Origin of the sequence: Jannaschia sp. R86511, from assembly GCF_042466345.1 — a bacterium.
GTDB lineage: Bacteria > Actinomycetota > Actinomycetes > Actinomycetales > JBBAYJ01 > Aquipuribacter.
In genome coordinates, this window is record NZ_JAXHCD010000001.1 from 4,119,476 (window position 1) to 4,345,171 (window position 225,696).

Here is a 225,696-nt window from a genome sequence, read left to right on the forward strand (position 1 = left end):
ATCGCCGTCCGCGCCCGGCGGACGGGCGCCGACGCCCCGGGGCTGCTCGTCGCCGACGAGCAGGACCTCGGCGCGGTGCTGCACCACGTCGAGCAGCACGACCCCGACCTGGTGGTGGTCGACAGCGTGCAGACGCTGACCAGCGCCGACGTGGACGGCCGCGCCGGCGGCATGGCCCAGGTGCAGGAGGTCACCCAGGTCCTGACGCGGGTGGCCAAGTCCCGGCCCACGCCGCTGCTGCTGGTCGGGCAGTCCACCAAGGACTCCTCGGTGGCCGGACCACGGTCGCTGGAGCACCTGGTCGACACGGTGCTGACGTTCGAGGGCGACCGGCACACCAGTCTGCGGCTGCTGCGGGCCACCAAGAACCGCTACGGCCCCGCCGACGAGATCGCCTGCTTCGAGCAGGCCGACGACGGCCTGCGCCAGGTGCTCGACCCGTCCGAGCTGTTCCGGGGCCACCGGGACGAGCCCGTGCCCGGCACCTGCCTGGCCGTGGCGCTCGAGGGCCGCCGGCCGCTGCTGGCCGAGGTGCAGTCGCTGGTGGCCACGGCGTCCACGCCCAACCCCCGGCGCGGGGTCAGCGGCCTGGACAACGCCCGCACGGCCATGCTGCTGGCGGTGACCGAGCGGGCCGCGGGGCTCCGGCTGGCCGACAAGGACGTGTTCGTGGCCACGGTGGGCGGGGCGCGGCTGGGCGAGCCCGGGGTGGACCTGGCGGTGACCCTGGCCGTGGCCTCCGCGGCGTGGGACACCCCGGTGCCGGCCGACGTGCTGGCCATCGGCGAGGTCGCGCTGTCCGGGGACGTGCGCCGGGTCGCGATGACCCCGCAGCGCGTGGCCGAGGCGGCCCGGCTGGGCTACCGCCGGATCCTGGTGCCGCCGGGCTCGCTCGAGCGGCTGGGCACGCTGCCCGACGGGGTCCGGGCCGTCGAGGTGGGCCACGTGGAGCGGGCGCTCCGGGCGTTGCGCGACCTGGCCGCCCGTACCGGCTGACGGCCGCTGCCCCGCCCGGCGTGCGGCTCACCCGCCAGGGGCGAAACAGGCGACCCCGGGGCCACCGGGGCCCGGGTCAGGGGCCCCCGCAGGTCACCGGCGAGTCACCGGCAGGTCACGGTCCGGTCGCGGGCCGTCCCATCCGGCCCAGCCGCCCTACACTTCGAGACGTTCCAGCAACTGATCGACCTGCGAGCCCGTGTGCCCGGCACGGGGGTCGCACGAGCACGCGGGGGCCGCGACTGTGGACGGTACGGACGAGCGGCTTCGCGAGGTCCTCGCCCTGGTCGCGCCCGGGACCCAGCTGCGGGACGGCCTGGAGCGCATCCTGCGCGGGCGGACCGGGGCCCTGATCGTGCTCGGCTTCGACGACGTCGTGGCCGACATGTGCACCGGCGGCTTCGTGCTGGACGTGAACTTCTCGGCCACCCGGCTGCGTGAGCTGGCCAAGATGGACGGCGCCATCGTCATCGACCACACCGGCAGCGGGAACATCGTCCGCGCGGGGGTCCAGCTGGTGCCCGACCCCCGGATCGAGACGCCGGAGTCCGGCACCCGGCACCGCACGGCCGACAAGGCGTCGCGCCAGTGCGGCTTCCCGGTGATCTCGGTGTCGCAGTCCATGACCCTGATCGCGCTGTACCTGGACGGGCGCCGCCACGTGCTGGAGGACTCCGGCGCCATCCTGGCCCGCGCCAACCAGGCCCTGGCCACCCTGGAGCGCTACGCGTCCCGCCTGGACGAGGTGACCGGCAACCTGTCGGCGCTGGAGATCGAGGACCTCGTCACCGTTCGCGACGTCGCCACGGTGCTGCAGCGGGCGGAGATGGTGCGCCGGATCAGCGAGGAGGTGCGCGGCTACGTGGTCGAGCTCGGCACCGACGGCCGGCTGGTCGAGCTGCAGATGGACGAGCTGATCACGGGCTTCGGCCTGGAGCTGTCCAGCGTGGTGCGCGACTACGTCGGCCCCGAGGGCTCTGTCGCCGAGACCGACCAGGCCCTGGCGGGTCTGGCGTCGCTGGACTCGTCGCAGCTGCTGAGCCTGGACCAGGTGGCCGCCCAGGTGTCGCTGCAGACCGGGGACCCCGGCCTGGACGCCACCGTCAGCCCGCGCGGGTACCGGATGCTGCACCGGCTGCCCCGGTTGCCCGACGTGGTCGTGCAGCGGCTCGTGGGCCGCTTCGGCAGCCTGCAGAAGCTGCTCGCGGCCGGGGTCGAGGACCTGCAGCAGGTCGACGGCCTGACGCTGTCGCGCGCCCGGGCCGTCCGCGAGGGTCTGAGCCGCCTGGCCGAGACCAGCATCCTCGAGCGGTACGTCTGATCCCCTCGCCCGCCGGGTCGCCCACCCCCGCGCCGCCTCACGCCGGGCCGCCCACCCCCGCACCGCCCGACGCCGAGAAGGCCGCTTCGGCCCGGCATATGGGGTCGCCGCGGGTCGATCGGGCCCTCTCGACGCCGGCCGGGGACGCCGGGCGGGCCGGGGACGCCGGGCCGGCCGGGGACGCCGGGCGGGCGGGGGACGCCGGCCTCGTGGACGACGTGGTGGCCTGGTACGCCTCGGCGGCGCGGGACCTGCCGTGGCGGCGGCCGGGCACCGACGCCTGGGCCGTGCTGGTGTGCGAGGTCATGTCGCACCAGACCCCGGTCGCCCGGGTGGAGCCCGCCTGGCGCGCGTGGCTCGAGCGCTGGCCCACCCCCACCTCGCTGGCCGACGACTCCCCCGGCGAGGCGGTGCGGATGTGGGGCCGGCTCGGCTACCCCCGCCGGGCGCTGCGGCTGCACGAGGCGGCGGTGGCGGTGCGGGACCGGCACGGCGGGCAGGTGCCCACGACCTACGCCGATCTGCTGGCCCTGCCCGGGGTCGGGCCGTACACGGCCGGGGCGACGACGGCGTTCGCCCACCGGCAGCGGGCCGTCGTGCTGGACGTCAACGTCCGGCGGGTCCTGGCCCGGGTGCACGAGGGCACCGACGCGCTGCCAGGGGCACCGACCCGCGCCGAGGTCGACCGGGCGGAGCGGCTGCTGCCCGGTGAGGCCGGGCGCTCGGTGGCCTGGAACGCCGCGGTGATGGAGCTCGGCGCCCTGGTGTGCACCGCCCGCTCGCCCCGCTGCGACGCCTGCCCGGTGCGGACCCGCTGCCGCTGGGCCGAGACCGCCGCCCCCGACGCCCGCACACCGGCCTCCGGAGACGCCCGGCCCGCCGGAGCCGCCCGGCCCGCCGGGGCCACCCAGGCCGCCCGGACCACCCAGACCGCCCGGCCCGCCCGCACCACCCGGCCCGCCCGCACCACACGGCCGCAGGCGTGGGTCGGCACCGACCGCTACGTGCGGGGCCTGCTGCTGGCCGTGCTGCGGGACGAGCCCGGCGCCGTGCCGGCCGGGCGGCTGGAGGCGGTGTGGCACGACGACGATCAGACGGCGCGGTGCCTGGCCGGGCTGCTGGCCGACGGCCTGGCCGAGGCCACCCGGGGCGGGTACCGCCTGCCGCTGTGAGGCCGGTACGGGTGAGGGCCTGAACCTGCCGCCGCAGGACAGGTGGCAACCCGCACCTCAGAGCGTCAGCAGCATCCGGTGGTTGCCGAGGGTGTTCGGCTTGACCCGGGCCAGGTCGAGGAACTCCGCGACGCCCTCGTCGTGGCTGCGCAGCAGCTGCTCGTAGACCTCGGGCGCGACGGGTGCGGCCTCGATCTCGCGGAAGCCGAACGAGCCGAAGAACTCCCGCTCGAAGGTCAGGCAGAACACCCGGGCGATCCCGAGCGAACGGGCCCGCCCGATCAGCTCGCGCACCAGCGAGCGGCCGACGCCCGCCCCGCGCAGGCGGCCGCTGACGGCCACGGTCCGCACCTCGGCCAGGTCGGCCCACATCACGTGCAGCGCCCCGCAGCCGACGACCTCGGTGAGCCCGTCGGGGTGCTCGGGCGTGGCCGGCGAGCGGTGCTCGGCGACCACGAACTCCTGGACGTCCTCGTACAGCGTCACCAGGTCCTTGGCCAGCAGCCGCCGGTCGACCACGTACGCCGAGACCAGCTCGGCGATCCGGGGCACGTCGGCCGGGCGCGCAGCACGGAGCCCGACCGTCCCCTGCAGGGTCGGTCGGGCTCCGTCGAGTCGCGGCTGCTGCGTCAGCTGCCGGTCCCGGTGTCGCCGAGCGGCTCGGTGGTGCCGCCGCCCTCCGACGCCGCGGCGCCGACGGGCTCGGGCGCCTCGGGGACGCCCTTCTCGGTGCCCTTGAACGTGAAGTGCGCGAGGTCGTCCTCACCCTCCACGTCCACCAGGATCAGCTGACCGGAGGTCAGCTCGGAGAACAGGATCTTCTCGCTCAGCTGGTCCTCGATGTCGCGCTGGATCGTGCGACGCAGCGGACGCGCCCCGAGGACGGGGTCGTAGCCGCGGGTGGCCAGCAGGCCCTTGGCCGCCGGGGTGAGCTCGATGCCCATGTCCTTGTCGTGCAGGCGCGCGTCGAGCTTGGCGATCATCAGGTCGACGATCGTGACGATCTCCTCCTGCGTGAGCTGGGGGAAGACGATGATGTCGTCGACGCGGTTGAGGAACTCGGGACGGAAGTGCTGCTTGAGCTCGTCCTGGACCTTGGCCTTCATCCGGTCGTAGCCGGTGCGCGTGTCGTTGCCCGCGCTGAAGCCCATGTTGATGCCCTTGGCGATGTCCCGCGTACCCAGGTTCGTGGTCATGATGATCACGGTGTTCTTGAAGTCGACCACCCGGCCCTGGCTGTCGGTCAGGCGACCGTCCTCCAGGATCTGCAGCAGCGAGTTGAAGATGTCCGGGTGCGCCTTCTCGACCTCGTCGAACAGCACGACCGAGAACGGCTTGCGCCGCACCTTCTCGGTCAGCTGGCCGCCCTCCTCGTAGCCGACGTAGCCGGGGGGCGAGCCGAACAGCCGCGAGACGGTGTGCTTCTCGCTGAACTCCGACATGTCGAGCTGGATGAGGGAGTCCTCGTCGCCGAACAGGAACTCCGCCAGCGACTTGGCCAGCTCGGTCTTCCCGACGCCCGTGGGGCCGGCGAAGATGAACGAGCCACCGGGACGCTTGGGGTCCTTCAGGCCGGCCCGGGTGCGCCGGATCGCCTGGCTGAGGCCCTTGATGGCCTCCTCCTGGCCGATGACGCGCTTGTGCAGCTCGTCCTCCATGTGGAGCAGCCGCTGGGACTCCTCCTCGGTCAGCTTGAACACCGGGATGCCCGTGGCGATGGCGAGGACCTCGGCGATCAGCTCCTCGTCCACCTCGGCGACGACGTCCATGTCACCGGACTTCCACTGCTTCTCGCGCTCGGCCTTCTGGCCCAGCAGGCGCTTCTCGTCGTCGCGCAGCGAGGCGGCCTTCTCGAAGTCCTGGGAGTCGATGGCCGACTCCTTCTCGCGACGGACGTTGGCGATGCGCTCGTCGAACTCGCGCAGGTCCGGCGGAGCCGTCATGCGACGGATGCGGAGCCGGGCGCCGGCCTCGTCGATCAGGTCGATGGCCTTGTCCGGCAGGAAGCGGTCGTTGATGTAGCGGTCGGCCAGGTTGGCCGCGGCCACCAGCGCCGCGTCGGTGATCGAGACCCGGTGGTGCGCCTCGTAGCGGTCGCGCAGGCCCTTGAGGATCTCGATGGCGTGGGCCAGCGAGGGCTCGGCGACCTGGATGGGCTGGAAGCGCCGCTCCAGGGCCGGGTCCTTCTCGACGTGCTTGCGGTACTCGTCCAGCGTGGTCGCACCGATGGTCTGCAGCTCGCCGCGGGCCAGCATCGGCTTGAGGATGCTGGCGGCGTCGATGGCGCCCTCGGCGGCACCCGCCCCGACGAGGGTGTGGATCTCGTCGATGAACAGGATGATGTCGCCGCGGGTGCGGATCTCCTTGAGGACCTTCTTGAGGCGCTCCTCGAAGTCACCGCGGTAGCGCGAACCGGCCACCAGGGCGCCCAGGTCCAGCGTGTAGAGCTGCTTGTCCTTGAGCGTCTCGGGGACCTCGCCGCGGATGATCGCCTGGGCCAGGCCCTCGACGACCGCCGTCTTGCCGACACCGGGCTCGCCGATCAGCACCGGGTTGTTCTTGGTGCGGCGGCTCAGCACCTGCATGACCCGCTCGATCTCCTTCTCGCGCCCGATGACCGGGTCGAGCTTGGACTCGCGGGCGGCCTGCGTGAGGTTGCGGCCGAACTGGTCGAGCACCAGGGAGCCGGACGGCGTGTTCTCCGCGGCGGGACCGCCGGAGGTCGCGGGCTCCTTGCCCTGGTAGCCGGACAGCAGCTGGATGACCTGCTGACGGACCCGGTTGAGGTCGGCGCCCAGCTTGACCAGCACCTGGGCCGCCACGCCCTCGCCCTCGCGGATGAGGCCGAGCAGGATGTGCTCGGTGCCGATGTAGTTGTGGCCGAGCTGCAGCGCCTCGCGCAGGCTCAGCTCCAGGACCTTCTTGGCCCGCGGGGTGAAGGGGATGTGACCGCTGGGGGCCTGCTGGCCCTGGCCGATGATCTCCTGGACCTGCTCGCGCACGGCGTCCAGCGAGATGCCGAGGGACTCCAGCGCCTTGGCGGCGACGCCCTCGCCCTCGTGGATCAGCCCGAGCAGGATGTGCTCGGTCCCGATGTAGTTGTGGTTGAGCATCCGGGCCTCTTCCTGGGCCAGGACGACAACGCGGCGAGCGCGGTCTGTGAATCTCTCGAACATTGTTCGCTCCCTCACGAGCGGGCGGCGTCCGACGGAACTCCTCCGGCGGACCTCGTTCCCTCTCGATGCTAGACGTCCGGTGGCTGCGGCACCGGCCGACCACCTGCTCGCAGGGCCTGCGTTCGCGCTGAGCGCAGCAGCTGGCCCTTGGCAGGGTCGCGGTCCGGTCGTCCATCGGCACAACGCGTACCCGGCCTGAGTGTTCCGACGCAGCCGGCGGGTCCGCTCAGGGCGAACCGTGCCGCTCGACGCAGCCGCCACCAGGCCCGCGGACCCCGCCGGGGAGCAGCCGTCGCCTAGCCGAGGAGCACCCCGACGGTCGCCGCGGCCAGCAGCAGCACCCCCGCGGCGGCCGTCCGGGTCGCGGTCGGCGCCGGCAGCGGGGCACCGGTGACGAGCGCCTCGACCCGGGCCCGCAGCTCCGTCCGCGAGCGCCGGACGACGACGAGCCCGCACGCCGCCGCCCCCACCCCGAGGCCCACCAGCAGCAGCCCGACGCCACCCCCGGACACCAGCCCGTCGCGGACGACGACCAGCGCGGTCACCAGCAGGGCCAGCCCGGTGCGCTGCCAGGCCAGGGCGGTGCGCTCGGGCTGCAGCCCCGGGTCGCGGGGCACCGGCGTCCTAGGTCCCGGCGTCGTCACAGCAGGGCGAGGAGCGCCAGGACCGACAGCGCCAGCACCCCCAGCACCACGACGGCCAGCCCGGACGGCGCGGGCAGCGGCTGCTGCAGCCGCATCGCCCGCTCGGCCCGGGCCCAGCGCAGCAGCGCGGTGACCGACAGCCAGGCCGCGACGGTCACGCTGACGACGGCCACGGCGCGCAGCAGGTGGCCGGTGTCGACCACGTCGTCGGCCACGGCGGCGGCCAGCCCGGCCACGACGAAGGCCAGCGCCGTGCGCACCCAGGCCAGCACGGTCCGTTCGTTCGCGAGGGTGAACCGGGGGTCGGGCTCGTCCCCGACGCCGAACACCCGACGAGGCCGGCGCGCGGGGCCGTCCGGGGCCCGCGCCGTCCGTCCCTCCGCCACGGAACCACCGTAACGGCCCGCCCGGCCGTAGCATCGGCGGTGAGGGGAGTACGTCCTCAGAACCGGTCCCGGTCAGCACGGTCGCACCTGCGACCCCGGGTCGAGCCAGTCCGCAGCAGCGGACGGGCGACGGAGACCTCACCGCTGCGGCGTGCCGCACCAGCCCGAAGGACCTCCATGCACCTGCTCAGCCACGCCCTCGTGGCCGTCCCAGCGACGGCGACCGAGCCCGGTTCCGGCGGCCTGACGTCGATCGGCACCCCCGCGCTGTGGGGGGCGACGATCGCGGTCGTCGCCGGCCTGTTCATCTTCGACTTCATCGCCACCCGCAACCCGCACGACGTCTCCATGAAGGAGGCGGCCGGCTGGTCGGCGTTCTACATCGCGCTGCCCCTGCTGTTCGGCGTCTTCGTCCTGACGCAGTTCGGGTCGCAGATCGGCGTGGAGTACTACACGGGCTACATCGTCGAGAAGTCGTTGTCGGTCGACAACCTGTTCGTGTTCATCCTCATCCTGTCCGCCTTCGCGGTGCCCCGGCACCTGCAGCAGCGGGCCCTGCTGTGGGGCATCCTCGGCGCCCTGATCCTGCGCGGGGTGTTCATCGCCATCGGCGCGGTCGCGATCGCCCAGCTCGACTTCGCGTTCCTCATCTTCGGCGCCATCCTCATCTTCACCGCCGTGCACCTGCTGCTGGAGGAGCTGAAGGGCGAGAAGAAGGAGATCCACGTCTCCGAGCTGCGGGTGGTCAAGCTCGTCCGCAAGGTCACCAAGGTGTCCGACGACTACGAGGGCACCAAGTTCCGCGTGACCCGCGACGGCGTCAAGTACCTGACGCCGTTCGCCCTGGTCGTCATCGTCCTGCTGTTCACCGACGTGGTGTTCGCGGTCGACTCCGTGCCGGCCGTCTACGGCATCACCGGCGACCCGTACCTGGTGTTCGCCACCAACGCCTTCGCGCTGCTGGGCCTGCGGGCGCTGTACTTCCTGCTCGAGGGCGCCCTGTCCAAGCTGGTGCACCTGTCCTACGGGCTGTCGTTCATCCTCGCGTTCATCGGCGTCAAGCTGCTGCTGCACTGGGCCCACAACATCTGGCCCGGCGTGCCCGAGATCCCGACCCTGGCCAGCCTGTTCGTCATCATCGGCGCCCTGGCCGTCGTCACGGTCACCTCGCTGCTGTCCCACAAGCGGGCCCGGGTCGCCGAGGAGGACCTGCCCGCCGAGGACGTCCGGCAGGCCACGGACGTGGAGCGCGACCGGACCTGAGCCGCCGCGCACCGACGACGGCGCCCCCCGACCTGCTGGTCGGGGGGCGCCGTCGTCGGTGCGGGTGGGTCTCAGCCGTTGGCGGCGTTGAACGCCTCGATGACCTCGGCCTTGATGCGGCCGCGCTCGGACACCTCGTGGCCGTTGGCGCGGGCCCACTCGCGGATGGTGGCGTTGTCGGAGCCGACGGACGACCGCTTGGTGACCGAGCGGCTGCCCTTGCGGCGGGCGCCGCCGACGCGACGGCCGTGCCCGACCCACTCCGCGAGGGAGTCGCGGAGCTTGGCCGCGTTGTCGACGGTCAGGTCGATCTCGTAGGTGATCCCGTCGAGACCGAACGTCACGGTCTCGTCGGCCGGGGTGCCGTCGAGGTCGTCGACGAGCACCACATTGACCTGCTGGGCCATTTCTTGTCTCCATCTGCAGAATTCGGGCGACCATCTCTGTCCCGGGGTGCGAATACCGGGCTGCGCGACTGGAGTCGCTGTCGCCGCGGATTGATGATTGCACCGCCGATGATCAAGGAGCAAGTCGGTCGGGAAATGACCACCCGAAAGCGCCGGCTGCATTACTCGGTCACAGCACCGAATACGGCCCGGCGAATTCCGCCGCAAGGGACGGTTTCAGACCGCGGGACGGTCCTGGCCGTCGCCCCGGTCGTCGCCGACGCGCGGCGCGCCGTCACCGGCGGCGCCGTCACCGGCGGCGCTGTCCCGGGCGGCGGCGCTGTCCCGGGCGGCGGCGCTGTCCCGGGCGGCGGCGCTGTCCCGGGCGGCGGCGGCCGCGTCCTCCTCCGCCTCGATCCGGGCCCGGTCGGCCCGCTCCCCCGCGTCGGCCCGGACGATGGCCAGGATCGCGATGCCGAACAGCAGGCTCACCCCGATGGTGGGCAGCAGGCCACGCACCACCTCGCCGAGCACACCGAGGTCCACGTCCTCAGCCCTCGGGGCGCAGCAGGGGGAACAGGATGGTCTCGCGGATGCCGACCCCCGTCAGCAGCATGACGAGCCGGTCGACCCCCAGGCCGATGCCCCCGGTGGGCGGCATGCCGTGCTCCAGCGCCCGCAGGAAGTCCTCGTCCAGCTGCATGGCCTCGGGGTCGCCGCCGGCCGCGAGCAGCGACTGCTCCACCAGCCGCTCGCGCTGCAGCACCGGGTCGGCCAGCTCGGAGTAGGCCGGTGACAGCTCGGCCCCGGCCACGACCAGGTCCCAGGCCTCGGCCAGGCGGGGGTCGTCGCGGTGCGGCCGGGCCAGCGGCCGCACCTCCGCCGGGTAGTCGCGCACGAAGGTGGGCTGCAGCAGCGTGTGCTCGACCAGCTTCTCGAACAGCTCCAGGACGACCTCGCCCGCGCCCCAGCCCGGGCGCAGCTCGACCCCGGTGCGCTCGGCGTGGCGACGCAGCACGGCGAGGTCGGTGTCGACGTCGACCGCCTCGCCCAGGGCGCCGGACACCGCGTCGTGCACGGTCACGGTCCGCCAGTCACCCGCCAGGTCGACCTCGCCGCCGTGGCCGTCCGGCACCACGGTCCGCCCCGTGGCGGTGGCGGCGTCCAGGACGAGCTCGCGGACCAGCTCGGCCATCGTGTCGTAGGAGCCGTAGGCCTCGTAGGCCTCCAGCATCGTGAACTCGGGGCTGTGGGTGGAGTCGATGCCCTCGTTGCGGAAGGTGCGCCCGATCTCGTACACCTTCTCCAGCCCGCCGACGACGCAGCGCTTCAGGTACAGCTCGGTCGCGATGCGCAGGCTCATCCGGACGTCGAGGGCGTTCAGGTGGGTGTGGAACGGCCGGGCGGTCGCGCCGCCGTGCACCAGCTGCAGGACGGGGGTCTCGACCTCGAGGTAGCCGAGGCGGTGGAACGTCTCGCGCAGCGAGCGCAGCACGGTGGCCTTGGTCCGGACGACCTCGCGGGCCTCGGGTCGCACCACCAGGTCGACGTAGCGGCGCCGCGCCCGGGTGTCCTCGGCCAGCTGGGCGCCGTCGTAGTGGTTGGGCAGCGGGCGCAGCGCCTTGGCGGCCATCAGCCACGAGGTCGCCATGACCGACAGCTCGCCCCGGCGGCTGCTGACCACGCGGCCGGTCACCGACACCTGGTCCCCCAGGTCGACGTCCTGCTTCCAGGCGTCCAGGCCCTCCTGACCGACCTCGGCCAGGCTGAGCATGACCTGCAGCCGGTGGTCGCCCTCCTGCAGCGTGGCGAAGGCGAGCTTGCCCGTGCCGCGGGCGAACATCACGCGCCCGGTGACCGACACGACGTCCTCGGTCTCCTCGCCGGCCTCGAGGGCCTGCCAGCGGGGCTCGGCCACCACCTCGGCCAGGGCGTGGCTGCGGGGCACGAGCACGGGGTACGCCTCGCCCCCGGCGGCGATGATGCGCTCGCGCTTGGCGGCCCTGACCGCGGTCTGCTCGTCCACCCGCTCGTCGGCCGGCCCGCTCCCGGTGTCCGTCCGGTCGGGCGCGTCGGTCCGGTCGCTGCTGCTGCTCACCCCGTCAGGATAGGGAACCCGCCGCAGGCCCCCGACCGGGCACCATGGCCGGATGAGCCCACCCCCGTCGGCCGCCGGGCGGCACGACGACGCCCACCGCGAGCAGCAGGCCCGCTCGTTCGGCGCCGTCGCGGAGGAGTACGACCGGGTGCGGCCCGGCTACCCCGCCGAGGTGGTGCGCTGGGCGCTGGGCGAGGCGCCGCTGCGCGTCCTGGACCTGGGGGCCGGCACGGGCAAGGCGACCCGGGTGCTGCTGGAGCAGGGCCACGACGTCGTGGCCGTCGAGCCCGACCCGCAGATGCGGGAACGGTTGCGGTCGGTCTCGCCGCAGGTCCGCGCCCTGGCCGGCACGGGCGAGGCGGTCCCCCTGCCCGACGGCTCGGTCGACGCGGTGCTCGTGGCGCAGGCCTGGCACTGGATGGACCACGGCCGGGCCGCCGTGGAGGTCGCGCGGGTGCTGCGCCCCGGCGGGGTGCTGGTGCTGCTGTGGAACGTGCGCGACCGGCAGGACCCGGTGGCGCGGGTCGTGTCGGGGGCGGTGGCCCGGCACGCGCCCGAGCTGGCCGAGCGCGCGCGGGCCGACAGCCACGCCGACCGGCTCGACGTCTCGGTGCCCGACCCGCGCCTGGTCGCGGCGGGTACGCACGCCGTGGACAGCTCGCTGCGCTGCAGCGTCGACGACCTCCTCGCGCTGGTGTCGACCTGGTCCTACGTGGCCCTGTCGCCGCACCGCGAGGCCCTGCTCGCCGAGGTGGCGCGGGGTGCGGCCGGGCTGGTGGGGCCCGACGGGCGGGTCCGGCTGGGGCAGAGCGCCCACGCCCACCGGTTCCGCCGGGGCTGACTGCCGGAGGACTCGGCTCGCCGGGGACGGTGACCCAGGTCACGATGTGAGGCAGACTGCGGGACGACAGCCGCATCCGGGCCCCCGGGTCTGCGGGTAGACCGGACGACGACGACCGGACGACGGAGGTGAGACCGACGTGCAGGGATCCGTACCCTCGCCGCGCGAGGACTCCTGCGACGTGGTCGTGCAGCGCGTGGGGACCCAGGTCGTGGTGCGCCTGTACGGCGTGCTCGACGACCGGGCCGCACCGCGGCTGGCCGGCGCGCTGGCCGACGTCGAGTCCATGGTCCTGAGCCGCGTGGTCGTCGACCTCGACGAGGTGGACGCCATCGAGGGCGCCGGGCTTGACTTCATCGTCGGGCTGCACCGGCGGTGGAAGGTGCGGCTGCTCAACACCCCCAACCAGCTGCGCGGCCGGATCCCGCGGATGGCCTCCGCCCGCCCGATCGACTGACGACCGGACCGGCTCAGCCGACCCAGTCCAGCCCGACGTCCAGCTGTGGCGAGGAGTGGGTGAGCGCGCCCACCGACACGTGGTCGACCCCGGTGGTCGCCACCTCGGGGGCGCGGCCGAGCGTCAGGCCGCCGGTGGCCTCTAGCTCGACCCGGCCCTCGGGCCCGTCGAGCTCGGCGACCAGGGCCCGCACCGCCCGCACGGTGGCCGTCAGCTCCTCGGTGGTCATGTTGTCGCACATCAGGAACCGGCCGCCCGCACGCACCACCGCGAGCGCGACGGCGGTGGACTCGACCTCGACCTCGACCGTGACGTCGGGGCGAGCGCTGCGCACGGCGCGGTAGGCGGCCACCACGGACCCGGCCGCGGCCGCGTGGTTGTCCTTGACCATGGCCACGTCGTGCAGGCCGAACCGCTTGTTGACCCCGCCGCCGCAGCGCACGGCGTACTTCTCCCACGCCCGCAGGCCCGGGGTGGTCTTGCGGGTGTCGAGCACGCTCACCCCGGTGCCGGCCAGCACGTCCACCCACCGGCGCGTGGCCGTGGCCACGCCGCAGGCCCGGCCCACCAGGTTGAGCCCGGTCCGCTCGGCCACCAGCAGGGTGCGGACCGGACCGGACAGCCGGGCCACGACGTCACCCGGCTGCACCGGGTCGCCGTCGGAGGCCAGCAGCTCGACCACCGGGACGGGCTGGCCGAGCCGCCGTGCGGCCTCGGCCAGCAGCGGGGACCAGACCACCTGACCGGCCAGCACCCCCGCCTCGCGGGCCCGGACCTCGACCACGGCGGTCGCGGTGGCGTCGACGGTGGCCGCGGTGGTGACGTCCTCGCCGGGGTCGCCCCCCAGGTCCTCGTCCAGGGCCACCCGGACCAGGCGCCGCAGCTCCTCGGCCGTCGGACCGGCAGGTCCCGTCGTGCCCCCGCTCATGCGCCCGCCCCGCGACGCGCGTCGGACCCCGCACCCGGTCCCGCGGGCCCGGCGCCGGCCCGGTCGACCGCCCCGCGGACCTCGCGCTCGGTGAGCACGAGCCCACCGTCGGCGTCGGCCCGGACCACGACGTGACGGCGCCAGGCCGGGTCCTCGGCCGGGAAGTCCCGGCGCACGTGCCCGCCGCGCGACTCCGTGCGGAGCAGGGCGGCCTCGGTGAGCGCGACCGCGAGGGTGTGCAGGTTGGCGGCCTCCCACTCGGGCCGGTCCACCCGGGCGCTGACGCCCTCGTGGTGGTGGGCGTCGGTCACGACGTCGGCCAGCGCCCGCCCGGCCGCCGCCAGGCCGGCGGCGTCGCGCAGCACGCCGGGCCCGGACGAGGCCGCCCGCTGCACCCGGGACCGCGCCGTGGCCGGCACCAGCCCGGCGGGGCCGCCGCGCTCGACGGCCGCGCCGGGGGCGAGCTCGCCGAGGCGCAGCCGCGCGGCGATGTCGTCGGCGAGGCGGGCCGCGAACACCAGGCCCTCCAGCAGCGAGTTGCTCGCCAGCCGGTTGGCGCCGTGCACCCCGGTGCACGCGGTCTCACCCACCGCGTACAGCCCGGCCACCCCGGAGCGGCCCAGCAGGTCGGTGACGACGCCGCCGGAGTGGTAGTGCTGGGCCGGGGCCACCGGCACGGGGTCGGCGGCCAGGTCGAAGCCGTGCTCGGCCAGACGCCGGACGATGCTGGGGAAGCGCCGGCCCAGGAACTCCGCGCCCAGGTGGCGGGCGTCGAGCAGGACGTGGTCGGAGCCGGTCAGCTGCATCCGGTCGACGATGCCCCGGGCCACGACGTCGCGCGGGGCCAGCTCGCCGCGGGGGTCCAGGTCGGGCATGAACCGGTGGCCGCGCTCGTCGAGCAGCACGGCTCCCTCGCCCCGCAGCGCCTCGGAGATCAGCGGCTGCTGGCCGCGGGCCCCGCCGCCCAGCCACAGCACCGTGGGGTGGAACTGGACGAACTCGAGGTCGGCGAGCTCGGCCCCGGCCCGCAGCGCGAGGGCGACGCCGTCGGCCGTGGCCTCGGGCGGGTTGGTGGTCGAGCGGTACACCTGGCCGATGCCGCCGCTGGCCAGCACCACGGCCCGGGCCGGCAGCCGCCGCGTGCCCTCGGGCCCGGCGACGAGCACGCCGCAGGCCGCACCGTGGGCGTCGGTCAGCACGTCGACGGCGAAGGTGTGCTCGAGCAGGCGGACCCGCTCGTCGGCGGTGACGCCCTCCAGGGCGGCGGTCAGGGCGCGGGAGATCTCCTCGCCGGTGGCGTCGCCGCCGGCGTGGGCGATCCGGTCAGCGCCGTGCCCGCCCTCGCGGGTCAGGGCGATCTGCCCGTCGAGGTCCAGGTCGAAGCGGGCGCCCAGGCTGACCAGGCCCCGCAGCCGGCGCGGGCCGTCGTCGACCAGGACGCGCACCGCGGCCGGGTCGCACAGCCCGCCGCCGGCGGCCATGGTGTCGGCGAAGTGGGCGTCCGGGGAGTCGGTGGGGGCCATGGCCGCCGCGATGCCGCCCTGCGCCCAGCGGGTCGAGCCGCTGGCCACGACCGTCTTGGTGACCAGCGTGACGGCCAGGCCGTGCTCGGACAGGGCCAGCGCGGCGGTGAGCCCGGCGATGCCCGAACCCACGACCACGACGTCGGTCCCCGGCGCCTCGGTGGCGGTGCCGGTGACGAGCCGCCGGGGGACGTGCCTCACGCCGGGCCCCGCACGTCGACCACGGGTCCGCCGTCGCCGGGACCCACGACCAGGTCGACGTTGTCGATCAGCCGGGTGCCGCCCACCCGCGCGGCGAGCAGCAGCACCGCGGGGCCGGTGTGGTCGTCGGCCACCACGGCGAGGTCCTGCGGCCCGACCAGGGCGCAGTAGTCGACCGAGACCCCGGGGACGTCGAGCGCGTCCGCGGCGGTGGCGACGACCTCGGCCGCAGCTGCCCCCGCGCGGGCCGCGGCCACGGCGGCCCGCCCGGCCCGGGGCATCGCCGCGGCCCGGTCCCGGTCGGCGCCGCGCAGGTAGGCGTTGCGGCTGGAGCGGGCCAGGCCGTCGGGCTCCCGGACGGTGTCACCGGGCACGACGCGGACCGGGACGGCCAGGTCGGCGACCATGCGCTGCACCAGGGCCAGCTGCTGCCGGTCCTTGCGCCCGAACACCGCGGCGTCCGGGCGTACCAGGTGCAGCAGCAGCATGACGACGGTCAGGACACCGTCGAAGTGCCCGGGCCGGCTGCGGCCCTCCCAGACCTCGCCCAGGGCGCCGGCCCGGACCCGGACCTGCGGCTCGCCCTCGGGGTACACCTCCCGAGCGGACGGCGCGAAGACCAGGTCGACGCCCGCCTCGGCGCACACGGCCAGGTCGTGCTCCAGGGTGCGCGGGTAGGCGTCGAGGTCCTCGCCCGGGCCGAACTGCAGCGGGTTGACGAACACGGTGACCACGACGTGGTCGGCCTGCTCGGCGGCCAGCCGCAGCAGCGAGCGGTGACCGTCGTGCAGCGCGCCCATGGTCATGACCACCGCGACCCGGCCGGTCAGCGCGGCCCGGGCCGATGCCAGCCCGGCCCGGTCGGTGACCAGGAGCGGGCCGGACGCGCCGGCCCCGACGGCTCTCTCGGCCGTGTCAGGCACGGCAGCACCACCCATCCGGATCACGCTACCCGCGCCCGTCACCGGTCCCTGCGTCGGTCCCTGCGTCGGTCCCTGCGTCGGTGCCCTCGTCGGTCCCGGCCTCGCGGGCCAGGACGGCCTCGAGCCGGTCGGCGACCGCCTCGCCCAGCCGGCCCTGGACCCGGGCCCGGTCGAGCGTCGCCCGCGCCAGCGCCCGGTAGGTCGGGGCGACCGCCTCGTGCGCGCGACGGTCGACGTCCCCGGCCGCCAGGACCTGCAGGTGGGCGGCGAGCGTGCCCTCGTCGCCGCGCTGCACGGGACCGGTCAGGGCCGTGTCGCCGAGCCGGACCGCGTTGTCGACCGCGGCCTGGACCAGCGGGCCGAGCAGCGCGGCCGAGGCCTCGACCCCGGCGTCGGCCAGCACCTGCCGGGCCTGGGCCAGGACCGTGACGACGTGGTTCGAGGCGTGGGCCAGCGCCGCGTGGTACGCCGTGCGGGCGTGCTCCGGGACCACGACGGGCTCGGCCCCCATCTCGATGACCAGCGCCTGCGCCACGGGCAGCACGGCGGCCGGGGCGGTCACGGCCATGGTCGAGCCGGGCAGGCGGGCCAGGTCGAGGCTGGTGCCGGTGAAGGTCATCGCCGGGTGGACCGCCAGGCCGATCGCGCCGGCCCCGGCCGCCGGGGCCAGGACGGCCGTGCCGTAGCGGCCGGAGGTGTGCACGAGCAGCTGGCCCACCTGCCAGGCGCCGGTCGCGGCGAGCCCGGCGACCAGGTCTGGCAGCGCGTCGTCGGGCACGGCCAGCAGCACCAGCTCGGCCCGCCGGACCACCTCGGGCACGGGCAGCCGCGGCACCCCGGGCAGCAGCGTGTCGATCCGCTCCCGGCTGGCCTCGCTCACCCCGGAGGCGCCCACGACCGCGTGCCCCGTGGCCCGCAGCGCCGAGGCCAGCACCGACCCCACGCGGCCCGCGCCGATCACCCCGACACCCAGCCGACCGTCACCGGTCCCGGCCCGCGACCCCTGCTCGTCCACGTCGGCGCACCCTACGCCGTGCCAGCATGTCGGCCATGATCACGACGAGACGGGCGTCCGGGCTCCCCCGCGCGGCCCGCGTGCTGCCGCCCCTGGCCGCGGTGGCCCTGCTGAGCGGCTGCAACGCCTCCGGGGGCACCGTCGTCACCCCGGCCACCGTGACGGTGACGGCCACGCCGTCCGTGCAGGCCGCCGCCCCGGCCACGGGAACCGCCCCGGCGACGGGAGAGGCCACGGCCCCACCGTCGGCGCCGGCCTCGGAGCCGTCGGGCGACGCCGCCTCGGCCACCCCGTCGGGCGACCCGGCCGCCCTGCCCCGGCAGGAGCGGACCTACGACGTCGGCTACCTGGGCGAGCGCACCGACACCCCGGACGGCACCGTGCTCACCCTCGACCGGCTGACGGTGGCGGGGGTGGACGACGCGGAGCTGGCCGAGCAGGGCACCCCGGTGCGGGTGGACGACGGGGAGGTGTTCAGCAACCAGCGCGAGCAGTTCTACGAGGTGGGCGTGTCACCGGAGGCGCGGTTCTTCGTGACCACCTGCGTCGCCGCCGAGGCCGGCCCCAGCATCACCAGCGACCGGGTCGACCTCGACACGTTCCTGGCCGACCCCTCCCTCGACGGGACCGCGGTCTCCTTCGAGTACGCCGACGGGCTGCTGGTCCGCGCCGAGACCAACCCCCGCTGCTGAGCGCTCGCGCCGCATCCACCGCTCCGGTCCGGACGCGGCCCGGGCCGCGCGCGCCCGGGCCCCCTGCTCCCGCAGCAGCCGGGCACCCTCCACCTCGCTCAGGTGCGGCACCACGGGGTCGACCGGTCCGGGCGTGGAGTGCAGCCGGAAGGTGACGACGCCCAGCCGGCGCTGCAGCGGGCCCTGGGCCAGCCCCAGGCTCTGGGTCCGCTCGTGCGGGACCACGACCAGGGAGCGGTTGAGCAGCCCCGTCCGGGCCAGCAGCACCCGGTCGGTCACGGCGTAACCGGTCCGGCGCCAGGCCAGCAGGTCCAGCCAGCGCGCGCGCCGGTCCACGGTGACGAACCCGCCCTCGTCGCCGGAGCCCGACAGCGCCCGGTCGAGCACGTCGTCGGCCACGGCCGGGCGCGGTGACCCGTCCGGGCCCGGGCTGCCGGACACGACCAGGGCCAGCAGGGCGCGAACGTCCTCGCGGGTACCGACGGGCAGCAGGACGGCGCTGGAGGACTGCTGGGCGTCGGCCGCGGCGTAGCCCGCGATGTTGACCTTGACGTGCCACCAGTCGAACCGGCGCCACAGCCACGACTGGCTTACGAGCACGGCCTGGACGCGTCCCGGCGGCACCGTCGCGGAGCGGGTCTCGGTCAGCCCGGCGCGCACCCGCAGGCCGTCGGGGGACTCGGCGAGGCGGAAGTTGAAGGACTTGGCGAACTGGTTGGCCACCGTGAACACGATGACGACCACGGCACCCGGACCGACCCCGGCCATCGGGGCCAGGACCGCCCGCAGCGGCACCCCCGGCAGCAGCGCGGCGACCGTCAGACCACCGAGCAGCACGACGGCGCCGACGACGAGGGCGATGACGGTGCCGGTCAGCGCCGTCCCGGCCACGAGCCGCCCCGGGGGGACGAGGAGGACCTCGCGCTCGGGCGCCTCGGGCGCCTCCTCGGTCTCGTAGTCGACTCCCGCCGCCGCCGCCAGGAGCGCGTTGCGCAGCCGCTGCGCCTCGGCCTCCTTCAGGTAGCGCAGCCGGACCTGCGAGTCGGAGCCGCCCGCGACCTCGATGCGCAGCTCGGCCAGGCCGAACAGCCGGCCGATGAGCGGCTGGACCACGTCCACGGCCTGCAGCCGGTCGAGGCGGGCCTGGCGCTGGGTGCGGCTCAGCACGCCGCTGTTGAGGTGGACGGCGTCGTCGTCGACGGAGTACCGGGTGAAGAACCAGGCGATGACGTTGCCGATGACGACGAGCACCGCGATCGCCAGCACCCCGCCCAGCTGGACGCCCAGACCGCCGAGGAACCCGATGTCGGGGCCGTAGCCCTCGCCGGGCACGATCCCCTCGACGACGATCGCGAGACCGACGAGCAGGGCGGCCCAGCCGCGGACCAGGGGCGAGACCGGGTGCAGGCGCTGCAGCGGGATCCGGGGCGCGCGGACCTCCTCGGGCGCGCTCACAGCCCCGCCAGGCGGGCCTGCCCCGCGGCCGTGAGCCGGTCGCGCAGCAGGGCGGCGGCGTCGGCGGTCAGACCCGGCACCGTGGCGTCGGTGGCCGCGCTGGCGGTGTGCAGCCGGACCGTGGCCAGGCCCAGGGCGCGGTCGACCGGCCCCGCGGTGACGTCGACGTACTGCATCCGGCCGTAGGGGACGACGGTCAGGGAGCGGAACAGCACGCCGCGGCGCACGATCAGGTCCTCCTCGCGCTCGGCGTAGCCGATGGCCCGGACCTGACGGGGCACGACGACGACGGCCACGACCGCACTGAGCACCGGCGGCACCGCCACCCACAGCGGCCAGCGGGTGTCCAGCAGCAGCCACAGCACGACGGCGACGACCACGCCGACCAGGGCCAGGACACCGGCGCCGGCGAGCCGCACCCAGGTCAGCCTGGGGCTGACCCGCTTGAAGCGCACGCCCTGTGGGTCGAAGGGCTCCTCGACGCGGTCCGGTTCGACGTCCATGTCCCGATCCTCCCGCACGCGACGGCCGGCCACGGACCCGACCCGCGGCCCCGGCTGGTCAGGCCACGTCCGTCAGGCCACGTCCGTCAGGCCTGGGTTCGTCAGGCCTGGGTTCGTCAGGCCTGGGTTCGTCAGGCCACGTCGCGGGCGCCGGACCCGCGCAGGCCCGCACCGCCGGCCGCGACGGTCCGCGTCGGGACCGCCCGGGCCGCGGTGGCGGCCTCGTGCTCCGCCCGGCGGGCCGCGCGGGTCGCGTCGGCGACCGGGTCCAGGGCGGGCCCGGCGGCGTGCCGACCGCGACGGGCCGGCGCGTCCAGCACGGCGTCGTCGGCGGCCAGGTCCGCCTCGGCGAAGGCGTCGAAGACCCGCAGGTCGACGCTGGCGAAGCTGCGCTGCCCGACGACCTGGGCCGGCGCGGGCCACGGGTCGCGGACGCCGGCCTCGGCCCGGGCCAGGGCCGCCTCGGCCCGGCGGGCGGTGGCGGCCGCCGCCTCGGCCTCGGCCCGGGCGGCGTTGGCCAGCGAGCGGGCGTCGTCACGCGAGGCGGTGGCGACCTGCGTGGCCGAGCGGGCCCGCGCCACCTGCTCGCGCACCCCGGCCAGCACGGCCCGGGAGGTGGCGAGCTCCACCCGCGCGCGACGCAGCTGGACCCGGGTCCGCTCGAGCTCCGCGGCGTGGTCGCTGGAGCGGTCGGTCAGGGCCTCGACCCGGTCGGCGAGGCGGCGCAGCTGGTCGTCGGACACCGCGACCTCGCCGGCGAGGCGGTGCCGCAGCCAGGACTCGTGGGCCAGGTCGGTGCGGGCGCGCACCAGCCGGGACCCCAGCACGGCCGAGGGCAGCAGGGACGCGCCGACCATGATCGCGGTGCCGGCCCCGGCGTCGACGGTCGAGCCGACCAGCACGCCGGCGACCCCGGTGGAGGCCAGCAGCAGCACCGAACCGATGCCGGCCGCCGGGCGCGTCCCCGGTCCGCGCACGGCGAGGCCGCGCCGACGGGGGGCCAGGAGGACCTGCCACCAGGGTCGACGCGTCAGAGCTCGATGCCTACCGGACACGACGTGGAGGTTACGGGGGGTGACCACACGCAGAGGGCCCGCCACGCCGGGGAGGGACGGGTGCGTCCTCCCCGACGGCGGCGGGCCCTCGCTGCTGGTGCTCGATCAGCCGCCGATCAGGCCGGCCTCGGTCAGGTAGTCCGTGGCGACGTCGGCCGGCAGCTCGCGGTCGGCGTCCACGCGGCGGTTCAGCTCGGCCAGGTCCTCGGTCGTCAGGACCGGGGCGAGCACGTTGAGGGTCTCGACGAGGGTGGCGTCCTCGGCCGAGGCGGCGTTGAGCACCGGCACGAGGTTGTCGGCCAGCTGCAGGGCCTGGTCGTCCTCGAGCAGCACGAGGCCGTCGGCCTCGAGCGTGGCGTCGGTGGTGCCGACCAGGGCCATGTCGGCCTGGCCCTGGACGACGGCCGCCTTGGCCTGCGGGCTGCCGAAGCCCAGCGGCAGGACCTCGCTGATGGCGAAGCCGTAGGTGTCCTGCAGACCCGGCTGGCAGAACGGCCGGGTGCCGCACTCCTCGGTGGCGGCCAGCACGATGTCCGGCTGGAACGCGGCGAAGTCCGACAGCGTGGTGATGTCGTTCTCCGTGGCCACGGTCTCGAGGATCGCGTAGCCGTTCTGGCTGGCGGCCTCGGCGGGCTCGGCCACGACCAGGCCCAGCTCGGTGGCCAGCGGCTCCATGGCGGCGACGGTCTCGGCGGCGTCGCTGGTGGCGACCAGCTCGGCCTCGGCCCCGTTGACCTCGCGGTTGAGGAACTCGGCCATGGTCGCCGCGTACTCGGGCACCACGTCGATGTCGCCGTCGATCAGCGCCTGGCCGTAGATCTCGCGGGAGTCGGAGGAGATGATCTCGACCTCGTAGCCGGCGTCGGTCAGCAGGGCGCCGTACATCTCCTCCATCACCTGCATCTCGGTGAAGTTGGCGCCGCCGACCACGATCGCCCCCGCGGGGGCGGCGGCCGGGTCGGAGGCGCTGTCACCGGCGGCGTCGCCGCCGGGGGCCGCCGAGTCCTCGGCGAGGGGGTCGCCGGAGCCGCAGGCCGACAGGGCCAGCGAGGCGACCAGGGCGGCCGGCAGGAGCGCACGGCGGAGGATGGCTGTCGTCATGGGGGTATCGCCTTCTGTGTCCCGGGGGTGTCCCCGCGTGTCTGGCAGAACAGGTCCGCGGCGCGCGTCGGCGTGCCGGTGCGTGCCGCCGAGGGGCGGTCACGTCGGTGCAGCGACCCCGGCCGTGCCGGGGCTACGAATGTCTAACCCCCGGCACCGACAGCCGCATCCCGGTGAGGGCCGGGATCGGGTCACGATCCGGTGACGGATCGGCGCCGCGGGACCCGTGCGGGGCGGTCAGCGGAGCGCGGCAGGGATCTGGACCTCGTCCTCGGCGACCTCGCGGCTGCTCCGGGCCGGGGTGACGCGACGCTGGAGCAGCTGGAAGGCCACCTCGACCAGGACGGCGAACACGGCCACCAGGACCGCGCCGCCGATCAGCTGGGGGGTGTCCTGGTTGCCCAGGCCCGCGGTGATGAACCGGCCCAGCCCCGGCCCGGCGATGATCGCGGCGATGGTCGCGGTCGCAATCACCTGGGCCGTCGCGATGCGCAACCCGGCCACCACGAGCGGGACCGCGAGCGGGAGCTCGACCCGGAACAGCACCTGCGAGGGAGTCAGCCCCATCCCCCGCGCCGCCTCCACCAGGTCCTGGTCCACGGCCCGCATGCCCGCGTAGGCGTTGGTCAGGATGGGGGGGACCGCGAACAGGACCAACGCGACGACGGTGCAGGTGACGACGTTGGCCAGCCCGAAAGGCTCGGGCGAGAGCACGAGGATCACGAGGACGGCGAGGGTCGGCACGGCCCGCCCGAGGTTGGCCACCGTCGACGCGAGCGCCCCGCCACGGCCCAGGTGCCCCAGGACCAAGGCCACGGGCAGCGCGAGCAGAGCGGCGATGAGCACGCTGAGCCCCGAGACCCACACGTGCTCCCACAACCGGGTCGGGATGCCCGAGTCGCCCTGCCAGTTGGCGGGGTCGGTCAACCAGCCGAGGGCGGCGAGCAGGATCGAGTCGTTCACGCCGTCCTCCCCCGCACCCAGGGCGTGAGGCGTCTCTCGGCCAGCAGCAGCACACCGTCCAGGACCAGGGCCAGCACCACCACCATCACGGTGGCCGTGAGGACCTCGGCGTTGAACCGGCTGTTGAGCCCCAGGATGATGCGGTTGCCGAGCCCGCCGAAGCCGAACAGGCCACCGACCGTCACCAGCGCGACGGTCGACACCGTGGCGATCCGCACCCCCGCGAGGATGGCCGGCAGCGCGAGGGGCAGCTCGACGCTCCACAGCGTCCGGCGCGGGCTGAGGCCCATGCCGGTTGCCGCGTCGAGGGTGTCGTCCGGCACCCCCTGCAGCCCCACCACGATGTTCCGCAGCAGGATGCCCAGGCTGTAGATGGCCAGGCCCACGACGACCACGCCCGGCCCGAAGCTCAGCCCCAGCGCGAGCAGCAGGGGGAACATGGCCAGCGACGGGATCGTGTAGAGCACGGTGGCCACGCCCGAGGCCACGGTCTCCACCGCCGTGGACCGGCTTGCGAGGACACCGACGGGCAGTGCGACCAGCAGGCCCAGGGCGACGGCGGAGAACGTCAGCAGCAGGTGCTGACCCAGCGCGTCGAGCAGGAGGTCCTGCCGGGTCGTCACGTACTCCGGGCAGATCCACGCGTTGCGCTGCAGGCAGGACTCGGCGACGCTCATCGGGTGGACCAGCACCGTGACGACGCTACCGGCACGATCTCGACCTCGCCCGGTCACGACGGCGAGCCGATGATCCGGCTGGCCGGCGTGCGCAAGCAGTACGGCGACGGGACGGTCGCGGTGGACTCCCTCGACCTCGAGGTGCGCCGCGGCGAGCTCGTGGCCCTCGTCGGCCCGTCGGGCTGCGGGAAGTCGACCATCCTGCGCATGGTCAACCGCCTGATCGAGCCCAGCAGCGGGTCGATCGAGGTCGACGGCACCGACGTCATCCACGCCGACGGGCCGAAGATGCGCCGGGGCATCGGCTACGTCATCCAGTCCGGCGGGCTGTTCCCGCACCGGTCGGTCCGGGACAACGTCGCGACGGTCCCCCGCCTGCTGGGCTGGGACAAGAAGCGCACCCGCACCCGCACCGACGAGCTGCTCGGCCTGGTGGGCCTGGACGCCGAGGTGCACGGCCCCCGCTACCCCCACGAGCTGTCGGGCGGGCAGCGCCAGCGCGTCGGCGTGGCCCGTGCGCTGGCCGTCGACCCGCCCGTCCTGCTGATGGACGAGCCGTTCGGCGCCGTCGACCCGCAGGTGCGCGACCGGCTGCAGCTGGAGTTCCGGCGGCTGCAGCAGCGCCTGGGCACCACGGTGCTGCTGGTCACCCACGACATCGACGAGGCCGTGCGGATCGCGGACCGGATCGCCGTGCTCAGCGTGGGGGGTGTGCTGGAGCAGTACGACTCGCCGGCGGTGGTCCTCGGGGCCCCGGCGACCGACTTCGTGGCGTCCTTCGTCGGCAGCGACCGGGGCCTGCGCCGCCTGGCGGTGACCCCGATCCAGACCGAGGACCTGATCCACCCGCCCACGCTGCAGGTCAGCGACACCACCGACCACGCGCTGCAGGTGCTGGCCAGCCACGACCTGGACTTCGCCATCGTGCTGGACGGCGACGACCTGCGCGGCTGGGTGTCGCAGAAGACCTTGCAGCGCGGGCAGACGGTGGGCGAGGTCCGGCGCCGCTTCGACGACACGGTCGACGTCCGGGACAGCCTCAAGACGGGGTTCAGCGAGATCGTCGCCCACGACGCCGGCTGGCTGCCGGTCCTCGACGACGACCGCTACGTCGGGGTGCTGACCCCGGAGTCGGTGCACGCGGCGCTGCGGCGGCTGCTGCCGGACCGGGTCGACGGCGAGCTGCCGTCCGTCAGGGCCGTCGCGGGCTGACCGACCTCGGGCCCGGTCTGCTCGGGCCCGATCGCATCCGACCCGGTCGCGTCCGACCCGGCCACCGCCGCCCGCCCCGCGCCCCGCCGGGCGGCGGCGTGAGCCACCCAGGCCGCCCCGACGACGATCAGCACGTCGCCCACGCTGAAGACGTTGGCCAGCGGCCAGGACGCGGGAACCGCGAGGGCGTCGCCCAGCCAGCCGAGCCGGGCGTCCTGCGTCGAGGCGGAGTTGACGAACCCGGTCTCCCCCTGGATCCCGGCCACGCGCAGCGCCTCCGGCGAGGCGGGCATGGTGCCGCCGTTGGCCACGATCGCCACGCCGTTGCCCAACGCCCCTAGGGCCAGCAGCCACAGACCCGTCACGCGCAGGTTGGCCACGATGAACCCGGCCGCCAGCAGGTAGGACCCCACGTGGACCGCCGGGGCCACGGCCGCGGGCACCCAGGCGGTCTGCAGCAGCACGAGCTGGGTGAGGAGCACCAGCGGCAGCAGCCACGACCAGCGCCAGGTGGTGGCGGCGAGGCCCCGGTAGGTGCCCCCGGTCAGGGGCACGGTCACGACCGCGAGCAGGACCAGGACGGTGATCAGCACGGGACGCCTCCGAGAACGTCGACACCGGTGGTGGGGCGGCGGTCCCGCGGTGCGGGGGCCCCGGCGGGGGCCGGGTCCGCCGCCTCTGCGGGGGCGTCGCCGCCGGCGGTCGCGCGGACCTCGTCCAGGAGGTCCGGGGCCAGGCGCAGCGCCGGGCGCCGGGCCTCCGAGCTGACGGCCCAGCCGGGGACGGGGGCGTCGTCGCGCGCCTGCTTCTCCAGCACGGCCACGGCCTCCGCGGCGGGCACGGGGCGTGACAGGTGGTAGCCCTGCAGCCGGTCGCAGCCCATGGCGGTCAGGGTGGCCGCGGCCCACTCGGTCTCGACGCCCTCGGCGACCACGTCCAGACCGAGGTTGGCGGCCAGGTCGATGATCGTTCGCAGCAGCATGTCGTTGGTCGCGCCGTTGGACAGGTCCGCGATGAACCCCTGGTCGATCTTGAGCTCGTCGACGTCGATCTGCTTGAGCCGGACCAGCGAGGAGTAGCCGGTCCCGAAGTCGTCGATGGACAGCACCACGCCGAGCGCGCGCAGGGACGCCAGGACGACGTCGGCCCGGCGGGCGTCCACCATCAGGCTGCTCTCGGTCACCTCCACGACCAGCGACCCGGCCGGCACCCGGTGGGCCAGCAGCCGGGTCGCGATCCGCTCCGCGAGGGCCTCGTCGGACAGCTGGCGGGCGGACACGTTGACCCCGACCGAGACGTCGTGGCCCGCCGCGCGCCAGGTGGCCAGGTCGGCCAGCGCCCGCTCCAGGACCAGGTCGAACACCTGGTCGATGAACCCGGCGTTCTCGGCCAGCTGCACCAGGGTGTCGGCCCCGACGTGGGCGTGGGCGGGGTCGTCCCAGCGCACCAGCGCCTCGAAGGACACGACCCGGCCGCTCCGGCAGTCGGCCTGCGGCTGGTAGGCCACGGTCAGCCGGCCCGCCTCGACCGCCTCGCTCAGGTTGGCCAGCAGGGTCAGCCGCTCGGTCTCGACGTCGTCGTCGCGGGGCTCGTACACCGCGTGCCGGGCGCGCTCGGTCTTGGCCTCGTACAGGGCGATGTCCGCGTGCTTGAGCAGCTCGGCCACCTGCTCGGCGTCCGTGGCCACGGCCACGCCGACCGAGCCCCGGACGGCCAGGCGGGTGCTGCCGACCTCGACCGGGCGGGCGAAGGCCTCCAGCAGGCGGCCGGCCACGGCCTCGGCCTGGGCGACGGCGGTGTCCCGGTCGGCCATCTGCACGACGACGGCGAACTCGTCGCCCCCCAGTCGCGCCACGTGGGCGTCGTCGGGGGCCACGGCCGTCAGGCGGGCGGCCACCTCGACCAGCAGCCGGTCGCCCACGTCGTGGCCGAGGCTGTCGTTGACGTCCTTGAAGTGGTCCAGGTCGACGATGAGCATGCCGATCGCCGGCCGGCCCGGGGTGGCGCGGACCCGCGCCAGGTGCAGCTGGAGGCTGGTGCGGTTGCCCAGGCCGGTCAGGGGGTCCCGCAGCGCCTGCTGCTCCGACAACGCGGTCATCTGGGCGCTGCGCCGCACGGCGATGATGGGCAGCAGGACCAGCGGCAGCATCGGGGGCGCGTCCACGACGACGAGGGCGGCGACCGGGGCCATGCCCACCAGCACGGCGCTCGTCTCCAGGGTGAAGCGCAGGTCGTCCCCGAGCGCCTGCGTCAGCCGCACGCCGGTGGCCAGGGCCACCACGACGCCGACCAGGGTGTGGTTGACGACGGCGAAGACGAGCCCGGCCAGCACGGCGGGCAGCAGGTCGGCCCCGCCGGCCGGACGGAAGTCGGCCATCAGCGGCACCCCGCTCGTGCTGGCGAAGACGGCGCGGGCCGCCAGGATCGACAGCGCGTACTGGCCCAGGTTGAAGGCCATCTGCACCGGGCGGCGACCGCCCCGCAGGTCGTCGAGGAACACCGCCACCAGGTGGGCCAGCAGCACCAGGGACAGCGGGCCGAGCACGATCAGCGCGACCGCGAACGTCGTGGAGATCGTCACGTTGGACGTGGTCGCGTCGCCCCGGGCCACGGGGATGGGGAACAGCTCGCCCAGGACCAGGCAGCCCATGAGCACCAGCAGCGGGGCCGGCTCGTGGGCGAGCTGGGCGAAAGGCGGGTCGACCCACCACACCACCGCCGTGCCGGCCACCCCGAGCACGCCCACCAGCCAGGCGTAGGCGGACAGGGCGGCCGGTGGGGCGGGGAGCAGCCGGACGAGCGCCCGCAGCGCACCGATGCGCTGCGGGCGCTCGTCCGACCCGCTCCGGGGAGGGTTCACGTCCACTTGTACCCGGGGGCCAGGACCTCGCGGTCGTCCCGGCTCGCACGACCGCCGTGAGGCGGCACGGACTCGGTGGTCACGTCACCACCACTTGACGCCGGCGCCGACGACCGAGGCCAGGGTGACGATGGACGCGGCGGAGACGACGCCGCGGACGATGGTGCTCCTCAGATCCTGACGCTTCATGCTGTGCTCCTGTCTGACGGCCCGTGTTGGCCACGAGTAGTTGAGCGTTTACTCAACGTGGCCGTCCACTGTCCCGAATTTGGCCACCCGAACGGCTTAACCCCCTCTGACCTGCGGTTTTGCCCATCCATGGTTACTGGTCGTGACCCCTCCGACGCCGGGATGTCCGGAGTGCCCGGGCGTGCCCCGAGTGATCGCACCGCCACAGCCAGTGACCGTGACCGTGACATCACGCACGGCAGTCACGCTCCGGACCGGGACTCGCGCCGGACTCGTCCCCGTCCGGTCGCGTCGGGCCGCCGCCGGGGCCATGCTGCGGACGGGCGGCCGGAGGAGTCCGGCCCCGACGACGGAGGAGGAACCATGGCGCTCGACGACGAGATGACGACCACCGGTGGCGACGGCGGGGCCGACGGCGGCGCGGACGGCGGCGCGCACGGTCCGGCCGACGGTGGCGCGGGCAGCGTGCCCGGCGAGCACGACGGCGGCGCTGATGGCGGAGCAGACGGCGGGGCCGACGGCGGGGCGCACGGTCCGGCCGACGGTGGCGCCCACGGTCCGGCCGACGGCGGAGCAGACGGTGGCGCCGACGGCGGAGCTGACGGCGGCGCTGACGGCGGAGCAGACGGCGGAGCCGATGGCGGCGCTGACGGCGGGGCCGACGGTGGCGCGGACGGCGGCGCGCACGGCCCCCTGGACGGCGGGGCCGGGCGCTGACCGTCGGGACCGGGTCACGGAGCCGGGCGGCCGTGAGCGACCGCCCGGCTCTCGCCCGCTGCACGTCGCTGCCGCCGGAGGAGTTCGCCGAACGGGTGTGGTCCCGCGAGCCGTCGCTGAGCCCGGCGGTCGAGCTGCCCCGTGACTTCAGCGACCTGCTGAGCCTGGCCGACGTCGACGCGCTGCTGTCCGAGCAGGGGTTGCGGACCCCGTTCCTACGGCTGGCCAAGGACGGCCAGGTCGTCCCCGAGCGCCGGTGGACCTCCGGCGGCGGCGTGGGTGCCACGGTCGGCGACCAGGTCCGCGACGAGCGCGTCGCCGAGCTGTTCGCCGACGGCGCCACGGTGGTGCTGCAGGCGCTGCACCGCACCCACGCGCCGCTGGCCCGGTTCGCGGCGGCCCTGTCGGGCGACCTCGGGCACCCCGTGCAGGTCAACGCGTACGTCACGCCCGCCCAGAACCAGGGCTTCAGCTCCCACTACGACCTCCACGACGTGTTCGTGCTGCAGGTCGCGGGCGAGAAGCGCTGGCGGCTGCACCCCCCGGTGGTCACCGACCCGCTGCGCGACGACCCGTGGACCGACCACCGGGACGCGGTCGAGCGCGCCGCCGCGGCCGAGCCCTACCTGGAGACGGTGCTGCGGCCCGGGGACGCGCTGTACGTGCCGCGGGGCTGGCTGCACGCGGCCACCGCGCTGGGCGAGGTGTCGGCCCACCTGACGGTCGGGGTGCACGTCCGCACCCGGGCCTGGCTCGTCGAGGCCCTGACCGCGCTGGTGCTCGACGACCCCCGGCTGCGGCAGACGCTGCCCCTGGGCGTGGACGTCACCGCCGCCGACGACCTGGCCCCGCACCTGGCGGCCACCGTGGCGGCCCTGACCGAGCGGCTGCCCGTGGTCCGCGCCGACGACGTGGCGCGACGGCTCACCGGGGCCGTGCTGACCGGCAACCGCCCGGCCCCGCTGGCCCCGCTGGCCCAGGCGGCCGCCGTGGCGTCGGTGGGGGCCGGGACGGTGGTCCGGGCCCGCGTCGGCCTGCGCACGGTGCTCCGTGACGCCGGCGAGGGGCTGCGGCTGGTGCTCCCCGACCGCTCGATCGACTGGCCCGACCGGGTCCGGGCGTCGCTGCAGGTGCTGCTGGGCGGGGACGACGTGGTCGTCGGCGAGCTGCCCGACCTGGCCGGTGACGACGCCGTCCAGCTGGTGCGTCGGCTGCTGCGCGAGGGCGTCGTCGTTCCGGTCCCGCCCGCCGGGCCGCGGTGAGCACCGCGCACCGGGCGCCCCGGTGCGCCGACGCCGCCGAGGAGCGGGGTGACCCCCGCGCCGGCTCGGCCTCCCCGGTGTCGCGCTGGCTGCTGCTGGAGCAGCCCGGGCCGTGGGGCCGCGACGCCCTCACCTCCTCCCGCCTGGACACCCAGGTCGCCGGTGCGCTGTCGCGGCGGGCGGCCGCGGCCGGGGCGCGCGTGCTGCTGGTCCGGCGGCACGGCCGGGCCGGTCACGCCCCGCAGGGCCGGCGCCACTGGGCGCTGGTCGACTCCCGCCCGGGCCACGAGGCGGTCCGCTGGGGCCGGTTCGACCGCGACGACGAGCTGCTCGCCGTGCCGTTGGACGGACCCGTCTCCCCCGCCCCCCACCACGGCCCCGCCGACCCCTCGCGACCGGTGTACCTGGCCTGCGCCCACGCGCGTCACGACACCTGCTGCGCCGTGCGCGGGCGGGAGGTCGCCGCGGCCCTGGACGAGCTGGCCCCCGGCCGGGTGTGGGAGTGCTCCCACGTCGGTGGCTGCCGGTTCGCGGCCAACGTCGTCGTGCTCCCGCACGGGCTCTACTACGGCGGGGTCACGCCGGAGTCGGCGGCCGACCTGGTCGAGGCCACGGACCGCGGCCAGGTCGTGCCGGCCCTGCTGCGGGGGCGCTCGTCGCTGCCCGTCGCGGTGCAGGCCGCCCAGCACCACGCCCGGCAGGTGCTGGGCGGGGCGACCGGCGTGGACGCGCTGCGCCCGCTGGGCAGCCGGACGCTGGACGACGGCTCGGTCGCCGTGGAGCTCGCGCCGCCCCACGGCGAGGAGGTCGTCCGCGTCACGGTGGCCCGCCACGCCACCGCCGCCCCCACCAGGCTGACCTGCGCTGCCACGCGTGAGGCCGCCCCGACCGCCTGGTCCCTGGTCTCGTTGGAGCACGGCTCGCCCCGGTAGGTCGACCGCACAGCCCGCCGCGCACCGGGTCGAGGTTTCGTCCGCGCGCGGCGCGGGGTGCAGGCTGTACCCATGTCCGACGCCGCTGTCGTGCCCGAGCCCACCCGTCCCGCGCGCGGGGTCCACGTCGTGGAGGTCGGCCCCCGCGACGGGCTGCAGAACGAGCGGCTGGTCCTGGACGTCGACACCCGCGTGGAGCTGGTCCGGCGCCTGGTCGAGGCCGGCGTCCGCCGGCTGGAGACGGTGAGCTTCGTCAACCCGGCGCGGGTGCCCCAGATGGCCGGCGCCGAGGAGGTCATGGCCGCGGTGCCCCGCACCGCCCCGGACGGCAGCCACGTCGACCACATCGGCCTGGTCCTCAACGAGCGGGGCCTGGACCGGGCCCTGACCGCCGGGGTCGACGAGGTCAACCTGGTGGCCATCACCACCGAGACGTTCTCGCACCGCAACCAGGGCGCGGGCGTCGAGGACGTCCTGGGCGCGACCGTCCGCATGCTGCAGCGGTCCCGCGCGGCCGGGGTGCCCGCGTCGGTGACCGTGTCGGCGGCGTTCGGCTGCCCGTTCGAGGGCGAGGTCAGCACGGAGCAGGTGATGCGGGTGGTCCGGGCCGTGCTGCCGGGCGAGCCGGTCGAGATGGCGATCGCCGACACCATCGGGGTGGGGGTCCCCGCCGACGTCCGCCGGCTGGTGCGGGCGGTCCGGGCCGAGTCCGACGTGCCGCTGCGGGCCCACTTCCACAACACCCGCAACACCGGGTACGCAAACGCCCTGACCGCCGTCGAGGAGGGCGTGCTGGCCCTGGACGCGTCGATCGGCGGGTACGGCGGCTGCCCGTTCGCGCCGGACGCCACCGGCAACATCGGCACCGAGGACCTGGTCTACGCCCTGGGCCGCTCGGGGGTCGACGTCGGGCTGCGGGTGGCCGACCTGGCCGACCCGTGCGACTTCGTGACGGCGGCGCTCGGCGCCGAGCAGGCCACGGCCCAGCTGGGCCGCGCCGGCGACTGGCCCGGCTGAGGCTGAGCGCGCCGACCCGGGGCAGGCACGGCGACCGACGACCTCGGCCGAGCCCCGGACTACGCCGGGCTGGGCTGCCGCCCGCCCCCGCCGCGGGACCCGCCGCCGTGCTCGTCGTCGTCCTCGGGCGGGATCATGCACCAGCGCTCGGCGACCAGGCCGGCCACCGTCAGCCCGACGGAGGCCAGCACGACGGCGGCCGAGGCGACCACGCGGCCCGGCTGGGAGGTCAGCGTGACGGCCGGCAGGGCCACCCCGACGAACCCGACCCAGCCCCCGGTCAGCAGGGCGCCGGCCAGCGCCGAGGCCTTGGCCAGCGCGACCGTGCGCGCCGCCCGGAGCGGGTCGACCGCCCGGTCCCGCTCCCCCGCGTTCCAGCGGCGGATGGGCCACGCGACGACCAGCAGGGCGAAGGCGAGGGCGGCGACGACCAGCGCCGCGGCCAATGGCGGCGTGGGCGTCGCCGCCCCACCCGCCTGGCGCAGCTGCAGCGCGGCGGTGCTCACCGCGAAGGCGGAGCCGGCGAGCAGCAGGAGCGGGCCGACCCGGGTGGGGGCCAGCCTCATCGTGCGCCCGTCGCCGGCACCGGCAGCCCTCAGCCCGTCGCCGGCAGGCCGAACGGCAGGGCCAGGTCGGGCCGCAGCACCACGTCGGCCTCGTCGTCGAGGGCCTCCTCGACCAGGTCGACCACGAGGCGCTCCTCGTCGAAGTCGAGCAGCCGGGCCTGCGGGTCGACCAGGGCCCAGGGCTGCAGCACGAACCGGCGTCCCGCCGCGCGCGGGTGCGGCAGGTCCAGGTCGAGCGTGCTGAGCGACAGCGGACGGCCGTCGGTGCGGCTGACCGTGACGACGTCGACGTCCAGGGTGCGCGGACCCCAGCGGACCTCGCGGGTGCGCCCGTGCGCCGACTCGACGTCCTGGCAGGCGTGCAGCAGGCCGCGGGGCGACAGCGCGGTCTCGACCAGCAGGACCGCGTTGAGGTAGCGGCCCTGGCTGGGACCGCCCACCGGGGCGCTGTCCACGACGGGCGACGCCTCGAGCACCGTCACCCCGTCGACGGCGGCGAGGTCGAGGACGGCCTGGTGCAGGGTGGCGTGCGCGTCACCGAGGTTGGCCCCCAGGGCGAGCACGGCCCGGACCGGGCGGGAGGGCGCGGCGTCGGCGACCGCGTCGTCGCGGGTGCGCACCACCCGCACCGCGACGTCGTCGAAGGGCACGCCCACCGGGGCCTGCGGCTTGTGCACGACGACCTCGACGGCGTGGACCCGCTCGTCGGTGAGCACGGCCGCCGCGATCCGCTCGGCCACGGTCTCGACCAGGTCGAAGGGCTCACCGGCCAGCACGTCGTGGGCCTGGCGGGCCACCACGGAGTAGTCGACCGCGTCGGCCAGGTCGTCGCTTCGCCCGGCCCGCACCACGGACAGGTGCATCGCCACGTCGCAGCTGAACTCCTGCCCGTCGCGCTTCTCGTGCTCGAGGACGCCGTGGAACCCGCGGGCCCGGATGCCGGTCACGGACACCCGGTCCAGCGGGCCGCCCGCTCCGTCGAAGTGGTCGGTCACGAGGACCGATCCTGCTCCGTGACGGCCCCGCGCGCACGACGCCAGGCCGCGCCCACCCGGACCGCGTCGGCCGTGGGCCGGGCGGTGTGGGCGCGGACCCCCCACACCCCGTGGGCGGCGAGCAGCGCGGCCACCGCGTGCGAGGCGTCCTCGCGGTGCTCGACGTCGCGGGGGGTGCCGTCGGGCGCGGCCAGCAGGGCCCCGAGGAAGCGCTTGCGGCTGACCCCCACCAGCAGCGGCAGCCCCAGGGCGTCCAGCCGCTCGAGCCCGCCCAGCAGCGACCAGTTATCGGACGCGGTCTTGGCGAAGCCGATGCCCGGGTCCAGCACGAGCCGGTCGGGCCGGACCCCGCCCCCGACCAGCACGTCGACCCGGCGGCGCAGCTCGTCGACCACGTCGGTCACGACGTCGCCGTACCCGGCGTGGCGGTCCATGTCCGCCGACTCGCCGCGGGAGTGCATGACCACGAACGGGCAGCCGGCCTCGGCCACCACCCGGGCCATGCCGGGGTCCGCGGTGCCACCGCTCACGTCGTTGACCACCACGGCCCCGGCGGCCAGCGCGGCCGCGGCGACCGCGGCCCTCGTGGTGTCGATGCTGACCGGGACCCCGTCGGCGGCCAGGCGGCGCACCACCGGGACCACGCGGCGCAGCTCCTCGTGCTCCGGGACCCGGGCCGCGCCCGGGCGGGTCGACTCCCCCCCGACGTCCACGGCGTCCGCCCCGGCCGCCACCAGGGCCAGGCCGTGCAGGACCGCGTCGTCCTCACGCGCCCAGAGCCCGCCGTCGCTGAACGAGTCCGGCGTCACGTTGAGCACGGCCAGGACCACGGGCCGGTCGAGGTCGACGAGCCGGGCCGCGGCGGTGCCGCACAGGCCCGCCGGACCGCCCCGGACGACCTGCTCCACGGGGCTCAGGACGGACCGGTCGGGCCCGGCCGGCCGGAGCCGCCGGCGGAGGGGGAGCCGGGGGTGGGCGCCCACGGCCCGGCACCACCGGTGGCGCCCGGTCCGGGTCCCTGCCCGGGACCGTCGCCGTCGGTGGCCGAGCCGCCGTTGCCGGACCCGTGCCCGACGCCGTTGGAGCCGGGCCCGGCGCCGTTGGACCCGGCACCGTTGGACCCGGAGTCCGTGGCGCCGTCCGGACCGGGGTGCGAGCCGTTCGACCCACCGTGCCCGGGGGCGCCGTTGGCCACGGCGAACCCGTTGGTGTTCACCACCGGCCGCGGCGGCACGGGCACAGGCGGCAGGTCGGACACGGCCCGACGCTCGCTGGACAGCCAGACCGCCCGCGAGGGCCGCTTGACGACGTCGGAGAACACCTCGCGGATCTGCTCGGCGTTCAGGGTCTCCTTCTCCAGCAGCTCCTTGACCAGGCGGTCGAGGATCGGCCGGTGCTCGACCAGGATCTCCCAGGCCTCGTCGTGCGCGGCCTCGATCAGCCGGCGCACCTCGCGGTCCACCGTGGCGGCCACGGACTCGGAGTAGTCGCGCTCGTGGCCCATGTCGCGGCCGAGGAACATCTCGCCCGACGCGCTGCCGAGCTTGATCGCGCCGATCTCCTCGCTCATCCCGAACTGGGTGACCATCTTGCGGGCCAGGCCGGTGGCCTTCTCGATGTCGTTGGCCGCACCGGAGGTCGGGTCGTGGAAGACGAGCTCCTCCGCGACGCGCCCGCCCAGGGCGTAGGCGAGCTGGTCGAGCATCTCGTTGCGCGAGGTCGAGTACTTGTCCTCCGTCGGCAGCACCATCGTGTAGCCGAGGGCGCGACCACGCGGCAGGATCGTGATCTTGGCGACGGGGTCGGTGTTGGGCAGCGACGCGGCCACCAGGGCGTGCCCGCCCTCGTGGTAGGCCGTGATCAGCCGCTCCTTGTCGTTCATCAGCCGGGTCCGCTTCTGCGGGCCGGCCATGACGCGGTCGATCGCCTCGTCCAGGGTGGCGTCGTCGATCAGCTGCTTGTCGCCGCGGGCGGTCAGCAGGGCGGCCTCGTTGAGCACGTTGGCCAGGTCGGCGCCCGTGAACCCGGGGGTGCGGCGGGCGATCGACTCCAGGTCGACGTCGGCCAGGGGCTTGCCCTTGCCGTGCACGGTCAAGATCTTGAGCCGGCCCTGCATGTCGGGGGCCTCGACCGTGATCTGCCGGTCGAAGCGGCCCGGGCGCAGCAGGGCCGGGTCGAGGATGTCCGGGCGGTTGGTGGCGGCGATGAGGATGACGTTGGTCTTGACGTCGAAGCCGTCCATCTCGACCAGGAGCTGGTTGAGGGTCTGCTCGCGCTCGTCGTGCCCACCGCCCATGCCGGCGCCGCGGTGACGACCGACGGCGTCGATCTCGTCGACGAAGATGATCGCGGGGGCGTTCTGCTTGGCCTGCTCGAACAGGTCGCGGACGCGGCTGGCGCCGACGCCGACGAACATCTCGACGAAGTCCGAGCCCGAGATCGAGTAGAACGGCACGCCGGCCTCGCCGGCCGTGGCCCGCGCCAGCAGGGTCTTGCCGGTGCCGGGCGGGCCGTACAGCAGGACGCCCTTGGGGATCTTGGCCCCGACGGCCAGGAACTTCTGCGGCTCGGAGAGGAACTCCTTGATCTCCGTGAGCTCCTCGACGGCCTCCTCGGCGCCGGCCACGTCGGCGAAGGTGACCTTGGGCATGTCCTTGGTGATGAGCTTGGCCTTGGACTTGCCGAACTGCATGACGCGGTTGCCGCCGCCGCTCATCCGGGCCAGGACGAACCAGAACAGACCGAGGATGATGATCAGGGGCAGGATGCTGATCAGCAGCGTGGTGAGCAGCGACCCCTGGGGGTTCTCCTCGTTGACGCCCTCGGCCGGCGGGTTGGCGTCGAGCAGGCGGAGGATCTCGTCGCCCCGCTGCTCGACGTAGTAGGCGCGGACCTGCGTCGAGCCGTCGACCTCCTCGCCGTCGACGAGCGTCAGGTCGAGGCGCTGCTCCTGGTCGACCACGAGGGCGGAGGCGACCTGGCCCTCCTCGATCAGCTCCAGCGCCTGGCTGGTGTCGACCTGGGCGAACCGGTCGGTGCTGATGAGTCGCGCCCCGACCAGGACGATCACGATCGCGAGGACGATCCAGATCGCTCCGCTTCGCAGGAACGTGCGCATCTTCATCCGGTTCACCAAACGGGGCGCGAGCCCCGTCCTCCCTGCTGACAGCGTCGGTGGTTCAGTGGATCCGGTCGTGGCAACCCAGGTCCCGAGGGTACAGCGGGCCCACGACGGATGGTCTGGGGAGTCAACGGGGGGCGCGACCCCGGCGTTCCACGCGGGTGCGCTGTTCGCCGCGGGCGAAGCGCACCGCCCGGTCCGACCGGGCGGCCAGGTCGGCGAGCGCCGTCAGCCGCAGCGGTACGTGCGTCCCCCTCAGCGGTACATGTGGGGCGCGAGGATCCCGATGTCGCGCAGGTTGCGGTACCGCTCGGCGTAGTCCAGCCCGTAGCCCACGACGAACTCCTCGCCGATGTCAAAGCCCACCCACTGCACCTCGACCTGGACCTTGGCCGCCGTCGGCTTGCGCAGCAGCGTGGCGATCCGGACCGAGGCCGGCCCGCGCGAGCCGAGGTTGGCGCTCAACCACGACAGGGTCAGGCCCGAGTCGATGATGTCCTCGACGATGAGCACGTGCTTGCCCGTCAGGTCGGTGTCCAGGTCCTTGAGGATCCGCACCACCCCGGAGGACTGAGTGCCGGAGCCGTAGCTCGACACGGCCATCCAGTCCATGGTCACCGGCACGGTCAGGGCCCGCGCCAGGTCGGCCATCACCATCACCGCCCCCTTGAGCACCCCGACCAGGAGCACCTCGGAGCCGGCGTAGAACTCGTCGATCTCCGCCGCGAGCTCGACGAGGCGGGTGTGAACCTGCTCCTCGGTGAGCAGCACGCTGGCGAGGTCTGTCCCGGCGTCACGGGCGTCCATGGAGGTCCTCTCGAGGGGTGCGGTCCGCAGCGATCCGAAGCCTGCCACAGCCGTCGGCCCCCGCGACCCGACCGGCCCGCACGCCCCCGGGCAGCGACACCTCGCCCTGCCCCCGCCAGGCCACCACGAGGTCGTCGAGGGCCACGGTGTGCCGCCGGGTGAGCGGCCCGGCGCCGGCGGCGCCGGCCAGCCGGCGCAGCACACGCGTGCGCACCGCCGCGGGCAGAGCCGCGAGCGGGCCGAGCGGCACCTCCACCGCCCGCGGCCCGGCGCCGTCCGCCGCATCCCCTACCCCCGCGGGGCCACCCCGCAGCAGGTCGTGGGCCTCGCGGGCGGCCCAGCCGGCCAGGGCCTCGTCGTCGTCGCGCAGCAGGTCGGCGCTGCGGGCCAGCGAGGTCGCGGCGGCCTCGCCCAGGACGCCGGTCAGCACCGGGAGCAGCTCGTGGCGCACCCGCGAACGCAGGTAGGCCGGGTCGTCGTTGGCGGGGTCGTGCCACGGCAGGCCCGCTCCGGGCAGCACCGGGCAGGCACGGGCGACCAGGTCGCGGCGCAGCCGCAGCAACGGCCGGACGAACGGCGGGCGCACCGCCGGCATGCCGGCCAGGGCCCGCGCCCCGGAGCCCCGGGCCAGGCCCAGCAGCACCTGCTCGGCCTGGTCGTCCAGGGTGTGACCCAGCAGCACGGCCCGGGCGCCGTCGCGCTCGGCCGCCCCGACCAGGGCGGCGTGCCGGGCGGTGCGCGCGGCGTCCTCCGGCCCGCCGACCCAACCACCGCCGGGGGCGCGGGCCGCCTGCACCCGCACCACCCGCACGTGGTCGGCGCCCAGCTCACGGGCCCCCCGGGCGACCCGGGCCGCCACCGCGGCGCTGCCCGCGCGCCAGCCGTGGTCGACGACCACGGCGTGCACCCGCAGCCGGGTCGGCACGGCGACGTGCACGGTGGCCGCCAGCAGGGCCAGCGAGTCGGAGCCGCCGCTGAGGCCGACGACCACGCACCCCGGGCCACCGGCCCGACCGACCTGGGCGTCGCCACCGACCGTGCCGGGCCCACCGACCCGGCCGACCTCGCCCACCCCACCGATCAGCCCCGGGGCCCGCAGCAGGCCCAGGTCGAGCAGGGCGGCACGGACGGCGAGCTGGACCTCGCGCACCGCAGCCGAGGTCCCTGCGGCCTCGGTCCCGGAGTCCCCGGTCCCGGAGTCCCCGGTCCCGGAGTCCGCCCCTGCGCCGGCCCCGGCGTCCGCCCCTGCGTCCGCCCCGGTCACGGTGCGCGCCGGGTCAGCCGTGGACCCGCGCCACCCAGGCCGCGGGGTCGCGCAGCTCGGCGGCGGCGGGCAGCGTGTCCGGACCGTCCCACACCGCGTTGAACCCGCTGGTGCCCACCCGGTCCGACACCTCGCGGACGAAGCGGGCCCCGTCGCGGTACTGCGCGGCCTTGGCCTCCAGACCGAGCAGACGCCGCACCACGCGGTCCAGCGGACCCGTGCCGCCCCGACGGGCCTGGAACCGCGACCGGATCTGGGCGACGCTCGGCACCACCGACGGCCCGACGGCGTCCATCACCACGTCCGCGTGGCCCTCCAGCAGCGACATCACGGCGGTCAGGGCGTCGAGGCGCTCCTTCTGCTCCGGCGACTGGACGAGGTCGATGAGCCCGGTGCTGGCCGTGCCGGGCGGGGAGTCGTCGGTCGGGGCGGGCGCGCGCAGGATCTCCGGCAGCCGCCCCAGCCCCTCCAGCAGCCGCTCCAGCGACGAGCCCGGGTCGGCCAGCATGTCCTCGAGCAGCTCGACGACCTGGGCCCGGAACCAGGCCCCCAGCCACGGGTTGGCCCCGAACTGGGCCCGGTGGGTCTCCTCGTGCAGGCAGACCCACAGCCGGAAGTCCGAGGGGACGGCCCCGATCTCGGACTCCACCTGGGCCACGTTGGGGGCGACCAGCAGCAGCCGGCCGCCCTCGGGCGCGAGCACGTCGTACTGGCCGAGCACCTTGGTGGCCATGAACGCAAGGAGGCCGCCGGTCTCGGCCGCGTTGACCGCCCGCGCCACTGCGGTGGCCGGCGTCGGCCCCGCCCCCAGCCGCGAGCCGATCCGGCCCGCCCGGGTCTGCCCGCGCCGCTCGCGCTGGGTGGCCAGCGCCGAGGCGATGACCGGGTCCATCAGGTGGCCGAACGAGGCCGCGTTGGCCCGGGCCCAGCCGGCGCGGTCCACCACGAGCACCTCACCGGCGTCGTCACCGGCCTCGAGCTCGGCGGTCTCGGCGACCGGGTCGACCGCGAGCGCGGCGCACTCACGCAGCTCGGCCACCAGCTCGTCGATCTCGACCCTGGTCATCGGCGGGCCGGGAGGCGCCAGGGCGCCCGCGGCGGCGCCGGCCGCGGCCCAGTCGACGACGGTGGCGGTGGCGGCGGGCATGGGACGAGCCTAAGCCTCAGCAGCAGGCGGCGATCGCGGCGGCCACCCGGTCGGCCGCGACCCGCCCCGCCGGTGTGCCGTCGGGCGGCACCTGGTCCGACAGCAGGGCGAAGGCGACCCCCCGTCCGGACGCCGTCGTCGTCACCCCCGCCAGGGCCGTCGTCCCGGTCAGCGTGCCGGTCTTGGCCCGCACCACGCCGCGCCCCGGGGCGCTGCCCTCGGCGCCGGTGAACCGTCGGGACAGGGTCCCGTCCAGCCCGGCCACGGGCAGCAGGCCCGGCAGCAGCGACACGTCGTCCCCGGCGGGGCGGGCCGCGGCCGCGGCCAGCAGGTCGGTGAGCCCGGCGGCCGTGGCCACGCTGCCCTCCCCCAGGCCGCTGCCGTCCACCAGCGCCGTCGGCCCCAGGTCGACCCCGAGGTCCTGCTCGACGACCTCGGCGACGACCTGCGCCGCCGAGGCCAGGCCGGTGGGGCGGTCGCGCGCCGCCGCGACCAGGCCGGCCACGCCGTCGGCCACCGTGTTGTCGCTGCTGGCCAGCAGGTGGGCCACGACGTCCGCCGTCGGCGCGGCCCGCTCCTGGGCCAGGACGGTCGGCACGGGCACGGGCGCCGCGCTCACCCGGACCGCGCCGAGGTCGGGGGCCGCCGCCCCCAGCACCTCGGCCAGCGCGGTGCGGGTCGCGGTCGCGAACGCCGACCCGGCCGTGGCGGCGGGGGCCGCGTCCCGGGCGCGCCCCTGCCCCAGGTCACCGGCGTCCAGGGCCAACGAGGCGGGGGCGGCCGCGAACAGGGCGTCGACCTCACCCCGGGGCAGCTGCTGGGCCCCGCCGAGCAGGGAGTCGTCGACCACGACGTCGATGCGGGCCGCGCCGGGCGGCAGCAGCGGCTCGGTCCCCTCGGTGGCGGCCAGCACCGCGGACCGGGCCAGGTCGAGCAGCCCGACCCGTCCGACCGTGGCGTCCGGGTCCCCCTCGCCCGCCGCCAGCAGCAGGTCCCCGCCACCGACCAGCACCAGGTCGGGGACCCCGTCCGGCGAGGCGTCCGCGGGGACCCAGCCCACGGCCGTCGTCGCCCGGTGCCCGGCCCCCAGCACGTGCAGCGCCGCCGCGGCCGTCACGAGCTTGGCGGTGGAGGCGGGCTCCACGGCCACCCCGGAGTCGCGGGTCAGGACCTCCTGGCCGGTGGCCAGGTCGCGCACGCTCAGCGTGGGCGCGGCCCCCAGTGCCTCGTCGCCGAGCAGCGGGGCGAGCACCGCCACCAGGGCGTCCACGTCCGGCGGGGGCAGGGCGGCGGCGTCGGTCGCCACGTCGAGGACGTCGCCGGCGGGCCCGACGGCCGAGACCGGCGGAGCCGCGACGACCGGCTCCGGCTCCGGCGGGGCCGGTGGCGGCGGCGGGGGCTCGGCCGTGAGCGGCCCCGGGACCAGGTCGGCGGCGTCGGCCCAGACGTATCCCGTGACCCCGGTCAGCAGGACCGCCCCGGCCGTGACGATGGACACACCTGCCCGCCCGAGCCTGCCGGCCATGCTCCGTCCTCCCCCCGGCTGCGCCATGATGGGCGGGCCCGTCCCCGTCGTCCGGGGTCAGGGTCCGTCCCGGCGGCCCGCAGGTCGACGATACGACCACGTCAGGCACCGGTACGTGAGGCGAACAGAGAGGGTCAGTGCGCACATGGAGTTCGACGTCACCGTCGAGGTGCCCAAGGGGCAGCGCAACAAGTACGAGGTGGACCACGCGACGGGCCGGATCCGGTTGGACCGCATGCTGTTCACCGCCACGCGCTACCCGGCCGACTACGGCTACATCGAGGGCACCCTGGGTGAGGACGGCGACCCGCTGGACGCGCTGGTCCTGCTGGACGAGCCGACCTTCCCCGGCTGCCTGATCGCCTGCCGCGCCATCGGCATGTTCCGGATGCGCGACGAGGCCGGCGGCGACGACAAGGTGCTCTGCGTGTCCGCCAACGACGTCCGAATGGCCCACATCCGCGAGCTGACCGACGTCGCGGACTTCCACCGCCTGGAGATCCAGCACTTCTTCGAGACCTACAAGGACCTCGAGCCCGGCAAGAGCGTCGAGGGCGCCCACTGGGCCGGCCGGGAGCAGGCCGAGCGCGAGATCAACCGCTCGGTGGTCCGGGCCCGCGAGGCCGGGTACTCGACCACCCACTGACCCGCCGCCGGGATCCCACCCCGGCTCGACCGTCCCCGAAGGGCGGGGTCCGCCGTCCGCCGCGCACCGAGCGCGGGACCGCGACCCCGCCCTTTGGTGTACCCGGAGTGACATCAGGTCGCGCTGCGTAGCAGATCGGACGATCAAGGCCACGATCAGGTCACGATCACCGGTCCAGCAGGGTCTGACTGGACGCCGACCCCGCAGCCCGGCTTACTCTCGATGCAATCCCGCCAACCACGGTTGCGCAGAACGCATCGCACCCGGCAGGTCCGTGCTGCCTGGGCAGCCCTGGGGCCCGGCCGTGGCCACCGCTGGGCCTGCCGTCCACCCGGACCTGCCCTGCCCGGCGTCGTCCGCCGGGAGCCCCCGAGACCACCAGGAGACCGATGACGCCCGAGGACACCGAGCCGGCCGCCGGCCGCGACCCGGGGCACACGATCGCCCGCGCGGTCGACGTGCTGACCTTCGTGGCCGGCTGCGCCGAGCGCACCGCCCCCGGGGTGGTCGAGGTCGCCCGCGCCCTGGGCCGCGAGAAGTCGGTGGTCTCCCGCCAGCTGCGGGTGCTGGCCGAGGCCGGGCTGCTCCGCCGGGACCCAGTCGGGCTGGGCTACCGGGTCGGGCCGCGGCTGTTCACCATCGCCGCACGCGCCCACGACGGCGTCCTCACCGAGCACGCCCGCTCGGTCGTCGACGAGCTGAGCGCCGGCCTGCGCGAGCGCATCGACGTGCTGGTCCGCGACGGCGGCACCGTGGTGACCATCGCCACCGCCGCCCCGGCGACCCCGCTGCAGGCGATCGGGCGGGTCGGCTTCAGCTACCCGCTGCTGGCCACCGCGGCGGGCCGGTGCTTCCTGGTGGACTCCTCCGACGCCGACGTGCTGGCCCTGCACGGCCGCTACGGCTCGGCCGGCGGTGGTCCGGCGGCCCCCGACGACGCCGCCGAGGTGCTGCGCCGGGTCCGCGAGATCGACACCCTCGGCTACGCCCGCGCCGACGAGGAGATCGACCGCAGCCTGTCCGCCTACGCCGTGCCCGTCCGGGGCGCCGACGGCTCCGTGATCGCCGCGGTCTCATGCGCGGGTCCCACCGAGCGCCTGGCCGACAACGCCGACGTGCTCACCCGCGCCCTGCAGGCCGCCGCGACCACGTTCGCCGAACGGCTCGGCGGGCCGCGGACCTCGTGGAGCGAGCGCACGCGCGGTCGCGACCGGCCGGCCGCGGCCGGGGTCCCGGCGGACGCCTCCGGGCGCCAGGAGGTGGCGTCGTGAGCGACCTGCCCGGCTTCCTCTCCTCCCGCTACGAGGACCTGTTCGAGCTGTTCCTCCAGCACGTGCAGCTCGTCATGGTGCCGATCGTCATCGCCACGGTCATCGCGGTCGGCCTGGCTCTGCTCGTCGAGAGCAACCCCATCGCCCGGGAGGTGGTGACGACGGTGTCCGCCACCAGCCTCACGATCCCGTCGCTGGCGCTGTTCGTCCTGCTGATCCCGCTCGTGGGGCTGGGGGCGACCGCCGCCTACATCGGCCTGACCGTCTACGCCGTGTACCCGATCTTCGTCAACGCGGTGACCGGCCTCGGTCAGGTCGACCGCAACGTCCTGGAGTCGGCCCGCGGCATGGGCTTGAGCGCCCCGCAACGGGTGCTGCGGACCAAGCTGCCGCTGGCCTGGCCGGTCATCCTCGGCGGCATCCGGACCACCACCACGGTGCTGACCTCGATCGCGGTCGCCGCGGCCTACGTCCAGGCCGGCGGGTTCGGCGAGCTGCTGTTCTCCGGCATCAGCCGCTTCGGCGGCACCAACGCGCTGGCCAGCGTCATCGTCGGCATCGCCGGCACGGTCGTGGTCGCCCTGGTCCTCGAGGCCGCCTTCTCCGTCGTCCAACGCCTGACCGTCCCGAGGGGGATCCGTGCCTGAGAGCCTCACCACCACCGCCCGCCCGATGATCGAGCTGCAGCAGGTCACCAAGCGCTTCGCCGGCCAGGCCGAGCCCGCCGTCAATGCGCTGGACCTGCAGGTGCCCGAGGGCGAGATCGTCATGCTCATCGGCCCGTCCGGCTGCGGCAAGACGACGTCGCTGAAGATGATGAACCGCCTGATCGAGCCGTCCAGCGGCCGCATCGTCATCAACGGCGAGGACGTCACCGACGTCGACGTCGACAAGCTGCGCCGGACCATCGGCTACGTCATCCAGCAGGTCGGGCTGTTCCCGCACTGGACCATCGGCGCCAACATCGCGACGGTGCCCAAGATGCTCGGCTGGGACAAGAAGCGCACCGCGGCCCGCGTCGACGAGCTGCTGGCCCTGGTCGGCCTGGAGCCCAAGGACTACCGCGACCGCTACCCCAAGGAGCTGTCCGGCGGGCAGCAGCAGCGCATCGGGGTCGCCCGCGGCCTGGCCGCCGACCCTGCCGTCATGCTCATGGACGAGCCGTTCGGCGCCATCGACCCCGTCACGCGGGACCGGTTGCAGGACGAGTTCCTCGCCCTGCAGGAGCAGGTCAAGAAGACCATCTGCTTCGTCACCCACGACCTGACCGAGGCGGTCAAGCTGGGCGACCGGATCGCCGTGTTCGGCCAGGGCGGCCGGCTGCACCAGCTGGACGTGCCGTCGAAGGTCCTCAGCGAGCCCGCCGACGACTTCGTCGCCGAGTTCGTCGGCGGCGGTGCCGCGGTTCGCCGGCTGGCCCTGGTGACCCTGGACGACATGCCGCTGCGCGACGTGCTCAAGGCCGGGGCGGGGCGCGTCTCGCGCGGCGACCTGGTCGCCGAGGTAGACGGCGGCGGCAAGCCCCGGCGCTGGGCGTCGGTGCCGGGCCACGAGGGCCGCGACATCCCCCTGATCTACGTCGACAAGGACGCCAGCCTGCACACCGCGGTCGACGAGATGCTCACCCACCACGTCCCCGTCGTGGCCGTGGTGGACGGCGCCCGACGCCTGGTCGGGGCGCTGCGCTGGGAGGACCTGGTCAACGAGCGCGACGAGGTCGTCCCGACCGGGTCCGCGGGCACGGCGGCGGCCGACGCCGCGGCGGGCGCATGAGCCTGGACACCCCGCCCCCCGCCGGTCCCACCGCCAAGGGGGCCGAGAGCGAGGCCGCGACGGCCGAGCGCCACGACGCCGCCGCGGCCGAGGACGCGCGGGCCGCCCGCCGGACCGGCATCCGGTCCGCGCTGGAGCTCGTCATCTCCCCCGTCGTCGCCGTCACGGCGGCCGTGGTCGCGGTCCTGGTCATGAACGGCGACCTGGACGAGATCGAGGCCCGGGCGCTGGCCACCGACGAGGTGCTGCGCCGGGTCACGCAGCACCTGGACATGTCGGTACGGGCCGTGGCGCTCATCATCCTCATCGCCGTCCCGCTCGGGGTCCTGTTCTCGCGTCCGGCCTTCGGGCGGGTCCGCGGCGGCCTCGTCTCGTTCCTCACCTTCGCGCAGGCCCTGCCCCCGCTCGGCGTGATGTTCCTGCTGCCCACGTTCATGGGCTTCGGGGTGCGGACCGCGGTGACGGCGATCGTGATCGCCGCCGTCCTGCCCGTGCTGCGCAACGTGCTGGTGGGCCTCGAGCAGGTCGACCGCAGCCTCGTCGAGGCCAGCCGGGGCATGGGCATGTCGAACCTGCAGACCTTGCTCAAGGTCGAGCTGCCGCTGGCGGTGCCCGTGATCCTCACCGGAATCCGGGTGTCGCTCGTGCTCGCCGTCGGGGCGGCCGTGTTCGGCGCGTTCATCAACGCCGGCGGCCTCGGCTACCTCATCGACACCGGCCAGAAGCTGGCCCGCGGGGACGTCACCCTCGTCGGCGCCCTGCTGGTCGCCTCCCTCGCGCTCACCGTCGACTGGCTGTCCGCCGTCGCGCAGCGCGTCCTCCGCCCCCGGGGCGTCTGACCCCGGCCGCACCACCCCTGCACCACACGTGCACCACCCCTGCACTGCCCTGCACCGAACCCGAGACGGAAGTGAGCTCGACGTGAACAGGACAACCATCACCACCGGAGCAGCGGTCGCCACCGCTGCCGCCCTCGGCCTCAGCGGCTGCGGTGGTTCCGACGCCGTCGTGGTGGGCGGCAAGGACTTCACCGAGCAGCTGGTGCTGTGCGAGATGACGGTCATCGCCCTGGAGGAGGCCGACATCCCGGCCGACAACAGCTGCAACCTGCAGGGCACGGTGGCCGCCCGCGAGGCGCTCCTGGCCGGCGAGATCGACCTGTACTGGGAGTACACCGGCACCGGCTGGATCACCCACCTCGGCAACGCCGACCCGGTGCAGGACCCCCAGGAGCAGTTCGACGTCGTCGCCGAGGCGGACCTCGCCGAGAACGACATCCGGTGGCTCGAGCCGTACGCGCCGTTCAACAACACCTACGCCCTCGCCGCCAACCAGGCGACCATCGACGAGACCGGCATCACGACGATCAGCCAGCTGGCCGAGGCCAACGAGGCCGGCGAGGACATCGGCATCTGCGTGGAGTCGGAGTTCGCGGTCCGCAACGACGGCCTGCCCGGCCTGGCCGAGACCTACGGCACCAGCTTCGCGTCCGAGCAGGTCAGCGAGCTCGCCACCGGCGCCATCTACGAGGCGACCGCCGGGCAGGAGTGCCAGTTCGGCGAGGTGTTCACCACCGACGGCCGCATCGCGACGCTCGACCTGGTGACGCTCGAGGACGACCTCGCGTTCTTCCCGAACTACAACCCCGCCCCGAACGTGCGGGTCGACGCCCTCGAGGCCAACCCGGAGATCGCCGACGTGCTCGCCCCGATCTCCGAGGCGCTGACCAACGACGCCATCACCGAGCTCAACGGCCGGGTCGACGACGGCGGCGAGACGCCGGACTCCGTGGCCCGTGACTGGCTGGAGTCCGAGGGCCTGATCGGCTGACCCAGCCGACCGGCACGACCAGCACGACGCCCGAGGGCGGTGGTCAGGTCGTCGCACCCGCCAGGGTGGTGACGACCCGGACGCCGCCCTCGAGCGTGCGGTGCACCGGGCAGCGGTCCGCGATGCGCAGCAGCGCCTTGCGCTGGGCCTCGCTCAGGTCGCCGACGAGGGTGATCTCGCGGGTGAACCGGCGCATGCAGTCCTCGCCGCCGTCGACGACGGCGCTCAGGTCGACGGCGTGGACCTGCTCCTGGTGCAGCCGCACGCTGACCCGCTCCAGCGGGATGTCCTTGCGGCGGGCGTACATCCGCAGCGTCATGGCCGTGCAGGCGCCCAACCCGGCCAGCAGGTGGTCGTACGGCGTCGGGCCGGTGTCCAGGCCGCCCTCGACGTCCGGCGGCTCGTCGGCGACCCAGCGGTGCCGACCGGCGGTGACCTGCTGGGTGAAGGGGCCCTGGCCGGTCTCCGTGACCACGACGACGCCGGCGTCCTCCGCCGCGGCCTCGCCCGCCGCCTGCCCGTCCGCCGCGGCCTCGTCCGCCGCCTGCCCGTCCGCCGCGGCCTCGTCCGCCGGCGGCAGGTAGCGGGACACCCAGGCCAGGACGACCTCGGCCACGTAGGTGGAGTCCTCGCGTCGGCTCAGCAGGTGGTCGGCGCCGTCGAGGGTGACGAAGGACTTGGGGTGGCGGGCCTGGTCGAACATCTCGCGGGCGTTGTCGACCCCGACCACCTCGTCGCCCGGCGCGTGCATCACCAGCAGCGCCGCGTCCAGCGTGGCGAGCCGGTCCCGGTGGTCCTGGGAGTCGAGGTCGTCGAGCAGGGCCTGACGCACCGTGAACGACCGGCCGCCGATCCGGACGCAGGCCTGGCCGGCGGCGGCCAGCTCGTCGGTGACCTCGGCCAGCAGGTGCGCGGCGTGGGACGGGTGGGCGGGCGCGTTGACCGTGACCACGGCAGCCACCTCGGGGATGCTCCCGGCCGCGGCCACGACGGCGGCCCCGCCCAGGGAGTGACCGAGCAGCAGCGTCGGGGCCCGACCCTGCCCGCGCAGGTGGTCTGCGGCCGCGACCAGGTTGGCCACGTCGGAGGTGAACGTCGCGTCGGCGAAGTCGCCACCGGACTCGCCGAGGCCCGTGAAGTCGTAGCGCAGGACGCCGACGCCACGCGCGGCGAGGGCCTTGGAGATCCGGGACGCCGCGTGGGAGTCCTTGCTGCAGGTGAAGCAGTGCGCGAACACCGCCCACGCCCGCACCGGGCCGTCGGGCACGTCGAGCACCCCGACCAGGCGCCCGCCGTGGACGCCGGTGAAGGTGATGTCCTGCTGCGCCACGCTCCCGGTCCCCGCGCCGTCAGTCGTCGCGCGCCGTACGGGGGGCGTCGGTGGGGGTGCTCGCGCCCTCGACCCCGGCCGGGGCGTCCTCGCCGGACGTGCGGTCCTCGGTCGCGCCGGTCGTCGCCGTCACGTCCGTGGCGTCGGTGGCGGTCGTGGCGTCGGTGGCAGTCGTGGCCTTGTCGCCGGGGCGCGCGGGGTCGGCGTCCTCGTCCGAGGCCGACTCGACCGCACGCTGGGCCGCGAGCCGGTCCTGGTAGACCGACGGGCTCTCCCGCCGGCGGGCGGACAGCAGGAACCACAGCCCGACCGGCAGCAGCACGATGCACATGTACTGGGCGCCGGTGAAGCCGTAGACGGTGTCGTCGTAGGTCCGCAGGAAGTCCGAGGCGAACCGGCTGACGGCGTAGCCGACGCAGAAGATGCCGGCCAGGGTGCCGGCGCCGTAGCGACCCTTGCGGTCCGCGAGCAGCAGCACGGCGAGGATCACCCCGACGTAGAGGAACTCGATGACCGGCAGCGCCCAGTAGGTCTCGCCCACCACCAGCGGGCCCTCGACGGTGTCCCCCGGCGTGCCCCGGTAGGTGATGCCCAGCGGGAACGTCGTCGTGCCGCCCAGGTGCTCACCGACGGCGTAGCAGCCGATCCGCCCGAACATCAGGCCGATGGCGAGGCCGATCGCGGCGCCGTCGATCATGTGCCAGCGCTGCTCGCGGGACAGGTTGCGCACCAGGTACGGCGCGATCAGCAGCGCCAGGACGAACCCGCCGGAGAACTGCAGGCCGCCGTCCCACACGGCGACCACGTCGATCGGGCCCTCGATCTGGTCGAGGTTGGTCAGCACCCACAGCAGCCGGGCGCCCACCACGCCGGCCAGCACGAGCGCGATGACGATCTTCTCGGTGTCGTCGGTCGAGATGCCGAGCCGGGCGTTGCGCCGCGCCGTGACCCAGCCGCCCAGCAGCACCCCGGCGGCCACGCACAGGCCGAACACCTGGATCGTCAGGGGCCCGATCTCGATGGTCGGGAAGGGGACGTAGGGGATGCCGGCCGGGACGCCGGAGACCAGGGGGATCACGGCGCCACGGTAGCCGCCGTGGCTGAGGGGTCGTCGCCGTCACCGGTCAGGTCGGTGGCGGCACGACGCTCGAACCGTCGCAGCAGCAGCTGGTGCACGGCCAGGACCAGGCTGAGCCAGGCCAGGGCCATGGTCCAGCCCACCACGACGTCGGTCGGCCAGTGCGCCCCGAGGTAGACCCGGGACGCCCCCATCAGCACGAGGTGCAGCACCGCCAGTGGCACCGCGACGGCGGCCACGCGCCAGGACCGGCTCCGGCTGATGACCAGGTAGGCCAGCACGCCCGCGATGATCGTGGCGTTGAGCGCGTGGCCGCTCGGGAACGACCAGGACGGCTCCATGGGCGTGACGGCCAGGTCGACCGGCGGGCGCACCCGGTCCGCGTAGGCCTTGGTGGACATGGACATGGCCAGGGAGCCCGCCCCGCCCAGCAGCATGAGGACGACGGGGGTCCAGGAGCGCCAGAGCAGGCCCAGGCCGGCCACGGCCAAGCCGGTCGCCACGATGGCGGGGGCCGGGTCGCCCAGGTCGCTGTAGACGGTGATCACGTCGTCGGCCAGCGGGGTGCGGGTGGCGGCGACACGGTCCAGCAGACCCTGGTCGTAGGCGATCAGACCGCTGTTGGTCGACTCCATCCAGAACAGGACGAGGCTGGCGACCAGGCTGGGCAGGAACACCAGCCCCAGGACCACCACCCCGGTCCACCGGGCCCGGCGGCCACGCAGCCGCCCGTAGGGACCCGGGACGGCGCCGTCCCGGGTCGAGGCGGTCGTCGGCTCAGCCGCCATCGAGGACCGCCTCCCTTCGCCGGGACCGGTGCGCGAGCCTTCGGAGCACGAGCTGGTGGACCACGATCACCAGGGCGAGCCACGCGGCGCCGAGGAACCACGCCACGACGACGTCGGTGAGCCAGTGGTGGCCCAGGTACACCCGGGACAGGCCCATCAGGACGGCGTGGGCGACGGCTGCGGTCACGGCCAGCAGCCCCAGGCCGACCGAGCTGGTCCGCAGGACGAGCAGGTAGGCCACGACCCCGGCGATGACGACGGCGTTCAGCGCGTGCCCGCTTGGGAACGCGGCGGACGTCTCGTACGGGGGCACGGCGAGCTCGGTCGGTGGCCGCTCGCGACCGATGACGACCTTGCCGACCGACGTCATCGCCAGCGACCCCGCCGTCGCCACGACCATGAGGACGACGGGGGTCCAGGACCGCCACAGCAGCGCGAGGCCGGCGACCAGCAGCGCGGTGGCGACCGGGGCCCAGACCACGCCGCCCAGGTCGGTGTAGGCCGTGACCAGCTGGTCGAGCCCCGGCGAGCGCGCCTGCACCATGGCGTCCAGCACGGGCTGGTCGAGCCCGGCCAGGTCGTCGGACTCCTGCACGTTCTCGTAGACCTCGGCGCTGGCCGCGACCGCGGCGGCGAACACGCCACCGCCCACGACGAGCAGCAGCAGGAGCGTCCACTGCTGGCGCACGACGGCCAGGACGCGTTCGGCCCCGGTGACCGTCTCGTGCCGGGTGGGCAGGCGGATGTCGGGGGGCATCGGCTCATCGTTGCGCACGGGGCGGGCGACGGCAGGTCGTCCGGGGCGGGACGGGGTCGGACGGGGCGGCCCGGGGCGGGACGGGGGGCGGTGGGACGGCGGGGCCGTCAGAAGGGCCAGAGGTCGAGCAGGGCGGCCCCGAACAGCGCGAACAGGCTGAAGCGGGCCAGCCGGCCCAGGAACGCCGCCCCCAGGAACACGAGGTAGGGGACCTTGGCCGCACCGGCGACGAGACCGGCGACGTCGAAGGCCGGGTTGGGGACGGCGCTGAACAGGACCAGCCCCCAGAACGCCGGCCAGCGGTGCGCGCTCAGCCGCTGCAGCCAGGCCACGAACGCCCCGGCGCGGCCCTCGCTGGGCAGCACCCCGCGGCCCTGGTTGCCGACCCACCAGCCGGTCGACTCGCCGAGCGACGCGCCGGCCGCGGCCAGGACGGCGATGAGCATGGGGTGGTCGACGGCGACCATCAGCTGGATGACGACGGGGTTGTAGGGCACCGGGACGGCCAGCGTGGCGTTGGTGAGCAGGGCGAGCACGAACGAACCGGGGTAGGCCCACTGCTCCACCGACGCGATCCAGCGCTGGGCCGTGTCCGTGGCCAGCAGCGCGTAGGTGGCCACGTTCAGCGCCACGACGGCGGCGACGGCCAGGACCGCGCGCCGACGCGCTCGCCGAGGCGGCCCGGCGGACGACGCCGCGGCGGGCCCGGACGACCTCGACCGGTCCGCACCGGGCGACGTCGCCCCGGCGACCCCGGCCGACGTCGAGCCGTCGGCCGAGGCGGGCGTCGCCTGGGCGTCCGCGGGGTCGCTCATCCGGTCAGGGTAGGTGCGCCGGGGCAGGTCACCGCCCGCGGCGCTCGGCCTCCAGCAGGGACTGCTTGACCGCCAGCCCCCAGCGGTAGCCCGCCAGGCTGCCGTCGGAGCGGACCACCCGGTGGCACGGGACGACCAGGGCCGCGGGGTTGGTGGCGCACGCCCGGGCCACCGCGCGCACGGACCTCGGGCTGCCGATGGCGCGGGCGACCTCGGTGTAGGTGCTCGTGGTCCCGGCCGGGATCTCGCGCAGGGCCTGCCACACCCGGGCCTGGAACGCGGTGCCGGCCATGTCCAGCGGCAGGTCCGCCACGGGCCGCTCCCCCCGGGCCAGGGCCTGGACCGCCGTCGTGACGTGCACCAGGCCGCGGTCGTCGCGGACCAGCTCGGCGTGCGGGAGCTCCGCCCGGACCTCCGCCAGCAGGCCCGCGGGGTCGTCCGCCGTGGCCTCCGCGTCGATGCGCACCGCGCAGATGCCGTCCGGGCTCACCACGACCAGGACCGCCCCCAGCACCGTGTCCACGGCGGCCCACTGCAGCCGTCGACCCCGAGCCCCGGCCACGAACTCCGCCGGGCTCATGCCCAGCCGACGTCCGGCCTCCTCGTAGAAGCCGCGGGCCGAGCCGTAACCGGCCTCCCACACCGCGTCGGTCACCGTGCCGGCACGCAGCAGGACCTCGCGGGCGCGGCCGGTTCGCACGGCCCGGCCGTACTGCAGGGGCGTCACCTGGAGCACGGCGGTGAAGGCCCGGTGCAGCTGACGGGGTGAGCAGTGGGCGGCCGAGGCCAGGTCGACGGCGGGCACCGGACCGCCGGCGTCGTCCATCACCCGGCAGGCCGCGGCCACGCGGGCCCGGTCGGCGGTGGGGGCGGACCCGACGCCCGAGGTGTCGGAGGAGCGGACGGAGAGCTGAGGCTGCGGCACGACGACGACGCTATCCCCGGCCGCCTCCCCGGAGCCTCCCGATCCGTGCCGTCGTGAGCCCGGGTGCACGGGTCCGAGCACCGGTGCCGTCCCGCTGCGTGACCGCCCCCGCCACGTCCGGCACCCGGATGGTCGCTTGACGGCCGCGCGGCGCGCACCATCCAATGGGTGTCGCCCCCCTGCCCTGCGGCGCCTTGACGGCGTCACCTCCTACCCCCACGTCGGGACGCGTCCGCACGATGACCGCACCAGCGCCCCACCCCGCCACCACCCCCCGGTCCAGGGCACGGCGCACGGTCGACCGAGGTGCGACGAGACGCCGGTACCTGCTGGACCAGCTGTACGACGCCGCGACCGCGACGGCCCTGGAGCAGGACCTGGACCGGTTGCTGGCCGCGGTCGGCCCCCGCCAGGTCCCCACCCGGCCCCTGGACGAGAACGACGCCTGGCTGATCGCCTACCCCGACCACGTCCGCGACGACTCCGGGGCCAGGACGCCGCTGGGGTCCCTGGCCGATCTCGTCGACGCGCACCTGTCCCCGGCCGTCTCGGGCGTGCACACCCTGCCGTTGCACCCGTCGAGCTCCGACGGGGGGTTCGCGGTCATGGACTACGACGTGGTGGACCCGGCCTACGGCACCGCGGAGGACCTGCGTCGGCTCGCCTCCGGCGGGACCTGGATGGCGGACGCCGTGGTGAACCACGTCTCGGCCCAGGGGACCTGGTTCCGGCGCTGGCTGGACTGCGACCCCGCCCTGGACGGCTTCTTCGCGACGCTGGACGCGGCGACCGACACCAGCCGCGTCACGCGGCCGCGGACCAGCCCCCTGCGCACCGGGTTCACCCGGGCCGACGGCTCGCAGGTGGGCGTGTGGACGACCTTCTCCGCCGACCAGGTCGACCTGGACTACCGCCGCCCCCAGGTCCTGCTGGCCATGGTGAGGGTGCTGCTGGACTACGTGGCCCTGGGGGCGCGGGCGATCCGGCTGGATGCCATCGGGTTCGCCTGGAAGGACCCGGGCGCCACGTCGCTCAACCTGCCGGGCGCCCACCACCTGGTCCAGCTGATGCGGGCCTGCCTGGACGCGGTCGACCCCGGGCTGTCCCTGGTGACGGAGACCAACGTCCCCCACCAGGAGAACATCGCCTACCTGGGTCTCGGCGGCGAGCGCGAGGCGCAGGCGGTCTACCAGTTCGCGCTGCCGCCGCTCACGCTGCACGCCTTCGTGTCGGGGGACGCGACGGCCCTGAAGGAGTGGGCCGGGTCGCTGTGGTTCGCCGGGCCGGGACGGACGTACCTGAACTTCCTGGCCAGCCACGACGGCATCGGGGTCCGGGCGGTCGAGCGCCTGCTCGCACCGGAGGACCTGGCCGAGCTGGTGGCCGTCACCCGGGCCGCGGGCGGCGTGGTCAACGAGCGCACCGCCGCCGACGGCAGCCGGCACCCCTACGAGCTGGCGGTCAGCTGGGCCGACGTGATGGCCGCCGGTCACGACGAGGAGCAGGCGATGCGGCGGCACCTGTCGAGCCACGCGCTCGCCCTGGCCCTGCGCGGGGTGCCGCTGCTGTACCTGAACTCGCTGGTCGCCGCGGCGAACGACACCGAGACGTTCGCCGCCACCGGCCACGGCCGCGACCTCAACCGACGGCGTTGGGACGCCACGGACCTCGACGCCCGGCTGGCCACGCCCGGTTCGCGGGAGTCGACCGCGCTCGCGGGGATCAGCGCGATGCTCCAGGTCCGTCGCGAGCACGCCGCGTTCTCACCGGATGCCGGGCAGGTCGTGCACGGCGAGCACCCCGCGCTGGTCGTGGTCGAGCGCGTGCCCGCCGGCGGGTGCCGGGCCGCGGTCGCGGTGAACGTGTCGGCGGAGCCGGTGCCGCTCGACCTGCCCGAGGGGACCTGGGCCCGGATCGACGGCGGGGCCGACGCCAGCGGCTCCGCGGCCGGTCACGGTGACCTGCTGGCGCCGTTCGAGAACGCCTGGTTCGTCGAGGTGCGCTGAGCCGACGCACGAGCCGACCCGGGCGGACCGTGTCGCTCAGCCGGCGCGACGCAGCCAGGGCGGTTCGTCGTCCTCGTCCGAGCGGGCTCCCGGCTCCGCAGCCCCAGCGGCCGCAGATGCCCCGGCCGGCTCGACCGACCCGACCGATCCGACCGGCTCGACCCGCCCGACCCGCCCGACCCGCCCGACCGGTGAGGGTGGGACGCCCAGCGCCGGTGGCCTCGTCAGGCGGACCAGGCCCGACGGCGACGTCCACCGCAGCACCCCGTCGCCGAGCTGCTCGAGGTGCCAGCCCGCCCGGTGCTTGACCCGGTGGTGCAGCCGGCACAGGCAGGCCAGGTTGCATCCGGCCGTCGGCCCGTCGGGGTGCGGCACCGTGTGGTCGATGTCGCAGCCCCGCACCGCGCGTCGGCAACCCGGGAACCGGCAGGTGACGTCCCGGGCCTGGATGGCACGGGTCAGCTCGGCACCGGGCCGGTAGAGCGTCGCGCCGTGCTGGTGCCCGACAGACCCGCCGGGCCCTGCCGACGCGTCTGAGCCTGCGTGTGCGCCTGAGCTGGCCGGAGCCGTCCCCTCGGACGGACCCTGCCCCCGCCGACCGCGGTCAGGTGGACCGGTCCCGGTCGGGCTCCCGGGCGGTGGTCCCGCCCACGGCGGGTCGGCTCCGCACGGGACGGCCACGGTCCCGTCCGGGGCGGTCGGCACGCAGCGCCAGGAAGCCGCGCCCACGGCCAGCGCCCTGGCCACGGCCGCCGGCAACGGTCCGTGGCCCGACAGCTCCGCCGGCGCGTCGTCGGCCCCCGCCAGGGACCCCAGCGGCACGAGCACGTCGACCCCCACCGACACGTGGGGACTGGGCTGCTCGGTCAGGTCGTGGCTGCCGGCCAGCAGGCGCAGCACCGTGTCCGCGCGCAGCTGGTCGAGCGTCGGGACGCCCGAGTCCTCGTCACCCTGGGCCGCCACCCCCTCCTGCGCCTCCAGGGCGCGCAACGCCGACCGGGCGCCGTCCTGGGCGTGCCGGGCCAGGGCGTCCACCCGAGCCCAGGCGCCGGCCACGGTCTCGGCCGGGCCGGTGACCCGCAGCGCCGCGACCCCGTCGTCCAGGCCCCAGGTCTCCACCCGTCGACGCTCCCGGGCCTCGACGCAGCGCGCCGCCGCCGCGCGCGGCTGCAGCCCGTCGACCACGCGGCGCGTCCGGGCCGCCAGCTGGCCGGGGGTGCTGGACCCCGCCTCCGGCAGCACCCGTTCCTCGACCGCCCGCACCGCGGGGTCGTCCAGCACCGACACGGCGTCCCGGATGCTGCGGGCCTGCGCGAGGCCCAGCCGCCCGGCCCCCAGCTCGCGCATGGTGGCGGGCAGCCGCCGGCACAGGTCGTCGGCGAGGGCGACGCGGTCACCGGCGGCCCGTTGCGAGAGCCGCAGGACGGTCGCGACCTCGACGGCGCAGAACCGGTCCACCTCGGCGGCGTCCGCGGCCCGGGAGTCGCGCCCGTGCGGGCCGAGCTCGTCGCACAGCTGCTGGTGCTCCTGCTGCCGGCGGTCGCGCAGCTCCGCGACCGCCGCGAGCACCGTTGACTCCGCCCACGCCGCGACCGCGGCCGCATCGGCCATCACCCGCACCAGGGCCCGCGTGGACACCTCGGCGCAGTCGGTCTCGGCCAGGACGGCCACGACCTCTGCGGGAGACACCTCGTCGAACATGTGCACGAACCTACGAGCAGCCCCGGACACAACCCCCGGACCGGCGGCTCACCAGAGCCGTCCCGCCTCCAGCAGGCCGGCAGCCAGCCCCCGCACCAGCGCCACCAGACCGATCCGGGCCTGCACGTGGTCGAGCAGGTGGTGAGGGTGCCCGCCGCACCCCGGCAGCCACCCCAGGTCGGCGGCCACCGGTACGACCCGGCTGCCGTCGAGCAGCCCCGCCCGGACGGTGCTCAACCGCCCCTCGTCCGCCCCGGCCAGGTCGGGCCGGGCCATGAGGTGGTCGGCCGCCGCGGCCTCCATCACGGCCGCGCCGACGTGGGCCGGGGCCGTCAGGGCGTCGCAGAGCAGCGAGTCACCCAGGTCCGCCGTGCCCGGGCGCGCCTCGACGTCGTCGACCGCCACCGCGTCGTGCACCAGCCGCCCGGCGACGACGGCGGCCGCGGCGACGTCGACGTGCCACCCGGCTCCGACGCAGGCCTCGACGCAGTCGGCCAGCCGCGCCGGTCCGGTGTCCCAGTCCAGCAGGGCGGGCAGGCCGGCCGTCGCGGCCGAGACGGCCAGCGCGGCGTCGGACACCAGGTCCGCCGTGACGAGGTCGACGCAGCAGGCGGGGCGGTCCCAGCGGTGGACCGCGACCACGGCGTCCAGCGCGGAGTCGCCCTGCCACTCCAGCCGCTGGAACATCGTCCCCCGCGGATCGAGCACCGCCCGGGCGTCCTCGTCGCCGACCTCGACCCCCAGCACGGCGGCGACCCGGGCGCGGTCGGCGGCGTCCACGCCGCGACGCAGGGGACCGGTCCGGCTGCCTGGCTGCACGGGCCCAGCCTGGCAGCAGGAAGGGCTCAGGCCCCGTTCAGCCGCGCACCTCCACCGCCAGCTCCGACAGCAGCCCCCTGACGCGGCGCTCGATCTCGTCCCGGATCGGCCGGACGGCCTCGACCCCCTGGCCCGCCGGGTCGTCCAGCACCCAGTCGGTGTAGCGCTTGCCCGGGAAGATCGGGCAGGCGTCCCCGCACCCCATCGACACCACCACGTCGGCGGCCCGCACCGTCTCATCGGTCCACGGCTTGGGGAACTCGCCCGAGATGTCGATGCCGCGCTCGCGCATGGCCTCGACCGCCGCGGGGTTGACCCGGCTGGTGGGCTCCGAGCCGCCGGACCAGGCCACGGCGCGGTCACCGGCCAGGTGCTGGAAGAACCCCAGGGCCATCTGCGAGCGACCCGCGTTGTGCACGCACAGGAACAGCACCGTGGGCAGGCCGTCGTCGTGCAGGCCCTCGACCCGGGCCAGGGCGTGCAGCCGCTGCCGGGCGAAGCGCTCGGCCATGAGCGGCAGGAACCGGACGACGGTGGCGTCACCGGCGAACTGGTCGTAGGACGTGACGAGGAACTTCTCGATGGTCTCGGCGCCGAAGACGCCGGCGAAGTCGACGGCCAGCCGGCTCGCGGCCGTCCGCAGCGCGACCTGCTGGTCGAGGGTGAGGGCCAGGTCGGCCAGCCGGGGCCGGTCGACGGGTTCCGTGGTGCTGCCTGCGGTCATGGTCTGTCCTCCTGGGACGAGGTGACGGCCCGCCCGAGCCGGTCGACCCGGGCGGTGATCTGGGTGAGGGCGGTCTCGAAGGCCTGCTCGGCCCCGTCCCGGACCGGGTCCGCGACGGACCAGTGGACCTGGGGACGCTGACCGGCGGCGGCGGGCGAGGACAGCTCCTCGTGGACGGCGTCGCAGACCGACACCACCAGGTCCCCGTCCCGCAGCACGTCGTCCACGTGCGCGGTCACCCGCCGGGACAGGTCCAGGTCGTGCCGGGCGGCCACCTGCACGGCGGTCGGGTTGACCCGGGCCGCCGGCCGGGTGCCCGCCGAGGCGACGGGCACGGTGCTGACGCGCTCGAACGCCGCCGCGGCCAGGTGGGAGCGTGCCGAGTTCTGGGTGCAGACGAACACGACCCGCTCCACCGGCGGCAGCGACGGCCACGCGTCGGGCCCCGGCAGCAGCCGCGCGACGAGCGGGTCGTCGAGAAGCAGCCGGACGTAGCTGCGCCGCGCGTCCCCCTCGGAGCGGACGCGCTGGACCACGCCGGCCGCGACCAGCACCTTGAGGTGGTGGGCCAGCAGGTTGCTGGCCAGGCCCAGCTCCCGGGCCAGCTCGCCGGGGGCGAGGTCGCCCAGCACCAGCCGGTCGACGAGCCGCAGCCGGGTGGGGTCGGCGAGGGCGGCGTGCACGGCTGCGCGCCGGGTCAGGTCGTCGGTCACGGGCTCACGATATGACTCAATAGTCGTTGAGGCAATACTCCCTGAGCGATCTCCGTGGTCTGACTCCTTGCCCCGACCCGCTGTCGTGGTCTTGGCTGGCCGCATGGGACAGCACGTGAAGGTTCAGCAGCTGCCCGGCATCGGCACCCGGTACGACCTCGCGGCGGGCAAGGTCCCCCAGCACGTGTCGGTCGTCGTGCACAAGGACGGCCACCGGGAGATCTACGCGTTCGAGACCAGCGCGCAGGAGCCGACCGCCGTCATCGAGCTGACCGCGGACCAGGCGCGGCTGCTCGGCGCGGTGCTCAACGGCTCCTACGTCGTCGACTGACCGGCCGAGCCCCCGGTGCCCTCCCTCCCCGGCGTCGACGTCGTCGGTTCGCTCCTCGGGTTCCCCGTCAACGAGCTCATGGCCGTGGGCCTGCTGCTGCTCGCCGCGGGCCTGCTGGCCCGGGGCGGCCGCCGGCTCGGGCTGCCCACCATCCCGTTCTTCATGGCGGCGGGGATCCTGCTCGGGCCGGGCACCCCCGGGCTGACCGTGATCGACGACCCGGACCGGATCGAGCTGCTGGCCGCGTTCGGCCTGGTGCTCCTGCTGTTCAACCTGGGGGTGGAGTTCCCGCTGGAGCAGGTGCGGGCCAGCGGCCCCCGGCTGCTGGTCGCGGCCGTCGCCTACATCGGGCTGAACGTGTCCGGCGGCATCGGGCTCGGCCTGCTGCTGGGCTGGGGCACGGCCGAGGCGCTGGTCATCGGCGGCGCGCTCGGCATCTCGTCCTCGGCGATCGTCACCAAGCTGCTCATCGAGCTGCGGCGGCTGGCCAACGCCGAGACCCCGCTGATCCTCGGCATCATCGTCGTGGAGGACCTGTTCCTCGCGCTGTACCTGTCGCTGCTCGCACCCGTGCTCGGCGACGCCGGGTCCCCGCTGGAGCTCGTCACCGACATCGGCGTCAGCTTCGCGTTCCTGCTCCTGCTGATCGTCGTCGCCCGCTTCGGCGGCCGGGCGGTGGCGGCGGTGCTGGGCAGCCGCGAGCAGGAGCTGCTGACGGTGCTCGTGCTGGGCCTCGTGCTGCTGGTCGCCGGCACCTCGGAGGAGCTCGGCGTCTCCGACGCCATCGGGGCCCTGATGATCGGCCTGGTGCTGTCACGCACCACGCTGCGCGAACGGGTCGAGCAGGTGACGGTGCCGCTGCGCGACGCGTTCGCGGCGCTGTTCTTCGTCGCGTTCGGGCTGAGCATCGACGTGGGCGCGCTCGGCGCGGTCCTGGTGCCGGCGCTGCTGGCGGTCGGGCTGACGTTCGTGCTCAACGTGACCGCGGGGGTCGTGGCGGCCCGGATGTACGGGCTCAACCAGCGCGCGGCCGCCAACATCGGCCTGACCCTGCTGGGTCGCGGCGAGTTCTCGCTCATCCTGGCCACGCTCGCGCTCGGCGCCGGCCTGGACGAGCGGGTGGGGCCGTTCGTCGCGCTGTACGTGCTCGTCCTGGCCGTGCTCAGCCCGCTGGCCGCCGCCAACGCCCGCTACCTGGCGCGGTACCTGCCGGACGCCCTGTTCAGCGGCAGCTTCCAGTACGTGCGCGAGGAGACGACCTCGGCCGGCTGCAGCCACCTGGACATGGTCCTCACCGACACCCCGTCGGCCGACGGCGGCTGCGAGGAGTGCCTGGTCGAGGGCACGACCTGGGTGCACCTGCGGCTGTGCGTGACCTGCGGGCACGTGGGCTGCTGCGACGACTCGGAGCGCCAGCACGCCACGGCGCACGCGCTGGGCGAGCAGCACCCGATCGTGGCCTCGCTGGAGCCCGGCGAGCGCTGGCGTTGGTGCTACCTGGACGAGCACCTGCTGCCCGACGACGTCGCGAGGGGCAGCGGCACCACCGAGGGTGTGTGATGTCGCCATGGCCACCTCCGCACGAGACCGGACCTCCGAGCACCGGAAGGGCTCCCCGGACGGCCCCGTCCACCCCCTGCACGCCCGGCTGCAGGCCGTGCACCACGACCTGTCCGGCGACACCGGCGGCGAGCTGCGCTCGAGCATCCCGCTGCTGGCCGAGGCCGACCCGGACCTGTTCGGCCTGGCCCTGACCACGGCCGACGGCCAGGTGCACCAGGTCGGGGACAGCGGTCACCGGTTCACGGTGCAGTCGGTGGTCAAGCCGTTCGTCTACGCCCTGGCGCTGGCCGACGCGGGCCCCGAGGCCGTGATGGCCGCCGTGGGGGTCGAGCCCACGGGCGAGCCGTTCAACGCCCTGGTGCTGGAGGCCGAGACCGGCCGCCCGCCCAACCCGATGGTCAACGCGGGCGCGATCCTCACGGCGTGCCTCGTGGACGGCGAGACGGCGGCGGCCCGCAAGGACCGGATCCGCTCCGGGCTGTCGGCCTTCGCGGGGCGCGACCTGGACGACGACGAGCAGGTGAGCGAGTCCGAGAAGGGGGCCGGTGCCCGCAACCGCGCCCTGTCCTGGCTGATGAAGGACAACGGGACGCTGCCCTACGACGTCGAGGACGCCCTGGACGTGTACGTCTTCGCCTGCTCGCTGCTGGTCGACGCACGCGACCTGTCCGTCATGGGCGCGACCCTGGCCGCCGGCGGGCGCAACCCCGTGACCGGTGAGCAGGTCGTCGACGCCGAGCTCGTCCCCACGGTGCTGAGCGTGATGGGCACGTGCGGGATGTACGACGGCGCCGGCGGCTGGTTCGTCAAGGTGGGCCTGCCCGCCAAGTCCGGTGTCGCCGGGGGCATGGTGGCGGTGCAGCCCGGCCAGCTCGCCCTGGGCACCTACAGCCCGCCGCTGGACGAGCACGGCAACAGCGTGCGGGGCTTCAAGGCCTGCACCCGGCTGTCGGAGGAGCTCGGCATGCACGAGTTCCGTCCCGGCGGGCGCGGCCTGCCCGTGACCGTGCGCCTGGACGGGCCGGACGCGCGGTCCTCGGCGGGGCGGACGTCGGAGGAGGAGGACGTGCTGGCCGCCCACTGCTCCCGGCTGCACCTGGTCCGGCTGCAGGGCCCGCTGACGCTGCTGACCGCCGACAGCGCCTGCACCGCCCTGCTGGAGGCGGCGAAGGGCTGGGAGGCGCCCCACTGGCTCACGGTCGACCTGAGCCCGATCGGCTGGCTGCACCCGCCGGCCGTGGACCTGCTGCAGGAGGCCGTGGACTCCCTGGTGGACTCCGACGTCCACGTCCGCCTGGTGGACCGGGTGCGCGAGAACCGCCGGCCGTGGGAGGGCGCCACCCCGGACGACACGCTCGACGACCTCGACGCCGCCCTGCGCAGCGCGGAGGACGAGCTGCTCGCCCGGCTGGGCTGAGCGCGCCGGGTCCGCTCAGTCGACCGAAAGCTGGAGGGCCACGGCGCGCACCGGGGCGCCGTCGGCGCCGGTGAGCCGCACCGGGAACAGGCACACCAGCGGGTCGCGGAGCCGTTCGAGGCGGACCAGGTCGGTCAGGTTCTCGGCGATCACCCCGCCCGCGGCCGCGACGAGGTGGTGGCACGGCAGCGCCGGCGGACCGGCCGGGTCGGCCCCGGCCGGTCCGTCGAGGTGCGTCTCGTCCAGGCTGATGGCGTCGATGCCGATGGTGCGGACGCCGGCCGCCAGCAGCTCCCGGCAGGCGTCCGGGTCCAGGAACGGGTGGTCGAAGTACCCGGGCCGGCCCCGGTGCGCCGACCAGTCGGTACGCAGCAGCACCACGACCCCGGGTCCGATCCGCTCCCGGACCGGGTCCAGGTGGTCCCGGGTGATCCGGCCTCGCGGCGGCAGGCCGGTGGCGTCGACCACGACCCCCGGGCCGGCGAAGCGGCCGAGGTCGACCTCGTCGACCGACCGGCCCGACGCCAGCACGTGGTACGGCGCGTCGACGTGCGTGCCGGTCTGCGACCCCATGCTCACGCTCAGCAGGTTGAACCCCTCGCGGGCGATGCTCGAGTGCACCTGCAGCCTGGGCTCGGGGTCCCCGGGGTAGACCGCCGTACCCGGGCCCACGGGCACCGACAGGTCCACCAGCGCGACGACCCGCGGCACGCCGACGCCCGGCCCCGCCGCGGGTCCGGTCCCCGCGCCGGGTGGCTCAGCCACCGATGCCCACGGAGCCGTTGCCCGCCTGCCCGCCCGGCCCCTGGCCCGGCGGGGACGGCTGCGGGTGCTCGTGCAGCCACACGTCGAACGCCTCGGCGCCGAGCGGACGGCTCACCAGGTACCCCTGGATCACGTCGCAGCCGCGCTGCGCCAGCAGGCTGCGGGTGGCCTCGTCCTCGACGCCCTCGGCGACCACCACGAGACCGTGGGTGTGCCCGACGTCGACCGCCGCCCCGACGATGGCCGCGTCCCCGACGTCCGCCCGCGCACCCGCGACGAACGACCGGTCGACCTTGACCTCCCCGACCGGGAGCAGCTTGAGGTACGCCAGCGAGGACTGGCCGGTGCCGAAGTCGTCGATGGACAGCGTCACGCCGAGGTCGGCCAGGCCGTGCAGCACCTCCAGGGCGCTGTCGAGGTCGGTCATCACCGCGGTCTCGGTGAGCTCGAGGGTGAGCGCGCTGCTGGGCAGGTGCGCGTCCTCCAGGGCCTGGTGCACCTGCTCGGGCAGCCCCGGGTTGAGCAGGCTGCGCGCGGACAGGTTGACCGCCACCGACAGCCCCGGCGCCGCCAGCCGCCAGCGGGTGCACTGGCCGAGCGCCCGGCGCAGGACCAGCTCGGTCAGCGGGTGGATCAGCCCGGAGTGCTCGGCCAGGCTGACGAACTCCTCCGGGTCGACCCGGCCGTGGGCGGGGTGGGTCCAGCGGGCCAGGGCCTCGGCGCCCACCACGCGTCCGCCGGTGGGCTCGACCTTGGGCTGGTAGACGACCTCGAGCTCGCCCGCCTCGATGGTCTCCCGCAGGTGCCGCAGCAGGGTGAGCCGTCGCGCGCTGTCGCCCTCGGTGAGCGGGTCCCAGGTCCGCAGGCCCACGCCCTCGCGCTTGGCGGCGTACATCGCGGTGTCGGCCCGCTGCAGCAGCTGCTCGGCGTCGACGCCGTGGTCGGGCGCCACCGACAGGCCGGCGTCGACCCGCACGTCGACGGTGGCCGCGCCGAGCGAGAACGAGTCGTGCACGACCGCGAGCAGGCTCCGGGCCGCCCGCGCGGCCGACCGGACGTCGGCGACGTGGTGCAGCAGGACGACGAACTCGTCGTTGCCGAGCCGGGCGACCGTGCCCAGCGGGCTGACCCGGCGCAGCCGTCGGCCGATCTCGGTGAGCAGCGCGTCGCCGGCGGCGTGCCCGAACACCTCGTTGATGTCGGTGAAGCCGTCGACGTCCAGCACCAGCACCCCGGTGCGCTGGGACCGGGAGAGCTCGCCGGTGATGGCGCGCAGCACGTGGCGCCGGTTGGGCAGGCCGGTGAGGGCGTCGTGCAGCGACAGGTGCTCCTGCCGCTCCGCCTCGTCCCGCAGCCGGTCGAGCAGGCGCGCCTTCTGCAGCGAGACGGCCGCGTGGTTGGCCAGCGACTCCAGCAGGCGCAGGTCCTCGTCGGTGAACGGTCCGAGGTGTCGTGGGCGCTCCCGGACGGTGAGCACCGCGTCGACCACCCCGTCGACCACCAGCGGGGCGGCCATGGCGTCGCGGGGGCCGGGGGCCGCGCCGTTGCGCAGCAGGACCGGGTCACCCGTCGCGGCCGGGTGCAGCCAGGGTTCGTGCCGCAGCTCCCGGAGCACCGGCCCGTCGTCGGCCAGGACCAGGCGCGCGCCGGGGCTGCTGCCGTCCCGGCCGGGCAGCACGACGAGCTCGGCGGTCTCGGCGGCCAGCACGTCGCGGACGTGGTGCAGCACGACGTCGCGCACCGCGTCGGCCTCCACCTCGTCCTGCACCTCCCGCGTGAAGCGGTACAGCGACTCCAGCCGGGCGTGGCTGCGGCCCAGCGAGGAGTAGCCGCGGTACGCCAGCGCCACGGTCGCCAGGATGCCCACCAGCAGGACGATCGCGAAGGGACGCGCGTCGAGCAGGACCACGACCAGCAGGCCCAGGCTGGTGTTGGTGAGCGCCGCGACCAGCCCGGTGGTGACCGCCTCGGCCAGCACCCCCTCGTCGAAGGCACCGACCTTGAGCCGGATGACCGTGCTCACGGCGGCGGCGGAGGCCAGGTCCGTGACCACGACCGTGGCCAGGGCCGCCACGACGCCACGCACGCTGGTGGGGTCGGCGTCACCCAGGGCCAGGTGGTAGAGCATCGAGGCCAGCGCGGCCTCGAAGGCGAACAGGCAGAGGTTGAACAGCAGCTTCTCGCCGCCGCTGCGCCGTCGCAGCAGGCCCAGCGCCGACCCGATCACGCTGGCGGCGACCATGGCGACCGGGGCCAGGAACACCAGGCCGAGCACCAGCGGCACCTCGCGGAAGGACACCGACAGCGACTCCCGGCGGGCCTGCACGTGCACCACGACGAGCTCCGCGGCGAGGAAGACGGGGATCAGCAGCCACCAGGGGACGCCCGGGATGGTGGCCTCGACGTCGCGCAGCGGGAAGGCCAGCAGGAGCGCCGCGACCGCGGCCAGGAACGCGCTGAAGAGCACGGTGGCGCGCGAGGACGACCACCGACCCCGCATCCCCATCTGCGACCACCTCCGACCGCCGTACGGTCGTTAGTTGCTGATCGAGACGAGACTAGGTCACGGGGGGCCCGGATCAGGACCAGCTTCGCCCGGACCACCCGTCTGCCGACCAGGAACGACCCGACCAGCTACGACCGGACCAGTCGTCCGCCGACCAGCTGCGACCGGACCAGCTACGACCCGACCAGCTACGACCCGACCAGTCGTCCGCCGACCAGCTACGACCCGACCAGCTACGCCCGGACCAGCTACGACCGGACCAGCTACGACCCGACCAGTCGTCCGCCGACCAGCTGCGACCGGACCAGCTACGACCCGACCAGCCACGACCCGACCAGTCGTCCGCCGACCAGCTACGACCCGACCAGTCGTCGGCCGACCAGCTACGACCCGACCAGCTGCGACCCGACCAGCTACGCCCGGACCAGCTACGACCCGACCAGTCGTCGGCCGACCAGCTACGACCCGACCAGCTGCGACCGGACCAGCTACTACCCGACCAGTCCGCGCAGATCTCCGCGCCCTGGGCCGGTGAGGCGACGACGGCCCCGTCCGTCACGACGGGCGTCGCACGCCCGCCGGTCCGGGCGGCGCCGGTGAGGGCCCGCTCGACGGCGCCGGCGACGTCCAGCCGCCCGGCCCCCTGGGCCGGGTCGTCGTCGCCGGCCAGCGGCACCGCCGAGGCGGTGAGCAGGGCCCGGACGGCGTCGGGCGACAGCGTCGGGTCGGCCTGCAGCAGCAGCGCGGCGGCGCCGGACACGACGGCGGCCGACTGCGAGGTCCCGGTCCCGCGGAAGAAGCGACCGCTGGTGTCGCCGGCGACCAGGCCCTCGGGGTGCTCCCGGTCGGCCTGCGAGCCCGGCAGCCGCAGCCCGGCCACGGAACGGCCGGGGGCGACGAGGTCGGGGCGGCGGGTGGCGGTGCCGGGGTTCGACCAGTCGCCCACCCGGTCGTCGGCCGTGGTCGTGGTCCCGGCGTGGTCGGTGGAGCCCACGGCGAGGGCGGCGGGGTGGGCCGCGGGCATCGTCAGGGCGAGCCGGCCGTCGGGGCCGGCGTCGGCGCCGTCGTTGCCGGCCGCCGCGACGACGACCAGGCCGGCGTCGTGGGCGTCCTGCACCGCGGCGGACAGCGACGCCAGCTCGGCCGGGTCGGCCGTGGTGGCGCTGTAGGACAGGTTGAGGACCCGGATGTCGAGCTCGTCGCGGTGGTCCAGGACCCACCGGACCCCGGCCACGACCTGGGGCACCCCGACGCGGCCGTCGTCGGCGCCGACCTCGACGCTCACGACGCGGGCGTCGGGCGCCATGCCGACGAAGTGACGGGGGTCGGCCTCGTGGCCGCTGACCACGGCCTCGTCACGGCCGGCGACCAGGCCGGCCATGTGCGTGCCGTGACCCATGCCGTCGACCACGCCGGCGCGCCGGGCGGCCGTGCGGCGACCGGACGGCGAGGAGCCGTCCGCGGACAGGTCCGGGGAGTGCACGACCTTGTCCCGCCCCCGCAGGCCCTCGACGTCACCGACGCCGGTGTCGACGACCGCGACGGTCACGCCGTGACCGGTGATGCCCCTCGCGGGGTCGGCGGGGTCGCGCAGCGACCACACGTCGTGGGCGCCGACCTCCGCGGCGATGCTCCACGCCGAACCCGGGTCCTCGGTGGCGCTCCAGTCGGGCGCCGGGACGGGCCGCGGGGCGGCCTGGGCGGCGGGCGGGCCGACGACGAGGGACGCCAGGGTGAGGCAGGCCAGGCCGCTCACGACCGTGCCCACGAGGCGGGCGCGGGCGGGGGCGGGGGTGCGGGGCCGGCAGGCCTGGGACCAGGGGGTGACGGTCGACATCGGGAGCCTCCTATGCTCCCCACCGGTCTCGTCCGCAGGGCCGTACGGATGAAGCGTCAACGACCTTGATCAGCCCTTCGGGCCGGGGTCGTCGGCCGGACGGGGGATGCCCCCGCCCAGGTTTGGCGGCCGCCGGCCGGGGAACCCATGACCGGGCCGGATGCTCCGGTCGCCTCACCGGCACACAGGAGGCCCTCATGGTCGACTCCAGCCCCACGACCGAGCCCACCCAGGACGAGCCCACCCAGGACGAGCCGACGCCGTCGCACGAGCACGGCCACGACACGCCCGACCACTACCCCACCGAGGACGACCCGGCCTGACCGGTCGGAGGCGGGCCGGCCACGGTGCGGCCAAGGCACCGGCCGTGGCGCCGACCGCCGCACCGACCCTGGTCGGGCCGACACGCGGCCCCGGCTCCGGACTTCTGTCCGGGGCCGGGTTCATCCTCGGGACATGGCTCTTCTGCTGTCCGCCGCCGACGTGGTGGCCCGTCGCGACCAGGACGCCCTGGCGCGTCTCGACGAGCGGTCCGGTCTGCGCGAGGCGTTCGAGGCCGAGCGGGACGAGACCCGTCCGGACCGCCGCACGCTGTACTTCGACGCCGTCACGGGCTGGCGGTTCATCGACCTGTGCGACCTGTGCGGCGGCGACATCGGCCTGCTGGACGACCCGCAGCCGCTGGCGGCGCTGTGCGACTCCTGCGACGAGCTGGAGCGGGTCGACGGCCGGGTCGGGCACGAGCAGGCTCGCCGGGCCGGCTGAGGCCCCGAGGCCTCGCCCCCTCCTCGCGCGGCGGCCCCGCTCCTGCTGCCGCGGAGCGCTGGCGGCGCACCCGCAGGCGTAGGACTGCAGCGCCACGGGTACCCCGCCTGCGATGACCAACGACCCGGGTGCAGACGGACGACAGGTGGGCGGGCGGTACCGCCTGCTGCGCTCCTTGGGCCGCGGCGGCATGGGAGTGGTCTGGGCCGCCCACGACGGCCTCCTCGACCGCGAGGTCGCGGTCAAGGAGGTGACGTACCCGACCACGCTGGACGAGGCGCAGCAGGCCCAGCTGCGGGAGCGGACGCTGCGGGAGGCCCGGGCCGCCGCCCGCATCAGCAGCAGCGCCGCCGTCACGGTGTACGACGTCGTGGAGGAGGACGGTCGGCCGTGGATCGTCATGGAGCTGCTGCCCGCCCGGTCGCTGGCCGACGTGCTGCGCGAGGACGGACCGCTGACGACCGACGCGGCGACCTTGCTGGGGCTGCGGCTGCTGGACGCGCTGTCCGCCGCCCACGCCGCCGGGGTGCTGCACCGCGACGTCAAGCCAGCCAACGTGCTGTACGACGCGTCCGACCGGCCGTCCTCACCGACTTCGGCATCGCCTCGCTGGAGGGCGACTCGTCGTTGACGACCACCGGGGCGGTGATCGGCTCGCCCGGCTACGTGGCGCCGGAGCGGGCGCACGGCCTGGCGCCCACCCCCGCCTCGGACCTGTGGTCCCTGGGGGTGACCTTGGCCACCGCCCTGCACGGACGGTCCCCGTTCGAGCGGGACACCGCGCTGGCCACGATGGTCGCCGCCATCCAGGAGCCCCTGCCCGAGCACGTCGCGGACGGCCCGCTCGGGGACGTCGTCTCCCGCCTGCTGCGCAAGGACCCCGCCGAGCGGCCGACGGCGACGACGGCCCGCGGCCTGCTGTCGACCCGGCGGTCCGCGACCCCGGCCGACCACGACCCGACCGCGACGACGCCCCTTCCCCGCCCCGTCCCGTCGGCGTCGGACCCGGGTGCGGCCGAGCGCACCCAGGCGCTGCCGCTGGCCCCCGCGGCGGCGGCCGGCGCAGCCGCACCGGCAGGACCGGCAGAACCGGCAGAACCGGCAGGATCCGCCCCGGCACCGGCACCGGCACCGGCGGAACCCACCCCGGCACCGGCGTCCGGGGCGGCAGCGGGCCGAGCCGAGGCCCGACCCGCGCCCGGCCCCGCCCCCCGGCCACGGCCGGCGGCTCCGGCGACTCCGGCGACTCCGGCGGCCCCACCCGGCGCCCGGCGCTCCCGCTCCCGCGCGCTCCCGGTGCTGCTGGCGGTGGTGTCGCTGGTGGTGGCGGGCATGGTGCTCGCGGTGCTCCTGGACCGCTCCCCCGCCCGCGAGGCCGCGGCACCGGACCCGGCCTCCACGACCGGCTCGGAGCAGGCGAGCGAGCCGGCGGAGCCCGAGCCGACGGCCGCCACCGAGGCGCCGCCGCCCGCGGAGCCCGAGCCCGAGCCCGATGACGAGCCCGTGGACGAGCCGCAGCCCGACGCGGACCCGACCGCGGCCGAAGGCGGGGAGGCCGCGCCGGACGAGGCGACAGCCGTGCCGGACGGCTTCCGGCTGCACGAGGACCCCGCCTACCGCGTGGCCGTCCCGGAGGGCTGGCAGGTCGAGCCCGACGGCGAGACGCGCACCCGGTTCGTCGACCCGGACTCACGGCGCTACCTGCTGGTCGAGGAGGGAGGGGAGCCCGCCGGGGACCCGGTCGAGGACTGGGAGTCCCAGGAGGGCGCGGTCGCCGACCGGTTGGACGGCTACGAGCGGATCAGCATCGAGCCCGGCGAGCTGCGGGACTTCGACGTCGCGGACTGGCAGTTCACCTGGGAGCCGTCCGGCGGGACGCTGCGCGTGCTCAACCGCGCGGTGGTCACGGACGGGCAGGCGTACGCCTTGTACTGGTCGGTGCCCGCCGAGGAGTGGGAGTCCAGCCGGGACGTGCTCGACGACATCGCTGGGTCCTTCCAGCCCGACGGCTGAGCCACTTGTGCCAGGCGGTTGACACAAACCACGCCCGACCCCGACAGTGAGACTTGTACCAGTCGCCTGACACAAGGGGTCCTCCATGAGGTTCCTGCTCCTGCTCCCCGTGCTGCTGGTGCCGGTGGTGGCGGTCGTCGCGGTGCTGGTGGCCCTGGCCCGGTCGACGCGGGACGCCCGGCTGGAGGCGGCCCAGCGCCTCGAGGGCCACCGCGGCTGGTTGCGCGGCCTGGGGACGGTGCTGGGCCTGGTCGCGGCCGGTGCGGTCGTCGCCCGTGACAGCCTGGGGCTCGGACTGCTGCTGGCAGCACCCGTCGCCGGGCTCGGCCTGCTCCTGGGGGTGCTGGCGGCCGAGCTGGTCGTCAGACCACCGGCCGGTCCCCGGCGCAGCGCGGGACTGACCCCGCGCCGCGCGTCGGACTACCTGCCCCGACGACTGACCGGGGCGGTCGTGGCCACCGGCACCACGCTGCTCGTCCTCGCCCTGGTGGGCACCGGACTCGGCTCGGCCGACGACCTGGGCCGTCCGGGCCGGTGGCTCACGCACGCCTGCTCGGCGGTGGAGACGTCGTCCCGCGGGCCGTGGCCGGGCGCCTACTACACCGTCCCCCTCCTGGGCCTCGTCGGGGCGGGGACGCTGCTGGCCCTGCTGGTGCTGCGCACCACGGTGGCCCGGCCCCCGCTGCTGCCGCGCGGCACCGAAAGCGCCCCGGGACGGCCGGGGTCGTGGTCCGGCGACGACGAGCTGGCCGTGTCGGCCGACCTGGAGCTGCGGGCCCGCGCTGCGCGGTCGGTCGTCGCGGGTCTCGGGGTGCTGCTGGCGCTGCCGCTGGCGGGGACCGCGCTGCTCGCCGGCTCGGCCGTGGCCGGCCTGGTCGGTTGCGCCCCGGCCTGGTGGGGCGTGGTGGCGGCTGGGCTGCTGGTCGTCGCGGTCCTGGCCGGCGTGGTGCTCATCGCCTGCCTGGCCGTGCTGCTGGTGGGCGCCCGGCGACCCGCGCTGCCGCAGGCCGCCGGCGCCCGGTGACGGCCTCGCCCGTGCGGTTGTCCGTCGACACCGACGACCCGACCCCGCCGTACGAGCAGCTGCGGCGTCAGCTCGAGCGCGCGGTCCGCCACGGCCTGCTCACCGACGGCCAGCGGCTGCCCCCGATCCGTCAGCTGGCCCGTGACCTGGGCCTGGCCGTGGGCACGGTCGCCCGTACCTACCGCGAGCTCGAGGCCGCCGGGTTGGTCAGCGGGTCCCGCGGCGGCGGCACACGGGTAGGTGGGCCGGGGCTGGGTGACCCGACCGCGGGGGGCGCGGTCCGGCGGCCCGCCCTGACCGACCTCGCGACGCGCTACGTGGCGGACGCCCGGTCGGCCGGCGCGGGCGACGCCGACGTGCTGGCCGCCGTCCGGCTCGCGCTCCGGGCCGGCACCGGCCCATGAGCCGGGCGCGGGACCGTCCCGGCCTCAGAGCCAGCGCGGCAGCAGCGGCAGCCCGGCCCCGTCGTCCGCAGCCCCCTCGTCCGCGGCAGCCCCCTCGTCCGTGGCAGCCCCCTCGTCCGTGGCAGCCCTCTCGGCCGGCAAGGGCTGCACCGCCACCCCCTCCACCGACAGACCGGCGCCGCTCGAGCGACCCGCCAGCCACAGCAGCAGCGCCGCCCCCGGGCCGGCCACCTCGATCGCACCACCCCATCCGACCTGCTCCGCGGGCGCACCAGCCGCGGCGGCGTCGCCCCCGAGCGGGACCACCAGGTCGGACTCGGTGGCCCTCAGCCGCAGCCGGGGGCACGACGGGTCCGCGGACAGCGTCCCGGCGACGTCGGTGAGCAGCTCGGCCAGGAGCCCTTCGGGCAGGTCCACGAGCCCGCCGGTGGCGTCCGTCCCCCGACCCGGACCCGGACCCGGACCCGGACCCGGACCCCGACCCGGACCCGGCTCCGGCTCCGGCTCCGCCAGGTCGGCGCGGTGCAGCCACACCTCGCGGACCCGGAGCCACGGCAGCACCGAGGCCCGCACCTCACGGCCCGCCCGCGCCCGGACGGTGGCCTGCCAGGCACCGTCGTCCAGCGCGTCGAGCGCGAGGTCCAGCTCGGCCGCCGTGGCGGCAAGGTCGTGGCGCAGCTCGGCGGCGGGCCGGCCGGCGCTGCGCTCGATGTCCGCGTCCCGCGTGGCGGCGTCGGCGTACATCGGGGTCTCCACCCCGGTCCGGGCCCAGGCGGCGAGCCGCCCCAGCGCCTCGGCGTTGCGGGCCACGTGCGCCACGACGTGGGCCCGGCTCCAGCCGGGCAGCCGGCTCGCCCCGCCGAACGCGTCGTCGGGCAGCGCCTCGACCGCCTCGAGGAGCCGTCGGGTGCCCTCGGCCAGCCAGTCGCGGGTCAGCGCCACGTCGTGACGGGGGCGGCCCCGGTCCGGGCTCACGGCTCGATCCTCGACAGCCGGGTGACCTCGGCGTCGCCGACCAGCAGCCTCGGCAGCTGCTCGCGCAGCTCCCGCACCCAGGGCGTCAGGTCGTGGGCGGCGTGGGCCTGCGCCGTGGCCCACTCCTCGACGAACGTCAGCCGGAGCGGGTCGTCGTCGTGCCCGTGCAGGTCGTAGCGCAGGCAGCCCGCCTCGGCCCGGGTGAGGCCGACGAGGTCGAGCAGCCGGCGCCGCAGCTCGTCGACGCCGTCGGCGCGAGCGCGGAAGGTGACCACCAGGACCACGGTGCCCGTCATGGCGCCACCGTAGGCGGGCCGGGCGGCCGCGGCCACGGCGACCGCCTACCGTGACGGCCGTGACGGGCTCGAAGGACGTGCGGGCGCTGACCCCCGCCGGGCTCGCCGACCTGGCCGTCACCCGGGTCGCGTCGCTGCTGGGTCCCGCACGCCAGGCCGGGGTGGCCGTGCGCCTGGCCGTGGACGGCGCCGTCGAGGCCGAGACGGCCGCCGTCGCGGACGCCGTCGCCGCGGCGGCGCTGGCCACCGGAACGGGGGTGGTCCGGGTGCGGGCGGCGGACTTCCTGCACCGTCGCTCGGTCCGCCTCGAGTGGGGCCCCCACGACGTCGACGCCGCGTTCGAGCGGTGGGTGGACTGGGCGTCGCTGCAGCGGGAGGTGCTGGACCCGCTGGCCGACCCGACCGCCATGACGTGGCTGCCGCGCCTGCGCGACGCCGCGACCGACCGGTCCGCGCGCGAGCCCCTGCTGCCGGCCGCACCGGGGGCGCTGCTGGTCGTCGACGGCCCCTACCTGCTGCGCTGGGAGCTCAGCGGGTCCGTCGACGCAGTCGTGCACCTGCTCACCTCGCCGGCCGCGCTGTCGCGCCGGTTCCCCGACCCCGGCGACCCCCGACCGGGGGCGTGGGCGCGCTACGTCGACGAGTGCGACCCGGCCGCGCGGGCCGACCTGGTGGTCCGGCACGACCACCCGGCCCGCCCGGCCTTGCTCGGCTGACCGGCCCTGCTCGGCCGAGGGGGCCTCGCTACCGTCGCGCACGTGACCGTGACCCCGCTGCTGCCTGGTGACCCCGGCTCCCCGGTCGTCCTGCACGTGCCGCACGCCTCGCGGGCGGTGCCCGCCGACGTGCGGTCCCGGTTGCTGCTCACCGACGACGACCTGCGCGTCGAGCTGGACCGGATGACCGACACCGCCACCGACCTCGTGGCCGCGGCGGCCGCCGGCGCGGCCCGGCGGCGGCCCTGGCGCTGGGTGGCCCCCTGGTCGCGGCTGGTGGTGGACCCCGAGCGGTTCCCCGACGTCCGGGAGCCGATGCGGGCCGTCGGCATGGGCGCCGTCTACACCCGGACGTCCGAGGGTCGGCCGCTGCGCACGCCCGACCCGAGGCACGAGGCCGACCTGCTCACCCGGTACCTGCGCCCCCACGCCGAGGGGGTCGCCGACCTGGTGCAGGAACGGCTCGACGCCTGCGGCCGGGCGGTCGTCCTGGACGTCCACTCGTTCCCGACGCAGCCGCTGCCCTACGAGACGGCCGCGGACCCGGACCGGTCGCGGCACCGGCCGCAGGTCTGCCTGGGCACCGACGTGAAGCACACCCCGGGCTGGCTGCTCGACCGTGCGCGGGAGGCCTTCGACGGCCTCGAGGTGGGCCGGGACGAGCCGTTCGCGGGCACGTACACGCCGCTGCGGCACTGGGGGCGCGAGCCGCGGGTCGTCTCGGTGATGGTCGAGCTGCGCCGCGACCTCTACCTCGACGACGAGCTGCAGCCCACCACGGGCCTGGGCGAGGTGGCCGCCCGGCTGGCCGCGCTGGTCGACGCCGTCACCGACACAGCCACCGACACAGCCACCGACACAGCCACCGACGCCGACCCCCGCTGAGGCGGAGCCGGCGCAGCGGGGGTCGGGACAAGCCGGCGGTTCTCGACGGCGCCGTCCGCGGGACGGGCCTTGTACGGTGCCGGTCATGACCGGCCTGGCCGACATCCGCACGTTCGCCACCGCCCTCAGCCCCTGGGCGCACCTCGCCACGGTGGGCGCTGACGGGGAACCCGACGTCGTGCCGGTGCACCCGTGCTGGGAGGGCGACACCCTCTGGGCGATGGTCGGCACCGACTCGGTGAAGGCGCGCAACGTCCGGGCGAACGACCGCGTGGCGTTGCACTGGCAGGTGACCGAGGTCGGGGACGGGGTCGAGGTGTGGGGCACCGCGACGATCCACGACGACCTGGAGACCAAGCGCCGGATGTGGGCCGACGTGTTCGACTACGACCTCGACGCCTTCGCACCCGGCGGCCCGGACGGTTCCCCGGGCACGGCCTTCCTCGCCATCACCCCGTCCCGCGCCGTCGTGGTCAGGCGGTACGGCATGGCCGGCATCGACCGCTGGCCCGGCTGACCTGCTCACCACCTCGGGACCAGGGCGCCGCGGGTTGGCGTCCTGCGCTCAGCCGCGGGCGGGGGCGCGGTCGAAGGCCCGCAGCGTGGCGGGGTCCCCGGCGGTCGTGGCGAACCGCCCTCGGCCCCACACGTGCAGCAGCAGGCCACGGGCGGGCGCCTCGACCGTGGCCACCGGCACCGCGTCGGCGGCGGAGGGCAGCCAGTCGGGCCCCAGCAGCCACCGCCGGTCCAGGTCGGTGGCGCGCAGCGCGAGCAGCCCCGGCAGCGGCGCCCGGGCGGCCCCCAACCGGCTCGGCAGCAGCTGCAGCAGCTCGTCGACCCCGTCGGCGCACAGGTCGGGGTCCAGGTCCGCCAGGGCCTCGGGCGTCGCGTCCACCGGCGAGCGCACGTCCCACAGGTGGACCGCGGTCTCGTGGACCTGGCGCCTGACCCAGAAGCCCGCCCGCCGGTCGGTCCGGTCCAGCGTCCAGCACTCCCGTTCCGGGTCGACCTCGGCCAGGACGGCGAGCAGCTCGTCGGCCGCCGCACGGTAGGCCGGCACCAGCTCGTCGTCGCCCGGACCGACCGGGCCGGCCGTCGACCCCGCCGCACCCGCGCGGGGCGGCCGGGTGCCCCGGCGCACCACCTCCGCCGCCCAGCGGTGGACGCCCAGCAGGTGCAGCCCCACGTCCCGCACCCGCCAGCGGCCCGTGGCGGCCGGCACCGCGTCGAGGTCGGCCGCCGCGAGCGCCGCGGCGAAGCGTCCGGTCAGGACCGGGAGCACCGACAGGTGGTCCAGGGCGGGGCGACGGCTGTCCACGGCGGCCTCAACCCAGGCCGTGGTGGTCCAGCAGCCGCCGCGCGGTCTCGCGGTCGGTGTCACGCAGGTAGGGCGGGTCCACGACGAACGCCCCGCCGCCGGCGACGGCCAGCAGCAGCCCCACCCGGTCCCGAACCGGGGGCAGCACCCCGGCCACCACCTGGACGCCGTCGGTGTCGGACTGCTCGACGGCCACCGACTCGGCGAACCGCTCGACCACCCACACCCGGTCGGCGGGCACGACCAGGCGGACCGGGACCTCGCGACGCGCGGCGGCGATCCGGTCGTCCGCGTCGGCGGGGCGCTCGAAGGACTCCTCGAGGACCTCGTGGGCGCGGATGCCGGACACCAGGTAGGTCCGCAGCCCGCCGTCGGCGTCCAGCGGCCCGGCGTCGACCTCGTACCCGCGCCGGGTGCTGACCACGCGCCAGGGCTCCACCACCCGCTCCACCACGCCGGGCCGCCACGCCCGGGCGTAGGTCAACCGAACCCGGAGCTGCCGCGTGGCGGCGCCGCGCAGGTCGGCGGCCACGTCGGCCATGAACCCGCCCCGGCCCTCGACCCCACCCAGCACCGACGTGCCCAGCCGCGCCACGGCGGAGGCCAGGACGTCGTTGTCGGGCTCCAGGGCCGACAGCTCGGACGCGGCCCGGTACAGCACGCCCAGGTCGGAGGCGGACAGGAACGCGACCCCCAGCTCGTCGAACGGGCTGTCGTCGGTGAGCCGGAGCACCTGCGCGTCGACCAGGTCGGACTCGGCCAGCCAGCCGTCCGGTCCCGGCGCCAGGAACTCCAGCGCGCACGAGCGCAGCCCCACCGACCCGGTGTCGACCACGTCGGCCAGGAAGAACACCTCGAGCTCCTCGCGCAGCTGGGCCTCGGGCACCCCCAGCTCGTCGGCCACCCGCGCGATGGGCAGGCCGTCCGGGTGCAGGCGCAGCAGCCGCAGCGCGCCGGGCACGTGGGCGAGCCGGCGCGCGTACAGCGCGACCGAGCCGCTCACCGCCGTCCCTCCGCCACGGCCAGCAGGTGCTCGCGGACCTGCTCGCGCAGCCCGGTCGGCCCGAGCAGGCGGACCCGGCCCCCCAGCTCGAACAGCCGGCCCCGGAACGCCGAGCGGTTGGTGACCGGCACCCGCAGCACGACCTCGTCCGCGCGGCCGCCCTCGGCGACCGGGTCGACGGCCCGCGCGACCGCCTGCGGGTCGGGGCCGGCGAACATGGACGTCACGTGCGGCACGTGCTCCTCCGTGGTGGCCACGACCGCGACCACGGGCGGGTCGACCTGCCACGCGATCGGGTCGATGCGCAGGTGCGCGTCGGCCGGCGGGACCTCGGCCGTGCCGGGCTGGCCCAGGACGACGTCGACCAGCCGGTCCAGCCGGAACGTCTTGACCTCGGTGCCGTCGACCTCGCGGGCCCGCAGGTACCAGCCCCCGGTGCGCAGGTGGACCCGGTGCGGGTGGACCTGGCGCGGCCGGCCGCCGTAGTCGAAGCCCAGCAGGCAGTGGGCCTGCACGGCGCGCTGCACGGCGTCCAGGGCGGCCACGTGGTCGGTGCGGGGCACGAACGAGCGCGCCGGCTCGGGCACCGGCCCGAGGTCCGCGGCGATGCCGGACAGCTGGGCGACCCGGGCCGCGCGCTGCAGCTCGGCCTGCTCGGCGGCCGAGAACTCGACGCGCAGGCGCAGGTCGCCGGCGACCAGCCGGTAGCGGCCGGCCTCGCCCTCGTCCCCCGCCGCGGCGATCTCCCAGCCCAGGTCGGTGAGGTGGCGGATGTCGCGGGTCAGCTGCCGGCGGCGGTCCTCGGGGCGGTCCGAGCCGTACTCGACGTGCTCCAGCAACCGCTCCGTCGTCGCCGTGCGACCCGGCGAACGGGACAGGACGAACAGGATCTGGGTGAGCCGTTCCATCGGTCCGCGCTGGTCCCGTCCTCCTGCTGCCACGGCACCACTGTGGCCCACCGGGGGGACGGAGTGCGCGATGGTGGGGCCGTGAGCGACGAGGTGGCGGGCCCGGCGACCCCCGACCGGGGTGGTGACGACGCCCCCGCGACGGTCCTGTCGGTGCGCCGCGCCGGTGAGCGACCGGCCCGGGGCTTCGCCAAGCCCGCCGTCGACCGGCTGGACCTGCGGCCCGCGCACGGCGCCGCGGGCGACCGGCACGCGGGCACCCGGCGGCTGCGCGAGGTCCACCTGGTCGACGTGGCCCGCTACGGGCTGCTGCGGGCGGGCGGGGCCGACGTGGCCGACGGGTACCTGGGCGAGAACGTCACGACGCACGGCCTGGACCTGCTCGCGCTGGCTGCGGGCGCCCGGCTGCGGCTGGGCGCCACGGCCGTCCTGCGCGTCACCGGGATCCGGTACCCCCGCCACGAGGACCCCGCCACGGACCCGGTCGGGCTGTCCCTGGACGACGACGGGGTCCCGGTCGGCCGGGTCGGGGTGTTCGCGGTGGTCGAGGTGGGCGGGACCGTCGAGGCCGGCGACCCGGTGGTGCTGCTGGCGGCCGGCTCGGGGGCGCTGCCGGTGCTGTGAGACCGGGGCCGGACCGGTCGGCCCCATCGGTGCGCCGGGCCCGTCGCGACCCCTCAGCCCGGTCGGTGCGGGCGCCGTCCCGGCCGGGACCGCTTGGCCTCGTACATGCGCTCGTCGGCCAGCCCGACCACCGCCCCCACCAGGTCCGGACCGGGCCAGGCCCCGCCGTCGACGGCGACGCGGTCCCGCGGCGCGGGCAGGCGCAGCTCGTCGCTGGAGGCGGCACCGACCGACAGCGACCACACGGCCTCGGCCCCCTCGTCACGGATCCGGCGCGCGCGGGCGGCGGCCTGCTCCACGACGTCGGGCCCCGCGGGGGCGAGCAGGACCACGCCGAACTCGTCGCCGCCGAGGCGCGCCACGATGGGCGCGTCGACGAACTCGGCGCGCAACCGGTCGGCCACCGCGACCAGGAGCGCGTCACCCGCCTCGTGACCCCGGGCGTCGTTGACCAGCTTGAGCCCGTCGACGTCGCAGTACAGCACCACGAGCCGCCGGTCCGGGTCGGCCTCGGCCGCGTCGAGCACCCGCTGCAGCGCGGCGAAGAAGCCCCGCCGGTTGGCCAGGCCGGTCAGGTCGTCGCACTCGGTGAGGCGCTCCAGCTCGGCCTGGGCCCGCAGCAGCTTGAGCATCGTCAGCCGGCGACCGACGTGCAGCATGAGCCCGGACAGGGTGGCCACGGCGAGGTCGGACAGGTGCCGCAGCCAGTCCGGGTCACCGACCAGGCCCCGGGTCGCGGCCAGCCAGCCCAGCCACAGCGCGACCACGAGCCCGGCCGCGACGGGGCTGGCCGTGATGCCGGCCGCCACCACCAGCAGGACGATGGCGACGAGCACGGTGTCGGCGAGGTCCTGCCCGATCCACAGGTGCGCGACCGCGTTGGCCCCGGCGGCGGTGGCGAGCACCGCGGTGAGCAGCAGCCGGCCGCCGCGGTCCGGGCGCAGCAGGAGCAGCAGGGCCAGGACGACGGCCGCCGCCACGCCGCTGAGCGCGTCGACCCAGGCCAGCGCCACGTGATGGCGGTCCCCGTCGTCGATCAGGTGCAGCGGGACGTAGGTCCAGTACAGGAACGTCAGCCCGGTGATGGCGATGAGCAGCCCGTCGCCCCAGGTGCTGCGGATCCCGGTGAAGCGTCGCTCGTCGGTCCCCTAGGGCCGACCGGCACGGCTGCGCCCGCCCGCCGCAGGAGCACCGGGAGCCGTCACGCCCACATCGTGCACCCCCGGGGGTCCGCTGTCCCCCGTCACGGGTGAAGCGGGGCCCGTACCCTCGCCGGGTGCACGTCGCCGCCCTCGGGCTCAGCCCGCTCAAGGGCGGCTCCGCCCACCACCCCGACCGGCTGCTCCTGGCCGCGCACGGCGTCGTGGGCGACCGGCGGTTCTGCTGCGTGGACCCCGCCGCCCGGCGGGTGCTGCGGACCGTGGAGAACCCGGCGCTGCTGGCCCTGCGGGTGCAGGTGCACGACCCGGGCACCGGCCCGAGCACCGACCCGGGCACCGCCCTGACGCTGCACGTCCCCGGCCGGGCGCCCGTCACGGCCCCGGTGGTGCCGGCCGGGCGGCTGCGGGCCGACTACTGGGGCCGCGAGCCCGAGCTGACGCTGCTGGACGGCCCCTGGGCGGACCTGCTGTCGGCCCACCTCGGCCGCCGCGTCGTGCTGGCCGAGGCCGCCCCCCGCGACGTGGTGTACGCCGGTGGGGTGACCGTGGTGACGACGTCGTCGCTGCGGGAGGTGGCCCGCCGGGCCGGGCTCGACCCTGCTCCCGACGACCTGCTCGCCGACGCCGAGCGCTGGCGCGCCAACGTCGTGGTCGACACCGGTGACGCACCGGCCTTCGTCGAGGACGCGTGGGTGGGCGGGTCGCTGCGCCTGGGCGGTGCCCGGCTGCAGGTGCGCGCCGGGGTGCCGCGCTGCGCCGTCGTGCGGCTGCGCCCGCGGCACGGGGCGCGGGAGGGCTGGGACCCGTTGGGCCTGCTGGTGCCGGACCGGCTGCGGGACCAGGAGGTGGTCTTCGGCCTGGACGCGGAGGTGCAGCAGCCCGGCGACATGGCGGTCGGCGCGCCGGTCGAGGTGGCGGTCGGCGCGCCCGGCGAGGCGGGCTGAGGTCGGCCGACCTGGCGACCCGGCCCCGCCGGGGGGCCAGGGCGGGGCAGACTGGGCCCATGATCGCCACGCTGTTCACCTCGGTCAACGGACTGCCGCTGCACCCGCTGGTCGTGCACGCGGTGGTCGTCCTGGTCCCGCTGGCGACGCTGGGCGCGGTCCTGGTCGCGGCCCGTCCCCGCTGGGCCCCCGGCTACGGCCCGCTCGTCGCGGTGGCCGCCGTGCTGGGCGCCGTGGCCGCGCTGGTGGCCCAGCAGGCCGGCGAGGCGCTCGAGGTGGCCATGGGCTACGCCGGGGACCCCTCACCCGAGCTGCTGACGCACGGCCGGCACGGGCTGTACGTGGTCAACCTGGGCATCGCCTTCGCGGTCGCCACGGTCGCGTCGGTGGTGCTGACCGGACGGCTCGGGGCGGGCACCCGCTGGCCGCGGGTGACGGCCTGGCTGGCGGCCGCGCTGGGCGTGGCGGCGACCGTGTTCACGGTGCTGGCCGGGGACACCGGCGCGGCCATGGTCTGGGGCTACGTCCTCGGCGAGCGCTGAGCCGCGGGGGCAGGCCCTCGCGTCCGGTCGAGCTCAGTCGCGGGCGACGACCGCCCGCACCTTGAACCAGCCCCAGACGGCCGTGGCCAGGAAGAGCACCACGCCGATCACCAGCAGCCAGAACAGGCCCTCGACGATCGCCCCGATCAGGGTCAACCCGAGCCAGAGGGCGAGCAGGACGATCAGCAGGACCTTCATGCCTGTCGACGGTAGGCCCCGCCGAGCACCCCCGCGACATCTCGGCCGAACGACCACAGCAGCGCGACGAGCGCCACCGCGCACGCCGCCACCGCCACCCCGGGCGGGACCCCGGGCACCACGGCCGCCAGCAGCGCCGGCCCCTGGACCCCGGCCACGACCCGGCGGGCCTGCGAGAACGGCAGCGGCTCGCGCAGGGCGGGCAGCAGCAGCGCCGCGACCGCCCAGGCGTAGCGCAGCAGCCCCGCGAGCAGCACCCAGGCACCGACGGCAGGCGCCGCCGCCAGCGACAGCACGAGGACGGCGGCCGCGTCGACCTCCATGTCGAAGCGCGCCCCGCGGGCGGTGACGAGCGTGCGGCGGGCGACCGCGCCGTCCACGGCGTCCAGCAGGAGCATGGGCACCGCGAGCGCGACGACCAGCCAGCCCCACGCCGTGGCCGCCCCGTCGGCGTCGACCGGGGCGAGGAGGCCGACCGGGCCGACCGGGCCGACCGGGCCGAACGGGGCCGGGCGCAGCAGCACCAGCAGCGCGACGACCCCGAGCAGGACGGCCCTGGCGAGCGTGACCCGGTCGGCCGGTGTCAGGCTCGCCCCGTGGACCGCAGCCCTCAGCACGAGCCCAGCCTGGCCCCCGCCGTCCTCGCCCGCTCGCTCTGGGTCGAGCGGCCAGGCGTGGCGGGGCTGCGCGAGGCACCGCTGCCCGCCCCCGGGCCGGGCGAGGTGCTGGTCCGGACCCGGTTCAGCGGGATCAGCCGGGGCACGGAGGGCTCGGTGCTCATGGGACGGGTTCCGCCCGAGCACGCCGCCCGGATGCGGGCCCCGTTCCAGCGGGGCGACCTGCCCGGCCCGGTCAGCTACGGCTACCTGGCCGTCGGCACGGTCGAGGCGGGACCGGACGACCTGCGGGGCCGCGACGTGTTCGTGCTGCACCCGCACCACGACCGCTTCGTCGTGCCGGTCGACGCCGTGCACCCGCTGCCGGGCTCGGTGCCCGCGCGCCGGGCGGTGCTGGCCGGCACGGTGGAGACCGCGCTCAACGTGGTGTGGGACGCCGGGGTCACCCTGGGCGACCGGGTCGCGGTGGTGGGGGCCGGTGCGGTGGGGGCCGCCGTGGCCCGGCTGGCCGCGCGGGTGCCGGGCACCCGGGTGGACCTCGTCGACCCGCAGCGGCAGCGGGCCGCGACCGCCTCGGTGCTGGGCGTGGGCTACCGGCACCCGGACGACCTGGCCGGGCCCGGGCACGTGGGCGGCCACGACGTGGTCGTGCACACCTCCGCGACGGCCGCGGGCCTGGCGCTGGCGCTGCGCCTGGCCCCGGACGACGGCGAGGTGGTCGAGGTGTCGTGGTTCGGCACCCGCTCCCCCGCCGTGCCGCTCGGCGAGGACGTGCACAGCCGGCGGGTCGGCATCCGCCCCAGCCAGGTCGGCGAGGTGGCCCGGGTCCGCCGGGACCGCCGCAGCCGGTCCGACCGGCTGGACCTGGCCCTGCGGCTGCTGACCGACCCCGCCTTCGACCACCTGCTCGGCGAGGACGTCCGCTTCGAGGACCTGCCCCGGCGGCTGCCGGGCCTGCTGGGCGTCGACGGGGCCGACGACGGGGCCGACGAGCTGGCCGGGCACCGCGGTGGCGACGGGCGCTGCGCCGTGGTGGCCTACGGGGCATGAGCAGCAGCCCCGACGCCCCGACCGGACCGACGAGCGGCACCGGGCACCCCGACCTGGAGCACGCCGTCGTCGAGCACGCCGTCACCGTCGAGGACTCGATGATGGTCGCCCACTCCCTGCCGGGCGAGGTCTTCGGTCCCGCGCAGGCGCTGCACGGGGCGACCTACGTCGTGCGCGCCACGTTCTGCCGGGACGCCCTGGACGGCGACGGCATCGTCGTGGACATCGGCGCCGCGGCCGCGCAGCTCGGTGAGGTGCTGTCCGACCTGACCTACACCAACCTCGACGACCACCCCGAGCTGACCGGGGTGGTGACGACCACCGAGGTGCTGGCCTCGTTCGTGGCCCGGCGGCTGCTGGGCCGCGCGGCCGCGGGCCTGCTGCGCGGCCGGGGCGACGACCTGACCGCGCTCAGGGTCGAGCTGGGCGAGAACCCCCGGGCCGCGGCGGCCGTCACGGTGCGGCTGCGCGAGCCCCGGCCGGGGGCGACCGGGTGGCCGTGGGCCTGACCGACGCGCCGCCCGCGTTCGTCGTCCCCGGTGACGTCACCGCCCCGACCGGGGGCAACGTCTGGGACCGGCAGGTCCGCGACACCTGGGCCGCTGCGGGCGAGGGGCCGGGCTGGCACCCGGTGCCGGGGGCCTGGCCCGTCCCGTCGCCCGCCGACGAGGCCCAGCTGGCCGCGGTGCTGGCCGGGCAGCCCGACGGGGCCTCGGTCCTCGTGGACGGGCTGGTGGCCTGCGGCGCGCCCGACGTCGTCGTGCCCGCCGCCGCCCGGCTCCGGCTGGGGGTGGTGGTCCACCTCCCGCTCGCGCTGGAGGGCGGCCTGGACGTCGCCGCGGCCGCCGCGCGCGACCACGCCGAGCGCCGGGTGCTGGCCGCGGCGGCCGTCGTCGTCGTCACCAGCAGGTGGACCGCGGACCGGCTCGCGCGGCACCCGCTGCGCCGGCCGCCGGTCGTCGCCGCCCCCGGCACCGCGCCCGCGGTCCTGCACCCCGACGCCACCGCCGCCGGGTGGCACCTGCTCTGCCTGGGCTCCGTGACCCCGCGCAAGGGCCAGCGACTGCTGCTGCAGGCCCTCGCGGGCCTCGTCCGGTCCGCCGTCCCCGACGGCGACCCGGGCTGGCGGCTGCAGGTGGTCGGGCCCCACCCCCGCGCCGACGAGGTCGCCGCGCTGCGCCGCGAGGTCGACGCGGCCGGCCTGGGCGGGCAGGTGGAGGTGACCGGCCCGCTGGTCGGGCCGGAGCTGGAGCAGCGGTGGCGCTGGGCAGACCTGCTGGTGGTCCCCTCGCTCGTGGAGACGTTCGGGATGGTGGTGACCGAGGCGCTGGCCCGCGGGCGACCCGTCCTCGCCACCACCGGCAGCGGCCTGAGCGAGGCGCTGGGTCGCACCGCCGACGGCCCGCCGGGGCTGCTCGTGCCGCCCGGTGAGCCCGTCGCGCTCGGCGGGGCGCTGCACCGATGGTTGACCGAGGAGCCGCTGCGCGCCGACCTGCGGGCCCGCGCCCGGGCCCGGGCGGGCACGCTGGGCGGGTGGGACGAGACCGCGGCCGCCGTCCGGGCGGCGTTCACGTGAACGTGCTGCCCGGGGCCGGCCCCACCGGGGACGGCGGCCCGCCCGGCGGCTCCTACGACACCCGCTGGCTGGACCTGCGCGCCGACGCCGACGACCGCGCGCGCTCGGCCGACCTGCTGCGGCGGCTGCTGGGCGACGTCGCCACCCTGGACCGACGCGGCCTGCACCTGCTCGACCTCGGCTGCGGCGCGGGCGCGATGCAGCGCTGGTGCGCCGAACGGCTGCCCGGCCCCGCCCGCTGGACCCTGGTCGACCCCGACCCGGCCCTGCTGACGGTCGCCGCCGACCGCGCCGGCGCCCCCCGGCCGGGGCGGGTGGTGGCCACCGTGGCGGACCTGGCCCCGGACCTGCTGGCCGACGTCGACGCCGTGGTCTGCTCGGCCCTGCTCGACGTGCTGCCGGTGCCGGACCTGCTGCACCTGGTGGCCGTGCTGGCCCGGACGCGCGTGCCCCTGCTCGCCGCTCTCACGGTGACGGGCGAGGTGCGGCTGCAGCCCGGGCACCCCGACGACGCCCGGGCGGGCCGCGCCGTGCACGCGACCGCCGCGGCCGACGGGGCCGCCGGGCCGGCCGCGCTGGAGCTGCTGCGCACCGCCGCGGGCCGGCACGGGGCCACGGTCGTCGAGCGGCGCACCCCGTGGCTGCTGGACCCCGCCACCGACGCCGACCTGCTGCGTGCCTGGGGCGACGGCTACCTGGCTGCGGCCCTGCAGCGGGACCAGGACCTGGTCACGTGGGCGGGCACCCGCCGGGCGGAGCTGGACCGGGGCGACCTGGTCGCGGCCGTGGAGCACGTGGACGTCCTGGTCCTGCCGGCATGAGCGGGCGCGTCCGGCTCGCGCTGCGCCTGGCGGCGAGTGTCGGCGCGCTGGCGGTGGTGGCCGTGGTCGTCGGGGAGCAGGCCGTGCGCGCGGGGACCGCCGTGCTGTCCCCCGTCCCCGTGCTGCTGGCGCTGCTGCTGGGCCTGCTCTGGCGCACGCTGGCCGCGACCCGCTGGCTGCTGCTGGCGCGGGCCCTGGGCGCGCCGCTGACGTTCACCGCCGCCGTGTCGGAGTACTTCCGCAGCGAGCTGGTCAACCAGGTGGTGCCGGGCGGCGTGGTAGGCGACGTCGACCGGGCCCGCCGGCACGGCAGCGACGTCGGCCTGCTGCGCGCGGCCCGCGCGGTGTTCCTCGAGCGGGCCACGGGCCAGCTGGTCCTCGTCGCCGCCACCGCCGTGACGCTGCTGGCCCGCCCCGAGCTGCTGCAGGTCTCCGACGGGGTGGACGGCCGCACCGTCACCGTGCTCGGCGTGGTGCTGGGGGCGCTGGTCGTGCTGGCGGTCGTGCTGTGGTCGCCGTGGCGCGGCCGGCGGCCGCCGCGGGCGCTGCTGCCGGCCCTGGTCGCGGCGACCGTCCTGTCGGTGGGGGTGCTGGCGTGCTTCGTCGTCCTGTTCCTGCTGGCGGCGGCCGCGACCGGGGCGGCACCGGCGCCGGCGGGGGTCCTGGTCCCCGCGGTGCTCGTCGTCCTGCTGGTCTCCGGCATCCCCCTGACCGTGGCCGGCTGGGGCGCCCGGGAGGCCGGCGCCGCGCTGTGCTTCGCCGCGGTGGGGCTGGCCTCGGCCGACGGGGTCGCGGCGGCCGTCGGCTACGGCCTGCTGTCGCTGGTGTCGGCGCTACCCGGTCTGCTCCCCCTGCTGCTGGCCCGCCGCCGGGCCACCGCGACGGGGATCGGGACCGGGGCCGGCGGCACGGAGGTCGAGGTCGAAGCAGACGTCGTCGCCCAGCCGGAACGCCCGTGACGGCGGCCTGACCGCGTCCCGGGCCAGCGCGGGACCGGGCACGCCGATGCCGGTGGTGCCGTCGGTGCCGAGCAGGACCGGAGCCACGCTCAGGTGCAGCCGGTCCAGCACCCCGGCCCGCAGGAACGCCGACACCGTCCGGCCGCCGCCCTCCACGAGCACGCGACCCAGCCCGAGGCCGGCCAGCGCGTCCAGCACCCCGGCCGGCGCGAAGCGGCCGTCGTCTCCGGTCGGCAGGACCAGCAGGCGCACCCCGGCCGGGACGTCGACCAGCCCGCCGGCCGCGGCCCGGCCCACCACCCAGGTGGCACCCGCCCCGTCGGCCAGCACCCGGGCCGTCCGGGGGCAGCGGGCCGACGGGTCCAGCACCACCCGGTGGGGGTCGTCGCCGCGGACGGCCCGCACCGTGAGCCGGGGGTCGTCGGACACCACCGTGCCCACCCCGACCACCACGGCGTCCACGTAGGCGCGCAGCTGGTGCAGGTGGGCCCGGTCGGCCTCCCCGGTGACGAACTCGGCGTCACCGGTGCGGGTCGCGATGCAGCCGTCGAGGCTCTGGCCGAGCTGGGCCACGGCGTAGCGGGGACCCCCCGCGCGCAGCGGCGCGTACAGCGCCGACCCGCCGGGGTCCGCCGGACCGACCGGCGACACCCCGGTCCGGTCCCGCGGGCCCCCCACCGGGCCAGCGACGTCGCCGACCGGATCGCCGCCCACGGCACTCACCGGTACATCCGCGGGACCAGGCCCAGCGCCTCGGCGGCGTCCAGACCGGTCAGGCGCAGCAGGTCGGTGACCAGCGACCGGGTCTGGGCGAGCACCGTCGCCCCGGACAGCCCCAGGGGCACCGACAGCGCGGAGGACCGCTCGGCCAGCGCCACCAGCTCCAGGCGCAACGACGCCTGCTGCGAGGCGTCGTCGTAGCCGGCCGCCAGGTGGTCCACGACCCCGGCCAGGTCCTGCACCAGGCGCAGCACGTCGTCCGGGATCGGGTCCTCCCGCTCCACGGCGACGTCGGCTCGTCGGACCAGGACGCGCGCGTTGCGCACCGCCAGGTCCAGCACGACGGCCGCGTCGGCGTCCAGCCGCGCGCGCCGCGAGCGGGTGCGTCGCAGCACGGACAGCGCCGCCGCGTCGCTGCGCTCCTCGGTCGCCTCGCGCAGCCGCGTCAGCGAGTACTCGGTCTCCCGGGCCCGCTGCAGCGTCCGGCGGGCCAGCGTGGTGTCCAGGGTCAGGTTGGCGGTGACGCTGTCGCGCAGCAGCGAGGCCAGCGTGCGGAGCACCTCGACCGCGTGCTCCCGCGGCCGTCGCAGCGGCCCGACCGGGGACAGGAACGCGATGAGCAGGGCCGTGCCACCGCCCACGACGGCGTCCAGCCAGCGGTCCAGGCCCTGGTCCGGGTCGGCGACCAGGGTGGTGACGATCGCGGCCTGCACCCCGGCCTGCATGACGATGAGCGCGCCCGCGTCCAGCAGCACCGCCAGGCTCATCGCCACCAGCACGGCCAGCACCAGGACCCAGACGCTGGGCCCGACCAGGGCCACCACGAGGTCACCCACCCCCACCCCGATCGCGACGCCGACCACGATCTCGGCGGTGCGGCGCCAGCGCTGCCGGTAGGACGCACCCAGGCCGATGATGGCCGCGGCCGGGGCGAAGAACGGCTGCTGGTGGCCCAGCACGGCCTCGGCGAACCAGTAGGCGATGCCGGCGGCCAGGGCCGACTGGACCAGCAGCGGGGCGGTCCGGCCGAGGCGCCGGACCCGCTCCGGGAGGACCCTGCCGCCGCTGCTCACGGGGTCATGGTCTCAGCCCCACGACCCCCCGGCCCGGGGTGCGTGGACCGTGACGACGGCCCGGTAGGGCACAATGGCTCCAGCGGCACGCCGATCTGGCGTGACCGACCGTCGTGGAGCACTGCACCGGCGCCGACGCAGAACGTGTGTCGCGAGAGCCGAGGTCGTTTGTCTGCGGCGCCCCGACGACGCCTGAGAGGCGACTTCTTCACGCATGCCTGAGACCCACCCGAACACCCCTGCCCTCGGATTCGCCGACCTCGGCGTCTCCGCCCCCCTCGTGCGCACCCTGGCCTCCCAGGGCATCGAGGCCCCCTTCCCGATCCAGGCCGCGACGCTGCCGGACTCCATGGCCGGGCGCGACGTCCTGGGCCGCGGCCGCACCGGCTCCGGCAAGACGCTGGCCTTCGCGCTGCCGATCGTCAGCCGGCTGCTGTCCGAGCGCGGCTCGGCCACCACGCCCAAGCGTCCCCGCGCCCTGGTCCTGGCCCCCACCCGCGAGCTGGCCACCCAGATCGCCGAGGTCCTCAAGCCCCTGGGCGAGACCAACGGCCTGTCCGTGACCACCGTCTTCGGCGGTGTCCCCCAGGGTCGTCAGACCCAGGCCCTGAGCCGCGGCGTCGACATCGTCATCGCCTGCCCCGGTCGCCTCGAGGACCTGATGGGCCAGCGCGAGGTCTTCCTCGACAAGGTCGCCATCACCGTCCTGGACGAGGCCGACCACATGGCCGACCTCGGCTTCCTGCCCGCCGTGACGCGGATCCTCGACGCCACGCCCACCGGCATCCAGCGGATGCTGTTCAGCGCCACGCTGGACAACGGCGTGGACCGCCTGGTCAAGCGCTACCTGCGCAACCCGCGCACCCACTCCGTCGACTCCGCCGAGTCGCCCGTGTCGACCATGACCCACCACGTGCTGTCGGTGACCGACCCGCACGCCAAGCAGGACGTCGTGCGCGAACTCGCCTCGGGCACCGGCCGCCGGGTGCTCTTCATGCGCACCAAGCACGCGGCCAAGAAGCTGGCCAAGCAGCTGACGATCTCCGGCATCCCCGCCGTCGACCTGCACGGCAACCTGACCCAGGGCGCCCGCCAGCGCAACCTGGCCGCGTTCTCCGGCGGCGAGGTCAACGTGCTCGTCGCGACCGACGTGGCCGCCCGCGGCATCCACGTGGACGACGTCGAGCTCGTCGTGCACGTCGACCCGCCGACCGAGCACAAGGCGTACCTGCACCGCTCGGGCCGCACCGCCCGTGCTGGCTCCGACGGCGTCGTGGTCACCCTGGTCCTGCCGGACCAGGAGCGTGAGGTCAAGACCCTGATGCGCCTGGCCAAGGTCAACGCCCGTGCCGACCGCGTCACCGCGGGCAGCCCGGTCGTCAGCGGCCTGGTCGGCGAGGTCGCGCCGCGCCGGGAGTACACCTCCCCGGCGGAGCGCATGGCCGCGCAGCAGGGCCAGACCGGCACGGGCCGCCGGGCCACCGCCCGTGCGCGTCGCGGCGGACCGGCCACGGGCGGCGGCAACGCGGCGACCGGCGGTCGCTCCGGCGCCCGCAGCGGCGGCTCCGGCCGTTCGGGCGGCGGCGCCGGCAGCGCGTCGGGCCACCCGGCGACCGGCTACCACGGCTCCCCCCGTCCCGGTGGCGGCCACCCCGGCGGCGGCACCGGCGGCACCGGCGGCTCGCGCCGTCGTGGTGGCTCCGGCCGCCCGGCCCGCACCCGCTGACCCGGCACACCTCGGCCCGCACCGCGGGCCACCCACGAGGGCCTCTCCCCACCGGGGATGGGCCCTCGCGGCGTCCCGGGCGGGCGCGGTGGCGTCAGCCGCGGCTGGGGAGCATGCGGGCCAGCCAGCCGACGAGCTCGGACGGGTTGCGGGACTGGGTCCAGACCGTGCCGGGGCCGCGGAAGTCGAACACCCAGCCCTCGCCGGACTTGGCCGTGGCCATCAGCCCGCGGCTGACCTTGCGCATCTGCGGCGCGACCCGGTCCTCGTAGGCCACCACGTGCCCGGAGTCGACGGTGAACCCGCCCCCCTCGGGCAGGTCGTGGCGGTCCAGCGCGCCGTAGCAGGACGCGATCACGGGCCCGGTGCCGGTGGCGCGCACCACGAACGCCCCCTCGCCCCCGAACAGGTTGGCCGTTCCGCCGAACTTGGTGTCCAGCTCCACGGTGGGCGCCGAGGCCAGCCAGCTGCCCTTGGTCAGCACCAGCGGCATCTGCGGGGTGCAGTCCAGCACCACGGCGTCGCCCGGCAGCTGCGCGGCCAGGTCGACCCAGCCGGGGTGCTCCGGGTGGGCCGTGAACGACGACACGTACAGCGACTCCCCGCCCAGCATGCTGCGGGACAGCGACTTCATGAAGCCGCCCTGCATCTGGGCGTCGACGGTCACCCCCCAGGAGTGGGCGGCCATGCAGCCGGACTCCCCCCGGAGCTGCTCCCCCGGGGCCAGCTCGACCCGGACGACGGCGAAGGACGGCTGGTGGCGCACGCTGATCTGCACGGTCCGACGCTACTGAGCCGGGCCGCCTCGCGCCACGGTCCGGTCAGGCCTCGAGGTCCAGGTCGAGGTCGACGTCCACGACGTCCACGTCGACCGGGCAGCGTCGGCCGAGCAGCTCGACCAGGGACGCGGCCGTGGCCTCCCGGGCCGCGGCGGCCACGGCCGGCACCGGGGCGCCGTACCGGGCCGCCACCTGCACCCGCAGCGACGACACCGCTTGGTCCTCGACCGCCACGGCCACGTCGAGCGGCCGGCAGGCCGGCACCGCGGTCACGGCGCGCCGCACCAGGTCCACGACCACCCGCTGGTCCACCCGCAGCGTGCCGGCGTCGGAGGTCGCCATCGTCAGCGGCCGGCCCGGACGGCTGACCGTGCGCAGCCGGCGCGTCACCCGGTCGGCGAGGTCCGGCCAGCCCGGCTCGGGCTCCCCCTGCAACGCCCGCGTCGCCCGGGCCAACGCGTCCGCCCCGGCCGCCGGCTCCCGTCCGACGGCGTCCGCCCTCGCAGCCGGCTCCCCTCCGACGGCGTCCGCCCTCGCCGCCGCGTCCCGGGCGGCGGTGGTCGTGCCGTCGTCCGGCCGCGGACCGTCGCCCGTCACGGTGTCCTCATGGTCGCCATCGCGCCATCCTCTCCTCCAGGGCCCGACGGGCGCGGAACAGCTGCCCGCGGACCGCGTCGGGCCCGATGCCCAGCACCTGGGCGATCTCGGCCTGGCTCAGGCCCTCCAGCTCGGCCAGCAGCCAGCACGCGCGCTGCCGGTACGGCAGCTCCGCGAGCGCCCGGTCCAGGGCCCGGGCCAGCTCGGTCGCGCTGGCCTGCTCCCAGGGGTCCGAGCCGGAGCCCGCCGGGCGCTGCCGGGCCACCTCGTCGTCGACGGGCACGGCCCGGCGCCGGCGCGACAGGTCGACCGCCTTGTGCGACGTGAGGCCGAACAACCACGTCCGCAGCGCCGAGTCGCCCCGGTAGCGGTCCAGGGAGCGCCAGGCCGCCACGAACGCGTCCTGCACCGCCTCCTCGGCGTCACCGGGGTCCGACAGCACGCGCCGGGCGTAGCGCAGCATGCCCGGACCGTGCAGGCGGACGATCTGCTCGAACGCGTCGCGGTCCCCCAGCGCGGCGGCGCGGGCCAGCACCACGTCGTCCTGCCGGGACCGGCTGCGGGCAGCCGCCGGGCCTCGGCCCGGTCCGCCGTCCAGCAGGCCCGTCACAGCACACACCCGACCACCGGCCCCCCTCCGGCGCAACGCGAACCGTGGGCCCCGACGCGCGCCGTCAGCACCCCGCTGCCACCCTGGACGCAGGTGTGACCCACGTCACCTCGAGAGCGCGTGCGGTTCTGCTCCCCCGACCCGACTCACCTGTGTCCGAACGTCTACACCCCCGAGAGGAACAGATATCCCATGGCCCAGCCCACGAAGTCCGCTGACACCACCACCGGCACCACCGGCTTCGGCACCGTGGCGACCGCCTCGTCCGCCCTGGACAGCTCGCAGGGCCGCACCACCATCGCCGACACCGTCGTGTCGAAGATCGCCGGCATCGCCGCCCGGGACGTCGTGGGCGTGCACTCCCTCGGTGGCGGGGCCACCCGGGCCGTCGCCGCGCTGCGCGACCGGATCCCCGGCGGGCGCACCAACTTCTCGCAGGGCGTCGCGGTCGAGGTCGGCGAGAAGCAGGCCGCCGTCGACGTCGACATCGTCGCCGAGTACGGCGTGTCCATCGCCGACCTGGCCGCGGGCATCCGCGAGAACGTCATCACGGCCGTCGAGCGCATGACCGGCCTGCAGGTGACCGAGGTCAACGTGGTCGTCCACGACGTGTTCGTCGACAACGGCGAGGACGACCTGGTCGAGGCCCCCGAGGTCGCGCGGGTCCAGTGAGCAGCCCCCGACCGCAGGCACCGGACGGCCTGGCCGCCCAGGCCGACCTCGTCGCGGCGACCGCCCTCGCGGTCCCCGGCGTCGTCGGCCTGCACGGCGGCGCGCTGGGCGAGGTCGCCGTCTACCTGCCGGGCCGTCGGGTCAGCGGGGTCCGGCTGCGGGACGGCCGCACACAGGTGCACGTCGTGCTCGCCCTCGGCGTGCCGGTCCGGGCCACCGCGGAGACCGTCCAGCGGGCGGTCGCCGCGGTCCGGCCCGGCCCGGTCGACGTCACGGTCGAGGACGTCGCCGACCCGACGCAGCCGGCGGTCGGGGCGTGAGGCGGCTGCTGCGGCTGCTGCCGCACCACCACGTCCAGCCCGTCGGGGCACCGGCCGACCCCGCGTCGCAAGCCCGGTACCGGGCCGATAGGCGCGCGGTGGCCCGGCGGCTGCACCCGGACCTCGGCGGCGACGTCGAGTCGTACCTGGCTGCCCTGGCCGAGGTCGACCGTCGTCACGGCCGCACCCCGGACCCGGGCCCGACCGCCACGGGCACGACCGCCGACCGCGGCACGTGGCGGGCCCGCCGCTCCGGGCTCCGGCGGCGCGCCAACCGCGCGGCCCGGGCCGCCCGGCAGCACCTGCCCCGGCGCGCGCCCGGCGCCCGCCGCTACGCCCGGCTGTGACGCCCACCCGACCCCCGACCGCCCGCACACCCCACCGGAGGACCACATGACCACCTCGCACATCGGCCTGCTGGCCGGCCTCCTGCTCGCCCTCGCCGCCACCACGGGCCAGTTCACCGGCTTCCTGCTCGCGCTGGTCCTCGGGGCCGTCGGCTACGTGCTGGGGGCCTGGCGCGACGGCGAGATCGACTCCGCGACGTTCCGCCGGGGCCGGCCGCGTGCGTGACGTCCTCGCCCCGCCGCGCGAGCGCGGCCACCTCGAGATCCGCCCCCGGGTGGTCGACACGGTGGGGCGCCGCGCGGCCCGGGGTGTCCCCGGGGTGGTCCGCGACAGCGTCGGCCGGATCGCCCGGCACGACCTACCCGGGGTGAGCAGCAGGGTCGAGGGCGGCCACGTCCGCCTGGACGTCGACCTGGCCGTGGCCTGGGGTCGCCCGCTGGCCGCGGTCTCCGCCGCCGTCCAGCGCGAGGTGGCGAACCGGGTGCGTGAGCTGACCGGGCTGGTCGTGGACGCCGTCGACGTCACGGTGGAGTCCGTCGTCGTCCCGCCGGAGCAGAGCGAGAGAGGACGGGTGACATGACCACCACCGACACGACCGGCGCACCGTCCGGCGGCGCACCGGCCGGGCCGGACGCCGCTGCGGCCGTGCCGCCGCACGAGGCCGTCCCCGCGGCGCGGGTGGCCGTCGGCACGCCGTCGGTCGCCGCGCTGGCCCTGCTGCTGTGCCTCGGCCTGGTCGGCCTGGGGGCCGTGCTGCTGCGCGAGCTGCTGGTCGGCCGCGAGGTCGCCGGCAGCGTGCTGGTGCCCGGCGAGCCCTGGCTCGCCCCGCTCCTCGCCTCGGCGACCGCCGTGGTCCAGGGCCGCGTGGCCGTCCTGGTCGGCGTCGTCGGGCTGGTGCTCGGCGCCCTGCTCGTGGGCTCCGCGCTGGCCGGCCGGCCTGCGCGGTCGGTCCGGCTCGGCTCGAGCAACCCGCTGGACGTGCCGGTGGACCTGGACGGGCGCGGTGTGGCGGCGATCGCCGCCGAGGCCGCGCTGGCCGACGACGAGGTCGGTACGTCCCGCGCCTCCGCCGGTCGACGCCGGGTCGTGGTCGACGTCAGCGTCGACCCGCGCGACAGCCACGACGAGGCCGCCCTCGCCGCCGACCTCACCCGCCGGGTGGGCGAGCGGCTGGAGGGCCTGCAGCCCCGGCCCCGGGTCCGGGTCCGGGTCCACGGGGCGGTGCCCCGGTGAGCCGCGGCGTCCTCGCCCTCGACCGGGTCGTCGTGCTGCTGCTGGGCGTGCTGGTGGTCCTCGGCTCGGCGTTCCTGGCCGTGTGGGGCCTGGGTCGCTGGCCCGGCAGCCCGGCCGAGGTCTCCCTGACCTGGTTCAACGGCGTGCCGGAGCACCCGTGGTGGCCGTGGGCCCTGGGCGTCGGCGGGGTCCTGGCCGTGCTCGTCGGGCTGCGTGCCGTCCTGGCCCACGCCCGTCGCGGCCGGGTCCGCACCGCGGGGCTGCGCGGCGCCGACGACGTGCCCGGCCGGGCCCGCGCGGACCTGGCGGCGGTGGTCGAGGCCGCTGCGGAGCAGCTGTCCCGCACGCCGTGGGTGGACAGCGCCCGGGGCCACGTCGTGCTCGACCGCGGCACCACCGTGCTCGAGCTCGTGGCCCACGTGGACGCCGCGGCCGACCTCGCCACGGTGCGGGCCGCGGTGGACCGCACCCGGGACCAGCTGGCCGTCGTGCTGCCGGCCGGCACCGTGCACCTGCGCGTGCGGCTCGACGTCCGTCGCAGCCGCGTCGAGAACTCGCGGGTCGCCTGAACGGCGGCCCGACCCCCGCCGCCCCGCCGGGGCGGCACCACGAGCAGAGTCCGGCACGGTGCCGGACCGTTCGGGCCACCGGCCCGAGGAAGGAGACCCTGATGGGACTCGGTGACAAGATCAAGAACACCGCGGAGGACCTGGCCGGCAAGGCCAAGGAGACCACCGGCAAGGTGACCGGCAACGAGCAGCTCGAGGCCGAGGGCAAGGCCGACCAGTCCAAGGCCGACCTGAAGCAGGCCGGCGAGAACGTCAAGGACGCCTTCCGCCAGGACTGAGCCGACGCACCCACGAGGGCGGGGACCGGCCCGGCGCGAACCTGCGCCGGGCCCGGCCCCGCCCTCGTCCGTGCGGTGGGTCCGTGCGGTGGGTCCGTGCGGTGGGCCCGTGCGGTGGGCAGCGACCGGTGGCGCCCCGGGGGGCGTTCCTGCGCTCCGGGTCAGCCGACCTCGGTGCCGGCGTCCGCGGCGGCCAGGCTCAGACCGACGTGCAGCCGGAACGCCCCGGGCTCCAGCTGCCACGAGCCGGTCGACACGTCCCAGTGCTCGAGGGCCCGACGGGCCACCGGCACGGTCGCCGTCACGGTCTGGCCGGGCGTCACGTCGACCGGCACGAACCCGACCAGCCAGCGCGGCACCCGGTCCACGGCGGTGTCGGCCCGCGAGGCGTAGACCTGAACGACGTGCCGTCCGGAACGGCGCCCGGTGCAGGTGACGGGCACGGACACCGCCAGGCCGGAGGCGGCCTCGCCGGTCACCGACACCTCGCCCAGCTCGACGCTCGAGTACCCCAGCCCGTGGCCGAACCCGAACAGCGGCGGCGCCGCGTCCTCGCCCCGCCGGTACCCGATCCGCAGGCCCTCGGCGTAGTCGAGCACGCCGTCCACCGGGCGGGTGGACGGCAGCCCGTCGGCCGAGGCCGGCCAGGAGACGGGCAGCCGGCCGCCCGGCTCCCGCGCCCCGAGCAGGACGTCGCTCAGCGCGTTGCCGAACTCCTGGCCCGGGAACCACGTGAGCAGGACGGCGGGGACCTCGTCGGCCCACGGCAGCAGGACGGGGGCGCCGGAGTTGACGACCACCACGGTGCGCGGGTTGGCCGCCACCACCCGGCGGACCAGGTCGTCCTGCCGGCCGGGCAGCGCGAGGGTCTCGCGGTCGAAGCCCTCGCTCTCGACCTCGGCGGTCGTGCCGACCACGACCACGGCCACGTCGGCCGCGGCCGCAGCCGCCACCGCCTGTTCCAGCAGGTCCTCGTCGGGCACCTGCACCGGGGCCAGGAGCAGCTTGAACGTCATCGTGGCCGTGTCGACGTCGCCGAAGCCGTCGGCGGACACGGGCTCGTGCCGCAGGCCGAGCTCGACGGTGGTCCCGGCCCGCAGCTCCACCTCGGCGACCTGCATGGGCGGGCGCATCATGCCCTCGATCGGGTCGGCGCCCTCCGGCAGCCGGACCACCGAGTCGAGGACGGTCCGCCCGTCCACCGTCAGCACGAACGGCCCGACCCCGGCCACCCCGACGTCGTAGCGGCCGTCGACCGGGACCTCCACCCGGGCGGTCAGGGACACGCTCGCGACGTCGCTCACCGTCACCCCGTCGGCGATGGTCCCCAGGTACATCAGGGAGCCCGCGTGCCGGGTCTCGCGGTGCAGCTCGGTGCCGTCGGCGGCCAGGAACCGCACCTCGGCCCCACCCCGGAGCCACTCCACGGGCAGCGGGGCCGTGCGGTCGGTGCTGTTGACGGCCACGTGGTGGCTGACCTCGACGTCGGCGCCGAGCACCCGCCGCAGCCCCTCGAGCGGCCCGACGGTGTAGGCGGGGAAGACCGTGGCGCTGCCGCCGCCCATCAGCCGCCCGGTGGCGGAGTCCGGCCCGATCAGGGCGACGCGGCTCAGGTCCTCGCGCCGCAGCGGCAGCAGGTCACCCTCGTTGCGGGCCAGCACGAACCCGGCCGCGGCGGCGGAGCGGAGCTCGCCGGCCACCCGGTCGGCGGGCCACGGCTCGGGCACCGGGGCGAACGTGCCCTCCAGGGCCCCGACCCGCTGGGCCAGCAGCAGCAGCCGGTGGACCTTGTCGCGCACGGCGGCCGCGTCGACCCGGCCGGCCTCGACCGCCTCGACCAGGGCGTCGCCCCAGGGCCCGCGCGGCCCGGGCATGGCCAGGTCCAGGCCGCCGGCGCCCGCGGCCTCCGTGGACCGGGTGGCGAACCAGTCCGACACCACGACGCCGTCGAAGCCCCACTCGCCCTTGAGCACGTCGACCAGCAGCGGGCTCTCGGTCATCGTGGTGCCGTCGACGGAGTTGTAGGCGGCCATGACGGCCCACGGCCGGGCGTGGGCCAGCACGTGCTCGAAGGGCGCCAGGTACAGCTCGCGCAGCGTCCGGGGGTCCGCGCGGACGTCGACGCTGAACCGGTCGGTCTCGGAGTCGTTGGCCACGAAGTGCTTGACGGTGGCCGCGACGCCCTGGGACTGCACGCCGCGCACGTAGGCCGTGGCGATGACGGCGGTCAGCAGGGGGTCCTCGCTGAGGCACTCGAAGTGCCGGCCGCCGAACGGGGTGCGGTGCAGGTTGATGGTGGGGGCCAGGAGGACGTCCACGCCCTTGGCGCGCGCCTCCGCGGCCAGCAGCCGCCCGAGGCGCTCGATCCGGGCCGGGTCCCAGGTGGCGGCCAGGGCCGTGGGCGACGGCGTGCTGGCCGAGGGGTCGCGCTCGTCCCAGGCCTCGCCGCGAACCCCGGCCGGCCCGTCGGAGGTCACCATGCGCCGCAGCCCGACCGCGGGCTCGGGGTGCAGGGCCCAGAAGTCGGCCCCGGTGAGCAGCCTGACCTGCTGGCGCAGATCGAGCCGGTCGACCAGCTCGTCCAGGTCCGGGTCCTCCGCCAGGTCGCCCGGCTGGGGGTCGGGGACCGTGATCCCGGGGGCGTCCTCGGGTCCGAGCCGGGTGCTGGTGCCGTGGGCCTGAGGTGCCTCGGGGGCGCTGCCGTCGCTCATGCCTGATGTCTACCGCGCCCGGCCGGGTGGGGCGAACGTCCGCCCGACCGGACCCGGTGGACCGGACCTCAGTGAGAGGTGGGGGGCGGGGTGGTGCCGGGTCGGGCGGCACCGCCCTGGCCGCCGCCCCGGTTGCGGAAGGACTGCACGGCGTCCTTGATCTTCTGCTGGTTGTGCGGCTTGCGGGCCTCGTTCACGACCTTGACGGCGATCCCGCTCTTCAGCGCCTTGCTCAGGAAACCCATGGCTGGGGGATACCCCGTCCGGGGCCTCACCACACCCCGGGCTAGACGAACTCGACCCGCAGGGTGGCGGTGGTGGGTCGGGACTGGCACATGAGCCGCAGGCCGCGCGCCAGCTCGTCCGGCTCCAGGGCGTAGTTGACGTCCATCTCGACCTCGCCGTCGACCACCCGCGCCCGGCAGGTACCGCAGACCCCGCCGCGGCAGGCGTACGGGGCGTCGGCGCGGACCCGGAGCACGGCGTCCAGCACCGTCTCCTGCTCGCCGTCGACCTCGACGCTACTGCGCCGGCCGTTGAGCGTCACCTCGGCGGTCGTGGTGGCCGCGGCGGTGGCGGGGCGGGGCCGGCGGGCCACGGGCTCGGCGTGGAACAGCTCGACGTGCACCCGCGACCGGTCCACGCCTAGGTCGTCGACCAGGGTGTCGCGGGCGGTGGTGACCATCTCCAGCGGGCCGCACAGGAACCAGTCGTCCACGTCGGGGACGTCCACCAGCGCCCCGGCGATCCCCAGCAGCCGGTCCCGGTCCAGGCGCCCGCTGAGCAGCTCGGACTCCTGCTCCTCGCGTGACAGCACGTTGAGCAGCCGGAACCGGGCGCCGTAGCGGTCGCGCAGGTCGAACAGGTCCTCCGCGAACATGACGTCGCGGGCCGACCGGTTGCCGAACAGCAGCGTCACGCGGCTGCCCGGCTCGGCCGAGAGCACCGCCCGCGCGATCCCGAGGACGGGGGTGATGCCGCTGCCGGCCACGACGCCGGCCACGTGGCGGGTGCGCGAGGGGTCGACGTCCAGGCCGAAGCTCCCTCCGGGCGGCGCCACCTGGAGCACGTCGCCGGGGGCCAGGCCGGCGGTGGCGTAGCGGCTGAACACGCCCTCGGGGACCGCCTTGACGCCCACGGTGATCTGGTCGGCCCCGGGCTCGCCGCACAGCGAGTACGTCCGGCGGACGTCGACGCCGTCGAGCTCGGCCCGCACCGTGACGTGCTGGCCGGGCCGGGCGGCGAACGTCGCGCGCAGCACGGCGGGGACCGCGAACGACACCGCGACGGCCTCGTCGGTGAGGGGCTCCACCCGGGTCACCCGCAGGGCGTGGAACCCCGAGGCGGCGGCGTCCGGGTCGGCGTCGACGGCCGGAGCGGACGTGGCCGGGGTGGGCGTGGTCGTGACGGGGCTGGTGGTGCTCACGCTCAGAACTCCTTGAAGTGGTCGAAGGGCTCGCGGCAGGCGGTGCAGCGCCACAGCGACTTGCAGGCCGTGGAGGCGAACCGGGCCAGTTCCTCGGTGCGGTCCGACCCGCAGCGCGGGCACGCCGGGGCCGGGGTGCCGTCGGTGCCCCCCAGCCCGGGCCGGTAGCCCAGCTCCAGCGCGACGGGCCCGCCGGCGGGCCGGGGTCCGGGCGGGGCGATGCCGTACTCGGTCAGCTTGCGCCGGCCCTCGGCGCTCATCCAGTCGGTGGTCCAGACCGGGTGGTGGACCAGGTGCACGGCCACCCGGGGGACCCCCTCGCGGGCGAGCGCCGCCCCCACGTCGGCCCGGATCTCGTCCATGGCGGGGCAGCCGGAGTAGGTGGGGGTGATGTCGACGTGGACCGTGCCGTCGGCCTCGACCCGCACGTCGCGCAGGATGCCGAGGTCGGCGATGGTCAGCACCGGGATCTCCGGGTCGGTCACCTGCTCGAGCACGCGCAGCGCCTGCTCGCGGTCCAGCGTCGCCACGGGGGTCGGTCCTACCAGCTCGCGCCGGGGTGCGAGCGGGCCACGTGCTGCAGCTCCGCCAGCAGGTAGCCCAGGTGCTCGGTGTGCAGGCCGCGTCGTCCGCCCGTCGGCGCCCACGACGTGCTCGGCCGCTCCAGGCCGGCGTCGGCCAGCACGGCGTCCAGGGTGCTGTCCCACCGCTGCCGCAGCGGCTCCTGGGCCGGGGCGACGCCCGCGGCCACGCAGCGGTCCAGGACGGCGTCGGACTCGAACAGCTCGGCGGCGTAGGGCCAGACCTGGGCCAGGCCGGCCTCGACCCGGGCCCGCGACTCGGCGGTGCCGTCGCCGAGGCGCACGACCCAGCTGGCCGCGTGGTCCAGGTGGTAGCGCGACTCCTTGGCGGCCTTGCCGGCCACGGCGGCCAGCGTGGGCTCCGTCGACGACGCCAGGGCCGCGTACATCGGCACCTGGTAGGCGCTGACCAGCAGCTGGCGGGCCATCGTGCGACCGAAGTCGCCGTTGGGCAGCTCCATCAGCTGGGCGTTGACGAACTCCCGCTCGTCGCGCCGGTAGGCCAGGTCGTCCTCGTCCCGGCCGGTGCCGTCCAGGGTGCCGACGTGGCCCAGCAGGGTCCGCGCCTGACCGAGCAGGTCCAGGCCGATGTTGAGCAGGGCCACGTCCTCCTCGATGGTGGGCCCGCGCGCCGCCCACTCGCCGAGGCGCTGGGCCAGGACCAGGGCGTCGTCGCCCAGGCGCAGCGCGTAGGCGGCCACGTCGGCGGCCGGGGCGTCCCCGCTCACAGGTTCTGCACCTCGTCGGGCACCGTGTAGAAGGTCGGGTGCCGGTAGGGCTTGTCACCGGCGGGGTCGAAGAACGCGTCCTTCTCGTCCGGGCTGCTGGCGGTCACGTCGTCGGAGCGGACGACCCAGATGCTGACGCCCTCCTGCCGGCGGGTGTAGACGTCGCGGGCGTGGCGCAGCGCCATGTGCGCGTCGGGCGCGTGCAGGCTCCCGGCGTGGGTGTGCGACAGCCCGCGACGGCTGCGGACGAACACCTCCCACAGCGGCTCGCGGTCGGTGGGGGCGACCCCGCTCACGCGACCCGCTCCGTCCCCGCGTCCGCCCCGACGTGCACCGCCGCGGCACCCGGCGTCGAGTGGTCCGCCGCAGCGGCACCCTGCGTCGGGACGGCCCGCTTGGCGGCGTGCGCGGCGGAAGCCTCGCGGACCCAGGCGCCCTCCTCGTGGGCGGTGCGGCGGAACTCGACGCGCTGGCGGTTGCAGGGCCCGTCGCCCTTGACCACGCGCATGAACTCGTCCCAGTCCGGCGTGCCGAAGTCGTAGTGCCCGGTCTCCTCGTTCCAGCGCAGCTCCGGGTCCGGGATCGTCAGACCGAGGAAATGGGCCTGCGGCGCCGTGGCGTCGACGAACCGCTGCCGCAGCTCGTCGTTGCTGAACCGCTTGATGCCCCAGGCCATCGACTGCGCGCTGTTGGGCGAGGCGTCGTCGGGCGGGCCGAACATCATGAGCGAGGGCCACCAGTACCGGTCGAGCGCGTCCTGGGCCATGGCCTTCTGCGCCTCGGTGCCGCGGGCCAGGGTGAGCATGCCCTCGAAGCCCTGCCGCTGGTGGAAGGACTCCTCCTTGCAGACCCGGATCATCGCGCGGGCGTACGGGCCGTACGAGCAGCGCGACAGCGGCACCTGGTTCATGATCGCCGCACCGTCGACCAGCCACCCGATGGCCACGGTGTCGGCCCAGGTCAGCGTGGGGTAGTTGAAGATCGTGGAGTACTTCTGCCGGCCCTCGTGCAGGGCGTCCAGCAGGTCGGCCCGGTCGGCGCCCAGGGTCTCGGCGGCGGAGTACAGGTAGAGCCCGTGGCCAGCCTCGTCCTGCACCTTGGCGTACAGGATCGCCTTGCGCCGCAGGCTGGGGGCCCGCGTGATCCAGTTGCCCTCCGGCTGCATGCCGATGATCTCGGAGTGGGCGTGCTGAGCGATCTGGCGCACCAGCGTCCGGCGGTAGGCCTCAGGCATGGCGTCGCGGGGCTCGACGCGCCCGTCGTCGGCGATCACGGCGTCGAAGCGCGCCTGGTCCTGAACGCTCAGCTGCCCGTCGGTGGTGGTGGTCATCGTCGTCCTCCTCATTAACCGACCGCTCGTTCGGTAATCATGGTCCGCCTCGTCGCCGCCGGTGTCAAGAGCAGCCTGACCGGACAGGGGCGACGCTAGACCCCCGACGCCGCGGCGCCGCTGACCTCAGCGCCCCCGGTGCAACGGCGGGGAGCCGGCAAGGCCGGCCGTGCCCCGCATGCCGGCCACCAGGTCGGCGAACGCCCCGACGGCGTCGCGGTCAGGACGCCAGCCGAGCTCCGAGCGCACCCGGGTGGTGTCCATCAGCGGGGTCCACAGCCCCATGTCGAACCAGCCGGGGTCCGTGGGCTGCAGCCGCAGGGCCCACGAGGCGTGCACGAGCGCGCGCAGCGCACCGGCCGGGGCGGGGACGGCGCGGCGCGCCCCCAGGGCCCGCGCCAGCTCGTCGGGGCCGAGATCCGGCTCCCCGGCCACGTTCAGCCCGCCGCCGGGACGGGCGTGCACGGCCAGCCGGAACGCCTCGGCCAGGTCGGCGGCGTGCACGACCTGCGTGCGCAGCCGCGGCGGGACCGGCAGCACCGGCGGGGTCAGCGGCCCGACCGCCCACCGGGGCAGCAGCGGGCCGCCGAAGTAGCGGGCGATCTCGACCCCGGCGTCGTGCTGCATCACCAGCGCCGGTCGGACCCGGGTGACGCCCAGCCCGGCGTCCGCGGCCTCGACGTCGTCCAGCAGCCGCTCGGCCGCGGCCTTCTGGCGGCTGTAGACCGAGCCGGCGATGCCTCCGGTCGGCCAGCCCTCGTCGACCCGCCGGTCCTTGGGCCCGGGGCTGTAGGCCCCCACGCTGCTGGTGTGCACCAGGTGCGGCACCCGGGCCGTCCGCAACGCCTGGACCACGGTCAGCAGGCCGCCCAGGTTGGTGCGGGCCAGCCCGGCCTCGTCGCGCCCGGGCTGGATCTTCCAGGCCAGGTGGACCGCGACGTCGCAGCCGCGGGCGGCGGCCGCGAGCCCGTCCCGGCTGCCCGGCTCGGCCAGGTCGCAGGTGTGCCAGGTCACCTGCGACCAGGGCGCGAGCGTCGTGTCCGGACGGCGCCGGACCACCCCGACCACCTCGTCCACCCCGGGGTCGGCCACCAGGGCCCGCACCAGGGCCGATCCCACGTTGCCGGTCGCCCCGGTCACCATCACCCGCATCCGGCCAGCCTCGCGGGGACGGCCGACGGGCGCACCTGCTCGTCGAGGCGCCCACCCGACCTCGGCGCCGTCAGGGACCTAGGGCCTACCCTCACCGACCTCCCGTCCGGTAGACATACGCCACCACCGCGGTCCTGCCCATGGGCAGGGGACCCCCTGCGGGCCACGGTCAGCCTCGGGAGGGCGAGATGACGACCACCGACCCGATGCGAGGGCGAGGACGACCGGCGCGGCACAGCCTCGACGAGCTCGTCGAGATCGTCGCCACCCAGTTCATCGAGCGCGGCTACGACGCCACCTCCATGGAGGACCTGGCCCGCGCCACCGGCCTGACCAAGGCCGCGCTCTACCACCACGTGTCGGGCAAGGAGCAGTTCCTGCGCCTGGCCGTCTCGCGCGGCATCGACCTGCTGGACCAGGCCGTGACCGAGGCCGAGGAGCTCGACGCCCCCGCGGTGCAGCGGCTGGAGCGCGTGGTCCGCCGCAGCGTCGAGGTGCTGGTCGACAACCTGCCCTACGTCACGCTGCTGCTGCGCGTGCGGGGCAACACCGCGACCGAGCTGTGGGCCCTGGAGCGGCGCCGCGAGCTCGACGCCCGCACCGCCGCACTGACGGCCAAGGCCGCTGCGGACGGCGACATCGACCCCGACGTGGACCCCGGCCTGGCCACCCGGCTGCTGTTCGGCGCGGTCAACTCGGTGACGGAGTGGTACCGCCCGGGTGGCGACCTCGACGGGGCCCGGATCGCCGACACGCTGTCGCGGATGCTGGTCGACGGGCTGCGCCCACGCCGGTGACCCGGACGCTTGACGGCCGCGGCGCCGCGGCGTTTGACTACCTTCCCGACCAACCGGTCGGAAAATGTGCCCGAGCGCCCAGGAGGACGTCGTGACGCTGCCGCGCGACCCGCAGGCGCTGGTCGTGGGGGTCGTGGGCGCCGGCACCATGGGCGCCGGGATCGCCCAGGTCGCCGCCGTGGCCGGGCACCCGACGCTGCTGCTCGACGTCCGGCCCGGCGCGGCCGCCGAGGCCGTCGAGCAGGTGGTGGCCCGGCTGCGCCGCTCGGCCGCCAAGGGGCGGCTGACGGACGAGCAGGTGCAGGCGGTGACCGACCGGCTGCGGGCGGTCGGCACCGTCGAGGAGCTCGCCGGCTGCGGGCTGGTGGTGGAGGCCGTGGTCGAGGACCTGGCCGTCAAGCACGACCTGCTGCACCGGCTCGAGTCGGTCGTCGCCGTGGGCTCCGTGCTGGCCTCCAACACCTCGTCCCTGTCGGTCAGCGACCTGGCCGCCCCCCTGCACCGGCCGGAGCGGGTGGCGGGCCTGCACTTCTTCAACCCGGCCCCGCTCATGCGCCTGGTCGAGGTGGTCCGGGGCGAGCGGACGTCCGAGGCGGTCGTCGAGGCCCTCGTCGACCTGGCCGACCGATGGGGCAAGGTGCCCGTCCGGTGCAGCTCGACACCCGGCTTCGTCGTGAACCGGGTGGCGCGGCCGTTCTACGGCGAGGCGTTCCGGCTGCTGGCCGGGCAGGGCGCCGAGGCCCCCGGCGGCGGCCCGGGGCCCGGCACGCTGACCGCGGCCACCGCCGACGCCCTGCTGCGCGAGGCCGGCGGCTTCCCGATGGGCCCGCTGGAGCTGACCGACCTGATCGGCCAGGACGTCAACGCCGCGGTCAACCGCAGCGTCTGGCAGGCCACGGACCAGGACCCGCGGTACGAGCCGTCGCCCGTGCAGGACGCCCTGGTCGCCGCCGGTGACCTGGGACGCAAGAGCGGTCGCGGCTTCTACCGGCACGGCCCCGACCAGCCCGCGCCCGCCCCCGCCACCGTCGAGCCGGGTGACGCCGGCGCCGTGCGGTGGGAGCCCGACGCCGCCCTGGCCCCGCTGCTCGCCCGGGCCGACGGGCACCGACCGACCGGGGCGGGCACGACGGTCGTGCTGCGGGTCACGGACGGGCGGACGGCGGAGCAGGTCGAGGCCGGCACCGGCCGTCCCACCCTGCTGCTCGACGCGGTCCGCGACCTCACCACCTGCCGCCGCGTCGGGGTGGTCGCCTCCCCCGGCTGCCCGCCGGGCACGGCCGAGGCGCTGGCCGCACTGCTCGACCCGGCCGGCGTGGCCGTCTCGCCGCTGCCGGACACCCCCGGCCTGGTCGTGGCCCGCACCGCCGCCGCGCTGGTCAACGCCGGCCACGACGCCGTCGAGGCCGGCGTGGCCACGGCCGCGGACGTCGACCTGGCGATGGAGCACGGCGCCGGGCACCCGCAGGGTCCGCTCGGCTGGGGCCGGACCCTCGGTGAGGGCTGGGCCGTCGGCGTGCTCGACGCCCTGGCCGTGCTCGAGCCGGGCGGCCGCTACCGGGTCAGCCCCACGCTGCGCGCCCACGCCATGCTGGCGCGCGACCGGGTGTCGGCGGGCTACGGCGTCGAGCTGGTGGCCGCGGGCGAGGGCCACGGCGTCGTCCGCGTGACGGTCTCCGAGGCGATGCTCAACGGCTTCGGCATCCTGCACGGCGGCATGGTCTGTGTCGTGGCCGACACGGCGCTGGCCGTGGCGTGCAACAGCCGCGGCGCCCTGACCGTCGGTGCGGGCCTGGACGTGTCGTGGCTGTCGGCCGGGCACCTCGGCGACGTGCTGACCGCGAACGCCGTCGAGCGCGCCCGCTTCGGCGGGGGCCTGCGCAACGGCCTGTACGACATCACCGTCACCCGCGCCGACGGCACGCTGGTGGCCGAGGTCCGCGGCCGGACCCGCACGGTCGGCCGAGCCCCTGGCGCACCGACGGTCGCAGCAGCACCGTCCCCCGCAGCCACACCGTCCCCCGCAGCCACACCCGAGGAGCAGTCATGAGCGAGGCGTTCCTGGTCGACGGCGTCCGGACCCCGATCGGGCGCTACGGCGGCGCCCTGGCGTCGGTACGACCGGACGACCTGGCCGCGCACGTCATCACCGCCCTGCGCGAGCGGCAGCCCGCCGTCGACTGGGACGCCGTCGACGAGGTCGTGCTGGGCTGCGCCAACCAGGCCGGCGAGGACAACCGCGACGTCGCCCGGATGGCGGTCCTGCTGTCGGGGCTGCCGGTGACCACCCCCGGCATCACCGTCAACCGGTTGTGCGCGTCCGGGGCCGACGCCGTCGCCGTCGGGGCCCGGCAGGTCCGCGCGGGCGAGGCCGACCTGGTGGTCGTCGGCGGGGTCGAGTCGATGTCGCGGGCCCCGTTCGTCATGGGCAAGGCCGAGACCGCCTTCGACCGCCGGGCCGAGCTGTACGACACGACGATCGGCTGGCGCTTCGTCAACGACCGGCTGGCCGAGGAGTACGGCACGGACGCCATGGGCGAGACGGCCGAGAACGTCGCCGAGGACCACGGCGTCTCCCGCGAGGACCAGGACGCCTTCGCCCTGCGCAGCCAGCAGCGCACGGCCGCCGCACAGGCCGACGGCTGGTTCGCCGGTGAGATCGCCCCGGTCCCCGTGCCGCAGCGCCGGGGTGACCCGGTGGTCGTCGACGTCGACGAGCACCCGCGGGCCGCCACCACCGCCGAGACCCTGGCGAAGCTGCGGCCCGCCTTCCGCACCGGCGGCAGCGTGACGGCGGGCAACGCGTCGGGGGTCAACGACGGCGCCGCGGCGCTGCTGCTGGCCTCCGCCGACGCCGTCGAGCGGTACGGCCTGACCCCGCTGGCGCGGGTCACGGGCGCCGCGAGCGCGGGCGTCCCACCCCGGGTGATGGGCATCGGTCCCGTCCCCGCGGTGCAGAAGCTGCTGGGCCGCGCCGGCCTGGCGGTCGGCGACGTCGACCTGGTCGAGCTCAACGAGGCGTTCGCGTCGCAGGCGCTCGCGGTGCTGCGCGGCCTCGGGATCGCCGACGACGCCGAGCACGTCAACCCGCACGGCGGCGCCATCGCGCTGGGCCACCCGCTCGGCATGAGCGGCGCCCGGCTGACCCTGACCGCGGCCCGCGCGCTCGAGCAGCGCGACGCCCGCCGCGCCGTCGTCACCATGTGCGTCGGGGTCGGGCAGGGCGTCGCCCTGCTGCTCGAACGCTGAGGCCCGCGCGCCCTGTTTCTTCCTGTCCGCCGCACCAGAGAGCACGAGGAGCAACGATGCTCAGCAGCTACGTCGCCGGATCCTGGCGCACCCCGACCGACGACGGCGCCCCGCTGCTGGACGCCGCGACCGGTGAGGAGGTCGCCCGCATCTCCACCGCGCCGGCCCCGGCCGCGGACGCGGTCGCCCACGCCCGGGCGGTCGGCGGACCCGCGCTGCGGTCCCTGACGTTCCACGAGCGCGCCATGCTCGTGAAGGAGCTCGCGCTGGCGCTCAAGGAGCACACCGACGAGCTGTACGAGCTGTCCTACGCGACGGGCTCCACCGCCCGCGACACCGCGATCGACGTCGACGGCGGCATCGTGACGATGCTCGGGATGTCGTCGACGGCCCGCAAGAACCTGCCCAACGACGTCGTGGCCACCGACGGCCCGGTCGAGCGGGTCAGCCGCGGCGGCACGTTCCTGGCCCAGCACGTCTGGACCCCGCTGCGGGGCGTCGCGGTGCAGGTCAACGCCTACAACTTCCCGGTCTGGGGCGCGCTGGAGAAGCTGGCGCCGGCGTTGATCGCGGGTGTCCCGGCGATCGTCAAGCCGGCCGAGCAGACCGCCTACGTCACCGAGCGGATGGTCCGGCTCGCGATCGGGACCGGGATCCTGCCCGAGGGTGCGCTGCAGCTGCTGGTGGGCGGGCACGAGGGGCTGCTGGACGCGCTGGACTCCCAGGACCTGCTGGGCTTCACGGGCTCGGCCGACACCGCGGCCCTGCTGCGCGCCCACCCGGCCGTCGTGCAGCGGGGCGTCCGCTACACGGCCGAGGCCGACTCGCTCAACGCCGCGGTACTGGGCCCCGACGCCGTCGCCGGCAGCCCCGAGTTCGACCTGTTCGTGCGTGAGGTCTCGCGCGAGATGACGGCCAAGGCCGGGCAGAAGTGCACCGCCGTCCGCCGCGCGTTCGTCCCGTCGTCGCTCATGGGTGAGGTGACCGAGGCGCTGGCCGCGCGGCTGGCCGCGGCCACGGTCGGCGACCCGCGCGACCCCGCCACCCGGGTCGGGGCGCTGGTCGACCACGAGCAGCGCGACGCGGTCCGCGCCGCCGTGCGGGCCATCGCGGCGGGCGGTCGGATGGTGACCGGGTCGCTGGACACCGTCGTCGAGGGCTACGAGCACGGGGCGTTCCTGGCGCCCGTCCTGCTGGCCGTCGACGACGCGCGGTTCGCGGCGGCCCACGAGGTCGAGCCGTTCGGCCCGGTGGCGTCGCTGATGGCCTACGACAGCACGGCGGAGGTCGTCGACCTGCTCGCGCTCGGCCGCGGCTCGCTCGTGGCCAGCGTGGTCAGCCACGACCCGGCGTTCGTCCGCGAGGTCGTGCTGGGTGCCGCCCCGTTCCACGGCCGGATCCACGTCCTGGACCGGGACGACGCGAAGGAGTCGACCGGCCACGGTGCGCCCCTGCCCCACCTGGTGCACGGCGGGCCGGGCCGGGCCGGCGGCGGGGAGGAGCTCGGCGGCGTCCGCGGGATCTTCCACCACATGCAGCGCACGGCCGTGCAGGGCAGCCCGGACATGCTGACCGCCGTCACCGGGCAGTGGGTCCCGGGCTCGCGCCGGCGGACCGACGGCCCGCACCCGTTCCGGCTGTCGATGTCGGAGCTGGAGGTGGGCGACGGGTTCACCAGCGACTGGCACGAGGTCACCGCCGAGGACATCAGCGGTTTCGCGGCCATGAGCGGCGACACGTTCTACGCCCACACCGACCCCGAGGCCGCAGCCGCCAACCCGATCTTCGGCGGCATCGTCGCCCACGGGTACTGGGTGCTCTCGCGGGCGGCCGGGCTGTTCGTCGACCCGGCCCCGGGGCCGGTGCTGGCCAACACGGGTCTGGAGAACCTGCGCTTCACGACCCCGGTGCGGGTCGGGGACCGGATCCGGGTGGCCCTGACCTGCAAGGCGCTCAACCCGCGCGAGCACACCGACTACGGCGAGGTCCGCTTCGACGCCTCGGTCACCAACGACCGCGACGAGATGTGTGCGACGTACACGCTGCTGACGATGGTGCGCAAGCAGCCGGTCGAGGCCTAGGTTCGGCGCCATGGCCAAGGTGTACGAGGGCGTCGACGACGACCTGGCCGCGTGGGTCGCGGCGCAGCCGATGTGGTTCGTCGCGACCGCTCCGCTGGCGGGCGACGGGCACGTCAACGTGTCACCGCGAGGGCACGACAGCCTGGTCGTGCTCGGCCCGCACCGGGTGGCGTGGGTGGACTACACCGGCAGCGGGGTGGAGACCATCGCGCACCTGCGCGAGAACGGTTGCGTCTGCCTGATGTTCGCCTCGTTCGACGCCCGCCCGCGCATCGTGCGCCTGCACGGCACCGGCACGGTGGCCCTGCCCGGCGACGCGGTGTTCGACGAGGTGACCGGGCTGCTGCCCGAGCACCCGGGGACCAGGGCCGTCGTGGACGTCGAGGTGACGCGCGTCAGCGACGCCTGCGGGTGGGGGGTGCCGCTGATGGCGGTCACCGGCGAGCGGGACCTGCTGCGCGCGAACGCCGAGAAGAAGGGGCCGGACGGGCTCGCCGACTACCGGCGGACCAAGAACGCCACGAGCATCGACGGACTGCCGGGGCTCTGAGGCCTTGGCTCTGAGGCCTTGGCCAGGGTGCTCCGGGTTGTGTCCGGGGTCGAACGTATGTTCGGGTCATGTCCTCGGGAGTGGCCGGCCAGCAGGTGACGGATGAGTCGCTGTTCGGTGTGCCGTGCCTGAGCGAGCCTGAGGTCGGTGCGACGGCCGACGGGGCGACGGCCGACGGGGCGGGCGCGGACGGGGCGGGCGCGGACGGGGCGGGCGCGGACGGGGCGGGCGCGGACGGGGCGGGCGCGGACGGGGCGGGCGCGGACGGGGCGGGCGCGGACGGGGCGGGCGCGGACGGGGCGGGCGCGGACGGGGCGGGCGCGGACGGGGCGGGCGCGGACGGGGCGGGCGCGGACGGGGCGGGCGCGGACGGGGCGGGCGTTGGTGGCGCGGAAACGGGCGACGCGAGCGTGGTCGAACGCGTCGCCTCGCTGGTGGCGGAGGTCGCGGCGTTGCACGAGGACCTGGGCGGTGGCGTCGCGTGGCGGGTGGGTGAGGCGGACCTGCTGCAGGTGACCGGCGATCTCGTCCGTCTTCGGGCCGGGCTGGACGCGGCGTACCTGCGGGCGGTGGCGGAGGTCGACCGCCGCCGGGCCGGGTCCTCGGTCGCAGCGGGTGCTGCTGATGGTCGTGCGGTGGATGGTGCGGATGGTCCTCGGGGGGCGCGGTCGGGGATCGGGTCCTCGACGGAGTCGTTCCTGCGGACCAGCGCGCCGTTGACGCCTGGGCAGGCGCGGTCGGACGTGGCCGCGGCGAGGGCGCTGGGGCCGGGCGGGTCGCTGCGCGAGATGGACCCGCAGCTCGCGGCCGGTGACATCACCCGCGCCCACGTGGACGTCGCGGTGGCCTGCCTGGACAGGATCCCGGTCCACCTGCGTACCGAGGCCGCCGACCGGGCCACGATCGCGGACTACTTCGCGTCGTTGGCCCCGACCCGGCACGCGCTGCAGCTCAAGCACAACGGGGCCGTCCTGCTGGCCCGGTTGGCGCCGGAGGTGACCGAGAGGTTCGACCCGCGTTCTCACGAGCGGCGGTTCCTGGACTGGACCACCGACGCCACCGGGATGCTGCTGGGCCGGTTCGCGCTGGACCCCACCGCGGGCGCGACGTTGCGCGCGGCGGTCGACGCGCTGTCCGGGCCGCGGCCCACCACCGACGGCATCCGCGACGACCGGCAGGCCCGGGAACGTCGCGCCGACGCCCTGGTCCAGGTCGCCGACACCGCCCTCGGCGTCACCGGCCCGGTCCGCGGGGAGAAGCCCCGCGTGGTGCTGCACACCACCGCCGACCAGCTCGCCGGAGTCTCCGCCCCCGCCTCGGCCCCGGCCCCGGCAGCGGCAGCGGGTGGAGCCGCCGGGCCCACTTTCGCCGGCCCCACTTTCGCCGGGCCCGCGTTCGCCGGGCCGGCGTTCGTCGGGCCGGCGTGGACGGAGGGCGGGGACCGGGTGGACCCGCACACGGCTCGCCGGATCGCCTGCGACGCGGTCCTGCAGCGCGTCGTCTGGGACCGCGACGGCCAACCCCTGGGCACGCACCTGCTCGACCTGGGCCGCACCGCCCGCCTGGCCGACGCCCACCTGCGCCGGGCCCTGGCCGCCCGCGACCGCGGCTGCATCATCCCCGGCTGCGGCGCCCCACCCGCGCACTGCGACGCCCACCACATCATCCACTGGGCCGACGGCGGCCCCACCACCCTGCACAACACCTGCCAGCTCTGCGGCTCCCACCACACCGCCGTCCACGACGGCATCTGGCAGATCCGCATGGGCCCCGACGGCATCCCCGTCGCCATCCCACCCGAACGCATCGACCCCCTCCGACGACCCCGCCGAGCCCCCCACCACGACGCCGACGACCACCTCCGTCGCATGCGCCGCACCACCGGGCACAGCGGAGGCGGTGGGGACACTTCACCCGCGCCGGGACCGGACCCGTTCGCCGACCTCGAGCGATCGACCGGAGGCGACCGCCGACCTGCCGACGACGACTGGCGACCACCCGGCTGGGAGCCCGAGCAGCCCTACCCGTTCTGATGCCGCGACCCGATCTCCAGGTCCGCTCCGCCGCGGCGGTCTCGCCGTCTGGACGCTCGGGCGTCCCCGCCCGCACGCGTCGACCCGGCCGACATAACCTGCTGCGATGATCAGGCGACGCGTCCGATGAGGCTGACCGACACCAGCGACCTGTGGTGGAAGACCGCGGTCTTCTACAACTGCAACGTCGCGACGTTCGCCGACTGGGACGACGACGGCGTGGGCGACCTGGACGGTCTGGCCCACCGCCTGGACCACCTCGTGGACCTCGGGGTGACCTGTCTCTGGCTCGCCCCGCTGTACCCCTCGCCCCGCCGCGACAACGGCTACGACATCAGCGACTACTACGGCGTCGACCCGCGGTACGGCAGCCTGGGCGACTTCGTCGAGGTGGTCCGCACCGCCCACGACCGCGGCATCCGCGTCATCATCGACCTGGTCGTCAACCACACCTCCGACCAGCACCCGTGGTTCCAGGCGGCCCGCAGCGACCGCGACAGCCGCTACCGCGACTTCTACCTCTGGCGCGACGAGCCCCCGGCCGACGCCCGGCCGAGCATGTTCCCCGACGCCGAGGACGGCATCTGGCGCTACGACGAGGTGGCCGGGCAGTACTACCAGCACTCCTTCTACCGCCACCAGCCCGACCTCGCGACGGGCAACCCGGCCGTGGTCGAGGAGATCGCCAAGGTCATCGGGTTCTGGCTGCAGCTGGGCATCGACGGGTTCCGCGTCGACGCCGTGCCGTTCCTCATCGAGTCCGAGGGCGTGAGGCAGCACCAGCTGCTCAACACCCTGCGGCAGTACGTGGGCCGGCGCAGCGGCACGGCCATGCTGCTGGGCGAGGTCAACCTGCCCTTCGCCGAGCAGCTCCCGTTCTTCGGGGGTGATGACGGCGACGAGCTCAGCATGCAGGTCGACTTCGTCACCAACCAGCAGCTGTTCCTGGCGCTGGCCCGTCAGGACGCCCGCCCCGTCCGAGCGTCCCTGCGGGGGCGTCCGGCCATCTCGACCACCAACCAGTGGGCCAACTTCATCCGCAACCACGACGAGCTGACCCTGGACCAGCTCAGCGAGGCCGAGCGGCAGGAGGTGTTCGACGCCTTCGCCCCGCAGGAGTCGCAGCGCATCCACGACCGCGGGATCACCCGCCGGGTGTCGACCATGCTCGAGGACCCCCGCCAGGTACGCATGGTCCACAGCCTGATGTTCTCGCTCCCCGGGGCCCCGGTCCTCTACTACGGCCAGGAGATCGGGATGGGCGAGCACCCGACGCTCCCCGGACGTGCGGCCGTCCGCACCCCCATGCAGTGGACAGCCGGACCGAACGGCGGGTTCTCCGACGCCGAGCCCGCAGACCTGGAGCTGCCGGTCGTCCCCGGCGCCTTCTCGCCCGAGCACGTCAACGTCGCCGACCAGCAGCGCGGTACCGACTCGCTGCTGGCCTTCGTGCGGCTCCTCGTGTCCGCCTACCGCCGCTCCCCCGAGATCGGCTGGGGCGAGCTCACCGTCCTGGACCAGTCCCACGACTGCGTCCTGGCGCACTCGGTGCGCGCCGAGACCGGTGAGCTGGTCGCCGTGCACAACTTCGCGTCCTCGCCGAGGTCGGTGTCGATCGGGCTGACCGACGTCGGGCCCGGCACACGGGTCGTGGACATGCTGGACGAGAAGGCGTGCACGCTCGACGTGGCCGACGGCCGGCTGGACGTCGACCTGGAGGGGTACGGCTTCGCGTGGCTGCGGGTGGTCCGCCCGGGCGAGAAGCGCCTGGCCGGCTCACTACCATCCTGCGATGACCCTGCCCCGCGCGCTGGTCCGCGACGTGTCCCCGCTCCTGGCCGACGCCGAGCTGACGTTCCTCGACGACCGCACCATCGACCCCGAGCGGGCCGCGGCCCAGCACGCCGGGTACGTCGAGCTGCTGCGGACGCTGGGGCACGAGGTCGTCCGGGTCGCCCCCGCGCCCGAGCACCCCGACGGCACGTTCGTCGAGGACGCGGTCGTCGTCGCCGACGACCTGGCCGTGCTCACGCGGTCCGGGGCGCAGAGCCGCCGGGGCGAGGTCACGACGGTGCGCGACGCGGTGCGCGGCCTGGGCCTGCGCACCCACGACGTCGTCGCCCCGGCCACCATCGACGGCGGCGACGTGCTGCAGGTGGGACGGCAGGTGTTCGTGGGCCTGGGCGGGCGCACGAACCCCGACGGGGTCGAGCAGCTCCGCGCGGCCCTGGCCCCGCTCGGCCGCACCGTCGTCCCGGTCGAGGTGACGGGCTGCCTGCACCTCAAGAGCGGGGCGACCGCCCTGCCCGACGGCACCGTCGTCGCCGTCACGTCCTGGCTGGACACCTCGGTCTTCGAGCGGGCAGGGCTCACGGTCGTCGAGGCGCCGGAGCACGCGGGTGCCGACCTGCTGCTCAGCGGTGAACGCGTCGTGGTGTCCGCGGCCGCGCCGCTGACGGCCGAGCTGGTGCGTCGGCGCGGCTTCGAGGTGAACCCCGTCAGGATCGACGAGCTCGAGAAGGCTGAGTGCGGCGTCACCTGCCTGTCGGTCCTCGTGCCGTAGCCACCGGGAGCGGGCCGGCTCAGGGCCCGGTCGGGCCACCCTGGTGGAAGCGCAGCCGCCACCCGGACGCCGGGTCGCTACCCGCCGCCACGCCGTCGCGCAGCCACAACGAGCTGCGGTTCGACGCCGCGCCCGTGCCGTCCACCACCACGTAGGTCAGCAGCGCGACGTCCGGGGCGACGCGCCGGGCCGTCAGGTGCTGCGGCGGCCACTCGACGTCGATCACCCCGGCGGGCATCCCGAGGATCTCCTCGCGCGACCAGCGACGACCCGACCGGCCGAACTCGTGGAAGTCGGGGTGCAGGACCGCCGCCATCCATCCCGGGTCGAACCGGGTGGCCTCGGCCCACAGGGTCCCCTCGAGCCGGACCAGCTCCCGGACGAGCGCCGCGTCGTCCTCCTCCTCGTCCATCACGCCATCCTGGCGCGGTCGCCTGCGTACCGGCCAGCGACACGAGCCGGGGCGCGGGCGGGACAACCGCCTCCTGGCCGCCGCCTGTGTCGCCCGCCGGTACGCAGGAAGGGCGCCCGGGTCGTCCCGGGCGCCCTTCCCACCCCCTGCCGAGGGCTTGGCGGTGGTTCAGACCGTCAGGCTCAGGTGAGCTCGACGTCCACGCGGTGCTGGGTGCCGTCCTCGACGGTGACGACGAACTGGCGGCAGGTGCCGGCCCAGTCCTCGTCGGTGTCCCACAGGTAGAAGTACTCGTCCGCGCCGCGGTTGTACCGCAGCTGCGTACGTGCCTTCTGCTCCGTGGGCGTGGTGATGGCGAACTGCAGCGCCTCGCCGGTGCTGCAGTCGATCTGCTGCGAGGCGAAGGAGTGGACGTTGTCCAGCACGTCCAGGCCGCGGTTGCCCCCGAGGCTGAACCGCATCGGCACGGCGGCCCCCGCGTCACGGCGCAGCAGGTCGTCGGTACCGCCCTGCGGGGTCATGCCGTCGAAGCCGTCACCGGTGGCGACGCACTCGGCCGGGACGTCGAACGCCTCGGTGTTGTCGTCGCGGCCCGTGGTGCCCTGCACGGCGCTGTAGCCCAGACCACGACGGGCGAAGGTCGACCACACGATGCACGTGTCCGCCCCGCCCAGCGCCTCGGTCGCCGCCAGGATCCCGTCGCGCCCGGCCACGAAGCCCGGCGCGCAGCCCTGCATCTTCAGCCCGTCCGTGACGTACTGCAGCGACCGGTTGTTGCCGCCCGCGTCCCAACCGTCGTAGATGTTGTCGTTGAACCCGTGCGCGTCGATCAGGTTCCACGTCAGGTCCCACAGCACCGAGTTCCAGCCGTGGCCCACCCCGTGCGGCGTGGCCAGCGACCCACCCGTGATCCAGCTGTTCGTCTTGATCCGGTCGTACGTGAACGGCTGGGTGTTCATGTCGCGGGAGTACGGGCGGGGGCGGATGCCCGCACCCTCACGGCTGTCCTGGTAGACGGCGTAGGGCCCCATGCCGCGGGCGCCCTCGGGGTCGTCCAGGGTCGGGTCGAGCAGCATCGTGATGCCGTAGTAGTCGCTCCAGCCCTCACCCATCTGCTCCTGCCCGGACAGGCAGTTCACGTTCAGACCACCGGTCAACCGGTTGCTGATCCCGTGGCCGTACTCGTGGATGATGATCCCGTTCTCCAGGTCGCCGTCACGCTGCGGCGGGATGTCCGGGTTGGCGCGGACGGTGCCCGTGGTGGGCAGCCCGGCCTTGATCGTGGTGGCGTCCTCCTGCGTGACCATGCCCGAGGGGATGGTGACCGCGGGGCCGGTGCCCCCGAGGGTGATCGGGGCACCCGGGGCGTTGTTGCCGATGATGACGGCGCTGGCGCCGGCGTTCTGCGCGTTGAGCACCTTGTCGGCGAACGGGCAGGTGCCGCGGTCGGCGACCGCGACCGCACCGGCGGGGAAGCCGACGAGCGGGCCGCAGCCCTCGGTGGTGCCGGAGCCGTCGTCGACCAGGGCGAACGGACCGGACACGCCGGCGGCGTCGAAGGTCGGGCCGAACGACGCGCCCGTCATGCCGTAGGTGCCGGCGGCGGACCCGCTGTCCACGACGACCTGGTTGGGCAGGACGCCGCCGGAGGGGTTCCACAGGTACATCTGCATCCGCGGCGGGCTGCCGTCCGCGGCGGGGGTGGAGAAGTTGGCGTTGTTGACGCCGCCGCCGTCCTGGGCCTCGGCCCGGACGTAGTCGCCGCCCCCGGGGCCGCCGCCGTAGTTGACGGCCTGGAAGTTGCCGGCCTGCTCGTCGAACCCGTACAGGTACATGACGTCGTGGATCACGTTGTTCAGGTAGAACAGGTTGGTCACCGCGGCGGGCTGGTAGTCCAGCGGGCTCGCGGTCAGGTCGACGGTGAAGTCGAAGATCAGGTCCGGCCCGCCGTCGACGTCGACGCCGGGGTCGGCCTGGTTGTTGTTGTCGCGGTCCAGGTAGGAGTGGACGTTGTTGCCGCGCGTGGTGGTGAACTCCGGGCCCGCGGCACCGTCGGTGTCGTGCCAGCCGAACGGTGAGGCCGTGCCGTCGGCCGGGTTGGTGACGACCGTCTGCGGCCCGTCGTTCGGGCTCTCCTTGGGGATCTCGTAGACGGTGTAGCTGGAGCCGTCGTCGACCGGGTCGTTGCTGCCGTGCGTGCTGGGGCCGTGGTCGTGGTCGTCCAGCGCCGCCGCTGCGGCGCCGGCCGTCCCGCCGCGGGCCATGGTGCTCTCGATCTGGCCCTCCTCGTGCTCGACGGTCCAGTCCTCGACGGCGAGCATCTCGCCGGTCTCGGCGTCGATGGTCGCGTTGTACAGGTGCACGTCGGTCGAGTCGTCGATGACCACCTGGTAGGCCGGCCGCAGCCCGTCCTCGGTGGGCTGCCAGCCCAGCGTGGTCGGGATCGGCTCGTCGGAGATGCCGCCGTCGGTGAGCAGCGTCTCCGCCGGGTCCGAGGCGGTGCGGGCGGCGACGACCGGACGCAGGTCCTCGGGCGCGTCCAGGTCGAGGGCCTCCGCCGCGGCCTCGACGGCCTCGACGGGGCCGGCCTCCGCCTCGACCGAGGTGCTCGGGGCCGGGGCCAGGTCGGGGACGAGCACCTCGCCGACGTGCAGCACGGAACCGTCGCTGCGGACGTTGACCGTCGCCGCGGCGGTGAACACCTCGAGGCCCTCGTAGCGCTGGTAGACGTTCACGTGGGTGACGCCGTTGTGCCGGCTCGTGTACGAGCTGCGCACGGCCAGGTCGGCGACGTCGGCGACCGCGACGCCGTAGTCGGCCGCGTGCGCGGCGAGGAACTCGGTGGCGATCGTCTCGACGTCGGTGATGTCCGCCGTGGTCGGCGCCTCGGGCTCGGCCGAGGTGGCCATGACCGGCAGCGGGGCGGCCAGCACGGCCACCAGCACCACCGGGGCGACGAGGACGGCCCTGCGGCGTCTCATCGGTCCGTCTGCTTCGTTCGGGTCGGCTGCATGGGATGTCCTTCTCAGTGACTGGGTCGGTTACCGGGAGTGACAAAGACGCTAACCCGGATGCAGCAGCCTGCATACCCCTTGGCGAACAATCGGTCGGGAATCCTCGGCCGCGGACGAGCGAAGGGCGCCCGGGATGTCCCGAGCGCCCCTCTTCGTCCGGTTCGGACGACGATCTCCCTGGTCAGGCCCGGGGGTCGAGCCTGACGTCGACCGTGTGCTGCGTGCCGTCGACGAGCGTGACGACGAACTCCCGGCAGGTGCCGGCCCACTCCTCCTCGGTGTCCCAGAGGTAGTAGTAGGTGCCCTGGCCGCGGTTGTACCGCAGCTGGGTCCGGGCCTGGAGCTCGGTCGGCGTGGTGACGGCGAACTGCACCGGGTCACCCGTGGCGCAGTCGACCTGCCGCGAGGCGAACGAGTGCGTGCTCGCCAGCCTGTCGAACCCGAGGTTGCCGCCGAGGTCGAACGTCATGGGCACCGCGTTGCCGGCGGTCCGGACGAGCGGGTCGTCGGCCCCGCCCTGAGGGTCCATGCCGTCGAAGCCGTCACCGGTGGCGACGCACTCGGCCGGGACGTCGAACGCCTCGGTGTTGTCATCGCGGCCCGTGGTGCCCTGCACCGCGGAGTACCCCAGACCACGACGGGCGAAGGTCGACCACACGATGCACGTGTCCGCCCCGCCCAGCGCCTCGGTCGCCGCCAGGATCCCGTCGCGCCCGGCCACGAAGCCCGGCGCGCAGCCCTGCATCTTCAGCCCGTCCGTGACGTACTGCAGCGACCTGTTGTTGCCGCCCGCGTCCCAGCCGTCGTAGATGTTGTCGTTGAACCCGTGCGCGTCGATCAGGTTCCACGTCAGGTCCCACAGCACCGAGTTCCAGCCGTGACCCACCCCGTGCGGCGTGGCCAGCGACCCACCCGTGATCCAGCTGTTCGTCTTGATCCGGTCGTACGTGAACGGCTGGATCTCCATGTTGCGCGAGTACGGCCGCGGCCGGATGCCGTTGCCGGTGCGGTCGCCCTGGAACAGCGCGTACGGGCCCATGCCCCGGGCGCCTTCGGGGTCGTCCAGGGTCGGGTCGAGCAGCATCGTGATGCCGTAGTAGTCGCTCCAGCCCTCACCCATCTGCTCCTGCCCCGACAGGCAGTTCACGTTCAGACCACCGGTCAACCGGTTGCTGATCCCGTGGCCGTACTCGTGGATGATGATCCCGTTCTCCAGGTCACCGTCGCGGACGGCCTCACGACCGGGGGCCTTGACGATCTCCGCGTCCGCACCGGCAGCGGCCTTGACGGCCTCACCCTCGACCGCGTTGACCGACACGGCGGGGATGCCCACCGGACCGGCCGCCTGCGACCCGGTGAGGATCGGCGGGGTGGTCGCGGTACCCGTGGTCACCACGACCACCGCGGAGGCACCGGCCGCCTGGGCGGCCAGGGTCCGGACGACGTTGGAGCAGGAGCCGTCACCGCTGGTCGGGCCCTCGACGACCGCGACGAAGCCCGCGGGCGAACCCGCCGGGTAGTCCTCGGCGACGCAGCCGTTGCCGGCCAGGACCAGCTGACCGCCGAGGGCGGCGTTGCTCACCGGCGGGCCGAAGCGCGCCCAGCCGGCGGGGTAGGTGGTCCCGTCGACGGTGAGGCTGTTGGCCGCGCCGAACTGGTTGCCGGGCCACAGGTACATCTGCATCCGCGGCGGGCTGCCGTCGGCCGCGGGGGTGGAGAAGTTGGCGTTGTTGGTGCCGTTGCCGTCCGCCGCCTCGGCCCGGACGTAGTCGCCGCCACCGGGGCCGCCGGCGTAGTTGAAGGCCTGGAAGTTGCCGGCCTCCTCGTCGAACCCGTACAGCGCCATGACGTCGTGGATGACGTTGTTCATGTAGAAGAGGTTGGTGGTGGCGGCCTCGCGGTAGTCCTGGGCGTGCTCGGTCAGGTCCGCCTCGAAGTCGAAGTCGAGACCGGCGCCGCCGTCCACGTCCTGCATCAGGTCCGGCACGTTGTCCGCGTCCTGGTCCAGGTACGCGTGGACGTTGTTGCCGCGGGTGGTGGTGTGCTCCGGCCCCGCGACGCCGTCGGTGTCGTGCCAGCCGAAGGGGGACACGAGGCCGTCCGCCGGGCTGCTGACCAGGGTGGCCGGGCCGTCGTTCGGGCTCTCCTTGGGGATCTCCAGGACCCGGTAGGTGGAACCGTCGTCGACGGGGTCGTTGGTCCCGTGCGTGCTGGGGCCGTGGCCGTCGTGGTCCGCCGCGGCCTCGAGCTGGTGGGCCCCCCGGGCCATGGTGCTCTCGATCTGGCCGTGCGCGTGCGAGACCGTCCAGTCCTCGACGTCGAGCAGCTCACCGGTCTCGGCGTCGACGGTCGCGTTCCACAGGTGCACGTCCGTCGAGTCGTCGATGACGACCTGGTAGGCCAGCCGGAGCCCGTCCTCGGTGGGCTGCCAGCCCAGGGTCGTCTCGATCGGCTCGTCCGAGATGCCGCCGTCGGTCAGCAGGGTGGCCTCACCGGACGAGCGGGCCCCGGGCAGCACCTCGAGGTCCTCGGGCTGGTCCAGGTCGAGCGCGTCGGCCGCGGAGGCCACCGCCTCGACGGCCGACTCCTCCGCCCGGTCCGACGAGGCCGGACGCAGGTCGGGGACCAGCGACTCGCCGACGTGGAGCACCGAGCCGACGGGCCGCACGTTGACGGTGGCGGCCGAGGAGAAGACCTCCAGGCCGTCGTAGCGCTGGAACACGTTGACGTGCGAGACGCCGTTGTGGGCGCTCCTCACCGTGGAGCGGACGGCGAGGTCGGCCAGGTCGGCGACGCCCACCTCATAGTCGGCGGAGGCGGACTGCAAGAACGCGGTCGCGATGCGCTCCACCTCGTCGGTGTCCGGCTGCACCGGCACGGGCCCGCTCGCCGGGACGGAACGCCCTGGCTCCGCGGCCTGGGTCGGCAGCGGCACGGCCAGCAGGGCGAGCAGGACCACCGGGCTCGTGAGCAGGGCGGCTCTGCTGCGTCTCATCGGGGCACCTCGGTCATCGGAAGGGTCTGGTTCATCTCGCTACCTCTCGGCCACCGTTGACGGGATGTTTTACTGGGTGTGACGGGACGCTAGACCGGATGCGGGAGGATGCATAGACTTTCCTGAACATCTATTCGGAAACGGGAGGAGCCCCGCTGTGCCGGACCTTCTCCGCTCTCCTGCGCCCCCGGTCCCGATGCGGCCCGGCGCCCGTCGCGCGGCCGCGGTCGCCTGCGCAGGCGTACTCCTGGCCGGCTGCTCGGGCGGCGGGGACGGGCCCGGGACCGCTGCGCCGACCACTGCCGTACCGACCGCTGCCGTGCCGACCACCACCGCCGCCGCACCGGCCACCGGACCCACCGACGCCGACGCCGCCCCCGAAGACCAGGAGCCGCGCATGCCCGAGGACACGCCCGGCACCACCCCCGGCACCGCCCCCGGCACCGCCCCGACCGGCGCGGTGCTGACCGAGCAGGACTCCGGCGCCCAGGTCGCGCTGACCGTCGGCGAGGAGCGCACGCTGCGACTGGGCAGCGCGTGGTCGTGGTCGGAGCCCGTGGTCGCCGGGGACGCCGTCGTCCTCACGCCGGTGGACTACCTGGTCGACCCGGGCTACGTCGAGTGGCTGGTGAGCGGCGCGGCCACCGGCAGCGCGACGCTCGAGGCGACCGGGGAGCCGGTCTGCGGCGACACCACGGTGTGCCCACCGACCACCGTCACGCTGGAGGTGGAGGTCACCGGCTGAGGCCGGCGCGGGCCCGGCTCACCGCGCTCGGTGCGGGCCCGGCCCTGCCGATAGGGCTCAGCGGCGGGCGTCGTCGGTGCGGTCCGGCGACGGCTCGCGCAGGTCGACCTCGGCCGGGACCGCCACATGGGCGCCACCACCGGTCCCGCGGTCACCGGTCTCGCGGTCACCGGTCTCGCGGGTCACCGGTCTCGCGGTCACCGGTCTCGCGGTCACCGGTCTCGCGGTCACCGGTCTCGCGGTCACCGGTCTCGCGGTCACCGGTCTCGCGGTCACCGGTTTTGCTCTCACCCGTGATGCTGCCGCCGCTCTCGACGCCTTCGTTCACCAGGACCTCGAACAGCCGGCGGTACTCCACGAACGCCCGGCGCAGGTCCTCCGTGCTGCCCCCGCCGCTGCGGAACCGCTCGCGGTAGCCCTCCGCGGTCCGGTAGTGCTCGACCGTCTCGGCGTGGTCCGCGGCCAGCAACGACAGCTTGTCCTCCACGCCGCCGGTCGGGTAACCCCGCTCGGCCATGACGTCGGCGACGAGCCGGTCGGCGGCGTCGACGGCCTCGACAGGCTCGTCCACGAACCTGGTCTGCACCTCGGCCCACTGCTGGGTCCGACGGACCCTGGACGCCGCCGTCAGCGGCCGGACGTCCAGCTCGGCCCGACGCTTCTCGGTGCGGGCCAGCCGGGCCTCGGCCTGGCGCGCGTCGTCGGCGTCGGCCACCGCGCGGTCGTACTCGGGCCCGAACCGGTCCTGCAGGTGCTCGGTGCGCTCGGCCCTGGCCCGACGGTGGCTACGCAGCGCCAGCAGGCCGACGACCACCAGAGCGACGACCACGAGCGCGACCACGACCACGGTGACGACGTAACGATCCATGGCCGCGGGGTACCCGCTGATGCCGCCGAGCAACCCCCGACCCCGCCGGTGACCGAGTTGACCGCGCTACGCACAACCGGTGAACAACCTGTGGACAAGATGGCAGTTAGGCCGTTCGGTCACCACCCGCTCGCCCGCAGCCGATACCTCAATCCGCGGCTGCCGGGGGCCGATGTCGTGAGTGCGCCCATCCCTGCCGCACCCGCCCGAGAGGCCCCCGACCATGTCGTTCACCCAGCTGTTGCAGTCCGGCTTCCGTCCCTCGACGAAGCAGACCGACCTCAACACCACCCTCGCCGACCCGACGCACCCGCTGCGGGCCGCCCTGGACAGCCTGCACGGCAACTGCTTCATCGCCGACATGTCGCTGACGCTGGTCTACATGAACCGCAGCGCCCGCAGCACGGTGCAGGAGCTCGCCGGCGCCGTGCGCAGCGCCTTCGGGATGAGCCTGGACCAGCTGCTCGGCGGGTCGATCCACCGCTTCCACAAGGACCCCGCCCGCATCGACCGCATCCTGGCCGACCCGGCCCAGCTGCCCCGTGAGGCGATCTTCGGCTTCGGCGGCCGGACGCTCAAGACGCAGATCAACGCCATCACCGACGACGCCGGCCACCGGATCGGCTTCATCGTGCTGTGGGACGACGTCACCGCCCGCAACGCCTCGGCCGACGGTGCCTTCGCCGACGTGAAGGAGGCCACGGACCGCATCGAGCTGATCGGCGGCCGCCTGCTCGACGTGGCGGCCGAGACCAGCCAGCAGGCCGACAGCGCCGCCGCCGCGACGGAGGAGATGCGCGCCGCGGTCGGGTCCATCTCGCAGTCGTCGGTGCACGTCGGCAGCCAGGTCCACGACGCCATGGCCGCGACGGCCGAGGGCGTGCAGCGCATGGAGGACCTGCAGCGCTCGAGCCAGGAGATCGGTGACTTCCTGCGGCTGATCACCACCGTCGCCGACCAGACCAAGCTGCTGGCCCTGAACGCGACCATCGAGGCCGCCCGGGCCGGTGAGGCCGGCCGCGGCTTCGCGGTCGTCGCCGACGAGGTCAAGCAGCTGGCCGGCACCACGTCGTCGTCCATCGGCGACATCGAGTCCCGCATCGACGCCATCCAGCGGGCGGCCGGCGAGGCCGTGGCCACCCTGTCGCGGATCTCCGCGCTGGTGGACGGCATCAGCGAGTCGCAGGACACCGTGGCCGCCGCCATCGAGGAGCAGTCCGCCGTGACCTCGGAGATCGCCCAGTCGATCGCCCACATCGCCTCCGGCGCCAAGGAGACGGTCGAGCAGGCGGAGCTGCTGCCCGACGCCTCGGGCAGCGTCACGGCCGAGACGGGCGTGCTGCACCAGATCATCCAGCAGTCCTGACCGGGGACCGGGCCGCCACCGGCCCGGCCGCTGTCGCAGCGTCTAGTCAATTGTGACAATGGCCTCTGCTTTCTGAGGCTCCAGGGTGTGACCAGGGGGACGGAGCAGCCGGACCCGTGAAGCCGGCACCGCCGCCGGCACCTGGAGGAACCACCATGAAGCGCTACCTCGTCGCCGCCGGCGCCGCCGCCATCGCCGGCACCGTCGTCCTCGGCTCCGCCGCCGCCCTCAACGTCGACGGGGGCCAGGTCCAGGCCGGCAGCGACAGCTCGCTGTCGTGCCAGACCACGCCCGTCACCATCAAGCAGGTCAGCGAGCTCGACACCGCCACGCCGTACTCCCTCGCGGCCCGGGTGCAGGGCGTCGCCGCGTCGTGCGTCGGCTCCGAGATCAGCGTCGCCGTGTTCGACCGCGCCGGCGCGCAGCTCGCCCGCGGCGCGGGTGACGTGACCGCGGCCGGCGACGTCGTCGTGCGCTACGGCGCCGACATCCCGCTGGAGGACATCGAGAACCTCGTCGTCACCGTCCTCAACGGCTGACCTCCTGCTCGGGTGCGGCCCGCCCCGCCGGGGTGGGCCGCACCCGGGCGTCGCCCGGCACCCTCACCGATCCGGACTGGAGTCGTCGTGCACGAGACGCAGCGGGCCACGAGCACCCCGTCGGCGGGCACCCGGTCCGCACCGCGGACCGTGGCGCGCTGGCTGCTGCTGCTGGCCGCGGCGACGGCCTGGTTCGCCCTGCTGGGGCCGTCGACGCTCGGAGGCCCGATGACCCTCGTCCAGGTGACCGGCCAGTCGATGGAACCGGGTATGCACACCGGTGACCTGGCCGTGGTCCGCACCGCAGGCACCTACGACGTCGGTGACGTCGTGGCCTTCCGGATCCCCATGGCCGACGGGAGCCGCGGTCCGGTCGTGATCCACCGGGTCCAGGCCAGGGCCGACGGCACGATGACGCTGCGGGGCGACAACAACGACTGGGACGACCCCTGGCCCGTCACCGACGAGATGGTGGTCGGCCGGTTGTGGCTCCACCTGCCGGCGGTCGGCACCTGGGTCGGGCGCGTCGCCACCCCGATCAACCTGGCCGCCCTGGTCGCCGCCGCGGTCGCGTTCCTCGTCATGGCCGGCGGCAGGAACGACGAGCAGGTCGACCGGACCGAGCAGCACAGCCTTGCGGCGTCGGTCCCGGACCGGTCCGAGCGGCCCACCGTCGTCGACCTCCGGGAGCCGACGGTGGCTCCGGTGCGTCCGCCGGCAACGGTCCCCGACGGGGCCTCCTTGGTCGGCGCAGACCGGGAGCTGACGCTGCAGGAGTGGGTCGTCACGGTGGGGGAGAGACCGTGAGACGTCGTGGGAGACGCACACGCCCCATGCCGTCGAGAGGTCAGCGGTCCGTGCGCCTGGCCGGGCTGCCGACCTTGCTGCTGGGGGCCGTGGTGCTGGCCGTCGCGGCGGGCACCGCCACGCTGGGGACGACCGTGGTCGGTGACGCCGCCTCCCTGCAGGTGGACGGTGGCATCGTGCAGGTGCTCGACGTGCAGGTGCTCGACGTGCAGGTGCTCGACGCGCAGCCCGAGAGGGACTCAGCGGCCACGGTCGAGCCGTAGGGCCTCAGCCCAGGGAGTCGGCCGCGAGCGCGTCGAGCACGATCTCGGGGTGGTCGCGCTCGATGCGCTGCAGCCGCCACCGGTCGGGGAACAGGGCGAAGTGGTCCCCGTCGAGGCTGGTCAGGACCTCGACGCCCGGCACCGCGTTCAGCGCCTGGACGTGCTCGGCGGTGGTCCGCCGGGCGATCTGGTAGCTGAGCGGCTCCAGCTTGACGGGGCAGTTGAACTCCCCCGCCATCCGGTGGCTGACCACGTCGAACTGCATCGGGCCGACCGCGGCCAGCACCGGCGCGGGCTCGCCGCGCATGTCCGAGCGAAGCGTCTGCACGACGCCCTCGTGGTGCAGCTCGGTGATGCCGCGCTGGAACTGCTTGTACTTGCTCAGGTCGGCCGCCCGGCAGACCGCGAAGTGCTCGGGCGCGAACGTCGGGATCGGCGGGTAGGTCACCGACCGGCCCTCGAACAGGGTGTCCCCGACCCGGACGCCCGTGGCGTTGACGATGGCCACGACGTCACCGGGCCAGGCGTCCTCGACGCCGCTGCGGGTGCCGCCGAACACGCGGTGGGCGTACTTGGTGCCGACCGCCTTGCCGGAGCGGGCGTTGACGACGTTCTGGCCGCGCTGGAACCGGCCCGAGGCCACCCGGATGAACGCGACGTGGTCCCGGTGGTTGGTGTCCATGCCGGCCTGGACCTTGAACACCTGACCGCTGAACGCGTCGCCGACGTGGCGCACGTGCGCCTGGTCCACGGTGACGCGGTCCCCGGGCGGCGGCGCGGTCTCGACCAGGATGTCGAGCAGCTGCTCGACGCCGCGGTTGAGGACGGCGGCGGCGAACACCACGGGGCTGGTGCGCCCGGCCCGGAACGACTCGTCGTCGTGGCGGCCGTTGGACTCGACGATCAGCTCGGCCTCCTCGACGGCGGTCTGCAGCACCTCGCCGTCGCGGGCCAGGCCCTCGTCCAGGCTCATCCGGGTCCACACGGTCTTGCTCGCCCCGCCGCTGCCGGCGGTGAACGCGATGTAGCTGTCGTCGCGCAGGTCGAGCAGGCCGCGGAAGTCGCCGCCGATGCCGACCGGCCACAGCACCGGGGTCGGCGTCATGCCGGTCTTGTCGGCGATCTCGTCCATCAGCTCGAGCGCCTCGAGGCCCGGCCGGTCCCACTTGTTGATGACGGTCAGCACCGGCAGGCCGCGCAGCTTGCAGACGTCGAACAGCTTCATCGTCTGCCGCTCCATGCCCTTGGCCGCGTCGACCAGCATGACCGCGGAGTCCACGGCGGTCAGCACCCGGTAGGTGTCCTCGGAGAAGTCGGCGTGGCCGGGGGTGTCGAGCAGGTTGACCACGTGGTCGCGGTAGACGAACTGCAGCGCCGCGGAGGTGATGGAGATGCCGCGGGCCTTCTCCATGTCCATCCAGTCGGACACCACGCCACGCCGCCCGCCCTTGCCCTGGACGATGCCGGCCTGGCCGATGGCGCCGCCGTGCAGGGCCAGGGCCTCGGTCAGCGTCGACTTGCCGGCGTCGGGGTGGCTGATGACGGCGAAGGTGCGGCGGCGGCTCGCGGCCTCGACGGGGGCGGTGCCGTCGGCCTCGACGAGCTCGGCCTCGAGGGCGGCGGCGGCGTCGACGGGGGCGTCGTTCGACGGGGTGGCGGTGGGGGTGGACATCGGGGTCCAGGGTACGGCGATCCCACCGGCGTTGACATGCAAGTGGTGACTTGCCTATTGTCCGTCCGTGGGCGACGTCTTCCTGGCCCTGGCCGACCCCACCCGGCGCGCCCTGCTCGACGAGCTGCACGGCCACGACGGCCAGACGCTGTTCGAGCTGTGCACCCGGCTCGCGGACCGCCACGGCGTCGGGTCGTCCCGGCAGGCGATCAGCCAGCACCTGGGGGTGCTGGAGGACGCCGGCCTGGTCCGGACCCGCCGGGAGGGCCGGTTCAAGTTCCACCACGTCGACACCGGCCCGCTGCGCCAGATCAGCGACCGGTGGCCCCCACCACCCGCCACGCCCCCGAGGAGCACACCGTGAAGGTCCACCTGATCAGCGTCTTCGTCGACGACCAGACCGCGGCGCTGCGGTTCTACACCGAGGTCATGGGCTTCGTGCCCCGCAACGACGTGCCGATGGGCGAGCACCGCTGGCTCACCGTGGTCTCCCCCGAGCAGCCCGACGGGCCCGAGGTCGTGCTCGAGCCGGCAGCCCACCCGGCGGTCGGGCCGTGGCGTGACGCCCTGGCCGACGACGGCATCCCGCTGGTCAGCTTCGCGGTGGCCGACGTCCGGGCCGAGCACGAGCGGCTGAGCGCGCTGGGCGTGACGTTCACGCAGGCACCGGTCGAGATGGGCCCCGTGGTCACGGCCGTCCTCGACGACACCTGCGGCAACCTCGTGCAGCTGGTCTCGGTGGGCGCTACGGGGTGAAGGTCCAGTGCCACGGCTCGCGGGGGACGTCCTCGACGAAGCCGAACCGGTCCGCGTTCTCGCGCATCCAGGCCTGCGCCTTGCCGTTCAGGTCGAGGTCGACGCTCAGGCCCCAGCCGTGGTTGCTGGTGCCGGGGACGGCGGCCAGGCCGCCGTCCTTGTACAGCCCCTTGCGGCGGGCCACGTCCACCTGGGCCTCGTAGGACCGGTAGGAGTCGGTGACCCCGACGGTCACGCCCGCCCGCTTGGCCGCGGCCAGCAGGTCCTTGAAGCCCTCGGCCGCCGGCTGCCACAGCTTGTGGCGTCCGACACCCACCTCGGTGAGCGCGTCGGAGGGGATTGTGCCGTTGCCGTAGCGCTTGAGGTCGACGGGGACGCCGTCCGCGTCGACCTTCGCGGTACCGGCGGCGCCGGCCCCGCCGGTGGTGGTGCGGGCCCGGCTGAGCGCCGCGTCGAAGGCGGTCGAGGTCGCCGTCGGGACGCCGGTCGCGGGGGCCCCGAGGCCGTCACCGGTCGCCGTGGCGCTGCTGGTCAGGGCGGTCCCGGCCGCACCGGTGGTCGCGACGGCCGTCGACCGGACCGGGGCCTGCATGCTCTGCACCAGGCCCTGGATCTGCTGCACCCGCGCGGTCACCGCGGCGAGTCCGTCCATGTGTCCTCCGAGGGGTCTCCCGGATGGTCTCGGGCGGCCGGGGCTCCACCTTGAGCGTCCCGCCCGAGCCCGTCCGACGACCGGCAGGTGGGCCGCGCCACACGCCGCCGCACGGCGTGGATGCCGTCGCCACGGCCCACAACCCCTACCGTGGCGGGGGACGCCGTCGTTTCCGGACGGCCACGAGCAGGAGGAACCATGAACCGCAAGGAACTCATCAGCGCCATCGCCACCAAGGCCGGCGTGACCCAGACCGACGCGGACGCCGTGCTCAACGCGTTCCAGGACGTCGTCTTCGACGTCGTCGCCAAGGGCGACGACAAGCTGACCCTCCCCGGCTTCCTGTCCTTCGAGCAGGGCTCGCGCTCCGCTCGCGAGGGCCGCAACCCCGCCACGGGCGAGACCATCCAGATCGCCGCCTCCAAGACCGCCAAGGTCACCGCGGGCAGCAAGCTCAAGGCCGCCGCCGCCGGCTGAGCACCACCCGGCACCGTCCGGCGGCGCCCCTGACGCTCAGGGGCGCCGCCGACCCGCCTCCCGCGCACAGCTGATGCACGTGCGCGCCTGGGGCCGCACCGCCAACCGCTCGGGATCGATGTCGCCCCCGCAGCGCTCGCACCGGCCGTAGCGGCCCGACTGCAGGTCGGCGGCCGCCTGCCGCAGCGCCTCCCCGGTCCGACGGACCTGGTCGAGCAGCGCCAGTGCCTGCTGCCGCTCGAACGCGATCGTGCTGCCCTCCGGGTCGTGCTCGTCGTCGGCGTTCGACGACTCCGACGCGGCCACGATGCGCTCGTGCTGCTGGACCAGCCGACGCTCGGTCTCGGCGTTGGCGCGGATCAGAGACTGCAGGTCCTCCTCCTCCGCCGCCACGCCCGCAGTATCGGTGACGGCACCGACGGTCGGCCCCGTCGCCTGCCCGGCCGCTGCCGTCCTCAGCCTGTGGCGACAGTCACGCCGCCCGCTTGTGAAGCGACGCACAAGCAGCGGTAACCTCATCCCGACGGACCTTGTGAACACATTCACAATGTCTGGCCCGGGCCCTAGGTCCCGGGCCGGGGCGGCTCGGTCGCGGCACGCTCCCTCACGACGAACGACGAGAGGACGCCCGATGGAGCTCGACCCGCTGTTGCTGGCCCGGATGCAGTTCGGCGCCACCACGCTCTACCACTTCATCTTCGTGCCGCTCACGATCGGGCTGTCCGGCCTGGTCGCGGTCATGCAGACCGCGTGGGTGCGCACCGGCGACGAGAAGTACCTCCGGATGACGAAGTTCTGGGGCAAGCTCTTCCTGATCAACTTCGCCATGGGCGTGGTGACCGGCATCGTCCAGGAGTTCCAGTTCGGGATGAACTGGAGCGACTACTCCCGCTTCGTCGGCGACGTGTTCGGCGCCCCGCTGGCCATGGAGGGGATGCTCGCGTTCTTCCTCGAGGCCACGTTCCTGGGGGTCTGGATCTTCGGCTGGGACCGGCTGCCGAAGCTGGTCCACCTGGCCAGCATCTGGCTCGTGGCCATCGGGACGTCCCTGTCGGCGTGGTTCATCCTCGCCGCCAACGCCTGGATGCAGAACCCGGTCGGCTACACGATCAACGCCGAGCGCGGCCGGGCCGAGCTGACCGACTTCGGTGCCGTACTGCTCAACCCCGTGGCCCTGGTCACCTGGCCGCACACGATCTTCGCCTGCTACCTGGTCGCCTCCGCCCTGGTGATCGCCGTGGCGTCCTGGCACCTGGCCCGCCGCAACGAGAAGCCGCTGATGCGGACCTCGCTGCGCCTGGCCATGGTCACCGCGCTCGTCGCCGGCCTGGGCCTCACGGTCTCCGGCGACGCCCTGGCCAAGGTCATGACCGACGTGCAGCCCATGAAGATGGCCGCCGCCGAGGCGCAGTACGACACCGAGAGCAGCGCGTCGTTCTCGCTGTTCACGATCGGCAGCCTGGACGGCTCCGAGGAGGTGTGGAGCCTGCGGGTGCCCAACCTGCTGTCGTTCATGGCCACCGGCAGCTGGGACGGCGAGGTCGAGGGCATCAACGACATCCAGGCCCTGTACGAGCAGCAGTACGGCCCCGGTTCCTACGTGCCGCTGGTGCCGGTCACCTACTGGTCGTTCCGGCTGATGATCGGGCTGGGCATGGTCACCGTCGCGGTCTCCGCGCTCGGCCTGTGGCTGACCCGGCGGGGCCGCACGCCGGACTCCCCGCTGTTCTGGACGGTCGCACTGTGGACGATGCCGCTGCCGCTCGTCGGGTCGCTGTTCGGCTGGGTGTTCACCGAGATGGGCCGCCAGCCCTGGATCGTGTTCGGCGAGCAGCTGACCCGCGACGGGGTGTCCCCCAACGTGCCCGGCTGGGCCGTGCTGACCTCGCTGACCGCGTTCACCCTGGTCTACGCCGGGCTGGCGATCGTCGAGTTCGTCCTGCTGGCCCGCTACGCCAAGGCCGGCCCGCCGGTCCTGGCCGCCGGACCGGACCCGGACGACGACGACACCTCCGACCCGCAGGACCCGGGCGCCCGCCGTCCGCTGGCCTTCGCGTACTGACCCCGGCGAGCTGAGGAGACCACCATGTCGCTGCCCGAGTACTGGTTCCTGGCCGTCGCGGTCCTGTTCGCCGGCTACTTCTTCCTCGAGGGGTTCGACTTCGGGGTCGGTGCGCTGCTGCCCGTGCTGGGCCGCGACGAGACCGACCGCCGCGTCATGATCAACACGATCGGCCCGGTCTGGGACGCCAACGAGACCTGGCTGATCGTGGCCGGGGCGGCCATGTTCGCCGCCTTCCCCGAGTGGTACGCCACCCTGTTCAGCGGCTTCTACCTGCCGCTGCTGCTCATCCTGCTGGCCCTGATCGGCCGCGGCGTTGCGTTCGAGTACCGCGGCAAGGTCGACTCCGCCGCCTGGCGGCGCCGCTGGGACGTGGCCATCGTGGTCGGCTCGGTGCTGCCGTCGGTGCTGTGGGGTGTCGCGTTCGCCAACATCGTGCGCGGCGTGCCGATCGACGCCGACGCCAACTTCACCGGGACCCTGCTCACCCTGCTCAACCCGTACGGGCTGCTGGGCGGGCTGGTCACCTTCACCCTGTTCCTGACCCACGGCGCGGTGTTCCTGTCGCTCAAGACCCACGGCGACATCCGCGAGCGGGCCCGGGCCCTGGCCTGGCGGATCGGCCTGGTCGCCGCCGTGCTCGCGGTGGCGTTCCTGGCCTGGACCACGCTGGCTTTCGGCTCGACCGCGTCCGGCCTGGTGAGCGTGGCCGCCGCCCTGGCCTTCGTGCTGGCCCTGGGGGCCGTCGTCACCGCGCGCGAGCGTGCGGCGTTCGCCCTGACCGGCACCACGATCCTGCTCGCGGTGGCGTCGCTGTTCGTCGCGCTGTTCCCCGACGTCATGCCCTCGACCACCGACCCGGCCTACAGCCTCACCATCGAGAACGCGTCCTCGACCACCTACACCCTGACGATCATGTCGTGGGTGACGCTGGTCATGCTTCCGGTGGTGCTGGCCTACCAGGGCTGGACCTACTGGGTGTTCCGGGCGCGGGTCGGCCGGGACGCCATCCCGCCGGCCGCCCAGCTGCCGGCCGCGCCCGCGTCGCTGCTGCCCACCCAGGGCCGGGGCGGCCGCTGGGCGCTGCGCTCGGGGGCGGACCCCCGGCCGTGAGGCCGTTCGACCCGCGGCTGCTGCGCCACGCGCGGGCGACCTGGGGGTTCCTCGCCCTCACGGTCGGCCTCGGGACGCTGCTGGCGGGCGCCGTGCTCGCCCAGGCGGCCCTGCTGTCGCAGGTGCTGGCCCGCGTGGTCCTGGGCGGGGCCGGGCCCGCCGACGTCAGCCGGCTCGTCACGGCCCTGCTGGGCGTCGTCGCGGTACGGGCGCTGCTGCTGTGGGCGCAGGAGGTGGCCTCGGCCAGGGCCTCGGCCCGGGTGCGCTCCCAGCTGCGTGCCGCCCTGCTGGCGCACGTCGTCGCCCTGGGACCGGGCTGGCTGGGTGGGCGGGCCGGCGGCGAGCTCGCGCAGGTCGCAGCCCGCGGCGTGGACGCCCTGGACGGCTACTTCGCGCGGTACCTGCCGCAGCTGGTGCTGACCGTCCTGGTGCCGACAGCGGTTCTGGCCACGATGGCCTGGGCCGACCCGCTGTCGGCGCTGGTGGTGCTGCTCACCCTGCCGCTGATCCCGTTCTTCCTGGCCCTGGTGGGGCTCACCACCCAGGTGGCGCAACGGCGGCAGTGGCAGGCGCTGGAGCGGCTCGGGCACCACTTCCTCGACGTGGTGGCGGGTCTGGCCACCCTGCGGGTCTTCGGCCGCGGGCCCGCGCAGGCCGAACGGATCGCGGCGGTCACCGAGGACTACCGCGTGCGCACCATGACGGTGCTGCGGATCTCGTTCCTGTCGGCGTTCGTCCTGGAGCTGGCCGCGACCCTGTCGGTGGCCCTGGTGGCGGTGTCGGTCGGGCTGCGGCTGCAGGCCGGCGAGCTGTCGCTGGCCACCGCCCTGCTGGTCCTGCTGCTGGCCCCCGAGGCCTACCTGCCGCTGCGCCAGGTCGGGGCCAGCTACCACGCGGCGGCCGAGGGCGTGGCCGCCGGCGGACGGGCGCTGGACGTGCTCGACACGCCGCTGCCGGCACCCGGCGTCGTGACCGAGCTGTGGCGGGTCGGTGCGGTCGGGCTGCGGCTGGAGGGGGTGGCCGTGGCCTACCCCGACCGCGGCCGGGTGCTCGGCCCCACGGACGTCGAGGTGCACCCCGGGGCCGTCACGGCCCTGGTCGGACCCAGCGGCGGCGGCAAGTCGTCCCTGCTGGCCGTCGTGCTGGGGCTGGTGGCGCCCGAGCAGGGCCGGGTGCTGCTCGGCCCGACCGACCTGCGCGAGGCCGACCCGGCCGCCTGGCACGAGCAGGTCGCGTGGTGCCCCCAGCGTCCCGCCCTGCTGGCCGGGACCGTCGCGGACAACGTCCGGCTGGGCTGCGCCGAGGCGACCGACGCCCAGGTCGACCGTGCGCTGCACCTGGCCGCGGCCGATGCGCTGGACCCCCGCCAGCTGCTGGGCGAGGGCGGGGTCGGGCTGTCGGCGGGGCAGCGGCAGCGGGTCGGCCTGGCCCGGGCGTTCTGCCGGGCCGAGGTCACGGGCGCCGGGCTGCTGCTGCTGGACGAGCCGACCTCGCACCTGGACGCCGCGACCGAGGCGCGGGTGGCCGCGTCGCTGCGCGGGCTCGCGGCCGGGCGCTGCGTGCTGCTGGTCGCGCACCGCGGGGCCCTGCTCGAGCAGGCCGACGTCGTCGTCGAGGTCGGCGCCCGGGCGGTGGTCGCGTGAGCGGGCTCAGCCGGCTGCTGCGGCTGGCGGTCCCCGGCCCCGCCCGGCTCGCCGTGGCCGTCCTCTGGGGCTCGCTCGCGCTCGGCAGCGCGGTGGGCCTGATGGCCTGCGCGGCGTGGCTCATCTCGCGGGCCGCGGAGCAGCCCCCCGTCCTGACGCTCACCTTCGCGGTGGTCGGCGTCCGGGCGCTGGCCCTGACCCGGGCGCTGGCCCGCTACCTGGAGCGCCTGGCCGGCCACGACGCGGCCTTCCGGATGCTGGCCGACCTGCGGGTGCGGGTGCACGCGGCGCTGGAGCCGCTGGCGCCGGCCGGACTGCCCGCGTTCCGCCGCGGCGACCTGCTGGCCCGGCTGGTCGACGACGTCGACACCATGCAGGACCTGCCGCTGCGGGTGTTGGGCCCGGTGCTGAGCGGCGCGGTGGCCGGGGTCCTGGCCGTCGGGCTCCTCGGCAGCCTGCTGCCCGCCGCCGGGGTGGTCCTGGCGGTGGCGCTGCTCACGGCCGCGGTCACGGTGCCGACGGCGACCGCCTGGGCGGCCCGCCGCGCCGACGACCGCCTGGCCGGGCTGCGCGGCCGGCTGCAGGCCCAGGTGGTCGAGCTGTTCGACGCCCTGCCCGACCTCGTCGTCACGGGCCAGGCCCCCGCCCGGCTGCAGCAGGTGGCGGCCACCGACGCGGAGCTGACGGCCGCCGCCCGCACCACGGCCGTCGCGACCGGGCTCGGCGCCGGCCTGGCCGCGCTGGGCTCCGGGCTGGCCGTGTGGGGGGCGCTGCTGGTCGGCGTGCCCGCCGTGCAGACCGGCCGCCTCGACGGCGTCTGGCTGGCGGCGGTCGTGCTGGTGCCGCTGGCCGCGTTCGAGGCCGTCGCCCTGCTGCCCCCGGCGCTGTCGTCCTGGCGTCGGGTCCAGGTGTCCGGCGCCCGTCTGCTCGAGGTCCTCGACGCCCCCGTCCCGGTGCCCGAGCCGGCCGTCCCCGCCCCGGCCCCCGACCCCGACCCGGCCCGGCCGCCGCACGTCCGGCTGCGCGGTGTCCACGCGCGCTGGCCGGGTGCCCCCGCCGACGCCCCGGACCCGCTGCGCGGCGTCGACCTCGACCTGCCGCCGGGCCGCCGGGTCGCCCTGGTCGGTGAGAGCGGGTCGGGCAAGACCACCCTCGCCTCGGTGCTGCTGCGCTTCGTCGACCTGAGCGCCGGCGAGTACACCCTGGACGGCGTGGACGCGCGGCGGCTGCGCGGGGACGACGTGCGCCGGGTGGTGGGCCTGGCCGCGCAGGACGCCCACGTCTTCGACTCCACCGTGCGGGAGAACCTGCGCCTGGCCCGACCGACGGCGGACGACGACCAGCTGCACGCCGTCCTCGCCCGGGTCGGGCTGGACGGGTGGGTGCGCGGCCTGCCCCGGGGGCTGGGCACCTGGGTCGGCGAGCGCGGCGGCCTGGTGTCGGGCGGTCAGCGCCAGCGGCTCGCGGTGGCCCGCGCCCTGCTGGCCGACGTGGGTGTCCTGGTGCTGGACGAGCCCACGGCGAACGTGGACCCCGCGACCGCCGACGCCCTGGTCGAGGACCTGCTGCGGGCCGCGGGCGGACGGACCGTCGTGCTCATCACCCACCACCTGGGCTCCGCGCGCGCCCTGGTGGACGAGGTGGTGACGCTGACCGACGGTCGGACGTCGACCCCAGGAGGTCCGACCGTCATCGACTTGCCTGACGGGAAAGTTCTGCGTAGTTTCCTCTGAGGAAAGCAGCCCCCCGAACCTCAGGAGGACCCGTGAACCCGTCCGAGCAGACCTCGAGCATCAGCCCCGACGAGGCGGCCGCCGCCCTGGCCGAGAACCGCCGCCGCCGGGCGCAGACCGTGGCCGCCGGCAGCTCGCCCTGGGCGGCCCGCTCCGTCCTGCCGTCGCCCTCGCCCTGCCGCCCCTGGGCTACCTGATCGACGCCGACCTGGTGTGGCTGTTCGCCGTCCTGGTCGGCCTGATGGCCGTCCTCACCGTGAGGCGGCAGGTGCAGCTGCGGACCGACCAGCGCTCGTGGCGTCGTGACCTGGTGCTGCTGGGCACCATGGCGGCGGCCCTGGCCGCGGACGTCGCCGTGCAGCTGGTGGTCCGGCGCGCCGAGCTGCCGCTGCCCAACACCTGGGGCATGGCCGCCGCCGCGGTGGTCGTGCTCGCCCTGGTGTGGCCCGTCCAGCGCCACCTCGCCGGCCGGGCCGCCTCGTGAGCGGCACCGAGCCGGCACCCGCGACGACACCCGCAACAGTGCCCATGACCATCGACCCGTTCCTGCACACCCCGGCCCGGCTGAGCGTCATGTCGCTGCTCGCCCCCGCCGAGTGGGTCCGCTTCTCGTTCCTGCGCGAGAGCATCGGCACGTCCGACTCGGCCCTGTCCAAGCAGCTGAGCAGCCTGGAGGACGTCGGCTACCTCGAGGTCCGCAAGGAGCGGGGCGCCGGGCGCGGGACGTCGGTCCGGCTCACCCAGGTCGGCCGCGCCGCGTTCGAGGACTACCTGGGCAGGCTGGAGCAGCTGGTCGCCCGCTCGCGGGGCACCGTGCCCGCGCCGGCGAAGAAGGGCTGACCCACGAACACGCAGAACGGGTGCCCGGCCGGGTCCGCGTAGACCCGCAGCGGCTCGTCGGGGTCGTCGGTGCGGTCCAGCAACGGCCGCGCGCCCAGCGCCAGGGCCCGCTCGTGCACCTGCTGCAGCTCGGCGGCGTCGGCGACGGTGGAGTCCAGGTGCAGCTGCTGGGGCAGCGTGTGCTCCGGCCAGGTCGAGGGCCTGTGCTCCGGCTCCATCTGGAACGCCAGACCGATACCGCCGTCGCGCGCCTGCAGGACTAGCCAGTCCTCGCCGTTCGGGTCGGGCTCCCCCGGGGCCGGGGGCTCGTCGCCGGGCCGGTAGGCCAGGCCGAACAGCGCGCGGTAGAACTCGGCCAGGCCGCGCGGGTCGGTGGTGTCCAGCACCACCTGCCGGATCGTCGGGTACGTCGTGGTCGACGTCATGGGGCACCTCCTGCCCCGGATCCTGGCGGCCCCCACCGACAGCCGGCGCCGACCACCGGGGCGGCGGCCACCGGGTCCTACCCTGGCCCGGTGAGCGTCCTCTCGATCCAGTCCCACGTCGCCTACGGCCACGTCGGCAACTCCTCGGCCGTGTTCGCCCTGCAGCGCCTGGGCACCGAGGTGTGGCCGGTGCACACCGTGCAGTTCTCCAACCACACCGGCTACGGGGACTGGAAGGGCCGGATCTACGACGGCGAGTCCATCGACGAGCTCGTCCAGGGCATCGCCGACCGCGGCGTGCTCGGCACGGCCACCGCGGTCTTGTCGGGGTACCTGGGCTCGGCCGACATCGGCCACGCCGTGCTGGCCGCGGTCGCCCGGGTCAAGGCCGCCAACCCCCAGGCCGTCTACTGCTGCGACCCCGTCATCGGCGACGTCGGGCGCGGGGTGTTCGTGCGACCGGGCGTGCCGGAGTTCATGACCGACGTCGCCCTGCCGCAGGCCGACCTGGTGACGCCGAACCACTTCGAGCTGGACCTGCTGGCCGGGACGGAGACCCGCACCATGGCCCAGGTCAAGGAGGCCGTCGCCGCGGTGCAGGCCCGCGGTCCCCGCGTGGTGCTGACGACCTCGCTGGTCACCGACGACACCCCCGACGACGCCGTCGACCTGCTGGCGTCCGAGGGCGGTCGGCACTGGCTGGTCCGCACGCCCCGGCTGGGCCTGTCGGTCAACGGGGCCGGCGACGCCACCGCGGGGCTGTTCCTCGCCCACTGGTTGCGGACCGGCTCGGCCGCCGAGGCGCTGGGCGCGGCCACGGCGTCGGTGTTCGGGCTGCTGGCCCGCACCGACGAGGCCGGGTCGCGGGAGATCCTGCTCATCAGCGCCCAGGACGAGCTGGTCGCGCCGACCCGCACCTTCGAGGTCCGCGAGGTCTGAGCCCCCCGCTCAGGCGCTGCGGCGCAGGTCCGGCCCCGTCCCGGCCGCCGCGGCCGGGGTCTCGACCCCGGGCAGGTCCTCGCGGACCAGCTCCCGGCGGCCGGACAGCGTGCCGCGGGCGTCGCCGGAGTACCAGCCGGACGTCGGCGGCACGTCCACGTAGTCGCGGCCGACGGCCACGGTGACGTACCCGTCGTGGGCGCGGCGGGCGTGCGTCGGGTCGAAGGCGACCGCCCGGGCCCCGCTCGCGTGCGGCACCAGGACCTCGACCCAGGCGTGCGTGCCGCCCTGGCCGACCAGGTGCCCGGACACGTACCGGCAGGGGATGCCGGCCACCCGCAGGACCGACAGCATGACGTGGGTCTGGTCCTGGCAGACCCCGGCCCCGCCGGCCAGCGCCTGCGCGGCCGTGGTCGCGACGGTGGTGGCCCCCTTCTCGTAGCGGACCAGCTCCTTGACCGCGGCGCAGACCCGGTCGGCGGCGGCCAGGGCGTCGTCCTCGCGGCCCACCAGGTCGCGGGCCAGCCGGCGGATGGCGTCGTCCGGGCCGGTCTTGAGGCTCGGCCCCAGCAGGCGCGGGTCGCCCAGCAGACCGACCTCGAGCGGCGCCGCCTCGCCGTGCCGTTCGACCACGACGGACACGTGCATCTGCACCGACTCCGGGACCACCGCCAGCCGCACCAGCCCGACCCGGTTGCCGTGCTCGTCCCCGGTCCACTCCACCTGGGCGCTGTGGTCGGCGACCTGCAGCGCCCCCAGGCGCAGGTGCTGGTCCCCGTGGCGTCGCGGCGGGACCACGACCAGGCGGTGCAGCAGCGACAGCACGGGGCCGTCGTAGTCGTAGCGGAAGGACTGACTGAGCCGGTAGCGCTGCCGTCCCACGGGCGGCGCGGCGTCGCCGGTCGTGGTCATCGGCCCATCCTCCCCTGCCTCGGCGCCGGACGCAGGACCGAACCGCTCGCCGGACCCGTCAGACTCGTCCCATGGTCCGTACCGTCACCAGCACCCTGACCGCCCAGGTGCTCGCACCGTCCACCGTCGAGCTGCAGGTGGCCGTGGCCGGCGACCGCCCCGGGACCGAGGTCCTCGAGGTCACCCTGGACGGTGCGCCCGTCGAGGTCACCGAGCTGGCCACCGACGTCGGCGGGCGGCTGCACGTCGTCCGGCCCGGCGCCGGACGGCTGCAGGTGTCCTACCGGGCCGAGGTGCACGGGGAGTCCGCGCCCGTGACGGTGCAGCCGCTGGACCGGACCGCCTACCTGCGCCCCAGCCGCTACGCGCAGTCCGACGCGCTCGCGGCGGTGGCCGCGGCCGAGCTGGGCGGGGCCGGTGACCCCGCGTCGCTGGTCCGCGACGTCGCGGCGTGGGTGGGGGGCCGGCTGGCCTACGTGCCGGGCAGCAGCCGGGTCACCGACGGCGCCGTCGACACCCTGCTCGCGGGGGCCGGCGTCTGCCGCGACTACGCCCACCTGACCCTGGCCCTGCTGCGCGCGCGCGACGTGCCGGCCCGGCTGGTGTCGGTGTACGCACCCGGCCTGGACCCGATGGACTTCCACGCCGTGGTCGAGGCCATGGTCGACGGGGCCTGGTACGTCGTCGACGCCACCCTGCTCGCGCCGCGGCAGTCCCTGGTCCGGATCGCGACCGGTCGCGACGCGGCGGACACGGCGTTCATGTCCAGCTACGGCGGGGCGCTGCGCCTGGACGGGATGAGCGTGACCGCGACGGTCGACGGCGACCTGCCCGTCGACGACCTCGACCGGCTGGTCCAGCTCGGCTGAGGCCATCCCGGTGTGTCGGCAGGTCGCAGCCCGAACCTGAGCGGACCGCGTCCCGGCCGGGCACCCGGCCGCACGCGTCGCTCAGGTGCTGCTCTCGGGCAGGTCCAGCACCGTCAGCAGCTGTGCGGCGGTCGCGACGGCGATCGCCGCGGGGCTCTTGCCCCTGACGCCCTCGACCCCGATCGGGGTGGTGACGCGCGCCAGCGCCTCCTCGTCGTGGCCGAGGCCGACCAGCTGCCCGCGGAACGTGCGCCACTTGGCGGTGCTGCCGATCAGGCCGAGGAACCCCAGGTCGTCACGGCGCAGGCAGACGTCGAGGACGGCCAGGTCCTCGGTGTGGTCGTGGGTCATGACGAGCACGTGCGCACCCGCCGGCAGGTCACGGGCGACCACGTCGGGCACCGGCGCGGGCACCGTCGACACCTCGGCGGCGCCGACGCGACCGGTCACGACCGACGCCAGCTCGTCGGGCCGCGAGTCGACCAGCCGCACGTCGACGGGCAGCACCTGCAGCACCTGGGCCAGGGCGCGACCGACGTGGCCGGCACCGAACACGACGACGACCGGGCGGGCGGGGTGGACCGGTTCCAGCAGCAGGGTCACCTCCCCGCCGCAGCACTGGACGCCGTGCTCGCCGGGGCTGCGGTCCAGGCGGGTGCGCTCCAGGACCGGTGACGTCGCGCCCGTGGCCAGCAGCCGGCGTGCCTGCAGGACGGCCGCCCGCTCGAGGCTGCCGCCGCCGACGCTGCCGACGACCCGGTCGGCCGAGACCAGCATCTTGCTGCCCGCACCGCGGGGGGTGTGGCCGCGGACCTCGGCCACCGTGACGAGAACGAACGGGGTCCCGGTGGCCGTGAGCGCGCCCAGCGCCTCCCACCAGGTCTGACCGGAGCCGCCCGCCCCGGCCGCACCTCCCGTCGAGCCAGCACCTCCCGTCGAGCCAGCACCACTCATCCGCCCGTCACTGCTGCGCCGACAGCTCTCCGGCGCCCCGACCGCTGCCGGTCCCGAGGGTGCCGGCGGACCGCACCGCGTCGACCGCCGAGAGCGTCGCCTCGGGCGTCGCGGGCACGGCCAGCTCGACCCGCTGCCCGGGCCCGGCGGGACCGAACCCGGCGACCGCGTCGCGCAGCGCCTCGCGCACCGACAGCGCGAGCATGAACGGCGGCTCGCCCACGGCCTTGCTGCCCAGCACCGTGCGGTCCTGCGCCGCGTCGCCCAGCAGGTGCACCTCGAAGTGCTCGGGGATCTCGGCGACGGTCGGGATCTTGTAGGTGCTGGGGGCGAAGGTCCGCAGCCGACCGTCGTCGTCCCAGACGCACTCCTCCATGGTCAGCCAGCCCATCCCCTGCACGAAGCCGCCCTCGACCTGGCCGAGGTCGACCAGCGGGTTGAGCGAGTCCCCGACGTCGTGGACGACGTCGACGGACCGCAGCCGGAAGGTCCCGGTGAACCCGTCGACCTCGACCTCGCTGAGCGCGGCGCCGAAGGCGTAGTAGTGGAACGGCGTCCCCCGCCCGGCCTCGGGGTCCCACACCAGGTTGGGCGTGCGGTAGTACCCGGTGGCCGACAGCGAGACCAGCTGGTCGTAGGCGGTGTAGGCGAGCTCGGCGAACCCGATGCGTCGGTCCGGCTCCTTGGCCGGGAACACGTGGTCGTCGGCGAACACCAGGTCCTCGGGGCTGTTGCGCCCCAGCATCCTCGCCGCGACCACCGCGAGCCGGTCACGGATGGTCTCGCAGGCCGCCCGGACGGCCATGCCGTTGAGGTCGGAGCCGCTGCTGGCCGCGGTGGCCGAGGTGTTGGGCACCTTGTCGGTGGCCGTCGGCATGGCCCGGAACCGGCCGACGTCCACCCCGAGGGTCGACGCGGCCACGTGCAGCATCTTGGTGTGCAGGCCCTGGCCCATCTCGGTGCCGCCGTGGTTGAGCTGGATCGACCCGTCCAGGTAGACCAGCACCAGCGCCCCGGCCTGGTTGTACTGGCTCTTGGTGAACGAGATTCCGAACTTGACCGGGGTGATCGCCAGCCCGCGCCGGGTGTGGGTGGCGCGGCTGTTGAACGCGCTGACCTCGGCCCGGCGGGCGGCCAGGTCGGCCCGCTCCGACAGCTCGCGCCAGATCCGCGGCAACCGGTTGTCCAGCACCCGCTGGCCGTAGTGGGTGGTGGCGCGCTCGACGGACCCGCCGTCCTCCGGACCGCGGTACAGGTTGCGCTCGCGCACCAGCTCGGGCAGCAGCCCCAAGTGGCGGGCGACGCGGTCGAGGACCTCCTCGGCGACGAGCATCCCCTGCGGCCCGCCGAAGCCCCGGAACGCGGTGTGGCTGACGTGGTTGGTCCGCGCCACCTGCCCCGTCACCCGCAGCGCCGGCACGAAGTAGCCGTTGTCGACGTGGAACATCGCGCGGCTGGTCACCGGGTCGGACAGGTCGAGGCTCCAGCCGCCGTCGCTGACCAGCTGCGCGTCCAGTGCCAGCAGCCGGCCGTCGTCGTCGAAGGCCACCCGGTAGCGGCCCAGGAACGGGTGCCGCTTGCCCGTGATGGTCATGTCCTGCTGCCGGTCCAGCCGCACCCGGACCGGGCGACCGGTGACCTGCGAGGCGAGCGCCGCGACCGCCGCGAACGGGTGGCACTGCGACTCCTTGCCACCGAACCCGCCGCCCATCCGCAGGCAGGTGACCACGACGCGGCTGCGGGGCAGCCCGAGCACCTTGGCCACGACACCCTGGGTCTCGCTCGGGTGCTGGGTCGACACCGTGCAGGCGACGTTGCCGTCGGGGTCGACGTGCGCCCAGGCGGCGTGGGTCTCCAGGTAGAAGTGGTCCTGGGCGCCGGTGCGGACCTCGCCGGACAGCACGTGCCGGCCGCCCTCGGACCCGGCGGAGTCGAGCACGGCGTCGGGGTCGCCGCGCAGGATGCGTTTCGGCTGGGTGTGGACGCTGCCGGTCGCGAGGGCGGCGTCGATGCCGAGCACGGCCGGCAGCGGCTCGTAGTCGACCCTGACCGCCTCGGCGCCGAGGCGCGCAGCGTCCTCGGTCTCGCCCAGCACCCAGCGCACGACGTGGCCGACGTAGTGGACCAGCCCGGTGGGCAGCAGCTCCTCGTCGGCGGCGTGACCCGTGCAGTCGTTGACACCGGGGACGTGCTCGGGGCCCAGGACCACGACCACCCCCGGCACGGCGAGCGCGGCGGTGGTGTCGACCGCGACGACGCGGGCGTGGGCGTGGGGCGACACCACGGGCCAGGCCGTCAGCTGGCCGGTGGGGCGGACCTGGTCGTCGGTGTAGACCGCGCGGCCGGTGACGTGGCCGACGGCGCTCTCGTGGTGACGGGCCGGGCCGCTCACGCCACGGCCCCCGGCACGGGCTCCTGGGAGCCGGCGGGCGGTGCGTGCTCGGCGCAGAACTTCTCGAACAGGCTCCCCACCAGCCGCCTGCGGTAGGCGGCGCTCGCCCGCAGGTCGTCCAGCGGGGTGAACGCCTCGGCCAACCGGGCGGCCGCGCGGGCCACGGTGCCCGGGTCCAGCCGGGTGCCGAGCAGCAGCTCCTCGACCGCGCGGGCCCGGACCGGCGTGGCCGCGACCCCGCCGTAGGCGAACCGGGCGTGGACCACGGTGCCGTCGGCGGCCAGGTCGACGGTGAACGCGGCCGCCACGACGCTGATGTCGTCGGTGCCGCGCTTGCCGACCTTGTAGGACCGGCTCAGCCGGACGGCTGCACCCGGACCGGGGCCCAGCGGCAGGTCGACGCGGGTGACGACCTCGCCGGGACGGCGCAGCGTCTGGCGGTAGCCGGTGAAGTAGTCGGCGACGGCGACGGTGCGGGGACCGTCCGGGCCGGCCAGGTGCACGTCGGCGTCGAGCGCCAGCAGCACCGGCGGCAGGTCCCCGATGGGTGAGGCCGTGCCGAGGTTGCCGCCGAGGGTGGCCCGGTTGCGGACCTGGCGGGCCGCGAACCAGTGCAGCATCTCGTCCAGCGCGGGCAGCAGCCCTGCGGCCTCGCGCTCCAGCCGCGTGAGGCTGACGCCGGCCCCGACCTGCAGCTGATTCGGCGTCCGCTCCAGCTGCAGCAGCTCGACCACGTGCTCCAGCGAGACCACGACCTCGGGGTCGAGGGTGCGGTGCGACAGCTCGAGACCCAGGTCGGTGCCACCGGCGACGACGGTCGCGTCGGGGTGCTGCGCCAGCAGGGCGAGCGCGTCGGCCAGGGCGGTCGGGCGGTGGAACGCGCGGCCGGCGGCCGTCACGGTGCCGGCCGTCGGTCCGCGGTCCGCGGCCACAGGTCCGACGGTCGCCCCGCCGTCCTCCCCGGCAGCGGGGACCTGTGCCCCGGCCGCGGTCGGGTCCGGGCCACCGTCGGTCGCCCCCAGCCGGCGGCAGGCGCGGCGGATCGACGTGTACCCCGTGCAGCGGCACAGGTTGCCCTCGACGACGGCCGGGTCGACGCCGTCCGGGCCGCGCTCGGCCGGGTCGTGGAAGCCCGCGAACATGCTCATCACGAAGCCGGGGGTGCAGTAGCCGCACTGCGAGCCCGCGCAGTCGACCACGGCCTGCTGGACCGGGTGGAGCCCGCCGTCCGGGCCGGCGACACCCTCGACGGTGACCACGTCCAGCCCCACGACGGACCCCACCGGCACGAGGCAGCTGTTGACCGCGCGGTGGGTCACCGCGCCGTCCGGGCCGCGGTCGGCGAGCACGACGGTGCAGGCGCCGCAGTCCCCGTCCCCGCAGCCCTCCTTGGTCCCCACCAGGCCCCGGGAGCGCACCGCACGCAGCAGCGTCGCCGTCGGGGGCAGACCGGCCAGGGCCACGTCGCGCCCGTTCAGGCGCAGCACCAGCGGCTCGTCGTCGACCATGCGCCAGGGTACCCACGCTCACGTGACGGTCTCGTTGCGAACGGGCGTCGTCCGGGGCGCAGGGCCCGGGGTGCGGTGATACTGCTGGCGTGAGCGACCTCCCCGCAGCACCCCCGGACGGTCCGGCCCGGGCCGTGCACGCCTTCGACACGGCCCCGGCCGAGGCCCTGCGCCCCGGGCTCGAGGTCTGCCTGCACGCCGGGCAGTGGGTGGACGCCGTCCTGGCCGGCCGGCCCTACCGCTCGGTCGCGGCGCTGGAGGCGCAGGCCGGGCTCGCCGCCGAGGCGCTGTCCGAGCAGGCGCTGCAGGAGGCGCTGACCGCCCACCCCCGGATCGGGGAGCGGCCCGCGGACGCCGGGGCGTCGTCGACGCACTCGCGCCGCGAGCAGGCGGGGGTGAGCCAGGACCCGACCACGGCCGAGCGGCTCCGGGAGGCCAACCTCGCCTACGAGGCGCGCTTCGGCCACGTGCTCCTGGTCCGCGCGGCCGGGCGCAGCGCGGCGGACGTGCTGGCCCTGGCCCGGCAGCGGCTCGGCCACGACGCCGCCACCGAGGCCCGCGTCGTCCGGCAGCAGCTGGGCGAGATCGCCGTGCTCCGGCTGCGCGGTCTGCTGGACGAGCTCGCGCGGCAGGAGGCCGGCCGGTGAGCGCCGTGACCACGCACGTGCTGGACGCGGCCACCGGCACGCCCGCCGCGGGCGTGGTCGTCGTGCTGGAGCGCTCGGGCGACGACGGCTGGGACCAGGTCGCCGCGGGCACCACCGACGCCGACGGCCGGTGCCGCACGCTCGGCCCCGAGACCGGCGCCGGGATGCCGCCCGGCACGTACCGGCTCACCTTCGCCACCGGCGACTGGTTCGCCGCGGCCGGGCGCGACACCTTCTACCCGTACGTGGTCGTCGCGTTCACCCTGGCCGCCGACCGCGCGCACCACCACGTGCCGCTGCTGCTGAGCCCGTTCGCCTACTCGACCTACCGCGGGAGCTGACATGGGGATCGTCCTGGGACCCAACCAGTACGGCAAGGCCGAGGTGCGGCTGGTCCACGTGGACCGCTCCAGCCCCCGGCACGTCATCACCGACCTGACGGTGACGACCCAGCTGCGGGGGGACTTCGCCGGCACCCACCTGCACGGCGACAACTCCGCCGTGCTGCCCACGGACACGCAGAAGAACACGGTCTACGCGTTCGCCCGTCGCTTCGGCGTCGGCGACCCGGAGGCGTTCGCGATGCGCCTGGGCCGGCACTTCGTCGACACCCAGGCGGCCGTGACGGGGGCCCGGATCGAGGTCGACACGCACTCCTGGGAGCGCATCGAGGTCGACGGGGCCGAGCACGACCACGCCTTCCGCCGACCCGGCGGCGAGACCCGCACCACGGTCGTCACGGTCGACGGCGACGAGGTGTGGGTGGTGTCGGGGCTGCGCGACCTCGTGGTCCTCAAGTCGACGGGCTCGGAGTTCCACGGCTTCCCGCGCGACGAGTACACGACCCTGGCCGAGACCTCCGACCGGGTGCTGGCCACTGCGGTCACGGCCCGCTGGCGCTACGCCACCAGCGGCGGCCCGGGCGGCCACGGCGACGGCTTCGCCGCCGGGCACGCCGCGATCCGCCGGACGATGCTGGAGACGTTCGCGTCGTTGCACTCCCTGGCCCTGCAGCAGACCCTGCACGCCATGGGCGCGGCCGTCCTGGAGCAGCACCCCGACGTGGCCGAGGTGCGGCTGTCGATGCCCAACAAGCACCACTTCGTCGTCGACCTGACGCCGTTCGGCCTCGACAACCCCGGCGAGGTCCTGCTCGCCGCCGACCGGCCCTACGGCCTGATCGAGGGCAGCGTGCTGCGCGAGGACGCGCCCCCGGCCGGACGGGCGTGGGAGTCGGTGCCGGGCTTCGTCTGAGCGGCTCAGGACCGCCCGGTGGCCGTCGGCCGGCCGTCCGTCGCCTCGGCCCAGCGACGCACCCACTCCGGCAGGGTCGGGCGGGGACCGACGTCCCCGGCGAGCTCGAGGAGCTGCTGGGGGGTGACGCGCTCACCGCCGCGGCCCAGGAACCGCGCCCGGATCACGGCCGAGGCCACGACCGAGCCGCCGCGCTCGAAGTCCTGGGACAGGAAGATCGAGCGGTCGTCCCAGCCCAGGCACGTCGTGACGATCTCGAAGCGCTGGAACAGCGTCAGCGAACGGCGGAAGGTGATGGTCTCCGCGACCACCACGGGGTACCAGCCGCGCCGGCGGACGGGCCCGGCCAGCCCGGCCCGGGACATCAGGTCGAGCCGCGCGACGTCCATGATGGTCAGGTAGGTGCCGTTGTTGACGTGCCGCAGCAGGTCCAGGTCGGTCGGCCAGACCCGGAACGGGGTGCGCACCGGCCCGAGCAGCGACACCCGGCTGCGCCGCCGGGTCAGCAGGACGAAGGCCAGCAGACGCAGGTAGAGCTTCACGACGTCACCCTGCCACCCGCGCGGGTGACGTCCGGTCCCTCGAGCGCCCGCACGGACGACGTGGAGTCACCGGACGGTCACCGAGACGGACTTCTGCCACCAAACATTCAAAAGGTGGCACTAGTCCTTGACAAGTGGAGGCAAGGGCGAGGAAGTTTCCTCCTGCCCCCCGCTCCTCCTCCCCCGGAGCCGCGGCCGGCGTGCTCCCCCCGCCACCTCTTGCTCTTCCACCGACAACGACGTCGGGGCCGCAGGCTCGTCCCTTGAGGCCCGGCGAACCCCGGGAAGGACCACCGACAGTGACCGCACACGTCAGCCGCCGCAGCTTCTTCGGCGCCACCGCAGGGGCCATGGCCCTCGTGGCCAGCGCCGCCGCCAGCACCAGCCCCGCGTTCGCGAGCACGCGGGCCGTCGCCAACGGCCGCCTCATCCCCGACCGCCGGGTCGGCACCATCCTCTACACCCAGCGCGACGCCATCTCCCGCCAGGGCATCCACGGCAACCCCGCCCCCACCATGGGCCACCTGGGCGGGCCCACCTTCCCCGACGACGTCAACGACCTCGGCCCGCTGGTGCCGCTGCCCGGCGGGTTCCTCGAGGTGTTCGAGTACCTCGCGTCGGTCGGCTACAGCCAGATCGAGTTCGCCGGCCTGGGCCAGAACGCGGCAAACCGCGGGGGCACGGCCCCCAACCTGGGCTCGGTCAACAACCCGGCCAACCTGTACGCCAACCGCGCCGCCTACCTGACCTACATCCGGGGCCTCCGCGGCTTCCTGGACGCCACCGGGCTCAGAGCCATCGGCAACCACGGCTACATCCCCACCAGCTGGGACGGGCCGGGCTCGCCGTCGGTCGGCGGGTCGCCGGCCGGCACCATGAACCCCTTCGAGCGCGACCGGTTCCAGCTGGAGCTCGAGGCCGCCGCCATCCTCGGCATGGAGTTCACCGGCACCGGCAACGACCCCACGAGCGCCAACAACCGCAACGTCGAGGCGTGGGACCTGGCGGCCGAGAAGTGGCTCGCGCTCAACGCCATGGGCCGGCGGCTCCGCGTGTCGGTCTACCCCCACAACCACAGCCCGGCCTACAACTTCATCGCCGACGGGCCCATGGTCGAGGTCACCGTCGACCGCATCACCGGCGCCCCGCTGGCCGCACCGGTCATGGTGCGCGGCGAGTCCCCGACGCGGCTGATGGAGCACTACCTGAAGAGGACCGACCGCACCTGCCCGATCGAGCTCGACATCTTCTGGGGCCACGTGGCCAACCACCAGCACCGCTGGTACTTCGACCACGACGGGCAGCGCCGCGAGAACATCTTCGACCCGACGGCCTTCGCCGCCCGCGAGGGCATGCGCATCCCGCTGTTCCACGCCAAGGACGGCGACCACACGGGCGCCGAGCCCGGCGTGGGCAACGGCTACAACATCGTCCCGTTCGGTGACGCGAGCAGCGACATCGACTTCGAGCGGTTCTTCCGCTCCTACCGCCCCAAGGGCCAGATGAACCCGAACTACGAGCAGGACAACGCCCCCGGCGGCGCGACCGACCCGGGCCGCTCGCTGCGCAACTCCCGGTTCAGCGCCGGCCACATGCTGAACCTGCGCGGCTGAGGCACCCCTGCGCGGCCGACCGGGCCGCACCGTCGACGGGCGGGCCCCTGACGGGGGTCCGCCCGTCGGCGTATCGGGAACCTCTTGAGCGATATATCGTTGACTGTCGTGAGAGCTCGCCGACGTCGGGCTCCAGGACAGAGGAGATCCCGTGAGGACCCCACACGACACCGAGCACCACGAGGACACGCACGACCACGACGACCACGACGACCGGGGCGGCCGGGGTGGCCGGGACCCGCGCCCGCCGCGGCTCCTGAGCCGGTTCGCCCGCCGGTCCCCGGCCCGCGAGCGGTGGCTCGCGACCGGCCGACTGCCGGGCCCGGGGTGGCAGGCTGGCCCCGTGCCCACCGACGACGAGCCCGGCCGCCCCGGCGCGCGCGGCCCCCGAGGCCGGGGCGGGCGGGGCCCGGGCCACGGCCACCCGCACCACGGTCACGCCGGCGGGCCGCCCTTCGGGCCCGGCGGCTGGATGGGACCGCGACGGGGTTCCCGCGCCCGACGCGGTGACGTCCGGGCCGCGGTCCTGGCGCTGCTGGACGAGGAGTCCCGCAACGGCTACCAGCTGATCACCGAGATCGAGCAGCGCTCCGGCGGGGTGTGGAAGCCCTCCCCGGGGTCCGTCTACCCGGTCCTGGCCCAGCTCGAGGACGAGGGCCTGGTCGAGCCGAGCCGCGAGGGCGGTCGCAAGGCCTTCGTGCTGACCGACGCCGGCCGCGACGAGGTCGCCTCCCGCAGCGGGTCGGCCGCGCCGTGGGACGCCGCCCGCGACGACATGGCCGAGGGCACCTTCGAGCTGATGGGCGGGCTCAAGCAGGTCGGCGGTGCGCTCTGGCAGATCGCCGGCACCGGCACCGCGGAGCAGCAGCGCGCCGCCGCCGAGATCCTCGCCGACACCCGGACGAGGCTCTACCGCCTGCTGGCCGGGGACGACGGGGGCGACGCCACCTCCGGACCGACCACCTCGACCTGAGGAACGGGCCGGCTGCGACCGGGCCGAGGGGTCGGGCATCCCCCCGGTCCGGCCGGGGGTCAGCCCCCGCCCGGTCCCGTGTGGCCGCCCCCTGGGCCCCGGCCCGCCGCCTCCCTAGCGTGGTACGGCATGGAGCCGACGCGCACGGACACCGCAGCCCAGGCCCGGTCCGGAGCCCCGGTCGACGCACGGACCGAGGGACGCGCGGGGCCGACACCGGCCGGACAGCGCTCCTGGGCGCCCGATCTCGCCCGCGGCGCTGTCCTGCTCGGCATCGCGCTGGCCAACGTGGGTCTGTACCTGCACGGGACCGACACCGGCCCGGGCATGCGGCCCGTGGACGGCAGCCCGCTGGACCGGACCCTGGACTTCGTCGTCACCCTGCTCGTGAACGACCGGTCGCGGCCGATGTTCGCCCTGCTTTTCGGCTTCGGCCTGGTCACGATCGCGCGCCGCATGACCGAGCGCGGCCTCGAGCCGCATCGGCGCCGCTCGGTCCTGCTCCGCCGTCAGCTGTGGCTGGTCGCCTTCGGCGGGGTCCACGCGGCCCTGCTGTTCGAGGGCGACATCCTCGGCATCTACGGCGCGACGGGGCTGGTGGTGCTGCTGCTGATGAACCGCCGCCCCCGGGTGCTGATCGCCTGGGGCACGGTGAGCCTCGTCCTGCTCGGGGTGATGTTCGCCGTCGTCGGTCTGGCCCCGGAGTTCCCGTCGACGCCGACGGAGTACCTGCCGTCGGTGGTGGAGCGGGCAAGCATCTGGGTCCTCGGCGTAGTCGGCGGGACGGTGGTCATGCTGGTGCTGGCCCCGATGCTCGCCGGCGTGGCGATGGCCCGGGCGGGGTTGCTGGACCGGCCGTGGGAGCACCGGCCCCTGCTGCGTCGCCTGGTCCGGCTCGGGTCGCTGGTCGGCGTGGTCGGCGCCCTGCCCTACGCGCTGGTGGTGGCCCGGGTGTGGGACCCGGGGACCGTGACGACGAGCGTGCTGGCCGGGGTCCACGCGGTCACGGGCACGGCGATGGGCGTGGCGTACGTCTGCCTGTTCGCCCTCTGGGCGGCGCGGCTCCACGACCGGCGGGCTGCGCGGCGGGGTGCTCCCGCGGTCCTCGCGGCCGTCGGCGAACGGTCCCTCACCTGCTACCTGCTGCAGTCGGTGCTCCTGGCCCCGCTGCTGTCGCCGTGGGGCCTGGGCCTCGGCGACGGCATGGGCACGGCCACCGCGTACGGCATCGCCGTCGGCGCCTGGCTGGTCACCGTGGCCGTGGCCTGGGGGCTGGCCTCGGCCGGTCGCCGCGGCCCCTTCGAGGTCCTGCTGCGTCGGCTGACGTACGGCCGGCCGGGTCGTCACGCCACCGCCCCGGCCGTCGCCGTCTGAACGACCCCGGACCGGCGACCCACCGCTGCGGCGCCGCGCGGTCCGCGTGACGGGGACCCGCCCGGGTGGTTGGGTGCGGGGATGGACGAGGCCGAGCCCACCCCCACCGTCACCGTCGTCGGACCGGACGTGCCCGGGCAGGAGGACGTCCTCACCGAGGAGGCCCTCGCCTTCGTGGGCGAGCTGCACGCCCGCTTCGCCGACCGCCGGGACGAGCTGCTCGTCGCGCGCCGGGAGCGCACCGCCCGCATCGTCGCCGGCGAGCTGCCGGGCTTCCTGCCCGAGACCGCCCACGTCCGCGACGACCCGACCTGGCGGGTGGCCGAGGCGCCCCACGCCCTGGCCGACCGCCGGGTCGAGATCACGGGCCCGACCGAGCCCAAGATGGCCGTCAACGCCCTGAACTCCGGGGCCCGGGTCTGGCTGGCGGACCTCGAGGACGCCAACACCCCGCACTGGCGCAACGTGGTCGTCGGCCAGCAGGTCCTGCACGACGCCGCCCGCGGCACGCTGCAGCACACCGCCGACAACGGCAAGGAGTACCGGCTCCGCGACGACGTGCGGCACGCGACGCCCGTGGTGCGCCCGCGCGGCTGGCACCTGGACGAGCGGCACCTGCTGGTCGACGGCCGTACCGCGGTCGGGGCGCTGGTCGACTTCGGCCTGCACGTGTTCCACAACGGCGCGCACCTGGCCGCGTCCTGGCACGGCCCGTTCTACTACCTGCCCAAGACCGAGAGCCACCTCGAGGCGCGGCTGTGGGACGACGTGTTCAGCCACGCCGAGGAGCGCCTCGACCTGCCCCACGGCACCATCCGGGCCACGGTGCTGATCGAGACGCTGCCGGCCGCGTTCGAGATGGAGGAGATCCTCTACGAGCTGCGCGAGCACGCCTCCGGGCTGAACGCCGGCCGCTGGGACTACCTGTTCAGCGCCATCAAGGTGCTGCGCGAGGCCGGGCCCGGGTACACGCTGCCCGACCGCAACGCCGTCACCATGACCGCGCCGTTCCTGCGGGCCTACACCGAGCTGCTGGTGTCGACCTGCCACCGCCGCGGCGCGTTCGCCATCGGCGGCATGAGCGCGTTCATCCCCAGCCGACGCGACCCCGAGGTCAACGCGGTCGCGCTGGACAAGGTGCGCGCGGACAAGACGCGGGAGTCCGGTGACGGCTTCGACGGGTCCTGGGTCGCCCACCCCGACCTGGTCCCGGTCTGCGAGGAGGTCTTCACGGCCGTCCTGGGCGAGCGGCCCAACCAGCTCGACCGGCTGCGCGAGGACGTCCACGTGACCGCGGCCGACCTGCTCGACCTCGGCTCCACGCCCGGGCAGGCCACGGCGGCTGGGCTGCGGGGCAACGTCGACGTGGCCCTGCGCTACCTGTCGGCCTGGCTCGGCGGTTCGGGCGCGGTCGCCATCCACAACCTGATGGAGGACGCCGCGACGGCCGAGATCAGCCGGTCCCAGCTGTGGCAGTGGATCCGCAACGAGGTGGTCCTGGACGACGGCACCACCGTCACCCGCGAGCTGGTACGCGGCGTCGTCGACGACGTGGCCGGCGGGCTGACCGACCTGCCGCACGTGGACCGCGCGCGCGAGCTGTTCGAGCAGGTCGCGCTGGCCGAGGAGTTCGTCGACTTCCTCACGTTGCCGGCCTACCGGCTGGTCGACTGAGGTGACGCTGCTGGACGACGTCGCCTCGCTGCTCGCCGACGACGACGCCCGCTTCGCCGCGGCCTACCCGGGCGAGCGCTCCCTCCCCCAACCGGTGCACACCTGCTACGTCCCCGCCGACCGGGTCGAGGCCGGCACCCCGCGGGCCTGGGGCGACGCGGCGCTGGCGGTCCTGGGTTCCGCCGTCCCCGACGCGACCGCGCTCGCGCGCCTGACGCAGGTGCCGGTCGAGGCGGCCGAGACGGTGCTGCCCCGCGTCGCGGCCAAGCTGCACGAGCGGCCCGTCGAGGACCTGCGGATCGACTTCGAGGACGGCTACGGGCTGCGCCCCGACGACGTCGAGGACGCCGACGCCGAGACCGCCGGGCGGGCGCTGGCGGCCTGGCGGGGCGACCCGACGGCGCCGTTCGTCGCCGGGGTGCGGGTCAAGGGGCTGCAGCCGGAGACCCGGGCGCGCGGGCTGCGGACGCTGGACCTCGTCGTCGCCGCGGCCGTGGCCGCGGGCGGGCTGCCCGACCGGTTCGTCGTCACCTGGCCCAAGGTCACCTCGGCCGCCCAGGTCCGCGCCGCCGTGCTGGTCGCCGCGCGCCTGGAGGCCGTCCACGGGCTGCCCGACGGGACGGTCCGCCTCGAGCTGCAGGTCGAGATGCCGCAGGCCGTCCTCGGCCCGGACGGCGGCGCGACGGTCGCCGCGATGCTGCAGGCCGGGACCGGCCGGGTCGAGGGGCTGCACTACGGCACCTACGACTTCAGCGCCGCGCTCGGCGTCGGCCCGCTCGACCAGGCGCTGGACCACCCGCTGGCCGACCACGCCAAGGCCGTCATGCAGCTGGCCGCGGCCGGCACGGGCGTCCGGGTCAGCGACGGGTCGACCAACGTGCTGCCGGTCGGCGACGCCGACCAGGTCGCGGCGGCACTGGCGCTGCACGCCCGGCTGGTCACCCGCGCCCAGGCCCGGTCGCTGCGGCAGGGCTGGGACCTGCACCCCGGCCAGCTCGTCACCCGCTACGCGGCCACGTTCCTGGCCCTGCGCGCCGAGCTCGCCGCGGGGGCGGCGCGACTGCGTGCCTACACGGCCCGGGCGCAGGACGCGGCCGCCCCGCAGGTGCTCGACGAACCGGCCACGGCCCAGGCGCTCGCCTCGGCCGTGCTGCGGGGCGTCGACTGCGGCGCGGTCGACCTGGCCGAGGCCGTCGACGCGACGGGGTGCACCCCCGAGCAGCTGACCCGCCTCGCCCGGCGCACCCCGACGGGGGGTGCCGGGTGAGCCGCGACGGAGGTGGGCCCGGTGGCCCCGAGGACGTCGGCACCGCTCAGCTGGACCTGCTGGTGCTGGCTCGCCGCGCCGTGGTCCACACCGTCGACGGTCCGGTCGAGCGGCCCGCCGTCGTCGGGGTCCGGGACGGTCGGGTGGTGCTGCTGCACGACGGTCACGGCACCGACCCGACCGTGGCGCCCGGCGGCGACCTGACCCACCTGCCGGAGCTCACGGACCTGCCCACCGCCGCCCGGGTGGTCGAGCTGGGCGAGGACGAGGTGCTGCTGCCCGGGTTGGTCGACAGCCACGTGCACGTCAACGAGCCCGGCCGCACCCACTGGGAGGGCTTCGCGACCGCCACCCGAGCCGCGGCGGCCGGCGGGACGACGACCCTGGTCGACATGCCGCTCAACTCGGTCCCGCCGACGACCACCGTGGCGAACCTGCGCGCCAAGCAGGACGCCGCGCAGGGGCAGGCCTGGGTCGACGTCGCGTTCTGGGGCGGGGCGGTGCCCGAGAACCTGGCCGACCTGGCGCCCCTGCACGAGGCCGGGGTGCTGGGCTTCAAGTCGTTCCTCGTGCCGTCCGGGGTGCCGGAGTTCGGCCACCTCGACGAGGCGGCCCTGCGCGAGGTCCTGGTCCGGGTCGCGGCGCTGGACGCGACGCTGGTCGTGCACGCGGAGGACCCCGACGTGCTCGACGGCGCCCCCGGGGCCGGCGGCCGGCGCTACGCGGACTTCCTGGCCTCGCGCCCCGACGCGGCCGAGGTCGTCGCCATCGAGCGGCTGCTGCGCCTGGCCGCCGAGGCGGGCGCCCGGGTCCACGTCCTGCACCTGTCCAGCGCCGCGGCGCTGCCGGCGCTGGCCGCCGCCCGGGCCGCCGGGCAGCCCGTGACCGTCGAGACCTGCCCGCACTACCTGGTGCTCGCCGCGGACGACGTCCCCGACGGCGCCACCACGTTCAAGTGCTGCCCCCCGATCCGGGACGCCGCCAACGCCGACGCCCTGTGGCGAGCCCTCGCCGACGGGGTCGTCGACTGCGTGGTCAGCGACCACTCCCCCTCGACCGAGGCGGACAAGCGCCTGGACACCGGCGACTTCGGCGCGGCCTGGGGCGGCATCTCGTCGCTGCAGCTGCTGCTGCCGCTGGTGTGGACCGAGGCCCGCGCCCGCGGCTTCACCCTGGCCGACGTCGTCCGCTGGGCGTGCCTGGGCCCGGCCCGGGTGGCCGGGCTGGCCACCAAGGGCCGGCTCGTCGTCGGGGCCCCCGCCGACCTCGTCGTGCTCGCCCCGGACGAGCCGTTCGTCGTCGACCCCGACGCCCTCCACCACCGCAACCCGATCACCGCCTACGCCGGTCGGACCCTGAACGGCACCGTCCGCAGCACCTGGCTGGCCGGTGCCGAGATCGACCTGGCCGCCGAGCCCCGCGGACGCCTGCTCACCCGAGGAGACGCATGAGCCCCGACGCCCACCCCACCGACACCGACACCGACACCGACGAGCTGATCGACGAGCTGGGTCCGGACGACCTGGTGGACCTGGCCTCACGCGCCCTCGGCGGGCGGGTGATCGCGGCCAACGACGAGCTGTTCGCCGACCGTCGCCACCTGATCGCCACCGGCCCGGCGACCTGGGACCCGACGACGTTCGGTCCCGACGGCAAGGTCTACGACGGCTGGGAGACCCGGCGCCGACGCGGCCCGCTGGGCTCGTTGCCCGGCGGCGACGACAACGACGACGCGATCGTCCGGCTGGGTGCCCCCGGCGTCGTCCGCCGGGTCGTGGTGGACACCGCGCACTTCACCGGCAACTACCCCGCCTCGGCGTCGGTCGAGGCGGTGCGGGTGAACGGCTACCCGTCGCTGGCCGGGCTCGAGGGCGCGGCGTGGACCACCCTGGTGGCGCGCAGCCCGCTGCACGGGGACACCGAGAACACCTTCGACGTGACCGACGACGGCACCTGGACCCACGTCCGGTTGCGGATCTACCCCGACGGAGGCGTCGCGCGGCTGCGGGTGCTCGGCGAGGTCCGCCCCGACCCGAGGTTCCTGGAGGGCACCGTCGACCTGCTCGCCGCGCAGCACGGCGGCCGCGTGGTGGGCTGCTCGGACCGGTTCTACTCCTCCCCCGGCAACCTGCTGCGTCCCGGGGTCGCCCCCACCATCGGCGAGGGCTGGGAGACCGCGCGCCGACGCGTCGAGGGCAACGAGTGGGTGACGTTCGCCCTCGCCGCGGCCGGCGTCCCGCGCGTCCTGGAGGTCGACACCACCCACTACGTCGGCAACCCGCCCGGGGCCGCGTCGCTGCGCGGCCTCGACGCCCGGACGGGGTCGCCGGCCGAGCTGCTCGCCGACGAGGCCGCCTGGGTCGAGCTGGTGCCGCTGACCGCCCTGCTGCCCGACACCGTCCACCGGTTCCGGCTGCGGGACACGCTGGCGGACGTCCCGACGGTGACCCACGTCCGCCTGGACATCCACCCCGACGGCGGCGTCAACCGGGTCCGGCTGCACGGCGAGGTGGACCCCGGGGCCCTGCACGCGCTGCACGAGGCCTGGGACGCCTGAGGCCCGCACTGGCGCCTGGTCGGGTCGAGCCGGGTCGGGTCGAGCCGGGCCGGGTCTGGCCGCGTCTGGCCGGGCCGGGTCGGGCCTGGTCGGCCTGGTCGGGTCAGGCCTGGCCGCGTCTGGCCGCGCCGCGCCCGACCGGGTCGGGGCCGACCACCGATGCGGACCAACGGGCCCTGCGTCGGCGGTTCACCCGCTAGCGGGCTCGTCGCTCCGCAGCCGTGGTCGCGCCGAGGGTGACCGTGAGCGTGCCGCCGGCGGCGAGCGGCATGACGAAGAGCTCGGCTCGTCACCATTTCCTTGGCCATTTCGAATGGGGAAGGAAAGAAGGACGGGATTGTGCGGAAACGCCCATTGACGCCTGGCCCCCGCTGCTAGCGTCGCGCCATCCGGGACGGACGCCGCGTGATGGACGAGAGGACGCGACATGCCCACCAAAGGCTTCTTCGCCTCGTTGTTCGACCTGAGCTTCGACTCCCTCATCACGACCAAGATCGTGAAGGTCGTGTACGTGCTCGTGCTCGTCCTCATCGCGCTCGGGTACCTGGTGTTCCTGGTCTCGAGCTTCGTGCGGGACCCCGCCGTCGGGGTCGCCGTCCTGGTCCTGGGCATTCCCGTGGCGTTCTTCTACGTCATCGTCGCGCGCATCCAGCTCGAGATCGTGATCGCCGTCTTCCGCATCATGGAGTCGAACGTCGAGATCGCCGCGCAGGGGCGGGGCCGCGCGGCCCCGCCGGCACCGCCCGTCGCGGGGCCCGACCCGGCGTACTGAGCGCGGGACGCCTGAAGCCCGCACGGGCGCCCCGACCGCCGAGTCGACCACCGATGCGGACCAGCGGGATCTTCGTCGGCGATTCACCCGCTACCGGGCTCGTTGCTCCGCAGCCGTGGTCGCTCCGAGGGTGACCGTGAGCGTGCCGCCGGCGGCGAGCGGCATGACGACCGTGTCGTGGGTGGCCGACGCGTGGTCGGTGGCGGCGGTGTCGAGGACCGTACGCAGGTCCCGCATCCCGGGGTCGTCGCCCAGCGTGGTGCTCTGCCGGAGCACCGGCGACCCGTCCCGCGTCACGTCGACGTGACCGCGCCACCAGCCGCCGGGTTCGTCGTGCCGACCCAGCCGCACGTGCTCGGCCAGACGGAGCCGGCCGTCGCCGCCGAGCCGGACCACCGTGGTCGCCTGGTGCTCCGCGGCGCCCGTGACCACGACGGGCGGCAGCGTGCAGGTGAGCAGGCCACCGGCGGCGACCTCGACGTCGAGCCGCAGACGTGACCGCGCCTGGTCCCGGCCCGGCAGCACGACCGAGGCCGCCACACCCTGCAGGTCCAGGTGCGCGCCCGGGCCCACCCGCACCCTGACCTCGACCAGGTCACCGCCCATGGGGCCGGCCGCGGTGCCGACCAGGTGGACCTGGGCCACCGGGGAGGACGGCGTCCCGGTGCGCCGCACGGCCAGGGCGGGGCCGTCCGCCCGGAGAGTTCGCAGCACCGTGCGCCGCGGCCCGCCCGAGATCGGGCGCACGGGCTGCGGCCCGCCCGCGGTGACGGTTCCCGGCTCGGGCGTCGGGTCGCCGGCGAGCTCGGCGACGACCTCGACGAGGGTCCTCAGGGTGCGACCCCGCCCGACGGCGACGGCTGCGGCGACGGCTGCGGCGACCGCTGTGACTCCGTCGGTTGCAGCGAGACCGCAGGCCCGACCACCCGCGCGACGACCCCGCGCACCCACTCGGCGACCGGAGCCGCGCTCGGGTCCTCGCGCAACGACACCAGCAGCGTGGGACGGCCCTGTCGCACCCGGGCGGCGTCGTCGGCCATCACCTGCAGGCTCGCCCCCACCATCGGGGCCAGGTCGGTCTTGTTGACCACCAGCAGGTCGGAGTTGGTGACGCCCGGCCCGCCCTTGCGCGGCACCTTGTCCCCGCCCGCGACGTCCACCACGAACACCTGCGCGTCGACCAGCCCCACGCTGAACGAGGCGGTCAGGTTGTCCCCGCCGGACTCGACCAGCACCAGCTGCACCCCGGGCACGCGCGCGACCAGGTCCTCGACGGCGTCGAGGTTGGCGGTGATGTCGTCGCGGATGGCGGTGTGGGGGCAGCAGCCCGTCCTGACCGCGGCGATGCGCTCGTCGGGCAGCACCGCGTTGCGGCGCAGGAAGTCGGCGTCCTCGGTGGTGTAGATGTCGTTGGTCACCACGGCCAGCGACAGCTCCTCGCCCAGGGTGCGGCACAACGCCGCGACCAGCGCCGTCTTGCCCGAGCCCACCGGTCCGCCGATGCCGATGCGCACCGGTCCCGCCGGACCCGTGGGACCAGCCGTGTGGTGGGGCCGGGCCAGGTGGGCGTGCGGGTCTCGTGCGTGGTCACCGGACACGGACGTCACTCCTTCGATGGCGGCGCCGCCACGGCGCGCACGGTCGGCTCGTTCTGCTGGCGACGAAGTGTCTCGCGGTGAGGTTTCCACCGTGTGTCCGCACCGCCCGAGGCCCGGGCACCGGGGGCCGGCGGCCGCCCCCGGCGCCCGGTGCTCAGTCGGTTTCCGCAGCCGGTGCCGGTGCGCCAGGACGCTCCGGCCAACGGCACTCCTGGACCTGCCCGCCCTGGACCTCGACGCTCAGGACCGCCGCGCCGTCACCCGCCCAGACCGTCCAGGTGCCTGCGGCGAGGTCAGGGTAGACGGCTGCGAAGACGGTGCGGTGGGACAGCCGACGTGGCAGGACCTCCACGTGCCGACGCTCCTGGTCACGGCCTGCGGGGCTGATCTCCACCTCGGTCCCGACCAGGGAGCCCGGCGTGTGCAGCACCAGGGCCCCGACGTCACCCCCGATGTCGAGGACGACTGGACCCTGGCCCGCGTGCGGGTTGTGGGCCGACACGTGGTGCGGGTGCGGGTGCGCACGGTCCACCTCGTCGGCGTGCGCGTGGCCGTCCAGGAGGACGTCCGCGGGCGCGTGGTCCTGCCCGTTCCCCGTGCCGGCCACGGGTCAGGCCGCCGGGACGTCGTACCCGCTGTACGGCGTCGCCAGGTAGGGGAACCCGGCCGGGACCGGGGGCGGGGTGCTGCCGTCGGTGACCGCCGCGGCCGCCCCGTCCGGGGTGTAGGAGGGGTCGACGAGCGGGATGGTGAGCCCGGCGATCGCCCGCAGCTCCACGGTCACGACGTCGTCGCGCACCCTGCGCCCGTTGGGGAACCCTGCGGGGTCGCCGCCGACCAGGCCCAACGGGTTCTCCTCGGCCGACGGTGGCACCGCGACGTTGAGCCGCAGCATGTCGGCCTGCACGGGACCGGTGTAGTTCTGGAAGCCCGGCACGACGCCCTCCGGGATGCCGGTCAGCAGGATGGCGAGCAGGTCGGCCCGGTCCTTGTCGTAGGCCGCGAGGTTGGGGAACACGCCCGGGTACAGGACCGGCAGGAGGGCCGCCAGCTCGGGCCGGGCGACGCCGCCGGCGTAGGCGCTGTCACCGCTGGGCCGGGCGTTGTTCCAGGAGTCCTTGCGCGACATGGGCACGAGGACCTCGTTGAAGAGCGGGTTGCCCAGCCGGGAGACCTGGGTCATGCGGCCCTGGCTCACGTAGCGGTCGGCCCGCTCGTCGAAGACGCGGACCTTGGGCCGGCTGGCCGAGGTCCACACCCCGATGACGGCGTCGGGGTCCATCACGTCGGTGGGCACGCGGCCCGAGCCGGTCAGCTCGCTGATCGGCACCTGCAGCACGATGCTGTGGACGTTGACCTGGGCGAGGGAGTTGATGCCGGCCATCGCCGGCGAGGGCAGCAGGTGGGCGTCCTGGAACGGGCGCAGCGTCCCCAGGTCGAACACGGAGCCGAGGTCCACCCAGAATGCGTCCGCGCGCTGACCGGCGAACACCCGCCCGCCGCCGGGCAGGTCGTAGGTGGCCTGCTCGGCCAGCCGGTCGTAGTCCGGCGTCGACCGGGGCCCGACGTTGCACGGCGGCACCCGCAGGTCACGCGCCAGGACGGTGCCGACCCGGCCCCGGCCTCGGCCCCGGTTCGGCGCCGCGATCCGCGTCACCGTGTAGGTCTGCGGCCGGTTGTACGACCGCGAGTCCAGCGAGTCCACCGGGCCCGTGATGTAGAGGAAGCTGTCCGGGTTCGGCACGCGGGTCGCGAACCGGAACGAGTAGGTGACGTCGGGCTCGGCGCCGCCGGACGTCGAGACGTTGATGTCGTACTGGACGTCGTCACCGAACTCGAAGAAGTTGGGCCCGCTCGCGGGGTCCTGCAGCGGGACGTAGTTGGCGATGATCGTCACCGTGTCCGGCCGGTCCGGGCTGACGAAGGCGTACACGTCCGTGGAGTCGGCGACCGGGTCCTTGGAGATCTCCGGGGCCTCGCGGTGGGAGGACATCAGGCACCCAGCTTCCGGGCCAGGGCGCGGGCGAGCGCCGGGTCGTCGACGACGACCTCGCGGTCCCCGCTCATGAGGGTGAGCTCGGACTCGCCGGGGCGCACGTAGACGACGAGGCCGGGGCCGATGTCCCCGGCGGGGACGGTGCCCGGGGTCTCCTCCGGGGAGGCGGGCCGACCGGCTCCGGGCAGGGCGAAGGACCCGACCGCGGCAGCGCCGGCCGCGAGGGCGCCGACGCCGGTGACGAACAGCCGGCGGCTGGGGCCGGCCGGGGCGTGGGCGGCCGGCGCTGGCGGCGGCATCAGCTGGGCGACCGGCGGTAGGACGTCGGCGACCGGCGGGGAAAGGAGGGGATCGGTGTGACCGGATGGGGACATGGCAGGGCTCCTGCTCTCGATCCGTCACCGGGCCGGTGCCCGGCGGGACGATCCACGTCGACCGTCCGCACGGGGTACGTCACCACCCGTACGGCGGATTGACCGCGTCCGGAGACGAGTCCTGCGGGTGCCTCGCAGCCCTCAGGAGTCGAAGAGCCGGTCGGCGGCGGAGCCGTGCAGCTCGCCCAGCAGGTCCAGCAGCGGGTCGGAGTCGGCGGGCAGGACGGCGGCCGGCGCGCCGGGACCGGGCAGGCCGGCGACCACCTCGTCGACGTCCGCGGCGAGGCGGACGGTGAGCGCGGCCACGGCCACCGGGTCCAGCGCCATCAGCCGCTGGGCGGCGGTGGCCGGTCCGGACACCGACAGGTACGCGGCGGCCGTGGCCGCGTCGGCGCTCCCGAGCCCGGCGGCCGCCGCGGCGCAGCCGAGCACGATCGGGTGGTGGGGACGGCGGCCGAGGTCGGACCACGCCACCTGCACGGACACCGCCGGCCACGACGCGGCGGCCAGGCGCAGCAGGCCGCGGCCCTGGGCGCGCGAGGCCTCGCGCAGGGCGGGCGAGGGGGTGCGGGCGTCGGTCTCGGCGTCGAGCAGCGCGTGGTCGGCCGGTCGCGCGCACGCGGCGGCGGCGAGGCCCGCCGCGACCAGGCCCACGGTCCGCAGCCGCCGCCGCAGCAGCCACTCCAGGTCGGCGAGGTCACGCAGCCGACCGTCGGCGCGGGCCTGCTCGAGGCCGCCGGAGTGCACGTGCCCGCCCGTCGGCAGCCGGCCGTCCCCGAGCAGGACCGCGAGCGCGCCCATCAGAACAGGAAGTAGCGCTGCGCCATCGGCAGCTCGGTGGCCGGCTGCTCCTCGAACACCTCGCCGTCGACCTGGACGGTGAAGGTGTCCGGGTCGATGCGGATGTCGGGCGTGGCGTCGTTGAGGGGCATGTCGGCCTTGCCGCGGGAGCGCACGTCGGCCGTGGCGACCAGCCGCCGCTCGATCCGCAGCCGGTCCGCGAGCCCGTCGTCCAGCGCCGTCTGCGACACGAAGTGCACCGACGTCCGCGCCGCGACCAGCGGTGAGGCCCCGAACATGGGCCGGGGCAGCACCGGCTGGGGGGTGGGGATCGACGCGTTGGCGTCGCCCATGGCGGCCCAGGCGATCACGCCGCCCTTGAGCACGGCGTGGCTGCGGACGCCGAAGAACGCGGGCTCCCACAGCACCAGGTCGGCCAGCTTGCCGACCTCGACCGACCCGATCTCGGCGTCCATCCCGTGCGCGACCGCGGGGCAGATCGTGTACTTGGCCACGTAGCGACGGGCCCGCAGGTTGTCGTTGCCGCCCTCGCCCTCGGGGTCGCCGGGCAGCGCCCCACGGCGGACCTTCATCGCGTGGGCGGTCTGCCAGGTGCGCATGACCACCTCGCCGACCCGGCCCATCGCCTGGGAGTCCGAGCCGATCATCGAGATCGCACCGACGTCGTGCAGCAGGTCCTCCGCGGCGATGGTGGACGGCCGGATCCGGGACTCGGCGAAGGCCAGGTCCTCGGGGATCGACGGGTCCAGGTGGTGGCAGACCATGAGCATGTCGAGGTGCTCGGCGAGGGTGTTGACGGTGTGCGGCCGGGTCGGGTTCGTCGAGCTGGGCAGCACGTTCGGGTACCCGGCCACGGTCATGATGTCCGGTGCGTGCCCGCCCCCGGCACCCTCCGTGTGGTAGGCGTGGATGGCCCGGCCGCGGATCGCCGCGAGCGTCGACTCGACGTAGCCGGCCTCGTTGAGGGTGTCGGAGTGCAGCGCGACCTGGACCCCCGACGCGTCCGCCACCGTCAGCGCGGCGTCGATCGCCGCGGGGGTGGTGCCCCAGTCCTCGTGCAGCTTGAACCCGGCCGCCCCGCCGCGCAGCTGCTCCCACAGCGCCTCGTGGCTGACGGTGTTGCCCTTGCCCAGCAGGGCGACGTTGACGGGCTGGTCGGCCATCGCCTCGAGCATCCGCGCCAGGTGCCACGACCCCGGCGTCACCGTCGTCGCCTTGGACCCCTCGGCCGGTCCGGTGCCGCCACCGACGAACGTCGTGATCCCGCTGCCGAGCGCCTCGGGGACCAGCTGCGGGCAGATCAGGTGGACGTGGCAGTCGATGCCGCCGGCGGTCAGGATGCGGCCGTTGCCGGCGATCACCTCCGTGGACGGGCCGACCACCAGGTCGGGGTGCACCCCCGGCATGGTGTCGGGGTTGCCGGCCTTGCCGATGGCGCTGATCCGGCCGTCGCGGAGGCCGACGTCGGCCTTGTAGACGCCGGTGTGGTCGAGGATCACCGCGCCGGTGATCACGGTGTCCGGGGCGCCCTCGGCGCGGGTGGCGCGGCCCTGGCCCATGGACTCCCGCAGCACCTTGCCGCCGCCGAACACGGCCTCGTCGCCCGCGCGCCCGGGCCCGCCGCACAGGTCGTCGGTCACCTCGATGACGAGGTCGGTGTCGGCCAGCCGGATCCGGTCGCCCTTGGTGGGGCCGTAGAGCTGGGCGTAGCGGGCGCGGGACAGCTCCATCAGGACTCCTCGGCCGGGACGGCCGGACCGGCGGGCGCGAACGCGGGCCCGGGCGCGGGCGCGTCGAGGGCGCCGGGCGGGTCCAGCGACAGCCCGCCCACGAACCGCGCCCCGCCCAACGGCACCAGCGCGACGGTCTGCGCGATCCCGGGCTCGAACCGGACCGACGTGCCGGCGGGGACGTCGAGGCGCTGCCCGTGGGCGGCCGCCCGGTCGAACGCCAGCGCCGGGTTGGCCTGCGCGAGGTGGAAGTGCGAGCCCACCTGCACGGGTCGGTCGCCGGTGTTGACGACCTCGAGACGCGTCACCGGCCTGCCCTCGTTGATGGTCATGCTGCCCGCGGCGGGGAGGACCTCGCCGGGTACCTGGCCTGCTCGCACGGTGCGCCCCCTCAGACGATCGGGTCGTGGACGGTGACGAGCTTGGTGCCGTCGGGGAACGTGGCCTCGACCTGCACCTCGTGGACGAGCTCGGGGATGCCGGCCATGACGTCGTCCCGGGTGAGCACCTCGCGGCCGGCCTGCATCAGCTCCTGCACCGTGCGCCCGTCACGGGCGCCCTCCAGCACCGCCGAGGTGATGACGGCGACGGCCTCGGGATGGTTGAGGAGCAGCCCGCGCTGCCGCCTGCGCCAGGCGAGGTCCGCGGCGTAGGACACCATCAGCCGTTCCTGCTCGTGCGGTGTCAGGTGCATCGGTGCTCCTTCGCCCGGCCGGTTCGCTCACGGCGGTCCGGAGCAGCCTCCTGACCGTGGGTGGGGCAGTCAACCCGACTGCGGTTTCGTCGGTGTTTCGTGGCGGCGGGCCCACCCTCGCACCTGGTCGGGTGACGCCGGGCGCGCGATCGGGTGACCGGGTCGTCGTCCCCGCCCGGGCGGGTGGCGCGACGCGCACGGTGGAGGGGTGAGCGGCCACCCCGCCGGACCGCCGGCCCTGCGGGCCTCGCCCCGGGACCGGTTCACGGGCGTGTTGGGCCTGCTCGTGGTGGCCGCGCTGGCCGGGGTGTGGTGGCTGCAGCCCGCCGCGCCCGCGTCGACCGGCCACGCCGCCCCGCCGCCTGCGGTGGGATCTGCCATCGCCCCGCTGGCCTCACCGCCGCTGGTGGCGGCGACCGGGACCGTCAACCCCGCCGTGGCCACGCAGGCCGACGGGGTGACCCCGGTGCGCTGGGACCCCTGCCGCGAGGTGCGGTTCGTGCTCAACCCGGCGGGGGCGCCGCCGGACGCCGAGGCCGTCCTGCGGGAGGGGCTCGCGACCGTCTCGGAGGCCACCGGCCTGCGCCTGGTGCTCGAGGGGACCACGGACGAGGCCACCGACTGGGAGCGCCCGGCCTACCAGCCGGGACGCTACGGCGAGCGCTGGGCGCCCGTGCTCGTCACCTGGGGCCGCTACGGCGTGGCCGACGTGGACGGCGTGGCCGGTCGGGCCGGGCCCGTCCCCCGGCAGGGTCCCGACGGCCCCCAGGTCTACGTCAGCGGTCAGGTCTGGCTCAGCGACGACGTCTTCGGTGGGCCCGGCCGGGCGGACGCGGGCGACCGGGTCCACCGCCGGGCCGTCCTGCTGCACGAGCTGGGCCACCTGGTGGGCCTGGCGCACTCCGACCGCCCCGGCGACCTGATGTTCGCGGGCAACATCGGGCAGACGTGGCTCAGCGACAGCGACCGGGCCGGTTTCGCGCTGATGGGCGGCGGGCCCTGCGTGCCGGAGGTGTGACGCCGGCCCGGTCGCGGTCGGTCAGTCGCGCGCCGTGAGCCGACGCAGGCCGGACAGGCCCTTGCGCTGCTCCTCGGGCTTCTGCTGCTCGCCCTGCTGCGCGCCCAGGGCGATGAGCACCCCGGCGACGGCCGGGATGGCGTACTGCACCACGCGCAGCTGTCGCATCGCCCCGGCCACGTCGTCCGGCGTCTCGCCCGACGGGGTGACGGCCCCCTGGGCGGGCACCTGGCCGGCCTTGGCCACCTGGGCGCCGAGCACCCCGCTCCAGGCGGTCAGCCCGACCCCGGCGACCGTGAGCAACGACTTGGCCACGGTGTTGCCGCGGGTGCCCTCCTGGTGCGCGGCCCGGTCCCGGTTGGCCAGCAGCAGGCCGATGCCGCCGGCCACGTGGGCGCCGAGCGCGGCGGCGTTCACCGGGGCCCAGCGGGCCCAGCCGACCGAGGCCACGCGGGCACGGTCCTCGCGCTGCTCGACGGAGTCGGCGGCGCCGTTCAGCCCGACGGCACCCATCAGGGTGCCGCCGAACCAGGCGGCCGCTCCGACGTCGTGCAGGACGCGTACGACGGTGTTGCGGTTGCTCATGAGGATCCTCTCGACGGTCTCGGGCGGGGCGTGCGTTCGTGCACGGGCCCCGTACCCGGTACCGCGAGGGCTACGCCGGACTCAGCCCGCGACCTGCTCGGCGAGCGCGTTCAGGGAGTCCTCCAGCTGGTTCTCGCTGACCAGGGGGAACGACACCTTGGCCAGCAGGGCCTTGTCGGTGACCTTGGCCCAGTCGTAGGTGAGCCGGACCAGCGTGGAGCCGGCGTCCTGGGCCTCGAGCTCCCACTTCCACTCCCAGCCGGGCGGGGGCGTGTCGGCGGGGGCCGTCTGCCAGACCAGCAGGTGGTTCTCGCGGTAGCCGGTGACGGTGTTGTCCGTCTGGTACTCCCCGCCCATGTGCTCGCCCACCATGTTCATCCGGAACACCTGCCCGGTGGCGGTGATCCGGTCCGTCTTCTCGTCGCTGCGGACGAAGCCGGAGCCGTCGAGGGCGGCGTGGTGCTCGGGGTTGGACAGCACCTCGAACAGGTCCTTGGCGGGGGCGTCGATGGTGCGGCTGACGGTCACGTGCGTGTCTGTCGTGGTCATGGTGTGGGTGTCCCCAGCCGGGCCGGGGTTCATGCGCCCTGCAGGTCAGAGGCCCTGCAGCTCGCGGGCCGCCTCGCCGATGACGGCGCTGTAGGTGGGGTAGGCGAACTCGACCGTGGCCAGCGTGGACACGTCGACGCCGGCGGCCATGGCCGTGGTGACGGCCTGGATGACCTCCACGGCGGACTCGCCCACCGCGTGCGCCCCCAGGACGACCTCGCGCCGGCGGTCGGCGACGAGCTTGAGGAACCCCTCGGCCCGGCCGTCGATGATCGGCCGCTCCATGGCCGCGTACTGCACCGTCGCCACGACCACCTGGGGGTCGCGCTCGCGGGCCTGCTCCTCGGTGAGGCCCACCCCGGCGTAGTCGGGGTCGGTGAACCCGCCCGACGGCATCAGGTGGTGGGTGCTGCGCCGGGTGGCGCCCAGCACGGCGTGCTTGGCGGCGGCCTCGGCCTCGACGTGCGCGGCCTGGACCAGCATGGCCTGCTGGTTGGCGTCGCCCGCGGCGTAGACGTGCGGGACGTTGGTGCGCAGGTAGTCGTCCACGGGGACGGCGGGGCCCTCGGTCTGGACGCCCGCGGCCGCCAGGCCCAGGCCCTCGACGGCGGCGGGCCAGCCCGTGCTCATGATGACCGCGTCGAAGGTCTCGTGGTGCTCGCCGTCGGCCTCGACCCAGCCCAGGTCGATCGCGCCGTCGTCGGTGCGCGCCAGCCCGGTCACCGTCTCGATGCCCGTGCGGACCGTGACGCCGTCGGACACGAACGCCTCGTGCACGACGCGTGCGACGTCGACGTCGGCCGACATGAGGATGCGGGGCGCGACCTCCAGCAGGGTCACGCGGGAGCCGAAGGCCGAGAAGTTGGTCACCAGCTGGGCGCCGGTGTTCCCCGCCCCGATCACGGCCAGGCGCGCGGGCACGTCCGGGAGGTCGAGCACCTGCTCCGGCACGTGGGCCAGCTCCGCGCCGGGCACGGGCAGCCGCCGCGACCGGCCCCCGACGGCCAGGATCACCGTGTCCCCGCGCAGCCGGCGGCCCGAGTCGGCCAGCTCGACGGTGTGCGGGTCGACGAAGCGGGCGGGCCCTTCGACGAACAGGTCGACCCCGAGCCGCTCGAGCCGACCCGGGTCGTCCTTGGCCGCCTTGACGTCGTCGATCACCGAACGGACCTGCGCCACCGTGCGGGCCCAGTCGACCACCGGCTCGTCCACGCCGATGCCGTAGGCCGACGAGCTGCGCACCTCGCGCAGGAACCGCGCGGTCTTGGCCAGCACCCGGGTGGGCACGCACCCGGTGTTGACGCAGGTCCCACCGGTGTGGCGGGCCTCGGCCACGGCGACCCGCGCGCCGAGCTCGGCCGCCCGCACGGCCGCGGCCGTCCCGGCCGGACCGGCGCCGATCACCAGCACGTCGTACGTGCCACCTTCGTCCTCCGGGCCGTCCTGCGGGCCGTCCTGCGGGCGTTCGTCGCGCGGTTCCGGCACCGGGGCCTCCGTCGTCCTGGGGGTGGGGCCACCAGTCTGGTCGACCCCCACCGCCTCAGCGCACCCGGGCCTCAGCGCACCCGGGCCTCGGCGCGCTCCCGCAGCACGGCACCCAGGCTGGGGGCCGGTGCCACGTCGTGCGTCAGGTCGACGACGGTCCCCGGGTCCCGGTCGTGGCGGGGACGGGTGGGCCGCACCCGCAGGCCCGGCAGGTCGACCGGGGCCCGCCGCACGAGCTCGCGCAGCGGCTCGGCCAGCTCCACCGCCCGGTCCACGCGGACCGTGGCCCGGCAGCGACGACGGACGTCACCGGGGACGGTGCCGACGTGGACCCGGGGGTCCTGCCCCAGCGGCCCGGCCGGCCGGGCGACGTGGCCCTCGCGCAGCCACACGCCGGCGTCGGTGCCCGCCAGCAGGGACGCCACGCACAGCAGCGCCTGCTCGTCCGTCCAGCCGCGGTCGTCGACCTCGACGACGACCTGCGGGTACTCCCACACCAGGCCGGCAGGCCGGGTCGCCTCGGAGGGGAGCAGCCGCGCCAGGGCCACCGCCTGCGCGTTCTGCACCGCGACCCGGTCCACCTCGCGGCCGGCGAAGTCGGGGCCGTCGTGCCAGGCCACCGCCTCGCGGACGTGGCGCATGCGGGCCCCGGCCAGCCAGCAGCGGTTGACGACCTCCCAGTCCTCGCCGCCGTAGCCGACGAACCGCTCGTCCCAGCCGCCGGCTCGCTCCAGCAGGTCGCGGTGCACGCTGAGCACGGCGCCGATGACGTAGCGGTAGGACTCGTCGTCGGCGGCCCGCAGGTCGTCGGTCCAGCGGTAGCCGTCGATCAGCCAGGCCGGCTCGGGCAGCTCCTGCGGCCCGTCGCGACGGCCCGCGAAGAAGTCGAGCAGCTCCTCGGGCCCCCACCCCTGCAGCTCGGCGTGGCGGCGGCGGCCGACCACGAGGCAGTCCGGCGTCCGCTCCGCCTCCGCCAGCACCGCGGCCAGGTACCCCGGCTCGGGCACCGTGTCGGCGTCGAGGTAGCAGAGCAGACCGCCCGTGGTGGCCCGGGTGCCGAGGTTGCGGGCCGCGGCGGCCCGGAACCCGCGGTCGGGCTGGGTGACCACGCCGACGCGGAACGGCTGCTCCCCCACCTGCGGCAGCACGGGCGAGCCGTCGTCGGCGACGACGACCTCGAACCGCTCCGGCGGCAGCGTCTGGGCGCGCAGCGCCGCCAGCACCAGCGCCAACGAGGCGGGCTGGTCGTAGTGCGCGACCACCACGGAGACGTCCGGGCCGTTCACGCGGCGACCTCGCCGAACGTGGCGGCCGCCGCCGCGGCCGGTTCGTGCCCCGCCCGCCCCGGGACGCAGCGGGTGCTGGCCGGGTCGGTCAGGGCGGCCAGCAGACCGGCGGCCAGGGCCTCGGCGGTGTCGTCGACCAGCAGCAGGGCCCCGGGGGCACGTGCGGCGACCTCCTCGGTGTAGCGGTTGCGGGTGACCACCGGCCGGCGCCCGGCCGCCCCCCACTGCACCAGCGAGGCGGACGCGGAGACGTGACGCGGGGCGAACACCGGCACGGTCACCCGACGCAGCAGCCCGGGCAGCCGGGCGTCGTCGACCCAGCCGTCCACGACGACCCGCCGTCCCATCGCCGCGCCGCGCTCGTGCAGCCGCCGGACCACGTCGTCGTGCCCGGGTGAGGCCCCGCCCAGGACGCGCAGCCCGACGTCGCCGGGCAGCGCGGACAGGGCCTCGAGCACCTCGGCGTGGCCCTTGCCGGGGTACACGAACCCCAGGACGGCCACCTCGCGGGACGCGGGCGCCGGCCCCGACCGGTCGGGGCCGGTGGGCTCGGGCTCGGCCACGGGATCGGGCTCCGCCACGGGATCGGGCTCCGCCATGTCGGCGTCGGGCGCGGCGAGCGGGACCACCGAGACCTCGGGCCGCCGGCCACCGTGCGGCGAGGCCTCGGCCAGCAGCCGGACCAGCAGACGTCGTTCGTGCTCGCTGCTGACCACGACCCGGGACGCCACGGCGGCGATCCCGGCGTAGCAGGCGCGCCGCCGGGCCCACGGGGCGCCGTCGGAGGCCTGCGGCACGTCGTGCAGGGTCACCGACAGCGCGCGTCCGGCCGCCAGCGCGCGCAGCGCCGCCAGGGCCTGCTCGGGGGAGCCGCCGAACAGGTGGTCGGTGACGTGGGTGTGCACGGGCGCACCGACCGGCAGCCGCCCCAGCAGGTCGGGCAGGTCGTCGGGGCCGAGCCGGTGGGGCACGCGGACCACCCGCCCGGCGGGGACGGGGTGCGCGGCCAGCAGCAGCTCGGCGTACCGGGTGACGCCGTGCCGGGGCGGCCCGACCACCAGGTGGTGCAGCGGGGCGGTCACAGGCCGAGCACCTCCATGGTCGCGCCGTGCCGCCGCAGCCCGGCCCGGACGACGTCCGGGTGGCGGCCGTACCAGGACAGCTGCTCGCCGACGACCGTCTCGTCCGGGACGGGCACACCGTCCACCGACCAGTCCGCGCGGGCCCGGCCCGGGTCCAGGCCGAGCGCGTCCAGCACGTCGGCGTCCAGCGGCGACAGCACGGAGCGCAGCAGCGTGCGGCCGGGGTCGATCGCCTCGTGGTCGTCGTCCAGCTCGTCCAGGACCCGACGGGCCAGTCCCAGCAGGACGGGGTTGCCCGGGTGGTTGAGGGTGTGCGACGCCTCGGCCCCGGCCGCCTCGAGCAGGTCGTCGACCGCGATGGTGCCGTGCTCCCGCTGCCGCCGGGCCAGCTCGGCCTGCGAGCGGCGGGCCACCTCGCGGACGCCGTCGGCCTGCACCGCGGGGCGCCCGGCCGGGGCGGCGGCGGTGCGCGAGCCGTCGATGCTGGCGGCCAGGGCCAGCGTGCGCAGGTCGTGGTAGGGCACGACGGGCGGCTCACCGGCGGCGGGGACGCGCACCAGCGCCTGGAACGGGTGCAGCCGGCTGTCGCGGACCACGGGGAACATCACCAGGCGGGCCCGCGGGGCGGCGGAGCGCACGTCGGCGGTGCCGAGCGGCAGGTCGTGGTACCCCGTGCTCACCGGCTGGCTGAGCAGCACGTCGCAGCGGGCGAGCAGTCGTTGCAGCGGCTCGACGTCGGCGGCGGTGAGCTCGTGGACCGCCGGGACCCGGACGGTCCGGAACCGGTCGGTGCTGCCGGCCAGCACCACCCGCAGCGCCTCGGCCTGGCAGTTGCCGTGCACCACGAGCAGGGGTGCGGCGTCGTCGTCCGGCTGCGGTCCCACGCCGTAGAAGTCGCGGAAGTGCCAGGTCCGACCGTCGATGCCGGGGGGCGGCCCCGCCTCCGGCCCCGGGTCGCCCGCCGGGGCGTCGGACGCGGTCACAGCCGGTCGCCCGCTGCGACCAGCCGGTGGACGCGGTCGTGCTCGACGACGCCGCGGGTGCGCCCGCTCAGCCGTTCCGACGCCACGCTGCTGCGGCGCGGTCCGGCCGCCACGGCGCGCCGCAGGGCGTCCACCAGCGAGGCGCGGTCGGGCCCGGACGGTCCCGAGCGGAAGGTGTGCACGGGCTGCTGCTCCGACCAGCGACCGCTCTCGGGGGCGACGACGGGGGTGCCCACGTCGTAGCAGCTCTCGACCCAGCCGCTGTGGGTGCCCCAGCGGTAGGGCAGCACCAGCGCGGACAGCGACGACAGCTCGTCCCACAGCGCCGGCTCCGGCAGGCGCCCGCCCACCCGCAGGTCGACCCGGCCGGCCCGGGAGGGGCGGTGCAGCTCGCGCACGAGCTCGCGGTCGGGCCGGGGGAACCCCGCGGCCAGCACCTCCTCGCGCAGGTGGACCCGCAGCGTCGCCGTCGGCAGCTCGGTCACGGCGTCCAGCAGGGCCAGCACGACCCGGCGGTCCGTGCTGGGCCGGAGCAGCCCCAGGTGCAGCCCGACGACCGGGGCACCGCGCGTCCCGGGCCGTACCCGGGCCATGACCTCGGCCGGAGCCAGGTGGGGGTGCGGCACCACGGTGGCGACCCGTCCCCACCGGCGCCGGATCTCCTCGGCCGCCCCCGGGGTCAGGGTGAGGACGGCCGCGGCGTGCTCGGCCAGCACCGCGAGCTGCTGCTCGTGCAGCGCCTGGTCGACCAGGTGCGGGTTGGTCAGGTCGTGGGCGGTCCACACCAGTGCGCGGCCCGCCTCGGCCAGCGCCGCCACGAGCGCCGTCAGCTCGGCCACGCTCAGCCGCTCGAACCCGAAGTGCACGTGCAGCACGTCGAACTCGGCGGCGTGCGCGCGGACCCACTGCGGACCGTCCTCCCAGCTGAACCGGGGCAGCCGCCCGGCCGGGCCGGACGGGACGCCCGGGACCGCCGTGGCGCCGGGGACCGCCGGGGCGGGACGCACGGAGACGTCCTCGGGCAGCCGGGACACGTGCTCGACGTAGGCGTGCGCGTCCGGCACGTGCACCACGCGCGGGCGGGGGCGCTCCCCCGGGGCGGACCGGGTCACCGGGTGGCCCCGCTGCTCACAGGCACCTCGGGACGACGGGCCACCGCGCTCGCGCCGGGCGTCACGGTCGCGCCGGGAGTGACGGCTCGCAGCGTGCGCAGCAGCAGCGCGGCCGCGCGCTCGGCCCCGTGGCCGTCGGACCAGCGCGCCCAGCGTCCGGGCGCCGTCGGGGACCCGGCGGCCAGCCGCGTCAGCAGCCCCGCCCACTCCGGCGGCGATGGCCAGGTGGTGGCGACCTCGGCGCAGCCGAGCCGGGCCAGCAGCCGGGCGAGCTCGTGCTGCTCGTCGAAGGGGCGCGGCTGGGGCAGGGCCAGGAACGGCCGGCCGGCGGCCGCCACCTCCGCGACCAGCCCTCCCCCGCTCGGCCCCACCACGACGGAGGCGTGCTGGAGCAGGCCGCGCACGTCGGGCAGGGTGCCGTGCTCGACCACCCGGCCCGTCCCGGCCGCCGGTCCGGCCGCCGGGCCCAGGTCCCCCGCCACGTGCCAGCACCAACCCGGCGTCGCCGCGGCGGCCGCCGCCACCTGCCCGCGGTCGATGCGGTGCCCACCGGCACCCAGCACCAGCGCCACGCAGGGGCCGTCGTGGTCGCAGGCGGGGCCGACGGCGGCACCGGTGGCGGCGTCGTCGCGCGAGAACGCCCCCGTCCACGCCGTGCGCTCCGACCGCGCGCCCGACACCCCGGCCGCCTCGGGCCACGGCGCCAGCAGCGTCGCGGCCGTGTCGTAGCCGAGCCGGTGGGCGGTGTCGTCCCGCACCCCGGGCTGCACGACGGCCACCGTCGCGACCCCGAGCAGGCGGGCCAGCAGCAGCATCTCGACCGACACGTCCACCACCAGCAGCCGGCAGCCGGTGTCGCGCACCCACTGCGCCACGGCCTGGGCGCGGCCCAGCATCCCGGCCTCACCCAGGGGCGCCCAGTGCAGGGCGCCGCCGGCGGTGGGGTCGACGGCCGCGGCCCCGGGGCGGCCCGTGGCGTCGGTGGGCAGCGGCAGCCAGGCCACGCCGTCGGCGGGCACCCCGCTGCCCATGCCCACCACGGGCACCGGCAGGTGCGGCGCCACGGCCTCGAGCCGACGACGGTGACCCGAGCCGTGGTCGTGGACGTACCAGCCGATCACGCGGCGGCCCCGGCGTACAGCTGCAGGTAGCGCTCGGCCATCGACCGGGCGCTGAGCTGCTGCAGCGCCCGGGCCCGGACCGCTCCCCGGTCCATGGCCTGCGCGGCCACGACGGCACGGGCCAGGTCGTCCACGTCACCGGGACGCGCCAGCACCCCGCCGCCGCCGCCCACGACCTCGCCGACCCCGCCGCGGTCGAACGCGGCCACCGGGGTGCCGCAGAGCATCGCCTCCGCCGCGACCAGCCCGAACGGCTCGTCCCAGCAGGGGGTGACGAGCACGCAGGACGCCGAGCCGACCAGGCGGGCCAGGGCCGTGCTGTCCAGGTGGCCGGCGTAGACCACGTCCTCGGACAGCCACGGCGCGACCTCGGTCTCGAAGTAGCCGTGGTCGTGCACCGGGCCGGCCAGCACGATCCGCCGACCGAGCCGGGCCGCCGCCGCCACGGCCAGGTGCGGGGCCTTCTCGGGCACGATCCGCCCGGACCAGACCAGGTCGCCGCCCCCGGCCCCGGCGGGCCAGAGGACCGGGTCGAGCCCGTTGGGCACCACCTCGACGTCGCCCAGCACGCCGGACCAGCGGTCGGCCACGTCACGCGACACGGCCACGAACCGCGAGCAGCCGCCGCTGTCCAGCGCCCCGGCCTCCTGCCACGGGTTGGGCGGCGTGTGCAGCGTGGTCACCATGGGCGTCGGCAGCAGCCCCGCCATCGCCAGCGGCAGGTAGTGCAGGCTGTTGTTGTGGACCAGGTCGAGCCGGTCCACGTCGCGCAGCAGCCGCGACACGGTCTGCTGCATGCAGCGGTGCTCCCACAGGAAGTGCTCGGGCGGGGCGGCGATGTCGGCGCGGGCGGCCTGCGAGATCTCGGGCGGGGCGAAGACGGGCACGACCTTGGCCACGCCGCGGTCGCTGTCCCCGTGGGCGTAGAGCACGACGTGGTGCCCGGCCGCGGTGAACGCGCGGGCCAGGGACCAGGTGTGCGCCTCGAGCCCGCCGGCGAACGGCTGGGCGATCGGGAACCGGACCGGGGCGATGATGCCGATCCGCAGCCGGCGACCGGTGGGGTCGACCGTCGTGGTGTCGGCCCCCCCGGCGGGCGGCCGGACCCGTCGCGCGGTGGCGAGGTGGTCCAGCACGGCGTCAGCCATCCGAGCTCCGTCCTGACGGCCCGGTCGACGGGCGCACGATCCGCCGGACCGGGGAAGCCGGGAGGCGGGCCACGAAGGCGTGGCAGAGGGGGGGTACCCCGATTCGACCCGCCCTAACGGGGCGCAGGCGGGGGGGGCCTGGTGTGCTCTGATGACCCGGTGCAGGCGGACGCGGACCAGCAGGTGACCGGGCCGGACGGCACGGTGCCGAACGACGTGCCGACCGGTGAGCCGAGCGACGTGCCGACCGGCGGGCCGACCGGCGTGCCGGCCGGCGCGCCGACCACGGTTGTGACCATCGTCCGGGGCCGCCTGGACCACCTCCGGCGCCAGGCCTGGGGCCTGGCCCGGCAGCAGGACACCGCGTTCGGCTGGGTCGTGGTCCGCATGGGTGGTCCCGACGTGCGGGAGGCGGCCGGCCAGGACGGCCTGACCCCGGTCGTCGTCGACCTGCCCGTGCCCGACGGCGAGCCCCTCCCGCTCGCGGCGGCGCGCAACGCGGGCGTCGCGGCGGCCGCCGCCGGCGGGACCGTGGTCCTGCTGGACGTGGACGTCGTGCCCGCGCCCGACCTGGTCGGCACCTACGTCGACGCCGTGCGGCGGACCGGTGGTGTGGTCGCGGGCCCGGTCGGCTACCTGCCGCCCGACGTGCCGACGACCCGGGCCGACCTGGCCGGGCTGGCCGGGCACGCCGAGCCGCACCCGGCGCGGCCCGTGCCGGCCCCGGGCGAGCTGCTGGCCGAGGACCGCTGGGAGCTGCTGTGGACGTTGTCCCTGGCCGCCCCGGTCGACCTGGTGCGCGCGGTCGGTGGGTTCGACGAGCGCTACGTCGGCTACGGCGGCGAGGACACCGACTTCGCCATGCGGCTGCGGCGGGCGGGGGCGTCGCTGCACTGGGTGGGCGGGGCCATGGGCTACCACCAGCACCACGCCGAGGTCGGACGCCGGGACAAGGTGCCCGACGTGGTCCGCAACGCCACGCTGTTCCACCGGACCTGGGGGTGGTGGCCCATGGCGGGCTGGCTGGCCGACCTGGCCGCGGAGGGCGTGGTCGAGTGGCAGCCGGACGGCGACGTCCTGCGGCTGCGCTGAGCCGTGGGCCCGGCGGGGCCGCCGCTCAGTCCGGTGCGTCCGGTCCGTCCGGAGCGTCCAGGTCCAGCCGCACCAGCCAGCGCCGCAGCCCCGCGCTGCGCGCGTCGGTCAGGGTGACCCGCCGGAAGCCCGCGCCCTCGAACAGCGAAGTCGTCCCCACGTAGGCCAGCGACCCGCTGATGCGGCCGCCCTCCGGGTCCACCGGGTACCCCTCCAGGGTCGTGGCCCCGTGCCGGCGCGCGTGCTCGACCGCGCCGAGCAGCAGCGCCGCAGCCACCCCGCGGCGCCGGTACCCGGGCCGCACCACGAAGCAGACGACGCTCCACACCGGCCGGTCGTCGATCACCGGGATGGTCCGGGAGCGCTGCAGGCGCCCCATCTCCGACCGCGGCCCCAGCGCGCACCAGCCGACCGGCTCGTCGTCCAGGTAGCCCAGCACCCCGGGCGCGGCCGGACGCTCGCACAGGGCCCGCAGGTGACCGGGCCGGTCCTCACCCGTCAGCGCGGCGTTCTGCGCCGACGTCGTGCGGTAGGCCAGGCACCAGCAGGCCGGGGCCTGCGGGTCGCGGGGGCCCAGCAGGGTGCGTACGTCGTCGAACCGGTCGGCGCCGGCCGGGTGGACCACGAGCCGCGCCGCCGTCTCCTCCCGGTCGCCAGGGGTTGCTGCGGGACGCGTCATGGCGGGAGCCTGCCCCGGGTGACCGACAACCAGGACCGGACCTCGACCGGACGGTACGGACGGTGATCCGCTTCCCCGCCCCGCTGCGCCCGGGCGACACCATCGGCGTGACGGCGCCCTCCAGCGGCGTGCCGGCGGCGCTGCGGCCCCGGCTCGACCTGGCCGTGGCCCACCTGCGCGAGCGGGGGTACGAGGTGCGCCTCGGAGCGTGCCTGGCCGACGGTGGCGTCGTCAGCGCCCCGGCCCGGGAGCGGGCCGACGAGCTGTCCGCGATGCTGCTCGACCCGACGGTGCGGGCCGTGGTGCCGCCCTGGGGCGGCGAGCTCGCGGTCGAGGTGCTGCCGCACCTGGACCCGGCGGCGCTGCGCGCGGCGGAGGCGACCTGGCTGGTCGGCTACTCGGACGTGTCGACGCTGACGCTGGCGCTGACCACCACCACCGGGACGGCGAGCGTCCACGCGCCCAACCTGATGGACACCCCCGACCCCGTCCCCGAGCCGCTGCTGCCCTGGCTGGACGCCGTGACGGCGCCGACGGGGTCGGTCCTGGTCCAGGGCGGGTCGACCCACCACGCCGGCGGCACGAGCCCGGACTGGGCCGACGACCCCGGCGCCCGGCCCACGCTGGACCGGCCGGGCGGCTGGTCCCTGCTGGACCCGGGCGCCGGCGAGGTCCACACCACCGGACGGCTGCTGGGCGGCTGCCTGGAGACCATCGCCCCGCTGGCCGGCACCCCGTACGGCGACGTGGCGGGCTTCGTGGCCGACCACGCCCCGGAGGGCCTGCTGCTGCACCTGGAGGCCTCGGAGAGCCACGCCCTGGACGTGGCCCGGCTGCTGTGGGGCCTGCGGCTCGCGGGCTGGTTCGACCGGGTCAACGCCGTGCTGGTCGGCCGGACCCGGGCGCCCGCAGCCGGCGGGTTCAGCCAGGCGGACGCCCTGCGCAGCGCCCTGGCCGACCTCGACCTGCCCGTCGTCCTGGACGTGGACCTCGGACACGTGCCGCCGCAGCTGTCCCTGGTCCAGGGCGCGCTGGCCGACCTGACGGTCACCGCCGGCACCCGGTCGCTCGCGCAGACGCTGGCCTGAGCCGTCCGACCCCCTCGCTACCGTCGGGCCGTGCAGCGCCAGCCCCCGGTCGTCCGGGTCAGCCACGACCCCGAGCGGCCGCTGGACCCCGCACGCTGGCCCATGACGGTGCCTGCGGTGGCCCGGCTCGTGGCCGACGGCCTCGACCTGGCTCCCGGGGTCACGTTCCTGGTGGGCGAGAACGGCTCGGGCAAGTCGACGCTGGTGGAGGCCGTGGCGGTCGCCTACGGCATGTCGCCCGAGGGCGGGTCCACCCAGGCCGTGCACTCGACCCGGCCGAGCGAGTCACCGCTGGCCGGCGCCCTGCGGCTGCAGCGGGGCGTCGGCTCGGCCCGATGGGGCTTCTTCCTGCGGGCCGAGACCATGCACGGCTGGTACACGTTCCTCGAGCAGCACCCCACCGGGGGCCGCCGGCTGGAGCCCGTGCTCCACGAGATGAGCCACGGCGAGTCGTTCCTCGAGGTGCTGGGCAGCCGCTTCGACGGGCCCGGGCTGTACTGCCTCGACGAACCGGAGGCCGCGCTGTCGTTCACCTCGACGCTGACGCTGATGGGCGTGCTGTCCGACGTGGTGCGCCAGGGCGCCCAGGTGCTGTGCGCCACCCACTCCCCCGTGCTGGCCTCGCTGCCCGGGGCGACGCTGCTGGACGTCGGCGAGTGGGGCCTGCGGGAGACCACCTGGGAGGACCTGCAGCTGGTGCAGCACTGGCGCAGCTTCCTGGCCGGGCCGGGCCGCTACCTGCGCCACCTGCTCGACGCGGAGACCGGTGAGGCCGGGGGCGCCGGGCCGGCCGGGTACACCTAGGCTCACGGGACCGGCGAGGCGGGGACCGACGAGGCAGGGGGCGGCGTGACGAGCAGGAAGATCGAGGAGCTGGCCTGGGCCGACACGGCCATGGGCGAGATCAGCCTGCGCCGCCGGACCGAGCCGACGCTGCTGGTCGACGTGTACGAGGTCAAGCTCGGCGACGAGTTCCTCATGTCCAGCCTGTTCACCGACTCCGAGGTGGCCCTGGCCCGCCTGGGCCTGGCCGCGACGCCCGACCCCGCCGCCGGCACCGGCCTCGACGTCCTGGTCGGCGGGCTGGGCCTGGGCTGGACCGCGCGCACCGTGCTGGCCGACGACCGGGTCGGTCAGCTGGTGGTCGTCGACGCCCCGGGCGAGGTCATCGACTGGCACCACCGGCACCTGCTGCCCGGCAGCGCCGAACTGACCTCCGACCCCCGGACCCGGCTGGAGCAGGGCGACTTCTTCGCCCTGGCGCGTGGCGAGGACGGGCTGGACCCGGCCCGGCCGGGTCGGGCCTTCCACGCGGTGCTGGTCGACATCGACCACACGCCGGACCACCTGCTGCACCCCAGCCACGGCGACTTCTACACCGCCGACGGCCTGCGCCGGGTGCGCGCCGGGATGCACCCCGGTGGCGTGTTCGGGCTCTGGTCCGACGACCCGCCGCACGAGGGCTTCCTGGGCGTGCTGCGGCAGGTCTTCGACGACGTCGAGGCGCACGTGGTGAGCTTCGCCAACTTCCACACCGGCGGCACGTCCGCGTGCACCGTCTACGTGGCGCGGTGAGCGAGCGCCACGTCCGGGTGGCGGTCGTCGGGGCCGGGTTCTCGGGCCTGGGGGCCGCGGCGCGGCTGGTGCGCCGCGGCGAGACGAGCCTGGTCGTGCTCGACCGGGGCCGCGAGGTCGGCGGCACCTGGCGGGACAACACCTACCCGGGCGCGGCCTGCGACATCCGCAGCGACCTGTACTCCTTCTCGTTCGCCCCCAACCCGGACTGGTCGTCGCTGTACGCGGGCCGGGCCGAGATCCAGACCTACCTGGAGCGCACGGTGGCCGACGAGGGCCTGCGGCCGTACCTGCGCCTCGGCACCGAGGTGCTCCGGGCCGACTGGGACGAGTCGGCGGCGCTGTGGCGGGTGGCCACGGACCGGGGCCCGTGGACCGCCGAGGTCCTGGTGGTGGCGGCGGGGCCCCTGGTCCAGCCGCGCTGGCCCGACCTGCCCGGGCTCGACGACTTCGCCGGTCCCCGCCTGCACTCCGCGACCTGGGACGACACCGTGCCCCTGGCCGGGCGACGCGTCGGTGTGATCGGCACGGGCGCCTCCGCCGTGCAGCTCGTCCCGCCGGTGGCCGAGCGGGCCGAGCACCTCACGGTGTTCCAGCGCAGCGCGCCGTGGGTGGTGCCGCGCCGCGACCGCCCCACCTCGCCCCGGCGGCGGCGGTGGTTCGCGCGGTGGCCGTGGCTGCAGCGGCTGTCGCGGGAGCGGGTGTTCCGACGCAACGACCTGACCCACCTCGCCCTGGCCCACCGCCGGCCGGGCCGGGCCCTGGAGCGCCTCGCCCTGGCGCACCTGCGCCGGCAGGTCGGTGACCCGGCGCTGCGGCGCGTACTCACCCCCGGCTACCGGTTGGGCTGCAAGCGGATCCTCGTCAGCGACGACTACTACCCCGCCCTGGCCCGCGCGGACGTCGACCTGGTGACGGCCCCCGTGGCCGCGGTGACCGCGACGGGCGTCACGACCGCCGACGGCGTCGAGCACCCGCTCGACGTGCTGGTGTGCAGCACGGGCTTCGACGCCACCGACCCGCCCGTGGCGCACCGGCTGCACGGGCGCGACGGTCGCACCCTGGCCGAGCACTGGGCCGGTACCGGCATGCAGGCGCTGCGCGGCACGGCGGTCGCCGGGTTCCCCAACCTGTTCTACCTGGTCGGGCCCAACACCGCGCTGGGCCACAACAGCATCGTGGCCATCATCGAGGCCCAGGTCGGCTGGCTGCTCCAGGCCCTGGACCGGGCCTCGGCCGACCTGGCGCCGGGCGAGCGGGCGGTCCTGGAGCCCACCGTCGCGGCGCAGCGGGCCTGGAGCGAGCAGGTGCAGGCCGACCTGGCGGGCTCGGTGTGGGTGGCCGGCGGCTGCACGAGCTTCTACCTGGACGACCGGGGCCGGAACACCACGCTGTGGCCGCACCGTGCGGCCGCGTTCCGCCGGGCGGTGCGCCGGTTCGACCCCGCCGAGCACCACCGTCGGGTCGTGACGGACCGGACCGCGGACCGGGAGGTCGGTCGTGCCGCCGTTCACGTTCGCTGACCGGGTCGCCCTGGTGACCGGGGCCGCAGGCGGGATCGGCGCCGCCCTGGCCCACGACCTGGCCTCGCGCGGGGCCCGGCTCGCCCTGCTCGACCGGGACGCGGTGGGGCTCGCGGCGACGGCGCGGGCGGCCCGGCTCGGTGGTTCGCCGGACGTCAGCACGCACCTGGTGGACCTGGCCGAGGGAGGGGACCTGAGCGACGTGGCGGCCGCCGTGACGGCGCACCACGGCCGGCTGGACCTGCTGGTCAACAACGCGGGCGTCGCCCTGGGGGGTCGGGTGGACCAGGTGTCGGTGGCCGACGTGGACCGGCTGCTCGCCGTCAACCTGCACGCCGTGGTGGCGCTGACCATCGCCTGCCTGCCGGCCATGCCGCCCGGCTCGCACCTGGTGTTCGTCTCCAGCGTGTTCGGCCTCGCCGCGCCGCCCGGCCAGGCCGCCTACGCGGCGAGCAAGTTCGCCGTGCGCGGCTTCGCGGAGGCGCTGCGCCACGAGCTGCGACCGACCGGCACCGGGGTCACCGTCGTCCACCCGGGCGGGGTGCGGACCGGGATCGCCCGCTCGGCGCGGATGGGCGCGGGCGTCCCGGCGGACCAGGCCGAGGCCGGGCTGGCCGAGCTGGACCGGCTGCTGCGCATGCCCCCGCACCGGGCGGCCCGGCTGGTGCTGCGGGCGGTCCACCGGCGCCGCGGCCGCGTCCTGCTCGGCCCGGAGGCCCACGCCCTGGACGCGCTGGTCCGGCTGGCGCCCCAGCGGTACTGGTCGGTCGTCGACCGGGTGACCGGCGGTCGCTTCGCCGGCGACCGCTGAGCGTCCCGGACGGGGCCGCGAGGCGTGAGGCTCAGGCGGTCTGGAACGACCGCTTCGACAGCCCGATCGCGTAGCCGTCGACCGTCGTCGTGGGGGCCGCCGTGGGGTCGGTCGCGGCGCCCAGGGTGACGAAGAGCGGGGTGAAGTGCTCCACCGTGGGGTGGGCCCAGGGCATGCCGGGAGCGCGGTCGCGGAACGAGGCGAGGGTATCGACGTCGCCCCGGCGCAGCGCGTCGGCAGCCCAGTCGTCGAAGTCCGACGACCAGCCCGGCACCTGTTCCGGGCGGGACCAGTCCAGGTAGGGCAGCCCGTGCGTCATGTACCCGGAGCCGACGACCAGCACCCCCTGCTCGCGCAGCGACCGCAGCCGCCGCCCCAGCGCCAGCAGCCGGTCGGGGTCGTGGGTGGGCATGCTCAGCTGGAGCACCGGCACGTCCGCCTCGGGGTACATGATCTTCAGCGGCACCCACGCGCCGTGGTCGAGGCCACGGCTCGGGTGCTCGTGCACGGCCTCCGCCGTCGGCAGCAGGCCGACCACCTGACGGGCCAGGTCGGTCGCCGGCGGGGTGTCGTAGCGCATCCGGTAGTAGAGCTCGGCGAAGCCGCCGAAGTCGTAGACCAGGTCCGCCGGCACGCTGCTGCTGACCATGGTCGGCGCCGACTCCCAGTGCGCGGACACCACGAGGACCGCCCGGGGCCGGGGCAGGGCGCGGGCCCAGTCGTGCAGCTCGGTCATCCAGCCGGTCATCTCGAACAGCATCGGGGCGCCGTGGCTCAGGTAGAGCGCCGGCATCGGCCCGTCCGCCGGCGTCCACGCGCGGTGCGGGGCGGCCTGCTGCGCCTGCGCGGCCCGGGCCAGGTGCGCGGCGAACGGGTGGGCGGCCGGGATAAGCGCGTCGGCGGCGGCCGTCGTGCTCGCTGGGGTGGTCGGTGCCATGTCGGGCTCCCGGTGACAGAAGGTTGTTGCTACAACTTCACCGTACCGCCATAAACTTGTGGCGACAACCTTCTGGCTGCGACCATCACCCCCGTGGACGACACCCCCTGGCTGGACGACGACGAGCTGGCCGCCTGGGTCCGGCTGGCCGCGCTGCTCGAGCTGCTGCCCGGGGCGCTCGACTCCCAGCTGCGCCGTGACGCCGGGCTCACCCACTTCGAGTACTACGCGCTGGCGATGCTGTCGGAGACCCCGGAACGCACGCTGCGGATGACGGCGCTGGCCGCGCAGACCAACGCGACGCTGCCCCGGCTGTCCCACGTGGTGCGCCGGCTCGAGGAGCGGGGGCTGGTGGAGCGTGTCCCGTGCCCCGACGACGCCCGTGCCACGAACGTGCGGCTGAGCGAGGCGGGCTGGGCGAAGGTCCGGCAGGCGGCCCCCGGTCACGTCGTCAACGTCCGGCAGCACGTCCTGGACGCCCTGAGCCCGGAGCAGGTCGGCCAGCTGGCCGCCATCGGCGACGCCGTGCTGCACCGCCTCGACCCTGACGCCCGCCTGGCCCCGCTGTACGAGCGCTACGACCGCCCTCGCGAGGCGTGAGGCTCAGGGCTGCCCTGCCGCCGCCCACTCCGCGAGCCGTCGCTCCTGCTCCGCCTCGGACACGTCCTCGACCCGGGTCATGATCGCCCAGCGGTGGCCGAACGGGTCGACGACCGACGCGAACCGGTCGCCGGTGACGAACGTCGACGGTTCCTCCCGGACCGTGGCCCCGCGCTCCACGGCTCGGGCGAAGACCGCGTCGACGTCGGCCACGTACACGCACGTCGACGAGCTGATCGGGGCCGTGGCGGGGCCGGTCGGGGCGGCGAGGCCGTACTGCTCGGACGGGTCACCGAGCTGCAGCCGGCCGACCCCGAACGCGAGCTCGGCGTGCGGCACGGTGCCGTCGGGGCCGTCCATCCGCGTCGCCACGGTGGCACCGAAGACGTCGCAGTGAAAGTCGACGGCCTCGCTCGCGGGCGAGCAGACCAGGAAGGGGGTGAGGCTGGAGTAGCCGTCAGGTCGGCCGTCGGTGGTCGTCATGTCCGACAGCGTCCCTAGCCTGGGACGGTGCCGTCTTGGACGAACGCGACACCGACCGACCCCACCACCCGGGGCGTGCTGCGTCCCGTCACGACCGGTCGCGAGGCCGGCCTGCGGCGCGACCTTCCGGTGTCACCCGCCCTGGAGCCGTTCGTCGAGCGCTACTGGGCCGTGCGGTGGGACCGGAGCGGCCGGGGCCCGTTCCGCTCCGAGGTGCTGCCCCACCCGAGCGTCAACCTGTCCCTGGAGCGCGGCGACCGCCCCCGGTTCGGCGTGGAGCTGCCCGCGGTGCTGCTGCACGGCGTGGTGGGCCACCGCTTCACCGTCGACCTGACCGGGCGAGGTCGGGTGGTGGCGGCCAAGTTCCGGCCCGGCGGGTTCACGGCCCTGACCGGCGTCGTCGTCCCTCGCTCCACCGTCCGCCCGGTGGCGCCGGCCGACCTCGGGGAGCAGGGCGGCCAGGCCGCGGCGTCCGGGCTGGACGACGCGCTCCGGGTGCTGAGCGAGGACGGCTCCGACGAGGCCGTCACCGCGCGGCTCGACGACGCCCTCCGCCCGCTGGCCCACGAGCCCGACCCCGCGTACCGCCGGCTGCGCGACCTGCTGGCCGCGATGGTCACCGACCGCGCGCTGGTCCGCGTCGAGCAGGTCGCGGAGCTGGCCGGCATGTCGACCCGGGGGCTCCAGCGCACGTTCGCCGCCTACGTCGGCCTCGGACCCAAGGCCGTCCTGGCCCGGTACCGGCTGCAGGACGCCGTCGCCGCGATGGACGACGGCCGGGTGGACGACCTGGCCGGCCTGGCCGCGTCGCTCGGCTGGTTCGACCAGGCGCACTTCTCGCGCGACTTCCGCGACGTGGTCGGGGTGACGCCCACGGCGTACCTGGCCGACGCCCGGGCCCGGACCACGGATGCGGTGGACCGCCCGCGCAGCACCCCTGGACCCTGATCGCGGACCCGTCGCTCCGCAGCCGTGGTGGCCGGCCACCACGGCGCGTCAGCCGTCGAAGCGGACGAAGGCCCTGATCGACCCGTCGCCGTGGTCCCGCGTCTCGCGGTAGCCCAGCGACTCGTAGAACGCCCGCTGCCCCGGCTCGTCGTCGGTCAGCAGCACCTTCTGCCGCACGTGCTCGTACGGCGCCAGCACGGCCTCGACCAGGCGCCGACCGACGCCGCTCCGGCGAGCCCTGGGATGCACGAGGACGTCCTGCAGGTAGCAGATGCTGGCCCCGTCCGACACGACCCGGGCCAGCCCCACCAGGCGACCGTCCGACCGGGCCGTCACCACGTGGGTGGAGCCCGCGACGGCGACGGCGAGGGTGTCGGGGTGGTCGGTGTAGGCCGTCCAGCCGACCGACGCGTACAGCGTGACGACCTCGTCCACGTCGCGCGGGCGTTCGGGCGCGACGTGGACGGGCGGGTGGGGCGGGTGGGTCACCCCGGTCGAGGTCAGTCCTCGACCCGCTTGGACGCGCCCTGCAGCTCGTCGATCAGCAGCGACGCGTCGCCCTTGCTGAGGCCCTCGGGGACCTCGCGGCCGGCCTCGCGGGCCAGGGTCTGCAGGTAGCTGAGCTGAGGACCGGTGGCCGGCTCGTCACCGGTCGCCCACTGCTCGACGGGCTTCTCGGCGGACTCGGCGGACTCGGTGGGGGCGGTCCCGGCGGGCGCGGGCTCGGACGGCGTGGTGGTGTTCTCGCTCATCTGTCGAACATACGTCCGAGCCCCCCGGTGCGCACCTCGTCGCGCGTCAGATCCCGATCGACCCCATCTGGGCGGCCGCGTACCGGGTCCCCGTGAACGCCTCCGGCGGCGCCACGGCCTCGATCCGCGCGAGGTCCTCGGCCGTCAGCTCGACGTCGACCGCCGCCACGTTCTCGGCCAGCCGGGTCTCGCTGCGGGTCCCGGGGATGGGCACGACGTCCTCGCCGCGGGCCAGCACCCAGGCCAGCGCGAGCTGGGCCGGGGTGACGCCCTTGTCCGCCGCGACGGCCTGCACCTCGCGCACCACGGCCGTGTTGGCCTCGAAGGCGTCCGCGGCGAAGCGGGGGTTGCTCCGCCGGAAGTCGTCGTCGGCCAGGTCCGCGGGTGAGGTGATGGCGCCGGTCAGGAACCCCCGGCCCAGCGGGGAGTAGGCGACGACCCCGATGCCCAGCTCGCGGGCGGTGGGGACGACGTCGGTCTCGATGTCCCGGCTCCAGATCGACCACTCGCTCTGCAGGGCCGCGATCGGGTGCACGGCCGCAGCCCGACGGATCGTGTCGGCGCCCGCCTCGGACAGGCCCAGGTGCCGCACCTTGCCCGCGGCCACCAGCTCGGCCATCGCGCCGACGGTCTCCTCGATGGGCGTGCCCGGGTCGACGCGGTGCTGGTAGTACAGGTCGATCACGTCGACGCCGAGCCGCTGCAGGGACGCGTCGCAGGCGCGGCGGACGTACTCCGGCGTGCCGTCGATCGACCGGCTGCCGTCCTCGTGGACGACGTTGCCGAACTTGGTGGCCAGCACGACCTCGTCGCGCCGCTCGCGGACCACGGCGCCGACCAGGCGCTCGTTGGTGTGCGGGCCGTACATGTCGGCGGTGTCGAGCAGGGTGACGCCTAGGTCGAGCGCGCGGTGCAGGGTGGACCTGGACTGCTCGTCGTCGCGGGGCCCGTAGAAGGCGCTCATGCCCATGCAGCCGAGGCCGACGGCGCTGACCTCGAGCGGGCCGATCGTGCGGGTGGGGATGCTCATGCGGTGACCTCCTCCTGGCGGGCGTGCGGGGTGGGGCCGGCGACCAGGCCGGCCTCGATGAGGGAGTAGTTCGCGATCTTGTGGTCGACGACGGTCAGGCACTCGGTGAGCGCGGCGATCCGGGCCAGGACGTCGGTCCGGTGCTGCTGCAGGATCTGCCGACGCTCGGCCGAGGTGGCGGGCCCCTGCCGGCGCAGGTCGGCGTAGCGCTGCATCAGCTGGATGGGCATGCCGGTGGTGCGCATGCGCAGCAGGAACTGCAGCCAGGTCACGTCGGCCTCGTCGTAGCGACGGCGACCGGCCGGGTCCCGCCCGGGCGGGTCGGCCAGACCGATCCGCTCGTAGTAGCGGAGCGTGTCGACCGACACGCCCAGGACCTCGGCCACCTGGCCGATCGAGGAGCTCATGCGTTCGACGCTATGACCTGGAGCGCGCTCCAGGTCAAGCGGTCGGGTGCGGCGGCGGCGGCCGGGACGTGGTCGAGGACCGGCGCGGTCGGCCATCCTCGGGCCATGACGAGCAACGCCGACCACTTCGCCGCGAGGCTGCGGTTCGAGACCGACCCCGCCGACGTCGCCGCGGCCCGCGCCGCCGGGCACGCACCGCTGCTGCTGGACGTGCGCAGCCAGGCCGCCTGGGACCAGGGGCACGTCCCCTGGGCCCGGCACCTGCCCCTGGCCGAGCTCGCCGACCGGCTCGACGAGCTGCCGCCGCCCGGCGACGACCCCGACCTGGTGACGTACTGCTGGGGCCCCGGCTGCAACGGCAGCACCAAGGCCGCCCTGGGGCTGGCCCGCGCGGGCTACCCGTCGGTGCGGGAGATGATCGGCGGGTTCGAGTACTGGGCGCGCGAGGGCCTGGCCGTGCAGACCGCAGCGGGCAGGACCCGGCGCGTCCCCGACCCCCTGACCTCGCCGTCGCCGCCCGGCTGACACCATCGCGCGGGTGCCCGCCGCCGACCTCGTGCCCCCCGCCCGTCGGCTCTGGGAGCAGCTCGCCGCCGTGCCCGTGACGTTCGGCGACGGGGCCACCGTGGTCGTCTCGCCGTCCTCGCGGCTGTGCCCCGCGGGCTTCGTGGGCGTGGTCCGGATCGGCGACGGCGTGCTGGCCACGGTCCCCGACGACACGGCGACGGCCGCGGTCCGGGAGCACCTGCGCGCCGTCGGCCCCGCGCAGGCCGCCGACCTCGACGCCTGGGCCCGGCGCTTCCGGCTCGGCTACGCGCTCGGCCCCGCCCGCCTGGCCTACCTGAGCGCCGACGGGTTCACCCCCGTGGTCGCACCGGGCGCGCCCCCGGTCGTGCCGGTGGAGCGCTCCGGGGCCGAGGTCGTCTCGTTGCTGGCCTCGGTGGTGCCCGCCGAGGCGGAGGAGAGCGGCCTGGACGGCATCACGTCGCCCGCGTTCGTCGTGCGGGGGCGGGGCGGTCGCCTGCTGGCCGCCAGCGGCTACCGCGCCTGGCCCGGCGGCGCGGCGCACCTGTGCGTGCTCACGGCCCGGACCGAGCGGGGCGGCGGGCTGGGTCGGCGCACGGCGTCGGCCGCCGTGGCCCACGCCCTGGCCGCCGGCCTGCTGCCGCAGTGGCGCGCCCGGGTCGAGCCGTCACGACGGGTCGCCCGCGCCCTGGGCTTCGTCGAGGTCGGGGACCAGCTGGGCGTGCAGCTGCGCGGCTAGCCTGGGGTGATGGAGCAGCGCATCAGCCTGGTCACGCTCGGCGTCCGCGACCTGCCTCGGGCTCGCGCCTTCTACGAGGAGCTGGGCTGGCGCGGCCAGGAGGTCGAGGAGACGGTCTTCTTCCAGGCCGGCGGCGTGGTGGTCGTCCTGTGGGGCCGGGACCGGCTGGCGGCCGACTGCGGCGTCCCCGACCCGGACTCCCGCGAGGCCTGGTTCGGCGGGACGGCCCTGGCGCACAACGTCCGCGAGCGCGAGGAGGTCGACGCCGTCCTCGCCGAGGCGGCGACGGCCGGCGCGACCGTGACGCGGCCGGCGGGCGAGACGCCGTACGGCGGGTACGCCGGGGTGTTCACCGACCCCGACGGGCACGCCTGGGAGATCTCGTGGAACCCGGGCTTCCCGATCGCCGAGGACGGCTCGGTCACCGTCCCGCCGCTGACCTGAGGGCCCCCGCGGCCCGGACGGGGCAGCAGCAGCCCCGCTCTGCGGCTGTCCCCCTTACCGGTGGCGCGAGGGTTCTGGGACCGTCGACGCGTGACCACGACCGCGACCACCCCGAGCGGCAGCACCGCAGCCCCCGACCCCTCGCCCGAGCCCGTCGTCCGCACCCGTGACCTGAGGCTGCGGATCGGCGACCGGCTCGTCCTGAGCGGGGCCGACGTGACGGTCGGGCCCGGCGTCACCGGCCTGCTGGGCCCCAACGGCGCCGGCAAGACCACCCTGATCGGCCTTCTGCTGGGCCTGCAGCGCCCCACCTCCGGAGACATCGAGGTGCTGGGCCTGGACCCCCGGACGGACGGGCCCCGGCTGCGGCCCCGGATCGGCTACTCGCCCCAGCTCCAGGTGCTCCCGCCGGACGTGCCCGCCGTGGACCTGGTGTCGCACCTGGCCGAGGTGCAGGGCCTGCCCCGCAGCGCGGCCCGGCAGCGCAGCAGCGACTCGCTGTGGCTGGTCGGCCTCGGCGAGGAGCGCACCCGGCGCGTGGGCACGATGTCGACCGGTCAGAAGCAGCGGGTCAAGCTGGCCTGCGCCATCGCCCACGACCCCAGCCTGCTCGTGCTCGACGAGCCCACCAACGGCCTGGACCCGGTGCAGCGCGACGACCTGCTGGTGCTGGTGCGCCGGCTGGGCACCGAGCTCGGCATGCACGTGCTGCTCAGCTCCCACCTGCTGGCCGAGGTGGAGCAGGTGTGCGACGCGGTGGTCATCCTCACCGACGGCCGGGCCAGCTCGTCCCGGCTCGGCGGGGCCGCACAGCGCTCCACCACCCGGCTGCTGGTGCTGGACGCCGCGTCGGCCCCGGCCGTCGAGGCGGGCCTGCGGGCGGCCGGGGTCGCGGTGACGGCTCCCGACGTCCCCGGGGACGGCCGTGCCCGCGACCGGCACGACGCCGGCGACGGCCTGGCCCGGCTGCAGGTGACGCTGAGCGAGCCCGGCCACGAGCAGGCCCTGACCCAGGTCCTGGCCGGCTGCGGCGCCGACCTGCACGGGTTGACCGAGCCGCGCCACGGGCTGGTCGACACCTACCTGGCCACCACGGGCGGTGCGGCGTGAGGGCGCCGGAGGAGGCGTCCCGCCTGCTCGACACCGGCTACCGGCCCTACGACGGCCCGCGCGCCGGGACGGCCGGCGCCGTCGGCAGCCTGCTGCGCTACTCGCTGCGGCGCGGGCTCGGCCTGGGGCGGCCGTTCGGCGGCAAGGTGCCCATCGGCCTGGTCGTCCTGATCGCGTACCTCCCGGCCGTGGCGCTGGTGGGGGCGTCGGTCCTGCTCGGCGACATCCTCGACCAGCCCCTGATGCAGTCGGTGCGCGACTACTACGGCCTCATCACCACGGCCGTCATCGCCTTCGCCGCCCTCGTGGTGCCGGAGCTGTTCTGCACCGACAAGCGGACCGGCATGCTCGGCCGGTACCTCGCCACGCCGCTGACCCGCTGGACGTACCTGCTGGCCAAGGCCGGGGCGATGCTCCTGCTGCTGGCCCTGGTCGCGCTGGGCCCGCCGCTGCTGCTGGTCGTCGGCCTGGCCGCGACCGGAGACACCCCGCCGGCCCTGCTCGACGTGCTGGACGTGCTGTGGCGCGTCGTGGTGGCGACCCCGCTGGTCGCCCTGCCGCTGGCGGCGGTCGCGGCCGCCGTGTCCAGCCTGACCACCCGCCGCATCGTGGCCACGGCCGTGATCGGGGTCGTGCTGCTGCTGGGCGGCGCGGTGGCCGGCATCCTCGCGGCCACCGGGTCCCCGGCCACGGTCCTGCTGGGCGACGTCGTCATGGTCGCCTTCGAGATGCCCAGCCGGCTCCTGGACGGCACGTCGGAGCTGAGCGGGGTGCCGCTGTGGCAGCTCGCCACGGCCTGGCTGGCCTGGGTCGCCGTCCCGACCGTCGTGGTCATCGCCTCCTACGCCCGGACGAAGGTCTCCCGATGAGCCCCACCAGCCCCGCCCCCACGACCGACGACCGCGAGCCGGACGGTCCCGTCGCCGAGCTGGTCGACGTCAGCCGCTGGTACGGCACGGTGGTGGCCGTGTCGGGGGTCAGCCTGTCGCTCCGCCCCGGGGTCAACGCCCTGCTGGGTCCCAACGGCGCCGGCAAGTCGACGCTGCTGCGCCTGGTCTGCGGGCTGACCCGGCCGTCGCGGGGGCAGGTGCGCCTGCTCGGCGTCGACCCGCGCCGGCACCCCGAGGTGTACCGCCAGGTCGGGATCGCCCCCCAGCAGGAGGCGCTGTTCGAGCACGAGAGCCCCACCCGGTTCGTCCGGACGGCGGCGCGGCTGGTCGGCGTGGCCGACCCCGAGCAGGCCACCGTGGCGGCGCTGGAGCGGGTCGGTCTCGACCCGGCCGACCCCCGGCCGCTGCGGGAGCGCTCCGGCGGCGAGCGCCAGCGGGCCAAGATCGCCCAGGCCATCGTCCACCGGCCCCGCCTGCTGGTGCTGGACGAGCCCGTCGAGGGCCTGGACCCGCGGCAGCGCATCGCCGTGCTCGACCTGGTCGCCGACCTCGGGACGGAGGGGCACACCGTGCTGGTCTCCAGCCACGTGCTCGGCGAGCTGGACCGGATCAGCGACCGGGTGCTGGTCATGGCCCAGGGCCGGGTGGTGGCCGCCGGCACGTCCCACGGGCTGCGCGAGCTGCTGGACGACCGCCCGATGAAGGTGCGGGTCGGCACCGACCGCCCCCGTGAGCTGGCCGCAGGCCTGGTCGGTGTGGCGGGGGTGGTGGCGGTGTCGGTGGAGGACGTGCCGGCCGGCGAGCGGGGCGGGGCGGTGGTGGTCGACACCCTGGCCGCCCCGGCGCTGCGACGGGCCCTGGCGGCCCGGGCCGTGTCCGCCGGCGCGGTGCTGCACGAGGTCCGCCCGCTCGACGACGACCTGGACAGCGTCTTCCGCTACCTGGTGACCCGATGACCCCGCCCGCCGCCCGACAGGAGACCGACGTGACCACCACCGCCCGACCGGCCGGCCCGCGACCGACCACCGCGTCGGTGTGGCTGCTGACCACGATCATGATGCGGGCCGCCCGGGGGCGCTGGCGCCTGGTGGTGTCCGTCGCCGCCGCGGCCGCGCTCGGGGCCGTGGGCCTGGTGGTGCGGCTGCGGGCCGACGCGGGCGGCGTCCCCGACGAGCAGGTCGTCGGGCTGCTGACCGTGCTCGTGCTCACGCTGTACGCCCCGCTCATGAGCCTGGTCCAGGCCGCCGCCGTGGTCGGCGACCTGCGTGACGACGGCACCCTGGTCTACCTGTGGCTGCGACCGGTCCCCCGCTGGTCGCTCGCGGTGGCCGCGACGCTGGCGGTCGTCGTCCGCTCGGCCCCGCTGGCCGTCCTGGCCGCCGTCGTGCTCGCGGTGTCGGCGGGCGGCGGTCCGTTGCTGGTCGTGGCGGCCGGGTACGCCGCGGCGATGGCCTGCCTGGGCTACGCGGGCCTGTTCGCGTTCCTGGGGCTGGCCGTCCGCCGGGCCCTGGTGTGGGGCCTGGTCTACGTGCTGCTGTGGGAGGGGCTGGTGGCCGCCTTCGGCGCCCTGCCCGCCAAGCTGGCGGTCAGCACGTACAGCACGTCGCTGCTGACCACGCTCACCGACACCACGGCGCCGGCCCAGGGGGTGGGCCTGGCGTGGGCGTGGGCCGGTCCGGTGCTGTTCGCCGTCGTCGCCACCGCGGCCGCGCGGTGGCGCCTGGTGCGCGGCGAGGTCGCCTGAGGTCATCGGCTCGAGGTCCCCGCGAGCCCCACGGGACGTCGGTGGCGCGGGCGTAGCCTGACCGACCGTGACCTCGGACCGGCCCCGCCCCGCCACGCTCGTCGACGTGGCGGCGCGCGCCGGGGTCGGCCGGGGCACCGCGAGCCGCGCCCTGACCGGTTCGCCCGCGGTGTCGCCGGGGGTGCGGGCCGCGGTGCTCAAGGCGGCCGACGAGCTGGACTACCGCCCCAACCTGGCGGCCCGGTCGCTGCGCAGCCGCCGCAGCGGCTCGGTCGCGCTCGTCGTGCCCGAGACCGAGGACGTCGTGTTCACCGACTCGTTCTTCTCGGGCATCCTGCGCGGCGTCAACGCCGAGCTGACCGACGCGGGACTGCTGCTCGTGCTGTCGCTGCCCCGCACCGACGCGCAGCGGCACCAGATCGAGCGCCACGCCGTCGACGGCCACGTCGACGGCGTCATCCTCATCTCCGCCCACGACACGGACCCGCTGCCGGCGGCCCTGCTGGCGGCCGGCGTACCCGTGGTCACGGCGGGCCGGCCGAGCGACGGCACCATGCCGTCGGTCGACGTCGACAACCGCGGCGGGGCCCGGGCCGCGACCGAGCACCTGATCACCGGCGGCCGCCGCCGGCTCGTGAGCGTCACGGGGCCGCAGGACATGAGCGCGGGCACCGACCGGGTCACGGGCTGGCGCGACGCCGTGGCGGCGGCCGGGCTCGCCGTCACCCCCGACCTGCTGGCCGACGGCGGGTTCACCGAGGAGGGCGGCCACCACGCGATGCGGCAGCTGCTGGCCGCGGTGCCCGACCTGGACGGCGTCTTCGTCGCCTCCGACCTGATGGCCGCGGGGGCCCTGGCCGCGCTGCGGGAGGCGGGCCGCGACGTGCCCGGTGACGTGGCGGTGGTCGGGTTCGACGACCGACCGCTGGCCCGCCACCTGAGCCCGCCCCTGACCACGGTCCGCCAGCCGATCGAGGACCTGGGCCGCGGCGCCACCCGCCTGCTGCTGGGCCTGCTGGCCGGCCGCCCGACGCCGGCGGCGCCGCTGGTGCTGCCCACCGAGCTGGTCGTGCGCGAGTCCGCCTAGCGCTGCGCCGACGCCTCTGCTGACGCGGGGTGTTGACACCGGTCAGGACCGGGGTCACTGTGGTCCCGGGCGCCTGGGAACGTTCCCAGAGCGCTGCCACGACGACGTGGACCGGAGGTCCCCATGTCCCACCACCTCATCCCCCGCGGCGTGCGCCGCGGAGGTGGCCGACGAGCACTGGCCGTCACCACGGCCGGCGCGCTGGCGCTCACCGCCGGCGCCCTCGGCGCCGGGAGCGCGGCCGCGGCCGACGCGCCGGAGCAGGTCACCAACGGCGGCTTCGACGACGGCCTGACCGGGTGGAACGCCTACCCGGCCGCGTCGGTCGTCGACGGCCGCGGCTGCATCGACGTGCCCGCCGGCAGCGGCCCCTACAGCGCCGCGATCACGCAGCTGGTCCCCCTGCTGGCCGGCGAGACCTACGCGCTCAGCGTCGACATGCTGACCGAGCCCGCGACCGAGGCCAACGTCCGCGTGGTCGTCCAGGCCGGGCCGGACCGCAACTACGAGCAGTTCCTGCCTGCGCAGAAGGCCCCGCTCACGCCGCAGGAGCAGACGTTCCGGTGGACCTTCACCCCGTCGGTCGACTACCCGAACGCCGAGCTGGCGTTCCAGCAGGACATCAGCAACGCCGGCGCGTACCGGCTGTGCGTGGACGACGTGTCGCTGACCGGCGGCGCCGAGCCGGGCGAGTACGTCCCCGACACCGGCCCCCGGGTCCGGGTCAACCAGGTCGGCTACCTGACCGAGGGGCCCAAGAAGGCCACGGTGGTCACCGACGCCACCACCGCGCGGCCGTGGCAGCTGCGCCAGGACGGCACCGTCGTCGCCCGCGGGCGGACCGTGCCCGCCGGGTTCGACCCCAGCGCCGGCGTCGACGTGCACACCGTCGACTTCAGCCGGGTGCGCGCCACGGGCGAGGGCTTCACGCTGGTCGCCGACGGCGAGACCAGCTACCCGTTCGCCATCGGCGACGACATCTACGACGAGCTGCGGGTGGACGCGCTCACGTTCTTCTACACCAACCGCAGCGGCATCGAGATCCTCGACCCCATCGCCTCGGGCTACGGCCGCGCGGCCGGCCACGTCGGCGTCGCCCCCAACCAGGGCGACACCGCGGTGCCGTGCCAGGACCTGGCCGACGACTCCCAGCTGCTGTTCGACGAGCCGTGGACCTGCGAGGGCACCCGCGACGTGACGGGCGGCTGGTACGACGCGGGCGACCACGGCAAGTACATGGTCCCGGCCGGCATCGCCCTGGCCACCATGCTGAGCCAGCACGAGCGCACCCTGCACGCCGACGTGGTCACCGACGGTGCGCTCGGCGACTCGACGCTGCGCGTCCCCGAGACGGGCAACGGCGTCCCCGACATCCTCGACGAGGCCCGCTGGAAGCTCGAGTGGATGCTGAAGATGCAGGTGCCGGAGGGCCAGCAGTACGCCGGCATGGCCAACCACAAGGTCGCCGACGTCGACTGGACCGGCCTGCCGCTGGACCCGGCCGCCGACCCGCAGCGCCGGGTGCTGTACCGACCGTCGACCACGGGCACGCTCAACCTGGCCGCGACCGCTGCGCAGGGCGCCCGGCTGTGGGCGCCGTACGACGAGGCGTTCGCCGCCGAGCTGCTCGAGGCCTCCCGTACCGCCTACGCCGCGGCGAAGGCGACCCCCGACCTGCTGGTCCCGGCGCCCGACGCGGCGCTGGACCCCAACCCCGGCAGCGGCCCGTACGACGACCCGGACCCGAGCGACGAGTTCTACTGGGCCGCCGCCGAGCTGTTCATCACCACCGGTGAGCAGCAGTTCCAGCGCGACCTGGTCGCCTCGCCGCACCACACCGGCGACGTCTTCACCGCCGACGGCTACGACTGGGGCAACGTCGCGCCGCTGGGCCGGATGGACCTGGCGACCGTGCCGAACGACCTGCGCGACCGCAACCGGGTCCGGCTGTCCGTGGTGAAGGCCGCGGAGCAGTACCTGGCCGACGCGGCCTCGCAGCCGTTCGGCCACCCCTACGCACCGCCGGAGGGCGACTACGTCTGGGGCTCCAACAGCCAGGTGCTGAACAACATGATCGTGCTGGCCACCGCCTACGACATCCGCGGGCAGCAGAAGTACGCCGACGCCGTGGTCGAGGGGATGGACTACCTGCTGGGCCGCAACGCGCTCAACAACTCCTACGTCACCGGCTACGGCACGGTGTTCTCCGAGAACCAGCACAGCCGGCTGTACGCCAACCAGGTCGACCCGTCGCTGCCCAACCCGCCCGACGGCACCATCGCGGGAGGCGGCAACTCCACCACGGCGCAGACCGGCGACCCGGTGTCGACACCGCTGTTCTCCGACGGCTGCGCCGCCCAGACCTGCTACGTCGACGACATCGGCTCGTGGTCGACCAACGAGCTGACGATCAACTGGCAGGCACCGACGGCGTGGGTCGCGTCGTTCCTGGCCGACCTGGGCGACGGGACGCCGACCCGCTGACCCGCTGACTCCCTGACCCGCCCGAGGGGGGTGGGCTGACCGGCGGGGCCTCAGGCCCCGTCGGTCAGCACGGTCGGGCCCATCAGGGCCGCCGAGTCGTAGACGGTGCGGAAGCCCGTCACCCGGCCGTCGGCCAGGTCGATGATCGTCACGCCGGTGTAGGTCACGCCGTGCCCGCCCGCGCGGACGGCGTCGGTGGTCCACTCCAGGGCGGCGTGCCCGGACCCCTCCGTGACCTGGGTGAACGTGGTGCTCAGCTCGTCGAACTGGCGCAGGTACTCGTCGAACAGCGCCCGGATGCCGTCGGGCCCCTGCCGCGGGCCGTGCCCGTCGATGCTGCGCACCTCGGCGTCGTCGCTGAACAGCGCGGCCATGTCGTCCAGCTCGCGGGTCTGCTCCAGGTGCCGCAGCGCCGCGATGAAGCTGCGGGTCGTGCCGTCGGTGACCGCGTGGTCCACGGGTGGCTCCTTCTGCTCGGTCGGGGCCGCACCGGGTGCGCGTCCCCGCCGGGCCCGTACCCCGCGCGGGCGCCCGGACACCTCCGGTGGCGGGCTGGTCAGGCTCGGTCATGCTGGGGGCATGAGGAGAACCGTGCTCGTCGCCGGCGCCTCCGGCTTCATCGGCTCGCACCTGTGCGACGCGCTGTCCGAGGCCGGCCACGAGGTGCGGGCCATGACCCGGCACCCCGACGACTACGACGGCAGCGGCACCGCGGTCGCCGGGGACGTGTCCGACCCGGACTCCCTGGTCGAGGCGCTGCGGGGTGCGGACGCGGCCTACTACCTGGTGCACTCCCTGGACTCCGCGGACTTCGAGGACAAGGACGCCCAGGCGGCCCGCAACTTCGCCCGGGCCGCCGAGCAGGCCGGCGTCGAGCAGGTCATCTACCTGGGCGGGCTCGGCAGCGAGGACGAGGAGCTGTCGCCGCACCTGCGTTCCCGCCGCGAGGTCGAGCACCTGCTGGCCGAGGGCGCCGTACCGGTGACGACCCTGCGGGCGGCCGTGGTGGTCGGCCACGGCGGCATCTCGTGGGAGATCACCCGTCAGCTCGTCGACCACCTGCCGCTCATGATCACCCCGAAGTGGGTCGACACCCGGACCCAGCCCGTGGCGCTGCCGGACGTGATCCGGTACCTGGTGGGCGTGCTCGGCGAGCCCCGCGCCCAGGGCCGGACGTTCGAGATCGGCGGGCCGGACGTGCTGCGCTACGTCGACATGCTCCGGCGGGCCGCGACGCTCAAGAACAAGCGCATGCCCCGGGTCAAGGTGCCGCTGCTCACCCCCCGGCTGTCGTCGTACTGGCTGGCGCTGGTCACCGACGTCGACACCGCGACCGCCCGCAACCTGGTCGACTCCATGACCACCGAGGTCGTCGTCAAGGACCGCTCGATCCTGGACGTCGTGCCGGGTGAGCCGATCGGCTACGACGAGGCCGTCCGGCTCGCGCTGGCCGCCCGCGCCGCCGAGCAGGACGCCACGGTGGGCGACAAGCGGGCCGAGCGGGCCTGACGTGGGCTGGGCCCGGCGGCTGCTGGACGTCGTCGACTCCTCGCTGGTCACCAAGGTCGAGCGCGACCACTCACAGCCCGACAGCGAGTTCCGCCGCCGGCGCATCGTGGTCGCGCTGGTCCTGGTGGTCGGGGCGGTGCTGCTGGCCGTGTCGCTGGGCCTGGAGCCCGGGGACCCGGCGTTCTACGGCTGGACGATGCTGGTCGCGCTCACCTGGGTCGTCGGCGGCCTGCTGTCCGGCCCGCTGCACCTGGGTCGGACGCCCTCGCGGGGCCGGCTGCGCCGCCCGGTGCTCAGCCCCGTCCTGCTCGGCCTGGCCGCCGCCGCCGCGTTCGCGGTGGGGGCCCTGGTCGTCCGCCAGATCCCGCCGCTGGCCGGCTACGTCGACCAGGTCCTCGCCCACGCCGACGCCGGCTACCTGCCGCTGATCGCGGCCGTGACCCTGGTCAACGGGGTGGCCGAGGAGATCTTCTTCCGCGGCGGCCTGTTCGCCGCGATCGGCCGCCGTCGCCCGGTGCTGATCTCGACGCTGGTCTACGGCGTGGCCACGGTCGCCACCGGCAACGTCATGCTCGTGTTCGCCGCCCTGGTGCTCGGGGTGGTCCTCGGCCTGCAGCGCCGGGCCAGCGGCGGGGTGCTGGCCCCGATCCTCACCCACGTCACTTGGTCGTCGGTGATGCTGTTCGTCCTGCCCCCGCTGTTCGGCTGAGCGGCGGCCTCAGCGGGCCCGCACGCGGTTGTTGCGGGCGTCGTGGGTCAGCTCGACCAGGCCGAGCTCCTCCAGCAGCGGCGGCAGGTACATGCCGAACCGGCCGCGGTAGCCGTTGCGCAGGCCGTACCACCCGCCCACGGGGTTGTCCGGCGAGCGGCCCCAGGCCTCCACGCTGCCGTCGGGCGCCGGCTTCCTCTCGTCGGCCGCCCCCAGCGGCACCCAGTCGCCCCGCCCGACGAGCCAGGCGTGCAGGTCGGTGACGGCCCCGCGGTGGTACCGCAGCGTCGTCGAGCCGACCTGGCACACCAGCACGGGCGGGTCGGCGTCGTCGTCGGCGTACATCGTGTAGCTGGAGCTGCCGGGAGCGGTGCGCAGCTCCCAGGGGTCGTCGCGCGTCCCGCTGGCCATGCCGCCATGGTCCTCCGGGCCACCCGCGCCGTCGAGACCCACGGCGCGGTGCGGGTCCCCGCGCCACCGGCCGCCGCAGCACCGCGGCCCGACCGCCCCCGCGACGCTCGTCAGCGGTCCGGGCCGGGGCCCGGCTGGCAGCGCGGGCACCACCAGGTCCGGCGCCGGCCGGCGTCACCCGGCACCTCCTCGACCACCCGGACGGTGGTGCCGCACCGCAGGCACGGCCGGCCCGCCCGCCCGGCGACCCAGTGCGAGCGTCCCGGCCGCGGGTCGCCCGTGGTGACCTGCGCGGTCGGGCGCCCGGTGGTGGCCCCGGACACGGAGAAGCGCAGCAGCCGGTGCGCGAGGTCGACGACCCGGTGGAGGTCGACCTGGCCGACCGGGGTCCACGGCGAGCACCCGCGCAGGAAGCAGATCTCGTTGGCCCACAGGTTGCCGATCCCGGCCAGGTTGCGCTGGTCGAGCAGCGCCGCGGCCAGCGGGCGGTCCGCCGGCGTCGACAGCCGGCGCACGGCCTCGGCCGGGTCCCAGTCCGGGCCCAGCAGGTCCGGACCCAGGTGACCCACGACGTCGGCCTCGCGCGAGGTGGCCAGCACCTCGACCACCGGCATCCGCAGGGCGTAGGCCGTCGGCCCGTCCGTCACCAGCCGCACCCGCACCTCGTCCTCCAGGCGCCGCGGCAGCCGCCGGCCCGCCCGGACCACCGACCACTCGCCGTCCATCCGCAGGTGGGTGTGCAGCGTGACGTCACCGCTGAGGCGGGTGAGCAGGTGCTTGCCGCGCGGCACCGTGGCCACGACGGTCCGCCCGGACAGGTCGACGGTGGCGAAGCGCGGCACCCGCAGGTCGCTGCGCAGCACCGTGCGCCCGCTCAGCCGCTCGTGCAGCCGGCGCGCCACGCGCCAGACGCTGTCCCCCTCCGGCACCCGGGCACGGTAGGCAGGGCGTGGGCACCCCCGCCACCGGGTGCGCGCCACGGGCGTCCTGGTGCCCGCGGCCCCTGGCACCCGCCCGCGGGTCCGGGACCGGTGTGCCCCACGATGGTCGGGTGCTGCCGAGCCTCCGCGACCACCTGACGACCTGGCCCCGCCACCACCGCCCGCACCGGCTCGTCCTGGCCTGGACGGCCTGGGCCGAGACCGCGACGCTGGTCGTGCTGCTGGTCAACGTCGTGACCGTGCACTCCGAGCTCGTCACGTCGACCGTGGGTCCGGTGCACGGCGGGCTGTACCTGCTCTGCTCGGCCGCGGTGGTGGCCGCGCGCTGGGTGCGGGGCTGGTCCTGGCCGCTGGTGCTGGTGGGCCTGCTGCCTGCCGTCGGGGCCGTGGTCGCCCTGGAGGCGCTGCGCCGCGAGGGGGCCCGTCAGCCCGTCGGGTCGTCCTCGACCCAGGCGTAGTCCATCAGCCGCGCGGTCCCGACCGCGACGTCGCGACCGGCCAGCCGCTGGACCAGGTGCAGGGCCAGGTCGAGACCGGCCGATATGCCGGCGGAGGTGAGCACCCCGTCGTCCACCCAGCGCACGTCCTCCAGGACGGTCAGGCCCGGGTGGCGCCGACGCAGCTCGGCCACGTCGTCCCAGTGGGTCGTGACGCGCTCCTCGCGCAGCCGGCCCGCCTCGGCCAGGACGAACGCCCCCGTGCAGACCGAGGCCAGCAGCCGGGTCTCCGGCTTCGCGGCGAGCCACGCCAGCACCTCCCGGTCCTGCTCCACGTCGTCGGTCACCCCGCCCGGGACGAGCACGACGTCCAGCGGCGGGTGGTCGGCCAGGGTGTGGTGCACCCCCAGGTGCAGCCCGCCGCGGGCGACGACCGGGCGCGGGGTCGTCGCCAGCATCACGACCTCGAACCGCGGCGGCCGGTCGGGGTGCAGCCGGGCGTGCACGCGCGTGGCGGTGCTGAACACCTCGAACGGGCCGCAGGCGTCCAGCACCTCGACCTGGTCGAACAGGAGGATCCCGACCCGCGCCGTCCTCGCATCGGTCCCGGCGTCGGTCTCGTCGTCGACGTCGGGCGTGGCGCCGGGGACGGGGTCCGCGTGGCTGGTCACGGCAGCAACCTACGGCCGTCCGGACGGACCGGGGTCCCCCGTTCGGACCAGGTTGCCGCGGCGGGGTTTGCGGGGGGGCACCGGCGGGGACCCCGGGCTCGTGACACGGACGCGCATGCCTGCGCAGGGGTCGGACGGCTCGACCACCCACGAGGACTCGGACCGTCGGCTGCTGCGCGACGCCTGCGCCGGTGACGGTGCGGCGGTGGCCGCGCTGTACGACCGGCACTCCGGTGCGCTCTACGCGACCGCCTGCTGCGTCCTGGGTCCGGGCACCCCCGCCGAGGACGCCGTCGTCGACGCCCTGGTGGACGCCTGCCGTCCGCACGACGCGCCCTCGGCCGGGCGACGCTCGGTACGGCACGAGCTGGCCCGGGCGACGTACGAGCGCTGCGCGGCCGCGCAGACCCTGACGCCCGCCGAACGGCAGCGCGCGGTGCTGGCGCTGTGCCTGCACGGTGAGCACACCTACCGCGACGCCGTCGCCCTGACCGGGGCCCGGGGCGCGTCGCTTCCCGACCTGCTGCGGGACGCGGTCGGCCGGCGGGACCTGGCCGTCCCCGCCTGAACCAGGCGCGGCGTCGGCGCACGCCCGGACCTCAGGGGAGGTCGACGCGGACGACCTCCTGGTCCGTCGTGGGACCGGAGGAGAACTTGCCGTTGACGACCCACAGCGACCCCGCCTTGAACAGGGCCGTCGTCGGGCGCTCCAGGTCGTCCTCGACGGGCTCGTCCTGCCTCAGCTCGCCGGTCACCGCGTAGGTCCCGCCCGCCAGGTCGAGGTCGACGACGGCGACCGAGTCCTCGCCGAAGCCGAACACCACGTACAGCGTGGTCCCCCGCAGCTCGAGCCCGTCGCCGGCGGTCAGGTCCTCACCGGCCGTCTGCTCGAGCCGGTCGGCGACCCCGCTCGTGCGGTCCACGCGCAGCAGCTCCCCCTGGTCGACGACCAGCAGGTCCCCGCCCGGCAGGGTCCGGATGCCGTTGGCGTCGAACCCCGTGGGGCTCTGCGACCAGTCACCGCTCAGCGGCAGCAGGGTCGGCCCCGACGCACCGCCGTCCACCGGCCGCCGCGGCAGCACCACGAGCTCGGCGTTGAGCGAGTCGGTGACGAACACCTGCGTCCCCGACAGGTCGACGTCGTTGAGGAACCGGCCCGTCGTCGAAGCGGGTGCCGTGTACCGCGCCACCACGTCACCGGTGTCGCCGTCGTAGGCGGTGACGGTGCCGGTCGGCCCGCCGGCCACCCACAGCAGCCCCGTGCCCGTGTCGTAGGTCATCCCGATCGACGCCCCGCCCGGGGTGGGCTCGACCAGGACGGCGCCGGTCCCGGTGCGCAGGTCCCCGCGGTACACGCCGCCGCCCGCCGGCCCGGGGCGCGACCCGGCGTAGAACGTCGTCCGGGTGCCGCCCGCGATGCCCTCCGGCAGGTAGTCCGCCGGCAGCGGCAGGACGTCGGGGAACGGCCGGGTAGCGGGTGACGCGGCGACGGCCGGCGCCGCGGCCAGGCCGGGCAGGGCGACCAGCGCCGCCGCGGCGACCCCGGCGGCGGTCAGGGCGGCGCGGGCACGGACGGAGCAGTGGCGACGGGTCATGGCGGGCCTCCAGGTCGGGAGCCCATGGTGAGCAGAACGCTGACCGACCGCCACCCGAGCCGTTGACCGACGGTTCCGGGCGTCCCCGTCAGGCGACGACGAGCCGGACGACCGCCCACGACAGCGCGGGCAGCCGGACCTGCACCGTCGTGCCCTCGACGACCGTGCCGGGCAGGGGCCGGAGCCCGACCCGGTCGGGCTGCTGGACCCGTGTTGGCGGCGTGCCGGTCGCCGTCGGCCGGCGCGGCCAGCACCTGGGCGTCGAGCACCCGCAGCGACGGGAGGCCGAGCGCGGACAGCGCCACCGTCGACTCCTCGTCGACGGCGCGGTTGGCCAGGAACAGCGCCAGGGTGCCGCTCTCCTCGTCCCAGGTCGCGGTCGCGTCGACCACCGGCACGTCGCCGTAGGTGGGGCTGTCGACCCGGTCACCGGCCGCCTGCAGCTGCAGCACCTCGCCCCGGGCGTGCCGGCGGACCTGCTCGAACGGCAGCGCGGAGGCCTGCTTCCAGGCCGGCCCGCCGGGCTCGCTGCGCAGCAGCCCGATGACGTTGACCAGCTGCGCCTGGCAGCCGATGGCGACGCGGTCGGCGTGGCGCAGCAGGGAGTTCAGCAGCGTCCCCACGACCACGGCGTCGGTGACGGAGTACTCGTCCTCGATCACCCGGGGGGCGACGTCCCAGCCGCTGCGGCCCTGGGCGATGTCGGTTTGCTGGTGCCGGCTCAGGTACCAGACGTTCCACTCGTCGAACGAGATCGTCATCTGCTTGCTGTGGCGCCCGCGGGCCTTGACCGCGTCGGCCGTGGCCACGACGTCGTCGATGAACGCGTCCATGTCGGCCGAGCACGCCAGGAAGTCGGCCAGCCCCGTCGGGCCCTCGTGCTCCTCGTAGTAGGCGTGGGCGGAGACGTGGTCGACCACGTCGTAGGTCTCCTCCAGCACGACGCGCTCCCACTCGCCGAACGTCGCCATCCCCCGCCCGGAGCTGCCGCAGGCGACCAGCTCGATCGACGGGTCGACCAGCCGCATGGCGCGGGCCGTCTCCGCGGCGAGGCGGCCGTACTCGTGCGCGGTCTTGTGCCCGACCTGCCAGGGACCGTCCATCTCGTTGCCCAGGCACCACAGCCTGATGCCGAACGGGTCGGCGTCGCCGTGGGCGCGGCGCAGGTCCGACATCCTCGTGCCGCCGGGGTGGTTGGCGTACTCGAGCAGCTCCAGGGCCTCACGCACCCCGCGGGTGCCCAGGTTGACGGCCATCATCGGCTCGACGTCGGCCTTGCGCGCCCAGCGGACGAACTCCGACAGGCCGAACTCGTTGGTCTCGATGGTGCGCCATGCCAGGTCGAGACGACGGGGCCGGTCCTCGCGCGGGCCGACGAAGTCCTCCCAGTCGTGACCCGACACGAAGTTGCCTCCCGGGTAGCGGACCACGGTGGGCCCGACCTCGCGGACCAGGTCGAGCACGTCCTGACGGAGCCCGTCCGCGTCCGCGCTCGGGTGCCCGGGCTCGTAGAGGCCCGTGTAGACGCACCGGCCCATGTGCTCGACGAACGAGCCGAACAGGCGGGGCGGCACGGGGCCGACGGTGAAGTCGCGGGCGATGGTCAGCTGGACGCTCGGCACAGGTCTGCTCCTCGGTGGCGCGCGGGACCGGTCCCCACGTCGGCGTGGTCGTGCGGTGGCGACGGCCGTCGCTCATCCGCTCCGATAACGATATCGACCCCCGGCGCGCCGCCGACCACCCCCGCCCCGGGGACCGGGCCCACCCGGCGAGGAGGGCCCGCCGGGGCGACTGCTCCCGGTGTCAGGCCGGGAACGCCACCGGGCTCGCGTGACCGTCCCGGTCGACCGCGCGCACGCCAAGGAACACGTTGTCCTTGGAGATGTCGAGGGTGACGGCCGTGACGTCGCCGACGGGCACCAGGTTCGTCCACCGCGGTTCGGTGGTCTCGCGCCACACCACCTCGTAGCCGGCCAGGTCGGGGTCGGTGCCGCGGGTCCAGACGATGTCGGTCTCGTTGGTCAGCCGGTTGGTCAGCAGCCGGACCCCGCGCGGCGTGCCCGGCGCGGTGGCCAGCGTCCACAGCGCCGCGGCGTTCACCCGGGTGACGTCGGCGATGTAGTCCCACTCGCAGAACTCGGGCAGGTCGCCGATCTGCACCCCGTCCTCGACCCGCACGTCCTGGTGCTGGTGGTCGAAGTCCTCCTCGGGCTCGGTGAACCGCACGGCGGGGTAGCCCTGCTCGAGGAACGGGATGTGGTCGCCGCCGCGCAGGTACCGGTCGCGGCGGTAGATCACGCGCACGTCCATCGGCGTCGCCGGGCGCTGGGCCACGTCCTCGACGAAGCGGGCCAGCTGGCGGGTCGGGGAGTCGTTCTCGCCGCCCACCGACCGCCGGCGGTTCGCCTGCTGCGTCGTCTCCGACGTCGGGACCCCCTCGGCGAACAGGCGGACGGTGCGCGGGTCCGGCTCACCGCTGTCGCCCGTGCCGCTGCCGATGATGTCGTTGGTGAACATGGCCTGGACGTCGGCGCCGGCCGCCCGCAGCTGCGTGGCCATGTACCGGGCGCCGTAGAGCCCCTGCTCCTCACCGGCCACCGCGGCGAACACGATCGTGGCCTCGGGCTCACGGGTGGCCATCAGACGGGCCATCTCCATCACGGCCGCCACCCCCGAGGCGTCGTCGTCGGCCCCGGGGGCGTCGCTGGTGAAGTCGTCCACGTCGGTGGCCCGGGAGTCGTAGTGCCCGGACACCACGTAGACGCGCTCCGGGCTGACCGAGCCGCGCAGGGTCGCCACGACGTTGGTGATGGTGGTGGCCACGGGGATGCGCGATGCGGGCTGCTGCACGTAGGACTGCAGCTCGACGGTCATCCGCCCGCCGGAGGTCGCGGCGATCTCCTGCATCCGCGCGTGGATCCAGTCGCGCGACGCGCCGATGCCGCGCACCGGGTCGGTCTGGCTGGACAGGGTGTGCCGGGTGCCGAACGCCGCGAGCGCCACCACGGTCGCCTCGATGCGGTCCGGGTCGACCTCGCGGAGCATCCCCCGCAGCACCCGGTCCGGGGTCTGCGTGGTGGCGGCCCGACCGGGCCGGGTCCCGGCCCCGGGGTCGGCGGTCGACGCGGCCACCGCGGGGGTGGTCGAGCCCCCGACGACCGAGGGGCCGGCCGCCGCGGCGGCCGAGGTCAGCAGGGTCCGGCGGGCCAGCGACGGCGAAGAAGTCATGTGCGGAGTAACTAATAGTCGTCGTTGGATGTCAAGGGCCGGCTCGGAACTCCCAGCGGGCCCGGGTACGGTGCGCCCGGCAGACGGCCGACGTGACGAGGGGGACGCCGTGACCGACGAGGTGGCAGGACCCGCCCCGGACGCACCCCGGCGCCGCTCCCGGCTGCGGCGGGAGGCCCTGGAGCTGGTGGCCACCGTGGCGGTCGCGCTGCTGGTGGCCGTCCTGGTGCGGACCTTCCTGGTGCAGGCGTTCTCGATCCCGTCGCCGTCCATGGAGGACACGCTGCTGGTCCAGGACCGGGTCCTGGTGAGCAAGCTCGAGCCGGGGCCGCTGTCGGTCGAGCGGGGTGACGTCGTGGTGTTCCTGGACCCCGGCGGCTGGTTGGCCCCGGTCGTGGACCAGCCCTCCGTGTGGCAGCGGGTGGGCACCTTCGTCGGGCTGCTGCCCGCGGACAGCGGCAGCCACCTGGTCAAGCGCGTCGTCGGCCTGCCCGGGGACACGGTCGAGTGCTGCGACGCGCAGGGCCGGGTGCTGGTCAACGGGGTGCCGCTGGACGAGCCGTACCTGTTCCCCGGGGAGCGGCCGAGCCTGACGGAGTTCGACGTCGAGGTGCCGGCCGACCGGCTGTGGGTGATGGGTGACCACCGTTCGGTGTCCGCCGACTCGCGCGCCCAGCTCGACGAGCAGGGCGACGGCTTCGTGCCCCTGGACAACGTGGTCGGCCGGGCGGTGCTGCGGATCTGGCCGCTGGACCGGCTGGCCACGCTGCCGACCCCGGCCGGGGTGTTCGACGACGTGGGCGGCCTGACCGGGGTGCCGGGACCGTGACGGACCTCGACCGCTTCGTGCAGGCGCAGGACGCCGGCGGCACCTACGACGCCGCGCTGGCCGAGCTGCGCGACGGCCGCAAGCGCAGCCACTGGATGTGGTTCGTGCTGCCGCAGCCGGCCGGCCTCGGTCGCAGCGCCACCGCCCGGCGCTACGCCGTCGCCGACCTGACCGAGGCGAGGGCCTACCTGGCCCACCCGGTGCTGGGCCCACGCCTGCTGGCCTGCGCGGACGCGTTGCTCGCCCGGCCGGGCGACGACGCGGTGGCCGTGCTGGGCGACGTCGACGCCCTCAAGCTGCGCTCGTCGATGACGATGTTCGACCTGGCCGACCCCGACGAGCCCAGGTTCCGGGCCGTCCTGGCGCAGTACTACGACGGCGTCCCGGACCGGACCACGGTCGCCCTGCTGGCACCCGACCCGCGCAGCTCCTAGCCGGGGCCCGGCTGCCGCCGTACTGTCGGCCCCCGGGGGAAGAACCCGACCGGGGGCGAGCCATGGACTTCACCGCAGCGCAGCGGAACCGCACCATCCTGCCGTTCCTGGCGGTGGCGGTGGTCTCGCTGGCGACGCTGGCCCTGCCGCCCTACCAGGGCTCCCCCGCACCGGTGCAGACCGCGGCCGCGGTCGCCGCCGGCCTGGGCACCGCCCTGCTGGCCCTGCTCACGGTGCGGCTGCCGGCCGACCACCCGTTCGTGGCCGTGCCGCCATTGATGTTCCTGCTCGTCGTGGGGCTGGTGGAGTACGTCGGGGGCGGGGAGTCGTGGGGCCTCTCCCCGCTGGTCATGCTGCCTGTCCTGTGGTTCGTCCTGCAGGGCACCCGGACGCAGCTGCTGCTGAGCGGGGTGGGCGCGGCGCTGTTCTTCGTCCTCCCGCTGGTCCTGGTCGGGCCGCCGACGTACCCCCTCAGCGAGTGGCGCCGCGCGCTGGCGTACCTGCTGCTCGTCCTGGTCGTGTGCCCCCTGCTCCAGCGTGCCGTGGAGCAGCTCCGCGAGTCCGTCGCCACCCAGCGGCGCACGTCGGCCCAGCTGGCCTCGGTGCTGGCCGCGGCCACGGAGCACGCGGTCGTGGTGACGGACCTGGACGGGCGGGTGACGCTGTTCAGCGCCGGCGCGGAGCGCATGCTCGGCCTGGCCGCGGCGGACGTCCTGGGCCGGGACGCCGGGACGGTGGGACTGACCGACGACCACGCACCGCACGACGGGTCGACCCCGGTCGGCGGGCCCCGCACCCGGGAGACGCGCTACCGGCGCAGCGACGGCAGCACCGTGCCGGTGATCGAGTCCGTCACGCCGCTGCCGGGGGCCGACGGCCGCCAGGCGGGGTGGACCCGGGTGGCCACCGACATCAGCGAGCAGGAGGCGGCCCGGCACCGGCTGCAGACCGCGACCGACCGGTGGCGCTCCCTGGTCGGGCTGCTCCCCCGGGTCACCGTGGCCGTCGTCGGCCCCGACCTGACCTACCGGGTCGCCGTCGGCGAGGAGGCGGCCCGGCGACCGGACCCCGTCGTGGGCCGGACGCTGTCCGAGACCGCGACCCCGGGGACGGAGGCGACGTTGGACCGGCTGTACCGCGGCGCGCTGGCGGGCCGAGCCGGCTCGGCCGAGCTGGTCGGTGGGTCCGGGAACCTGCTGCACGTCGACGTGGTCCCGCTGGAGCACCCGGACGGGCCGGAGGCGCTGGTCGTGGCGCACGACATCACCGAGGTCCGCGCCCGCGAGCAGTCGCTGCGCCGCGCGGTGGAGCGCTTCGCCCGGCTGTTCGACGAGGCGCCCCACGCGACCATGATCGTCACGCCGAACGGTCGCGTGGACCGGGTCAACCCGGCGCTGTCCCGCCTGGTCGGGCTGCCGGCGGACCGGCTCGTGGGCCGGAACCTGGAGACGCTGCCGTTCGACCTGGCCGGGGTGGAGACCGCGCTGCGGTCGATGCTGGCGGACGACGGCGACCCCCGCCTGGCCGTCGAGACGCAGGTGACGGTCCCCGACCAGCAACCGGCCGACGTGTCCCTGAGCGCCGCGGCGCTGGACCTGGACGGCACCGAGGGCCGCTCGTTGCTGGACCATGGTCGACGTGTCCGAGCGCACCCGCTACGAGCAGCGGCTGGCCGACCTGGCGGACAAGGACCCGCTGACGGGGCTGGCCAACCGGCGCCGGTTCGACGCCGAGCTGGAGTCGCACCTGGACCGGTGCCGCCGCCACGGGGCCACCGGGGCCCTGCTCATGCTCGACCTGGACGACTTCAAGCAGGTCAACGACACCCTGGGGCACGCCACGGGCGACCTGGTCATCAAGAACGTGGCCGCGCTGCTGCGCAACCGGCTGCGCGCCGTCGACGTCGTGGCCCGCTTCGGCGGTGACGAGTTCGCCCTGCTCCTGCCCGAGGAGGACCGCGAGGGCGCGGAGGTGGTGGCCCGTGACGTGGTCGCCCTGATCCGCGAGGAGGTGATGCTGCTGGGTGGCGACCGACCGCGCGGGGTGACCGCGAGCGTGGGGGTCGTGCTCGTCCAGGACGACCTGCTGACCCCCGGCGAGCTGGTGAGCATGGCCGACATGGTCATGTACGACGCCAAGGACGCCGGCCGCGACCAGTTCGTCGTGCACGACTCCAGCCTGTTCAGCGTCCCCCGGACCGGGGCGCGCATCGCCTGGACGGAGCGGATCCACCACGCGCTGCACGACGACCGGTTCGTGGCCCTCGCCCAGCCCGTGCTCGACCTGGCCACCGGCCGGGTGACGGGCGCCGAGCTGCTGATCCGCCTGGTCGACGAGGACGGCGGGCTCGTGCCGCCGGGGCACTTCCTGTACATCGCCGAGCGCAGCGACCTGATCCGCGACATCGACCTGCTGATGGCCGAACGGGCCGTCGGGGTGCTCGCCCGGCTGCAGGCCGTCGACCCGGGCTTCTGCGTCGAGGTCAACCTGTCGGGGCACAGCGTGGGCAGCGGCCGGGTCGGCGACGGCATCGAGCAGCTGGTCCGCGACGGCGCCGTGGACCCGCACGGTCTGGTGTTCGAGATCACCGAGACCGCCGCGGTGGCCGACATCCAGACGGCCCGGCTGTTCGCCGAGCGGATCCAGGCGCTGGGCTGCCGGTTCGCCCTCGACGACTTCGGGGCGGGCTTCGGGTCCTTCTACTACCTCAAGCACCTGCTGTTCGACTACATCAAGATCGACGGGGAGTTCGTCCTCGGCTGCGCCGACAACCCCACCGACCGGCTGATCGTCAGCTCCGTGGTCGACATCGCCCACGGCCTGGGCAAGCAGACCATCGCCGAGTACGTGGCCGACGCCGAGGTCATGGCCGCGGTGCGCTCGCTCGGCGTCGACCTCGCCCAGGGGTTCCACATCGGTCGCCCGCAGCCGGTCGAGGACCTGCTGGCCCGGGTGCAGCGGCAGTCGACCGGCGCCGCGGGCCCCCGGGTCTGACCCGGCCCGACGCGTCGGCTCAGGCCGTCAGGTCACGCCGCCGGAACGCCGTTGCAGCGACCGCGAGCAGCCCCGCCGCCACCGCGGCCATGCCCAGCAGCGGCGCCGCCCGCAGCGGTTCGGCGGGCACGGCCGGCACCAGGCCGAACGGTGAGACGTCGAGCACGACGTCGGGCAGGCCCAGGACGGGTCCGTACAGGCCGAGCAGGACGGACACGACGAGCAGCAGCCACACCCACCACGTCCCGGCGCGCAGGCCGTAGCCCAGGGCGGCCAGGCCCACGAAGCACAGCACGAGGGGCAGGTAGGCCGCCGCCGCCAGGCCGAGCTCCGCCACCAGCGCCGCGTCGCCCACCGACACGGCGGTACCGACCCCCAGCGTCAGCCCGCTCACCAGCAGGAGCACGACCGCGCCGACGGTCGTCACGACGACGGAGGCCCCGAGCCAGGACGCGCGGCCGACGCCGGTGGCCAGCACGGCCCCGGTGCGACCCTCGGTCTCCTCGCACCGCAGCCGGTTGGTGGACACGACCGCGTACACCGCCACCGCCATGGCGAAGAACCCGAGGAAGGCCGACATGGTCGCCAGGAGCACGTCGCCGCCGCCCTGCTCGCCGAAGACCTGGGCGAGCTGCGGCTGGGACTCGAAGCTGTCGACCACGCCCTGGGCCAGCGACCCGGTCAGCAGCCCGAACACCCCGAGGCCGACCGACCACCACAGCACGGAGGTCCGTTCCAGCCGCCAGCCCAGGCCGACGGGGCTCAGCAGCGCGGGCCGGGCGTCGGCCGGCCCGCGGCGCGCCGCCAGCAGCCCGGCCCCGACGTCGCGCCGGCCCACCAGGGCGTAGGCGGCCGCCACCAGCAGGCCCGACAGCAGCACGCCGAGCAGCAACGGCCACCAGCGCAGGTCCACGAAGGCACGGGTCTGCTGCGCCCACCCGATCGGCGACAGCCACGACAGCAGGCTGCCGCCGGTCTGCTGCGCGTCCCCCACCCCGCGCAGCACGTAGGCCAGGCCCAGGACCGCCCCGGCCATCCCGGACGAGGCGCGGGTGGACTCCCCCAGCTGGGCCGTCACGGCGGTCACCGTGCCGAGCACGAGCCCGACCACCGCCGCCGCCAGCGCCACGGCGAGGGAGTCGGCGACCGCCAGGCCGCTGGCCAGCAGCGCGGCCGCCACGGCGGCGGCCACGGCCAGGTCGGCCACCAGCAGCGTCAGCAGGGCGGCGGTCAGCGGGGCCAGCCGGCCCACCACCGACGCGCGCACCAGCTCGGCCCGGCCGGACTCCTCCTCGGCGCGGGTGTGCCGCGTGACGAGGAAGATCGACATCAGCGCCGTCCCGACGGCCAGCATGCCGAGCATCTCGTTGGCGATCATCACGCCGAACGTGTAGTCCGCCAGCCCGTAGCCCGGGCCGGTCATGAACGCCCCGGAAGGGTCGGCCATGATGGCGGCGCGGCTCTGCAGGGCGGCCTGGTCGGGGTAGGCGACCGGGATGACCAGGGCGAAGTAGCCGATCAGGCCGCCCAGGCCCAGCGCCCAGGCCGGGATGCGGACCCGGTCCCGGCACAGCGCGAACCGCAGCAGCCGCCCGGTGCCGGTGAACGCACCCCCGCCGGGGACCGTCGCCGGGTCGGTGGCGTCGGGGCGGGTGCGCGTCAGCGTGCTCACGACGCACCACCGGGGGCCGCCGCGGAGGCCGGGGCCGAGTGCGCCGTCACGTCGGCGTCGGGCCGGCCGTAGTGGTGGACGAACAGCTCCTCCAGGGTGGGCGGGGTGATGACCAGGCTGCGGATGTCCGCGGGGGCCAGGGTGGCCACGACCCGCGACAGGGCGACGTCGTCCACCGTGAAGTGCAGGCTGCCGCCGTCGGCCGTGAAGTCGTGCACGCCGTCGAGGCGCGCCACGGCCGTGGCGTCGGCGGCGGTGACGACCCGGACGGTGCTGCGGGTCAGGTGGCGCAGGTCGGCCAGGGTGCCGCTCTGCACGGCGCGGCCGGCCCGGATGATGGTTACGCGGTCGCACAGCTTCTCGACCTCGGCGAGGATGTGGCTGGAGAGCAGCACCGTGGTGCCCCGCGCGGCGGCCTCGCTCACGCAGCGCTGGAACTCCAGCTCCATGAGCGGGTCCAGCCCGGACGTCGGCTCGTCGAGCACCAGCAGCTCGACGTCGCTGGCCAGGGCCGACACCAGGGCGACCTTCTGGCGGTTGCCCTTGGAGTACGTGCGGGTGCGCCGCGTCGGGTCCAGGTCGAAGCGCTCCAGCAGCTGGGCCTTGCGGGCCTTGTCGACGCCGCCGCGCAGGCTCGCGAACAGGTCGATGGCCTCGCCGCCGGTCAGCCGCGGCCACAGGTTGACGTCACCGGGCACGTAGGCCAGGCGTCGGTGCAACGTCACGGCGTCGCGCCACGGGTCGGCCCCGAGCAGGCGGGCGCTGCCGGCGTCGGCGCGCAGCAGGCCCAGCAGGACGCGGATGGTGGTGGACTTGCCCGAGCCGTTGGGGCCGAGGAACCCGTGCACCTCGCCGCGCGCGACCTGCAGGTCGAGCTCGTCGAGGGCGCGGACGGCGCCGAAGGACTTGGTGAGGGAACGGATGTCGATGACCGGTCCGTCGGTGCTGCGGTCGGTGCTGCTCATGGTGGGGACCTCTCTACGTCTGGGACTCCCGGCTGGGTGAGGTCGGCGGCGAGGGCTCACGCGGGCCGCCGGACGAACCGGCGGCGGGCGGGTCGCCGATGTACAGCAGGTAGGCGTCCAGGACCGTGTTGTCGGTCATCAGGCCGTGGGTGAACAGCTCGACCATCGGCAGGGCGCTGCGCTCGAGGTAGCCGTGCAGGGCGGCCTTGAGGTCCGTGGGGTCCTGCGGCGGGTTGAGCGTCAGGTCGAGCAGCATGGTGCCGAACCCCATGACCGTCAGGTGGCGGGCCCGCGCCTTCTCGTCCCGGCTGGGCACCATCGTCCCCGCGGCCACGCCGGCGGCGCAGTAGACCTCGGCGTCGGCGGCGAAGTGGTCCACGAAGTCCCGGGCCAGGTCCCCGCCGGCCTGCAGGCTGCGCAGCGCGTAACCCACCAGGTGCACGTAGTCGTCCATGGCCACCAGCTGGGCGAACAGGCTCGAGACCGTCGCCCCGGTGACCGTCTCGGTCTTGACGTCGCGGATGGCGGCCAGGACGTGCTCGTCGCAGGCGGCGCGCAACCCGTCCTTGGACCCGAAGTGGTGGACGATCAGCGCCGCGCTCACGCCGGCGTCCTTGGCGATCGCCCGCAGCCCCACGCCGAACCCGTGCACGGCGAAGCTCAGCACCGCGGCGTCCCGGATGCGGGCCCGGGCCGTCAGGTCCACCTGCGTCGGCGTCGATGCTGAACTCACGTTCAGCACCCTAAACGTGCGTTCAGCGGCGCGGCAAGGGGCGACCGCCGCGTGACGGTGCGAGGGTCTGCGCCCACCCACCGAGAGGACCGACGATGACGTCGACCGGCCCGTCCCTGCTGGCCCTGCTCGCGGTGAGCGTCGTGCTCATCGTGCTGCTCATCGCCCGGCTCAAGCTGCACCCGTTCCTGTCGATCCTGGCCGGGACCTACACCTTCGGCCTGGGGGCGCTGGCGGTCGGGGAGCTCAGCGGGGCCGACGGACCGGCGATCGAGGACCTCAACGGCGTGGTGGCCGAGGGGTTCGGCAACATCCTGGCGGGGATCGGCCTGGTGATCCTGTTCGGCACCATCATCGGCAAGGTCCTCGAGCGGACCGGCGCCACGGTGGCCCTGGCCGACGGCGTGCTGCGCCTGCTCGGCGACCGGCAACCGGCCCTGGGGATGTCGATCATCGGCTGGATCACCTCGATCCCGGTGTTCTGCGACTCCGGCTACGTGGTGCTGTCGCCCCTGCAGCGGTCCATCGCCCGCCGGACCGGCAAGAACCCCGTCGTGCTCGGCACGGCCCTGGCCACCGGGCTGTACGCCTCGCACACCTTCGTCCCCCCGACCCCGGGACCGATCGCCGCCGCCGGCAACCTGGGCATCGGCCCGTCCGGGCTGGTCTGGGTGATCGTGTTCGGGATGGGGGTCTCGCTCGTCACCGCGGCGGCCGGGCTGCTGTGGGCGCAGCGGATGACCGCGGGCCTGGAGTCCTCGCTGCCCGACGCGCAGCAGTCGTTCGAGGAGTACAAGGCCCAGTTCGAGCGCATCCCGTCGCTGGGCCGCTCGCTCACGCCCATCCTGCTGCCCATCGGCCTGATGGCCGTCGGCTCGGTCGCGGCGCTGCCCACCGGTGAGGACACGACGCTGGTCGACGGCGCGCTCGGCACCGTCGTCGCCTTCGTCGGGGTGCCGGCCGTCGCCCTGCTGCTCGGCGTGGTGGCCGCGCTGCTGCTGCTTCCCCCGAGCCGCGACGAGGAGGCCCTGGGCACCTGGGTCGGCGAGGGCATCGTCGACGCCGCCGTCATCATCACGATCACCGGCGCCGGCGGCGCATTCGGGGCCGTGATCGGGGCCAGCCCCATCCCCGACGAGATCCAGGCCCTGCTCGGCGACGGCAGCAGCGTCGGCGGGGTGCTGTCGCTGCTGGTGCTGTTCGCCATCGCCGCGCTGCTCAAGACCGCGCAGGGCAGCAGCACCGCCGCCATCGTCATCACGTCCTCGATCGCCGCCCCGCTGATGGAGACCCTCGGCCTGACCGGCGAGCTCGGCCCGGTCCCGATCGGGCTGGTGCTGGCCGTGATGGCGATCGGGGCGGGCGCGATGGTGGTCAGCCACGTCAACGACTCGTACTTCTGGGTCGTGTCGCAGTTCTCGGGCATGTCGGTGACCACGGCCTACCGCGCCCACACCGCCGCCACCCTGGTCCAGGGGCTGACGGGGCTGGTGGTGGTGCTGCTGCTGGGGGCGCTGCTGCTCTGAGCGCACCGCCGGCGTTCAGGCCTCGCGGTACAGGGCGCTCGCGAGCTCGACGGCGGTGTCGGTGGCCGGGTGCCGCTCCCCGCGCCACCAGGCGAGCCGGACCGCGATGGGCTCCGCGTCACGGATCGGCCGGTAGACCACCCCGGGCCGGGGGTACTGGGACACCGTCGCCTCCGCCGTCACGCCCACGGCCCGGCCCGTGGCGATCACGGTGAGCCAGTCGTCGACGTCGTTGGTCGGCTCGGTCGCCGGCCGCTCGCCCTCGACCCACATCGACAAGGTCGTGGTGCCCGTCCGGTCGTCGATCAGCAGCGTGCGGTCGCTGATCTCGGCCAGCCGGATCGACCGCCGCCGGGCCCACGGGTCGTCGGCGGCCAGGGCGCAGAACCGGCGCTCGAGACCGACGACCACGCTGTCGTAGCGCCGCGCGTCGGGCTGCGTGCGGACCACCGACAACGGGCACGTGCCCTCGGCCAGGCCGGCGGTCGGCGAGTGCGTACGGACCAGCTGCAGCGCCGTCTGCGGCCGCACCTGCGCCCACCGGCGCTGGAACGGCAGCGTGTGCCGACCGAGCGCGGACCAGGCGTAGCCGAGCCGCAGCGTGGCGTGGCCGCTCCGTGCCTCGCGGACCAGGACGTCGGCCTCGGCGAGGACCCGACGGGCGTGGACCAGGACCGTCGCGCCCACGTCGGTCACCGCCAGCTCGCGGCTGGTCCGGCGGACCAGCGTGGCGTCCAGCTCGGCCTCCAGGGCGGCCAGGGTCCGGGAGACGGCCGCCTGCGAGACGCCCAGCGCGATGCCCGCGTCGGTGAGCGTGCCCTCCTCGACGACCGCCACGAGGCAGCGCAGGTGACGCAGCTCCACAGCCATGACCACAGCGTATAGATGGCTCCGGCCATGCATTCTGCGGATGGACCGACCAGGCGCACAGTCGCCCCATGACCACCACCGCCACGGCGCCCACCCTCGCCCCCGCGCCCCCCGCGCAGGGGGTGCGCCCGGCCGGCCTGGCCCTGATGCTCACCGGGGCGCTGTCCAACCAGCTCGGCGCGGCCGCCGGCGCGAACGCGTTCGGGACCATCACCCCCGTCGGGGTGGTCGCGGTCCGGCAGTGGGTCGCCGGGCTGACCCTGCTGCTGCTCACCCGCCCCCGGCTGCGCTCGTTCACCTGGGCGCAGTGGTGGCCCGTCCTGCTGCTGGCGTTGGTGTTCGGCACCATGAACGTCACCCTCTACAGCGCCGTCGACCGGATCGGGCTGGGCCTGGCCGTCACCCTGGAGTTCCTGGGCCCGCTCGCGGTCGCACTGGTGGCCTCCCGCCGTCGGGTCGACCTGGCCTGCGCCGCCCTGGCCGGTCTCGGGGTCGTCGTCCTGCTGCGCCCGCAGCCGTCGACGGACTACGTCGGCATCGGGCTCGCCCTGCTCGCCGCGGGGTGCTGGGCCGGCTACATCCTGCTCAACCGCACGGTGGGCCGCCGGGTGCCCGGGGCGTCCGGCTCCGCCGCCGCCGCCGTGGTGTCGGGGACCGTCTTCGTCCCGGTCGGCGTCCTCGTCCTGCTGCACCACCCGCCGACCCCGACGGCCCTGGCCCTCGCGGTCACCGCGGGCGTGCTGGCCTCGGCCGTGCCGATGGTGGTCGACCTGTTCGCGCTGCGACGGGTCCCGGCCCGGTTCTTCGGCCTGTTCATGAGCGTGCACCCGGTGCTGGCGGCCCTGGTCGGGCTGGTCGTGCTCGGGGAGCGGCTGGCCTGGCTGTCGTGGCTGGCGGTCGGCGCGGTCGTCGCCGCCAACGCGCTCGCGGTGCTGCTGCGCGACCGGTCGGGGCCGGCCTGACTACCCTCGGCCCGTGGACAGCGAACCGCCCACGGCCGCCCGACCCGCGACGGCGCCCGTCCGTCACCGCGAACCCGGCGGTCCCTCCCGGCCGGTCGCGCTGGTCACCGGGGTCGGGCGGACGGTCGGCATCGGCGCCGCCATCGCCCGCGGCCTCGCCTCGTCCGGCTGGGACGTCGGGTTCACCTCCTGGACCCCGTACGACCGGCGGATGGCGTGGGGCGAGGAGGACGGCGCGACGGGACGGATCGCCGCCGACCTGACCGAGCGGGGGGCCGAGGCCGTCGGCGTCGAGGCCGACCTGTCGGACCCGACGGCACCGGCGACGGTGTACGACCTGGTCGAGGACCGGCTCGGGCGACCGGTGACCGCGCTGGTCATGTGCCACTGCGAGTCCGTGGACTCCGGCCTGCTCGACACCACCGTCGAGAGCTTCGACCGGCACCTCGCCGTCAACACCCGCGCGACCTGGCTCCTCGTGCGCGAGCACGGCCGCCGCTTCGCCTCACCGGCCGGCACGGGCCGCGTCGTGGCCCTGACCAGCGACCACACCGTCGGCAACCTGCCCTACGGCGCCAGCAAGGGCGCGATGGACCGCATCGTGCTGGCCGCGGCGCACGAGCTGGCCCACCTGGGCGTCACGGCCAACGTCGTCAACCCCGGCCCGGTCGACACGGGCTGGATGGACGACGACGTGAAGGCCGCGGTGCGGCGGCAGACCCCGTCGGGGCGGATCGGCCTGCCGTCGGACACCGCGGACCTGGTGACGTTCCTGTGCTCCCCGCAGGGCGGCTGGGTCAACGGCCAGCTGCTGCTGAGCAACGGCGGCTTCGCCTGAGCGACGGCGGCTCCGCCTGAGCGACGACGCGCTCACGACCGGTCGGGGTCGACCTCGGCGAACCAGTCGGCGTAGTCCGTCGTGCGGGCCAGGTGCCGGTTGAGGTCCGGGGCGCCGTCGTCCCACCACACCGGGCCGCGCTCACCCAGGGCGCGCTTGGCCGCGTCCACGCGGGACCGGGCGTCCTCCCGCGCGGCGTCGTCCCCGGCCCTCATGGCCGCCCCCTTGTCGCGTCGGGCGGCCATCAGCTCACGGGTGAGCCGTTCGCGCTCGGCCGACGGCAGCGACGGGTCGCTGGTCCGCCACAGCCGGCCCCGCACCACCAGGTAGCGGCCGTCCGGGGTCGTCAGCGGGCTCACCACCGCCACGGTAGGCGTCGACGGCCGGCCCTGGCCCACCCCGGCACCGTGGGCTACGTTCCCGGGTCATGAGCGCGAGCGGGCGGGCCGCGTCGTCGGTCCTCGCGGCGGCCGTCGAACGACGGCGGCTGGCCGACGTGCTCGACGGCCTCGACCCGACGCAGTGGCAGGCCGCGAGCCTGTGCGCGGGCTGGACCGTCCGGACCGTGGTCGGCCACCTGGTCGCCGCGCTCGACCCCTCGCCCCGCCCGCTGCTCGCCGCGGTCGTCCGGGCGCGGGGTGACGTCCACCGCGCCAACACCGACCTGGCCGGCCGCGTGGCCGAGATGCCCCCCGCGCAGCTCGTGCAGCTGCTGCGCGACCGGGCCGACCGACGGCTGGTTCCTCCGGTCGTGGGCGCCCGGGGACCGCTGACCGACGTCGTCGTCCACGGCGCGGACGTCTGCCGGCCGCTCGGCCTGCCGCACGAGCCCGCCCCGAGCGCGGTCGAGGCCTGCCTGGACTTCGTGACGACGGGTCGCCCGGTCGGCTTCGTGCCCCGGGGACGGCTACGAGGCCTGCGCCTGGTGGCGACCGATCGGGACCGCGCCTGGGGGGCCGGGACCCCGGTCAGCGGCCCCGCCGTCGACCTGCTGCTGGCGGCCTGCGGGCGACGCGTCGCGCTCGAGGCCCTGACCGGCCACGGCGCGGCCGTCCTGCGCGAGCGGATCGGCTGAGGACCCACGGGTCGGGCGAGTGTTCACCCGCCGTCCGTTGTGCGTTTGCCCATGACGGGCCTTGACTGGGGCGTCCGCCGTCACCGGCCCCAGGAGTGCCTCCCGTGCGCAACCGCCACCGCCTCGTCGCCCTGCTGGGCGCCGCCGCCCTCGTCGCCACCACCATGACCCTGTCCTCGCCCGCCGGGGCGGGCACCACCGGCAGCGGCCCCGGCCGGGCCACCGCGGGCGAGCCGCTGGTGTTCGGCCACCGCGGGGCCAGCGGGTACCGCCCCGAGCACACCCTGGAGGCGTACCGCCTGGCCATCGCCATGGGCGCGGACTTCATCGAGCCGGACCTGGTGCCCACCAGCGACGGCGTCCTGGTCGCGCGGCACGAGAACGAGATCTCCGGCACCACCGACGTCGCGACCAAGCCGGAGTTCGCGGACCGCCGCACCACCAAGGTGGTGGACGGCGTCAGCTACACCGGCTGGTTCACCGAGGACTTCACCCTGGCCGAGCTGCGGACCCTGCGGGCCGTCGAGCGGATCCCCGCGATCCGGCAGCGCAACACCCTCTACGACGGCCGCTACCAGGTGCCCACCTTCGACGAGGTGCTCCAGCTGGCGGCGGCGGAGTCCGCGCGCACGGGTCGCCGGATCGGGGTCGCGCCCGAGACCAAGCACCCGACGTACTTCGACTCCATCGGCCTGTCGCTGGAGGAGCCGCTGGTGCGGTCGCTGGACGCGGCCGGGCTGCGCACGCCCGGGGCCCCCGTCGTCGTGCAGTCCTTCGAGGTCACCAACCTGCGCGAGCTGGACCGGATGACCCGGGTGCCGCTGGTGCAGCTGGTCGCCGGCAGCGGCGCCCCGTACGACTACGTGGCCGCGGGCCGGACCGAGACCTACGCCGACCTGCTGACCGACCAGGGCCTGCGCGGCGTGGCCCGCTACGCGGACTGGATCGGCCCGGACAAGAACCGGATCGTGCCCCGCGCCGCCGACGGCACCCTCGCCGCCCCCACCGACCTGGTCGACCGGGCCCACGCCCGCGGCCTGCGGGTCGTGCCGTACACGTTCCGCAACGAGAACACGTTCCTGCCCGCCGAGCTGCGCGTCGGCACCGACCCGGCCGCCTACGGCGACGCGTTCGCCGAGTACGACCTGTTCTTCTCCCTCGGCGTCGACGGCGTGTTCAGCGACAACCCGGACACGGCCGTGGAGGCCCGCGACTCCTGACCCGGGCGGCGTCGTCAGGGGGTGAGGTCCCCGGGCGCGGCCAGGTCGGACAGCTGCGGCGCCCACAGCGGTGCGCTCACCCACCGGACGTCGACCTCGTCCGCCCCCGCCCGGGCGTGCAGCCGCAGCCGGTGGGGGGTCTGCAGGAACGCCACGTCGACCGCCAGGTCACCGTCGGCCGTCCACCCGCCGCTGGTCGCGACGGGCACCCGGGCGACCTCGCCACCGTCGGGGTCGGTGACGGGCGCGTCGTCCGTCAGCCAGCCGGCCCCGGCCAGGGGCGCGACGAGGACCTGCTCGCCGTGGGCCAGCGACAGCTCCCAGCGCCCGTCCGCGCGGCGGACCCGCACAGACGTCGGCGCCGGCGTCTCCGGCGAGCTGCCGGGGGCGGCCGGCAGCCGCGCCCCGTCCCAGCGCGCGGGGTCCGCCGGCCCGGGACCGGCGTCGACCTCGGGCAGCCGGAGCCCGGCCAGACGGCGAACCAGCTCCGCATCGGCGTCACCGGCCCCCTGCGCACCGTCGGACAGCGCCGGCAGCAGGTGCTCCCAGACGGCCTCGAGCAGCGGCTGGACCGACGCGCACTCCGAGGTCAGGGCGACGACGGCGTCCTGCTGCGGCAGCACGAGCCCGAGCTGGCCGTAGGCGCCGTCGGCGCGGTAGCCGTGCCGGGAGCGCCACAGCTGCAGGCCGTAGCCCAGCCGCCAGTCCGGGTCGTCCTCGTCGGGCGTGCCGACCTGCACCCGCGACGCCTCCTCCACCCACGCCCCGGGCAGCAGCTGCTGCTGCTCCCAGCGGCCCCGCTGCAGGTACAGCTGGGCCAGGCTCGCGACGGCGTCCGCCCCGGTGTGCAGGCCGGAGTAGCCGACGTCGCGCCCCGGCGGGTCCTGCTGCCAGGCCACCGGGCCGACGCCCAGCGGGTCGAGCAGGCGCGGGCGCAGGTAGTCCACGAGCCGCTGCCCGGTGACGCGCTGCAGGACCGTGGCCAGGGTGTAGGTGCACGGCTGGCTGTAGGCGAAGTGCGTGCCGGGCTCCCGCTCGGGCGGCAGCCGCAGGAACCCGCGCACCAGGTCGGTCGGGTCGACGGCCAGGGCCGGGTCCAGCGCGTCGGTCAGGTGACCGGCGGCCATGCTGCCCAGGTGGCGCAGCGTCAGGGCCCGGCTGCGCGGGTCGGTGACCTCGGCGTCGAGCTCGGGCAGGTGCGACAGCACCCGGTCGTCCAGGCCGAGCAGCCCCTCGGCCACGGCCAGGCCCAGCGCCGTGGTCGTGAACGCCTTGCTGACGGAGTAGACCCGGCCCACGGTGTCGACGCGGTAGGGCGCCCACGCACCGCGGGCGACCACGTGGCCGTGCCGGACGACGACCAGGCCGTGCAGCTGCACGTCGGGCAGCTGCTCCACGGCGTCGAGGAACGCCGTCACGCCGCGGGCGTCCACCCCCTGCTCCGAGGGCGGGCTCGCGGGCAGGGTCGGGTGGGCGGGGTCCGGCGCGACGGTCTGGGGCACGCGGTGACGGTAGCCCGGGGCGCCCGGGCGCCCCGACCCGCCCGGGCCGTGACAGGACGGCGAGGCAGGAGGACGCTGGCCCGGAGGACCTCGACCGTCAGGAGCGACGTCGGTGCTGGACCAGGTGGGCTCGCTGCTCCCGGCCGCGGCCGGCATCGCGCTGAGCCCCTTCCCGCTCGTCGCGGTGACGCTCGTGGTCGGCGGCCCGCGGGGCCGTGCCCCCGGCCTGGCCTTCGCGCTCGGCTGGGTGGTCGGGCTGTCGATGCTGACCGCGGTCGCGGTCGGGGTCGGCGAGCTGGTCGGCAGCGAGGACGGTGAGGCCGGGCTCCGGGCGTCGTGGGCCCGGGTGGCGCTCGGCACGGCGCTGCTGGCGCTGGGGGTGCGAAAGCTGGCCCGGCTGCCGGGCGGACCGTCGGCGGCGCCGGGCTGGGCGGCCGGCCTGACGGGCGCCCCGCCGTCGCGGGCCCTGGCCACGGCGCTCGCCCTGGCCGCCCTCAACCCCAAGAACGTGGCCTTCGCGCTGGCCTCGGTCAGCACGGTGGGGCAGGCCGCCCTGACCGGGGGCGGCGTGCTCGTCCCGGCGGCCCTGTTCGTCGTGCTGGCGTCCACCACCGTGCTGGGGGTGGTCGCCGTCGACCTGGTGGGCGGCCGCGCCGGCCGCCGGGCCCTGGACGGGCTCCGGGACCTGCTGCTGCGCCACGCCGGCGCCATCAGCGCCGTCGTGCTCCTGCTGATCGGCGCGACGGTCCTCGGCCAGGGCCTGGGCGGCATCGGCTGACGGGCCGCCGCGGATCAGCGCCGGAAGCCGGCCACCGACTGCTGCAGCTCCTGCGCCGTGGCCACGATCTCGTCGGCCGCCGCCTGCACGTGGTCGACCCCGTCACGGGTCTCGGCCGAGCCCCGGGCCGCCTCGGCCACCAGGCCGGCGATGGCCCGGCCGCTGGCGGCGGCGTCGTTGATCGCGCGGCTCATCTCGCCGGTGGTCGCGGTCTGCTCCTCCACCGCCGAGGCGATGGTGGTCTGGTAGCTGTTGATGTCGGAGATGATCCCCGTACCCGTCCCCAGCGCGTCGGCCGCCCCGACCGTGTCGCCCTGGATGGCCTCGATCCGGCGCGTGATGTCCTCGGTGGCCTTGGCGGTCTCCTGGGCCAGCTCCTTGACCTCGCTGGCCACGACGGCGAAGCCGCGGCCGGCCTCCCCGGCCCGGGCGGCCTCGATGGTGGCGTTGAGGGCCAGCAGGTTGGTCTGCGCGGCGATGGCGGTGATCACCTTGACGACGTTGCCGATCTCGACCGAGGACTCCCCCAGCCGCGACACGGTGCCGTTGGCGCTCTCCGCGGCCTCGACGGCGGTGGAGGCGACCCGGGCCGCCTCGGTGGCGTTGTGGGCGATCTCGCGGATCGAGGCCCCCATCTGCTCGGCCCCGGCCGCCACGGTGTCCATCCCGGTGCTGACCTCCTCCGCCGCGGAGGTGACGCCGTGGGTCTGCGCGGTCGAGCGCTCGGCCGTGTCGGCGATCTGCCGGCTGGTCCCGGACAGGCCGGCGGCCGCCTCGCCCAGCCGCTCCGACGCCGCCGTCACCCCGGCGACCACGGCGGCCACCTTGGCCAGGCAGCGGTCGACGGAGACCGCCAGCCGGTCCAGCTCGTTGGCCGACCCCTCGGCCCCCGGGGCCGCCACGCGTCGACCCAGGTCGGCGTCGGCCAGCACCTCGGTCATGGCGCGCAGCGGCCGGCTGATGCTGCGCGACACCAGGACGCACAGGCCCACCGCGACCAGCACCACCGGGGTCGACCAGAGCAGCAGCACCAGCAGCTCGGCGCGGAACGCGCCGTCCAGGTCGGCGACGTAGACCCCGGAGCCCACCACCCAGCCCCAGGGCTCGTAGCCCGCGACGTAGCTGATCTTGGGCTGCGGGTCCTCCTCGCCCGGCTTGGGCCACATGTAGGCGACGAACCCGGCGCCGTCGGCCTCGACCACCTCGACCATCTCGACGAAGAGCCGCAGGCCGTTCGGGTCCTCGTTCTCGCTCAGGTCGGTGCCGTCCAGCTCGGGCTTGACCGGGTGCATGACCATCGCGGGGGTCATGTCGTTGATCCAGAAGTACTCCTCGCCGGCGTAGCGCAGCTCGCGCAGCGCGTCCTGGGCCCCCTCCTGCGCCTGCGCCCGGGTCAGCGTCCCGCTCGTCTCCTGGGCCCCGAAGTACGCGACCACCCCCAGCGCCGTCTCGACCGCCGAACGGGCCTGCTCCTGCTGCTCGCGCTCGATGGTGCTGCGCACCTGGGCGGCACCGATCACGGCGACCATCGCCATGCCGATGACCGTCACCACGACCAGGACCAGCAGCCTGCTACTCACCGTGACCCGCCGGAACCTGGACGACATCTGCGCACGCACCTCTCACCACGGGGCCCGTCGGTCGGGCCCGCCCCGGACCGGGTCGGCACCGAGGCCGGGGGACCTGAGCCGTCGCGGGCCGGCGCAAGGGACCAAGGTCCCGGTGTGGTCCGATCGGCCCAGCGGCCGCACCGATGAGTCCTGCCCCGCCGGGCGGTCCCAGCCATCACGACCGACGCAGGAGGACCCGTGCGCTTCATGATGTTCGTGGCCGAGGACGACCACCCCGACACCGACCCCGCTCCCGGCCCCGACGTGGACACCTGGGTCGCGGACCACGACGCGGCGGGCCGGCGCCTGCTCGGCGAGGTGCTCGAGCCCGCCGCGGGCGCCACCACGGTCCGGGTCCGAGACGGGCGGACGCTGGTGACGACCGCCACGGTCAGCGGCCCGATCCTGGGTTTCGACGTGCTGGAGTGCGCCGACCCGCACGAGGCGGTCGCCGTCGCCGCCGCGCACCCGATGGCCCGCTACGGCCGGATCGAGCTGCGGGCGTTCGCCGGGCCGGACTGAGCCCGCGCCGACCGACCGCGGGTCCCGGACCCGGCGCGGGCCCGCTGGCAGACTCCCGGGCCAGGGGCGGTGCGGCCCTGCGGTCGGTGCGCGAGGAGGGGCCCGGGATGAGCGAGGACCAGGACGGCACGACGACGGCGGGGGCCACGGCCGCCGGGGTCGAGGAGCGACCGCGCTGGAAGCTGGTCGGACCCGGCCTGGTGGTCGCGGCCACCGGCGTCGGCGCCCCCGACATGGTCGCCACCCTCGTCGCGGGGTCCCGGTACGGCTACGGCCTGCTGTGGGCCGTCCTCCTGGGCGTCGTCCTCAAGATCGTGCTGGTCGAGGGCGCCGGCCGGTTCACCCTGGCCACGGGGCTGACCATCTTCCAGGGCTGGCGCTCGCTGGGCCGGTGGACGACCTGGTACTTCGGCCCGTACGTGATGGTGTGGGGCTTCGTCTACGGCGCCACCGCGATGTCGTCGACCGCGCTGCCCCTGGCCACGCTGTTCCCGCAGCTGCCGCTGTCGGTGTGGGCCGTGCTCATGGGCCTGTGCGGCTTCGTCATGGTGTGGTTCAACCGCTACGCCACGTTCGAGAAGATCACCGCGGCGCTGGTCGGGCTGATGTTCGTCACCGTCGTCGGGCTGGCCGTCATCGCCGTGCCCAACATCCCGGACATGTTCCGTGGCCTGGTGCCGGTGCTGCCCGAGGACGGGCTGTTCTACACCCTGGCCCTGGCCGGCGGCGTGGGCGGCACCATCACGCTCGCGGCCTACGGCTACTGGCTGCGCGAGAAGGGCTGGGTGACGCCGCGGTTCATGCGCGTCATGCGGATCGACAACACGACCGCCTACGTCCTGACCGGCATCTTCGTCGTGGCCATGCTGATCGTCGGGGCCGAGGTCGTGGCCGCCGCCGGGGTCGCGCTGAGCGCGGGCGACGCGGGGCTGGTCGACCTGTCGGCCGTGCTGGACGAGCGTTACGGCGACGTCATCGGCACGGCGTTCCTGGTCGGGTTCTGGGCGGCCGCGTTCAGCTCGCTCATCGGGGTGTGGAACGGCGTCTCGCTGATGTTCGCGGACTTCTGGGGCAACGTCCGCGGCGACGGGTCCGACTCCCCCAAGACCCGGGTCGGCGGGACCTACTTCCGGTTCTACCTGCTGTGGCTGACCTTCCCGCCGATGCTCCTGCTGCTGCTGGACCAGCCGATCGGGCTGATCCTGGTCTACGGCGTCCTGGGCGCGCTGTTCATGCCGTTCCTGGCCGTGACGCTGCTTGGGCTGCTCAACGGCTCACGCGTGCCGAAGGAGTGGGCCAACAGGCTGCACACCAACCTGGCGCTCGGTTTCACGGCCCTGCTGTTCGTCGCCCTGGGCGTCTACCAGGTCTGGGACACGGTGACCTCGACCGCCTGACGCGACGACCCCGGCCGTTCGAGACCCACGGCCCACGGCCCGGAACCGTCGACGACCACGTGGATCAAGACGCTGTCGACGCGACATCGCCCGGAACCGTCGACGAGGACGTGGATCAAGGCGTCGTCGACCGGCCGGCTGTCGGGTCGGGGCCCCAGGATGGGGCCGTGACGGACGGGCAGGGCACGACGACCGGCGTCCGCCAGGTGCTGCTGCGCCGCGTCGACGACGTGGTCGAGGCCGTCGAGCTGCGCGGCCCCGAGGTCGTGGGCACCACCGCGCTGCCGGCCGACGACCTGCCCGCGTTCGTCCGCACGCACGAGGCCGACCGGCCCCGCTGGACCTGGGACGACACGGCCCGCTGGTACCCGGAGCTGCTGCAGGCCGGCGTGCGGGTGGAACGCTGCGCCGACCTGCGGCTGCAGCACGACGTCCTGCGCCGCTCGCCGCTGTGCCGGCTGGGCCCCGCGGACGAGGACGCCGCCGCGTGGGACCGGCTGGAGCCCGTCACCGCGAGCGTGGGGGCGCTGTTCGACGGCCACGAGGTGGCCGGGCTGGACGCCCTCGCCGAGCACGTGCGCCAGCAGCACGCGCTGACCGGCTCGGAGCACCGCGCCCGGCTGGGGCTGCTGCTCACCGCGGAGTCGTCCGGGGCGCTCGTGGCCGCCGAGCTGACCCACGCGGGGCTGCCGTGGCGCGCGGACGTCCACCGTCAGGTCCTCGAGCAGCTGCTGGGCCCGCGCCCGGCCACGGGACGGCGTCCGGCCACCCTGGAGCGCCTGCTGCAGCAGCTGCGGGGGGCCTTCGACGCCCCGGCGCTCAACCCCGACTCCCCCGGGTCGCTGCTGCCGGCGCTGCGGGCGGCCGGTCTGGAGGTGCCCGACACCCGGTCGTGGACCCTGGAACGGCTCGACCACCCGGGTGTCCCGGTGCTGCTGGAGTACAAGAAGCTGGCCCGGCTGCTGAGCACCAACGGCTGGCACTGGCTGGACACCTGGGTCGAGGCGGGCCGGTTCCGGCCGGAGTACGTCCCGGGCGGGGTGGTCACGGGCCGCTGGGCCTCGCGCGGCGGGGGCGCGCTGACCATCCCCGCCCCGCTGCGTCCCGCGGTGGTGGCCGACGACGGCTGGCGCCTGGTGGTGGCCGACGCCGCCCAGCTCGAGCCGCGGGTGCTGGCCGGGCTCAGCCACGACCTGGCCATGGCCGACGCGGGCCGGGGC

General features: G+C 75.5%; 229 protein-coding genes and 3 pseudogenes (2 of these 232 only partly in view). 118 read left to right on the forward strand and 114 right to left on the reverse strand.

Annotated elements, in window-relative coordinates:
• The 3 genes from SJY06_RS19230 to SJY06_RS19240 form a co-directional block, all read left to right on the forward strand.
• Positions 1-996, forward strand: the 3' portion of a protein-coding gene (locus SJY06_RS19230; protein ID WP_380169144.1) for a DNA repair protein RadA. Its footprint begins 465 nt before the window's first position; 996 of the gene's 1,461 nt are visible here — the last part of the coding sequence; its start codon lies off the left edge, out of view; the stop codon is at positions 994-996.
• A gap of 244 nt (positions 997-1,240) precedes the next feature.
• On the forward strand, positions 1,241-2,317 hold the full coding sequence (gene disA / locus SJY06_RS19235; RefSeq protein ID WP_380169145.1) for a DNA integrity scanning diadenylate cyclase DisA: 1,077 nt from the start codon (positions 1,241-1,243) through the stop codon (positions 2,315-2,317).
• A gap of 98 nt (positions 2,318-2,415) precedes the next feature.
• A complete protein-coding gene (locus SJY06_RS19240; protein WP_380169146.1) occupies positions 2,416-3,489 on the forward strand; it encodes an A/G-specific adenine glycosylase in 1,074 nt (357 codons plus the stop codon).
• Between the two features lie 57 nt (positions 3,490-3,546).
• Here SJY06_RS19240 and SJY06_RS19245 read toward each other — a convergent pair whose 3' ends face one another.
• From SJY06_RS19245 to SJY06_RS19260, 4 genes are all read right to left on the reverse strand, one after another.
• On the reverse strand, positions 3,547-4,122 hold the full coding sequence (locus SJY06_RS19245) for an amino-acid N-acetyltransferase (protein WP_380169735.1): 576 nt from the start codon (positions 4,120-4,122) through the stop codon (positions 3,547-3,549).
• Positions 4,119-6,665, reverse strand: a complete 2,547-nt coding sequence (locus SJY06_RS19250) for an ATP-dependent Clp protease ATP-binding subunit (protein ID WP_380169148.1) — start codon at positions 6,663-6,665, stop codon at positions 4,119-4,121. The genes SJY06_RS19245 and SJY06_RS19250 overlap by 4 nt, the downstream gene beginning before the upstream one ends.
• Positions 6,666-6,961: 296 nt before the next feature.
• On the reverse strand, positions 6,962-7,282 hold the full coding sequence (locus tag SJY06_RS19255; protein WP_380169149.1) for a DUF202 domain-containing protein: 321 nt from the start codon (positions 7,280-7,282) through the stop codon (positions 6,962-6,964).
• Positions 7,283-7,305: 23 nt separating this feature from the next.
• Positions 7,306-7,695: a YidH family protein gene (locus SJY06_RS19260; protein ID WP_380169150.1), complete on the reverse strand. Its 390-nt coding sequence runs from the start codon at positions 7,693-7,695 to the stop codon at positions 7,306-7,308.
• 177 nt (positions 7,696-7,872) lie between these two features.
• Between SJY06_RS19260 and SJY06_RS19265 the strand changes: the two genes are divergently transcribed.
• On the forward strand, positions 7,873-8,958 hold the full coding sequence (locus tag SJY06_RS19265; protein ID WP_380169151.1) for a TerC family protein: 1,086 nt from the start codon (positions 7,873-7,875) through the stop codon (positions 8,956-8,958).
• Between the two features lie 71 nt (positions 8,959-9,029).
• Here the strand turns inward: SJY06_RS19265 and SJY06_RS19270 are convergent, their stop codons facing one another.
• From SJY06_RS19270 to lysS, 3 genes are all read right to left on the reverse strand, one after another.
• Positions 9,030-9,365 carry an Lsr2 family protein gene (locus SJY06_RS19270; RefSeq protein WP_380169152.1) on the reverse strand — a complete coding sequence of 112 codons (336 nt, stop codon included), beginning with the start codon at positions 9,363-9,365 and terminating at the stop codon, positions 9,030-9,032.
• A gap of 216 nt (positions 9,366-9,581) precedes the next feature.
• Positions 9,582-9,890: a hypothetical protein gene (locus tag SJY06_RS19275; protein WP_380169153.1), complete on the reverse strand. Its 309-nt coding sequence runs from the start codon at positions 9,888-9,890 to the stop codon at positions 9,582-9,584.
• 4 nt (positions 9,891-9,894) lie between these two features.
• The gene (lysS, locus tag SJY06_RS19280) at positions 9,895-11,442 is read right to left on the reverse strand and encodes a lysine--tRNA ligase (RefSeq protein WP_380169154.1); all 1,548 of its coding nucleotides are present in this window, start codon (positions 11,440-11,442) and stop codon (positions 9,895-9,897) included.
• A gap of 52 nt (positions 11,443-11,494) precedes the next feature.
• On the opposite strand from lysS, the gene SJY06_RS19285 reads away from it, so the two are divergent.
• Positions 11,495-12,283, forward strand: coding sequence for a class I SAM-dependent methyltransferase (locus SJY06_RS19285; protein ID WP_380169155.1), 789 nt, complete (start codon positions 11,495-11,497; stop codon positions 12,281-12,283).
• A gap of 139 nt (positions 12,284-12,422) precedes the next feature.
• Entirely contained in the window at positions 12,423-12,740 is a 318-nt protein-coding gene (locus tag SJY06_RS19290; protein WP_380169156.1) for an STAS domain-containing protein, read from the forward strand.
• Between the two features lie 13 nt (positions 12,741-12,753).
• On the opposite strand, the gene nadC is transcribed toward SJY06_RS19290, so the two are convergent.
• From nadC to SJY06_RS19340, 10 genes are all read right to left on the reverse strand, one after another.
• The gene (nadC, locus tag SJY06_RS19295; protein WP_380169157.1) at positions 12,754-13,668 is read right to left on the reverse strand and encodes a carboxylating nicotinate-nucleotide diphosphorylase; all 915 of its coding nucleotides are present in this window, start codon (positions 13,666-13,668) and stop codon (positions 12,754-12,756) included.
• Positions 13,665-15,392, reverse strand: coding sequence for an L-aspartate oxidase (locus tag SJY06_RS19300; RefSeq protein ID WP_380169158.1), 1,728 nt, complete (start codon positions 15,390-15,392; stop codon positions 13,665-13,667). The genes nadC and SJY06_RS19300 overlap by 4 nt, the downstream gene beginning before the upstream one ends.
• Entirely contained in the window at positions 15,389-16,330 is a 942-nt protein-coding gene (panC, locus tag SJY06_RS19305; protein ID WP_380169159.1) for a pantoate--beta-alanine ligase, read from the reverse strand. The genes SJY06_RS19300 and panC overlap by 4 nt, the downstream gene beginning before the upstream one ends.
• A 10-nt stretch (positions 16,331-16,340) precedes the next feature.
• Positions 16,341-17,330: a Rossmann-like and DUF2520 domain-containing protein gene (locus SJY06_RS19310; protein WP_380169160.1), complete on the reverse strand. Its 990-nt coding sequence runs from the start codon at positions 17,328-17,330 to the stop codon at positions 16,341-16,343.
• A gap of 512 nt (positions 17,331-17,842) precedes the next feature.
• Positions 17,843-19,477, reverse strand: coding sequence for a PH domain-containing protein (locus tag SJY06_RS19315; RefSeq protein ID WP_380169161.1), 1,635 nt, complete (start codon positions 19,475-19,477; stop codon positions 17,843-17,845).
• Positions 19,474-19,980 carry a PH domain-containing protein gene (locus SJY06_RS19320; protein WP_380169162.1) on the reverse strand — a complete coding sequence of 169 codons (507 nt, stop codon included), beginning with the start codon at positions 19,978-19,980 and terminating at the stop codon, positions 19,474-19,476. Before SJY06_RS19320 ends, SJY06_RS19315 begins: the two co-directional genes overlap by 4 nt.
• A 131-nt stretch (positions 19,981-20,111) precedes the next feature.
• Positions 20,112-20,957: a hypothetical protein gene (locus SJY06_RS19325; protein ID WP_380169163.1), complete on the reverse strand. Its 846-nt coding sequence runs from the start codon at positions 20,955-20,957 to the stop codon at positions 20,112-20,114.
• A gap of 183 nt (positions 20,958-21,140) precedes the next feature.
• A complete protein-coding gene (locus tag SJY06_RS19330; RefSeq protein ID WP_380169164.1) occupies positions 21,141-22,136 on the reverse strand; it encodes an ABC transporter substrate-binding protein in 996 nt (331 codons plus the stop codon).
• Between the two features lie 237 nt (positions 22,137-22,373).
• The gene (locus SJY06_RS19335) at positions 22,374-23,099 is read right to left on the reverse strand and encodes an ABC transporter permease (protein ID WP_380169165.1); all 726 of its coding nucleotides are present in this window, start codon (positions 23,097-23,099) and stop codon (positions 22,374-22,376) included.
• Positions 23,096-23,791: an ABC transporter permease gene (locus tag SJY06_RS19340; protein ID WP_380169166.1), complete on the reverse strand. Its 696-nt coding sequence runs from the start codon at positions 23,789-23,791 to the stop codon at positions 23,096-23,098. Before SJY06_RS19340 ends, SJY06_RS19335 begins: the two co-directional genes overlap by 4 nt.
• Between SJY06_RS19340 and SJY06_RS19345 the strand changes: the two genes are divergently transcribed.
• Positions 23,780-24,988: an ABC transporter ATP-binding protein gene (locus SJY06_RS19345; protein ID WP_380169167.1), complete on the forward strand. Its 1,209-nt coding sequence runs from the start codon at positions 23,780-23,782 to the stop codon at positions 24,986-24,988. The genes SJY06_RS19340 and SJY06_RS19345 overlap by 12 nt on opposite strands.
• Here the strand turns inward: SJY06_RS19345 and SJY06_RS19350 are convergent.
• Positions 24,883-25,581, reverse strand: a complete 699-nt coding sequence (locus SJY06_RS19350) for a DUF5317 family protein (protein WP_380169168.1) — start codon at positions 25,579-25,581, stop codon at positions 24,883-24,885. The genes SJY06_RS19345 and SJY06_RS19350 overlap by 106 nt on opposite strands.
• Positions 25,575-27,848, reverse strand: a complete 2,274-nt coding sequence (locus SJY06_RS19355) for a putative bifunctional diguanylate cyclase/phosphodiesterase (RefSeq protein WP_380169169.1) — start codon at positions 27,846-27,848, stop codon at positions 25,575-25,577. Before SJY06_RS19355 ends, SJY06_RS19350 begins: the two co-directional genes overlap by 7 nt.
• Before the next feature lie 552 nt (positions 27,849-28,400).
• Between SJY06_RS19355 and SJY06_RS19360 the strand changes: the two genes are divergently transcribed.
• From SJY06_RS19360 to SJY06_RS19375, 4 genes are all read left to right on the forward strand, one after another.
• On the forward strand, positions 28,401-28,754 hold the full coding sequence (locus SJY06_RS19360; protein ID WP_380169170.1) for a hypothetical protein: 354 nt from the start codon (positions 28,401-28,403) through the stop codon (positions 28,752-28,754).
• 32 nt (positions 28,755-28,786) lie between these two features.
• Complete coding sequence (locus tag SJY06_RS19365) at positions 28,787-30,016, forward strand: cupin domain-containing protein (RefSeq protein WP_380169171.1); 1,230 nt, start codon at positions 28,787-28,789, stop codon at positions 30,014-30,016.
• The gene (locus SJY06_RS19370; RefSeq protein ID WP_380169172.1) at positions 30,013-30,948 is read left to right on the forward strand and encodes a sucrase ferredoxin; all 936 of its coding nucleotides are present in this window, start codon (positions 30,013-30,015) and stop codon (positions 30,946-30,948) included. The genes SJY06_RS19365 and SJY06_RS19370 overlap by 4 nt, the downstream gene beginning before the upstream one ends.
• Positions 30,949-31,020: 72 nt before the next feature.
• Complete coding sequence (locus tag SJY06_RS19375; protein ID WP_380169173.1) at positions 31,021-31,965, forward strand: hydroxymethylglutaryl-CoA lyase; 945 nt, start codon at positions 31,021-31,023, stop codon at positions 31,963-31,965.
• A gap of 59 nt (positions 31,966-32,024) precedes the next feature.
• Here SJY06_RS19375 and SJY06_RS19380 read toward each other — a convergent pair whose 3' ends face one another.
• From SJY06_RS19380 to SJY06_RS19415, 8 genes are all read right to left on the reverse strand, one after another.
• Positions 32,025-32,531: a DUF3180 domain-containing protein gene (locus SJY06_RS19380; RefSeq protein WP_380169174.1), complete on the reverse strand. Its 507-nt coding sequence runs from the start codon at positions 32,529-32,531 to the stop codon at positions 32,025-32,027.
• Between the two features lie 29 nt (positions 32,532-32,560).
• Positions 32,561-33,526: a 2-amino-4-hydroxy-6-hydroxymethyldihydropteridine diphosphokinase gene (gene folK / locus SJY06_RS19385; protein ID WP_380169175.1), complete on the reverse strand. Its 966-nt coding sequence runs from the start codon at positions 33,524-33,526 to the stop codon at positions 32,561-32,563.
• Positions 33,523-34,434 carry a dihydropteroate synthase gene (folP, locus tag SJY06_RS19390; protein WP_380169176.1) on the reverse strand — a complete coding sequence of 304 codons (912 nt, stop codon included), beginning with the start codon at positions 34,432-34,434 and terminating at the stop codon, positions 33,523-33,525. The genes folK and folP overlap by 4 nt, the downstream gene beginning before the upstream one ends.
• Positions 34,435-34,439: 5 nt before the next feature.
• Positions 34,440-36,650, reverse strand: coding sequence for an ATP-dependent zinc metalloprotease FtsH (gene ftsH, locus SJY06_RS19395; RefSeq protein WP_380169177.1), 2,211 nt, complete (start codon positions 36,648-36,650; stop codon positions 34,440-34,442).
• Positions 36,651-36,902: 252 nt separating this feature from the next.
• Positions 36,903-37,454: a hypoxanthine phosphoribosyltransferase gene (gene hpt, locus SJY06_RS19400; RefSeq protein WP_380169178.1), complete on the reverse strand. Its 552-nt coding sequence runs from the start codon at positions 37,452-37,454 to the stop codon at positions 36,903-36,905.
• Positions 37,441-38,718, reverse strand: coding sequence for a tRNA lysidine(34) synthetase TilS (gene tilS, locus SJY06_RS19405; RefSeq protein WP_380169179.1), 1,278 nt, complete (start codon positions 38,716-38,718; stop codon positions 37,441-37,443). Before tilS ends, hpt begins: the two co-directional genes overlap by 14 nt.
• Positions 38,719-38,731: 13 nt before the next feature.
• Positions 38,732-39,865 (reverse strand): zinc-dependent metalloprotease, encoded by a 1,134-nt coding sequence (locus SJY06_RS19410; RefSeq protein WP_380169180.1) that lies wholly within the window; start codon positions 39,863-39,865, stop codon positions 38,732-38,734.
• 16 nt (positions 39,866-39,881) lie between these two features.
• On the reverse strand, positions 39,882-41,390 hold the full coding sequence (locus SJY06_RS19415; RefSeq protein ID WP_380169181.1) for a D-alanyl-D-alanine carboxypeptidase: 1,509 nt from the start codon (positions 41,388-41,390) through the stop codon (positions 39,882-39,884).
• Positions 41,391-41,535: 145 nt separating this feature from the next.
• On the opposite strand from SJY06_RS19415, the gene SJY06_RS19420 reads away from it, so the two are divergent.
• From SJY06_RS19420 to SJY06_RS19445, 6 genes are all read left to right on the forward strand, one after another.
• Positions 41,536-42,036, forward strand: coding sequence for an inorganic diphosphatase (locus SJY06_RS19420; RefSeq protein WP_380169182.1), 501 nt, complete (start codon positions 41,536-41,538; stop codon positions 42,034-42,036).
• Positions 42,037-42,425: 389 nt separating this feature from the next.
• Positions 42,426-43,307 (forward strand): IclR family transcriptional regulator, encoded by an 882-nt coding sequence (locus SJY06_RS19425; RefSeq protein ID WP_380169183.1) that lies wholly within the window; start codon positions 42,426-42,428, stop codon positions 43,305-43,307.
• Positions 43,304-43,954, forward strand: a complete 651-nt coding sequence (locus SJY06_RS19430; RefSeq protein WP_380169184.1) for an ABC transporter permease — start codon at positions 43,304-43,306, stop codon at positions 43,952-43,954. The genes SJY06_RS19425 and SJY06_RS19430 overlap by 4 nt, the downstream gene beginning before the upstream one ends.
• A complete protein-coding gene (locus tag SJY06_RS19435) occupies positions 43,947-45,080 on the forward strand; it encodes an ABC transporter ATP-binding protein (RefSeq protein ID WP_380169185.1) in 1,134 nt (377 codons plus the stop codon). The genes SJY06_RS19430 and SJY06_RS19435 overlap by 8 nt, the downstream gene beginning before the upstream one ends.
• A complete protein-coding gene (locus SJY06_RS19440) occupies positions 45,077-45,919 on the forward strand; it encodes an ABC transporter permease (protein WP_380169186.1) in 843 nt (280 codons plus the stop codon). Before SJY06_RS19435 ends, SJY06_RS19440 begins: the two co-directional genes overlap by 4 nt.
• A gap of 82 nt (positions 45,920-46,001) precedes the next feature.
• Complete coding sequence (locus tag SJY06_RS19445; RefSeq protein WP_380169187.1) at positions 46,002-46,910, forward strand: glycine betaine ABC transporter substrate-binding protein; 909 nt, start codon at positions 46,002-46,004, stop codon at positions 46,908-46,910.
• 43 nt (positions 46,911-46,953) lie between these two features.
• Here the strand turns inward: SJY06_RS19445 and SJY06_RS19450 are convergent, their stop codons facing one another.
• The 6 genes from SJY06_RS19450 to SJY06_RS19475 all read right to left on the reverse strand — a co-directional run bounded on the left by SJY06_RS19450 (position 46,954) and on the right by SJY06_RS19475 (position 52,603).
• Positions 46,954-48,240: a bifunctional alpha/beta hydrolase/OsmC family protein gene (locus tag SJY06_RS19450; protein ID WP_380169188.1), complete on the reverse strand. Its 1,287-nt coding sequence runs from the start codon at positions 48,238-48,240 to the stop codon at positions 46,954-46,956.
• Between the two features lie 19 nt (positions 48,241-48,259).
• Positions 48,260-49,318 carry a prolipoprotein diacylglyceryl transferase gene (locus SJY06_RS19455; protein ID WP_380169189.1) on the reverse strand — a complete coding sequence of 353 codons (1,059 nt, stop codon included), beginning with the start codon at positions 49,316-49,318 and terminating at the stop codon, positions 48,260-48,262.
• Positions 49,315-50,106, reverse strand: a complete 792-nt coding sequence (locus SJY06_RS19460) for a phosphatase PAP2 family protein (RefSeq protein ID WP_380169190.1) — start codon at positions 50,104-50,106, stop codon at positions 49,315-49,317. Before SJY06_RS19460 ends, SJY06_RS19455 begins: the two co-directional genes overlap by 4 nt.
• Positions 50,096-50,863, reverse strand: a complete 768-nt coding sequence (locus tag SJY06_RS19465; protein ID WP_380169191.1) for a phosphatase PAP2 family protein — start codon at positions 50,861-50,863, stop codon at positions 50,096-50,098. The genes SJY06_RS19460 and SJY06_RS19465 overlap by 11 nt, the downstream gene beginning before the upstream one ends.
• A gap of 107 nt (positions 50,864-50,970) precedes the next feature.
• Positions 50,971-51,678, reverse strand: a complete 708-nt coding sequence (locus tag SJY06_RS19470) for a YqaA family protein (RefSeq protein WP_380169192.1) — start codon at positions 51,676-51,678, stop codon at positions 50,971-50,973.
• A 28-nt stretch (positions 51,679-51,706) separates the two neighbouring features.
• Positions 51,707-52,603, reverse strand: coding sequence for a methylated-DNA--[protein]-cysteine S-methyltransferase (locus SJY06_RS19475; RefSeq protein ID WP_380169193.1), 897 nt, complete (start codon positions 52,601-52,603; stop codon positions 51,707-51,709).
• A gap of 239 nt (positions 52,604-52,842) precedes the next feature.
• Between SJY06_RS19475 and SJY06_RS19480 the strand changes: the two genes are divergently transcribed.
• Positions 52,843-54,609, forward strand: coding sequence for an alpha-amylase family glycosyl hydrolase (locus SJY06_RS19480; RefSeq protein ID WP_380169194.1), 1,767 nt, complete (start codon positions 52,843-52,845; stop codon positions 54,607-54,609).
• A 36-nt stretch (positions 54,610-54,645) separates the two neighbouring features.
• Here the strand turns inward: SJY06_RS19480 and SJY06_RS19485 are convergent, their stop codons facing one another.
• Genes SJY06_RS19485 through SJY06_RS19500 form a run of 4 tightly spaced genes read right to left on the reverse strand, consistent with a single transcriptional unit; the run spans position 54,646 to position 58,566 of the window.
• Positions 54,646-56,310, reverse strand: a complete 1,665-nt coding sequence (locus tag SJY06_RS19485) for a DUF222 domain-containing protein (RefSeq protein ID WP_380169195.1) — start codon at positions 56,308-56,310, stop codon at positions 54,646-54,648.
• A 48-nt stretch (positions 56,311-56,358) separates the two neighbouring features.
• Complete coding sequence (locus SJY06_RS19490) at positions 56,359-57,129, reverse strand: hypothetical protein (RefSeq protein ID WP_380169196.1); 771 nt, start codon at positions 57,127-57,129, stop codon at positions 56,359-56,361.
• A 37-nt stretch (positions 57,130-57,166) separates the two neighbouring features.
• Positions 57,167-57,853: an arsenate reductase ArsC gene (locus SJY06_RS19495; protein WP_380169197.1), complete on the reverse strand. Its 687-nt coding sequence runs from the start codon at positions 57,851-57,853 to the stop codon at positions 57,167-57,169.
• Complete coding sequence (locus SJY06_RS19500; RefSeq protein ID WP_380169198.1) at positions 57,850-58,566, reverse strand: helix-turn-helix domain-containing protein; 717 nt, start codon at positions 58,564-58,566, stop codon at positions 57,850-57,852. The genes SJY06_RS19495 and SJY06_RS19500 overlap by 4 nt, the downstream gene beginning before the upstream one ends.
• Before the next feature lie 103 nt (positions 58,567-58,669).
• On the opposite strand from SJY06_RS19500, the gene SJY06_RS19505 reads away from it, so the two are divergent.
• From SJY06_RS19505 to glsA, 3 genes are read left to right on the forward strand one after another with little or no spacing between them, the layout of a single operon-like run.
• A complete protein-coding gene (locus SJY06_RS19505; RefSeq protein ID WP_380169199.1) occupies positions 58,670-58,897 on the forward strand; it encodes a hypothetical protein in 228 nt (75 codons plus the stop codon).
• A gap of 15 nt (positions 58,898-58,912) precedes the next feature.
• Positions 58,913-60,457: a cation:proton antiporter gene (locus SJY06_RS19510; RefSeq protein ID WP_380169200.1), complete on the forward strand. Its 1,545-nt coding sequence runs from the start codon at positions 58,913-58,915 to the stop codon at positions 60,455-60,457.
• A gap of 7 nt (positions 60,458-60,464) precedes the next feature.
• A complete protein-coding gene (gene glsA / locus SJY06_RS19515; RefSeq protein ID WP_380169201.1) occupies positions 60,465-61,877 on the forward strand; it encodes a glutaminase A in 1,413 nt (470 codons plus the stop codon).
• 15 nt (positions 61,878-61,892) lie between these two features.
• Here glsA and SJY06_RS19520 read toward each other — a convergent pair whose 3' ends face one another.
• The 3 genes from SJY06_RS19520 to SJY06_RS19530 form a co-directional block, all read right to left on the reverse strand.
• A complete protein-coding gene (locus SJY06_RS19520) occupies positions 61,893-62,642 on the reverse strand; it encodes a cyclase family protein (RefSeq protein WP_380169202.1) in 750 nt (249 codons plus the stop codon).
• Positions 62,635-65,148, reverse strand: a complete 2,514-nt coding sequence (locus SJY06_RS19525) for a putative bifunctional diguanylate cyclase/phosphodiesterase (RefSeq protein ID WP_380169203.1) — start codon at positions 65,146-65,148, stop codon at positions 62,635-62,637. The genes SJY06_RS19520 and SJY06_RS19525 overlap by 8 nt, the downstream gene beginning before the upstream one ends.
• A 73-nt stretch (positions 65,149-65,221) precedes the next feature.
• Complete coding sequence (locus tag SJY06_RS19530) at positions 65,222-66,985, reverse strand: S8 family serine peptidase (RefSeq protein ID WP_380169204.1); 1,764 nt, start codon at positions 66,983-66,985, stop codon at positions 65,222-65,224.
• A 197-nt stretch (positions 66,986-67,182) separates the two neighbouring features.
• On the opposite strand from SJY06_RS19530, the gene SJY06_RS19535 reads away from it, so the two are divergent.
• From SJY06_RS19535 to SJY06_RS19560, 6 genes are all read left to right on the forward strand, one after another.
• The gene (locus tag SJY06_RS19535) at positions 67,183-67,308 is read left to right on the forward strand and encodes a hypothetical protein (protein WP_380169205.1); all 126 of its coding nucleotides are present in this window, start codon (positions 67,183-67,185) and stop codon (positions 67,306-67,308) included.
• A 133-nt stretch (positions 67,309-67,441) separates the two neighbouring features.
• Positions 67,442-67,750 (forward strand): hypothetical protein, encoded by a 309-nt coding sequence (locus SJY06_RS19540; protein ID WP_380169206.1) that lies wholly within the window; start codon positions 67,442-67,444, stop codon positions 67,748-67,750.
• 112 nt (positions 67,751-67,862) lie between these two features.
• On the forward strand, positions 67,863-68,381 hold the full coding sequence (locus SJY06_RS19545; protein ID WP_380169207.1) for a serine/threonine-protein kinase: 519 nt from the start codon (positions 67,863-67,865) through the stop codon (positions 68,379-68,381).
• Positions 68,378-69,763: a hypothetical protein gene (locus tag SJY06_RS19550; RefSeq protein WP_380169208.1), complete on the forward strand. Its 1,386-nt coding sequence runs from the start codon at positions 68,378-68,380 to the stop codon at positions 69,761-69,763. The genes SJY06_RS19545 and SJY06_RS19550 overlap by 4 nt, the downstream gene beginning before the upstream one ends.
• 85 nt (positions 69,764-69,848) lie before the next feature.
• Positions 69,849-70,787, forward strand: coding sequence for a hypothetical protein (locus SJY06_RS19555; RefSeq protein ID WP_380169209.1), 939 nt, complete (start codon positions 69,849-69,851; stop codon positions 70,785-70,787).
• Complete coding sequence (locus SJY06_RS19560; protein WP_380169210.1) at positions 70,784-71,191, forward strand: GntR family transcriptional regulator; 408 nt, start codon at positions 70,784-70,786, stop codon at positions 71,189-71,191. Before SJY06_RS19555 ends, SJY06_RS19560 begins: the two co-directional genes overlap by 4 nt.
• A gap of 24 nt (positions 71,192-71,215) precedes the next feature.
• Here the strand turns inward: SJY06_RS19560 and SJY06_RS19565 are convergent, their stop codons facing one another.
• Positions 71,216-72,166 (reverse strand): maleylpyruvate isomerase N-terminal domain-containing protein, encoded by a 951-nt coding sequence (locus SJY06_RS19565; protein WP_380169211.1) that lies wholly within the window; start codon positions 72,164-72,166, stop codon positions 71,216-71,218.
• Positions 72,163-72,462 (reverse strand): putative quinol monooxygenase, encoded by a 300-nt coding sequence (locus SJY06_RS19570; RefSeq protein ID WP_380169212.1) that lies wholly within the window; start codon positions 72,460-72,462, stop codon positions 72,163-72,165. The genes SJY06_RS19565 and SJY06_RS19570 overlap by 4 nt, the downstream gene beginning before the upstream one ends.
• Positions 72,463-72,521: 59 nt before the next feature.
• Here SJY06_RS19570 and SJY06_RS19575 point away from each other — a divergent pair, with 59 nt between their 5' ends.
• The 3 genes from SJY06_RS19575 (at position 72,522) to SJY06_RS19585 (ending at position 74,580) form a co-directional block, all read left to right on the forward strand.
• Positions 72,522-73,178, forward strand: a complete 657-nt coding sequence (locus SJY06_RS19575; RefSeq protein ID WP_380169213.1) for a hypothetical protein — start codon at positions 72,522-72,524, stop codon at positions 73,176-73,178.
• A gap of 42 nt (positions 73,179-73,220) precedes the next feature.
• Positions 73,221-74,063 (forward strand): N-formylglutamate amidohydrolase, encoded by an 843-nt coding sequence (locus SJY06_RS19580; RefSeq protein ID WP_380169214.1) that lies wholly within the window; start codon positions 73,221-73,223, stop codon positions 74,061-74,063.
• A gap of 85 nt (positions 74,064-74,148) precedes the next feature.
• Positions 74,149-74,580, forward strand: coding sequence for a pyridoxamine 5'-phosphate oxidase family protein (locus tag SJY06_RS19585; protein ID WP_380169215.1), 432 nt, complete (start codon positions 74,149-74,151; stop codon positions 74,578-74,580).
• Between the two features lie 48 nt (positions 74,581-74,628).
• Here SJY06_RS19585 and SJY06_RS19590 read toward each other — a convergent pair whose 3' ends face one another.
• The 3 genes from SJY06_RS19590 to SJY06_RS19600 are packed head-to-tail and all read right to left on the reverse strand — an operon-like array spanning position 74,629 to position 77,325.
• A complete protein-coding gene (locus tag SJY06_RS19590) occupies positions 74,629-75,381 on the reverse strand; it encodes a maleylpyruvate isomerase family mycothiol-dependent enzyme (RefSeq protein WP_380169216.1) in 753 nt (250 codons plus the stop codon).
• 7 nt (positions 75,382-75,388) lie between these two features.
• Positions 75,389-76,384, reverse strand: a complete 996-nt coding sequence (locus SJY06_RS19595; RefSeq protein ID WP_380169217.1) for a helix-turn-helix transcriptional regulator — start codon at positions 76,382-76,384, stop codon at positions 75,389-75,391.
• On the reverse strand, positions 76,381-77,325 hold the full coding sequence (locus SJY06_RS19600) for a helix-turn-helix transcriptional regulator (protein WP_380169218.1): 945 nt from the start codon (positions 77,323-77,325) through the stop codon (positions 76,381-76,383). Before SJY06_RS19600 ends, SJY06_RS19595 begins: the two co-directional genes overlap by 4 nt.
• 48 nt (positions 77,326-77,373) lie before the next feature.
• On the opposite strand from SJY06_RS19600, the gene SJY06_RS19605 reads away from it, so the two are divergent.
• Entirely contained in the window at positions 77,374-77,916 is a 543-nt protein-coding gene (locus tag SJY06_RS19605) for an MOSC domain-containing protein (protein WP_380169219.1), read from the forward strand.
• A gap of 53 nt (positions 77,917-77,969) precedes the next feature.
• Here SJY06_RS19605 and SJY06_RS19610 read toward each other — a convergent pair whose 3' ends face one another.
• Positions 77,970-78,929, reverse strand: a complete 960-nt coding sequence (locus SJY06_RS19610) for a GGDEF domain-containing protein (protein WP_380169220.1) — start codon at positions 78,927-78,929, stop codon at positions 77,970-77,972.
• Positions 78,930-79,192: 263 nt separating this feature from the next.
• Between SJY06_RS19610 and SJY06_RS19615 the strand changes: the two genes are divergently transcribed.
• Both SJY06_RS19615 and SJY06_RS19620 read left to right on the forward strand, forming a co-directional pair.
• On the forward strand, positions 79,193-80,020 hold the full coding sequence (locus tag SJY06_RS19615) for an MOSC domain-containing protein (protein WP_380169221.1): 828 nt from the start codon (positions 79,193-79,195) through the stop codon (positions 80,018-80,020).
• Between the two features lie 59 nt (positions 80,021-80,079).
• Positions 80,080-80,562 carry a DUF2231 domain-containing protein gene (locus SJY06_RS19620; RefSeq protein WP_380169222.1) on the forward strand — a complete coding sequence of 161 codons (483 nt, stop codon included), beginning with the start codon at positions 80,080-80,082 and terminating at the stop codon, positions 80,560-80,562.
• A gap of 33 nt (positions 80,563-80,595) precedes the next feature.
• Here the strand turns inward: SJY06_RS19620 and SJY06_RS19625 are convergent, their stop codons facing one another.
• Both SJY06_RS19625 and SJY06_RS19630 read right to left on the reverse strand, forming a co-directional pair.
• Positions 80,596-80,760, reverse strand: coding sequence for a hypothetical protein (locus tag SJY06_RS19625; RefSeq protein ID WP_380169223.1), 165 nt, complete (start codon positions 80,758-80,760; stop codon positions 80,596-80,598).
• Entirely contained in the window at positions 80,757-81,377 is a 621-nt protein-coding gene (locus tag SJY06_RS19630; protein WP_380169224.1) for a CDP-alcohol phosphatidyltransferase family protein, read from the reverse strand. The genes SJY06_RS19625 and SJY06_RS19630 overlap by 4 nt, the downstream gene beginning before the upstream one ends.
• Here SJY06_RS19630 and SJY06_RS19635 point away from each other — a divergent pair.
• The 5 genes and pseudogenes from SJY06_RS19635 to SJY06_RS19655 all read left to right on the forward strand — a co-directional run.
• Complete coding sequence (locus SJY06_RS19635) at positions 81,357-82,427, forward strand: dehydrogenase (RefSeq protein ID WP_380169225.1); 1,071 nt, start codon at positions 81,357-81,359, stop codon at positions 82,425-82,427. The two genes, SJY06_RS19630 and SJY06_RS19635, sit on opposite strands and share 21 nt — an antisense overlap.
• Positions 82,424-82,936 (forward strand): 6-pyruvoyl tetrahydropterin synthase family protein, encoded by a 513-nt coding sequence (locus SJY06_RS19640; protein ID WP_380169226.1) that lies wholly within the window; start codon positions 82,424-82,426, stop codon positions 82,934-82,936. Before SJY06_RS19635 ends, SJY06_RS19640 begins: the two co-directional genes overlap by 4 nt.
• Positions 82,927-84,003 (forward strand): glycosyltransferase family 4 protein, encoded by a 1,077-nt coding sequence (locus tag SJY06_RS19645; RefSeq protein WP_380169227.1) that lies wholly within the window; start codon positions 82,927-82,929, stop codon positions 84,001-84,003. Before SJY06_RS19640 ends, SJY06_RS19645 begins: the two co-directional genes overlap by 10 nt.
• On the forward strand, positions 84,000-84,824 hold the full coding sequence (locus SJY06_RS19650) for a class I SAM-dependent methyltransferase (protein ID WP_380169228.1): 825 nt from the start codon (positions 84,000-84,002) through the stop codon (positions 84,822-84,824). Before SJY06_RS19645 ends, SJY06_RS19650 begins: the two co-directional genes overlap by 4 nt.
• Positions 84,821-85,606 (forward strand): annotated as a pseudogene (locus SJY06_RS19655) (lysylphosphatidylglycerol synthase domain-containing protein); the annotation flags it as partial. The gene SJY06_RS19650 and the pseudogene SJY06_RS19655, both read left to right, overlap by 4 nt.
• A gap of 51 nt (positions 85,607-85,657) precedes the next feature.
• Here SJY06_RS19655 and SJY06_RS19660 read toward each other — a convergent pair.
• Together SJY06_RS19660 and SJY06_RS19665 are read right to left on the reverse strand one after the other, a co-directional pair.
• A complete protein-coding gene (locus tag SJY06_RS19660; RefSeq protein WP_380169229.1) occupies positions 85,658-86,506 on the reverse strand; it encodes a RibD family protein in 849 nt (282 codons plus the stop codon).
• Positions 86,503-87,576: an aromatic acid exporter family protein gene (locus tag SJY06_RS19665; RefSeq protein WP_380169230.1), complete on the reverse strand. Its 1,074-nt coding sequence runs from the start codon at positions 87,574-87,576 to the stop codon at positions 86,503-86,505. Before SJY06_RS19665 ends, SJY06_RS19660 begins: the two co-directional genes overlap by 4 nt.
• Positions 87,577-87,790: 214 nt before the next feature.
• Here SJY06_RS19665 and SJY06_RS19670 point away from each other — a divergent pair, with 214 nt between their 5' ends.
• Positions 87,791-89,302: a DEAD/DEAH box helicase gene (locus tag SJY06_RS19670; RefSeq protein WP_380169231.1), complete on the forward strand. Its 1,512-nt coding sequence runs from the start codon at positions 87,791-87,793 to the stop codon at positions 89,300-89,302.
• A 94-nt stretch (positions 89,303-89,396) separates the two neighbouring features.
• On the opposite strand, the gene SJY06_RS19675 is transcribed toward SJY06_RS19670, so the two are convergent.
• Genes SJY06_RS19675 through SJY06_RS19685 form a run of 3 tightly spaced genes read right to left on the reverse strand, consistent with a single transcriptional unit; the run spans position 89,397 to position 91,288 of the window.
• Positions 89,397-90,080 carry a TIGR00266 family protein gene (locus SJY06_RS19675; RefSeq protein ID WP_380169232.1) on the reverse strand — a complete coding sequence of 228 codons (684 nt, stop codon included), beginning with the start codon at positions 90,078-90,080 and terminating at the stop codon, positions 89,397-89,399.
• A 43-nt stretch (positions 90,081-90,123) separates the two neighbouring features.
• Positions 90,124-90,678, reverse strand: a complete 555-nt coding sequence (locus SJY06_RS19680; protein ID WP_380169233.1) for a hypothetical protein — start codon at positions 90,676-90,678, stop codon at positions 90,124-90,126.
• Positions 90,679-90,685: 7 nt separating this feature from the next.
• Positions 90,686-91,288: an RNA polymerase sigma factor gene (locus SJY06_RS19685; RefSeq protein ID WP_380169234.1), complete on the reverse strand. Its 603-nt coding sequence runs from the start codon at positions 91,286-91,288 to the stop codon at positions 90,686-90,688.
• Positions 91,289-91,480: 192 nt separating this feature from the next.
• On the opposite strand from SJY06_RS19685, the gene SJY06_RS19690 reads away from it, so the two are divergent.
• The 8 genes from SJY06_RS19690 to SJY06_RS19725 all read left to right on the forward strand — a co-directional run bounded on the left by SJY06_RS19690 (position 91,481) and on the right by SJY06_RS19725 (position 94,708).
• Positions 91,481-91,960 (forward strand): Asp23/Gls24 family envelope stress response protein, encoded by a 480-nt coding sequence (locus SJY06_RS19690; protein ID WP_380169235.1) that lies wholly within the window; start codon positions 91,481-91,483, stop codon positions 91,958-91,960.
• Positions 91,957-92,280, forward strand: coding sequence for a hypothetical protein (locus SJY06_RS19695; RefSeq protein WP_380169236.1), 324 nt, complete (start codon positions 91,957-91,959; stop codon positions 92,278-92,280). The genes SJY06_RS19690 and SJY06_RS19695 overlap by 4 nt, the downstream gene beginning before the upstream one ends.
• The gene (locus tag SJY06_RS19700; protein WP_380169237.1) at positions 92,277-92,627 is read left to right on the forward strand and encodes a hypothetical protein; all 351 of its coding nucleotides are present in this window, start codon (positions 92,277-92,279) and stop codon (positions 92,625-92,627) included. The genes SJY06_RS19695 and SJY06_RS19700 overlap by 4 nt, the downstream gene beginning before the upstream one ends.
• 46 nt (positions 92,628-92,673) lie before the next feature.
• Complete coding sequence (locus SJY06_RS19705; RefSeq protein ID WP_380169238.1) at positions 92,674-92,853, forward strand: hypothetical protein; 180 nt, start codon at positions 92,674-92,676, stop codon at positions 92,851-92,853.
• On the forward strand, positions 92,846-93,208 hold the full coding sequence (locus tag SJY06_RS19710; RefSeq protein ID WP_380169239.1) for an Asp23/Gls24 family envelope stress response protein: 363 nt from the start codon (positions 92,846-92,848) through the stop codon (positions 93,206-93,208). The genes SJY06_RS19705 and SJY06_RS19710 overlap by 8 nt, the downstream gene beginning before the upstream one ends.
• Complete coding sequence (locus tag SJY06_RS19715; RefSeq protein WP_380169240.1) at positions 93,205-93,861, forward strand: hypothetical protein; 657 nt, start codon at positions 93,205-93,207, stop codon at positions 93,859-93,861. The genes SJY06_RS19710 and SJY06_RS19715 overlap by 4 nt, the downstream gene beginning before the upstream one ends.
• Positions 93,858-94,430, forward strand: a complete 573-nt coding sequence (locus SJY06_RS19720; protein ID WP_380169241.1) for a hypothetical protein — start codon at positions 93,858-93,860, stop codon at positions 94,428-94,430. Before SJY06_RS19715 ends, SJY06_RS19720 begins: the two co-directional genes overlap by 4 nt.
• A 101-nt stretch (positions 94,431-94,531) precedes the next feature.
• Entirely contained in the window at positions 94,532-94,708 is a 177-nt protein-coding gene (locus tag SJY06_RS19725) for a CsbD family protein (RefSeq protein WP_380169242.1), read from the forward strand.
• Between the two features lie 161 nt (positions 94,709-94,869).
• Here the strand turns inward: SJY06_RS19725 and SJY06_RS19730 are convergent, their stop codons facing one another.
• The 8 genes from SJY06_RS19730 to SJY06_RS19765 form a co-directional block, all read right to left on the reverse strand.
• The gene (locus tag SJY06_RS19730) at positions 94,870-97,419 is read right to left on the reverse strand and encodes a beta-glucosidase (protein ID WP_380169243.1); all 2,550 of its coding nucleotides are present in this window, start codon (positions 97,417-97,419) and stop codon (positions 94,870-94,872) included.
• Between the two features lie 68 nt (positions 97,420-97,487).
• Positions 97,488-97,664, reverse strand: coding sequence for a hypothetical protein (locus SJY06_RS19735; protein WP_380169244.1), 177 nt, complete (start codon positions 97,662-97,664; stop codon positions 97,488-97,490).
• A 41-nt stretch (positions 97,665-97,705) separates the two neighbouring features.
• A complete protein-coding gene (locus tag SJY06_RS19740) occupies positions 97,706-98,845 on the reverse strand; it encodes a 2Fe-2S iron-sulfur cluster-binding protein (protein ID WP_380169245.1) in 1,140 nt (379 codons plus the stop codon).
• A 2-nt stretch (positions 98,846-98,847) separates the two neighbouring features.
• Positions 98,848-99,375, reverse strand: a complete 528-nt coding sequence (paaD, locus tag SJY06_RS19745) for a 1,2-phenylacetyl-CoA epoxidase subunit PaaD (protein ID WP_380169246.1) — start codon at positions 99,373-99,375, stop codon at positions 98,848-98,850.
• An 11-nt stretch (positions 99,376-99,386) separates the two neighbouring features.
• Positions 99,387-100,154: a 1,2-phenylacetyl-CoA epoxidase subunit PaaC gene (gene paaC / locus SJY06_RS19750; protein WP_380169247.1), complete on the reverse strand. Its 768-nt coding sequence runs from the start codon at positions 100,152-100,154 to the stop codon at positions 99,387-99,389.
• Complete coding sequence (gene paaB / locus SJY06_RS19755; RefSeq protein WP_380169248.1) at positions 100,151-100,450, reverse strand: 1,2-phenylacetyl-CoA epoxidase subunit PaaB; 300 nt, start codon at positions 100,448-100,450, stop codon at positions 100,151-100,153. Before paaB ends, paaC begins: the two co-directional genes overlap by 4 nt.
• Positions 100,447-101,484: a 1,2-phenylacetyl-CoA epoxidase subunit PaaA gene (gene paaA / locus SJY06_RS19760; protein ID WP_380169249.1), complete on the reverse strand. Its 1,038-nt coding sequence runs from the start codon at positions 101,482-101,484 to the stop codon at positions 100,447-100,449. Before paaA ends, paaB begins: the two co-directional genes overlap by 4 nt.
• 126 nt (positions 101,485-101,610) lie before the next feature.
• Positions 101,611-102,636, reverse strand: a complete 1,026-nt coding sequence (locus SJY06_RS19765; protein ID WP_380169250.1) for an NAD-dependent epimerase/dehydratase family protein — start codon at positions 102,634-102,636, stop codon at positions 101,611-101,613.
• Positions 102,637-102,824: 188 nt separating this feature from the next.
• Between SJY06_RS19765 and SJY06_RS19770 the strand changes: the two genes are divergently transcribed.
• From SJY06_RS19770 to SJY06_RS19805, 8 genes are all read left to right on the forward strand, one after another.
• Entirely contained in the window at positions 102,825-103,433 is a 609-nt protein-coding gene (locus SJY06_RS19770; protein WP_380169251.1) for a TetR/AcrR family transcriptional regulator, read from the forward strand.
• Between the two features lie 91 nt (positions 103,434-103,524).
• The gene (locus SJY06_RS19775) at positions 103,525-105,483 is read left to right on the forward strand and encodes a 3-hydroxyacyl-CoA dehydrogenase (RefSeq protein WP_380169252.1); all 1,959 of its coding nucleotides are present in this window, start codon (positions 103,525-103,527) and stop codon (positions 105,481-105,483) included.
• Complete coding sequence (gene pcaF, locus SJY06_RS19780) at positions 105,480-106,682, forward strand: 3-oxoadipyl-CoA thiolase (protein WP_380169253.1); 1,203 nt, start codon at positions 105,480-105,482, stop codon at positions 106,680-106,682. Before SJY06_RS19775 ends, pcaF begins: the two co-directional genes overlap by 4 nt.
• A gap of 56 nt (positions 106,683-106,738) precedes the next feature.
• A complete protein-coding gene (gene paaZ / locus SJY06_RS19785; RefSeq protein ID WP_380169254.1) occupies positions 106,739-108,763 on the forward strand; it encodes a phenylacetic acid degradation bifunctional protein PaaZ in 2,025 nt (674 codons plus the stop codon).
• A 10-nt stretch (positions 108,764-108,773) separates the two neighbouring features.
• The gene (locus SJY06_RS19790; RefSeq protein WP_380169255.1) at positions 108,774-109,313 is read left to right on the forward strand and encodes a pyridoxamine 5'-phosphate oxidase family protein; all 540 of its coding nucleotides are present in this window, start codon (positions 108,774-108,776) and stop codon (positions 109,311-109,313) included.
• Positions 109,314-109,381: 68 nt separating this feature from the next.
• Positions 109,382-111,346: a DUF222 domain-containing protein gene (locus tag SJY06_RS19795; protein ID WP_380169256.1), complete on the forward strand. Its 1,965-nt coding sequence runs from the start codon at positions 109,382-109,384 to the stop codon at positions 111,344-111,346.
• A 126-nt stretch (positions 111,347-111,472) separates the two neighbouring features.
• The gene (locus SJY06_RS19800) at positions 111,473-113,770 is read left to right on the forward strand and encodes an alpha-amylase family protein (protein ID WP_380169257.1); all 2,298 of its coding nucleotides are present in this window, start codon (positions 111,473-111,475) and stop codon (positions 113,768-113,770) included.
• A gap of 10 nt (positions 113,771-113,780) precedes the next feature.
• On the forward strand, positions 113,781-113,909 hold the full coding sequence (locus tag SJY06_RS19805; protein WP_380169258.1) for a hypothetical protein: 129 nt from the start codon (positions 113,781-113,783) through the stop codon (positions 113,907-113,909).
• 19 nt (positions 113,910-113,928) lie between these two features.
• Here the strand turns inward: SJY06_RS19805 and SJY06_RS19810 are convergent, their stop codons facing one another.
• The 3 genes from SJY06_RS19810 to SJY06_RS19820 all read right to left on the reverse strand — a co-directional run bounded on the left by SJY06_RS19810 (position 113,929) and on the right by SJY06_RS19820 (position 120,330).
• Entirely contained in the window at positions 113,929-114,321 is a 393-nt protein-coding gene (locus tag SJY06_RS19810; RefSeq protein WP_380169259.1) for a DUF4440 domain-containing protein, read from the reverse strand.
• A 182-nt stretch (positions 114,322-114,503) separates the two neighbouring features.
• Complete coding sequence (locus SJY06_RS19815; RefSeq protein ID WP_380169260.1) at positions 114,504-117,302, reverse strand: M36 family metallopeptidase; 2,799 nt, start codon at positions 117,300-117,302, stop codon at positions 114,504-114,506.
• Between the two features lie 214 nt (positions 117,303-117,516).
• On the reverse strand, positions 117,517-120,330 hold the full coding sequence (locus tag SJY06_RS19820; protein ID WP_380169261.1) for a M36 family metallopeptidase: 2,814 nt from the start codon (positions 120,328-120,330) through the stop codon (positions 117,517-117,519).
• Between the two features lie 319 nt (positions 120,331-120,649).
• Between SJY06_RS19820 and SJY06_RS19825 the strand changes: the two genes are divergently transcribed.
• A complete protein-coding gene (locus SJY06_RS19825; RefSeq protein ID WP_380169262.1) occupies positions 120,650-121,075 on the forward strand; it encodes a hypothetical protein in 426 nt (141 codons plus the stop codon).
• A 57-nt stretch (positions 121,076-121,132) separates the two neighbouring features.
• On the opposite strand, the gene SJY06_RS19830 is transcribed toward SJY06_RS19825, so the two are convergent.
• Positions 121,133-121,261, reverse strand: coding sequence for a hypothetical protein (locus tag SJY06_RS19830; RefSeq protein WP_380169263.1), 129 nt, complete (start codon positions 121,259-121,261; stop codon positions 121,133-121,135).
• Entirely contained in the window at positions 121,242-121,943 is a 702-nt protein-coding gene (locus SJY06_RS19835) for a hypothetical protein (RefSeq protein WP_380169264.1), read from the reverse strand. The genes SJY06_RS19830 and SJY06_RS19835 overlap by 20 nt, the downstream gene beginning before the upstream one ends.
• A 223-nt stretch (positions 121,944-122,166) precedes the next feature.
• On the opposite strand from SJY06_RS19835, the gene SJY06_RS19840 reads away from it, so the two are divergent.
• The 4 genes from SJY06_RS19840 to SJY06_RS19855 all read left to right on the forward strand — a co-directional run bounded on the left by SJY06_RS19840 (position 122,167) and on the right by SJY06_RS19855 (position 124,918).
• Positions 122,167-123,309 carry a methyl-accepting chemotaxis protein gene (locus SJY06_RS19840; protein WP_380169265.1) on the forward strand — a complete coding sequence of 381 codons (1,143 nt, stop codon included), beginning with the start codon at positions 122,167-122,169 and terminating at the stop codon, positions 123,307-123,309.
• Positions 123,310-123,464: 155 nt separating this feature from the next.
• Entirely contained in the window at positions 123,465-123,848 is a 384-nt protein-coding gene (locus tag SJY06_RS19845; protein WP_380169266.1) for a hypothetical protein, read from the forward strand.
• Positions 123,849-123,935: 87 nt separating this feature from the next.
• Entirely contained in the window at positions 123,936-124,655 is a 720-nt protein-coding gene (locus SJY06_RS19850) for a signal peptidase I (RefSeq protein ID WP_380169267.1), read from the forward strand.
• A 26-nt stretch (positions 124,656-124,681) separates the two neighbouring features.
• Entirely contained in the window at positions 124,682-124,918 is a 237-nt protein-coding gene (locus SJY06_RS19855) for a hypothetical protein (protein ID WP_380169268.1), read from the forward strand.
• A 4-nt stretch (positions 124,919-124,922) separates the two neighbouring features.
• Here the strand turns inward: SJY06_RS19855 and SJY06_RS19860 are convergent, their stop codons facing one another.
• Positions 124,923-126,590 (reverse strand): peptide chain release factor 3, encoded by a 1,668-nt coding sequence (locus SJY06_RS19860; protein ID WP_380169269.1) that lies wholly within the window; start codon positions 126,588-126,590, stop codon positions 124,923-124,925.
• 67 nt (positions 126,591-126,657) lie between these two features.
• Here SJY06_RS19860 and SJY06_RS19865 point away from each other — a divergent pair, with 67 nt between their 5' ends.
• Positions 126,658-126,954, forward strand: coding sequence for an ArsR/SmtB family transcription factor (locus tag SJY06_RS19865; RefSeq protein WP_380169270.1), 297 nt, complete (start codon positions 126,658-126,660; stop codon positions 126,952-126,954).
• Positions 126,912-127,346: a VOC family protein gene (locus SJY06_RS19870; RefSeq protein WP_380169271.1), complete on the forward strand. Its 435-nt coding sequence runs from the start codon at positions 126,912-126,914 to the stop codon at positions 127,344-127,346. Before SJY06_RS19865 ends, SJY06_RS19870 begins: the two co-directional genes overlap by 43 nt.
• Here the strand turns inward: SJY06_RS19870 and SJY06_RS19875 are convergent.
• Positions 127,336-127,998, reverse strand: coding sequence for a D-alanyl-D-alanine carboxypeptidase family protein (locus SJY06_RS19875; RefSeq protein ID WP_380169272.1), 663 nt, complete (start codon positions 127,996-127,998; stop codon positions 127,336-127,338). The two genes, SJY06_RS19870 and SJY06_RS19875, sit on opposite strands and share 11 nt — an antisense overlap.
• 198 nt (positions 127,999-128,196) lie before the next feature.
• Here SJY06_RS19875 and SJY06_RS19880 point away from each other — a divergent pair, with 198 nt between their 5' ends.
• Complete coding sequence (locus SJY06_RS19880) at positions 128,197-128,475, forward strand: HU family DNA-binding protein (protein WP_380169273.1); 279 nt, start codon at positions 128,197-128,199, stop codon at positions 128,473-128,475.
• A gap of 36 nt (positions 128,476-128,511) precedes the next feature.
• Here the strand turns inward: SJY06_RS19880 and SJY06_RS19885 are convergent, their stop codons facing one another.
• A complete protein-coding gene (locus SJY06_RS19885) occupies positions 128,512-128,868 on the reverse strand; it encodes a TraR/DksA family transcriptional regulator (protein ID WP_380169274.1) in 357 nt (118 codons plus the stop codon).
• Between the two features lie 238 nt (positions 128,869-129,106).
• Here SJY06_RS19885 and SJY06_RS19890 point away from each other — a divergent pair, with 238 nt between their 5' ends.
• From SJY06_RS19890 to SJY06_RS19920, 7 genes are read left to right on the forward strand one after another with little or no spacing between them, the layout of a single operon-like run.
• Positions 129,107-130,537 (forward strand): cytochrome ubiquinol oxidase subunit I, encoded by a 1,431-nt coding sequence (locus SJY06_RS19890; protein ID WP_380169275.1) that lies wholly within the window; start codon positions 129,107-129,109, stop codon positions 130,535-130,537.
• Between the two features lie 24 nt (positions 130,538-130,561).
• Complete coding sequence (gene cydB / locus SJY06_RS19895; protein ID WP_380169276.1) at positions 130,562-131,650, forward strand: cytochrome d ubiquinol oxidase subunit II; 1,089 nt, start codon at positions 130,562-130,564, stop codon at positions 131,648-131,650.
• Positions 131,647-133,293, forward strand: a complete 1,647-nt coding sequence (cydD, locus tag SJY06_RS19900) for a thiol reductant ABC exporter subunit CydD (RefSeq protein ID WP_380169277.1) — start codon at positions 131,647-131,649, stop codon at positions 133,291-133,293. The genes cydB and cydD overlap by 4 nt, the downstream gene beginning before the upstream one ends.
• Positions 133,290-135,026, forward strand: coding sequence for a thiol reductant ABC exporter subunit CydC (cydC, locus tag SJY06_RS19905; RefSeq protein ID WP_380169278.1), 1,737 nt, complete (start codon positions 133,290-133,292; stop codon positions 135,024-135,026). The genes cydD and cydC overlap by 4 nt, the downstream gene beginning before the upstream one ends.
• 32 nt (positions 135,027-135,058) lie before the next feature.
• Entirely contained in the window at positions 135,059-135,223 is a 165-nt protein-coding gene (locus SJY06_RS19910; protein ID WP_380169279.1) for a hypothetical protein, read from the forward strand.
• Between the two features lie 14 nt (positions 135,224-135,237).
• The gene (locus SJY06_RS19915; protein WP_380169280.1) at positions 135,238-135,510 is read left to right on the forward strand and encodes a hypothetical protein; all 273 of its coding nucleotides are present in this window, start codon (positions 135,238-135,240) and stop codon (positions 135,508-135,510) included.
• A gap of 44 nt (positions 135,511-135,554) precedes the next feature.
• A complete protein-coding gene (locus SJY06_RS19920) occupies positions 135,555-135,866 on the forward strand; it encodes a transcriptional regulator (protein WP_380169281.1) in 312 nt (103 codons plus the stop codon).
• Here SJY06_RS19920 and SJY06_RS19925 read toward each other — a convergent pair.
• On the reverse strand, positions 135,794-136,291 hold the full coding sequence (locus SJY06_RS19925; protein ID WP_380169282.1) for a VOC family protein: 498 nt from the start codon (positions 136,289-136,291) through the stop codon (positions 135,794-135,796). The genes SJY06_RS19920 and SJY06_RS19925 overlap by 73 nt on opposite strands.
• 90 nt (positions 136,292-136,381) lie before the next feature.
• Here SJY06_RS19925 and pdxY point away from each other — a divergent pair, with 90 nt between their 5' ends.
• The gene (gene pdxY, locus SJY06_RS19930) at positions 136,382-137,230 is read left to right on the forward strand and encodes a pyridoxal kinase PdxY (protein ID WP_380169283.1); all 849 of its coding nucleotides are present in this window, start codon (positions 136,382-136,384) and stop codon (positions 137,228-137,230) included.
• 9 nt (positions 137,231-137,239) lie between these two features.
• Here pdxY and SJY06_RS19935 read toward each other — a convergent pair whose 3' ends face one another.
• Positions 137,240-138,142 (reverse strand): transglutaminase domain-containing protein, encoded by a 903-nt coding sequence (locus tag SJY06_RS19935; protein ID WP_380169284.1) that lies wholly within the window; start codon positions 138,140-138,142, stop codon positions 137,240-137,242.
• Positions 138,143-138,213: 71 nt separating this feature from the next.
• Here SJY06_RS19935 and SJY06_RS19940 point away from each other — a divergent pair, with 71 nt between their 5' ends.
• A complete protein-coding gene (locus SJY06_RS19940) occupies positions 138,214-139,011 on the forward strand; it encodes a transglutaminase family protein (protein WP_380169285.1) in 798 nt (265 codons plus the stop codon).
• Between the two features lie 81 nt (positions 139,012-139,092).
• On the opposite strand, the gene xdhC is transcribed toward SJY06_RS19940, so the two are convergent.
• The 3 genes from xdhC to SJY06_RS19955 are packed head-to-tail and all read right to left on the reverse strand — an operon-like array spanning position 139,093 to position 143,865.
• On the reverse strand, positions 139,093-139,965 hold the full coding sequence (gene xdhC, locus SJY06_RS19945; protein ID WP_380169286.1) for a xanthine dehydrogenase accessory protein XdhC: 873 nt from the start codon (positions 139,963-139,965) through the stop codon (positions 139,093-139,095).
• 7 nt (positions 139,966-139,972) lie between these two features.
• Complete coding sequence (gene xdhB, locus SJY06_RS19950; protein WP_380169287.1) at positions 139,973-142,357, reverse strand: xanthine dehydrogenase molybdopterin binding subunit; 2,385 nt, start codon at positions 142,355-142,357, stop codon at positions 139,973-139,975.
• Entirely contained in the window at positions 142,354-143,865 is a 1,512-nt protein-coding gene (locus SJY06_RS19955) for a xanthine dehydrogenase small subunit (protein WP_380169288.1), read from the reverse strand. Before SJY06_RS19955 ends, xdhB begins: the two co-directional genes overlap by 4 nt.
• An 89-nt stretch (positions 143,866-143,954) precedes the next feature.
• On the opposite strand from SJY06_RS19955, the gene uraD reads away from it, so the two are divergent.
• From uraD to pucL, 3 genes are read left to right on the forward strand one after another with little or no spacing between them, the layout of a single operon-like run.
• On the forward strand, positions 143,955-144,512 hold the full coding sequence (gene uraD, locus SJY06_RS19960) for a 2-oxo-4-hydroxy-4-carboxy-5-ureidoimidazoline decarboxylase (protein WP_380169289.1): 558 nt from the start codon (positions 143,955-143,957) through the stop codon (positions 144,510-144,512).
• A complete protein-coding gene (uraH, locus tag SJY06_RS19965) occupies positions 144,509-144,853 on the forward strand; it encodes a hydroxyisourate hydrolase (RefSeq protein WP_380169290.1) in 345 nt (114 codons plus the stop codon). Before uraD ends, uraH begins: the two co-directional genes overlap by 4 nt.
• Before the next feature lies 1 nt (position 144,854).
• Entirely contained in the window at positions 144,855-145,766 is a 912-nt protein-coding gene (gene pucL, locus SJY06_RS19970; protein WP_380169291.1) for a factor-independent urate hydroxylase, read from the forward strand.
• A gap of 5 nt (positions 145,767-145,771) precedes the next feature.
• Here pucL and SJY06_RS19975 read toward each other — a convergent pair whose 3' ends face one another.
• A complete protein-coding gene (locus SJY06_RS19975) occupies positions 145,772-146,308 on the reverse strand; it encodes an acyl-CoA thioesterase (RefSeq protein ID WP_380169292.1) in 537 nt (178 codons plus the stop codon).
• Positions 146,309-146,607: 299 nt separating this feature from the next.
• Between SJY06_RS19975 and SJY06_RS19980 the strand changes: the two genes are divergently transcribed.
• The 8 genes from SJY06_RS19980 (at position 146,608) to SJY06_RS20015 (ending at position 156,538) form a co-directional block, all read left to right on the forward strand.
• A complete protein-coding gene (locus SJY06_RS19980; RefSeq protein WP_380169293.1) occupies positions 146,608-147,921 on the forward strand; it encodes a hypothetical protein in 1,314 nt (437 codons plus the stop codon).
• A 151-nt stretch (positions 147,922-148,072) separates the two neighbouring features.
• Positions 148,073-148,894 carry a PadR family transcriptional regulator gene (locus SJY06_RS19985; RefSeq protein ID WP_380169294.1) on the forward strand — a complete coding sequence of 274 codons (822 nt, stop codon included), beginning with the start codon at positions 148,073-148,075 and terminating at the stop codon, positions 148,892-148,894.
• 129 nt (positions 148,895-149,023) lie between these two features.
• The gene (locus SJY06_RS19990; protein ID WP_380169295.1) at positions 149,024-150,268 is read left to right on the forward strand and encodes a DUF418 domain-containing protein; all 1,245 of its coding nucleotides are present in this window, start codon (positions 149,024-149,026) and stop codon (positions 150,266-150,268) included.
• A gap of 81 nt (positions 150,269-150,349) precedes the next feature.
• Positions 150,350-151,942: a malate synthase A gene (gene aceB / locus SJY06_RS19995; RefSeq protein ID WP_380169296.1), complete on the forward strand. Its 1,593-nt coding sequence runs from the start codon at positions 150,350-150,352 to the stop codon at positions 151,940-151,942.
• Position 151,943: 1 nt separating this feature from the next.
• Positions 151,944-153,209 carry a DUF6986 family protein gene (locus SJY06_RS20000; RefSeq protein WP_380169297.1) on the forward strand — a complete coding sequence of 422 codons (1,266 nt, stop codon included), beginning with the start codon at positions 151,944-151,946 and terminating at the stop codon, positions 153,207-153,209.
• Entirely contained in the window at positions 153,206-154,660 is a 1,455-nt protein-coding gene (allB, locus tag SJY06_RS20005; protein WP_380169298.1) for an allantoinase AllB, read from the forward strand. Before SJY06_RS20000 ends, allB begins: the two co-directional genes overlap by 4 nt.
• The gene (gene alc / locus SJY06_RS20010; RefSeq protein ID WP_380169299.1) at positions 154,657-155,766 is read left to right on the forward strand and encodes an allantoicase; all 1,110 of its coding nucleotides are present in this window, start codon (positions 154,657-154,659) and stop codon (positions 155,764-155,766) included. Before allB ends, alc begins: the two co-directional genes overlap by 4 nt.
• A gap of 427 nt (positions 155,767-156,193) precedes the next feature.
• Positions 156,194-156,538 (forward strand): DUF4282 domain-containing protein, encoded by a 345-nt coding sequence (locus tag SJY06_RS20015; RefSeq protein WP_380169300.1) that lies wholly within the window; start codon positions 156,194-156,196, stop codon positions 156,536-156,538.
• 90 nt (positions 156,539-156,628) lie between these two features.
• On the opposite strand, the gene SJY06_RS20020 is transcribed toward SJY06_RS20015, so the two are convergent.
• From SJY06_RS20020 to SJY06_RS20060, 9 genes and pseudogenes are all read right to left on the reverse strand, one after another.
• Positions 156,629-157,285: an urease accessory protein UreD gene (locus tag SJY06_RS20020; protein WP_380169301.1), complete on the reverse strand. Its 657-nt coding sequence runs from the start codon at positions 157,283-157,285 to the stop codon at positions 156,629-156,631.
• A gap of 83 nt (positions 157,286-157,368) precedes the next feature.
• Positions 157,369-158,100, reverse strand: a complete 732-nt coding sequence (ureG, locus tag SJY06_RS20025) for an urease accessory protein UreG (RefSeq protein WP_380169736.1) — start codon at positions 158,098-158,100, stop codon at positions 157,369-157,371.
• Between the two features lie 190 nt (positions 158,101-158,290).
• Positions 158,291-158,743 carry a hypothetical protein gene (locus SJY06_RS20030; protein ID WP_380169302.1) on the reverse strand — a complete coding sequence of 151 codons (453 nt, stop codon included), beginning with the start codon at positions 158,741-158,743 and terminating at the stop codon, positions 158,291-158,293.
• Between the two features lie 3 nt (positions 158,744-158,746).
• Positions 158,747-160,129, reverse strand: a complete 1,383-nt coding sequence (locus SJY06_RS20035; protein WP_380169303.1) for a DUF4331 domain-containing protein — start codon at positions 160,127-160,129, stop codon at positions 158,747-158,749.
• Positions 160,129-160,506: a hypothetical protein gene (locus tag SJY06_RS20040; protein WP_380169304.1), complete on the reverse strand. Its 378-nt coding sequence runs from the start codon at positions 160,504-160,506 to the stop codon at positions 160,129-160,131. Before SJY06_RS20040 ends, SJY06_RS20035 begins: the two co-directional genes overlap by 1 nt.
• A 141-nt stretch (positions 160,507-160,647) precedes the next feature.
• Positions 160,648-161,307 (reverse strand): urease accessory protein UreF, encoded by a 660-nt coding sequence (locus tag SJY06_RS20045; protein ID WP_380169305.1) that lies wholly within the window; start codon positions 161,305-161,307, stop codon positions 160,648-160,650.
• Positions 161,307-163,037 (reverse strand): urease subunit alpha, encoded by a 1,731-nt coding sequence (locus tag SJY06_RS20050; protein WP_380169306.1) that lies wholly within the window; start codon positions 163,035-163,037, stop codon positions 161,307-161,309. Before SJY06_RS20050 ends, SJY06_RS20045 begins: the two co-directional genes overlap by 1 nt.
• 65 nt (positions 163,038-163,102) lie before the next feature.
• Positions 163,103-163,417: pseudogene (locus SJY06_RS20055) on the reverse strand (urease subunit beta); the annotation flags it as partial.
• Positions 163,418-163,428: 11 nt separating this feature from the next.
• The gene (locus SJY06_RS20060) at positions 163,429-163,731 is read right to left on the reverse strand and encodes an urease subunit gamma (RefSeq protein WP_380169307.1); all 303 of its coding nucleotides are present in this window, start codon (positions 163,729-163,731) and stop codon (positions 163,429-163,431) included.
• A 208-nt stretch (positions 163,732-163,939) separates the two neighbouring features.
• Between SJY06_RS20060 and SJY06_RS20065 the strand changes: the two genes are divergently transcribed.
• Positions 163,940-164,749: a matrixin family metalloprotease gene (locus SJY06_RS20065; protein ID WP_380169308.1), complete on the forward strand. Its 810-nt coding sequence runs from the start codon at positions 163,940-163,942 to the stop codon at positions 164,747-164,749.
• A gap of 21 nt (positions 164,750-164,770) precedes the next feature.
• Here SJY06_RS20065 and SJY06_RS20070 read toward each other — a convergent pair whose 3' ends face one another.
• The 9 genes from SJY06_RS20070 to SJY06_RS20110 form a co-directional block, all read right to left on the reverse strand.
• Positions 164,771-165,334: a hypothetical protein gene (locus SJY06_RS20070; protein WP_380169309.1), complete on the reverse strand. Its 564-nt coding sequence runs from the start codon at positions 165,332-165,334 to the stop codon at positions 164,771-164,773.
• An 81-nt stretch (positions 165,335-165,415) separates the two neighbouring features.
• A complete protein-coding gene (locus SJY06_RS20075; protein WP_380169310.1) occupies positions 165,416-165,883 on the reverse strand; it encodes an SRPBCC family protein in 468 nt (155 codons plus the stop codon).
• A gap of 45 nt (positions 165,884-165,928) precedes the next feature.
• Positions 165,929-167,368, reverse strand: a complete 1,440-nt coding sequence (locus SJY06_RS20080) for a dihydrolipoyl dehydrogenase family protein (protein ID WP_380169311.1) — start codon at positions 167,366-167,368, stop codon at positions 165,929-165,931.
• A 71-nt stretch (positions 167,369-167,439) separates the two neighbouring features.
• Entirely contained in the window at positions 167,440-168,654 is a 1,215-nt protein-coding gene (locus SJY06_RS20085; protein WP_380169312.1) for a glycosyltransferase, read from the reverse strand.
• On the reverse strand, positions 168,651-169,736 hold the full coding sequence (locus SJY06_RS20090) for a hypothetical protein (protein ID WP_380169313.1): 1,086 nt from the start codon (positions 169,734-169,736) through the stop codon (positions 168,651-168,653). The genes SJY06_RS20085 and SJY06_RS20090 overlap by 4 nt, the downstream gene beginning before the upstream one ends.
• Positions 169,733-170,719, reverse strand: a complete 987-nt coding sequence (locus SJY06_RS20095; RefSeq protein WP_380169314.1) for a WcbI family polysaccharide biosynthesis putative acetyltransferase — start codon at positions 170,717-170,719, stop codon at positions 169,733-169,735. Before SJY06_RS20095 ends, SJY06_RS20090 begins: the two co-directional genes overlap by 4 nt.
• On the reverse strand, positions 170,716-171,831 hold the full coding sequence (locus tag SJY06_RS20100) for a hypothetical protein (RefSeq protein ID WP_380169315.1): 1,116 nt from the start codon (positions 171,829-171,831) through the stop codon (positions 170,716-170,718). Before SJY06_RS20100 ends, SJY06_RS20095 begins: the two co-directional genes overlap by 4 nt.
• The gene (locus tag SJY06_RS20105; protein ID WP_380169316.1) at positions 171,828-172,952 is read right to left on the reverse strand and encodes a hypothetical protein; all 1,125 of its coding nucleotides are present in this window, start codon (positions 172,950-172,952) and stop codon (positions 171,828-171,830) included. The genes SJY06_RS20100 and SJY06_RS20105 overlap by 4 nt, the downstream gene beginning before the upstream one ends.
• Complete coding sequence (locus tag SJY06_RS20110) at positions 172,949-174,100, reverse strand: glycosyltransferase (protein ID WP_380169317.1); 1,152 nt, start codon at positions 174,098-174,100, stop codon at positions 172,949-172,951. The genes SJY06_RS20105 and SJY06_RS20110 overlap by 4 nt, the downstream gene beginning before the upstream one ends.
• Before the next feature lie 159 nt (positions 174,101-174,259).
• Here SJY06_RS20110 and SJY06_RS20115 point away from each other — a divergent pair, with 159 nt between their 5' ends.
• Positions 174,260-175,192: a galactosyltransferase-related protein gene (locus SJY06_RS20115; RefSeq protein WP_380169318.1), complete on the forward strand. Its 933-nt coding sequence runs from the start codon at positions 174,260-174,262 to the stop codon at positions 175,190-175,192.
• Positions 175,193-175,217: 25 nt separating this feature from the next.
• Here SJY06_RS20115 and SJY06_RS20120 read toward each other — a convergent pair whose 3' ends face one another.
• The gene (locus tag SJY06_RS20120; protein ID WP_380169319.1) at positions 175,218-175,871 is read right to left on the reverse strand and encodes a GNAT family N-acetyltransferase; all 654 of its coding nucleotides are present in this window, start codon (positions 175,869-175,871) and stop codon (positions 175,218-175,220) included.
• A 62-nt stretch (positions 175,872-175,933) separates the two neighbouring features.
• Between SJY06_RS20120 and SJY06_RS20125 the strand changes: the two genes are divergently transcribed.
• Genes SJY06_RS20125 through SJY06_RS20145 form a run of 5 tightly spaced genes read left to right on the forward strand, consistent with a single transcriptional unit; the run spans position 175,934 to position 180,868 of the window.
• Positions 175,934-176,959: a S66 peptidase family protein gene (locus tag SJY06_RS20125; protein WP_380169320.1), complete on the forward strand. Its 1,026-nt coding sequence runs from the start codon at positions 175,934-175,936 to the stop codon at positions 176,957-176,959.
• A gap of 30 nt (positions 176,960-176,989) precedes the next feature.
• Complete coding sequence (locus tag SJY06_RS20130) at positions 176,990-177,763, forward strand: AAA family ATPase (RefSeq protein WP_380169321.1); 774 nt, start codon at positions 176,990-176,992, stop codon at positions 177,761-177,763.
• A gap of 45 nt (positions 177,764-177,808) precedes the next feature.
• Entirely contained in the window at positions 177,809-178,534 is a 726-nt protein-coding gene (locus tag SJY06_RS20135) for a hypothetical protein (protein ID WP_380169322.1), read from the forward strand.
• On the forward strand, positions 178,531-180,057 hold the full coding sequence (locus SJY06_RS20140; protein ID WP_380169323.1) for a flavin-containing monooxygenase: 1,527 nt from the start codon (positions 178,531-178,533) through the stop codon (positions 180,055-180,057). The genes SJY06_RS20135 and SJY06_RS20140 overlap by 4 nt, the downstream gene beginning before the upstream one ends.
• Positions 180,035-180,868 carry an SDR family NAD(P)-dependent oxidoreductase gene (locus SJY06_RS20145; protein WP_380169324.1) on the forward strand — a complete coding sequence of 278 codons (834 nt, stop codon included), beginning with the start codon at positions 180,035-180,037 and terminating at the stop codon, positions 180,866-180,868. Before SJY06_RS20140 ends, SJY06_RS20145 begins: the two co-directional genes overlap by 23 nt.
• Positions 180,869-180,899: 31 nt before the next feature.
• On the opposite strand, the gene SJY06_RS20150 is transcribed toward SJY06_RS20145, so the two are convergent.
• Complete coding sequence (locus SJY06_RS20150) at positions 180,900-181,805, reverse strand: dioxygenase (RefSeq protein WP_380169325.1); 906 nt, start codon at positions 181,803-181,805, stop codon at positions 180,900-180,902.
• Positions 181,806-181,898: 93 nt separating this feature from the next.
• Between SJY06_RS20150 and SJY06_RS20155 the strand changes: the two genes are divergently transcribed.
• Positions 181,899-182,405, forward strand: coding sequence for a MarR family winged helix-turn-helix transcriptional regulator (locus SJY06_RS20155; RefSeq protein ID WP_380169326.1), 507 nt, complete (start codon positions 181,899-181,901; stop codon positions 182,403-182,405).
• A 3-nt stretch (positions 182,406-182,408) separates the two neighbouring features.
• Here SJY06_RS20155 and SJY06_RS20160 read toward each other — a convergent pair whose 3' ends face one another.
• Positions 182,409-182,888, reverse strand: coding sequence for a VOC family protein (locus tag SJY06_RS20160; RefSeq protein WP_380169327.1), 480 nt, complete (start codon positions 182,886-182,888; stop codon positions 182,409-182,411).
• Positions 182,889-182,915: 27 nt separating this feature from the next.
• On the opposite strand from SJY06_RS20160, the gene SJY06_RS20165 reads away from it, so the two are divergent.
• Entirely contained in the window at positions 182,916-183,836 is a 921-nt protein-coding gene (locus tag SJY06_RS20165; RefSeq protein WP_380169328.1) for a helix-turn-helix domain-containing protein, read from the forward strand.
• Between the two features lie 48 nt (positions 183,837-183,884).
• Here the strand turns inward: SJY06_RS20165 and SJY06_RS20170 are convergent, their stop codons facing one another.
• From SJY06_RS20170 to SJY06_RS20185, 4 genes are read right to left on the reverse strand one after another with little or no spacing between them, the layout of a single operon-like run.
• Positions 183,885-184,325 carry a GNAT family N-acetyltransferase gene (locus SJY06_RS20170; protein WP_380169329.1) on the reverse strand — a complete coding sequence of 147 codons (441 nt, stop codon included), beginning with the start codon at positions 184,323-184,325 and terminating at the stop codon, positions 183,885-183,887.
• 11 nt (positions 184,326-184,336) lie between these two features.
• Positions 184,337-184,588, reverse strand: a complete 252-nt coding sequence (locus SJY06_RS20175; protein ID WP_380169330.1) for a DUF3072 domain-containing protein — start codon at positions 184,586-184,588, stop codon at positions 184,337-184,339.
• 46 nt (positions 184,589-184,634) lie between these two features.
• Positions 184,635-185,618: an aldo/keto reductase gene (locus SJY06_RS20180; RefSeq protein ID WP_380169331.1), complete on the reverse strand. Its 984-nt coding sequence runs from the start codon at positions 185,616-185,618 to the stop codon at positions 184,635-184,637.
• Complete coding sequence (locus SJY06_RS20185; RefSeq protein WP_380169332.1) at positions 185,615-186,025, reverse strand: MerR family transcriptional regulator; 411 nt, start codon at positions 186,023-186,025, stop codon at positions 185,615-185,617. The genes SJY06_RS20180 and SJY06_RS20185 overlap by 4 nt, the downstream gene beginning before the upstream one ends.
• 105 nt (positions 186,026-186,130) lie before the next feature.
• Between SJY06_RS20185 and SJY06_RS20190 the strand changes: the two genes are divergently transcribed.
• The 9 genes from SJY06_RS20190 to SJY06_RS20230 all read left to right on the forward strand — a co-directional run bounded on the left by SJY06_RS20190 (position 186,131) and on the right by SJY06_RS20230 (position 195,048).
• The gene (locus SJY06_RS20190) at positions 186,131-186,550 is read left to right on the forward strand and encodes a rhodanese-like domain-containing protein (protein ID WP_380169333.1); all 420 of its coding nucleotides are present in this window, start codon (positions 186,131-186,133) and stop codon (positions 186,548-186,550) included.
• Between the two features lie 13 nt (positions 186,551-186,563).
• On the forward strand, positions 186,564-187,289 hold the full coding sequence (locus SJY06_RS20195; protein ID WP_380169334.1) for a GNAT family N-acetyltransferase: 726 nt from the start codon (positions 186,564-186,566) through the stop codon (positions 187,287-187,289).
• Positions 187,290-187,298: 9 nt separating this feature from the next.
• Positions 187,299-187,733 (forward strand): VOC family protein, encoded by a 435-nt coding sequence (locus SJY06_RS20200; protein WP_380169335.1) that lies wholly within the window; start codon positions 187,299-187,301, stop codon positions 187,731-187,733.
• A 90-nt stretch (positions 187,734-187,823) separates the two neighbouring features.
• Positions 187,824-188,843: an ABC transporter ATP-binding protein gene (locus tag SJY06_RS20205; protein ID WP_380169336.1), complete on the forward strand. Its 1,020-nt coding sequence runs from the start codon at positions 187,824-187,826 to the stop codon at positions 188,841-188,843.
• Complete coding sequence (locus SJY06_RS20210; RefSeq protein WP_380169337.1) at positions 188,840-189,712, forward strand: ABC transporter permease; 873 nt, start codon at positions 188,840-188,842, stop codon at positions 189,710-189,712. Before SJY06_RS20205 ends, SJY06_RS20210 begins: the two co-directional genes overlap by 4 nt.
• Positions 189,709-190,689 (forward strand): ABC transporter ATP-binding protein, encoded by a 981-nt coding sequence (locus tag SJY06_RS20215; RefSeq protein WP_380169338.1) that lies wholly within the window; start codon positions 189,709-189,711, stop codon positions 190,687-190,689. The genes SJY06_RS20210 and SJY06_RS20215 overlap by 4 nt, the downstream gene beginning before the upstream one ends.
• Positions 190,690-190,718: 29 nt before the next feature.
• Complete coding sequence (locus SJY06_RS20220) at positions 190,719-191,477, forward strand: hypothetical protein (RefSeq protein WP_380169339.1); 759 nt, start codon at positions 190,719-190,721, stop codon at positions 191,475-191,477.
• Positions 191,478-191,544: 67 nt separating this feature from the next.
• Complete coding sequence (locus SJY06_RS20225; RefSeq protein WP_380169340.1) at positions 191,545-192,564, forward strand: LacI family DNA-binding transcriptional regulator; 1,020 nt, start codon at positions 191,545-191,547, stop codon at positions 192,562-192,564.
• Positions 192,565-192,687: 123 nt separating this feature from the next.
• Positions 192,688-195,048, forward strand: a complete 2,361-nt coding sequence (locus tag SJY06_RS20230; RefSeq protein WP_380169341.1) for a glycoside hydrolase family 9 protein — start codon at positions 192,688-192,690, stop codon at positions 195,046-195,048.
• Between the two features lie 50 nt (positions 195,049-195,098).
• Here SJY06_RS20230 and SJY06_RS20235 read toward each other — a convergent pair whose 3' ends face one another.
• On the reverse strand, positions 195,099-195,506 hold the full coding sequence (locus SJY06_RS20235; RefSeq protein WP_380169342.1) for a nuclear transport factor 2 family protein: 408 nt from the start codon (positions 195,504-195,506) through the stop codon (positions 195,099-195,101).
• Between the two features lie 121 nt (positions 195,507-195,627).
• Between SJY06_RS20235 and SJY06_RS20240 the strand changes: the two genes are divergently transcribed.
• Complete coding sequence (locus tag SJY06_RS20240) at positions 195,628-196,557, forward strand: NAD(P)H-binding protein (RefSeq protein WP_380169343.1); 930 nt, start codon at positions 195,628-195,630, stop codon at positions 196,555-196,557.
• 1 nt (position 196,558) lies between these two features.
• Positions 196,559-197,266: a CPBP family intramembrane glutamic endopeptidase gene (locus SJY06_RS20245; RefSeq protein ID WP_380169344.1), complete on the forward strand. Its 708-nt coding sequence runs from the start codon at positions 196,559-196,561 to the stop codon at positions 197,264-197,266.
• 9 nt (positions 197,267-197,275) lie between these two features.
• On the opposite strand, the gene SJY06_RS20250 is transcribed toward SJY06_RS20245, so the two are convergent.
• Both SJY06_RS20250 and SJY06_RS20255 read right to left on the reverse strand, forming a co-directional pair.
• The gene (locus SJY06_RS20250; RefSeq protein ID WP_380169345.1) at positions 197,276-197,677 is read right to left on the reverse strand and encodes a DUF6855 family protein; all 402 of its coding nucleotides are present in this window, start codon (positions 197,675-197,677) and stop codon (positions 197,276-197,278) included.
• A 110-nt stretch (positions 197,678-197,787) separates the two neighbouring features.
• Positions 197,788-198,606: an Fpg/Nei family DNA glycosylase gene (locus tag SJY06_RS20255; protein WP_380169346.1), complete on the reverse strand. Its 819-nt coding sequence runs from the start codon at positions 198,604-198,606 to the stop codon at positions 197,788-197,790.
• A gap of 122 nt (positions 198,607-198,728) precedes the next feature.
• Here SJY06_RS20255 and SJY06_RS20260 point away from each other — a divergent pair, with 122 nt between their 5' ends.
• Positions 198,729-199,076 (forward strand): DUF3817 domain-containing protein, encoded by a 348-nt coding sequence (locus SJY06_RS20260; protein ID WP_380169347.1) that lies wholly within the window; start codon positions 198,729-198,731, stop codon positions 199,074-199,076.
• Here SJY06_RS20260 and SJY06_RS20265 read toward each other — a convergent pair.
• Complete coding sequence (locus SJY06_RS20265; protein WP_380169348.1) at positions 199,043-199,726, reverse strand: DJ-1/PfpI family protein; 684 nt, start codon at positions 199,724-199,726, stop codon at positions 199,043-199,045. The two genes, SJY06_RS20260 and SJY06_RS20265, sit on opposite strands and share 34 nt — an antisense overlap.
• Before the next feature lie 115 nt (positions 199,727-199,841).
• Here SJY06_RS20265 and SJY06_RS20270 point away from each other — a divergent pair, with 115 nt between their 5' ends.
• Positions 199,842-200,294: a hypothetical protein gene (locus SJY06_RS20270; RefSeq protein ID WP_380169349.1), complete on the forward strand. Its 453-nt coding sequence runs from the start codon at positions 199,842-199,844 to the stop codon at positions 200,292-200,294.
• A gap of 31 nt (positions 200,295-200,325) precedes the next feature.
• Here SJY06_RS20270 and SJY06_RS20275 read toward each other — a convergent pair whose 3' ends face one another.
• From SJY06_RS20275 to SJY06_RS20285, 3 genes are all read right to left on the reverse strand, one after another.
• Positions 200,326-201,321 (reverse strand): hypothetical protein, encoded by a 996-nt coding sequence (locus tag SJY06_RS20275; RefSeq protein ID WP_380169350.1) that lies wholly within the window; start codon positions 201,319-201,321, stop codon positions 200,326-200,328.
• A complete protein-coding gene (locus tag SJY06_RS20280) occupies positions 201,318-202,943 on the reverse strand; it encodes an alpha-N-arabinofuranosidase (protein ID WP_380169351.1) in 1,626 nt (541 codons plus the stop codon). Before SJY06_RS20280 ends, SJY06_RS20275 begins: the two co-directional genes overlap by 4 nt.
• A 181-nt stretch (positions 202,944-203,124) precedes the next feature.
• The gene (locus SJY06_RS20285) at positions 203,125-204,549 is read right to left on the reverse strand and encodes a M20/M25/M40 family metallo-hydrolase (RefSeq protein ID WP_380169352.1); all 1,425 of its coding nucleotides are present in this window, start codon (positions 204,547-204,549) and stop codon (positions 203,125-203,127) included.
• Between the two features lie 109 nt (positions 204,550-204,658).
• On the opposite strand from SJY06_RS20285, the gene lepB reads away from it, so the two are divergent.
• From lepB to SJY06_RS20305, 4 genes and pseudogenes are all read left to right on the forward strand, one after another.
• Positions 204,659-205,378: a signal peptidase I gene (gene lepB, locus SJY06_RS20290; protein ID WP_380169353.1), complete on the forward strand. Its 720-nt coding sequence runs from the start codon at positions 204,659-204,661 to the stop codon at positions 205,376-205,378.
• Complete coding sequence (locus SJY06_RS20295; protein ID WP_380169354.1) at positions 205,375-205,812, forward strand: DUF1810 domain-containing protein; 438 nt, start codon at positions 205,375-205,377, stop codon at positions 205,810-205,812. The genes lepB and SJY06_RS20295 overlap by 4 nt, the downstream gene beginning before the upstream one ends.
• 350 nt (positions 205,813-206,162) lie before the next feature.
• Positions 206,163-207,410, forward strand: a pseudogene (locus tag SJY06_RS20300) (PAS domain S-box protein); the annotation flags it as partial.
• Positions 207,411-207,441: 31 nt separating this feature from the next.
• Positions 207,442-208,806, forward strand: coding sequence for a putative bifunctional diguanylate cyclase/phosphodiesterase (locus SJY06_RS20305; protein ID WP_380169355.1), 1,365 nt, complete (start codon positions 207,442-207,444; stop codon positions 208,804-208,806).
• Positions 208,807-208,825: 19 nt separating this feature from the next.
• Here the strand turns inward: SJY06_RS20305 and SJY06_RS20310 are convergent, their stop codons facing one another.
• Genes SJY06_RS20310 through SJY06_RS20320 form a run of 3 tightly spaced genes read right to left on the reverse strand, consistent with a single transcriptional unit; the run spans position 208,826 to position 212,176 of the window.
• Positions 208,826-210,478 (reverse strand): ABC transporter permease, encoded by a 1,653-nt coding sequence (locus SJY06_RS20310; RefSeq protein ID WP_380169356.1) that lies wholly within the window; start codon positions 210,476-210,478, stop codon positions 208,826-208,828.
• Positions 210,475-211,443: an ATP-binding cassette domain-containing protein gene (locus SJY06_RS20315; protein WP_380169357.1), complete on the reverse strand. Its 969-nt coding sequence runs from the start codon at positions 211,441-211,443 to the stop codon at positions 210,475-210,477. Before SJY06_RS20315 ends, SJY06_RS20310 begins: the two co-directional genes overlap by 4 nt.
• 13 nt (positions 211,444-211,456) lie before the next feature.
• A complete protein-coding gene (locus SJY06_RS20320; protein WP_380169358.1) occupies positions 211,457-212,176 on the reverse strand; it encodes a TetR family transcriptional regulator in 720 nt (239 codons plus the stop codon).
• Between the two features lie 95 nt (positions 212,177-212,271).
• On the opposite strand from SJY06_RS20320, the gene SJY06_RS20325 reads away from it, so the two are divergent.
• Positions 212,272-213,702, forward strand: a complete 1,431-nt coding sequence (locus tag SJY06_RS20325) for a GntP family permease (protein WP_380169359.1) — start codon at positions 212,272-212,274, stop codon at positions 213,700-213,702.
• Positions 213,703-213,717: 15 nt separating this feature from the next.
• Here the strand turns inward: SJY06_RS20325 and SJY06_RS20330 are convergent, their stop codons facing one another.
• Positions 213,718-214,572 (reverse strand): LysR family transcriptional regulator, encoded by an 855-nt coding sequence (locus SJY06_RS20330; protein ID WP_380169360.1) that lies wholly within the window; start codon positions 214,570-214,572, stop codon positions 213,718-213,720.
• Between the two features lie 68 nt (positions 214,573-214,640).
• On the opposite strand from SJY06_RS20330, the gene SJY06_RS20335 reads away from it, so the two are divergent.
• Entirely contained in the window at positions 214,641-215,534 is an 894-nt protein-coding gene (locus SJY06_RS20335; protein ID WP_380169361.1) for a DMT family transporter, read from the forward strand.
• Positions 215,535-215,547: 13 nt separating this feature from the next.
• On the forward strand, positions 215,548-216,372 hold the full coding sequence (locus SJY06_RS20340; protein ID WP_380169362.1) for an SDR family oxidoreductase: 825 nt from the start codon (positions 215,548-215,550) through the stop codon (positions 216,370-216,372).
• Between the two features lie 32 nt (positions 216,373-216,404).
• On the opposite strand, the gene SJY06_RS20345 is transcribed toward SJY06_RS20340, so the two are convergent.
• The gene (locus SJY06_RS20345) at positions 216,405-216,731 is read right to left on the reverse strand and encodes a hypothetical protein (RefSeq protein ID WP_380169363.1); all 327 of its coding nucleotides are present in this window, start codon (positions 216,729-216,731) and stop codon (positions 216,405-216,407) included.
• 68 nt (positions 216,732-216,799) lie between these two features.
• On the opposite strand from SJY06_RS20345, the gene SJY06_RS20350 reads away from it, so the two are divergent.
• Both SJY06_RS20350 and SJY06_RS20355 read left to right on the forward strand, forming a co-directional pair.
• On the forward strand, positions 216,800-217,447 hold the full coding sequence (locus tag SJY06_RS20350) for a maleylpyruvate isomerase family mycothiol-dependent enzyme (RefSeq protein WP_380169364.1): 648 nt from the start codon (positions 216,800-216,802) through the stop codon (positions 217,445-217,447).
• 104 nt (positions 217,448-217,551) lie between these two features.
• Positions 217,552-218,667, forward strand: a complete 1,116-nt coding sequence (locus SJY06_RS20355; protein WP_380169365.1) for a glycerophosphodiester phosphodiesterase — start codon at positions 217,552-217,554, stop codon at positions 218,665-218,667.
• Between the two features lie 14 nt (positions 218,668-218,681).
• Here the strand turns inward: SJY06_RS20355 and SJY06_RS20360 are convergent, their stop codons facing one another.
• Positions 218,682-220,169, reverse strand: a complete 1,488-nt coding sequence (locus SJY06_RS20360; RefSeq protein ID WP_380169366.1) for a serine hydrolase domain-containing protein — start codon at positions 220,167-220,169, stop codon at positions 218,682-218,684.
• A 112-nt stretch (positions 220,170-220,281) separates the two neighbouring features.
• On the opposite strand from SJY06_RS20360, the gene SJY06_RS20365 reads away from it, so the two are divergent.
• The gene (locus SJY06_RS20365; protein ID WP_380169367.1) at positions 220,282-220,947 is read left to right on the forward strand and encodes a GAP family protein; all 666 of its coding nucleotides are present in this window, start codon (positions 220,282-220,284) and stop codon (positions 220,945-220,947) included.
• Positions 220,948-220,961: 14 nt separating this feature from the next.
• Here the strand turns inward: SJY06_RS20365 and SJY06_RS20370 are convergent, their stop codons facing one another.
• The gene (locus SJY06_RS20370) at positions 220,962-222,527 is read right to left on the reverse strand and encodes a methyl-accepting chemotaxis protein (RefSeq protein ID WP_380169368.1); all 1,566 of its coding nucleotides are present in this window, start codon (positions 222,525-222,527) and stop codon (positions 220,962-220,964) included.
• Between the two features lie 228 nt (positions 222,528-222,755).
• Between SJY06_RS20370 and SJY06_RS20375 the strand changes: the two genes are divergently transcribed.
• The 3 genes from SJY06_RS20375 to SJY06_RS20385 form a co-directional block, all read left to right on the forward strand.
• Positions 222,756-223,079 carry a YciI family protein gene (locus tag SJY06_RS20375; RefSeq protein ID WP_380169369.1) on the forward strand — a complete coding sequence of 108 codons (324 nt, stop codon included), beginning with the start codon at positions 222,756-222,758 and terminating at the stop codon, positions 223,077-223,079.
• A 107-nt stretch (positions 223,080-223,186) separates the two neighbouring features.
• Positions 223,187-224,476, forward strand: coding sequence for an Nramp family divalent metal transporter (locus SJY06_RS20380; RefSeq protein WP_380169370.1), 1,290 nt, complete (start codon positions 223,187-223,189; stop codon positions 224,474-224,476).
• A gap of 167 nt (positions 224,477-224,643) precedes the next feature.
• Positions 224,644-225,696: the 5' portion of a bifunctional 3'-5' exonuclease/DNA polymerase gene (locus SJY06_RS20385; RefSeq protein ID WP_380169371.1), read on the forward strand. The gene runs 606 nt beyond the window's last position; the window shows 1,053 of its 1,659 coding nt (coding positions 1-1,053); it begins with the start codon at positions 224,644-224,646; its stop codon lies beyond the right edge, outside the window.

Coding starts and splice junctions, on each gene's coding strand:
- SJY06_RS19330 (WP_380169164.1), bottom strand. CDS start 22,136: ATGACGACAGCCATCCTCCGCCGTGCGCTCCTGCCGGCCGCCCTGGTC.
- SJY06_RS19845 (WP_380169266.1), top strand. CDS start 123,465: ATGAAGCGCTACCTCGTCGCCGCCGGCGCCGCCGCCATCGCCGGCACC.
- SJY06_RS19735 (WP_380169244.1), bottom strand. CDS start 97,664: ATGGGTTTCCTGAGCAAGGCGCTGAAGAGCGGGATCGCCGTCAAGGTC.
- SJY06_RS19925 (WP_380169282.1), bottom strand. CDS start 136,291: ATGACGTCGACCACGACGTACCCGACGATCCGGCAGGTGGTGCTGGAC.
- SJY06_RS19800 (WP_380169257.1), top strand. CDS start 111,473: ATGAGGCTGACCGACACCAGCGACCTGTGGTGGAAGACCGCGGTCTTC.
- SJY06_RS20150 (WP_380169325.1), bottom strand. CDS start 181,805: ATGGCACCGACCACCCCAGCGAGCACGACGGCCGCCGCCGACGCGCTT.
- SJY06_RS19250 (WP_380169148.1), bottom strand. CDS start 6,665: ATGTTCGAGAGATTCACAGACCGCGCTCGCCGCGTTGTCGTCCTGGCC.
- SJY06_RS19890 (WP_380169275.1), top strand. CDS start 129,107: ATGGAGCTCGACCCGCTGTTGCTGGCCCGGATGCAGTTCGGCGCCACC.
- SJY06_RS20120 (WP_380169319.1), bottom strand. CDS start 175,871: ATGACGCGTCCCGCAGCAACCCCTGGCGACCGGGAGGAGACGGCGGCG.
- SJY06_RS19715 (WP_380169240.1), top strand. CDS start 93,205: ATGACCACCACCGACACGACCGGCGCACCGTCCGGCGGCGCACCGGCC.
- SJY06_RS19265 (WP_380169151.1), top strand. CDS start 7,873: ATGCACCTGCTCAGCCACGCCCTCGTGGCCGTCCCAGCGACGGCGACC.
- SJY06_RS19795 (WP_380169256.1), top strand. CDS start 109,382: ATGTCCTCGGGAGTGGCCGGCCAGCAGGTGACGGATGAGTCGCTGTTC.
- SJY06_RS19570 (WP_380169212.1), bottom strand. CDS start 72,462: ATGACGGGCACCGTGGTCCTGGTGGTCACCTTCCGCGCTCGCGCCGAC.
- SJY06_RS19690 (WP_380169235.1), top strand. CDS start 91,481: ATGGCCCAGCCCACGAAGTCCGCTGACACCACCACCGGCACCACCGGC.
- SJY06_RS20175 (WP_380169330.1), bottom strand. CDS start 184,588: ATGAGCGAGAACACCACCACGCCGTCCGAGCCCGCGCCCGCCGGGACC.
- SJY06_RS19875 (WP_380169272.1), bottom strand. CDS start 127,998: ATGGACGGACTCGCCGCGGTGACCGCGCGGGTGCAGCAGATCCAGGGC.
- SJY06_RS20330 (WP_380169360.1), bottom strand. CDS start 214,572: ATGGCTGTGGAGCTGCGTCACCTGCGCTGCCTCGTGGCGGTCGTCGAG.
- aceB (WP_380169296.1), top strand. CDS start 150,350: ATGGACGAGGCCGAGCCCACCCCCACCGTCACCGTCGTCGGACCGGAC.
- hpt (WP_380169178.1), bottom strand. CDS start 37,454: ATGGACGCCCGTGACGCCGGGACAGACCTCGCCAGCGTGCTGCTCACC.
- SJY06_RS19835 (WP_380169264.1), bottom strand. CDS start 121,943: ATGGATCGTTACGTCGTCACCGTGGTCGTGGTCGCGCTCGTGGTCGTC.
- SJY06_RS20200 (WP_380169335.1), top strand. CDS start 187,299: ATGGAGCAGCGCATCAGCCTGGTCACGCTCGGCGTCCGCGACCTGCCT.
- SJY06_RS19465 (WP_380169191.1), bottom strand. CDS start 50,863: ATGCCCCCCGACATCCGCCTGCCCACCCGGCACGAGACGGTCACCGGG.
- SJY06_RS19860 (WP_380169269.1), bottom strand. CDS start 126,590: ATGTCCACCCCCACCGCCACCCCGTCGAACGACGCCCCCGTCGACGCC.
- SJY06_RS19375 (WP_380169173.1), top strand. CDS start 31,021: ATGTCCGACGCCGCTGTCGTGCCCGAGCCCACCCGTCCCGCGCGCGGG.
- ftsH (WP_380169177.1), bottom strand. CDS start 36,650: ATGAAGATGCGCACGTTCCTGCGAAGCGGAGCGATCTGGATCGTCCTC.
- SJY06_RS19555 (WP_380169209.1), top strand. CDS start 69,849: ATGAGGTTCCTGCTCCTGCTCCCCGTGCTGCTGGTGCCGGTGGTGGCG.
- SJY06_RS20275 (WP_380169350.1), bottom strand. CDS start 201,321: ATGACCCGTCGCCACTGCTCCGTCCGTGCCCGCGCCGCCCTGACCGCC.
- SJY06_RS19935 (WP_380169284.1), bottom strand. CDS start 138,142: ATGACCACGACCGGCGACGCCGCGCCGCCCGTGGGACGGCAGCGCTAC.
- SJY06_RS20035 (WP_380169303.1), bottom strand. CDS start 160,129: ATGTCCTCCCACCGCGAGGCCCCGGAGATCTCCAAGGACCCGGTCGCC.
- SJY06_RS19625 (WP_380169223.1), bottom strand. CDS start 80,760: ATGAAGGTCCTGCTGATCGTCCTGCTCGCCCTCTGGCTCGGGTTGACC.
- SJY06_RS19620 (WP_380169222.1), top strand. CDS start 80,080: ATGATCGCCACGCTGTTCACCTCGGTCAACGGACTGCCGCTGCACCCG.
- SJY06_RS19470 (WP_380169192.1), bottom strand. CDS start 51,678: ATGAGCGACCCCGCGGACGCCCAGGCGACGCCCGCCTCGGCCGACGGC.
- pucL (WP_380169291.1), top strand. CDS start 144,855: ATGGGGATCGTCCTGGGACCCAACCAGTACGGCAAGGCCGAGGTGCGG.
- glsA (WP_380169201.1), top strand. CDS start 60,465: ATGGCCACCTCCGCACGAGACCGGACCTCCGAGCACCGGAAGGGCTCC.
- SJY06_RS19380 (WP_380169174.1), bottom strand. CDS start 32,531: ATGAGGCTGGCCCCCACCCGGGTCGGCCCGCTCCTGCTGCTCGCCGGC.
- SJY06_RS20350 (WP_380169364.1), top strand. CDS start 216,800: ATGAGCGCGAGCGGGCGGGCCGCGTCGTCGGTCCTCGCGGCGGCCGTC.
- SJY06_RS20285 (WP_380169352.1), bottom strand. CDS start 204,549: ATGACTTCTTCGCCGTCGCTGGCCCGCCGGACCCTGCTGACCTCGGCC.
- SJY06_RS20180 (WP_380169331.1), bottom strand. CDS start 185,618: ATGAGCATCCCCACCCGCACGATCGGCCCGCTCGAGGTCAGCGCCGTC.
- paaA (WP_380169249.1), bottom strand. CDS start 101,484: ATGACCACCACCACCGACGGGCAGCTGAGCGTTCAGGACCAGGCGCGC.
- SJY06_RS20230 (WP_380169341.1), top strand. CDS start 192,688: ATGTCCCACCACCTCATCCCCCGCGGCGTGCGCCGCGGAGGTGGCCGA.
- SJY06_RS19790 (WP_380169255.1), top strand. CDS start 108,774: ATGGCCAAGGTGTACGAGGGCGTCGACGACGACCTGGCCGCGTGGGTC.
- SJY06_RS20060 (WP_380169307.1), bottom strand. CDS start 163,731: ATGCACCTGACACCGCACGAGCAGGAACGGCTGATGGTGTCCTACGCC.
- SJY06_RS19640 (WP_380169226.1), top strand. CDS start 82,424: ATGAGCAGCAGCCCCGACGCCCCGACCGGACCGACGAGCGGCACCGGG.
- alc (WP_380169299.1), top strand. CDS start 154,657: ATGAGCCCCGACGCCCACCCCACCGACACCGACACCGACACCGACGAG.
- SJY06_RS19770 (WP_380169251.1), top strand. CDS start 102,825: ATGACGACCACCGACCCGATGCGAGGGCGAGGACGACCGGCGCGGCAC.
- SJY06_RS19705 (WP_380169238.1), top strand. CDS start 92,674: ATGACCACCTCGCACATCGGCCTGCTGGCCGGCCTCCTGCTCGCCCTC.
- SJY06_RS20380 (WP_380169370.1), top strand. CDS start 223,187: ATGAGCGAGGACCAGGACGGCACGACGACGGCGGGGGCCACGGCCGCC.
- SJY06_RS19855 (WP_380169268.1), top strand. CDS start 124,682: ATGCCGTCGAGAGGTCAGCGGTCCGTGCGCCTGGCCGGGCTGCCGACC.
- SJY06_RS19415 (WP_380169181.1), bottom strand. CDS start 41,390: ATGGCCGGCAGGCTCGGGCGGGCAGGTGTGTCCATCGTCACGGCCGGG.
- SJY06_RS20250 (WP_380169345.1), bottom strand. CDS start 197,677: ATGGCCAGCGGGACGCGCGACGACCCCTGGGAGCTGCGCACCGCTCCC.
- SJY06_RS19730 (WP_380169243.1), bottom strand. CDS start 97,419: ATGAGCGACGGCAGCGCCCCCGAGGCACCTCAGGCCCACGGCACCAGC.
- SJY06_RS19495 (WP_380169197.1), bottom strand. CDS start 57,853: ATGACCGCAGGCAGCACCACGGAACCCGTCGACCGGCCCCGGCTGGCC.
- SJY06_RS20075 (WP_380169310.1), bottom strand. CDS start 165,883: ATGACCACGACAGACACGCACGTGACCGTCAGCCGCACCATCGACGCC.
- SJY06_RS19505 (WP_380169199.1), top strand. CDS start 58,670: ATGGGACAGCACGTGAAGGTTCAGCAGCTGCCCGGCATCGGCACCCGG.
- SJY06_RS19285 (WP_380169155.1), top strand. CDS start 11,495: ATGAGCCCACCCCCGTCGGCCGCCGGGCGGCACGACGACGCCCACCGC.
- SJY06_RS19270 (WP_380169152.1), bottom strand. CDS start 9,365: ATGGCCCAGCAGGTCAATGTGGTGCTCGTCGACGACCTCGACGGCACC.
- SJY06_RS20215 (WP_380169338.1), top strand. CDS start 189,709: ATGAGCCCCACCAGCCCCGCCCCCACGACCGACGACCGCGAGCCGGAC.
- SJY06_RS19460 (WP_380169190.1), bottom strand. CDS start 50,106: ATGGCGGCTGAGCCGACGACCGCCTCGACCCGGGACGGCGCCGTCCCG.
- SJY06_RS20325 (WP_380169359.1), top strand. CDS start 212,272: ATGACGTCGACCGGCCCGTCCCTGCTGGCCCTGCTCGCGGTGAGCGTC.
- SJY06_RS19725 (WP_380169242.1), top strand. CDS start 94,532: ATGGGACTCGGTGACAAGATCAAGAACACCGCGGAGGACCTGGCCGGC.
- SJY06_RS19810 (WP_380169259.1), bottom strand. CDS start 114,321: ATGGACGAGGAGGAGGACGACGCGGCGCTCGTCCGGGAGCTGGTCCGG.
- xdhC (WP_380169286.1), bottom strand. CDS start 139,965: ATGAGTGGTGCTGGCTCGACGGGAGGTGCTGGCTCGACGGGAGGTGCG.
- SJY06_RS19940 (WP_380169285.1), top strand. CDS start 138,214: ATGGTCCGTACCGTCACCAGCACCCTGACCGCCCAGGTGCTCGCACCG.
- SJY06_RS19320 (WP_380169162.1), bottom strand. CDS start 19,980: ATGGACGTCGAACCGGACCGCGTCGAGGAGCCCTTCGACCCACAGGGC.
- SJY06_RS19545 (WP_380169207.1), top strand. CDS start 67,863: ATGACCAACGACCCGGGTGCAGACGGACGACAGGTGGGCGGGCGGTAC.
- SJY06_RS20270 (WP_380169349.1), top strand. CDS start 199,842: ATGCCTGCGCAGGGGTCGGACGGCTCGACCACCCACGAGGACTCGGAC.
- SJY06_RS20015 (WP_380169300.1), top strand. CDS start 156,194: ATGCCCACCAAAGGCTTCTTCGCCTCGTTGTTCGACCTGAGCTTCGAC.
- SJY06_RS19535 (WP_380169205.1), top strand. CDS start 67,183: ATGGTCGACTCCAGCCCCACGACCGAGCCCACCCAGGACGAGCCCACC.
- SJY06_RS19420 (WP_380169182.1), top strand. CDS start 41,536: ATGGAGTTCGACGTCACCGTCGAGGTGCCCAAGGGGCAGCGCAACAAG.
- SJY06_RS19440 (WP_380169186.1), top strand. CDS start 45,077: ATGAGCCTGGACACCCCGCCCCCCGCCGGTCCCACCGCCAAGGGGGCC.
- SJY06_RS20110 (WP_380169317.1), bottom strand. CDS start 174,100: ATGGCTGACGCCGTGCTGGACCACCTCGCCACCGCGCGACGGGTCCGG.
- SJY06_RS19990 (WP_380169295.1), top strand. CDS start 149,024: ATGGAGCCGACGCGCACGGACACCGCAGCCCAGGCCCGGTCCGGAGCC.
- SJY06_RS20240 (WP_380169343.1), top strand. CDS start 195,628: ATGAGGAGAACCGTGCTCGTCGCCGGCGCCTCCGGCTTCATCGGCTCG.
- SJY06_RS19240 (WP_380169146.1), top strand. CDS start 2,416: ATGGGGTCGCCGCGGGTCGATCGGGCCCTCTCGACGCCGGCCGGGGAC.
- panC (WP_380169159.1), bottom strand. CDS start 16,330: ATGGGTGGTGCTGCCGTGCCTGACACGGCCGAGAGAGCCGTCGGGGCC.
- SJY06_RS20050 (WP_380169306.1), bottom strand. CDS start 163,037: ATGGAGCTGTCCCGCGCCCGCTACGCCCAGCTCTACGGCCCCACCAAG.
- SJY06_RS19425 (WP_380169183.1), top strand. CDS start 42,426: ATGACGCCCGAGGACACCGAGCCGGCCGCCGGCCGCGACCCGGGGCAC.
- SJY06_RS20160 (WP_380169327.1), bottom strand. CDS start 182,888: ATGACGACCACCGACGGCCGACCTGACGGCTACTCCAGCCTCACCCCC.
- cydB (WP_380169276.1), top strand. CDS start 130,562: ATGTCGCTGCCCGAGTACTGGTTCCTGGCCGTCGCGGTCCTGTTCGCC.
- SJY06_RS20315 (WP_380169357.1), bottom strand. CDS start 211,443: ATGAGCAGCACCGACCGCAGCACCGACGGACCGGTCATCGACATCCGT.
- SJY06_RS19955 (WP_380169288.1), bottom strand. CDS start 143,865: ATGGTCGACGACGAGCCGCTGGTGCTGCGCCTGAACGGGCGCGACGTG.
- SJY06_RS20335 (WP_380169361.1), top strand. CDS start 214,641: ATGACCACCACCGCCACGGCGCCCACCCTCGCCCCCGCGCCCCCCGCG.
- SJY06_RS19485 (WP_380169195.1), bottom strand. CDS start 56,310: ATGTTCGACGAGGTGTCTCCCGCAGAGGTCGTGGCCGTCCTGGCCGAG.
- SJY06_RS19360 (WP_380169170.1), top strand. CDS start 28,401: ATGGCGCTCGACGACGAGATGACGACCACCGGTGGCGACGGCGGGGCC.
- SJY06_RS19820 (WP_380169261.1), bottom strand. CDS start 120,330: ATGAGACGCAGCAGAGCCGCCCTGCTCACGAGCCCGGTGGTCCTGCTC.
- SJY06_RS19880 (WP_380169273.1), top strand. CDS start 128,197: ATGAACCGCAAGGAACTCATCAGCGCCATCGCCACCAAGGCCGGCGTG.
- SJY06_RS20040 (WP_380169304.1), bottom strand. CDS start 160,506: ATGTCCCCATCCGGTCACACCGATCCCCTCCTTTCCCCGCCGGTCGCC.
- SJY06_RS20045 (WP_380169305.1), bottom strand. CDS start 161,307: ATGGGCGCGCTCGCGGTCCTGCTCGGGGACGGCCGGCTGCCGACGGGC.
- SJY06_RS19410 (WP_380169180.1), bottom strand. CDS start 39,865: ATGCCCGCCGCCACCGCCACCGTCGTCGACTGGGCCGCGGCCGGCGCC.
- SJY06_RS19540 (WP_380169206.1), top strand. CDS start 67,442: ATGGCTCTTCTGCTGTCCGCCGCCGACGTGGTGGCCCGTCGCGACCAG.
- SJY06_RS19480 (WP_380169194.1), top strand. CDS start 52,843: ATGACCGCACCAGCGCCCCACCCCGCCACCACCCCCCGGTCCAGGGCA.
- paaZ (WP_380169254.1), top strand. CDS start 106,739: ATGCTCAGCAGCTACGTCGCCGGATCCTGGCGCACCCCGACCGACGAC.
- SJY06_RS19670 (WP_380169231.1), top strand. CDS start 87,791: ATGCCTGAGACCCACCCGAACACCCCTGCCCTCGGATTCGCCGACCTC.
- SJY06_RS20070 (WP_380169309.1), bottom strand. CDS start 165,334: ATGAGCAACCGCAACACCGTCGTACGCGTCCTGCACGACGTCGGAGCG.
- SJY06_RS19840 (WP_380169265.1), top strand. CDS start 122,167: ATGTCGTTCACCCAGCTGTTGCAGTCCGGCTTCCGTCCCTCGACGAAG.
- pcaF (WP_380169253.1), top strand. CDS start 105,480: ATGAGCGAGGCGTTCCTGGTCGACGGCGTCCGGACCCCGATCGGGCGC.
- nadC (WP_380169157.1), bottom strand. CDS start 13,668: ATGAGCGGGGGCACGACGGGACCTGCCGGTCCGACGGCCGAGGAGCTG.
- SJY06_RS20305 (WP_380169355.1), top strand. CDS start 207,442: ATGGTCGACGTGTCCGAGCGCACCCGCTACGAGCAGCGGCTGGCCGAC.
- SJY06_RS19530 (WP_380169204.1), bottom strand. CDS start 66,985: ATGTCGACCGTCACCCCCTGGTCCCAGGCCTGCCGGCCCCGCACCCCC.
- SJY06_RS19765 (WP_380169250.1), bottom strand. CDS start 102,636: ATGCGGGTGATGGTGACCGGGGCGACCGGCAACGTGGGATCGGCCCTG.
- SJY06_RS20185 (WP_380169332.1), bottom strand. CDS start 186,025: ATGAGCTCCTCGATCGGCCAGGTGGCCGAGGTCCTGGGCGTGTCGGTC.
- SJY06_RS19815 (WP_380169260.1), bottom strand. CDS start 117,302: ATGAGACGCCGCAGGGCCGTCCTCGTCGCCCCGGTGGTGCTGGTGGCC.
- SJY06_RS20190 (WP_380169333.1), top strand. CDS start 186,131: ATGACGAGCAACGCCGACCACTTCGCCGCGAGGCTGCGGTTCGAGACC.
- SJY06_RS19920 (WP_380169281.1), top strand. CDS start 135,555: ATGACCATCGACCCGTTCCTGCACACCCCGGCCCGGCTGAGCGTCATG.
- SJY06_RS19525 (WP_380169203.1), bottom strand. CDS start 65,148: ATGGGGATGCGGGGTCGGTGGTCGTCCTCGCGCGCCACCGTGCTCTTC.
- SJY06_RS19585 (WP_380169215.1), top strand. CDS start 74,149: ATGACCGGCCTGGCCGACATCCGCACGTTCGCCACCGCCCTCAGCCCC.